The sequence below is a fragment of the Chitinophagaceae bacterium genome (assembly GCA_016699815.1).
Lineage (GTDB): Bacteria > Bacteroidota > Bacteroidia > Chitinophagales > Chitinophagaceae > Ferruginibacter.
The window spans coordinates 2,683,357-2,914,042 of sequence record CP065012.1 but is presented as its reverse complement, the minus strand read 5'-3'; the positions used below and the strand labels follow the sequence as shown (position 1 = coordinate 2,914,042).

Below are 230,686 nucleotides of genomic sequence, written 5' to 3'. Positions count from 1 at the left end.
TCCCCTGCCGAATTAACTGAGCAAAGTTTAAAAAGAGGTGATGGTATATTAAATAATACCGGTGCACTAATTATCAAAACCGGAAAATTTACCGGCCGCAGCCCAAAAGATAAGTTTATTGTTAAAGATGAAGTTACTGCCAGTGAAGTAAACTGGAATGACTTTAACCTGCCTATTGAAGAAAAATATTTTTTTCAGCTTAAAGAAAAAATGATGCAGTATCTGGCAGATAAGGAAATATGGGTGAGGGATTGCTATGCCTGCGCCGATGAAAAATACCGCCTAAGCCTTAGAGTAATAAATGAGAACCCTGCCAATAACCTTTTTTGCTATAACATGTTTATCAGGCCTACCGAAGCACAACTGGAAAATTTTACACCGCAGTGGCATATTATTCAAGCACCGGGGTTTAAAGCAGATGCTGCCGTAGATGGAACCCGCCAGGATAATTTTGCCATAATGAGTTTTAAACATAAAACTATTTTAATTGCAGGTACTGGTTATACCGGGGAAATGAAAAAGGGTATTTTTTCCATGCTGAATTTTATTTTACCGGTAAGAGCAAATGTTTTAAGTATGCATTGCAGTGCCAACATGGGCAAAAACGGAGATACCGCTGTATTTTTTGGATTGAGCGGAACAGGCAAAACTACTTTAAGCGCTGACCCGAACCGCATGTTAATAGGCGATGATGAACATGGATGGACAGATACCGGCGTATTTAATTTTGAAGGTGGGTGCTATGCAAAAACCATTGACCTGAGTGAAGACAAAGAGCCGGAAATTTACCGTGCAATAAGGCCAGGCGCTTTGGTTGAAAACACCACATTTATTGAAGGAACCAATATTATTGATTTTGCCAGCAAAGCCATTACTGAAAATACAAGGGTAAGCTATCCGCTCACTTTTATAAGCAATGCTTTGGAACCATCAATAGGCAACATCCCAAAAAATATTTTCTTTCTCACCTGCGATGCTTATGGCATATTACCACCGATAAGCAAACTTACACCCGGCCAGGCCATGTACCAGTTTATAAGTGGATACACCGCTAAAGTTGCCGGCACCGAAGCAGGTGTTACCGAGCCCAAAGCCACATTTAGCGCATGTTTTGGGGCGCCCTTCCTACCCCTGCACCCGGGCAAATATGCTGCAATGCTTGGTGAAAGAATGAAAAAACACAATGTAAATATCTGGCTGATAAATACCGGCTGGAGCGGCGGGCCTTATGGCGTTGGTCAGCGCATGAAACTTTCCTACACCAGGGCAATTATTTCGGCTGCGCTGGAAGATAAATTAAGCAATGCCGAATTTGAAGCAGACCCTGTTTTTGGTATTTTAATTCCTAAAGAATGCCCAGGCGTACCTGCTGAAATTTTAAAACCGAGAAATACCTGGGCAGATAAAAACCAATACGACAGCAAGGCAAAAGAACTGGCAGCAGGATTTGTGAAAAATTTTGAGAAATATGCAAGCGGTGTTTCTGCAGAAATTTTAGAAGCGGCTCCCAAACATTAATCAATAACAAAAATTAGATACAGGCTGCTGAAAAGCAGCCTTTTCTTTTTGAGCCGTTATCACATTAAATAAAATTTACAAAATTTATTACATTGATAGCTTACCGTTTTTTACAGCAATAATTTGTGCAGCAATACTTATGGCAATTTCTTTTGGAGTGTGGCTATGAATGGAGATGCCTGCAGGTGCAAAAAAATTATCCTGCATTTTAATATCAAGCTTTTCATTTTCATACTCACTTTTCATTTGACTTATTTTATTTGCGCTGCCCAATACGCCAAAATATTCAAATTGTCTTTGTGCAAGCGCTCTTATTACCTTATCGTCTGTACGGTACCCAAATGTCATTACCACCACATAATTACCTGGTACTTGAGGAATATGCCCGGAAATTTCTTCATAACTTTTTAGCATTACCATTTTATGGGCAAAAGAATTTTGTTCCATGGTGTTCAGCATTTCTCTATCGTCGTACACTGTAATAAAAAAATCAGTACCCTGTAAGAGTTGGCTCAATGCAAGTGCACAATGACCGCCACCAATAATATGTAAATAATATTTACAGCCGGTTTTTTCAATGTAAGAAAAATCATTGTTGGTTTGGCTAAAATAAAAATCGCTTACAGGCGCTACATCTAAAAATTGAATGCCTGTATTCCTTATTTTCAAAGACCCGTTTTTATATAAAGCATCAGCATGTAAAAGGTGTTCAATTGTTTCAATCTCTTCATTTTTAATTGGGTAAAAAAGTAAGGTTTGTTCCCCTGAACAAATCATCCCACTCTTGTTATTACCCGCATCTTTATGGTGTACCTGCTTTTGAAGGCTTATCTTTTCAATGCCGGATTTCATTTCCTCTTTGGCCATTTCTACAAACTTATGTTCCATAATTCCTCCACCTATGCTCCCACACATTTTGCCGGTAGAAGAAACCGCCATTTTAAATCCCTGCCTCCCCGGAGAACTCCCAACACTATTTACTACGTACAGCAATATTACTTTGCTGCCCTTCTTTTTTTCTTCTATTATAAATTGCCAGGTATTCATTTCATTTTCCGGCTTTCCAGAATCTTTTTAAAAGAACGGCTGCGGATTTCGTTGAGTGTAAGGCCTGTTGCCAGTACTTCATCTTCGGTAATGGCGCCGCTGTTTAATGCTCTTAAAAAATAATTGAGCAAACCCTGTCCTGTTGCAGCATCGTCAAATACATCGCCTATAAGCGTGGCACGTGCTGCTTTTTCTACAAATGTTTTTAAGCGCTCTACGGCATCATCATAGCTTTCCATAAAAAAAGCAAAAACGGCAGTATAGCGCATGGGAAACTGCGCCGGGTTTAAATCCCAGCCCTGGTAATAGCCATTCCATAATGAATGACGGATATGGTCGTAACCTTTTTTCCATGCCCGGTGAACTACCTCTTCGTTTTCTTTCATTTGTGCTTTAGTAAGGTTATCTCCACGGTGCGGACCAATAGGCATTGTATTGGTTGCGCCATCGCTTAGCCAAATACCTGTATGCGCCAATGCCACTTTTGTCATGTGGTGGGCAAAGTCGCAAACGGGATGGTCCATTTCCTGGTAGCGGGCAGTAATACTACATGAGGCCGTATAGTCGTAAGTGCCAAAATGCATGGCAATACACCTACCTTTTGATGCAAGAATAAATCTTCTTAATGGATTTTGCCCATTGCTGTCCATAATTGATTGAGTAGTTTCTACCATCATTTCCATTTTTAAAATCCCTTTGGGCAGCTTTAGTTGTTTTTCCAGCACATCCATAAATAAGGCCAATGCTTCCGGTTGCTCAGGAATGGTAACCTTGGGTAGCATCACCACAAAATTTTGCGGCAGCTTACCCTTACTCTCTTTTACTAATGTGCTTATAAATAAATCCAGGGTACGCAATCCTCTTTCTTTCATTTCCTCAGTAAATGGTTTAATGCGTATGCCAATGAATGGTGGCAAGGTTTTCTTTTTAATACCGTTTGCTACTTCTTTTGCAGCCTGCATGGCTGTTGCATCTTCTTCTTCGTTACTTCGGTTACCAAATCCATCTTCAAAATCAATTCTAAAATCTTCTATTGCTTCCGTTTGTAATTTTTTAATTACTTTATAGTACACTTCGTAAGATAAATATGCAGGATGATGGCGTTTTTCGGATTTAGGGAGTTGCTCATAAGTTTTTTTAATAAAATGAGGTGATGCCGATTTAGAAATATCAGTTGAACCCCGGAGTCTGAAAATTCTTCCAAAGGTTAAAAAATCGGGGGCGTAAGTTTTAAAATTCTCCAAAGCCCTTTCTGCCAATATTTTTGCCGAATCATGTTTAAATAAATTAGCGCCGCCATACAATGTATGCACAGGCTGGCGCAGCGGCAAATCTCCAGAATAAATTTTTTGAAATGCCGTATTGGCTTTTTTTAATTTTCCAAAAATTGCCGTTTTCTTGGCGCTGTTAATTGATGTAGCCATAATAAATTTTAAAGGTTATTAACTTCCCCTGTAAGTAGTAAAGCCAAATGGGCTTATGAGCAAAGGAATATGGTAATGAGTTTGGCCGGCAATGGTAAACTGTATTTCCACAACCGGGTAAAAGCAATTGGTTTGTTTTTGAGCAAAGTAAGCCCCGGTATCAAAAAGCATTTTAAAATTGCCATTTAGGTAATGTAAAGCCGGAAGCATATCTGCAATTCTTCCATCTTCATTTGTTATACCCTGTGCAATGGTTTGCCAGTATCCCGGCTCCAATTTTTGCAACCTTATGCCCATGTTTTTCCCGGGCTGACCAATACTAGTGTCCAAAACATGTGTGGTGAGCTGGCTTATAGGAATAGCACCCCAGTTGGCTTTACTTAAATTCTTCTTCAAACGCAGAATCGTAATTTTCTGCTGCTCGTTCATGGCAATATGCAATTCTTCTATTTTACTGTTTTGTAAACGCTGATGCAGTAACTGTAACATTTCACTGGCAGGTTTGCCTGTTGCACATACTATAAATATAAACCCGTTTTTCTTTTCGTAGGCTTCGTTAGCATTTGCTAGTTCATCTATCGTTTTTTGCGTTGCCGATTGCACGCCGGATTGTTCTGCGGCTGCAAATTTTTCACCGGGTTTTGCCTGGTTACCTATTTTAGGATGATGCGAAAAAGCTTCAAGCCAATCCTGCTCATTACAAAGGCTATACCATGCATGATTTGCTGTTTTTATCAATTCAGCTTCTTCTTTAAAAGGCATTGCTTTCAACAGAGCATCAACCCATTTTTCAGCTCCGCAACATTCTTTAAACATTAACTTTGCATCTGCCCTACTTAAGTTGTTACATTCATTCAGCGTCATAACTAAAATATTATCGGTTATTTTAACAAAGCACCCTGGGATATCCAGCACCGGATGAGTTCCCTTTCTTCTTCCGTCATATTGGTTTTATTGTTTTGCGGCATACTTTTGGTAAGTACTACCCTTTGCAATATTTTGTCTTTATATTTTGCAATACTTTCAGGCGTATCATACATCACGCCATTGGGGGCAGTGGTGTACACCTCGTCTGTTGGCTTTGAAGAATGGCATTGTATGCACCGCTGCTGAATAATATTATTAACCTCTGCAATACTCACTTCATTTTTACATTCGCCGGGTTTTGCTGGCGCAGAAATATATGCAGCAGACAATAAGATTAAAATAGAAACAGGCATTACCCAAACGGAATATTGCCCTTTCTCCCTAAGGTTCAAAAAATGTTTCACTCCTACAACACCCAAAGTTATGAGCATTAAAATCAACCAGGGTTGTTTATACCCAAATGTAGATGGAAAATGATTGCTGATCATAACAAACAAAACAGGAAGTGTAAAATAGTTGTTATGTAAAGAACGTAAACCGGCATTTTTCCCCAATTGTGCATTGAGCGGCAACCCCAGTTTAGCGGCCTTTACCATTGCTTTTTGGGAGGGGATAATTACAAAAAAAACATTGGCAGCCATAATGGTACCCAGCATGGCGCCAAAATGGATATAAGCAGCCCTTGCGGCAAAAACCTTACTGTAAAAAACAGCAAAAGCAGTGCATATAATTAAGCCGGTTATTAAAAATAAAAATTTATTTTTTACCAGTGGCGATTTACACAATAAATCATAAATTAACCATGCAATAGCTAAAGATAAAACGCCAATTGTAATGGCCTGCATAGAAGAAATATCCAGGATATTTTTATCTACAAGTTGTGCCGAAGCATTAAAATAATACACTACAAATAAAAGGCAGAAACCTGTTACCCAGGTAAAATAAGCTTCATACTTAAACCAGTGCAATGCCTTGGGTATTTGCTTAGGCGCCACTTTATATTTCTCTAAGTAGTAAAACCCGCCGCCATGTATTGCCCAAAGGTTGCCGGCTAGTTCGTCCCTTACGCCCTCAGTTCGGTTTAAAGCATTTTCCAAAAAAACAAAATAAAATGAAGCGCCAATCCATGCAATACCAAATGTAATGTGCATCAACCTTATTACAATATTCAGCCACTCCATTACATGCCCTGCCCAAATGGTATCTTTAAGCCAAATATATACAGCGGCCACCATCGCCACACTTATTAAAATAATACTGGTATAAACGTAGTTTTTCGTTTGCCCAAACTGGCCACCAAGTTTTTCATTTGACTGTATAGCATGGTCAGATGGGAGGTAATAGGAAATTACAACCAGCACTGTAAGGATCGCCGTTAAAATAAAAATTAATATTACCGGTAACATTTAATATGCTTGTTTTTTACCCCACAACCTTAGCCTGCTTACGCCGCCATCGGGAAAAATATTGAGGCGAACGTGTGTACAAACTGGATTTTGGGCAATTTCTTTTTCAAAAGTATGTTCTGCATCGGCTTCTAATTTTTGCGAAGGCAAAATAGTAACCCAATTTACTTTATCTTCCAATACATCTTTATCATTATGGCAATTACAGGCTTCTAAAGTGCAGCAATCGGGATAGTTGCCTTTAAAATGTGCCGTATCCACAACAATTTTATCTATAACCCCGGGTATGCCCAGTTTAATAATTACCCAATCTTTATTATTGGCAGTACGGTTTCTTTTGGTTTCCCAACCATCGCCCATATTAATGCCTTTGCCCGGCAATAAAAGGTTTTCCATAGAACTAAAAAACATATCGTTGCAAGCTAATGGGCTGGCGCCCCACAAAACAGAAGCCAGGTCTATTTCTTCATTTTCAGCTACTTTGCTCCAGTCTATAAACACATTTCCATAAACCCTGAATCTTGCCACTCCTCCATCGGGATAAATGTGCAACCGCAGATGCGTAAAAATATTTTCATTTACCACTTCAAAATAATTATGGCTGCCTGCATCCAAAGAATTTTTGGAAACTACTTCCACCCAGGGTAGTTCATCCCAATTTTCCACTTCGGTTTTGTTATCAATATTTACAGCTTCCACAGAAGCAAACGGAGGATGGTTGCCCAGGAAAAAATTTGTATCTATATCCAAACCTTTTATAATGCCCTGGGTTGCCAGTTGAATTACTACCCAATCATGGCCGGCAATCCTTTTGCGCTTGCTTTCCCAGCCATCCATCCATTTACCCCTGTCGGTAAATTTTTCGGCAATAAAAACCCCACGGCCGGGTTTTATAAGATTTTCTTTTTCGGCAAAAAAATCATCGGTGCAATACAGGGTTTTACCGCCAAGTTTTTCGGCGGCCAGGTCGGTGAGTTTCGTAAATAGTGGCTCATCTTTAAAAACTTCTTTTACTTTTTCGTTAACCATGTTCCGGTATTTTTATTTATAATATTATTCTCATAAAACACTACAATTCCATTAACCATTGTTGCAATAACTTTTCCATAAAGCAACCTATCCAGGTATGGCGTAAGTTTATGCTTATGCAATATATTTTCTGTTTCTACTTTAAAGCTTTCTTCAGGTTGCCAAATTACAATATCCGCATCCATGCCTGCTGCCAACTTGCCTTTTTTTTCCAAACCAAGGAATGAGGCCGGATTTGCAGTAAGCAATGGAATAATTTTTTCCAGGGGCAACGTATCGGCAAGTGCTGTAAAAGTTGCACTTAACAAAAACTGCAGGCCGGCAATGCCACCCCAGGCTTTTTCAAAACTACCCGATTTTATTTCCTTAAGGTATGGCGGTGCTGGTGAATGATCGGAAGCAATAAAATCAAGGATACCTTTTTTTAAAGCAATTTTGAGCAGCCCATTATTATCTTTTGATCTAATAGGAGGCGCACATTTATACATTGTTTCGCCATCTTTAATTTCACCTGCTGAAAAATAAATATACTGCGGGCAGGTTTCTGCCGTTAATGGTAAATGAGTTGCTTTTGCATTTTCAATAATACCCAGCGATTGTGCAGAGGAAACATGAACGATATGAGTTTTGCAATAGTGCCTGGTACACAATTCAATCATTAATTTGATGGCTTTTATTTCCCATTCATCAGGCCTGCTATTAAGATAAGCATTATACTCAGAGGGATGGTTTTTTAATCCTGCTTTATGTTGATCGTCCGATAATTCGCAATGTACCAAAAGAGGTATGCCATATTTTTTCAGCACCGGCATTACAGCATCCAATTCTTGCCTTTCAACATTAGGAAACTCATCAATACCACTATGGGTTAAAAAGGCCTTTATTCCCAATACTCCATTTTTACAAAGCCCATCAATTTCATTTTCATTTCCGGGAACTACACCGCCATAAAAACCAATATTTACATTTAGATTACCGGCAGCAGCATTTTTTTTTGTATTCAGCGCTTCTACGGTTGTTGTAACCGGGCTTGAATTAAGCGGCATATCTACTATGCTGGTTATACCACCGGCAGCTGCGGCCAAGGTTGCCGTTTCAAAGCCCTCCCACTCTGTTCTGCCGGGTTCATTTATATGTACATGGGCATCTATGCAGCCAGGCATTATTACCGCATTACCAAAATCTATTGCATCATCATCTTTTACAAACCGGATACCCACAATTTTATTTTGTTCAATGGAAATTGTTGCAGGTACAAATTGATTATTTATCCAACAACGGCGGCTATATATTTTATTCCAATGTTGCATTAAAAATCAGTGCATGTAAATTTAAATTTATTGATACAAACCCAGCAAAACTTTTTCGGGTGTAATAGGCGCCAAAAAACCAATTGAACTTTTGGGATTAAAAGATTTTACGGCATTGCGAATGGCAAAAAAAGCCCCTATTCCATACATCAAAGGTGGTTCTCCTACTGCTTTTGAACGAAATATGGCCAGGTTGTCTTTTGAAGTTTTTAAAAATTCAAAATTCATTTTTTGCGGAACAGAATATATATCCGGCACTTTATAAGTACTGAGTGCATTGCTCCTCAATTTACCCTGTTCATCAAAAACGATTTCTTCCATAGTCATCCAGCCAATTCCCTGCACAAGCCCACCTTCAAGCTGGCCTTTATCAATAATAGGGTTCATTGTAGTACCCACATCATGCACTACATTTACTTCATCAATAGTGTAAATACCCCGCAGGCAATCAACTGTAACTTTTGTAATTGCAGTGCCATATACATGATAGGCAAATGGATGGCCCTTTTCAATGCCAGTATCGAAATGTATAGTTGGTGTAGAATAATGCCCATGTTCGCTGAGGCTAATACGGTTAAGGTAACTTTCCATAACCAGTTTGTCCCAGTTAAAGCCTGTTGCAACACCATCTGCAAATACCATTTCATTGATGATAGCTATTTTTTCAACTTTTGTATGGAGCAAAACTGCAGCCTGGTTTTTTATACGCTCTAAAATTTTTGAACAAGCTTCTAAAACTGCCATGCCGTTGAGATCGGCAGTAGCACTTGCCGCCGATGGTGAGGTATTTGCTATACGGTAGGTATTAGTACTGTTTATTTTTATTTTATTGGGATGAATGGAAAAAACAGTTGCCGCAACCTGCAACATTTTAGTATTTACGCCCTGCCCCATTTCCACTGCGCCGGTACTTATGTTTACGCTCCCATCCATATATACATGTACCAGCGCCCTTGCCTGGTTCATGTGTATTTTTGTAAAAGAAATACCAAAACAAATGGGCATTAAAGAAACCCCTTTTTTAAATAAGGTATTTGCATCATTGAATTCTTTTACTTCTTTTCTTAAATTTTTTAAATGGTAAAGCTGTTCTGCTTCGTTCCAGCAGGCAAGCGCTTCACTATTTGCTTTTTGCCTATAAGAAAATTCATCGCCGGTTTGCAGTAAATTATTTTTTTGTATTTCCGATGCATCAACTCCCAGTTCTTCAGCTGCTTTGGCAATGGCTGCTTCAATTACAAACATACCTTGTGGGCCGCCAAAGCCCCTGAAAGCCGTATTGGGCACAAGGTTGGTGCGACAGCAATAAGCCGTTGCCGTTACATTGGGAATAAAATAACTATTGGTACAATGAAACAAAGTGCGTTCCAAAACTGCAGGCGATAAATCCGCAGATGCGCCTGCATTTTGATAAAATTGTGCTTCGTAAGCAATAATCTTCAAATTTTCATCAAGGCCAATTTTAAAATCGGAGGTATAAGGGTTGCGCTTACCCGTCATCCGCATATCTTCCATACGATGCAAACTGTATTTCACCGGTTTGCCCAAAAGGTAAGCAGCTAATCCGCAAAAAATTGCCCAGGCTGTTGCCTGATCTTCTTTGCCACCAAAGCCGCCACCAAGCCTTGTTGTATCAATTTCTACTTTATGCATGGGCACATCCAGTACTTCTGCACAATGTTTTTGAACTGCAGTTGGTCCTTGTGTGCTGGAATAAATTTTTATGGCGCCATTTTCGGCAGGTATTGCATAAGCGCCCTGGGTTTCTATATAAAGGTGTTCCTGCCCGTTGGTTTCTGCAATACCTTCAAAAATATATTTGCATTGAGCAAATGCCGATTGTGAATCTCCAATTTTAAAAGTACGTGGAGGAACGATTAATGCGCCATTTTGCTGCGCTACCCTTGCAAGGGTAACAACAGGTAACGGTTCAATATCTATTTTAATTTTTTTTACTGCTTCATGTGCAGCGTTAGCATTTTCGGCAACTACAATGGCAACAGGCATTCCGTTAAAATGCACTACTCCATCTGCCAGCAAGGGTTCGTCTTTTACAATACCGCCAATTTGATTTTTTCCTGGAATATCTTTATTTGTCAAAATCTTCACTACTCCTTTTACCGCCAATGCATCATCTAAATGCAACTGTTTTATAATACCATGTGCTTCCGGCGAACCGTACACAGCGGCATTTAAAGTACCGGCAATTTCCGGTATATCGTCTAAATAAACAGATTCCCCACGGGTGTGTGTATATGAATCTATATTCCTCATGATAAAAATAAAATTTCATTTTCGGGCAGGGCTGGAAACAATTTAATGCAATGCGCCTTTATCAACTGCGCCAAAAGCAGCCGCTTATAACCTTCGCTTCCCCGGGCATCACTTATCGGGCTTATTTCTTCATTTACTTTATGCAATAATTCTTTTATGAGAGCCAGGCTTATTTCTTTCCCTTTTAAAAAATTACTGGAGGCGACTAAATAAAGAGGAATGGGGCCAACACCACCGGCAGCAATGGATGCATCTTTAATAATATTATTTTCGGAGCTTACCAGCATTGCGCAATTTACACTTGCAATATCCAGGTGCGTACGTTTGCTCACTTTCTCAAAATTAAATACCTGCTTTTTTGAGGGCAACTGAAAACTGATTTTTTCGATATACTCTTTTTCATCTTTATTCAATTGCTTATACCCTTTATAAAACAACCGCAAGGGCAATTCTCTTTTTAAATCGCCGTTGCATAAAGTAAGCTGTGCATTTAATGCCAGAAAAAAAATAGAAAAATCGCCTATTGGAGAAGCATTCACAAAATTACCTGCAATAGTTGCCATATTTCTTATAGGTGTGGAAGATACCAGCTTTATGTAATCATTAAGCCGGGGCAAATGCTGCTGAAAAACGATTGACCGGGCTATATCTGCTACAGTTACCGAGGCGCCAAATGCACAAATTCCGTTTTTTTCTTCAATAAATTTCCATTCTTTTTTATCATATAAAAATTGCAGGTCCTGGGTTGTCATTTCATCATGCTGCTGTACATATACATCTGTACCACCACCCAATTTTTTTGCAGTATTATTTACCTGCTGCCCTGGCTCAAGGAAAAATTTAATTAACCGTTTCTGAATACCGTTAAACCATTCAGGAATAATTTGCTTTTCAATTGCAAATGACAAAGCAGTGGTATTTCGCTGCTGCAAAAGTTGGGTAATTCTTTCTGCAGCCCGTTGAATAGATTTGTACCCTGTGCACCTGCAAATATTTCCATTCATACTGTCAATGGCATTTGCAGTAGCAGGAGTATTTTCGCTAAGGCAATAACCGGTAAGCGAAACAATAAAACCAGGTGTACAAAACCCACATTGCGATGCACCTTCTTCGGCAAAGGCTTCCTGTACCGGCGTTAAGTAATTTACGTTAATTCCTTCAATGGTTACTACATGCTTGCCTGTTACATTTCCCAAAGGCATAAGGCAACTGGTAACTGTATTATACTCTAACCTGTTGTTGGTAATTTCGCCAATTAAAACGGTACAGGCGCCACAATCCCCTTCCCTGCAACCAATTTTGGTACCCATGAGCCTGCGGTGGTACCGGATAAAATCAAGCAAAGTTGTGCCAGGATGCACATCGGCAGCAATATCCTTATCGTTTAATATAAATTTGAGCAAGCGAAACTGTTATCGTTTAAAGGTAATGAAAAAAAGATTGAAAAAGCGTATCGACAGTGAAAATAAAACAGAAAAATACATTCCATTCAACAAATATTTTACCTGCCTTCAAACATCCACCATCTCTTCTTATCAACTTTATAAGAAAGTTTAAATTCTACTATACTTTTTTCTTTCAAATAATTTATGGCATCATTAATGGAATTGGTAAAAAAGCATAAGTTGATATCTGCAGGTGCTATGGTTTTTACCCCTTTCATTTTTTCAAAATGGGCAATAATTGCTTTATAAAAATCTTTATCAAAAACAATAATAGGAAATGATTGTATTTTTTTAGTTTGGACCAGGGTAATTGCTTCAAAAAATTCATCTAAAGTACCAAAACCACCGGGCATCACAATAAATGCGTAGGAATATTTAATAAGCAAAGTTTTTCTTACAAAAAAGAATTTAATGTTCACCCATTTATCGAGATATTTATTAGGTTGCTGTTCATGCTCCAGCAAAATATTGCAACCCACGCTTTTCCCGCCTACATCTTTTGCACCTCGGTTTGCGGCTTCCATAATTCCCGGGCCGCCGCCGGTCATTACCGTAAATCCAAGTTTTGCCACTTCTGCCGCAAGTTTTTGGGTTTGCTGGTAATAAGGATGGTCTTCTTTAAACCTTGCTGAGCCAAAAATAGTTACACAAGGCCCGGCAAAATGCAGGTGCCGGAAGCCTTTAATAAATTCTGATAGTACATGTAGGGTAAAGGTAAATTCTTTCCAGCGGCTTTGCGGGCCATCCAAAAACTTAATTTCCTGCTTTACATTTGTCATGCAACAAATATAGGAAGCCTATTTCAGAAGATTATCAGAAATAGAAAAATTGAAATTAAATTTGCCTCCTGCTGGTAAACTTAAATTTAATATATGCAACATTTCATTAGTGATATTTCTAAAAGTGAATTCCCGGTAACTGAAAAAGTAACCGGCAAATCTATAAGAAAATGTATAATGGAAGAAATCATTAAAGAACACCCTGAATTTAATGATGCAAGTTTATTATCACTATCAGAATTAGGAAACTACCGTGAGCAATATATTCGCAACTCTTTAACTAATGAATTAGGAGAGCTCACAAGTGTTGAAAATAAAGTTCTGGAGCATTTAAAAAACAACCAAATAATTTCCGATAGTTTTAAAGAGGAAGCCCTGGATCACTTATCTGCCGGACAAAAACTTGCGGATAAAGTAGCCGTTTTTGGCGGAAGCTGGAATTTTATAATCCTTTTTGTTATATTTATTATCATTTGGATGGTCATAAATATTTTTTGGCTGTTAGGTAAAGGTTTCGACCCCTATCCTTTTATTTTACTTAACCTTATTTTATCCTGCCTTGCAGCTTTCCAGGCCCCGGTAATTATGATGAGCCAAAACCGGCAGGAAGAAAAAGACAGGGAAAGAGCAAAAAATGATTATATGGTAAATTTAAAAAGTGAACTGGAAATAAGGATACTTCATGAAAAACTCGATCATCTAATTGTTGTTCAACAGGAAAAACTTATGGAAATACAGCAAATTCAAATAGATATGCTGAACGACATTATGCAAAAAATGAAGAAATAACAGGCGCTCCCAAAAAATCAATCTTCCCAACACAATAACTGAATGTGTTGTTACATTAATGTAATAGTATAATTTTGTTTTAAATTACCTTCTTAGCCAATGCCTAAAATAGTTATAACTGCTTTACTGCTCATTTTTTTTAACCCGGCAAATGCACAACTCACCCGGTACATCGTTAGCCTCAAAAATAAAGCATTTAATGAATATACTTTGGCTAACCCTATAGCCTATTTGAGCCAACGGGCAATTGACCGCCGGAATCGTTACAATATAGCTATTGACAGCCTTGACCTGCCTGTAACCGGCAGGTATATTGACAGTATTCGCAATGCAGGATCAGTAACCATAATTAATACCAGCAAATGGCTGAACCAGGTAGCTATTAAAACCAGCGATGCCGTTGCTCTTGCAAAAATTAATGCATACCCTTTTGTAATGAGTGTTACTGCAATTGCTTCTTTCTCTACGGCAAACGAACCGACAGAAAATGACAAATTTTTCTTAGAAAATAATACCGGAAAATTAATTAGCACAGGTGACAATGTACCAACCTCATCATTAAACGGTATTTACGATTATGGATTAAGCGGCCCACAAGTTACCATTCACAATAATCATTTTTTACATAACATGGGCTTTAGCGGTCAGGGAATGCAACTGGCTATGATGGATGCCGGTTTTTTTCATTACCAAACTTTGCCCACCTTTGACAGCATACGTTTAAACAACCAAATATTGGGTACCTGGGATTTTGTAGCCAATGAAGCCAGCGTAAATGAAGATTACTACCACGGAATGCAATGCCTTAGCACTATTGCAGCCAATATGCCGGGGAGTTTTGTAGGCCAGGCGCCTAAAGCAAATTTTTATTTGTTCCGTACAGAAGATGTTGCCAGTGAATATCCTATTGAAGAGCAAAACTGGGCTGCTGCTGCGGAGTATGCCGACAGCCTTGGTGTAGATGTTACTTCTACTTCCCTGGGTTATTACAGTTTTGATGATGCATCGTTAAACTACACATACAATGATATGGATGGCAATACAACCATTAGTGCAAAAGCTGCAGATATTGCTGCAAAAAAAGGGATGCTTTGTGTAGTAGCTGCCGGTAACGAAGGCACGAACAGCTGGCATTATCTTATTACTCCTTCGGATGCAGACAGTGTACTTGCTGTGGGCGCTGTAAATGCAAACGGTGATGCCGCAAGCTTTAGCAGCTATGGCCCAAGCAGCGATGGGCAAATAAAACCCGGTGTTGCTGCCGTTGGATGGATGGCTGTTGTTGCCAATACCAGTAATGGTGCACCGCAGTTTGGTAATGGCACTTCATTTGCCTGCCCCAATATGGCAGGTGTTTCCACATGCTTATGGCAGGCTTTTCCCGAAGTAAACAATATGGCAATAATTGATGCGTTGCAAAAATCTGCATCTAAATATACTACAGCAGATGACAGGGTTGGCTACGGTATACCCGATGTAAAAAAAGCATTTGCACTCCTAATTAAGAAACTTTATACCCAAAACGCAATGGTAACTAATTGCGGAACCTCAATTGAGTTAAAGGTAAAAACCTGCAACTATATTTCTATTGTTGCACAAAGAAGGCTAAATAACGAAACGGTTTATACCACAATAGACAGCCTGCCCCAAGCCGGGAATTTTTCATTAAAAACTATTGCTATCAACGATAATTTGCAGGGACAGGCCGAAGGTATTGTTTGGTACAGATTTAAACTGGCGGTAGATGCCGACACCAGTTTTTATTTAGATTCTGTTGCGGTAACTATTCCTCCATGCAATATTAACGGCAACAGTATTGTTGTGGGCCCCAATCCTGTAGCAACGGATTTAAGTATTAAAGTAACGCAGTTAAATGCGGCAAAGCTCCAATTTGTATTGCACAACAGCGCCGGCCAAAATGTTTATACCCAAACCGTATCCCAGGCAGCCAATACATTTATGGAATACAACATACCCTTCAACAGGCTGAGCAGGGGAATTTATTTTGTTAGCGTATTTAAAAACGATAAAAAAATACTTTCTAAAAAGATTTTGTATTAATTAAAGGGTGGCTCAACTTATTTTTTCCTGAAAAAGATGCGGATCGGCACACCGTTAAAATTAAATTTTTCCCTTATTTTATTTTCCAGGTAATTACGGTAAGGCGTTTTAATATCATCGGGATAATTACAAAAAAAGGCAAAGCTGGGTGTATGCGTAGGCAACTGGCTCACATATTTTATTTTAATGGCATTGCCTCTTACCACCGGTGGATGGTAACCTTCAATGGCTTTTAGCATTACTTCATTTAATTGTGCTCCCGGAATTTTGCGTTCCCTGTTTTCAAAAACCTGCAGGCCGGCTTCAATGCTTTTAAAAATACGTTGCTTTTCTGTGGCCGAAATAAACAAAACCGGCACATCGGTAAAAGGCGCTAATTTTTGCTTTAATATTTTCTCATACTCTTTGGCTGTGTTGGTTTCTTTTTCCATTTTATCCCATTTATTTACCAGCACAACTATTCCTTTTCCCTTTTTTACAGCCAAAGAAAAAATGGCCAGGTCCTGTGCCGTAATGCCTTTCTCCGCATCTAAAACCAGTAAACACACATCTGCTTCATCCATGGCTTTAATGGCACGGATTACGGAGTAAAATTCCAGGTCTTCGTGCACTTTTGCTTTTTTACGTATACCTGCAGTGTCAATTAAAATAAACTCCTTGTTGAACAAATTGTAATGCGTATGAATTGTATCTCTTGTGGTGCCTGCAATAGTGCTTACTATGCTGCGCTCCTGCCCTATTAGTGCATTGAGCAAAGATGATTTGCCTACATTGGGCTGGCCAATGATGGCAAATTTGGGCAATGCTGTTTCCTCTGGGTCTTTTAGTTCATCATCCTCACTTTTATTTTCAATTAAAGCGGTTATAGCATCGAGCAACTCACCGGTGCCACTGCCGGTAATGGAAGAAAGAAAAAAGATATGGTCAAAACCCAGGCTGTAAAATTCGCTTGCCTCAAGTAAGCGGCTATGGTTATCTACTTTATTAACAACAAGAAAAACGGGTTTATTGCTTTTGCGCAATAAATCGGCCATGCTTTCATCGAGGTTGGTAATGCCGGTTGTAGTATCTACCATAAAAATAATGGCATTGGCTTCTTCAATGGCAATAAGCACCTGCTTGCGTATTTCTTTTTCAAAAACATCATTGCTACCACTTACAAAACCGCCGGTATCTATTACGTTAAATTTTTTGCCATTCCAATCGGCTACGCCATACTGCCTGTCCCGGGTTACGCCGCTTACATCGTCAATAATGGCTTTGCGCTGCTCCAGCAAACGGTTAAATAAGGTACTCTTTCCCACATTTGGCCTTCCGGTTATGGCTACTGTAAAACTCATTTTATTTTATTGAAAGTTGAAAATTGAAAGTTGAAAATTTTAGTTCCTAACTTTAATTTTTAATAAACTTAGTATCCGTATTCTTTTAAGAAAATATCACTGTCACGCCATTTTGGACGTACTTTTACATACAGTTCCAGAAAAACCTTTTGGCCCAAAAATTCTTCTATGTCTTTCCTGGCCAAAGTACCCAACTTTTTTATCATGGCGCCGCCCTGGCCGAGAATAATGCCTTTTTGTGTTTCTCTTTGTACTATAATATCGGCAATAATTTTTATTAAAGTTGATTTTTCTTTAAACTCCTGCACCAGCACAGTTGCATGATAGGGTATTTCCTGGTCGTATAGTGCAAATATTTTTTCTCTTATTAATTCTCCCACAAAAAATTTTGTAGGTAAATCGCTTAAATCATCGCCTTCATAAAACGGTTCGGCTTCGGGCAGGTAAGCCAGAATTTTATCCAGCAATTCTTTTATGCCCTTTTTCTTTAGTGCAGAAATATTGATGATTTCTTTACAGTATGCCTGTTGTTTAAAAAAAGCTTCCTTTTCGTTTAGTTCAGAGGCATCTTTTAAAGCATCTGTTTTGTTGAGCACTACAAATGCAGGCACTTTGAGCCTGAGTTGTGAAAATATTTCGTGGCTTTCCATTACATCTTCGGTAGCATCGGCTATAAGCAAAGCTATATCGGCATCTTCAAGGCTGCTTTTTACCGCATGCATCATTTTTTCGTGTAGCTTATACCTGGGGTCAATAATACCCGGTGTATCCGAAAAAATAATTTGATATCCTTTTTCGTTTAAAATGGCTTTAATACGGTGGCGTGTGGTTTGTACCTTATGCGATACAATGGCCATTTTTTCGCCAATAAGCGCATTGAGCAAAGTACTTTTGCCTGCATTGGGTTTACCAAAAATATTTACAAATCCTGCTTTCATAAAAATGCCCCGCTTGTTTAAAGCGGGGCAAAATTAGTTATTTATAACCAGCTATTACTGTTTTTTAAGCGTAAAGGTTGCTTTATCACCTGCCACATTATAGTCGGCAAATACAATATTTAATGTACTGCAATCAAAAGATGAAATTGTAGCAGATTCACCTTCTATTGTTATAGTGCTACCTGAAAGTGACCAGGTGTCGGAATATGGGGTTTCCGGAGGAGCGCAGTCTACACCTGCAAGCTGATATGAATAAGTACCGTTGGCATTTAAAACATGCAAATCATCTAAATGGCAACTTTCAAATATAGTACTGGTATAATCTGTTTCCGGTGTTCCAGCATTCAGCTTGTACATTACCTTAAGAATTTTGTAAGTACCGGAAATATTGGCTACCGTTACATCGCAATTTTTATCATCCTTTTTACAACTTGTGCCTGCAAGTAAAAACATACCGGCAAAAAGAGCAAGAATTAATTTTTTCATTACTTATTGTTTTGTAGTTAATTAATACCCAAAGAAAACACAAATTTTCAATACTATTACATTAAACATTAAAGATATTTATTAACATACTCACAATTACTTATTCCTAAAAAAAATGGTTATGCTGTTTCGAAAATTTTTTTCTAAATGTTCTTCATTTTCATTTATTTAAATAACATTATTTGGAGGCAGAGGTTCAAACAGCTATCTTTGCACTGCGAAGTAGAGCAGCGGTAGCTCGTCGGGCTCATAACCCGAAGGTCACAAGTTCGATCCTTGTCTTCGCAACATTATAAAACCCGGCATTTCCCGGGTTTTTTCTATTTAAATACATTGTAAACTAACTAAATCATCCTATCTCCTGTTTTGAGCTGAAATATTACTGGCGCCGCTATCTTTAAATTCAGTTTCGGATGGGTTGCCTTTATAATAAAGCCGGCTTGCGCCGGATGCATTTGCATGGATGGATTGGGACACACTTATATCAACATCGGATGCGCCCGAAACATCAATTTGAGCATTATTTGCCTGCAAATCAAAAGAAGAGAAATCACTTGCGCCGCTGCAATCGAGAAGTAATTTATTGGTACTGCCCGAAATTATTGCATTGCTGGCCCCGGAAATTTCAAAGTGCAACTCCTGCACATCAATATTAGCAGCCAATTTACAGGCACCGGAAATATCTACTGATAATTCATTGCCTTTTATGCTCCCCACATTCATTACCGATGATGCTCCGGAAATTTCAAGATTGGTCAACTGCTTAAAAGATACATATACTTTAGGGTTTATATTTTTACGCCATAGCTTATTATCTCCTTCTAAATAAATATGCAATGTGTTGTTTTTCACAATAGTTTTAATTATTATCTTAAATTTTTCTTCACTTGCACTAATGGCAATTGATTCATCATTTGCCTGACTTAAATACACTTTTAAAGGACCTGAAATTTTAATTTTTGAAAAACTTCCATCAACTTGCCGCATTGAAGCATTTGCATCTACTACAAACTGTTTTTGGCCAAATGCACTTAAACTCAGTAGAAATAAGATAGAAAAACAATATAATTTGTTCATGCTTTAGTTATTATGGATTAGCTTTTTTCAACTTTACCACCGCTGCTGGTTTCGGCATTTATTTGTGTGGCGCCACCATTGTATTCAATTTTACCGCCACTGCTTGCTTTACCATCAAGTGATTTTTCTACAGCAATTGAAATTTTGCCGCCACTACTTGCTTTTGCTTTGCAATCATTTACTGTTAAATCGCTGCCATCAATTTTTGCTCCGCTGGAGGCGCTTAAATCCGCCATTCCGGATTTACCATTAATTTCCAGCTTGGCTCCGCTGCTCACATCAATAGCTAAATTACTTACTTTTAACTTGGCTTCCATTTTAGCGCCGCTGGATAAATCAATAAACAGGCTTTCTTCATTAAATACGTTCACCATAAAAATCCTGGCACCGCTTGATCCCTTCAACCTTTTTAAGGAGGCAACTGAAACATAGGCTTTTACCCTGTTGTTTTTGCCAAAAATGCCATCCAGGTTTTTATAATCGTAATAAATTTTAAGTTCCCCGTTTTCCACTTTAGTAACCAGGTGTTTGAGGTATTTTTCATCCGTTACGCTTATTGCCAGCTTATTATCATTGCTTTGCACCAGTATTAATTCAATACCAGTAGCTACAGAAACAGCATTAAACGGGCCGTTTAGTGGCACCTGCCTTGCACCGGCATCATGCAGAATTACCTCGTTTTGTGCAAAACTGCTGATAGAAAATAACAGAAAAATGGCAAAAAATAATTTTTTCATGGCTATACTTTAATATGATACGAAAATGAGAAAAAATAGTTACAGCTTTCCTTAATAAAATTATATAATTTTACTTTTTTAAAAATTACTGAACCGCCGGGGTGCTTCTTTTGAGGCTGAGAATATACCCGTAAACCTGAACAGGATAATGCCTGCGAAGGGAGCATGTTTTATTATTTTCAGCCTACTCCACGGTTTTTCAGTGCGCTTATTTTATGAATAAATTAATATTGCAGCTTTTATGCTGCACTGTACATTTTTGTTATGCACAGGCCACAAAGTTGGCAGACACTACTTTGTTACAGCCGGTAGAAATTACGGCAGTAAGGGCACAGGATAAAACACCCATTGCCAAAACCAATTTGGGTAAACAGGAAATTGAAAAACAAAATACGGGTATGGACCTTCCCTTCATTTTTAACCATACAGCATCGATAACGGTAAGTTCCGATGCTGGTAATGGCATTGGTTATACTTACCTCCGCATCCGGGGATCAGATGCTTCAAGGATAAATGTAACCCTCAACGGCATTCCTTTTAACGATGCCGAAAGCCAGGGAACTTTTTTTGTAGATATGCCGGATATTGCTTCATCGGCATCGCAAATTCAAATACAACGTGGCGTAGGCACATCAGCAAATGGTACCGGGGCTTTTGGGGGAAGCATAAATATTAATACCAATGAACCGGTACTCAAAAGCGGCCTGGAGTTTAACAATAACGCAGGTAGTTACCACAGCATTAAAAATACTTTAGTGCTGCATAGTGGGTTATTTAAAAAACATTTTACAGCCGATGGCCGAATAAGCCATGTAAAGAGCGACGGCTATATTGAAAGAGCCAGCAGCCGCCTGCACTCTGCCATGATAAGCCTTACTTATTTAAACCCTAAAAATTCCATTCGTTTTAATTTTATTTCGGGCAAAGAAAAAACATACCAGGCCTGGAATGGCTTATCAGAAGAATTGCTGCATATCAACAGGAGATACAATAGTTCCGGAACAGAAAAAAAACCGGATCCTTACCAAAACGAAACCGATAACTACCTACAACAACACTTTCAACTGTTTATTAATCAAAAATTTTCAGCTTTTTGGAAAGCCAACATCACTGGGTTTTTAACACATGGAAAAGGCTTTTACGAGCAATACAAAGCAGGCAAAAAATTATCAGCCTACGGTTTACCCAACTATTTTAATGGCGCCGATACCGTTTATACATCTGATATTGTGAGGCAACTCTGGCTCAACAATTACTTTTACGGCAATATTTTTTCTGCTCAATACGAAAAATCCCAAAGGCAAATAATTATTGGCGCAGGATGGAATCAATACAAGGGCAAACATTACGGAAAAGTTACCTGGGCCAAAGAACCGGTTTTTATACCTTCAAACTTTAAATGGTACAACAATAATGCCTTTAAAAATGAATTTTCATCTTTTGTAAAATGGACCGAAAATTTTTCTAAAAACTGGCATTTATTTGCCGACCTGCAGGTAAAAAAAGTAGTGTACCACATTAATGGCTTCAGGGATAACCCAACGATAAACTTGAGCAACCGTTACTTTTTTATAAATCCCAAAGCGGGCATCACTTACAGCAAAGGAAAAATCAAAACCTATTTTTCCTATGCCCATGGCTCCAAAGAGCCCAACAGGGATGATTTTGAAGCAGGTATAAATGAAACGCCAAAACCCGAATACCTGCACGACTTTGAACTTGGGTCAGAATATAAAAGCCCAACGATACAACTCGGTATTAATGCCTACCTGATGCTTTATAAAAACCAACTGGTGCATACTGGTAAAGTAAATGATGTAGGCGCATATACCCGTACCAATATCCCAAAAAGTTATCGAAGTGGTGTGGAAATTACCGCCGCCGCAAAAATTTCAAAATGGTTAATGGTCAATGGTAACATTACTTTAAGCCGAAATAAAATAAAAAACTTTACCGAATATATTGATGACTACGACAATAATAACCAGGCAGTAAATTTTTACAAACAAACCAACATTTCTTTTTCTCCAAATATCATCAGCAGTGCAACGCTGGAGTATGCCCCGGTAAGCAATTTGCAAATTGGCCTCTCAGGAAAATTCATCAGCCGCCAGTTTTTAGATAATACTTCCCAAATGAATAAAAGCATAAAACCTTACTATACACAGGAGCTTAGCACAGCTTATACCTTTACCAATACGCATTTAAAAGAAATAAAATTATTTGTGCAGGTTTATAATTTATTTTCAACCTTGTACGTGGCCAATGGATACACGTTTAGCTATATTTACAATAGTGAACGCTCTACAAGTAATTATTATTTTCCCATGGCACCCATTCATTTTATGGCAGGTATAAATATTAAATTATAGCAAGTTTAAATCACATCAAACAATCAAAATACCCTTTTAAAAAAATGGTTTTACCAACTATAGCATAAGCACACTAACTTGCACCGTATTAAAAAGAAAACAATAAGTTTATTAAAAAAAACGATTAATAGTTTAAAGTGCAAACAGCCACCACAAATTTGAACATAAACATTGAAAATATTTGGGAAAAAAGGCCCTTTATAATAAGTGGGCCTTGCAGTGCAGAAACGCCGGAACAAATACTGGAAACAGCAAAGTTATTGGCAGCATCGGGCAATGTAGATATGTTTCGGGCAGGCATTTGGAAACCAAGAACCAAGCCCGGTATGTTTGAAGGTATTGGAACAGATGCTTTAGCCTGGCTCCTGCAAGCCAAAAAACAAACCGGTTTGCCCATATGTGTAGAAGTTGCAACCGCAAAACATGTAGAAGATGCCCTTAAATATGAAACCGACCTTTTATGGGTTGGGGCAAGAACAACAGTAAGCCCTTTTAGCATACAAGCCGTAGCCGAAGCTTTAAAAGGAACCAATGTTCCCGTATTGGTAAAAAATCCTGTAAACCCAGATATTGAATTATGGAGCGGTGCAATTGAAAGGTTGCAAAAAATTGGTTTGCAAAAAATTGGTATGATCCACCGTGGATTTTCCAACTATGGAGATACGCAATACCGCAACACACCCATGTGGCACATACCCATTGAAATGAAATTGAGGTTCCCGGGCATGATGATGCTATGCGACCCATCTCATATTTGCGGCAACAGGACCATGCTTGGGAATATTGCCCAAAAAAGCATTAACCTTGGTTTTAGCGGCTTAATGATCGAAAGCCATATTAACCCCGATTTTGCCTGGAGCGATGCCAGGCAACAGGTTACACCAAATGATTTGGCGCAAATAATTCAAAAGCTTATTTGGCGGTCGGAAACCAGCAATGAAACAGATTTTTTAATAGCCTTATCAAAATTTCGGGAACAAATAAACCAAATAGACGATGAACTGCTTTCGCTCATAAGCCAGCGAATGAAAATAGCAGAACAAATTGGTGAACACAAGCGCAGTGAAAATATTATTATCCTGCAGGCCAACCGCTGGAATGAAATATCAGAGCGGGTAGTAAAACATGGCGTTTCTCTTGGCCTTAGCGAAGAATTTATTGCCCGCTACCTCGATGCATTGCACCTGGAAAGCATCAGCCATCAAAATAAAATAATGAACGGCCCAAAAGAGTAATGCATGAACCAGGTAACCCATAAATTTCATAGTGGAGCAACAACGTATTTATTTAATAGAAGCATTGAAACATTGCCAGGTGATTGCACTGAAAAAAAATTATTTGTGCTCACCGATGAAAATATTTTTCGGTTACATGAGCAACGATTGAAAAATTTTTCCCCTCTTGTTCTCTCTCCGGGAGAAGCCAGCAAAACACAGGTTACCATTGACTATATTTTACAAGAACTCATAAAAACTGAAGCCGATAAAGCTACAGTAATGGTGGGTATTGGCGGCGGTGTAATAACTGATATTGCCGGGTACGCCGCCTCAATATTTAAAAAGGGGAATGCAACTCGTATTGGCGCCAACAACTATGCTGGGCATGGTTGATGCTGCTATTGGCGGAAAAAACGGCGTTAATATCGGGCCTTATAAAAATATGGCCGGAACTATCTACCAGCCTGCTAAAATTATTTTCGACTACAATTTTTTGGATACACTTCCCAAAGACCAATGGATTAACGGCTTTGCCGAAATAATAAAACATGCCTGCATACAAGATGAACATTTATTTAAATTATTAGAAAAACACAACTTAGATGATTTTATACAAAACAAATTAGGCGTTGCAAATTTAATAGAAGATAATGTTCGCATTAAAACCCAAATAGTATTAGAAGATGAGCAGGAAAATAACAAGAGAAAATTACTCAATTTTGGCCATACTATTGGCCATGCAATAGAAACCAACCATCATTTGCCGCATGGCCATGCCATAAGTATTGGCATGGTTATAGCCGCTACCTTTTCCGAAGAAATTAATATGTTTAGTAGTGCTGATAAAGAACGCCTGGTAAACCTGCTCATAAAATACGGGCTGCCTGTTAATACCCAATTCAATAAAACTAAAATTTGGGAAAGGTTGATTATGGATAAAAAAAGGCAACAGGATACTTTAGATTTTATTTTACTCGACAAAATAGGTAAAGCCAAAGTGCATAACTTACCACTGGTGCAACTTAAAGACATGATAGAAGCTTTATAAACCAGCAAACAAATCTCCTTTTTAAAAAGGTTAATAATTTTCTTTGTGACAGTTGCTTTCACTTATCCAAATGGATAAGTTGAAAATATAAACTGCTTATTTATTTTTGAACTCATTCAAAAAATAAGAAATCATGAAAAATAAACTTTTAACCTTAGGGCTATTTACCGGAATATTTTTAACCGCATGCAATAATCATTCATCCGAAAAAAAGCAAAATGTTACAACGTCTGAACCACCTGAGGCAAACGTAACAAGCACAACAACAGCAGGTGCACCTACAGCTGCCAATGCACCGGTTATAAATTCTGCAGTGGGTGAAGACCCAGAAAAAGTGGTACAAAAAATATTTGATGCAGCAAAATCGGGTGATTTTTCTACACTCAAAAACCTGTGTGACCCAACCGGAAATGGCGATGGCGATACCAAAGACATTTGCAGTATGGCTTCGCAAACCAAAAAAGTACAGGATGATTTTGTAAACCAGTTTAAAAACGGAAGTATTGATGGAGAAGCTGTGATAGAAGCAGATGTAGCCGTTGTAAAAATTAAATTTGGCCCAACAGGTACAAAAAACGAAAAAATTGAGCTTAAAAAAATCATGGGTAATTGGTATTTATCCGATTTTTGATAAATGAAAAGCAATTACAAAAAATTATCTCCGGGATTAAGCAAAGAAATTTTCGCTATTTTAAAAGAACGGTTTACCAAAAACATGCACCGGCATAAAAACCTGGTATGGGAGCAGGTACAGAAAAAGTTGGAAACAAATCCTGCAAAACTTTGGTCGCTCAATGAAATGGAAATGAGTGGTGGCGAGCCCGATGTAGTGGGTTTTGATAAAAAATCAGGTGAATTTATTTTTATGGATTGCGTCGTAGAAACACCAAAAGGCAGGCGGAGCTTTTGTTATGACCGGCAGGCACTTGATTCCCGTAAAGAAAATAAACCCAAAAACTGTGCTTTGGATTTTGCAGCCGAAATTGACATTGAAATACTAAATGAAGAACAATACCGCCAGTTGCAGCAATTGGAGAAAATTGATGAAAAAACTTCCAGTTGGATAAAAACGCCTGAAAATATCAGGAAATTAGGTGGTGCCTTGTTTTGCGACAGGCGGTATGATACAGTTTTTGTTTATCACAATGGTGCAGAATCTTACTATGCTGCACGGGGTTTCAGGGGCTGGCTAAAAGTATAAGCTATTTTATTTTCGGTTTTTAAGTAAGCCCAATTTCAAAATGTCTTTCGGGAATTTCCACATCGCCAAAACCTTTCTTTAATAATTTGGCTTTAAAGTCTAGTTGTACATCATACTCGCCATGTACTAAAAAGAGTTTTTTAATTTGCTTTACGTCCTGGCAGGCTATAAACTGGCACAGGTCGTCGTAATCACCATGGGCGCTCATACTCCTTATTTCACCTATATCTGCATTTACCTGGTGCTCTTGTCCATAAATACCAATTTCAGTTGGGTGCTTTTTTAAACGTCCGCCCAGCGAATGTGGCTCACAATATCCGGTAAGCAAAATGCTATTCCTGCTGTTTTCTATGGTATTGCTAATATGGTGTTTAATGCGCCCGGCTTCTGCCATACCGCTTGCAGAAATAATAATACAAGGCCCTTTGTAAAAATTCAACAACTTACTTTCTTCAACCGATTTGGTAAATTTTAACCGTTTAAAAGAAAAAGGGTCATTGTCTGATTCCAAAATGCGCTGAATGCGTTTGTTAAAATATTTTGGGTATTTTTTTACAATATTAGTGGCTTTTGTACTTAAAGGGCTATCTACATAATAGTCCAGGTCGGGCAACCTGTTTTCCAGTTCCAGTTGGTTAAGCCAAAGTAAAATCTCTTGTGTACGGCCTACACTAAATGCCGGAATAATAAGCTTCCCTTTTTTCTCAATACAAGTATGTTGTATCCATTTCAACAATGCATCTGGTGTAGGGCTATGTTCATCATGAAGGGTGTTTCCATAAGTACTTTCCAAAATCAGGTAATCGCATTGCGGAAAAACTTCCGGCGATTTTAATATGGCATCACGGTAACGGCCCACATCTCCGCTAAAACTAATACGCATGGTTTTTCCGTTTTCAGTAATTTTCAAATGCACCGCTGCGCTTCCAATTAAATGGCCGGCATCGGTAAAGCAAAATTCTATTTCATCATCTATCTTAAACCATACGTTATAGGGCACAGTTTCAAAATGGCCCAATGCTTTTAAGGCATCTTCGGTTGTATATAAAGGCTGCAGGTAGGGCAACCCCTTTAACGCTCTTTCTTTATTTACATATTTAATATCCATTTCCTGTATACCTGCACTATCTTCCATAAGCGCAGCAGCAAGATCTTTCGTAGCATCTGTAGCGTAAATTTTTCCCTTAAACCCGTCTTTTACCAATTTGGGCAGTAATCCGCTATGGTCTACATGAGCATGAGAAAGAATTACATTATTTACTTCATCGGCATTAAATCCAAAATCAATATTCAGGCTTGCGGTTTGCGTTCCCATTCCCTGGAACATGCCACAGTCAAGCAATAATTTTTTACCATTGGATAGGGTTAAAAGGTGTTTTGAGCCGGTTACGGTACGGGCGGCGCCGTGAAAAGCAATCTTCATCTTACGTAATTTTTGAATTTTAAAGGTATGCAGCACAATTTAAAATTGAATAAAATATTTTTGACAAATAACACATTATTAAAAATTGGGCTTCGGATTTTTTCCCTATTGATAATGAAAAAAGCCGCTCAAAAGAGCGGCTGATGTACCGGGGAGCAGACTTGAACTGCCGACCTCAGGGTTATGAATCCTGTGCTCTAACCAGCTGAGCTACCCCGGCCAAATAAATTTGGGGTGCAAAAATACAGGTATTTGATTATTCTGCAAAAACACAAACAATAGTAATGTTTTTCTTAATTTCATCCCTTAAATCATTACATTTACCGCCATATCTCCTATGATTTGTAGTTAATTATGCATGAATTTTAATAAATGAGCAGCATTGGGAACATTTTAGCTAATCCGGACGTCTTAATACAAAGCGCATTAGCTGGCGATGAAAAGGCTTTTAGGGAAATTTATGATTTCCTGTCTGGCAAAATGTATAGCCTCTGTCTACGATACGCAGGCAACCCTAACACTGCTGACGATTATTTTCAGGAAGGCTTTATTAAATTATACCGCAATCTATCCAATTTCAGAGGTGAGGGCTCTTTTGAAGGCTGGGCAAGAAGGGTGTTTGTTACTGTATGCCTGGATGAGCTGAGAAAAAAGAAAGTTCAGTTTGCAGAAATTAATGAAAACCTCAATGTTGCCACAACAGAATTAGGGGCAAATGCCAAACTGGATATGCAGGATTTGCTAAAACTGATTCAACAAATACCAGATGGATACAGAACAATTGTAAACCTGTATATTATTGAAGGCTATAACCATAAAGAAATTGCCGAAATGCTGGGGATAACGGAAAGTGGCAGCAAATCGAAATTGCATAAGGCAAGGATTTACTTAAAAAAAATACTTACTACCACGGAAAGTGAATAACGCCGAAAATATATTAACTAACCTAATAGAATTAAGTATTCAGCCGTCAGGTGAATTGTATCACAGGATTATTGAACACATTTATTGCCCTGAAGAAGAAAAGGCCGACCAACTTAAAGAAATTTTTGCCGAACTTAAAAGTTTACAAATTGCTCCGCAAAAATCAGAACTGCTCTTTCAAAATATTTTTTCTCAGGTATCAAAAACCCCCATTGATGTTACCGTAGCAAGCCTTAAAGAAACCAGGGTAAAACCTCCAGGTGATATCTTTCAAAAAATATGGCTGCGGATTTCTGCCAAGCGAACCCCAGGCAAAGTAGTATCTATGCCATGGCGTACAATTTCAGCAGCAGCGGCAATAATTTTACTGCTGGTTGCTACATGGAGTATCATTAATTATAGATCAAATGATGTTCAAATCAAAGAAGATCTGGCAACTTCAAGCCCGGCAGGAAATTCATTAGCTTCTTCAGCCCCATCTTTATTAACCAAGACAGATAGCAATAATAACGCAAATAAAAATGCTCTAACTCTTGCCAATAAAACAAGTACTGCAAAAAATAAGTTTACCAAAAATAAATATACCGCAGGTAAAGGTACTTTTACCCTCATGCAAATAGATGATGAATACATTAAAATAAGAGATAACGATATTTTAGCAAGCTTTGCTAGTTTTATAGGCGCAAATGTTCCTTCATTTGTTTTTAACGAGCAAAAAAATGAAAATGTAAAACTTAGGGTAGATAATTCCACTTCTATTTCCATTTCGGAAGGAATGATGAAAATGATGCGTAAAATGTATGGCACAAAACGTAATGGCAAGCCAACACACAAATCCAAAAGAATAAAAAAGCGGATTGAAAAATGGCAAAAAGCCGACAAAGCCTATTTTGACATTAAACCGGGGAAAAACCCTTTTGACCCGATTGATTTAGGAGATTTGATTTTTTAAATACATGCTTTTACTTTAATTTGTAAAAAAATAAAAGCAAAAAATTGCAGATGCCCGGCCTTCATATTTTTACAAGGTTTTTGATTTTTACAGGATTTTTTTTATCTATTGCTAAGCCTTCTTATTCCCAATTGGATAGTACCCAAACCATAAAAGACAGCTCTGCATTAAGTATCCTGCACACAGCTATTGACAGTGTTTCCACGGCTCCAATAATTGTTGCAACCGACAGTTTTGCCAAATACCCTTTTAGCATTGCATATTCTATAAACGTTAAAGCCAAAAATAAATCGAGCATTGCCGAAACCTATAATGGCGGTGTAAAAACGGTGTATGTAAAAAATGATAAAGTAAAGATTGTACTGTCCAGTTTAATGCGTATTCAAAGCATATATTTTCATTATCCGCCTTCGGCAGGCAAGCCGGCAACCATCACTAAAGAGTCGGGTAAAGAAAAATACAGGTACAGTCTTACACCCTCTCAATGGAGGTTTTTCAATAAAAAATATGATATTAGTTCATGCACTTTTTTAAACGATAGCCTTGAAATTTTAGGTAAAATGTGCCGTAAGGTAAATATCCAGGTTGATAAAGATCATGAACTTTCAGTATATTATTTTCCGGCAAAGCAAAATAATGCATTACTTGCAGCAGAGCCAATGTTTGGCTGCATTCCCGGTTTAGTAATGCAATACGAATACCATAAATCCGGCAAACAAAGCATAACCTATACGGCTACTGAAATTTCTTTTTTAGCCATACCTGAAAAAACCTTTCAGGTGCCGTTAAAAAAATATGTTTTGAAAAAATATATCCCCGGCCAATCCGATAAAATTACTAAGAAGAGGCTGCTAAAGATTGAAGACGGGGAAGAAGAAGAAAAAGACGACAATTTGCCTTAACATTTCAAAAACTAACCCAGGCGTGGCTTCCATTGAATTTCTTCTGTTTTCAATAAAAACCCAATATAGCGGGAAAGCATAAAAAGATAATCGCTTAAACGGTTTAAGTACTTTATTACTTTTTCATCTACAAAAATATTCTCTTCATGCATTTCAACACATTTACGTTCTGCACGCCTGCAAACACAGCGGGCAACATGAGCAGTGGAAACGGCAACATGCCCGCCGGGAAGAATAAAAGATTTTAGTGCTGGTAATTGCTCATTCATCCAGTCAATTTCCTGCTCCAGCAATGCAATATCTTCCTCCTTCAAATCCGGTATTTCCATTTTTGTATCCTTTTCAGGGTCGCAGGCTAGCGAAGAACCAATGGTAAAAAGCCTGTCCTGAATTTCTTTGAGCATTGTTCTGCTTTTATCATCTGCAATATGGTCTCTTAATAACCCAATAAAAGAATTGAGTTCGTCCACATTACCATAGCTTTCAATGCGAATATGGCTTTTGGCAACCTTAGTGCCGCCAATTAAGCTGGTTTTTCCTTTATCTCCCGTTTTGGTATAAATTCTTATTGACATATTTATTTATTGCTCAGCTTACACTGTATAAATTTGAAACTACAGGTTTGAGGTTTACTTTATCCCATTCAATTTGCCCGTCTTTTAACCGCACTACCCTATGGGCATACTCAGAAATATCTTCTTCATGTGTTACAATTATAACCGTATTGCCGTCAGTATGTATCTTTCCTAAAATATCCATTATTTCGTAAGAGGTTCTTGAGTCGAGGTTACCGGTAGGTTCATCAGCCAAAATTATAGAAGGGTTATTGATTAATGCCCTGGCAATTGCTACACGCTGGCATTGCCCGCCACTAAGTTCATTGGGTTTATGGTGCATCCTGTCTTCAAGTTTTACTTTTTCCAAAACAGCTTCTGCCCTGCGTATCCGCTCCTGCCTTGAAACGCCGGCATAAATTAAAGGCAATGCAACATTTTCTGCCGCAGTAAGCCTGGGTAATAAATTAAATTGCTGAAACACAAAACCTATTTCTTTATTCCTTACTTCGGCCAGTTCTCCATCATCCATCTTGCTTACATCTTTACCGTTAAGTATATAACTGCCTGCAGTGGGTGAATCGAGGCAGCCCAATATATTCATTAAGGTAGATTTGCCACTACCGCTTGGGCCCATTAATGCAACATACTCGTTCTTTTTAATATTCATGGTAATGCCCTTTAATACAGGCAATTCCTGCTTACCCAGGAAATAACTCTTGCGTATTTCGCTTAGTTGTAAAATAGGATCGGGCATTAATATAAATTTATTTGGTGATTACTTTAGGCACTTTAAAAAAATGTTCATCATGCACAGGTGCATTATGTAAAGCTTCCTGGTTACTGATATGTCCCTCTATTCTATCCTCCCGGTAAATATTTTGATGGGGAATAATATGCAGCAGTGGTTCTACATTTCCGGTATCTACTTCATGTAGTTTGTCAACAAAACCAATCATATTTTGTAAATCGGCCTTAATCGCCTCTTTTTCCTCATCGTTAAATGAGAGCCTGCTTAGCTTTGCCAACCTGCTTATCATTTCGTTGCTTATTTCCATAAAACAAAAATAAAACATTGATGGCTATGAAACAGCATTTTACTAAAAGATAACAATTTGCAGCCCCATTGCTTATCTTCGCCAAACTAAAAAAACACAAATAAGCATTAGTACAGATTAGTATATGGTTGCAAATAATATAGTAATGAGTGGTATTCGGCCCACCGGTTTCCTGCATTTGGGAAATTATTTTGGCGCTATGCGTAATTATGTAAAAATGCAGGAAACGCATACCTGTTTTTTTATGGTGGCCGACCTGCATTCTCTCACTACACACCCCGATACAACGGAACTCAAAAAAAATGTACAGCGGGTAATTGCCGAAAATATTGCCTGTGGGCTCAATCCTGAAAAAGTGGCGCTGTATTGCCAAAGCCATTTATATGAAACCAGTGAACTTTATCTTTACCTCAATATGCTTGCTTATAAAGGCGAACTGGAAAAAACGGCCACCTTTAAAGATAAAGCAAGGCTGCATCCGCAAAATATTAATGCAGGTTTACTTACGTATCCTGTGCTTATGGCTACCGATATTCTCATACACAGGGCAAGCTATGTACCTGTGGGTAAAGACCAGGAACAACACCTGGAAATGACCCGTAATTTTGCCCAACGTTTCAATCACCGTTATGGCGATGTTTTTCCCGAACCAATGGCTTTTAATTTTGGCGAAACATTACTAAAAGTACCCAGCCTTGACGGTACAGGAAAAATGAGCAAGAGCGAAAACCAAATGGCCACGCTTTACCTGGCAGATGACGATGAAAGCATCCGTAAAAAATTAATGAAAGCGGTAACCGGCGAAGCGCCTGCAGAAAAAAACAGCGTAATGCCCGATTCGGTTGCCAACCTGTTTTTATTGATGGAACTGGTAAGCACCCAGGAGGTAATTGCCCAATACAAAAATGATTACAGTGATTGCCGCATTCGTTTTGGCGATATGAAAAAGCAACTGGCAGAAGATATGGTGAAATTTATTGCCCCAATAAGGCAAAAAGCCAATTCGATTTTGGCCGATGAAAATTACCTGGAAAAAATAATGAGGCAAGGGGCAGATAAAGCCCGAAAAAGCGCCAATGCCAGCATGGAACTGGTGCGCCAGGCAATGGGGCTTAAATACTTTTAACTTTCCGCTGCTTTTAAAAAATAAAATTTTTTTTTGGCGTAGAATTTTTACTTTTATACACTATGGCAAAAGCAAAAAAACCAAAGCATATTGCAGTAGCTGGTAATATTGGCGCTGGCAAAACAACGCTTACAGAAATGCTCAGTAAGCATTATAAATGGATCCCTCAGTTTGAAGATGTGGACCATAACCCTTACCTGAACGACTTTTATGAAGACATGCCGAGGTGGAGCTTTAACCTGCAAATTTATTTTTTAAACAGCAGGCTTAACCAGCTTTTGGAAATACACCGGGGAACCGAAACTGTAATACAGGACAGGACCATATATGAAGATGCTAATATTTTTGCCCCCAACCTGCATGATATGAACCTGATGGGCAAAAGGGATTTTGAAAATTATTACCGCTTTTTTGAAACCCTCAAAACCATGGTACAACCGCCTGATCTATTGATTTATTTAAAAGCCTCTGTTCCTACTTTAGTTGCACAAATACAAAAAAGGGGGCGTGAATACGAGGAAAACATCCGGCTCGATTACCTGAAAAAACTCAATGAGTATTACAACAACTGGATAGAAAGTTATAAAGAAGGCAAGCTGTTAATCATTGATGCAGATACCAATAAATTTGCCGATAACGATGAAGACCTTGGAAAAATAATTACCCAGGTAGATGCCCAGTTATTTGGTTTGTTTTAAGATATTTAAAAATGTATCCTATATATTGGATAGTATTTTTTCCCTGATATGTTTCATTTCTTCTTCTGCAACATTGAGTTTCAGCCGGGTAAAATTTAAATCATCAGCCGTATTAATGGGAATTAGGTGCATGTGCACATGCGGTACTTCAAGGCCTACCACACTTATTCCACAGCGCTTGCAATCAAAAGATTTTTCAATAGCCCTGGCAACAGGTTTTGCAAAAACCAGCATTTCGGCAAGGTAATCATCGGTTAAATCAAATAATTTATCCACCTCTGTTTTTGGCACTACCAGTACATGGCCTTTTACTAAAGGAAATACATCTAAAAAAGCAAGGAAGCGTTCATTCTCTGCAATTTTATATGAAGGGATTTCGCCAGCTATAATTTTTGAGAAAATGGTCATACACAAATTAAATTTTACAAAAAACTCTAGTTTCAAAAATATCTTTGGGCTATACCGAAATATCTTCAATCTTAAATTTAATAAGCCCCGCTGGTACAATTACTTCTGCAACATCGCCTACCACTTTACCCAATAAACCGTTGCCAATGGGTGAGGTAACCGAAATTTTTCCTGCCTTTAAATCGGCCTCATTTTCTGAAACTATCTGGTAAGTTGCTTTTTTCTTAGTATTTAGGTTTTCTACGGTTACCCTGGTAAGTATGCTCACCCTGCTGGTATCAATGGTGGACTCATCCACTATACGAGCCGTAGCAATTACTCCTTCCAGCTGTTTAATTTTTGCTTCCAGCATACCTTGTGCTTCCTTTGCCGCATCATACTCTGCATTTTCTTTTAAATCGCCTTTTTCCCTGGCTTCGGCAATGGCTTTGCTTGCTGCAGGCCTGTCTATGCCTTTCATAGATTGGAGCTCTTGCTGCATTTTTTCAAATGTTTCTTTTGTTACGTAGTTTGTTTCAGCCATAAAAATCTATTTAGTACAAATAAAAAAAATACAACGCCCGGTATTAGCCGAAGCGTTGCAGATGAACAAATATAAGATTTTTTCTTTTTTCTTTACCCGTTAAATAAAAAAAGATATTTGTTAAAATTACTATCCCTTAAACCCTTTTTGATTATCAAAATTTTATTAAAAAAAAACTTAACCTATAGCCAACCTGATTAATTGTTTTTTTGCAATAAAATATGCCGGAAAATAATTGCTGCGTGTTCCCTCGAATTTTCAATAAACCATTTGTGTGTTTCCATGCCACCACATACAACACCGGCAAGGTAAAGCCCGTTCACATTGCTTTCCATAGTATCGGGGTTATAGCTTGGCGTAAACAACCCATCTGCTGATAATTGGATGCCGCATTGCTGCAACATTTCAAAATCCGGTCGGTAGCCGGTAAGCGCAAGTACAAAATCGTTGGGCAGTTCAATTTGCCCATTGCCGCTTTTGATAATTACGGAATGTTGTTTTATTTCCTGTACTACCGAGTTGAAATATGTTTTGATACTTCCTTCTTCAATCCGGTTTTCAATATCGGGTTTTACCCAATATTTTACCCTTTTATGTATACCACTGCCCCTTATAACCATGGTTACCTCCGCTCCTTTTCGCCAGCACTCCAGCGCTGCATCTACTGCTGAATTATTGGCGCCAATAATTATCAATTTTTGGCCACAATATGGATGCGCCTCTTTATAATAATGTGAAACCTTTGGTAGGTTTTCCCCGGGGATATTAAGATACACGGGAATATCATAAAACCCTGTAGCTATAATTATGGCTTTGGCCTTATATTTATCTTTTGACGTTGTAACGGTAAATAACCCATCGGCGCCTTTTGTTACCTGCCCTGCTTTTTCGTAAAAGTTGATGTTAAAACCAAAATGCCGGTGAATATTGCGGTAATATTCCAATGCCTCCTGCCTGCCCGGTTTAAAACTTACGCTTGTAAAGGGTATATTGCCTACCTCGAGGCGCTCGGCTGTAGAAAAAAAAGTCATAAATAAAGGATAATGGTATAAACTGTTTACCAGCGCCCCTTTTTCTATAACTCTATAATTCAATTCATTTTTCTCTGCTTCAATAGCGCAGGCCAAGCCAATAGGCCCTGCACCAATAATTAATATATCGTAACAATGCTGCATAAAGCGAAGTTAACCACTCCGGTTAGTAAAAGTTGGCCTAAACCCTGGCTTTGCTTTACGTTGCTTTTTTTGAATGGGCGCCGATTGAAAATAGTTTAACTTTTTTTACTAAATATTTTAGCATATTTCGAAAATAAAATGCAACTTTACCTTCTAAATTTTTTGATATGGAAGGAGAAGATCTTTTTTTTGGCGCAGCTTACAAAGGCTCAAAAAAATTTGCGCAGCAGGATATCCCAACAGCCAACGCTACGGGTTTTGGCGCCGCAGCAGATGATTATATGGAACGGGGTATTGACCTCAACGAACAACTTATCCGCAACAAGCCGGCAACTTTTTTCTTTCGCATGAAAGGCGACGCCATGAAGGATGCCGGAATTTTTGATGGAGATGTAATGATTGTGGACCGGTCGGTAAAACCGGTAAGCGGCAAAATAATTGTGGCCATATTAAACGGCGAACTATTGGTGCGGCGCTTTCATAAAAATTTTTCGTCGGCATTTTTAATTCCCGAAAATGAGCGCTTTAAAAGCATCAACCTGGCGGCCTTCAGCAATTTTGCCGTTTGGGGCGTGGTAACCTATGTTATCCATACTGTTTAAACGCCGGTAGCGGCAATTTATAGTGAGCATGAAAGCCATACTCGACTGCAACAATTTTTACTGTGCCTGCGAACGCCTGTTTCTTCCGCAGCTTGCAGAAAAACCGGTAATTGTATTAAGCAACAACGATGGCTGCATTGTGTCCCGAAGTGATGAAGCCAAGCTATTGGGCATTCCCATGGCCGGGCCATACTTTATGGCAAAGCCGGTAATTGAAAAAAATAAGGTGGTAGTGTTTTCCTCAAACTATAATTTGTACGGCGACCTGAGCTGGCGTGTAATGGAAACCTTAAGGCAAATGATAGGTAAGGAAAATGTAGAAGTATATTCGGTAGATGAAGCTTTTCTCAACCTTTCGCTTTTTACCAACCACAACCTCTATACTACCGGCCTGCAATTAAAGGACGAAGTGGAACTATGGACGGGCATAAAAGTATCCGTAGGTATTGCACCCACAAAAGTATTGTGCAAAGTGGCCAACCGTATTGCCAAAAAAAACAAAATAGCCAGCAACTGCGTAGTGGTGCTTAATGATGCGGCGGAAATAAAAAAAGCGCTGCAGCAAACGCCGGTAAACGAAATATGGGGTATAGGCGCACAGTATGCCCAAAAACTCAAAGAAAACTGGGGCATTTATGATGCCTGGCAGTTACAGGGCATGAGCGAAAATTTTGCCGCAAAAGAACTGGGCGGCGTAGTAGGCAAAAGACTTATCAGGGAACTGAGGGGAGAAACGGCAAGAGAAATGCAGGATGAACTGGTTGTAAAAAAAATGATTGCCACTACAAGAATGTTTGGGCAACCGGCAAAAACCCTGCAGGAAATTAAAGAAGCCGTGGCTACCTACACATCGAGGGCGGCAGAAAAACTAAGGCGCCAGCATAGCGCCGCCAAAAATATCAGCGTATTTGTAGTGGCCAAAAGCGAAAAGAGCAATGCCGGTTTCAGGGGAGAAATGTACAGCTTGTCTGCAACACTTCCCATGGCTACATGCTTTACCAACGAATTAATAAAATATGCTGTGGCTTTAGCGGAAAAGTTATATGTAAAAGGCCGCACTTACAAAAAGGCCGGCGTAATGCTGAGCGGATTGGTACCCGCCACATCCATACAGGCAAACTTATTTTGCCACGCAACAAAAAATAATGAAAGAAAACTGATGGAGATGATAGACAATATAAATTTCAGCCAGGGCAACGACGTACTAAAATTTGCCGCAAGCGGCACCCGGCGCAATTGGAAAATGCGGCAGGAACTACGCAGCCCACGCTATACTACAAGATGGAACGAACTGTTTACCCTTACCTGAAATTTGCAGCAAAAAAATTAGTTCATATTTTCTATCACCATTGCACTTGCCCCTCCTCCACCGTTACAAATACCGGCAGCGCCGTATTTGGCTTTATTTTGCTTGAGTACATTTATAAGTGTTACAATAATTCTTGCGCCACTTGCGCCCAAAGGGTGACCTAAAGAAACGGCACCACCGTTTACATTCACCTTAGAAGCATCCAGTTTCATACGCCTTGCGTTTTCAATACCTACTACAGAAAATGCTTCATTTAATTCCCAGTAATTAATATCATCCATTGTTAAACCGGCTTTGGCTACTGCTTTTGGAACTGCAAGTGCAGGTGTGGTGGTAAACCATTCAGGCGCCTGCTCTGCATCGGCATAAGCCAAAATTTTAGCAATAGGTTTAAGGCCAAGTTTATCTGCTTTTTCTTTGCTCATTAAAACCAGTGCGGCAGCGCCATCGTTCATAGTGCTGGCATTGGCGGCGGTTACGCTTCCATCGGCCTGAAATGCACTTTTTAACTCCGGAATTTTTTCAAACTTTACATTAAATGGCTCTTCATCTTTTGCAAATAATACTGGCTCACCTTTTTTTTGTGGTATGGCTACAGGAACAATTTCGTTTTCAAATTTTCCTGAATTTACAGAAGCCTGTGAACGCTTATAACTTTCAATGGCAAATGCATCCTGGTCTTCTCTTGATACATTGCATTCCTTCGCACAAAGTTCTGCTGCAGTTCCCATGGCTTTACCGTCATATACATCGGTGAGGCCGTCCTTGGCAAGGCCATCTGTAAGACCTACATTACCATATTTATTTCCCCAACGGATGCTATCACTATAAAAAGGCACATTACTCATACTTTCCATGCCGCCTGCAACCACAATATCTGCATCACCCAATAAAATACTTTGGGCTGCCTGTGCAATGGCCTTCATACCGCTGGCACATACTTTATTTACCGTAGTACAATTTACTTCATTGGGCAAGCCGGCAAATTTTGCGGCCTGGCGTGCAGGCGCCTGCCCAAGATTGGCCTGTAATACACAACCCATAAGTACATCCTGCACTTGATCGGCTTTAATACCTGCTTTTTCCAGTGCGCCTTTAATGGCCACAGCGCCTAATTTGGTTGCAGAAAAACTCTTTAAGCTGCCCCCAAAGCTACCAATGGGTGTACGCACCGCCGATATAATATAAACTTCCTTCATAATTGCCTGTTTTTATTTGCAAATTTAAGCATAAAGCCGCAGGAAAAATTAACAAGGCCGCATTTTAAATACTGCTACAAACATATTATCGGCATTTTGCAAATAGCCTTTAAAATACTGCTGTTGCTGTAAGATTATGTTATGTTTTGAAAGGGCCCATTGCACTATGTTTTCATTTTCTGCAGCAAATACTGAGCAGGTGATATAAAATAGCAAACCATTGCTATCCAGGCAGGATATAGCATGAGAAAGGATTTGTTGCTGGCGTTGGGTAAAACCCGCTAAATTGTTTTCGTTAAAGAAAAACAATTGCTCCGGCGTCCTGGCCCAGGTACCGCTGCCGCTGCAGGGAACATCGCAAAGAATAATATCAAAAAATTCATTTACAATAGGCCTGTTTTCTGCCGTTAAATCTGCAACAAAAGTTTTATACGCCTTAACACCTGCCACACCGAACCTTAGCGATAAATTCTTTAAAATACTTTCCCTTATATCCGATACTTGAAGTTGTAAGTTTGCCTTTAGTTTATCATAAAGTAACAGTGATTTTCCACCACTCCCCGAGCAGCAATCCCAAACTTTCCATTTTTTATTTTCCAGCGGTAAACCGTCCAGGTATTTGAGCACCTGCTGTGAGCTGTAATCCTGTATTATCACTTCTTTATCTGCCACTAAAATATTTTGGAGTTGCGTAGCATTTTTTAAAGCAATACACTCTTCATCTTTTTGTATAAATTCAATATTGTTCTCATCCAGCTTTTGTAATACCACTGTTTTCTTACCGGGTCTTATGCGAAGGAAAACATCTGGCTGGTTCAGAAAAGAAAAATAGTAAGGATTGTTTTTAAAGTCATTTGACAAAAGAGAAAAAAATGGAAATATCTTTTGTGGTTCAATCCCCAAATACTTCAACTTTTCACCCACCGTTTCTATTACCCTGGAATTGAGTCCTGGCTTAAGCTGCAGCAATAGCGGGTGTTCGCTTTGGTGTGTAAGAAAAAAGCAGTTAATAATATTTTCTTCATTTAACCCTTTGCCAAAAGCCTGTGCTGCCCTAAAATAGGAATAGCAAATATCGCTGATTACTTTACGGTCTTTTGATCCATGTTTTTTATTGAGGGAATAATATTTTTTCAAATGGAATTCCAATGGCTTATCGCCATTATAAACAGCAATAATGTTTAAAGCAGTAGCAAGGTAATGATGGTAAAAACCCATAATAAAAAACCCGCTTTTTAGCGGGCAAAAAGTTGATTCAATTTATAAATGCAGCAACGCCTCTACAGGATCTTTTCCAAATAATAATTGGGATGGGTTTTCAAGCATTTGCTTTACCATCACCAGGAAGCCAACAGATTCCCTGCCGTCAATTATGCGGTGGTCGTAACTTAATGCTACATACATCATAGGTTTTATAATAACCTGGCCATTTACTGCCATTGGTCTTTCTACGATATTATGCATTCCTAAAATGGCGCTTTGTGGTATGTTAATAATTGGCGTACTCATCATACTGCCAAAAATGCCGCCATTGGTAATGGTAAAAGTTCCACCAGACATTTCTTCAATAGTAAGTTTATTGTTTTTTGCTTTTGTTGCTAATTCCACCACTGCAGCTTCAATGCCTGCCATATCCAGGCTTTCTGCATTTCTAATTACGGGCACTACAAGGCCCTTTGGTGCGCTCACAGCAATAGAAATATCGCAATAATCATGATAAATAATGCTTTCTCCATCTATATAAGCGTTAACCGATGGAAACTGCTGCAATGCAAAGCAACAAGCTTTTGTAAAAAAGCTCATAAACCCAAGATTTACACCATGGCTTTCTTTGAACTTATCTTTAAATTTTTTGCGAATTTCCATTATAGGGCCCATATCAACTTCATTAAAAGTAGTGAGCATTGCTGTAGTATTTTTTGCCTCTACCAGCCTGCGGCTTACCGTTTTTCGCAGGTTACTCATTTTTTCTACCCTTTCATTGCGGCTAAAAGCAATAATACCAGGCTTTTTACCAGGGTTATTTAGAATATCGAGCACATCCTGTTTTAAGATTTTTCCATTGGATCCACTGGGCGTAATGTTTTTGCTGTCTATTTTCTTATCGGCTATAATTGCAGCTGCTACAGGAGAAGCTTTTGTATCATCAGTTACTGGCTCTACGGGTTCTATTGCTATTTCTTTCTTCTCAGTTACTGAGGCTTTTTCAGCCTTTGGTGCTTTTGCTTTTGGGGTTTCTGGCTGTATTGCTTCTGTATCTATGCTGGCTACTATATCACCAATGGCCAGGTTATCGCCCTCTTTTGCTATCTGCCTAATAACTCCTGCTTTTTCTGCATTTATTTCAAAAGTGGCTTTTTCACTCTCCAATTCTGCTATAACTTCATCTCTATCAGCCCATTCGCCATCACTCTTTAACCATTTTACCAGGGTAACCTCATTTATACTTTCACCAACTGTAGGTACTTTTATATCAATTGCCATTGAATTTTACATTTATGATTTACAAATTTCGGATAAAAACTACTTATTTACGCACAAAATACCCAATATGAACGTTTAATAAATAAATTTCACCCATTTATGTGATAGGAAATGTGAGAAATTAATGTATTTTTACTTTCCAATCACCTTTGAAACGGGCCAACATTTAAATTACCAATTACTCTTTTAAAGCCACCATTTACTAAGTTTCGAAAATTCGTATTATAAAAAAGTAATAGCTTTAACCTTATATTTAATAAATCTGTTATGATACTGTTTAAAAAAACATCTTTTTTCTTTGCATTCGTTTTATGCTTAATCAGTTTCCAGGGTTTTGCCCAGTTTTATAACAATGGTGCTACCGTTAGCATACAACCCGGCGGATTAATCTTTGTTCAGGGAAATGCAGAAAACAATTCGGGAATTATTACTAATGATGGTAAAATTGAAGTGCAAGGTAATTTTACAAATTCTGGCTCCTATAATACAAGTACAAATGATGACTCATTAATACTTTCCGGAGGAAATAATGTAACACTCAGCTTAGGCAGTTCTACGGTTAATTATTTAATGGTAAATAAAACGGCTAATGCCAATAATGTAACATTGGGTTCTAATATTATTGTAAATACAAAGCTGGATTATCTTTCCGGCAATGTAACCACCGATCCATTAAATACAGCTTTTGTTTTTGCTGCACCTGTAAGCGCAGTTTTTAATTTTGCCGCAGGCAGAGAAATTACTGGCCGTGTAAGCAGGACTGGTTGGGCAAACGGAACAACAGTTGTATTTAACCAACCCAATATGCAGGTTACCACAAACGGTGGCTCTGCTCCTTCATCTTTTATGGTAAATATGATTCCTCAAACAGGAGGAGGCGACCCCTCATTAAATGAAAGAGAAGTAAAAAGGCTATTTCAATTTACAACGCCTGACGGGAGTAGCTTTACTTCGGATGTACGCTTTGCATATATTGATGGTGAATTGAATACCAATACCGAACCTGGCCTTACTCCATGGTATTTACTTGCTGGAGCAGAATGGAATGGCAAACTTAGTTCACTCACAAAAGATGCTACTAATAATTATGTACAATATGCCGGAATTACTACAACCGAATTGGCCAATGAGTGGAAGCTTGCAGATGCAAAATATACCATGAATGCTACGGCAATTTTACGTGGGCCATGGAACAGCAGCACTTCTTTAATGAATACCGGCATGAACATAAATAATATAATTCAAACAGGCCAGCCCTATAATGTTTCTCCTTTTAATTATTTTGGAACAGAAGCTGCAAATCCTATTCCCAATGCTAATGTTGTAGATTGGGTGCTGGTAGAATTAAGGAAACCCACGCCAGCCTTGCCCGAAAATGCTACTTCGGGTACTATAGTTGGAAGAAAAGCAGGTTTTTTACTGAACAACGGAACTATAGTGGATGTAGATGGCGTTACGCCTATTTCATTTGACATTTCAAAACAGGGAGATGCTTTTATTGCTATACGGCATAGAAACCATTTGGGCATTTTGAGTAATTTGATCACCTCAAATGTTACCGGAAGTTTTGCCAACGATTTTACAGTGTTGTCAAATAATTTTAAAGACAATATTAATGCTACTTCTGACCCTGTTGTATTGCTTGCAGGTGCATCGGGAAAGTATGGAATGTGGGCTGGGGATGCCAATAAAAATAATATTGTAAACGGAACCGATTTAAGTGTAATTAAAAACGCAATTGCGGTTTCTGCAGAAGGTTATATTTTAACCGACATAAACTTAAGTGCCTCAATAAATGGTACTGATTTAAGTATTGCCAACAATACGCTTTCTCAATCGGGATCCAGCAGCCAGGGGAAACATATTCAAACCATTTATACACCAAACACTATAAAGTTTGCCAAATCTAGTTTGCCGGAATAAAATAAAAAACATTCTAACAATTAAATTTCTTTACCTGAAATATTATACTTCGATGAAAAAAATATTACTTACATTATTCGTCTCTTGCTTTTTACTTATTTCATTTATACAAAGTAAAGCCCAGGATTGCGAATGGAGGGTAGCAGATGCAACTTTTACCGCTACTGATCCTGATGGTGCAGGGCCTGCTACAGGCATTGCTACTTTTAAATTCCAGATACGTTCCAGGGGAGCAAACATTCCTAATATTGATGTTTTGTCAATTGGCTTTAGCTACCAGTCTGCTTTATTAATGCCCCCAACAAATCCAGGTTGTGTTATAGTTGCCAACCCTGCTAATGTTTTTGTAGAGGCTCCATGGTCAGCAAATGGATTTCAGTTTGGCGCATTTAATCATTGTAACATTTTTACACAAAACGTTTCAGGAGAAGTATATGACCGGAGAACTGCCGGGGCTTTATCGGGCAGCCCCACTACCTTATTGAATACATGGATGGATGTATTAACCATTACCATGTGGACAAAAGGAGTAAGCATTCCACAAGGTGGTTATGTGATTACCAATTCAGGTTCAAGTTCAACTGATCCAAAGCCAAAACGGTTTGATACTTATTCTATATCCGATCCGGATGGAAATGAATATCCGGCATATACGCTTACTTACGAAACTCCTTTGGCAATTACAGGAGCAGTACCAGTGAGCTTTAGCCAGGCTTCTGTTTCCTGCTTAACCAATGGCGCTTCTATAAGCTGGGGTACAACAAGTGAAAATAACAGCAACTATTTTGATATACTTAAAAGCGTTGATGGGGGAACAACATGGGTAACTGTTGGCAGAAAAAATGCTGCTGGAAATTCTACAGTAAACCGCAGTTATCAATACCTTGATATTGAAGCCGGAAGCGCTTTATATAAAATTAGGTTGTACGATACCGACGGGCATATAAGTGAAACACAGGTACTACGTTCAACCTGCGAAACCCGAAACGCCATTACTGCAATTGTTTACCCTGTGCCTGCCAGAGACCAGGTAACCCTTGCTATTAAATCTGCAAAGATGATAAAAACTACTTTACAGGTAATAGATGCTAAAGGTTCGCTGGTACAGCAGCTTGAAACTACTTTAAACATTGGCAGCAATAATATTTATATTAATAGCAGCAAATTTGCTTCGGGAGAATACAGGATTATTAGTACCAATAAAGAATTGTTGCTCAATAAGAAATTTATAATTGCCCGTTAACTTATTATAGGCTTTATTCAATTTTCAAAAACCTCTTACTTTTTAAGGGGTTTTTTATTTAAAGCTTTTTTCAAAAATTTTTACTGCATTAGTCGTGGTTTCCCTGGCCACCTCTTCAATACTTACTTGCTTTATCTCTGCAATTTTTGCTACTATATAGGTAAGGTAGCTGCTCTCATTTCTTTTTCCCCTAAAGGGCACTGGTGAAAGATAAGGGGCGTCCGTTTCCAGTACGAGGTGCTTTAAATCTATCTCTTTTAAAGTTTCTTCCAGGCCCGATTTTTTATAAGTAACTACTCCGCCAATGCCAAGGTAAAAACCCAAATCAATAATTTGTCTGGCTTCTTGTAGTGTTCCTCCAAAACAATGAAAAATGCCATTAAGCTTTGTATCCCGATATTGTTTAATTACATCAATGGTTTCCTGCATGGCACTACGAGTATGCAACACTATGGGTAAATTAAACTGTAATGCCATTACAATTTGATTTTCAAGGGCTTTGTACTGCTCCTTTGCAAATTGGGTATCCCAGTAAAAATCGAGCCCTGTTTCACCTATTGCGGCAAATTGCCTTTGTTCCAAAAGCAACTTTATATGATCCAACTCATATAAATAATTCTCTTTTACTGAGCAGGGGTGCAAACCAATCATGGAAAAACATTTTCCGGGATATTTTTTTTCCATCTCCATCATTTCGTTATGGGTTGAACCATCAATTGCCGGGAGAAAAAATTGCTTAATCCCAGCATCCACAGCTCTTTTCAACATGTTATCTACATCTTCTTTAAACTCCGGAAGGTACAAATGACAATGAGTATCAATGATCATGGCGAAAATGAAAATTTAAGTTTTTAAAAATGACCTATACTTTTATAAAAATTTTAAAAAAATATTTTGTTAATATTAAAGCTCTCCGTATCTTGGCATCAGTTTTCATAGGGTACGGATTAAAAACGGGCCAGGGTGTCTACCCAGGCCCATTTTATTTTTAGCCATTTCCTGTTATTGCTTCAAAAGAAAAACCCTTTTCCGAAAAAAAATCTAAAGCCCGTGGCAACGCATATTCAAGGTTTTTCCATGCCCTTTCACTATCATGCATTACAATAATAGATCCGTCTTCTGCTTGAGTAACCATATTCTTCAAGCATTGTTGTCCGGAAATATTACTATCAAAGTCAGCACTCAGCACAGTCCACATTATACTATTTAAAGCAAAGCGTGGCGATGAAATTATTCTTTGTTGTTGCTTTGTAAATTTTCCATAAGGCGGCCTGAACAATTTCCCTTTTATCAAATGCTGCGCTTTTTCAACATTCTCCAGGTAAACATCTGTTTCAGTTCGCCAGCCATTTAAATGATTATAAGTATGGTTGCCAATTGCGTGTCCTTCATCCTGTATCTTTTTATATACGTTGGGAAATTTAAAAACATTTTCTCCCACACAAAAAAAAGTAGCTTTAGCATTGTATTTCTTTAACTCAGTTAATATAAAACAAGTTATGTCTGGGTGAGGCCCATCATCAAATGTTAAATAAATCCTATTATATCCTGCAGGCATTTTCCAAACCAAACCAGGAAATACTAATTTGGCCCAGAAAGGCGTTTTAATAAAATAATACATGCAGCAAATTTATTTTAATTTCCATTAAACCTTCAAATAAACCACTCGTCATAGATTAACAAAAAAAATACATTATGAAAACAATAAAAATCTCAATTGCTATGCTGGCTTTGGCTGCAATTACATTTACAGCCTGTAAAAAAGATGACAGCACAAACCCAGGTGATGAAATAGCCATTACCTCAGACCTGAGCAATAAACAAGCCACTACCGATATTATGGTAGAAGATGACAATGCTGTTTTATTTTCAATTACAGACGAAGAAAACCTTTCCGGGGGAAAACTTACCGGGGGCGGACAAACCACAAACTTTGTTTGCGCCACTGTTTCGGTAACGCCTACATCTGGCTTTCCCAAAACCATTACCCTTGACTTTGGCAGTGGATGTACCAACCCCAATACCGGAGTTACCCGAAGTGGTAAAATGATTTTTGTACTTAGTGACTCCTTACGCCTAACCGGGTCAACAGCGGTACTTACCTTTGACAATTATTTTGTAAACGGATTTAAACGGGAAGGCACAATTACCTGGACAAACGTTAGTACACCGGGCCACCGTAGCTGGACAAGGCAAGTTGTAGCCGGTAAAATTACAGCACCAAACGGAAACTGGTGGGTGCATAATGCCTTAAAAACCATTTCACAGGTACAGGGCATGGGCACTTTCATTCCATCTGATGATGCTTTTGAAACCACAGGTTCAGGAACAGTAGTTAATTCAAATAACATTACCCGTTCCTATACCATCTTAGAGGCATTATTAACCAAAACTATTTGCCATCATATAGTAGCCGGCAGACTTAAAGTAGAAGGGCCGCAACATTATGCCATTATTAATTACGGCAATGGTGCTTGTGATAATATTGCAACCATTTCAATTGACGGGGGCAATCCCTTCCCTATACAACTTCCCTAGGCAAATTCTAAAAAAACAATATTCAGCTGCTCAAATAATTGGGCAGCTTTTTTATTGGCTTTTGGTATGCTTATCTTTGCAGCCATAATATTTTTTAAATTAAATGAAAATTAGGACCCGGTTTGCACCAAGCCCTACAGGTGGCCTCCACCTTGGTGGCGTAAGAACAGTTTTATACAATTATTTATTTGCCCGGCAAAATGGCGGCGAATTTATTTTACGCATTGAAGATACCGATCAAACCCGTTTTGTACCCGGTGCAGAAACCTATATTACAAACTGCCTGGAGTGGTGCGGCTTAATGCCCGATGAAGGCCCGCAGGCAGGTGGCGCTTTTGGCCCTTACCGCCAAAGTGAAAGAAAAGATTTATACCTGAAATATGCAAAGGAATTAATCGCAAAAGGATTTGCGTATTATGCATTTGACAGCACCAGTGAATTAGAAAAAATGCGCAACGATTTAAAAACAGCAGAGAACCCTTCCCCGCAATATGGCAGTAAGGTAAGGATGAAAATGAAAAATTCATTATCCTTAGATGAAGCTGAAACTCAAAAGAAAATTAATGCCGGTGAAGCCTATGTTGTAAGGATAAAAATTCCGGATAATGAAACTATTCGTTTTAATGACATGATACATGGTGAGGTGGTTTTTGACTCTTCGGTTGTGGATGACAAAGTGTTATTAAAAGCAGATGGAATGCCTACTTACCACCTTGCAGTAGTGGTTGACGATTACCTCATGAAAATAACGCATGCATTCAGGGGAGAAGAATGGCTGAGCAGCGCACCGGTGCATATTTTACTTTGGAAATATTTATTTGGGATAGACAAAATGCCGCAATGGGCGCACCTTCCATTAATATTGGGGCCAAGTGGCAAACTAAGCAAAAGAGATGGCGCAAAATACGGTTTCCCTGTTTTTGCCATGAACTGGACCGATCCTAAAACCAATGACTTTACAGAAGGATTTAAGGAAAAAGGATTTTTGCCCGAAGCGTTTATTAATATGCTGGCCATGCTGGGATGGAACGATGGTACTACGCAGGAAATTTTTTCACTGGATGAACTCATACAAAAATTCAGCATAGAAAGGGTGCATAAAGCCGGCGCAAAATTTGATTACGAAAAAGCCAAATGGTTCAACCAGGAATGGATAAAAAAATTAGATCATGAAGAGCTCAGCAACAGGGTTGCAGAAATCTTAAAATCAAAAGGAGTTGATATTGCAAACCGAAATTATTTAAAGGCAGTAATTTCCTTAGTTAAAGAAAGATGTACTTTGATGTCTGACTTTTACGAACAATCATCGTATTTTTTCAAAACCCCGGAAACTTTGGATATTACTGCCATTCAACTCAAATGGAAAAAAGAAAAAAGCGATTTTTTTTCAGGATATATACAATGGCTTTCATCAACTACACTATGGGATAGCCATAATTTGGAAATGGAATTTAAAAATATGGCAGTGCAAAAAAATTTAAAGCCCGGGGAATTACAATTGCCCTTGAGAATAATGATGGTAGGAGGCAAATTTGGCCCTGCCGTATTTACCATTGCCGAAATGATTGGTAAGGAAGAAACGATTAAGCGAATTAAAAATGCCTTAAATTTACTGAACACATGATAACCAACCGGCCCATAAGGGTTTTAGTAGCCAAAGTAGGCCTCGATGGCCACGACAGAGGCGCAAAAGTAATTGCCACTGCATTAAGAGATGCCGGCATGGAAGTAATTTATACCGGCCTAAGGCAAACGCCTGAAATGGTTGTAAATGCTGCCTTGCAGGAAGATGTAGATGCCATTGGTGTAAGCATACTCAGCGGTGCACACATGACCGTTTTTCCAAAACTCCTGCAACTGATGCAGGAAAAAGAGATGCAGGATGTTTTATTAACCGGAGGAGGAATAATACCCGACGAAGATGCACAACACTTGTACCATTTAGGATGTGGAAAATTATTTGCACCCGGAACTCATACCCATGAAATTGCCGGTTATATAAAAGAACAGGTTACTCAAAAAAGAAATTTTTAAACTTTATTTTTTACGATTATGACTTTTGACTCCTTACTTTTTACAATTGAAAATAATATTGCACTTATAACCATTAACCGGCCCGATAAACTGAATGCATTAAATAAACAAGTGTTTTATGACCTGGATAAAGCTGCAGATGAAGTAATTGAAAATGCAGCAATAAAATCGGCAATTATTACCGGCTCTGGCTCAAAAGCTTTTGTTGCAGGAGCAGATATAACCGAGTTTGCCCCTTTAAGTATTGTAGAAGCAAAACAACTTTCGGAAAGGGGACAACAAGTTTTTTTAAAAATTGAAAATAGCCCCAAACCTTTTGTTGCCGCAGTAAATGGCTTTGCACTTGGTGGAGGATGCGAACTGGCCATGAGTTGCCACTTTAGGCTTTGCAGTGAAAATGCAAAATTTGGTCAACCCGAAGTAAACCTGGGGCTTATACCAGGCTATGGTGGCACACAAAGGCTTACACAACTTATTGGCAAAGGCAAAAGTATGGAATTACAAATGACGGCACAATTAATAGATGCCCAGGAAGCCCTAAGGCTTGGCTTGGTAAACTACGTTACCACACAAGACGAATTATTAACCCAAACAAAAGAATTGCTGGCAACAATAAACAACAAAGCCCCGCTATCCATTGCAAAAATAATTGAATGCGTCAATTATGCAGCAACTTCGGGCAACTACAATGGGTTTGAAAATGAAGTGGAAGCTTTTGGCTTCTGCTTTGGCACGCAAGATATGATAGAAGGCACCAGCGCCTTCCTTGAAAAAAGAAAAGCTGAATTTAAAGGAAAATAATTTGTGGCTTAATAAGCCCTTGCAAACAACACCCTTTGCTTGCTTGGCTTGCCGGAAAAAATACATTTCCCTTCTTCAAATTTTGCATCTAATGGAATGCAACGTATAGTAGCCTTTGTGGCTTCTTTAATTTTTTCTTCTGTTTCAGCAGTACCGTCCCAATGGGCGCTAATAAAGCCGGGCTGTTCATCCAACAGGTTTATAAACTCATCCCAGTTACCGGCGCTCCTGGTATTTTCGTTTGTAAACACTAATGCTTTATTAAAAATATTTTGCTGGATGGTTGCCAATAATTCAGTGCAATACACATCAATACCCTCTATACTTACCGATGCTTTTTCTTTGGTATCACGGCGTACAAGCTCCACTACGTTATTTTCTACATCTCTTAAGCCAATTGCCATTCTTAGCGGCACACCTTTCATTTCATACTCAGCAAATTTCCAACCCGGCCTTGCATTATCACTATTATCATATTTAACCCTTATACCTTTAGCTTTAAGGCCACTAATGATTTCATTTGCCCTTGCATCAATTACTGCTTTACTTTCTTCGCCTTTATAAATAGGCACAATTACCAGTTGCAGCGGTGCGATTTTTGGGGGCAAAATAAGTCCATCGTCATCACTATGTGCCATTATTAATGCGCCAATCAGCCGGGTGCTTACGCCCCAACTTGTTGCCCACACGTACTCTTTTTTATTTTCTTTATTTAAAAATTGCACATCAAATGCTTTGGCAAAATTTTGGCCCAGGAAGTGGGAAGTGCCTGCCTGTAAAGCTTTACCATCCTGCATGAGTGCTTCAATACAATAAGTATCTTCAGCACCTGCAAATCTTTCGCTTTGAGATTTTACGCCTTTAATAACCGGTAATGCCATATAGTTTTCTGCAAACCCTGCATAAACATGCAGCATTTTTATGGTTTCTTCCACGGCCTCATCTTTAGTTTCATGTGCAGTATGGCCTTCCTGCCATAAAAATTCGGCTGTTCGTAAAAATAATCGGGTACGCATTTCCCAGCGCACCACATTGGCCCATTGGTTTATTAAAATTGGTAAATCCCGGTAAGATTGTATCCAGTCTTTATAAGTATTCCATATAATGGCTTCACTGGTTGGCCTCACAACTAATTCTTCTTCCAACTTTGCTTCGGGGTCCACAATTAATTTACCTTTATTATTTTCATCAGCCTTAAGCCTGTAGTGCGTAACTACTGCACATTCTTTTGCAAAGCCTTCGGCATTTTTTTCTTCTGCTTCAAATAAACTTTTTGGAACAAAAAGCGGAAAGTAAGCATTTACATGACCGGTTTCTTTAAACATACGGTCCAACTCATCCCTCATATTCTCCCACAAAGCATAGCCATATGGTTTAATTACCATGCAACCTCTAACGGCACTGTAATCTGCCAGGCCACTTTTAATTACCAAATCATTGTACCATTGAGAATAATCCTGCTTTCTTGATGTAATTTCCTTGCTCATAAATTTATATTTCCCTTAATTTCCTAAAGGTGGTTTCTACTGATTTTAAGTTTTCGTCCTTTTGAAAAACTTTTGCAAAATTACGGACTTCATGCGCAAGCGCAAAGTTTGCATTTAGCACATATTTAACATCCAAAAAGAAAAAATCAGGTCTTTTAATATAGAGAAATTGCAACTTTGTACAGACGAAAATTTTAACCGGGCTTAGCCCTAAAATGATTTTGCCATGAAAAGTAAATTTTTAATCACCGCTTTTGTAATTACTGCAATTATTGCAGGTTGTGGAACAGCATACAAGAGCGGGCAAACACCGGACGATGTTTATTATTCTCCGGCCAATGAAAGATCCGGATATATTGAACAGGACAATAACCGCTATTCCCGCTACAACGACAGAGAAGAAAGACAAATAAGAATGAAGGCTTATGATTATCGCTGGAGGTATATTGATGATGATTATGATTATTACAGCTATCGTTACAGCCCTTATTATTATGGTTACAATCATGGCTATTATTATAACCCATACTACTACCCTGCCCCTGTATATTTTTATGGTCCAGCGGTAAATCCCAAAAATCATGCACCCCGTATGACCGGCCTGGGAAGTTATTACAACAATAACGGCTCGGTAAAAATTGCACAGCCATCCAATACAAAATCCTCAACCATCAGCTCAACAAAAGCTTACAGCAATACAAATTCGGGAAACAAGGTGGTAAGAAGGATCATTGGAAAGAACAATTCCGATGATAACGATGGTGGAAATAACAACAGGAGCTACAACCCATCCTCATCGGGTTCTTCTGGAAGCGGAAGCAATTCGGGAGGCCAAAGCATTTCAAGGCCATCGAGAAATTAATTTACAACAGACAGGAAAACGAAAATACATGAAGCAAATATTTATATTCTGTATTATTTTATTAATTGGCAGGCAAGTATTTTCGCAGGTACCCGAAGATGCCAAATTATACAGTTGGTACCCACAAACCGGAACGGCAAGGAGTTTGGCCATTGGCGGAGCAATGGGCTCTTTAGGTGGGGACATAAGTGCACTCTATGTAAACCCAGCTGGGCTTGGGTTTTACCGAACCAATGAGTTTGTAATTTCTCCACAGTTTTCATTTAATAAAAATGCGGCTACTTTTATAAATAACCCGAAAGATACCGGCAAAAATGCATTTGCTTTAGGGACTATCGGTGTTATTTTTGGTGAAGGCTCAAATAAAAAAGGAAAAAAGAGTAGCGCCTTTTCAATTGGCATTACGCAAACGGCAAACTTTAATAACCGGGTTTATTACAAAGGCATCAATGATTATAGTTCTTTTTCTGAAACCTTTGCCGAAGAATTTGCCAAAAGCGGAATAAGCACAGATGAGTTATTAAACACTTTATCTCCCCTACCTTATACTGCGGCACCGGCATATTATACCTATTTGATTGACATTGATACCAGCAATGGAATTAGCCAGGTAAGAGCAGCGCCAGAACAATTGCTGGATGCAGGCGGCAGCTTGCAACAAAGTTTTTTAAAAGAAACCCAAGGTGGGTTGTATGAACTTGCCCTAGGCGGAGCCATTAATACCAATGACAAATGGCTTTTTGGAGGAACGCTTGGCATACCTATTGTAGATTTTACCAGCACCACTACGGTAACGGAAAAAGATGCAAGCGGAAATACCAAAAACGGATTTCAATCTTTTAGCTACGAAGATGAATACCGCACTACCGGAGTGGGCTTTAATGTAAAACTGGGCGCTATTTATCGCCCTGCAGAATATTTTAGGCTGGGGCTGGCTTTACACACTGCATCATTTATTTTTTTAAAAGATGAGAGAACCGCAAACCTGAATACCATTTTAGAAGACACTGCAGGCAATGCGGAAAATTTTTCTGTTAGTTCTTTACTTTTTACCAACAACGAAGCCGGAGAAGCCAATTACAGGCAGTTTACCCCATGGAAAGCCATTTTTAGTGCATCATATGTTTTTCGTGAAATTGAAAATGTAAAAAAGCAACGTGGTTTTTTAACTGCTGATGTGGAATATGTAAATTACAAAGGCAGCAGGTTTGGCAAAAGTGGTTCTAAAAATACAGGATCCAAACAATACTATACCGCTTTAAATGATGTGATTAAAGATTACTATAAAGGCGCTTTTAATTTTCGTGTGGGTGGAGAATTAAAGTTTAATACATTTATGACAAGGCTTGGCTTTGCATACTACGGCAACCCTTATGCAGATAAAACTTATAAAGCCAGCCGAACATTATTATCAGGCGGCATTGGCTACCGCAATAAAGGCTTTTTTGTTGACCTTACTTACATCCATTCTATAACAAAAGATGTTAATTATCCCTACAGGCTAGAAGACAGGAGCAACCCTTATTATGCTACGCAACGGCAAAAATCGGGAATGATTGCCGCTACTATTGGTTGGAAATTTTGGGAATAAAATAAATACAAGAAGGCCGGTTTAACTTACCGGCCTTTTTATTGAACAGCTAAATTTTTTAAAATATAATTATCCTTCACCAGATTTCTTGCAAAAAAAATTGCCCGGTAACCCGGGCATTTAATTTCAAAATATTTAAAAGCTTATTTCACTTCTTCAAATTCTGCATCGGTTACATTTTCGCCGCCTGAAGTATTAGCATCTGGTTGCGCCTGTCCCGCTTCGGGTTGGGCGCCTGGCTGTGGTTCGCCTTGTGTTGCCTTATACATATCTTCGCTGGCTGCCGTCCATGCAGTATTTAATGCTGCTAAATGTGTATCAATTGCAGCAATATCCTGTGCTTTATGCGCTTCTTTAAGATTGTTAAGTGCACTTTCAATACCGCCTTTTTTATCGGCTGGTATCTTATCGCCATATTCTTTCAATTGTTTTTCTGACTGGAATATTAAACTATCGGCCTGGTTAATTTTATCTACTTTTTCCCTTGCCACTTTATCTTCTGCTTCGTGTGCTTTAGCTTCGGATTTCATTTTTTCTACTTCATCTTTGCTAAGGCCACTACCACCCTGTATGGTAATTTTTTGTTCTTTGCCTGTGCCTTTGTCTTTTGCGGTTACATGCAAAATACCGTTAGCATCAATATCAAAAGTAACTTCAATTTGCGGTAAGCCACGTGGAGCCGGCGGTATGCCATCGAGGTTAAAAGTACCCAGGCTTTTATTTTGGTTTGCCATTGGTCTTTCACCCTGCAACACATGAATTTGAACACCGGGCTGGTTATCGCTTGCTGTGCTAAAGGTTTCTGATTTTTTTGTGGGTATGGTTGTATTGGAATCAATTAACCTCGTCATTACACCGCCCATGGTTTCAATACCCAGGCTCAAAGGAGTAACATCGAGCAACAATACATCCTTTACTTCGCCAGTAAGTACAGCGCCCTGAATAGCAGCGCCAACGGCTACTACTTCATCGGGATTTACACCTTTATTTGGTTTTTTGCCAAAGAATTTTTCTACAAGCTCCTGAACTTTTGGGATACGTGTAGAACCACCCACCAATATTACTTCATCAATTTGAGCTGCATTTAGCCCGGCATCTTTAAGTGCTGCTTCGCATGGCTTAAGACAACGGTCGAATAATTTATCGGCCTGCGATTCAAACTTTGCACGGGTTAATTTTTTTACCAGGTGTTTGGGAACGCCATCAACGGCAGTGATATACGGCAGGTTAATTTCTGTTTCTGAAGAAGAAGACAATTCAATTTTTGCCTTTTCAGCAGCTTCTTTTAAACGCTGTAATGCCATTGGGTCTTTACGAAGGTCAATGGCTTCTTCGGTTTTAAATTCATTGGCAAGCCAATCCATAATCACTTTATCAAAATCATCCCCACCTAAGTGTGTATCGCCATTGGTAGATTTTACTTCAAACACGCCATCGCCAAGTTCCAGCACAGAAATATCGAAAGTACCACCACCCAGGTCAAATACAGCAATTTTTTGATCGTGTTTACCTTTATCGAGGCCATAGGTTAATGCAGCGGCAGTAGGTTCGTTTACTATACGCCGAACATTAAGCCCGGCAATTTCGCCTGCTTCTTTGGTAGCCTGACGCTGTGCATCGTTAAAATATGCAGGTACGGTTATTACGGCTTCGTTTACTTCGTGCCCAAGATAATCTTCGGCGGTTTTTTTCATTTTTTGCAGGATCATGGCGCTCAACTCCTGCGGTGTATAAAGCCTGCCATCAATATCAATTCGCACTGTATTATTGTCGCCTTTTGCAATTTTGTAACTCCAGTGTGAGCTTTCTTCCGTTACTTCATCAAATTGGCGGCCCATAAATCTTTTTACACTCATAATAGTGTTTACCGGGTTGGTAATAGCCTGCCTTTTGGCCGGATCGCCAACTTTACGTTCGCCATTTTTTAAAAAAGCAACTACTGAAGGCGTTGTACGGCGCCCTTCATCGTTGGCAATTACAACGGGTTCGTTACCTTCCATTACGGCAACGCAACTGTTTGTGGTTCCTAAGTCAATTCCAATTATCTTGCCCATATATCTTAATTTATTTAAATTGTTTATAACCGAATATTGTCAATCTTTATGCCAATGCAATTTTGAGTGCAAAAATGGCAGTAAATTGAAATACATGCAGTTAAATAGATGGATTTCTACTTTAAGATTATTGCAAATCGGTAAATTCTGTATGACCGTCTTTATGTACTTTAAAGGTAAAGTGACGCTGGGTAAAATAACTTAATATTATTACGATGCAAATGGTAAAAAGCTGGCTGAAAACGGGGTTCCAAAAGAATTTTTCAACCATTAGTTTAAGTAATGCATAATTAATAACCAGGTTGGAGCCAAAGGAAAGGAAATACCTGAACAACTGTATTCTGCCTTTAAGCTTAGATGTTGTGAATACCACGTAACGATTTAGCGTAAAGCCTGCTAAAAATGTAATTATTGAAGAAAGAAAAAGTGCTGCGCTATGCGGTTCAAAGGCAAAAAAACCAATATCTACAATTGCGCCTTTAAAAAAATACCAGTAAGTAAAAAAGTAAATAATCAGGCCAAATAATGCATTGGATCCACCGCAGGCTGCATACCTAAAAGTTTGCAAAGGCATTATTTTCCTAAATAAAGGATAAAAAAAATCAATAACTGATGTGATTATTGCTTTCATTTAAAAAACATATCTAATGCCCAACCCACCCCAACTGCCGCTAAAACCGTCGTAGTCGCTAAACTCTACAGAAGGTTGCCAGTCCAAAGAAACATTAATTGGGGCATTTTTAAATTTATAATCCAGGCCAATTACGCCATCCACTCCTACTGAAGTGCCACCCTTATAATATTTATTATTGTAAAAACCCACATGAGCACCAGGGCCTACATACCATTTTAATCCTTCGGCATTGGCAATATCCATATGAAACTCGTAAAGGCCGGTTATTCGCATACCTTTGTTCCAAAAATAGCCAAGGCCTTCAATGGCAGCAGAAGGTTTAAAAAAGTGCTTTACAGAGATGGCACCAGGATAAAACTTTACACCCAACGCTGTAGTATATTCCTGCGAGGTAATGTTTTTTTGGGCAGATGCAATTGAAAGCATTGTAAACATTGCAATAAAACAAATAAAAAATTTCAATTTCATGATTATATTATTTTCAAAGGTTTATTGATAATTCGTTTAAAAACTGTGCCAAAAAATAAAACCGATTTATAATACGGGTTCACCGTACATTTCTTCTCTTAGCTTTTTTATCCGGTCATCTGCAAGGTACTCATCATAAGCCATCAATTGGTCAATCATTCCATAGGGTGTAATTTCTATAATCCTGTTGGCAACGGTTTGCATAAACTGGTGATCGTGTGTGGTAAATAATACAATACCGGAAAAAGAAAGCATACTGTCGTTAAATGCAATGATACTTTCCAGATCGAGGTGGTTTGTAGGTTCATCCAAAATTACTGTATTGGGGTTTTGGATCATCATTTTGCTTAACATGCAGCGTACTTTTTCCCCTCCGCTCAGCACATTGGTTTTCTTTAAAATTTCATCTCCGCTAAAAAGCATTTTGCCTAAAAACCCCCTTAAAAAATCTTCATCTACATCGGTAACATGTGAAGGCACATATTGTCTTAGCCAATCCATTAAGTTAAGGTTTACGCCACTGAAGTATTCGCTGTTGTCGTTGGGTAAATAAGCTGTAGTAATAGTAGTTCCCCATTCATAAGTTCCCGAACCGGCATTTGCTTTTCCGTTAATTACTTCAAAAAAACTGGTAAGCGCCAAAGGCTCCCGGCTTATAAAGGCAATTTTTTGGCCTTTTTGTACATCAAAATTGAGTTTACTGTACAATAATTTCCCATCAACGGATGCGGAAAGGTTTTGTACTTTAAGTATTTCATTTCCCACTTCCCTTTCCTGCTTAAAAATTATTCCGGGGTATTTCCTGTTGCTGGGTTGAATATCTTCAATTACTAGTTTTTCCAGGGCTTTTTTACGGCTGGTAGCCTGCTTACTTTTTGATGCATTGGCGCTAAAGCGTGCAATAAAATCGAGCAAATCTTTGCGCTTTTCTTCCATTTTTTTATTCTTATCTGTCAATTGCCTTGCTGCAAGCTGTGAGCTTTCGTACCAGAAAGTATAGTTGCCGGTATAAATTTTAATTTTCCCCCTGTCCACATCGGCTACATGGGTACATACGGCATCCAAAAAGTGACGGTCGTGGCTTACCACAAGCACAATATTTTCATAGTCTGCCAAAAAGTTTTCTAACCAGCCGATGGTTTCCACATCGAGGTTATTGGTAGGTTCATCCAGTAAAAGTATATCGGGGTTACCAAAAAGCGCCTGTGCCAGCAATACCCTTACTTTTAAATTTGCGCTTATGTCTTTCATCAACTGCTGCTGCAATTCGTCTTTTACGCCAAGCTCACTTAAAAAGGTTGCTGCATCGCTTTCGGCAGTATAGCCACCCATTTCACCAAACTGTTCTTCCAGTTCCCCTGCCTTAATTCCGTCAGCCTCTGTAAAATCTTCTTTGGCATAAATAGCATCCCTGTCGTGCATCACCTGCCACATTTTTTTGTGGCCCATTAATACGGTATTTAATACAGTACACTCGTCAAAAGCAAACTGATTTTGATTGAGTACGGCCATACGTTCGCCGGGTGTAATGTCTACACTTCCTTTATTGGGATCAATATCGCCGCTAATAATTTTTAAAAAGGTAGATTTGCCAGCTCCATTTGCACCTATAATACCATAGCAATTTCCCCTGGTAAAATTGATATTTACTTCGTCGAATAAAACCCTTTTACCAAAAGCAAGGGTTACATTATTTACATTAATCATAATACATTAAAAATGGGCGCAAAGGTACTAAATTTTAAGCTATTTTTCACTACATCTTTATATTCGAAAAAGAAAAATCCCAACCTTTATGGCCGGGATTTAGCTCAATCAATCTTTTATTATACTATATTATGATTTCTTTTTGCCCTTTGTGCTATCTATTTCATAAAGCCATTGGCTGTCGGAATCTTCAGCATTTTGGGCTGTGGTTTTTCTTGCTTTTTCCAAAGCGCTTGCTTTTTTGCCACCTAAAGTAGCTTTAATTTTTTTAAGCCTTTCTTTATTTAAAGCAGCAAGACGCTTGCTTTTAATATCACCAGCAATTGATTCATCTGCATTAATAGCTTTTGCACGGGCATAGTACTGGGAATTGATAACTTTCACTTTTTGCATTTCATAATCGGAAAGGCCGGCTGCCGTGTACACATCGTTTCGGCTTTTATCTACGGCAAGGTATTTTTCTGTACTAAGCCTGTCGTTTTCTGTCTGTACTTTATTGGAACTGTCCTGTATGGAGCGTAAACTGTCTTTTACCCATTGCGCCCTGGTTTCTGCCATTACAGAATCTTTGAACATTTTAATTTTCTCCTGCCTTGCCTGTTCTGCCAGCACAGCCTGTTCTTTATCTATAGCTGCCTGGTCGCTGGTAAGTTTTGCCTGCTCTTCTTTGGCAGCTTTACGTTTTTCAATTTCTTCTTTGGTTTGTGCCTGTGTGCCAGCCACTATAAATGCTGTAACCAGCAGTAACATCAGTTTTTTCATTTGCTATCTGAATTTTTTTAAAAATTATGAAATCGTTTTAATGAATTACAATATTTGTGCCAGCAACCTCAATGAATCCTCACATTAATTATAAAGTTAAGATTATCAGCTTAAAATTTTCAAAATTTAGTTCCCAATTGGATCTTTTTTTTAAACTTTGAGTAGGATTTTTTCAACATCATTCAAAACCATTATTTATGAACCGCCGAAAATTCTTAACACTCAGCGCTTTATCTGCTCCCTTATTATCTTTTCAAAAACCACTTTTTTCGGCAATTAAACCTATTGTGGTAGCTACCTGGGATAGTGGAATGCCGGTAAATGCAGCTGCATGGGAAATTTTGGCAAAAAACGGAAAATCACTTGACGCCGTGGAAGCAGGAGCCATATTTATTGAAAACCAAATTAATTGTTGTGTAGGATTGGGCGGCTACCCCGACAGGGATGGTATTGTAACCCTGGACAGTTGTATTATGGATGAAAAAGCAAATTGTGGTGCAGTAGCAGGCTTGGAACGCATTAAACACCCGGTTTCTGTAGCCCGTAAAGTGATGGAAAATACGCCACATGTACTGTTGGTTGGCGCTGGCGCACAGCAATTTGCTTTAGAAAATGGCTTTACACTTGAGCCAAAGCAATTATCGGAAGATGCGCAAAAAGCCTATACAGAATGGCTTAAGAAAAGCGAATATAAACCAGTGATTAATATTGAAAATAGTAAACCCGGCAACAACCATGGCCCATTTGCTCCTGCCTTTTTTGAGGATGGCAGCCCCAACCATGATACCATGGGACTTATTGCGCTGGATAATTCTTCAAATTTATCGGGAGCGGTTACTACAAGTGGTATGGCTTATAAAATACATGGCAGGGTTGGCGATTCGCCGATTATTGGCGCAGGCCTTTTTGTAGATAACGAAGTGGGAGCAGCTACAAGCAGTGGCGTAGGTGAAGAATTAATTCGTACCTGCGGTACACATACCGTTGTAGAATATATGCGGCGAGGGTACAGCCCGGCAGCTGCCTGCAAAAAAGCAGTTGAACGCATAGTAAAACGAGATCCCCAAAAAGCCAAAGAAATACAGGTAGGTTTTTTGGCCTTAAATAAAAAAGGCCAGTACGGCGCTTATGCTATTCAAAAAGGATTTGTTTTTTCTGTAAAGTCTGTAACAGAAAACAGGATTGTTCCAGCAAGGCATTTAATTTAACATTAATTTTTTTAGAAAGCTTTTTTTTCTGCTAAAATTTCATTTAGTAAAAGGTTTAACTCCCCGGCCTTTGTCATTACCATTAAATGTTTTCCATTAGGTATAATATGGGTTGGATGTGTATATTTAATGGGTAAAATTTCATCGCTGCTGCCATGTATATGAAAGTAGGGTTTGGGTAATATTTCATTTTCCCATTTTAAAATTGCTCCCATTGCCCAGTGAATAAAACCGGCATCGCTTTCTATTACAACGTTGCGTAAGGTTTGCTTGTCTTCGGCGCTTTCGGCAGCAAAATACCTTTTAAGCATTGATGCTTTTTTAATGAGGCTTACCGGAACCAATTTATATAAATAGAGTTTACCTGCAAGTTTATAAAACCCGGGTAGCTGGTTCGATAAAGGAATACTTGATACTAATATGGTTAAAACCGGCTGCTGCACTTTAGAAATTTCCACCGCTACCATCCCGCCCATAGATAAGCCCAGCAAAGCAAACGGGCTTTTTGTATCCATTTTTTGAGCCAGCCTTGCTGCATAAGATGAAAGAGTTTCGTTGTTTTGTGGCGCTATCCAATCCAGGAAAACCGGCTCTACAGCTTCGGGAAACCGGAGGTGTTTAAAAACCCGTTTATCTGCGGCAAGTCCGCTTATTACATACAGCTTCATATTACAAAATTACAATAAAATGCAACCGGGCTTTTGTGTATCCTCATGTAATAATTACCTTAGCAAAAAAAAACAATGTTTCCATCTGTAAATCCCACTACTACCAATGCCTGGGCGGCGCTTGAAAGCCATTTTAACTTGTTTGACCAAATAAAAATGAAAGACCTTTTTTTTAATGATGAAAAAAGGTTTTGCAATTATTCCCTGCAATTTGAAGACATACTTTTTGATTATTCTAAAAATATATTTACCGATAATACACTTGAGCTACTGCTCCAGCTTGCAAATGAATGTAACCTTGTGGAGGCCATAGATGCCATGTTTGCTGGTGAAACTATTAATGCAACAGAAAACAGGGCGGTTTTACATACGGCATTACGAAATTTTAGCGGGCATCCCGTTAAAACGAACGGCCAGGATGTAATGCCTGAAATTAAGGCCGGGCTGGAGCATATGAAATCTTTTGTACAAAATATCCATAACGGTACATGGCTTGGCTTTACCGGTAAAAAAATTAAATATATTGTTAACATAGGAATTGGCGGCAGCGATTTAGGCCCCGTAATGGTTACCGAAGCATTAAAACCCTATTGGCACAAAGGCATACAACCTTATTTTGTTAGCAATATTGATGGCACCCATATTGTTGAAACACTTAAAAATGTAAGTGCAGATGAAACCATTTTTCTTATTGCCAGCAAAACTTTTACTACGCAGGAAACCATGACCAATGCCCATACGGCAAGAAATTGGTTTTTGCAAAATGGCGGAACCGAAGCGAGCATCAAAAAACATTTTGTGGCGCTAAGTACCAATAAAGATGAGGTGGAAAAATTTGGGATAGATGCCAGCAATATGTTTGTATTTTGGGACTGGGTGGGCGGAAGGTACAGTTTATGGAGCGCCATCGGCCTATCCATAGCCGCTACAATTGGATACGAAAATTTTGAGCAATTATTAAAAGGTGCTTATGCCACAGATGTACATTTTAAAGAAACCCCCTTTAAAAACAACATACCGGTAATAATGGCTTTATCAGGCATTTGGTACCGCAATTTTTTTGGCGCCGAAACAGAAGCTATATTGCCTTACGACGAGTATTTACACAGGTTTGCAGCATATTTTCAACAGGGCAATATGGAAAGTAACGGAAAATATGTAGATAGGAACGGCAACCCAATCCCTTATAATTCAGGGCCGGTAATTTGGGGCGAGCCGGGCACCAATGGCCAGCATGCTTTTTATCAACTCATTCACCAGGGCACCGCTTTTATCCCTTGCGATTTTATAGCGCCTGCACAATCCCACAACCCTGTTGGCGACCACCACACAAAATTACTCAGCAATTTTTTTGCTCAAACCGAAGCCTTAATGAATGGTAAGGAACACGAAAACCCATACCGGGTATTTACCGGCAACAGACCAACCAATTCATTCCTCATTAAAAAAATTACCCCATATACTTTAGGCCAGATGATTGCCTTGTACGAACATAAAATTTTTGTTCAGGGTGTTATTTGGAATATTTACAGCTTTGATCAATGGGGCGTAGAACTGGGCAAAAAATTAGCCATGAATATTTTACCCGAACTGGAAAATGAGCAGGAAATTACCACCCATGATTCCAGTACCAACGGGCTTATCAATGCTTATAAGAAGATGAGGCTGTAATAGGCTTTACCGGTTTTTTTGGGCAAAATCAGTACCTTTGCACTCGGTGAAAAAAACGGTAGCATTACATACGCTTGGCTGCAAGCTCAACTTTAGTGAAACTACGGCAATAGGCCGTATGCTGGAAAACGACGGCTTTATTAAAAAAGAATTTGATGAAAATGCCGATGTATATGTAATCAACACCTGCTCCGTTACAGAAAATGCCGATAAAGAATGCCGGCAGTTGGTGAGGCGCATCAACCGGAATGCACCTGAAGCATTAGTAGTAGTAACCGGCTGCTATGCCCAGTTAAAACCCAGGGAAATTGCCTCCATTCCCGGAGTAAACCTGGTATTGGGCGCAGCAGAAAAATTTAATATTGCCAGCCATTTAAAAGAATTAACCAAGAATGATGCGGCAAAAATTTGCAGTTGCGATATAGATGATGTAAATGTATTTACGGCCTCCCATTCCATAGATGAACGTACAAGGATTTTTTTAAAAGTGCAGGATGGATGCGATTACAACTGCAGCTTTTGTACCATACCTATGGCAAGAGGCAAAAGCAGGAGCAACAGTATCCAAAATGTATTGGATGATGTAACTATGCTTGCTCAATCCGGCGCCAAAGAAATAGTGCTCACCGGTATCAACCTAGGTGATTTTGGCAAAGGCTTTACCGGCGGTAAAAAAAGAGATGAAAATTTCTTTGAACTCGTTAAAAATTTAGACAGGGCAAATGGCATTGAGCGGTTTCGTATTTCCTCAATTGAACCCAATTTATTGAGCAACGAATTGATCGAATTTGTAGCCAACAGCAATAAATTTATGCCGCATTTTCATATCCCGTTGCAAAGCGGCAGCAATAAAATTTTAGGCGATATGCGCCGCAGGTACAAACGGGAGTTGTATGCTGAAAAAGTGGGATTAATAAAATTACTCATGCCCCATGCCTGTATTGGTGTAGATGTAATAGTGGGCTTTCCCGGGGAAACCGATGAAGATTTTAATGATACAGTTACTTTTCTGCAACAGTTGAATATTTCTTACCTGCATGTTTTCACTTATTCCGAAAGGGACAATACCGATGCACTGAACATTAAACCCATTGTACCGGTACAAACCAGGAATATTCGCAACAAAATTTTACGCAACCTTAGCTATGCCAAAATGCAGGAATTTACACGGCTGCATATTGGCCAAACAAGAAAAACACTGTTTGAAGCGGTAAACAAAAACAATATGATGGAAGGTTATACCGATAATTATATTAAAGTAAGCGTTCCTTTTAAGCAGGAATGGATTAACCAGGTTATAGACTGGACAATCTAATAGCCACTTTCCTTTTCGGTAAACCCCAGATAAAATTTGCGTTACACTTAATATTATGAGCGAAGAAAAAAGCCTGAATTTTTTAGAAGAAATTATTGAAGCGGACCTTGCATCCGGAAAACACAAAAGTATCGTAACCCGCTTTCCGCCAGAACCCAACGGGTATTTGCACATGGGCCATGCATCCAGCATTTGCCTCAATTTTGGGTTAACCAAAAAATATCCCGGCTATACCAACCTTAGATTTGACGACACTAACCCGGTTACCGAAGAAACAGAATATGTAGAAAGCATTAAGGCAGACATCAAATGGCTTGGGTTTGAATGGAAAGATGAATTATATGCATCGGATTATTTTGAAAATATGTATGCATTTGCTATAAAACTCATCAACAAAAATTTAGCTTATGTAGATGATTCCTCATCGGAAGAAATTGCAAGGCTAAAAGGCACACCTACCGAACCCGGTGTTGACGGTCCTTTTCGCAACCGCAGCATTGAAGAAAACTTAATGCTGTTTGAAAAAATGAAAAACGGCGTTTTTCCCGATGGAGCAAAAACACTTCGTGCTAAAATAGATATGAAGCACATGAACATGTTGATGCGTGACCCCATTTTATACCGCATTAAACATGCCCATCACCACCGCACCGGGGATAAGTGGTGTATTTACCCCATGTACGATTTTGCACATGGGCAAAGCGATTCAATAGAAAATATTACCCACTCCATTTGCACACTGGAATTTGTGCCTCACCGTGAGCTTTACGACTGGCTGATTGAAAAGCTGGAAATTTTCCCATCTCATCAATACGAATTTGCAAGGCGAAACCTCACCTATACCGTAATGAGCAAAAGAAAACTTTTGCAACTGGTAAACGAAGGCCATGTAAACGGTTGGGACGACCCACGGATGCCCACAATCAGCGGTATGCGCCGCAGGGGTTTTACGCCGGAAAGCATCCGTAATTTTTGTGAAGCCATTGGCATTGCCAAAAGAGAAAATATGGTAGATATCGGGCTTTTGGAATTTTACCTTCGGGAGCACCTGAATGTTTCTGCAAAAAGAGCTATGGCTGTTTTAGAACCTTTAAAACTGGTAATAACAAATTATAAAGATGGTAAAACCGAAGAATTTTTAAGTGAAAACGGTCCCGAAGAAACAGCAGGTAGCCGCAGTGTACCCTTTAGCAGAGAACTGTGGGTAGAGCAGGAAGATTTTATGGAACTGCCTGCAAAAAAATGGTTTCGCCTGGCGCCCGGGGCAATGGTACGGTTAAAAAGCGCATACATAGTTAAATGCAACAGCTTTGAAAAAGATGCCAACGGAAATATTACACAACTCAATTGCACCTATTTTCCCGAAAGCAAAAGCGGCAGCGATAGCAGTGGATTGCAGGTAAAAGGCACTATTCATTGGGTAAGTGCGGCGCATGCACTGCAGGCAGAAGTAAGGCTGTACGACCGACTGTTTAAAGTAGAAGACCCTTCTTCTGAAGAAGGTGATTTTAAAGATTATATAAATCCGGATTCATTAAAAGTAGTACAGGCATTTATTGAGCCTTCTTTAAAAAATGCTTTACCTCAGGACCGTTTCCAGTTTTTGAGAAAAGGATATTTTTGTGTTGACAAAGATGCTACCACGGAAAAATTAGTTTTTAACCGTACCACAACCTTAAAAGATACCTGGGCAAAAGAAGTAAAAAAGAAACCCTGAACCGGGTTTTCTGCTGAAATTTATACCGCTGTGCTTTTTTATTTTTTCTGCTATCCGTTTCAATCAAATAGATTTTAGTATTTTCAACTTCTTATTTGTTTTTTATGGTTTTAAGCAGAATATGGAGCGCATTTGTTATTATTGCCATTATTGTTGCCAGCATTAAGATGATTGGCGGTGATAATAAAATATTTAACCGGATGGTTTCCGGAAAATCTTCCGATAAATACGACAGTACATTTTATGCAGGTATAGGTTCGCCGGAAAATTTAAAACTCAACAGCAATTATGGCATTTTTTTGAGTGAATACGGCTATTATAAAACTTCCGAAATTACCAAAGCCACGGTATTGCTTCATGATGGCAGCCATGCTGATTCGGTAACTTTTTTCAAAAACATAAAACCTTCGCTGGAAACTTACAGTTACCTTGAAGTACAAAAAAAATTAGTACGCAAGGTTGATGGCATTATTGAAACGGCTAAAAATGCCGTACTGGAAATTATTTTTCCGCTTATTGGCATTCTTGCTCTATTTATGGGTTTTTTAAATATAGCCGAAAAAGCAGGCGGAATAAGGTTTTTATCGAGATTAATTGGGCCTTTTTCTCCAAAATATTTCCCGACGTGCCCAGTGGTCACCCAGCAACCGGGCACATGATGATGAATTTTTCGGCTAACCTTTTAAATTTAGATAATGCGGCAACGCCATTTGGGCTCAAAGCCATGGAAAGCCTGCAGGAGTTGAACCCAAACAAAGCAGTGGCCTCCAATGCACAAATTATGTTCCTGGCTTTACATGCATCGGGCCTCACTTTAATACCCGTAACCATTATAGCCTGGCGTAGCGGCCTGGGTGCACAAAATGCCACCGATATTTTTATTCCCTGCATGATTGCCACTTTTGTTGCAACAATGGCGGCGCTTATTATTGTTTCCTTAAAACAAAAAATAAATCTTGTACAACCGGTAATATTAACGTGGGTAGGCGGCTTATCGCTACTCATAGGTTTGCTGGTAATATATGTGCATCAACTGCATTCATCAGAGGCGCAGCGGTTTTCCTCTATATTGAGCAATGGCATCATCCTTTTTATTTTTGTGGCTATTGTAATTGGTGGCGTATATAAAAAAATTGATGTGTTCGATTCGTTTGCCGAAGGCGCCAAAGGCGGGTTTGAAACCGCTATAAAAATAATTCCTTATATAGTGGGCATGCTGGTAGCCATAAGCATGTTGCGCACCAGCGGAGTTTTTGATGTGGTAATTAATGGTATGAAATCTTTATTTGCTGCAATGGGAACCGACACCCGCTTTATAGATGGCTTACCTACTGCACTTATAAAACCCATGAGCGGCAGCGGCGCAAGAGGAATGATGATTGATACCATGAAAACCTTTGGCGCCGATTCATTTGCAGGCAGGCTGGCTTGTATTTTACAGGGTTCCTCAGATACCACTTTTTATGTAATTGCCGTGTACTTTGGGTCGGTTGCTATTAAAAACACCCGCTATGCAGTTACTGCAATGTTGCTGGCCGATCTTGCAGGCATTATTGCCTCTATTTTATTGTGTTATTTATTCTTTGGGTAACCGTTAAATTTGCAGGTTACTCTTTTTATTAAAAATATAAACTCTTGCTTAAAATTGGTATCACATCGGGTATTGGCGCTGGTAAAACCACGGTATCCAAAATTTTTGAACTACTTGCAGTACCCGTGTATTATGCCGATGAAAGGGCAAAGCAATTAATGAATGAAGATGAATCCTTAAAAAATAGTATTCTTCATCATTTTGGAAAAGAAGTATATGCGTCGGGAACTTTAAACCGCAAAATACTTTCGGGCATTGTGTTTAACGATGCTAATAAATTGGCCTTGCTCAATTCCCTGGTACACCCGGCCACTATTGCCGATGCGGAAAAATGGATGCTGCAGCAAAAAACACACTATACTATAAAAGAAGCTGCAATTCTTTTTGAAAGTGAGTCCAACAAACAACTGGATGCCGTAATTGGCGTATCGGCGCCTTTTAAATTAAGGCTTACAAGGGTAATGAAAAGAGATAAAATACCTGCCAAAAAAGTACTAGAGCGCATGAATAAACAAATGCCCGAAGATGAAAAAATGAAACGATGCGACTATATAATATTTAATGACGAACAACAATTATTGATACCACAGGTATTGGAACTCCATAATGTTTTACTTAAAAAGGCCGCTTCACAATAATTTTTCTCTTTTCTTGTAATTTTTCCTGCCCTTCTTCTTGCAGTTATCCCCGTATGTTTATAATTTTAACAAAGCACAATCCTTCTTCTGCCCGATATTTAAGTCGTAATTGAAAAATAAATATCTCTTGAGCCAGGACAAAGAAATATCAGCGCTTTTTCGTTTAATAGACGACCCCGACGAATACGTTTATGGAACCGTAAGCGAAAAAATACTTTCGTTTGGAAAAGATATTATTCCGCAACTGGAACAGCTTTGGGAAAAAATAGAAGATGAGCAAACGCAGGAGCGGATAGAAATGCTCATACACCGTGTACACTTTAGGGACCTTACCCAGGAGTTTATTAAGTGGAAAGATGAAGATGGCAGCCTTATTAACGGCGCATTAATTGTTGCCCGTTATAATTATCCAGAAATGCAGGCCATATCTCTCCTGCAGGAAATAGAGAAAATTCGCCGCAATACCTGGCTGGAATTAAACAGCTATCTTACTTCCATAGAAAAAATAAACGTTGTAAACAGTATTTTATATAATTATTATAAGCAAAAAGGCACAGAGTTGAGCTATGACAATGCCGACCTTTTTTTACTAAATAAAGTTGTGGAATCAAAAAAAGGAAATGCTATTGGCAATGGTATCCTATACCTCATTCTTTGTGAATTACTCGATATTCCGGTGAAAGCAATTCATTTACCCCGCCAGTTTATTTTGGCATACTTCGACAATACATCTGACCCTTACACTGCCAAAAGCCAGGGCACGGAACACATTAAATTTTTTATTGACGCAGTAAACGGCCAAATGTATTCGCACAAAGACATCGAAAATTATTTTAATAAGCTCTCAGTTCATCCTGCGGTATCTTACTTTAAACCCATGAATAGCAAAAAAATTGTTCAGTATTTACTGGAAGAACTGGCAAAATGCTTTGATAATGAACGCAATCATTATAAAATGGAAGAGCTCCTATCCCTGGCAGCAATGCTTGATAGATAAATTTTGGTAGCATTATTGCAGGATTTAGGAAAACAATATCCATGCATATCCGCAATACTCGTTTTTTCTTCTTTTTATTTTTAGTTATTCTAATTGGTTGCAGTAAAAAAATCACACCATCAAACTCAGAAAAAACAGGTAGCACTGCACCCATTGCAAAAAAAATTGCTACACCTGTCCCAAAAATAATTTCGGTAAATGATCAAGTGGCAAAAAAATCTGCAGATGGGCGGCTTTATTACGACCTGGAAGGGAAGCGTTATTGGAAAAATTATAAAAACGGGAAATATTACCTCTTCAATAAAAAAATGTACGGCAACCCTGAATTTAAGCCTCTATAAATTTACACTGCAAAACTGGTTCCGCAACCACAAGTACTGCTGGCATTGGGATTGTTAAATGTAAAACCACGGGAATTCAATCCATCCTGAAAATCAATTTCCATACCTATAAGATAAATACTGTGGCTTTTATCCATAATGCAAGGCAGGCCTTCAATATCAAAATGGCTATCGTTAGATGCAGGTTTTTCAAAACTCAGCAGGTAAGTCATGCCACTGCATCCACCGCCTTTTACGCCAAGGCGAAGTTTTTTTTCTACGTCAAATCCTGGTTCATTCATTAACCGTTTGGCTTCTGTAATGGCACCCTGGGTAAATTTCACCGGTGTTTCAATAGAAATACTCATAAATATGCATTTATACCACAAAATTACATTTAAAAAGAGGCAACCTGCAAGCTAAAGTTTGCTAAATAAGAAATTTATACTTTAGGATGGTTATTTTTGTAGCCTAAATTTTTTAAATGCATTTACTGCAATCTTTTTTCGATTCCTATAACCTTATTGGGTTTGTAATTATGATAATTATTCAAATATTATTATTTATAGAAATCAGGAAATTAAAGGAAAAAATAAGCGAAAAAATGGAGATCAACGATGAAGGTACACGTTTAAAACTGCAGGCGCTGGAAAGGCTCACTTTATTTGCCGAAAGGATTGGCCTGCAAAATCTCGTTAACCGTTCCCATAATAGCAATATGAGCGCTACATTAATGCAACAAACCCTTGTAGAAACCATAAAAAGTGAACATGAGTATAATGCCACGCAACAGATTTATGTAAACCCCGAAATTTGGGGCGCTGTAACCAGGCTTAAAGACCAGAATATTTACATCATCAACCAACTTGCAGCACCACTCCCACACAATGCTACAGCTATGGATTTAAGCAAAAGAATTATTGAATACAGCTTACAGGAAAATGCCCAGTTAAATAATATTGTAATAGATGCCCTGAGGTTTGAAGCCCAAAAATTAACGGATTAAACCCTTTACCATGCACAGCAAAAAAATCAGCACTTCTTCAGATATTGAAATAAAAGAATTGTACAGCAGGCAAGATGCAGATGAAATTGCTGACCAATCGCTTCCAGGAAAATTTCCGTTTACCCGTGGTGTGCAATCATCAATGTACAGGGGAAAACTGTGGACCATGCGGCAATATGCCGGGTTTTCTACCGCCGAAGAAAGCAATAAGCGCTATCATTACCTGCTGGGCCAGGGCGTAAGTGGCTTAAGTGTAGCCTTTGATCTGCCCACACAAATTGGTTATGATTGCAACCATCCACTGGCCGATGGAGAAGTAGGCAAGGTGGGTGTTTCTATAAATAGCATTGAAGATATGGAGCGGCTGTTTAAAGGCATCAACCTGGAAAATGTTTCTACCTCAATGACCATAAATGCCACAGGCTTTATTTTACTGGCGTTTTATGTTGCCTTAGCCAAAAAGCAAGGGGCAGATTTAAATAAAATTTCAGGAACCATTCAAAACGATATTTTAAAAGAATACGCTGCCAGGGGAACTTATATTTATCCGCCTAAACCATCTATGAGGATCATCACCGATATATTTGAATGGTGCAGTGAAAACCTGCCTAAGTGGAACAGCATTTCCATATCGGGATACCATATAAGGGAAGCAGGCAGCACCGCCGTGCAGGAAATAGCTTTTACCTTAAGCAATGGCAAAGCCTACGTAAAAGCAGCGCAGGAAAAAGGGCTCGACATAAATGTTTTTGGCAAAAGGCTATCGTTCTTTTTTAATGCCCATAATAATTTATTTGAAGAAGTGGCCAAATTTAGGGCAGCAAGAAAAATGTGGGCCAAAATTATGAAAGAGCTTGGCGCTACCGATGAAAAAGCCATGATGTTGCGCTTTCATACCCAAACCGGCGGAAGCACCTTAACAGCACAGCAACCACTCAATAACATAAGCCGTGTTACCTTGCAAACCTTGTCTGCCGTATTAGGCGGCACACAATCATTGCACACCAATGGCTACGATGAAGCCCTAAGCCTGCCCACCGAAGAAGCCGCTACAATTGCGCTGCGTACCCAACAAATTGTGGCATTTGAAAGTGGCGCTCCCGATACGGTTGATCCCCTTGCCGGAAGTTATTTTATAGAATCACTCACCAGTGAAGTGGAAAAAGCCGCATGGCAACTCATAAATAAAATTGATATATTGGGCGGAAGCGTAAGCGCCATTGAACAAGGTTTTATACAGAACGAAATAGCCGCAAGCGCATATAGCTATCAAACTAAAGTTGAAAACGGTGAACAAATAATTGTTGGGGTAAATAAATTTCAATTGGAGGAAACGCACCAGGCGCCGCTTTTTAAAATAGACAGTAGCATACAAAAAATCCAAACCCTAAAACTGGAAAACCTAATTCAAAAAAGAGACAATACAAAAGCAGCAGGTTGCCTGGCCCAAATTAAGGAATGCGCCCAAAGTAACCGCAATCTTATGCCTGCAGTCATAAGCGCCGTTGAAAATTATTGTACGCTTGGAGAAGTTGCCAATATCCTGCGTAGTGTTTTTGGAGAATATAAATAATTCTTTTGAAACTTTATAGAAAACAATAACATTGTTTTCACAATAATAAGTATTTTTTAAAGTTAACTTTAGGGAACTGATGTGAATTCTACCTGTTAATTTTTATTGTTAAACCTAAAAATATACCTAAAATGAATACAGGTAAAGTTCAAGCTATGCACACTTCTCATGCAAAAGAGCAAACCGAAAACAACACCACTAGCTGGATTGGTTGCTACCCCGGGAACAAAAAAGAAATCAGTAAAGGACAAACTTTTTTAGCCAACAGTGGCGGCAGCCTCGAAGGGATTGAAGTACTTCCCACATTTGTAAACCAACCTGCTGAAGTTTTGCTCACTATCCACGATTACGATGCCGACACCCGTAAATGGGGCGAACAATTAGGCAGCGCCAAAGTATCTATAAGCCAATCAGATTGCGGCAAATGGATACGCTTCAACATTCCCAATTTGCAATTGAGTAAAGGAAAGTTTTATGGCTTTAAACTGGCCTCTCATAACTCATTTATTGGGATTGCAGAAGCCGTAGGAAGCGCAAAAAATCCCCCATTAAGCGAAGGAAGGGAATGGAAATTTGAAGACAATGGTAATACGGACAGCTTCCGTTACATGAGCCTTGCCTTTAAAATTGCAGTAAAAGCAGCTTAGTTAAAAAAAGAAATCATTATTATATTTAGTTACCTGGAAGCAGGTAACTATTTTATTTTTATACCCTATAAATTACTTTTTAAGTAATTGCTAATTTTAATTGGTCAATTCAAAACTATTTTCTTTAACATCACGGCTATTGCTGCCAATAAACACTTTAAAATCTCCGGGCTCGGAAACATACTGAAGGTCGCTGTTGTAAAACTTCAGTTCTTCTTCGGTAATTTTAAAGATTACCTCTTTACTTTCGCCGGGTTTTAAGTTTATTTTTTGAAAACCTTTTAATTCTTTTACCGGCCTGGAAATACTGCCCACTATATCCCTTAAGTAAAGTTGCACCACTTCTTTTCCTTCCATCATCCCGGTATTGGTAACGGTTACCGATGCAATAATACTCCCGCCTTTAGCCATTTTACTGCTGCTTAATTTTATATCAGAATAAGAAAATTGAGTATAGCTTAATCCATATCCAAAAGGATATAAAGGATCATTGCTTACATCCAAATAATTACTACGAAATTTTTCGAACCATTTACCTTCGGGCAACGGGCGGCCGGTATTTTTATGGGCATAGTAAATAGGTACCTGCCCAATATTTTGCGGAAAAGTACTTGTGAGTTTACCCGATGGGTTTACATCGCCAAATATTACATCAGCTATAGCATACCCGGCTTCGCTGCCGCCAAACCATACATTTAAAATAACCGGTAAATTTTCACTTTCCCATTTAATGGTTAAAGGCCGGCCGGCAAACATTACCATAATAACCGGCTTGCCTGTTTTTAATAATGCTCCCAACAAATCTTTTTGGGCTTGTGGAATATCAATATTTGTTCGGCTACTACTTTCACCGCTCATTTCGGCGCTTTCGCCAACGGCGGCAATAATTACATCGGCCTGTGCAGCTACGGCAAGCGCTTCATCTAGCAGTTGTTGTTTTGTTTTTCCAGATCGGGGAAAATCTTTGCCAAACATACCGGCACGTTGTTCATAAAGGCTGTCATCGTCTAAAAAAGAGCCTTTGGCGTAAAGCACATTGGCTTCTGCCCCGGCAACTTCTTTAATACCTGCTAATACCGAAATTGAATTATCAAAATTTGCTGCCACACTCCAGGTACCCGGCATATTTTTTTTATTATCGGCCAGAGGCCCAATTACAGCGATTGTTCCACCTTTTTTCAAAGGCAAAAGATCATCCTGGTTTTTTAATAAAACAAAACTTTGAGCAGCAATTTCCCGGGCAACCTTACGGTGCGATGCTGTAAAAATTTCTGTTTTTGCCCTTTGTTCGTTACAATACTTATACGGGCTTTCAAATAAACCTAAAATATATTTTGCTTCTAAAATATGCCTGCAGGCATTATCAATTTGTGTCAAAGTAATTTTTCCTTCTTTTAAAGATTGGGCAATCGTTGTTAAAAAACCCTCTCCCACCATATCCATATCTATTCCTGATTTTAAAGCCAGAGCTGATACCTGTTGCAGGTTGCCCATGCCATGATCAATCATTTCATTAATACCGGTATAATCTGTTACCACAAACCCTTTAAAGCCCCAGAGCTTTCGCAATACATCGGTCATTAAATATTTATTTGCAGTAGCCGGAATGCCATCCACTTCATTAAAAGAAGCCATTACAGTACCTACTCCTGCATCTACTGCAGCTTTGTAAGGCGGAAAATATTCGTTAAACATTTTCACACGGCTCATATCGGTAGTGTTGTAATCTCTGCCGGCTTCGGCAGCGCCATATAAAGCAAAGTGTTTTACGCAGGCCATGATGTTGCTGTTGCCTGAAAAATCTCCCTGGTAACCTTTCACCATTGCTTTGGCAATTTGTGCACCTAAATAAGGATCTTCACCGGAGCCTTCTGCAATGCGACCCCAGCGTGGGTCACGGGCAATATCTACCATTGGGCTAAAGGTCCAGTTAATGCCATCTGCACTGGCTTCAATTGCAGCAATTCTTGCACTTAGTTCAATAGCCTGCAAATCCCAGGTGCAGGATAGGCCCAACGGAATTGGAAACACCGTTTCGTAACCATGTATAACATCCATGCCGAACATCAACGGTATTTTTAAACGGCTTTCCTCCACTGCCACACGTTGTATTTCTTTTATTTTTGCAACCGATTTTACATTAAACAATCCGCCCACTTTCCCTTCTCTTATTTTTTGGGCAATGTTTGAACTCTTGGCCTGGCCGGTGGTAATATCTCCTGCGGATGGAAGGTTAAGCTGGCCAATTTTTTCTTCCAAATTCATTTTCTTCATAAGGCCATTAATAAAAATCTTCATCTTTTGTAATGGGTTATTGCCCTGGGCCAATACTCCATTATTCATTAAAAACAATACGGCAAGCAGCGGAAAATTTATTTTCTTCATTTTTGTAAAAAGCATATTTATTTATTTGAAAATATCTGTAAAGTAAATCTACTTATAAAGAGCGGAAAATTTATTTTTTTAATTTTTGCAAAATCAGCGGTTGCCATATAGCATAACCTTTTTTGTTCATGTGCAATTTATCGTTTAGAAAAATTGACTCATTGGGCGATCCGTCTTTGTTTAACATGGCATGATACACATCTACATAAGCCGTATTGTGCTTATCTCTTAAAAAAGCCCTAATCATAATATTGGCAACTTTAAACTTAGGCATAAGTTTTATCCTTGCCGGGCTGGGTTTCATGCTTACATATACTATTGGAATTTTTGGATATTTTTTGCGAACGATAATGAATAAAAGCTCAAATCTTTTTGCAACCTGCGATGGGTAAAGGCTATCGTTTTCGGCAAAGTCGTTCTCGCCGCAATAAATTACAATTTGCCCAGGCTGATAGGGATAAACAATATCTTTTACATAATAAATAAGGTTGTTGAGTGTGGCGCCACCAAATGCCCTGTTTAAAATGGAATAGCGGGGAAAATAATCTTGTACATCTTTCCACAGGGTAAATGAAGAACTGCCTATGAAAAGGATTTGATTTTTTCGGGCATGCTTACACTATCCTGCTGCCGAAATTTTTGAATATCGCTGATGAATGGCTGCGCCGATAATTGCAGGGTTGCCATTATCGTCAATAAAGTCAAAACTAATTTCTTCATGCTTTCAAATATAAAATGAAAAAAGAATAGAAATGTTAAAGCAACCTTTATTCTACCCTTTGCACAGGTATCCTTTCACTTGTGCCATTTTCGTTCACCGCTTCAATGGTATAGTAATAATCTTTTTTCAAATCCATTGCTTTCATCCAGTATTCATTATTGTTGTGTACCATTATGCAGGTGTACAGTTTATTGGGATGTGTTCCGTAATAAATGTTATAGGCAAAAGCATCATTTGCAGGTTTCCATTTAATAAAAGCGCTGCGTTTGTCTTTTTCGGTTCTTAAAACAATAAAGCCTTCTACTTTTGCTGGCTTTTTTCCATTGCCATTACCAAAAACCCTTAGGCCGCTGATTGCAAATTTTCCTGTGGGCATATGTACATTCTCCAGCTTTATAAACCTTGCCTGTACCGGTTTTTCAACAACCATATAATCATGCGGTACATCGGTTTTGTTTTTACTTTTATCTACCAGCAAATTCCATTTTTTACCATCAAGTGATGAATAAATGCGGTATTGATGATATTGATTATTGTATTTGCCCAGGCGATCTGCAGCTACATCCTGGTCGGCATAATTAATTTGTATTGCATTTACGGTACTTATGTTTCCCAAATCGGATTGTATCCATTCACCTGCATTGCCTGAATTTGCGCACCAGTAAGTTTTCATCAGTTCATCTACTGCATTGTTTGCATGATAGCCACCCAAAGTAGAAGAAACAGTAACCGGCTTGTTATAATTTAGCAGCATCCAGCCGGTGAAATACGGAGATTGATTATTTACTTCAAAACTATTTGTCTTAATTTCTGATGATGGAATATAATGCGGATAATCGCCAAATGCGGTATTGCACCACATTACATCATCTTTGTCGAAGCCAGCCGGCCAAATACCAATGCGCCTTTCAAAAGTATTTTTTACAGCAATAGTATTGGTGCTTACATGCCAGTACTGCCCAAAGTTATCGGCAAAAGTAGCGCCATGCCCGGCGCCACGGGCAAAGCCACCCAGCTTTATGCTCAAAGGGTCAGATTGTGGCGTAGTTTCGCTGCCATCCATTATTGGTCCGCTGGAAACCACTACGCCATCGGCATAACCGCTGAACTCGGTACCTGGTGCTCCATACTGAAAATAATATTTACCATTATGCTTTGTCATCCACGCACCTTCAATAAAGGGATCTAAAAATGTATTGTCCATGTGCTCGCCAAAGCGTTGCCAGCCATAGCGCCACTTCTGCAGCAAATACATGGGCGCACGTGTACCAATAGGTTTCATGGTTTTTCTATTGAGTTCAATGCCCATAGTTGGATATCGGTTGCTGCTGCCATTATACATATACAATCTTCCATCGTCATCGGTAAAAAATGCAGGATCCCAGCCGCCAATTTCAAAACTATCCACCAGCGGTTTCCATTCATTGGCTTTGGGATTGGTGCTCATCCAAATACTAAAATTGCTTTTGTAGGTAGAACCCATTACAATTATTGTATCGCCAATAATGCCTACAGCAGGTGCACAAAGCTCATCGTAAGTTCCCGTGTTCCATGGTCGTAAAAATCTTCGGGAAATAAATTCCCAGTTGAGCATATCGTTGCTCCACCAATAACCCCATTGGTTTGTACTAAACAAATAATAATCGCCTTTGTAATTTACAATTACCGGGTCGGCCGTGGCACGGTGGTTGCCCCATTGTGCAAAATTGGGAATGGGCGTATAGCCATAATCAATATTTACCGGGTTGCAATAAGTTTTTAATTGTGCAGTAGCATTAAAAAATGCAAAACAAATAATTATTGCCGAAAATTTTTTCATTTTTACATGTTTAAACGAAAAATATTATTTTTTCAACCAGGGGCTTTCAAAACCCAGTTTTATTAAACCTTTCTTTACTTCGGGGCAACTCATAAACAAGTTCCATAATAAATTGCTGCGGTAGTTTTCCATCATTACCACAATCGGCCCCTGGTCAATGGCAAGGTAACGCCGGGGAAACCAATCATTGGTTACGCTAAAGGCATCGTAGAACCCGTATTTACCCAGCAATTTATTTTTGTAATGGTTGTACCAAAATATTAAAGCAGCATTTGATTGATTGGGAGTATATGGAAAAGAGCTGAGGGCAGCCGAAGGCGTAAGTACACCCAAATCCCTTTCGATTGTTGGCGCATGGTGCGAATAGCCTTTTACCGAATAACTGGAGGTAAGCCCCCAACTGCTATCCGAATATTCTTTAAACTTCAACGGATTTTCTACACACCATTGGTAATTGATTAAAGACTGAGTAATATTCTCCTTCATATAATCTGCATATTTATCTTTTAATCCTCTTGGGTCCAGGCCGAGATAAGAATAATGTGCCCAAAACATGGGGCCGCCGTTCCATGCATCGCCCTGGTGTTTCATTTGCAAACGGAAAGGAAATTTTTCTGCAATGCCTTCAGCTTTATTTACTTCATTTATTTTTCCATTTTGTGCCCATCCTTCGTGGTAAACCTTTGCCGCTACAGCATGTGTAGGCGATGCTGCCGCAAGCACATACATGATTAAGCACTCATTATACCCGTGCACTCTGAAATCCATTTTCCAATTATAATTGGGGCTCCAGTGCCAAAACAATACATTTTCTCCATTCGTGTACCAGTCAAACTCTACCTGCTTCCATAATTTATCTATTCGATGTGCAATTTGTTTTTCGATGCTGTTGCCGTTTTTAAAATATTGCCTTACGCAAAGCAAGCCCTGGAGAAGAAAGGAAGTTTCCACCAAATCACCACCATCATCAAACTTGCTGAAAGGCTTTGTTTTACCGGTTTCGCCATACCACCAATGCGGCCATACGCCATGAAATCGGTCGGCAGTTTCCAGAAAGTTTACTATTTTATTAAGTTGGGCAACACCCTGTTCCCTGGTAATAAATCCCCTATCTATGCCCACAACTAATGCCATAATGCCAAAGCCGGAACCGCCACTGGTTACTACTCCTGCGTCTTTTTGCGGATAAATACTATCTGCATGGATGCGTTCCCTTGCCATGCCGCTTACCGGTTCTGCCCCATCGTAGAAGTATTGAAAAGTTTGCCTTTGCAACAAATCAAAAACTGCATTATTAGAATATTGAGCTGCTGAAAAAGGATTGGATTTATATACTTTGGTATTATGGCATGAGAAAAAGAAACCGGTTAATATTGCTAAAAGAAGAAAAAAAAATTTCCGCATAATTTCAAATGAGCATTTTGTGAAAATAAAATTTATAAATATGGAGCAGTAAACCCTAAAGTCAACATGCCTGATTTAATTTCGGGACAGCTTGTAAATAAATTCCATAACAATCCGGTGCGGTAATTTTCAATCATCACTATCATTGGGCCCTGGTCTATTGCAAGGTAAGAAGAAGCAAACCATTGATTTTTTAATGAAAATGCATCCACAAACCCATATTGGCCCCAAAGTTTATCGCCCAATTTATAATAATAAAATTTTAATGCCTGCATAGATTCTGCAGGCGTGTAAGCTATAGAAGAAATGGCAGCAGTGGGCGCAATAACGCCAACATCGTTGGTAGGTGAACTTGCGGTATAGCCATTTTGAATATCGCTTGCCGTTAAACCCCAGCACAATTGGCTATACCCATAGTTTGAAAGTGGGTTGGCCTTACAATAATTATAATTGATGCGTGCATGGTTTTTTGTTTGTGTTTCAAAACTTATACCTCCATCCTGCAAGCCAAAAGGATTTATGCCTAAAAAACTATAATGAGAAAAAAACAACGGGCCACCAAAATTGGGGCCTAAGGGCAAGGTATAACCATAATAGGTATTGCCGTTTAAATATCCGCTTCCACCCTTCCAGCCCTGGTTATAAACAATTAGCGGAATACCATGCGTAGCCGATGATGCTGCAAGAATATAGGTGATTAAACATTCGTTCCAGCCTTTTATGGGCAAGTTCATTGCCCAGTCAACGGTAGGGCTCCAATGCCAGTACAATACATTTTGGCCGCCACGGCGAAACCAATCCCATTCCACACGGTTTACAATAATATTGATATCATCTCTCAATGTTATTTCATTCGTATTAGCCGCATCAAAATATTGGCGTGCACATAATAATCCCATAACAAGGTATGAGGTTTCCACAAGGTCGGCGCCATTATCATTAGGGCTGAAAGGCACTGCTGCACCGGTATTTCCATTTATCCAATGAGGATATGCGCCATGAAAGGTTTGCGCCGTGTTTTTTAAAAAAGCAACTATTGTTTGCATTCTTTGCAAACCTTCATTACGGGTAATAAAACTACGGTTTATGCCAACGGGAATGGCCATAATGCCAAAGCCCGATCCGCCGCTGGTTGTTACATCGCCTGATGTATTTCTTTCTCTTGCCAGGCCGCTTGCCGGGTGGCCAAAATCCCAAAAGTATTTAAAGGTTTGCTCCTGCACTTTGGTAAGCAATGCATCTTCGGTTATTAAAGGGAACTTATCCGAAGAGTCTATTTTACTTACAAAATTTATGGTTAGCGCCGAGAGCAATTTACCTCCGGCCTGCGACTTTAGTGTTGTATTTACCGAAAGAGAATATTTTGTTAAGGCTTGTAAAGAAAGATTGGGAATAATATTAATTGCACTATCGCCATTAGACATTGTACTTTGATAAGAAATTAAAGCGCCCTGGAAATTCCTGAAATTTAAGGCAGGCGAAACAGTAGCTGCATCAATTTTTGTGGAGAAATAAAATTTTATTACCGGATTAAAACTGCAATCATATTTTAAATTTAAAAATGCTGCGCCATCAATAGTTGCGGAGGAAACAGAAAAACCGGGTGGCGTAACCGGCGGATTTTGATCTGAATTATCTTTTTTACAACCCAACCATAAAAAAGACATGAAAACAATATAGAGGCATTGCTTCATAAGCGGTATAAATAGGCATTAAATTTACGATAAATTCTACAGTTATTATTGCTGCTGAAGAAACTTAACAGTATTAATCATATCAAAATGCAATATCCTGTCTTTATCATTAAAACGCACATGCTTCCTATAGCCTGCAAGAACAGATTCTAATGTAGGAGAAGATTTTAAAGGCCTCCTGAATTCCATTGCCTGTGCGGCTGTAAATAATTCTATGGCTAAAATTTTATACAGGTTATCCAACAGCCTTTTGCATTTTGTTGCTGCATTTGCACCCATGCTCACATGGTCTTCCTGGTTATTGCTGGATGGGATGGAGTCTACACTTGCCGGTGTGCAGAGTTGCTTATTTTCACTCACTATACCTGCTGCCGTATATTGCGGAATCATAAAACCGCTGTTGAGCCCTGGATTTTTTACCAAAAACGGAGGCAGGCCACGCTGCCCACTAATGAGTTGATAGGTTCTGCGTTCGCTGATACTTCCTAACTCTGCAAGAGCAATACACAAATAATCCAGCGCCATTGCCAATGGCTGACCATGAAAATTTCCGCCACTCACAATTAAATCCTCATCGGGAAAAATATTGGGGTTGTCGGTTACGGAATTTATTTCTTTCAAAAATATTTCGCTCACATATTCAATGGCGCCTGCGCTTGCGCCATGCACCTGTGGAATGCACCGGAAACTATACGGATCCTGCACCTGCGATTTTTTTGCGCCGCAAATTTCACTGCTTTGCAGCAGGTTTCTCATTTCAGCCGCAGCCGATAGCTGGCCTTTATGGGAGCGAACCAAATGAATAAATTCATTGAGCGGCTCGGTACTACAATCAAAAGCATCGAAGCTTATAGCCGCAATTGTATTGGCCCATTTTGCCAGCTTTGTTGCATGTATTAAAATATAGCAACCATAAGCGCTCATAAACTGAGTGCCATTAATTAAAGCCAGGCCTTCTTTACTTTGTAAATTAATGGGCTGCCAGCCTAAATGCTGTAAGGCTTTAGCTGCCGCTATTATACTGCCATCAACCTTTACTACTCCTTCGGCAATAAGCGGCAGCGCCAAATGGCTCAAAGGTGCAAGGTCGCCGGATGCGCCCAGGGAACCCTGTGTAAAAATTACCGGAAGCACATTGTGGTTATACATATCCACAAAACGCTGAACAGTTTGCAGCTGCACGCCGGAATTACCATAAGCCAGCGATTTAATTTTTAAGGCAATCATGAGCTTTACAATTGGTTCAGCAACTTCCTCGCCCATTCCGCAGGCATGTGAACAAATGAGGTTTTTTTGCAGCTCTTCCAACTGGTTGTTTTCAATAACTACGTTTTGTAAAAAACCAAAACCGGTATTAATGCCATAAAATGGCGCTAGGCTTTTCTTCAATTTCTCATCGAGGTAATTGCGGCATTTTACAATATTATCCTCCGCAGTTTTACTAATAGAAACCTTATGGCTATGGCCGGTTAAAGCGGTAAGCTGATCTATTGAAGTAAACGGGTTATCGAGAATGGTTGGTTGTAGGCTCATATAGGCAATATCCTTAACTGGTAAAATTTTATAAAATTTAATTCAAAAGTAAATAAAAGAGATAATATTGGTTAGTAAAATAAACAAGCTAAAAATCAGGCGGGCAACCTGAGGTCGCAAAAATAAAGTTATAGCTACAATCACTATACACAAATAAAACGAGCTATCCTTAAAAATCCTGAGCAGAAAATAAATTTTATTTGCTAATTTGAAGTTTAAAATCCGGCCTTTAGGAAAGAATCTGCTAAAACCCATGAAATTGACCGGCTATATAAATACCTTCTTAAAAAATAAAAATGCCCCTGTTAAAGTACAAGGGCAAAAACTAATTGAGGTAAACCTCACTACGGAATATAATCCTTATTGTGATTTGCTTCAATGCAAATATATAAAAAGAAAAAAACATGGAAAACAAAATGAAAAAAATTCTAGGGTTGGATATTGGAACCAACTCTATTGGGGCTGCATTAATTAACATACCAAAAGAATTTTCTGATTATGGGAAAGAAGGAAACATTGCATGGATAGGCAGTAGAATCATTCCAACCGATGGTGATTACTTGCAAAAATTTGAAAGTGGCGCACAAGCAGAAACAAAAGCAGCATTTCGAAGGAGTAAACGTGGCGCAAGAAGATTAAAACACAGATATAAGTTACGAAGAACACGACTTATAAAAGTTTTTAAAGCATTAGGTTGGCTTGATGAAAATTTTCCATTAGATGATTCAAAACAATTTAACAAGAACATAAACGAAAATGGCTACTCCCTAAAAATCAGCGATTACTTACCCTTTTCAGGTGAAACCATTTCTGAATTTGAAAAAGAATTAGGTATTGATGGTAAGAAAAGTAAAAAAGGTAAAAGCATAGTCCCCGAAGACTGGATTATTTATTATCTGCGAAAAAAAGCTCTTACCACGAAGATTACAATTCATGAATTAGTTCGAGTTATTTATATGCTTAACCAGCGTAGGGGGTTCAAGAGCAGCAGAAAAGATTTAAAAACAACAAATGTTCTTCCATATAATGAATTCATAGAAAAGAATAACAAAAAAGAATGGGGTGAAGAAGGTATCGAAACACAATTTGTAGTTATTACAAAAATAAAATCGGTAACATTTAAAGAAGAAAAAAAAGATAAGAAAGGCTATGTCGTATCAAATACTTATGCCATTGAAGCAGAAGACCAAAGGATGAAAACTTGGGAAGAATCAAGAAAAGAAAAACCAAAATGGGCAGATGATAAAGACGACAAGAACAAAGAAATTGAAAAAAAGGAATTTACATTTTTAGTTACTCATAAGGTTGATAAAGACGGAAAACTTACTCAACTCAAACCACAATTACCTACAAACGATGATTGGGCACTTTGTACAACTGCCTTGAGTGAAAAAATGCAGGAAGGAAACCAACATCCTGGAGAATACTTTTACAATCAAATTAAAGAGGCATATAAAGCAAACCGAAATTTTAAGGCTCGTCAATATCCTGTTTACAGATGGCGCTATAAAAATGAATTAGATGCTATTTGGGAAAAACAATGTGAATTAAATAAAGAACTCAACAAATTTAATGCTGCTAACGCAACACTCACAAAATTGGCAGAAGTGCTTTATCCCACACAGGCTAAAAATAATATGCCTAAGTTATCTGAATTCCAAAAGCATGACTTATTACACATCATAAGCGATGATATTATTTATTACCAAAGAGAATTAAAATCGCAAAAAAATTCCATTAGTGAATGTCGCTATGAGAAGAGAAAAGGTATTGATGGCGAATATTATGGATTAAAATGTATTCCTCGTTCTTCTCCCCTATTTCAGGAGTTCAGAATTTGGCAAGATATACACAACATACGAGTTTTAGAAAGAGAAGTAAAAGTAGATGGAAAAACAAAATTAGATGTAGATGTAACTGCTTCTTTCGTTAATGATGAGATAAAAGAAAAGCTATTTGATTTATTTAACTCCAGAGCAACTGTTAATGAAAAAAGAATACTTACTCTTCTCAAAGAAAATCATCCCAATTCAAACATCAAACTTGATATTGACAAGAAAGAAAAAATACATTCTCATAGGATCAATCTTTTTGCAAGGCGTGATGAACTAAAAGGAAATGAAACGCTTTCTCGTTATCGTTCTCTTTTCGATAAAGCCGAATTTGATGGAAAAGAAATTGTGAATGACAAAGAAAAGCTAATGAAGTTATGGCATATAGATTATTCCATAACCTCCTCAGATGAAGAAAAATCAAGGAAAGGTATAACTACTGCTTTAAACAAACTTTTACCTGATAACTCTAACAAAGAAAAAGTTATTGAGCTATTCACTAAGCTATCAGAACTCAAAAAGGAATATGGCTCCTTCTCCACCTGTGCAATTAAAAAAATGCTACCTGTAATGCGTTGCGAGAAATATTGGAACGAGCAAGATATTACTCCTACAATAAAAGAAAGGGCAACGCAGATTAAACAACGATTGGATGACATCAACCACAGCATTAAGAGAATATCAGAAATTGCTGATGACGATGTGCAAAAACAAGTACTAAAAAGTTTTATTGAAAAAACTGATTTAGCCAAAGGCTTAAACACCTATCAGGCAGGTTACTTAATTTATGATAAGCACTCAGAAAAAGATAAAGCCGTAATTAATTCTATTGAAGAATTTGGTAAGTACATACAAAGAGAAATACCTAACAACAGTTTACGCAACCCAATAGTAGAGCAAGTTGTAAAGGAAACCATGTTTTTAGTTAGGGAAATATGGAAAAAATATGGGGAGATAGATGAAATTCATATTGAATTAGGAAGGAACTTAAAAAACAATAGTGATGAAAGAGATAAAATTTCAAAAGCTCAGGATAAAAACTTCACTGAAAAGCAACGGATTAAGAAGTTGCTTTATGAATTGATAAATAACGGTTTTCACCAATATAAAGAGGGTACTGAAATCGAAGATGTGAAGTTTGAAGTTACGCCAAACCCAGAAAGCCCAGCGGATATTGAGAAGTTTAGAATATGGCGTAGCTTATCAAAAGGCACAGAAAAAGAATTTAAAGACTTATTGGAAAAGGAGAAGAAGGATAATAAGGAATATATACCCACGACAGGCGAAATAAAAAAATATGCACTTTGGTTAAGCCAACATTGCCGATCTCCATATACCGGTAAAATAATTCCGCTTAGCAAGCTCTTTGATATTAATCAATATGAGATTGAACATATTATCCCTCGTTCAAAGATGAAGAATGACAGCTTTAACAACTTAGTTATTGCTGAATGGGGAGTAAATAAAGCCAAGGACAAACAACTTGCTGCAAATTTTATTGCTGATAGCAAAGGGAAATGCAAATACGGAGACACGGAGTATAAGTTATTTACCTATGAAGAATACGACGTTTATTGTAAAGACGTATTCAAATTTCAAAAAGCAAAACGTAAGAATCTATTGGCTACAGAAGTACCCGAAGATTTTGTTGAAAGGCAATTAAACGACACCCGCTACATTGGCAGGAAATTATCTGAGTTACTTGCACCCGTTGCAAAAAATGAAAATGGGATTCTTTTCACCGGAGGAATGATTACTTCCGAACTTAAAAATAATTGGGGGCTAAACAGGGTCTGGAAAGAATTAATGCAACCTCGCTTTGAACGATTAGAGAAAATAACAGGGAATAATTATATCGTACATGATAAAGACGAACATAATAATCCTGTAATTCATTTTAATGTAAAAGAAAATGAGAAATTAGATTTAAAGCGCATTGACCATCGTCATCATGCCTTAGATGCTTTAATTATTGCAGCGACCACGAGAGAACACATTCGTTACCTAAACACATTAAGTGCGGCAGATACAGACGAAGAAATAAAAAATTTCAAGCGAACCTTAGTAAAAAGCAAAATCAGGGATTTTAAACAGCCATGGGATGGTTTCACAAAACAAGCAAAGGATAAATTAGAAGAAACGATTGTTACCTTTAAAACAAGTAATAAAATTATTTCCACACCAACCAATCGGACTGCTTCATGGAAAACAGAAAGCGAAAAGCAACCTAAAAAGATTTTTAAAGAACAAAAACAGAATGCTAAATGGATGGCAGTTAGACGGTCTATGTTTAAAGAACCATTGGGGGTGATCCAACTCAAGGAAACAAAAATGGTTCCCGTTAAAGACGCATTTGAAATTGAAATTGAACGGCAGTTAATTGATAAAGACTTAGAAAAAAGAAAAACAGCATCTTATGTTTATGACCAATATGCTAGGCAAATCATAAAAGAGCTAATCAAACGCTGTAACTCAGGTATTGATGAAAAAGATTCATTGATTAACGAAATAGAAGAGTATCTAACTAAGAACAGCAAGAAAATTGAAACAGGAAAAGTCAACAAGAAAGGGAAACCACAATACAAAACCCTTTATCAATTAGCTGAAAAAGAATACGAAGCCATAGAAGTTGCACACTTTATTCCTTATAAAACTAAACGAATGGATTTAACTAAAAAAGATTACGTAGAAAAACTAACGATTGAAAAAATGAAAAATGATTTTCCTTATTTCTCATTCATTAACAAAAACTATTTCGACTCACTTCCCAATGAGAAACAACTAATCATTACAGATGCGGATCTTACCATTTCACCAAACAGGAAAACAAGTGCCTTTAACTTATTGATGCTGGACCATATTTTAGAGTACAACAATGTACCTAAAGAAGCATTTAATGCAGAAGGGCTTGAAAAATTAAACAAGAAAGCAATAGAGAATCCTAAAATTGGGAAAGAGATTAAATCTATTACTCGATTAGATGGAACAGTAGATATTGAAGATATGTTTAACGGTGGTTTTTATGAAACAGACAAGGGAGCAATGGCATACTTCATAATGTACGAAAATCCAAAAATCAAAAAACGCACCGATTATAGGTCTATTGCTACACACAAAGCAATCGAAAAAATTGTAAAAGGCGACCCTATTGCAGAAGATAGAGATGGATTTGATAAAATTATTCTTTCACCAGGGGATTTAGTTTATGTGCCAACAAAAGAAGAGATTGAAGGTAAAAAAGAAATTAATTGGATTAATAAAAAGGAAATTTCCGAAAGAGTTTATGTTATGCGGAAATCAACGGGCAAGCAATGCTATTTTCTTAAATCAAGAATATCTGATTTAATTATTTCTTATGATAGCGATTCGAAAACAGGAGAATACGGCAGTCAAAATTTAAGTGAAAAAAGTGATGATGGCATTAAAATAATTGATGTTTGCATCAAACTAAAAATAGACCGGCTCGGCAACATCTCAAAAACAGGTAGTTACCAAACTTCTTCAACTACAAACAATAATGCGGTATCCGAACCGGAAGTGAGCTATACCAAAAGAAACTGGACATTAAAAAGCTTTAATTCCTTTGAAGCAATGGAAGATGATCAGTTGGCCTATTACGCTGCCATGCCACCAATAGAGCGGCTCAAAGCTTTAAAAGAATTGACACTAAACGCATTTGGATTCAAGCATGAATCTGAAATGAACGCCCCCGATCGTAAACTAAAATTTGATGAATAGCTATGAATATTTTTTTTAAAGAACACCATGAAATCCTGGCTGCACTTTTAAAGCACCGGGTAAATTTTATGCTTATTGGCGGCTATGCGGTAAATTATTATGGATATCATCGTACAACCGGAGACATGGATATTTGGTTAGAACCATCTAATGAGAATAAAGAAATGTTGCTACAGGCATTTACTGCTTTAGGATTTGACGATGAAGGCATCCACACTATAAGAAGCTGGGATTTTACAAAAGCCCAAAAATTTCATATTGGCAGTAATAGTCAGCCGGATAAAACAGAATTTTTGACGCATATTTCAGGAGTAGCATTTCCAAATGCTTTTGCACAAAAAACAATGGCAGATATTGATGGCTTCAGTCTGCCCGTTATACATTTCAACAGCCTTATTCAAAATAAAAAATCGTCAGGTCGTACAAAAGATCTGGCAGATGTAGAGTATTTAGAAAAAATTATACGGTTGAAAAATAAAATAAAATAGGTGTAAGTAATTTTGAGGCATTGCTATATGTCTCAGTTAAAAAACCGAATGCGCACTATATGATAAAACGCACTCTTTATTTTGGCAACCCGGCTTACCTTAAAACCGAAAATGAACAATTAGTAGTGCAACTGCAAAATGAAGTTGCCCAGCCTAAATCTATTCCTATTGAAGATATTGGCATATTGATATTGGACCACCGGCAAATCACCATCACCCAGTCTTTACTTTCAAAACTTTTGGCCAATAACACCGCAGTAATTACCTGCGATGAAACCCACCACCCTACCGGTATGCTGCTTACCTTAGACGGCAATTCTCTTCAAAGCAAAATGTTTCAAATACAAACCGAAGCCAGCCTGCCCTTAAAAAAGCAATTATGGCAACAAACCATTGCTGCCAAAATTCAAAACCAGGCAGGCATGCTTGGCTTTCAAAGAGCAGAAACGCAATTATTGTTAAACCTGGCATCCTCGGTAAAAAGTGGCGATAGCGATAATGCCGAAGCCCAGGCAGCGGCATATTACTGGAAAAGAGTTTTTCCGGGGACATTATCATTTAGGCGGGAACGGCACGGGCCGCCGCCAAATAACCTGCTCAACTATGGCTATGCAATATTAAGGGCAATGCTGGCCCGCAGCCTCGTAGCCAGCGGCTTGTTGCCTACGCTTGGTATTCATCATCGCAACCAATATAATGCCTACTGCCTTGCCGATGATGTAATGGAACCTTACCGGCCTTTTGTAGATTATGTAGTTTTTCAAATTATGCGCAACAATGGCGCATATTTGGAAATGTCGCCCTCCATTAAAAAAAGCCTGCTGGAAATACCGGCAATGGACGTAAAAATTGATGGAAAAAAAAGCCCTATGATGAATGCGGTACAACGAACTACTGCCAGCTTAGCCAAATGCTATGAAGGCAATGTGCGCAAAATTTTATATCCAGAGTTTGACTTATAAAAAATTGGGCGCAACAGCTTAAAAGTTGTGCAAAACAGGTAAATAAAAATGTTTAACCGGTTAAATGCTTATCGAATTATGTGGGTACTAGTATTTTTTGACCTGCCTACCGAAACTAAGAAAGACCGTAAAATTTACACAAAATTCCGTAAAGATATATTGGCCGACGGCTTCACTATGTTCCAGTTTAGCATTTACCTGCGCCATTGCCCCAGCCGGGAAAATGCAGAAGTGCATATACAAAGAGTAAAAAAAATACTGCCCGCCAAGGGCCATATAGGTATTATGTGCATTACCGATAAACAGTTTGGCATGATGGAAATTTATAGAGGAAAAGAACTTGCAGAAGCTCCGCAACAGGTACAGCAATTAGAATTATTTTAACCGTATAGAAATAAAAAAATGGGCATAAAACCCATTTTTTTATTTGTAAAACTTACTCTAAAAGCATTAAAATCAGTAGCTTAGCCAAATTGTGTTGTATAAGAGCTAAGCTACACAAAAATTTGAAAGCAAATCACAACCAAAAGGATCAAGGTGGGCTACACAAAATTTGAAAGCAAATCACAACCACTTCCAAACAGTGGCCCTACCGATGTTGTATAAGAGCTAAGCTACACAAAAATTTGAAAGCAAATCACAACATAAACCCCATACTCAACCTTTCGAAATAGGTTGTATAAGAGCTAAGCTACACAAAAATTTGAAAGCAAATCACAACCAGGGGCGAGGATGCAGACAATAAATTGAGTTGTATAAGAGCTAAGCTACACAAAAATTTGAAAGCAAATCACAACCGTGGGATGGATGACCCGGCAAAGATTAAAGTTGTATAAGAGCTAAGCTACACAAAAATTTGAAAGCAAATCACAACATTAAGTATAATCAAGATTTACATAAGCAGGTTGTATAAGAGCTAAGCTACACAAAAATTTGAAAGCAAATCACAACAGTGGAATAATGTTTTGCGTAAAAAAGCCCGTTGTATAAGAGCTAAGCTACACAAAAATTTGAAAGCAAATCACAACAATCGTAAGTAATACCTCCTTTCGGTAGTGGTTGTATAAGAGCTAAGCTACACAAAAATTTGAAAGCAAATCACAACGTCGAACATCGGTAGGGTCGAGAGGTGATAGTTGTATAAGAGCTAAGCTACACAAAAATTTGAAAGCAAATCACAACCCTACAAAGGTAGGGCAGACATGATGTTTCGTTGTATAAGAGCTAAGCTACACAAAAATTTGAAAGCAAATCACAACTAAAAACCCTGGTTATAGTACAGATAAAAAGTTGTATAAGAGCTAAGCTACACAAAAATTTGAAAGCAAATCACAACTGTTATACCCTCTATGTCATCAAGATAAAAGTTGTATAAGAGCTAAGCTACACAAAAATTTGAAAGCAAATCACAACAAGAAAACTCTACGGAGTTTAAAACCGGCGGTTGTATAAGAGCTAAGCTACACAAAAATTTGAAAGCAAATCACAACTACTGTAATGTGCAGGCCCGATTGTATGAGGTTGTATAAGAGCTAAGCTACACAAAAATTTGAAAGCAAATCACAACTACTGTACCAACGAAAACTACAGAGGAGGAGTTGTATAAGAGCTAAGCTACACAAAAATTTGAAAGCAAATCACAACTTAAAAAAACTGATGTGCAAATCTTGGATGGTTGTATAAGAGCTAAGCTACACAAAAATTTGAAAGCAAATCACAACGTTAAACGTTGCTATTGATAAGAGTGGTGGTTGTATAAGAGCTAAGCTACACAAAAATTTGAAAGCAAATCACAACAATGCAGAGTGGTATGTTACATCGGATAATGTTGTATAAGAGCTAAGCTACACAAAAATTTGAAAGCAAATCACAACACGGTGTTAAACCAACACAATCTGGAACTGGTTGTATAAGAGCTAAGCTACACAAAAATTTGAAAGCAAATCACAACTGCCGAATTTGATAGTAAAATTTCAGACGAGTTGTATAAGAGCTAAGCTACACAAAAATTTGAAAGCAAATCACAACGCTTCAAGGGTATTAAGCCTTGCTGTTAAAGTTGTATAAGAGCTAAGCTACACAAAAATTTGAAAGCAAATCACAACAACCTTTTTCTGTTCCCTTTATGGTCTACCGTTGTATAAGAGCTAAGCTACACAAAAATTTGAAAGCAAATCACAACATTTGAAGGCTCTTTTACCGTTGAAGCCGGTTGTATAAGAGCTAAGCTACACAAAAATTTGAAAGCAAATCACAACTGGTACTCGCTTTTTTTAAAATCATCCCAGTTGTATAAGAGCTAAGCTACACAAAAATTTGAAGCCAGATAAATTATTCAAGTGGGGAAATCACAAAACTAAACCCGGGTTTTATTACCTTTATCTTTTCACCACTAAAATATTTTTACAATGAAAAATCTATTTGTTTTAGGAAGTATAGCTATACTATTAGCCTGCAATAATAACCCTAAACCGGGTGAGGTTTCTGTAACCAGCAACGATGGAAAAACCACGGCCAGCATTGATGCCAATAAACTGGTACAAGCATCGGATGACTTACAAAAAAAGACAGAGGAATTGCAAAAGCTGCCACCCTATACCCTGGAGCAGATGAAGGCATTTCTTCCGGAAGAATTAGCCGGCGCAAAAAGGGCTAAATTTTCAGCAAACAGCGCAATGGGAACCGCATATGCTGAAGCTGACTATACCTTCAATGATTCAACAGAAATAAGCCTGAAGCTATTTGACTGCGCCGGACAGGCTGGCGCCGGCGTTTACAGCATGCAATACCTGGGAATGATGAATTTTCAGTCGGAGAGTGATGATGAATATACTAAAACGATTGACTTCAACGGCGGAAAAGCTATAGAACAAGGTAAAAAAGATGGCAGCCGATCTACGCTAACTTTCCTTGCCGCAGATCGTTTATTGGTAACTTTGGAAGGCGAAAATACCAGCGCAGACCTACTAAAGAAAGCCGCAGGAAATCTTAATTTTAAATAAAAAACAGTAAGCTTTTCCAAAAATATTTATACAGCTTTTTTAGCTGTTTTTTTTTAAAATTTCTTTAGCGAAGCTTATTACTATTATTCATTGTAGCTTTGTTTTTTCTGCTGTTTCAATCTTTATATGTTCAATGGAAATTTTTTGTTTTTTTATACCTGTATTGAGCTAAATCAAACAATAATTTGCAAATGTGGTTACGGGTTAAAATCGTTATTAAATTAGTGTATTTTTAAAGAAAAAAATATGTTTAAAAGAAAAATTGCTTTATCAATTCTTTTTTTACTTTTTGTTTTTTTATCAATAGCGCAGCAAGTAAAAATCCTTACATCGGGCACAAAAGCCAGCTTTCGGGGGTTAAGTGTTCCCAACGACAGCACTATTTGGGTAAGCGGTAGCAATGGTACCGTTGGCAAAAGCAGCAATGGAGGTGATACCTGGCAATGGCAAATTGTGCCTGGGTTTGAAAAAACCGAATTCAGGGATATTGAAGCATGGGACAGCAACACCGCAATTATTATGGCCATAGCCGAGCCTGCTTATATTTTACGTACAACAAATGGCGGCAAAAACTGGGATGTAGTATATAAAAATGAAACCCGGGGAATGTTTTTAGATGCCATGGATTTTTTTGACGGTAAACACGGCATGGTAATTGGCGACCCAATTAATGGAAAAACATTTTTGGCAACCACCAAAAACGGCGGCAAAAACTGGCAGGAAATACCCGAAAATAAAAGACCGGTTGCAGACAGTGGCGAAGCCTGCTTTGCCAGCAGCGGTACAAACATTAAGCTCTACTCCAAAAGAAAATATTATTGCATTACCGGCGGGCTGAACAGCCGGCTCTTTATAAATGGAAAAGACATAATTGACTTACCCATAAATAAAGGCAAAGAATCCACCGGCGCCAATTCTATTGCCATTCACAATAAAAAACTAATGATTGTGGGCGGTGATTTTACAAAAAAAGATGCGGTAACCGGAAATTTTATTTTTAGTAATAATAAGGGCAAAAATTTTACAGTGGCACAAAACCCGCCGGGTGGCTACAGGAGCTGCATAGCATTTATTAAAAACAAAACCTGGGTAACCTGCGGCCTCAATGGAGTAGATATTACAAATAATGACGGTAAAGATTTTAAAAATATTTCCCATGAAAGTTTTCATGTGGTACAAAAATCAAAAACAGGTACAAAAGTATTTTTAGCCGGGGAAAAAGGGAAGCTGGGGATTATTAATTAACGATCTTCCATTATCCAATTATTATTTCCACTTTCCACTTTCAATTAAAAATATACATTATACATGATCAATTAAGCATTAAAACACATCATTTTATTTATTATCTTTCCTTTCTTAATTTTGTAAAAAACTAATATTATGGCTTCATCCAAAATTGTATCACTATTAGGAGCACAGGCAGACAGCCTCTTAACCCATCAGTGCAAAGGCATTACCAAAGAAGAAATACATCAACCATCGCCAGACCATGTAGATAAAATTTGGAGCAACAGTAACCGCAACAACCAAACCCTAAACAGCATTCAAAAAATGCTTTCAAATGGCAGGCTTGCCGGCACGGGCTACCTTTCCATATTACCAGTTGACCAGGGAATTGAACATAGCGCAGGCGCATCATTTGCCCCCAACCCCATTTATTTTGATCCCGAAAATATTGTGAAACTGGCCATTGAAGGCGGCTGTAATGCCGTTGCTTCTACCTTTGGCGTTTTAGGAATAATAAGCCGTAAATATGCCCATAAAATACCTATGATGGTTAAAATAAACCATAATGAGTTCATCAGCTATCCCAACAAATTTGATCAGGTAATGTTTGGCCAAATTAAAGATGCCTGGAACATGGGCGCAACCTCTGTAGGCGCAACCATTTACTGGGGAAGCGATAACAGTACCCGGCAGCTGCAGGAAGTAGCACTGGCTTTTGAACAAGCCCACGAACTGGGCATGTCAACCGTTCTTTGGTGTTATTTACGAAACAACGCCTTTAAAGTAGATGGTATAGATTACCATACAGCATCGGATTTAACCAGCCAGGCCAACCACCTCGGCGTTACTTTACAGGCCGATATTATTAAACAAAAATTACCTACCAATAATGGCGGTTTTCTTGCTACAAAACATGGCAAAACCTCTCCATTGGTTTATGACAGGCTCACTACAAACCATCCTATAGATTTGGCCCGATACCAGGTGGCCAATTGCTACATGGGTCGTGTAGGTTTAATCAATAGCGGTGGCGAAAGCAAGGGCGCTTCCGATATGGAAGAAGCAGTAACCACAGCCGTAATTAATAAAAGGGCCGGCGGCATGGGTTTAATAAGTGGAAGAAAAGCATTTCAACGCCCGCTAAAAGAAGGTATTGAATTGCTCAACAGCATACAGGATGTGTACCTGGATAATTCCATTACCATTGCTTAAGCATCCAATCTATCATCAAAACCCCAAAAGATGAAACAAGAAGAGGATATAGAAGGTAACCTTACCGGCGACCAGGAAAAAAGCGATATGGAAGCAAAAACGAGTTGGTTTAAACGCATAAAAAAAGGCATCCTCACTTCCACAAGCGATAAAAAAGATGCACCGGAAGGCTTATGGACAAAATGCCCGGTATGTAAATATACCAGCATGGTGAGCGAACTGGCCGAAAACAAATTTGTATGCCCTCAATGTGGCCACCATCACCGCATTGGCAGCGAAGAATATTTTGATATTTTATTTGATAATGATTCTTATCAAATTTTATTTGCCAACATAAGATCCAAAGATTACCTGCAATTTGTTGATTTGAAACCCTATGATAAAAGGCTTGAAGAAACTTATGAAAAAACAGGCATTAACGACTCCATAACCGTGGCACATGGCAAAGTAAATGGCCACGACCTTGTAGTGGCCTGTATGGATTTTGAATTTATTGGCGGCAGCCTTGGCAGCGTAATGGGCGAAAGAATTACACAAGCCTGCAACTATTGTTTTACACACCGTATCCCTTTTATGATTATCAATAAAAGCGGTGGTGCAAGAATGATGGAAAGCTCTTTTTCCCTGATGCAACTGGCTAAAACATCCGGCGGACTTACCTTATTAAGCAATGCAAAAATTCCATATATATCCCTTTGTACCGACCCGACTTTTGGCGGCACTACAGCTTCTTTTGCCATGCTTGGCGATATAATTTGTGCCGAACCTGGCGCCCTTATTGGTTTTGCAGGGCCAAGGGTAATAAAAGAAACCATTAAAAAAGACCTGCCGGAAGGCTTTCAACGCAGTGAATTTCTTTTGGAACATGGCTTCCTTGATTTTATTGTAAACCGAAAAGACTTAAAAGAAGACATTGCCAGGCTGCTTTTATTATTTAAAAGTTAATACTAATCTTTACTTACCTGATTTATAGCCGTAGAAAAATAACTACGGCTTTTTTGATAATTCCCTACACTAAGAATACTGCTAAAAAAGGGGCAAAGCAAATACTAAAACTAATTTTGCGGCGTATTTATAGAAGTTAAAATCCGATTTTTCTAAACAAAAATCTTAAAATCCAGTTAGCATGAGTAAACACCTACTTAAAGGCGTATGTACGTTCATATCTATGATTATTATATCACTGAACGTATTTTCACAAAGTTTTACGCCAGTATACAGCTCCATGACCGGCTTCTCAAACGGTTATTACGAGTACCTTCCGCAAGGTTATTGGAATAACCCCGATGAAAAGTTTCCGCTCATCATCTTTGTTCATGGAATAGGAGAATGTGGTAACGGCACTTCCGATTTAGGAAAAGTGTTGGTACACGGCACTCCCAAACAAATCAATAATGGCAGCTTCCCCACATCTTTTAATGTAAATGGGCAAAATTTTAAATTTATTGTATTGGCGCCGCAGTTTACCGGTTGGGCAGCCTATATACAAATGAACGATGTAATAAATTATGCCGTTTCGCATTACAAAGTTGACTTAAACCGTATTTACCTTACCGGCCTTAGCATGGGTGGTGGTTGCGTATGGGAGTATGCTGGCTACAGCCAGGAGTATGCATCAAGAGTGGCAGCAATTGCACCCGTTTGCGGAGCTTCTTCGGCAACTACAGATAAAATTAACCATATTGCCAACTCCGATCTTGCCGTATGGGCAACACATAACCTGGGAGATGGTACCGTAGGTGTTGCAGCAACCAATACTTATGTAGATGGCATAAATGCTGCACCAAACCCTCCTACTCCATTAGCTAAAAAAACAATATTTCCTGTAAACGGGCATGATGCATGGTCGCAAACCTATAACTTAAGTTTTAAAGAAAACGGCTATAATGTGTATGAATGGATGCTCACCAATAAAAGAAATGTAGAAGCGCTTCCAGTTACCGGTTTCACTTTTAGTGCAATTAAAGCTTCACAAAATACATCGCTGCTCAAATGGAGTACACTTTCAGAAACCGCCAACCTGGGCTTTGCTGTAGAAAAAAGCATTAACGGCGTAAACTATACTCAAGTAGCCTTTATAAACAGCAGTAGTATAAATGGAAGTGGCGCTGTGTACCAGTTTATAGATCAGCAGCCGCAACGTGGTAAAAATTATTACCGCATTAAGCAAGTTGATATTGACAACCGCTTTTCCTATAGCAGCGTTAAAATACTCAATTTTGATATTAAGCCCGTTATACAGATTGGCCCAAACCCGGCAACTGATTTTATTACCATTAAAACCGAACTGGGAAATGCAAAAACGTCGGTAAAATTATTCAACCAGCAAGGGCAACTATTGCAAACTGCCGCCGCTACATCTCAGCAGCTTTTTAAGTTACCGGCAAGCAATCTACCCAATGGCGTTTATTACCTGCAGGTAAATAATGATGGCAATATTGAAACACAAAAAATCCTTATTCAACATTAACCTATAAAAAATACGTATCTGAACGGACTGCCTGTTTTTGGGCAGTCTTTTTTTTGCCTGCCTTATATTTGTAAAAAATAAAAGTTGGAACTTAATAACCGCAAAGCTTTACATGAATATTATATTGAAAGCCGCTATAATGCAGGTATGGTGTTAACCGGCACCGAAATAAAATCGTTGCGAACCGGAAAGGTAAGTTTTAACGATAGCTACTGCTATTTTCAAAAAAACGAACTTTTTGTAAAAAGCCTTCATATTGCAGAATATAAATACGGCACCGATGCCAACCATGACCCATTGCAGGACAGGAAATTACTGCTCACAAAAAGAGAACTGAGAAAACTCGAAACAAAAATCAAGGAAAAAGGCTATAGTATTATTCCATTACGCATTTTTATTAATGAAAAAGGATTGGCAAAAATGGAAATAGGACTGGCCAAAGGAAAGAAAAATTACGACAAGAGAGATACCATTAAAAACAGGGAACTCGAAAGAGAGTTGAAGAGAAAGTACAATAGTTAAAAGTTGAAGGTGAGTTGTACAAATTGTACATTATCAATTATACATTATCAACACTCACTAAGGCTAATAGGGATATTTACTGCAAGGCCACCATCGGCGGTTTCTTTGTATTTATTATTCATATCAAGGGCAGTTTGCCACATGGTTTTAATTACGCCATCCAGGCTTACTTTGGCAAAATCGGGTGTGCTTTGTAAAGCCAGCTGACATGCCGTAATTGCTTTTATAGCGCCCATAGTATTGCGTTCAATACACGGGATTTGCACCAGGCCTTTAATGGGATCGCAGGTGAGGCCAAGGTGGTGCTCCATGGCAATTTCTGCCGCCATTAAGGCTTGCCGTTGTGTTCCGCCCATGCATTCGGTTAATGCCGCAGCAGCCATAGCACTGCTTACGCCAATTTCTGCCTGGCAGCCACCCATTGCAGCAGATATGGTTGCACCTTTTTTAAAAATACTACCCACTTCAGATGCTGTGAGTAAAAAATTGATTATTTTCTCATCGGTATTTCCTCCTCCAAAGCAAACATAATATTGCAATACAGCCGGAATTACGCCAGCAGCCCCGTTTGTAGGTGCCGTTACTACCCTGCCAAAGCTTGCATTTACTTCGTTTACCGCAAGCGCAAAACAACTTACCCAATCCAGTATATAATTAAAATGGCTGCCGCCTTCTTTTATTCCTTTTACCCAGCTTTCATAATCGGTATAATGTTTTCCCTCCATTAATTTTTTATTGAGCGTTGCCGATCTCCTTTTAACCTGCAATCCGCCGGGCAGGTACCCTTCTGAATGGCATCCTCGATAAATACTCTCTTTCATTACCTGCCAAATTTTCAACAACCCTTCTTTTGTTTCTGTTTCACTTCTCCATGCATTTTCATTTTCCATTACTACTTCACTTACCGACATACCAGTAGTACGGCACCAATGCAGGAGGTCTTCTGAAGTATTTATAGGAAAAGGTAATTCTGCCTGCACCGATGCGGAAGCATCTTCACCTTCTTTTTGAACAAAGCCACCGCCAACGGAATAATAGGTTTCGGCCCAGCTTTCTCCATTGCTGAATTTTGCCAAAAAACTCAATGCATTGGGATGGTAAGGTAAAGACTCGGAATAAAGAAATTCAATATCTTCTGATGGAGAAAAAGTAATTTCATGCTTAGCATTCAAATGTATTTTACCCAAATGTTTTATAGCCGAAATTTTTTCGTCAATTGCATTTACATCAAAAGTTACGGGATCTTCGCCACATAAACCCAGCATTACGGCTACATCGGTACCGTGGCCTACGCCGGTTTTTGCCAATGAACCATAAAGAAGCACTTCTATTGAAATTACCAGTTGCAGCATTTCTTTTTCTTCCAGGGCCTTTACAAACCTTTGTGCTGCACGCCAAGGCCCAAGGGTGTGGCTGCTGCTTGGCCCTACGCCAATTTTAAACATATCAAATACCGAAATGGCTTCGTAATTACCCATACTGCAAGCTACGCAAAATTAGCACAGTAAAAAATGGGGTACTTGAAATGACCCAATAGTAACAAAACCTTTTGCTATGTAGTGATAGTTTTATTCCACGGCAACCAGTTCCACATCAAAACGCAGGTAAGAGTTTGCAGGAATTATTATGGAACCATTTTGTCCGGTAACTGCTGTACTGCCATAACCTAAAGATGGAGGTATAAATAAACTTATTTTTCCGCCGGGTTTAATTTTGGGCAAGCCATATTTCCATCCATTTATCAGGCCACCCAACTCAAATGATGCAGCGCTGCCCGTTGCAGTAGAATCGAATATAGCGCCGCTGGTAAGTATGCTGCCTTTATATTTTACCGTTATATAGGAACACATGGACGCAACAGCGCCCTGGCCATTGGTAGTAATGGTATAAAATATACCACTGCCATCCTGCGTAGCCGTAATATTATTCACTTGCAGAAAATCCTGCAATGCTGCAATTTCAGTTGCTGTTGCTTTTACAGTTGGATTTGCGTAAGGACAGGAGCTTTCTTTTTTGCAGGCGCTAAAGAACAAAAGCCCGCAAATTGCTGCCCATAAAAATTTCATTTGGTACATAGAAAAAATTTAAAAATAAAAATAAGACTTTATAAGATTATAATAATTGATGAATGGACAATTTTTCTACAATAATATTTGCCATTTTTAAAAATGCTTCATGGCTGTAGCCTGCAATATGTGGCGTAAGCAATACATTATTCCGGTTCATGAGGTTTTGGTACAATTGAGTTTCTTCTTTGTTCCAGGAAGTTATTTTTTCATTTTCAATAACATCTATAGCTGCGCCACTTATCATCTCATTATCCAAAGCCGCTATTACAGCTTGTGTATCTGCAACTTCTCCCCTGCTGGTATTGATAAACCAGGGCTTTAATTGCAAATGGTTAAAGAAATGTGCATTGGCCAAATTTTTTGTTTCGGCAGTAAGTGGCACATGAAAACTAATCACATCGCAATACCTGCTTATTTGCTCCATATTGGCTTCTCTCACATTATGCCCGGCAAAACCCGATTTATATTTATCGTAAGCCAACACCGTAACATTAAAAGCAGATAGCAATTTTGCAAAAGCGGCGCCGGTATTACCATACCCGATAATTCCTACAGTTTTGCCGGAAAGTTCTGTTCCACGGTTTTCAATTCTCAGCCATTTTCCCTGCTTTACTTCGGCATTGCTTTTTCCTAAATTATTCATTAAGTGCAGCAACATACCCAAAGCATGCTCTGCCACTGCATTGCAGTTACCTTCGGGGCTGCTGAAGCATTGAATATTTTTTGAATTACAATAGTCAAGGTCTATTAGCTCAAGCCCACTTCCCAGCCTGCCAATCCAATTCAGGTTTGTGGCAATGGATAGTAGAGGTTTATCTACTTTAATTCTAGTAGTTACAATTAACCCATTTGCTTTAGGAATTTCCTGTATTAATTTTTCGTAACTAATAGAGGGTGCATATAACACATCCCAACCTTTTTGAACAAAAGAATGCTGCATACTTTCATGAACCGGCGCTGTAATGATTAGTTTTTTCATTTACAGGCTATCATACTTATTTCTACTTGGGCATTTTTGGGTAATCCTTTTACCGCTACGGTTTCTCTTGCAGGAAACACAGATGCATCACCAAAAGACCTGCTGTAAACTTCATTTACCTCTGCAAATAAACCCATATCGTTTAAAAAAATAGTTGTTTTCACTACATCGGAAAAGCCATATCCTGCCTCTGTTAATATTGCCGAAAGGTTTTTCATAACCTGCACTGCTTCTTCCTGCAGGCTGGTATTTTTCATATCGCCGGTGGAAGGCTCAATGGCAACCTGGCCCGAAATAAATAAGAAATTACCTGCTTTTACCGCCTGGCTGTATGGCCCTATTGGCGCAGGCGCTTTTGTTGTTTTAATAATTTGATTGGTCATAAAATTAAATTTAAATTATCTTCTGCCTTGAAAAAGGGCAATATTGTATCCTGCACGAATAATGGGTACGGTACGGTTATAACTATCCTTATATGGTGAGTTTTTACTTTGGCCCACATCCCACAATACACATAAATAATAAAATGAATTGCTACGTTCCCTGCCGCCGGCATAACCACCACCTACCAGTAAGCTATGAGCATCTAATGAATGGGTTTCTTTTTGATAACCACTATTGGGAGCAGGGATATATTTTAACTTAATAAAATTAAATTCATATTGTGCCTGGGCAAATAAAAAGCGCAATGGGAAAACCCTAATAAATGCCCCCGGGCCATAAACCGTTTGCCTGATTTTATCGTCAAATACCACATTATCCCTTTGTGAAGTATAATTAAAATTAAGTGCGACTGCTGCATCCAGCCATTTAGTAATGCTGTAACCAAAATAAGGGCTCACTCCCAATGTGGTTACCTGGTTGCCAAACTGTAAAGTAATATTGCCGCCGGTGAAGAGTTTATCTTTTCTAAATCCGCCATTGCCGCTTTCTTCGTCTTTATCGGATTGAGCCAAAACAGATGAAAACAAAACAAACAAAATTGCCAGTGAAAAAATTGATTTTTTTATCATACTTTTTAATTTAAAAAATTTTTCCGGGGTTTAAAATATTATTAGGGTCAAATACTTTTTTAATGCCTTTCATCAATTGAATTGAAGTATTGTTAAACATAATATCCATATATTCTTTTTGTACCAGCCCAATACCATGCTCGCCACTAATGGTACCGCCGAGTGATTTAACGGTTTCAAACAGCGCCCTTAATGCTGGTATTACCTCAGGATTATTAAGGCTATACCGGCAGCCGGGTTTTTTAATGCGTATGTGCAGGTTACCATCTCCGGCATGGCCGTAACACACGGCATGAAAATCATATTGCTTTCCCAGTTCCTTTACTGCCTTAATTAATGCGGGCAGTTTTGCCCTGGGCACTACAGTATCTTCTTCAATGGTATAGCCATCTGCCTTAACGGCTTCTGCTACACGCCTGCGGAGTTTCCATAGTTCAGCTTTTTGCTGCTCATCATCTGCAAATAAAATTTCACCGCAATCAAAACCTTCAAGCACCTGCGAAATTTTTTCCATTTCCTGCATTAAGGATTCCTGGTGGTTTCCATCTACTTCAATAATTAACTGTGCTGCAACATCATCATTAATTGTAATGGCTGAGCTATTTACATAACGGCTTACAATTTTTAGCGCATCTATTTCTACCAGTTCCATTGCGCTAGGTACAATACCAGCCCTAAAAATTTCACTCACCGCAGCTCCTGCATTTTCTAAATTATTAAAAGGCACAAGCATCAGCAACTCATACTTTGGGTACGGCAATAGTTTTAAAACTATTTTCGTAACAATACCCAAAGTTCCTTCGCTTCCCACTATGAGTTGTGTTAAATTATAACCTGTGGAATTTTTTAATACATTGGCGCCTGTCCAAATTACTTCACCTGTGGGTAACACCACTTCAAGGTTTAATACATAATCTTTAACTACACCATATTTTACCGCCTTGGGCCCGCCGCTGTTTTCGGCAATGTTACCACCAATAAAGCAACTTCCCCTGCTACTTGGATCGGGTGGATAAAACAAACCTTTTTCTTTTACGGCATCCTGCAATACTTCAGTAATTACTCCGGGCTCAGTTGTTACCTGCAGGTTTTGTTCATCAATATGCAAAATAGTATTGAGCCTTTCTGTGGATAAAAGTATACCGCCAAACTGAGGCAATGCGCCTCCACTAAGGCCTGTACCTGCTCCTCTTGGCGTAACCGGAATTTTATGAGCATTACAGATTTTCATTATTGCCGCAATTTCTTCTGTAGTTTTTGGCTTTATGACTATATCAGGAGGAAAATGCAAATCTTCTGTTTGATCCTGTGCATAATTATTTAAGGTCAACTCATCGTTAAATACAAAATTTTTGCCCACAATAGATTGAAAAGCGTGAATATGCAAATTGTAATTCGTGGATGAAATAGCGGGCATGAGTTTCATTTGGGCAAAATTCGTAAAAAAACTGCATTAATCAGAATTTGGGACAAAGTGCCTGCCTGACTGAACTTGAAGGATAAAACCCTTTTTTGACCAGGCTGAATTCCAGCGCACCTCTTCCATTATTATAATTTTTTAATGAAGACATAGTGATATCATAACTAAAAGTAAACTGAAGGTTATTGATCTCAAATCCTGCAACAGGAATAAGGGCATCTTTATGCCGGTAATATACACCTGCAATAAGCTGGGTTTCGCCTGCTTCGGATAGATTATAGTTACCGGTAAAGCCGCCTATTAATTCTGAGGCTTTTGCCTGCGTAGTAAAATAAATATTGGGTTTTAAAATTAAAGATGGCCCGGCTTTAACTATGGCGTTAATAAAAGCAATTTGCCTCATGGGAATGGTGGCACTTGCCGAGCCATCATCAAAAAAGGTTTCTTTGGGCTTATTTACATGATGAATGGAATAGCCGCCATTGATATAAACATCTTCATTAGGGAAATAAGCATAGTTAATGCCGGCCTGCATATCGAAATAACTTACATTATTGGTTTGCAATACTACTGATGTGGGCAGGTGGCCATCAAAAAAAGTTCCGTCCCATTGGTCGGGGAATTTGAGTTCGGCAGGATTTATGCGCTTATTAGCCCAGCCTAAATTAAAACCGGCGCTCAATAAGCTGCTGAGGCCAAGCATTTGGTGATAAGCCAAAGAGCCGTAAACTTTAGTAGAGCGAAGGCTTCCACTGCCTACCACATCGCTCTGTACAAATGCGCCTACACCAAGCCAGCCGTTATCAAATTTGTCTCTCATTAATTGTGCATCGGCAAATGCGCTCATGGTTTTATATGGCATTGCCATAATGCTGCTCCACTGGTTGCGGTAAAGCAGCCCGAACCTGTAATCGGCATCGGGAATAAAACCGGTATTGGCAGGATTGGTACTTAGCGGGGAATTATAAAACTGCGAGAAATGCAAATCCTGACCATTGCCTGAAAAAATGGCCATGAAAAAAACAATAGTTAATATGGTTATTTTTTTTATCAACCTTTTATACCTTTTAAAATAAATACGCTTTTTAATGTTTAGCGAATTAAAGTTATATCTCCTGTTTTTCTTAACTTTTTGCCATCGGTAAAAATTACATCCAATGTATAAGTGTACACATCCATGGGTTGTGGCTTGCCTTTAAATGTTCCATCCCAACCCTGTTGTTTGTTGCTGGCAGATTGAAACACTAGTTGTCCCCAGCGGTTATAAATTTTCCAATCCATTTTGCCAATGCCAAAACCTACTACATTAATGCTGCTGTTGATGCCAAATTTTCCAGGCGTAAAAGCATTGGGTACATCAAGAGCAGGTAAAATTAATGCCCTTGGAAAAAGGAAAAAAGTATCGGTGCAACCAATATTATTATAAGCAATAAGGGCCGCAGAAAAAGTTTGTGTTGCATTATACTGGTAAGTTGGATGAATAGCAGTGGAACTTGCGCCATCACCAAAATTCCATAAAAAGCTAATTGCGCCGGTTGAGAGGTTGGTAAAATTGGTGGGCATATTTACAATAGGTGGATTGGGACTCCAGGATGCATTAGCCACCGGGCCATTTAAAACAGTTATGGTAAAATAGGCCGAAGTATCAACCAAATTACAGGTATTGGGATTTGCAGCTATAAGGCGCACCTGGTAAACACCAGGATTGGTATAGGTATGTGAATGTAAAGGATCGGAATTTGTAGAAAATTGGCCATCGCCATATTGCCATAAGTAAGTTAAGCCGCCATGTGAAAGGTTTATAAAATTAGCAGTAAATGGTGCACAACCCACTTCAGGCACAGAAAAATTGGCATCCACCAAATCGCTTACGCTTATGCGTTGCGTATCGGCCACTGGCGAATTACAAAATGCTGTATCTTTTATGGTGAGTATAACGGTATAATCGCCGGTAGTAGCATAAGAATGTTGCGGAGCCGTAGCATAATCCGTTACAACAATGGGGGAACCATCTCCAAAATCCCAATAAAAAGTTTGTGGGCTAAAGGTGTTTCCTACAGAGGTAGAAGTATTGCTAAATTGAAAAGTAAGGTTTTGGCAGGGCGGCAATTTTATCCAATTAAAAGCAGCCTGTGCGGCATTGGTGCCTACTTTTATGGTAACATAAGAGGTATCTCTTACATTACAGGTGCTGCTGTCTTCGGCTATAAGCATTACACGGTGGTTGCCTGCTGTAGAAAAAATATGAAAATTAGAAGCTGTTATTGTTGTATCAAATCTATTGGGGTTATCGTTAAAATCCCAGTAATATTTTTTGCCTTTTAAAACCAGGTCTTTAAAATCCACCCTTCCACCAACACAAATAATGGTATCATTTACTACGCCATCTACAGCAGCTTCTACCTTACTGCCCACACCGGAAAAATTCATTTCTATTTTAATAACGGCCAGGTTATAACCGCCATTATCCCGGCAGGAACTTGCCCCGGCTGTAATTGGAAAACCAGCGCTGCCATCACATTCTCCGCAAATTGCCTGGTAAATAACGCCGTTGGCATCAAAGCGGCTTGTACCGCCATCTACATGTTCGCCAAGGCCTCCGTTTCTACCAAAATGGCTGGCAAACAAACGGCTTTGTGCATTTTTTTCCAACACAAAGAAATAGAAATCTTTTCCATCGGGAATAGGGATGCCACTTAAAGGATTGGTTTCGGGCAGGCCCTGGGTTGTACCCGGGGAATAACTTCCATTAATACCTCCGCCCCAGCCGGAAACATATACATTTTCACAACGATCCACTAAAAATGCAATGGGTGAAATATTGGGCTGTGCTATTGCTGTACCAAAAATGGTAGAATAAACATAGGCAGAAAGATCGGGCTGCAACTTTGCAATAAATTGTTTTGAACCCGGGTTGGAATAAGCTGCACTTACAACGGGCCATGAACCGGTAGTGGTTCCCATTATATAGGGGAACCCTTTTCTATCGAATTTTAATCCATAAATAAGATCAATACCAGAAGTGCCGAAATAAGAAGTTTTAATAATGGCGCTGCCGTCATTTTTTATTTCGGTTACAAATCCATCTGCAATGCCACCCTGGAAATTAGGTTGCAGAACGCCGGATTTATTGCCCGGTAAATTATTGCTTGCCGTTGCGCCGCCAACATATAAATTTCCGGTAAAAGGATTTAGGTTACAAACAAAACAGGCATCATCGAGGCTGCCCCCAAAAAAAGTAGAAAAAATTACACTGGTTAAATTGTTGCTGAATTTTAGAATAACCCCATCCTGGCTACCGCCAAATGTTGTTTGAATGGGCGAATTGCTAACCGGGAAATCGTTTGATTGGGTGCAAGAGGCAAGGTAGGCGTTACCGGCACCATCAAGTATTATTTCACTGCGGGCATCATCGCCATAATTCCGCCGCAGGCTTACGGCATTATTTGTACCAACATATTTAGGCCGAATGTTTACGCCATCATCCTGAGAACCACCAATTTTTGTAGCGCCTAAAAGAACCGAGCCTGTAGCATTGAGTTTGGCAACGATAATGTCATACTTTCCGCCTATGCCCTGCTGCGAACCACCACCAGCCAATGGAAAATTAGCTGAGCTAGACCTGCCTGCAATATAGAGGTTGCCTGCTCCGTCTGCAATAAGGCTATGGGGTTGCTCATTTCCACTGCCTCCAATATAGGTAGAGAATAACTTAAGCCCGTTTGTTGCGCCAAACTTTGAAATACCAATATCGTAACCGCCAAAGCTACCTTCATCGAGGCCTCCATTATAGGTTTGATCGTAAGCACCGGAGCTTACAGGATAACCGCTGCCGAAAACAATTCCACCGCCATACAAACTTCCATCGGGGCCGGGAGTGGCCGTGTAACCCCAGTTTTGGGCCGTACTGCCGCTAAATGTTGAAAATATTATTGAAGGATCAATAATTAATGTTTCAAGTGGGTTGTAATCTTTTATGGCAATGCTTACTGTATTTTCTTTTAAAACAAATTCACTGGCAACTTCTTTGGGCTTTCCATCGTATGACTGATAAGAATATGGATAAAGCTCTTTTACTTCACCAACAGGTGTGGTGATAACGAGGTTTTTATTTTTGATGGCTAATTTGGGCCCGTCATATTGCAAAGTAATAGCCTTTGGGTTGCCTCCGGGCCTTACTATAAAATCATATTTTAAATTTCCCGAACTACTGTAATATCTGATATCAATATTAGGGTAAACATTTTTATAAGTTATGGCCTGAAAAACTTTACAGTCACTTGCCCATTGAGCCCGGTTATTGCCAATAAAATAATTATTTACAAATTCAAAAGGTTTATCGGGTTGTATAAACGGGGATGCGGAAGCATTTAAAAACTTAACCTTGTAGGCAAATGAATGCAAGGTAAATTTATCGGGGAAAGGCCGGGTTGCCGTTTCGTTGCCATGAACCATTTCTGTAAACATCTTTACATCATCTGCATTTTGCAGCAAAATGGTAAAGCCGTTTTTTTCCAGGTAAAGCGAACCGGCGCTTACCTCAGCTTTGTATTGTACATTATTATGCCACTGGCCTTTGTTTTGTATAAACTCAATTTGCCCAAAAGATTTTTGAGAACAAACCACAAAAACACTTAAACTAAATAAATAAATTATATGATAAAAACGGACCAATGCTTTTTTATTAAAAATACGAATTATAAACGAAAAAAAAAGGCAAATCGTTTGCCCGGTTATACATTTAATCTCACTTTAACGAATAATTTTTACATTCATTATCCTACTTTGCTCCACCGGGTTTTTGCTTTTTGCTGCAGTAAAAATTGCTTTACCCTTTCATGGCTTTTAAGTACAAGTTCGGGGTCGAGTTCTAAAATAATTTCAACAGAGTTTCGGGCAGCTTCCAGCATTTCTTTATCGTTTACAATACTGGCCAGTTTAAAATCGAGTGCGCCGCTTTGGCGTGTGCCGTCTATTTGCCCCGGCCCTCTTAGTTCCAGGTCTTTTTCGGCTATGAGGAACCCATCATTCGTAGTTTCCATTATCTGCATTCTTTCCCTGGCATCTTTCCCTACTTTTTGACCAGTAAGTAAAATGCAAAAACTTTTTTCTGCACCACGGCCTACTCTTCCTCTTAATTGATGCAATTGAGAAAGGCCAAATCTTTCGGCGCTTTCAACAAGCATTACCGAGGCATTGGGAACATTTACGCCTACTTCAATTACTGTTGTAGCCACCATTATTTGAGTATCGCCTTGTACAAAACGCTGCATGTTTGTATCTTTTTGGTCCGTAGGTTGCCTTCCATGCAGCATACTTATCCAATATTTGGGTTCGGGAAAAAATGCCTTCACTTCTTCAAAACCTTTCATCAGGTTTTCGTAATCCAGCTTGCTGCTTTCTTCAATTAAAGGATAAATAATATATACCTGCCTGCCTTTGGTAATTTCTTCTTTTATAAAATCCATCACCTGAGGCCTTGCTGTTTCGTTTCTATGAAATGTGGTGATGGGTTTTCTGCCCGGAGGCAATTCATCCATTACGCTATAATCCAAATCACCATAAGCTGTTAAGGCAAGCGTACGGGGAATGGGTGTTGCCGTCATTACCAAAATATGCGGTGGTAATAAATTTTTTTCCCAAAGTTTTGCCCTTTGTTCCACACCAAATTTATGCTGCTCATCTACTACGGCAAAGCCAAGGTTTTGAAACTTTACTTTATTTTCAATTACGGCATGTGTGCCAATAAGTATTTGCACAGCTCCATTTTCGCAGGCCTTAAGAATTTTTTTTCGGTTTGCAGCAGTTGTTGAACCTGTAAGGAGTTCCACCTGAATGGGCAGCTTACTTAGAAAAGTTTTAATATTTTCAAAATGTTGCAATGCCAGTATTTCTGTAGGCGCCATCAATACACTTTGAAAATGGTTGTCTGCTGCAATAAGCATACTTAAAAGAGCTATCATTGTTTTTCCGCTGCCTACATCGCCTTGCAAAAGCCGGTTCATTTGTTTGCCGGCGGCAGTATCTTTCCTTATTTCTTTTAAAACTTTTTTTTGGGCATGTGTAAGTTCAAAGGGAAGATACTTGTTGTAAAACGTATGAAATAAATCTCCCACTTTGTTAAACACCTGGCCACGGCTAAAACGGTGCCTTTGTAACCGTATTTGGCCCAGCCTTAATTGGGCAAAAAATAGTTCTTCAAATTTCAACCTGCGCAAAGCCTGCTTGTATTGCTCCTCATTTGCAGGAAAATGTATTTGGCGGTAAGCCAAAAAACGGGGAACAAATTTATACTTTACTAAAATTTCATCGGGTAAATTTTCATTGATATCATTTACTGATAATTTGGCCATTAATTCTTTGGTGAATTTTGCCAAAGACTGCCCCGTGAGGTATTTTGCCCTTAATTTTTCTGTTGTGGGGTAAACGGGTTCCATCCATGCTTTTCCCGTGGAACTTCCGGTATTGAAATTTTCTAAATCGGGATGCGCCATTTGTGGTTTCCCCAAAAAGAAACCCGGCTTGCCAAATACAAAATATTTGTGGCCGGTGTGCAAGGTTTTTTGCACCCATGCAATTCCCTGAAACCAAACCAGTTCAATAATTCCCGTATTATCTTTGAGTATACCTACAAGGCGCCTGGTTTTACCTGTTGTTATTAATTCAAGTGAAATTAATGTTCCGGCAACATAGGCATACTCTATAGAAGATTTTAGCGCTGCAATTTTATCTACTTTAGTTTTATCTACATGCCTGTATGGAAAATGGTTCAGCAGGTCGCTGAAGGTAGAAATATTCAGTTCCTTGCGCAGTAGTTCCCCACGTTGAGCGGAAATTCCGGTTAAGTATTCAATCGGTGATTGTAATATATTGATTGCCGGGTTGATAAATGTACTTTGTACAAATTTAAGGGATTAGTGTAGAGCGTTGAGCGTTAAGAATTTTAAATTATGAACTCAAAATTTATAATTCTTACCTCTTAAAAAAAATTCTTTTCCCTGAAGGTTTGGGTTTTGAATAAGGATTATACTCCGGCTGCTCACCTAAAGATTCAGGCAGCTTTTGCTTATCAATAGATTTATTAAGCAATTTTTCGATAGCGGTAAACTTCCTTTGCTCTTTTGGGTTAATAAGCGTTATTGCAGTACCATCGGCTTCTGCCCTTGCCGTTCTGCCAATACGGTGTACATAATCTTCTCCATCATGCGGCACATCAAAATTAATAACCAGTTCAATAGAATCTATATCTATACCACGGCTTAAAATATCTGTAGCCACCAATACCGGCAGCCTGCCACTACGAAACTGGCCCAGTACTTCTTCTCTTTGCTGTTGCTCCAGGTCGCTATGTATTTCGCCTGCAGAAATTTTATTGCGCTTTAGCTCCCTGGTAAGTTGTTTTACACTTTGCTTGCTGCTGCAAAAAATAAGTACAAATTTGTATTTATAATCCCGGAGGATATGCAAAACTGCAGCAATTTTTTGAGCATCATAAACCATAAATGCTTTTTGTACAATTTTTTCCGGTGGTTTACTCATAGAGATGCTCACCTCTACCGGGTGATGCAAAATGGACTGCGCCATCTTTTTAATATTATGCGGCATTGTAGCGCTAAACAAAAGATTTTGGCGCTTTTGCGGCAAGTGCTTAATAATAAACATAATGTCATCATAAAATCCCATGTCCAGCATCCTGTCGGCTTCATCTAAAATTAAATATTGCAGGTGCTGCAGTTTTACATAACCCATTTTAATATGGGCCATCATTTTACCGGGTGTACACACAACTATATCGGCGCCACTGCTTACTGCTTTTTTTTCCTGAACAAAATTATTGCCATCGCCTCCGCCATAAACTGCAATAGAACTTACATTGGTAAAATACGATAACCCTTCAAGGTGTTGCGATATTTGAATAGCCAATTCCCGGGTGGGCACAATTACCATTGCATTGATACTTCCCGGGTGGGAGCCTTTTACCAAAAGCTGGTTGATAATGGGTAGTAGAAAAGCTGCTGTTTTTCCTGTACCTGTTTGTGCAAATGCCAATACATCTTTTCCAGCTAAAATATGGGGAATTACTTTTTCCTGTATGGGAGTTGCCTGCTGGTAATTTGAGGCATCTATTCCGTCCATCAATCTTGCGTCAAAGCCAAATTCGGTAAAATTCACTAAAGCTGGTTTTCAATTAGGGCACAAAGGTAACTATTTACCTTAGATTAATTGGCATACCATTGCCCATACAATGCATTTACTATCTTTACCCTATGGTAAAAGCCGGGCAATACAATAAATTAAAAGTGGTACGTAAGGCAGATTTTGGGTTTTATTTAGATGACGGTGCAGAGGGTATTTTGTTGCCTAACAGGTTTGTACCTAAAAATTTGAATATCGGGGACGAGATTGAAGTGCTTGTTTACCATGACAGTGAAGACAGGCTTATTGCTACTACTCAAAAACCACTAGGCATTGTGGGTGATATTGTAAAATTGAAAACAGTAAGCACTACGCCACAAGGCGCTTTTTTAGATTGGGGATTAATGAAAGATTTATTTGTTGCCAAAAGCCAGCAACTCACCGGTATGCGTACCCAGGGAGAATACCTTGTAAAAATTTACCGTGATGAAAAAACCGGCAGGGTTGCTGCTTCTGAAAAATTTGACAGCTCTTTAAGCAACGATCAATTAACGGTAAAAGTTTTGGATGAAGTAGATTTAATTGTGTACCGCCGTACCAACATTGGCTATGTGGTTATTATCAACAACCAGCACACTGGTGTTTTGCACCACAACGAGATTTACCGCACCATATCTGTTGGCGATAATTTTAAAGGATTTATTAAAAATATTTACCCTGAAAATAACAATATTGATGTTGCCGCCGGAAAACCAGGCTATAAAAGAGTGGAAGATGAAACGGAAAAAATTTTGCGCTTACTGAATGAGAACAATGGTTTTCTTCCTTATCATGATAAATCGGCGCCGGAAGAAATTTATGAATTTTTTGGCATGAGCAAAAAAACATTTAAAATGACTGTTGGCAATTTATACCGGCAAAAAAAGATTTCACTGGAAGAAAACGGGATGAGGCTTTTATAATGAAATTACTGAAAAGCGCTTAATGCCACTGTAGGTTTGCCATTGCTATCAAATGCGCCCAAAGTATAGCCCTGCCATTGTGCATAGGCTTGCGGCTCCCAATACAAAACACCCAAACCTTTGTATTGAGCAACAGATTTTGTTTTATTAATTAAATCCTCCAAAAAAGATTTACAAGCCTGCGGGCTATCCCAGGCCATTCCCGCTTCTACAATCATTACCTCTTTATTATAACGGTCCACCATATCATTCAAGTTGGCAAGGCATTGCATATTTAATTGCTGCCAGTTAGTTACCAAAGGATAAAGAGACATCCCGATTACATCGAATTTTGCATGGTAAGTTTGCAACCCGTCAAAATTCCAGCGAAAAAGTGCATTATCCCAGCCATTGGAAAGATGAACAATAACTTTTGCATTGGGAAAAACAGATTTTACCGCATCGTAACCTGAATTAATCAAGGCTGCATAGTTTGCCATATTTATGGAAGCTTTCCCTTCCGGCCACAATATGCCATCATTGGTTTCATTGCCCACTTGTACCCATTCGGGAGTAATATGATATAACTTTAACGTATTTAATACATCAATTGTATGAAGAGCCAGCAAAGATTTTAACTCATTTATACCCTGAGTTGCCCATGCTGCCGGCTTGGTTTGATGGCCGGGATCGGCCCAGGTATCGCTGTAATGAAAATCAATCATAATACGCAAACCCAAATTTTTTGCCCTAATGGCTTTTGCTAAAACATCCTGCTTGCTGTTCCAGTAATTTACAGGGTTCACCCAAACCCTTAACCGAATGGTATTAACACCAACTGATTTGAGCAAAGCCATACCTTCGGTTTGGGCACCTGCATTATTATAAAATTTTTTTTCATTTGCCTCCATCTCGGTTAGCCAGCTTACATCTGCGCCCTTTGCAAAAACATAAATATCGCTCATATAAGGATCGGGTTTCTCGATACAGGTTGAAAAAATTAACCAGCTAAAAAAAATAATAAAGTGCTTCATATTTTCTACTGCAACGCTTAAAAAAGATATTAAAAGAAAAACATGCACAAGCCCAAACCTACTGTTCCACCAATGATTGTTGCAACAGCATCCCAAATATCGTACCTACCCAAGCCGCTTATTAAGGAAAATATTTCAAACCCAAAGCTTACGCATACCACGATAATAAAAGCAAAAATAAAAACCAGCTTAAGGTTTATATTCATTAAAATTCCGGCACTGCACAATAAAATAGCCATAGTAGCACCGGCATAAAAATGCCTCCATTTATCAGCTTCTATTTTCATGTATTTAAAAAATAATTTAGCCTAATGCAAGAAAAGGAAAATGAAGTCAAATGTAGGATTATTGTAAGAAATTAAATAGTTGCCTATATTAAGTGTAATTGAGAAGCAATCCGCACAAGGGAAGCAGTGTTTTTTGCTTCAAATTTTGCCAGCAAATTTTTACGGTGTGTGTCAACGGTTGTTACACCTATAAAAAGTTGTTTTGCTATTTCGGCATTTGTCATCCCTTCTGCAATTAGCTCAAGTACTTCTTTTTCACGGCGGGTTAAAACAATATGAAAACTTTCGTCTTTACGCAAAGCTTGGGAAGCTTCATCACTTAAAAAGGATTTCCCTTTTGCGACAGTAGTTATAGCTTCCATAAGCTCTTTCTGCGAAGCATTTTTTAATACGTAGCCCGAAGCCCCATTGTCCATCATTTTCTGAATAAAACTTTGCTGGTTGAAAGTGCTGAGACCGATGATAAAAACAGATGGATATTTCTCCCTTACTTCCTTGCACAAATCAATTCCGCTTTTATCCGGCAGGTTTATATCCATCAGGATTACATCGGGTAACTGCTGTTTCAAAAAAGCCTGGCAGGAAACTGCGTTCATAGCATGGCCTGCCCATTCAATGGCTTTTTCATTTTGCAATAATGAACGGATGCCTTCTATTACCATATAATGGTCGTCTACTATAAAAACTTTTATTGCCATCAGGTATTTAATTCAATTAAAACAGATGTGCCCTTTCCGGGCTGTGAATTTACATCGAGTTTTCCTTTTAAAAATTCAACCCGGTTTTCAATATTGCTCCAGCCAATTCCTTTAGCTTGTTTTAATATGGAAGTATCAAATCCTTTGCCATCATCTTCTACTGTTACTGCCAATAAACCATCTGATTTACTTACCTGTACAATAGCATTGTTGGCACCAGCATGTTTTATGGTGTTATTCAAAAGCTCCTGTACAATACGATATATTGCTATGGCAGTTGTTTGTTCTACTTCTACATTTTCCAATCCAATGGATTGGTAAGTTACCTTTAATGCGCCGCTTAGGTTTATATCATTGCAAAAATCTTTTAATGCCGTATTCAATCCAAATTTAACCAGGGCTTCGGGCATCATATTATGTGCCACACGGCGCATTTCTTTAATTGAACTGTCGAGCATATCCATGCTGCGTTCAAAAGCCTGTGCATTGTCAGGCGTCATAATAAGATTTCCTTTCATAGTCTGAAATGAATATTTAATGCCACTTAGCATCCCTCCTAATCCATCATGCAGGTCTTTTGCAAGGCGGGTTCGTTCCTGCTCCTCTCCTTTGAGTACTGCTTCGGTGGCGGTTAATTGTTTTTCGGTTTCTAATTCGGTGATACGTTGCTGCTGAAGTTTTTGCTTTTGCTTATAGTTGAAATATATAAGCAAACTGATACACAGCAATGCCGCTATGGCACCTGCAAGGAAAAGGTTGAGCCTGCTTTTTTGCTTTAGTGCCGATTGCTGTAACTGAATTTGCACATTTTTCTTTTCCGATTCATATTTTGCCTCTCTCTCAGCAAATTGCCTTGAACGTTCGCTGTTTAAAACACTATCGTTTATTGTATGATATTGCTCCGCATATAAATAAGCTTCCTTGTATTTACTTGTGGCAAACATAAGCTCCTGCATGGCAGCCAGGTAACTTCTTTTTTGATGCGGGTCTTTATTATTTTCATAATAACTGCTGCACTGCTTTAAATACTCCTGTGCCATTTTAAACTTTTTCTCCTGTATGGCTATCCTTCCCAACAACATGTTTACACGGGCAACAACATCAGGCACCTCCAATTGCTTCGCAAGCTGCATGCTTTTTTGGGCAAACAGTTTTGAAGAGTCTATTTTCTTTAACTCATAAAACTCTTCTGCAATACTTTGGTAGCTTGAAAGAACATAAACCCTGGGTACTACTCCATTTTCCAACTGTGGTAAATATTGCAAGCGAATACGAAGGGCTCTTTCAAACTCTCTGTTATCATAGTAATTGCCGGCTTTTTGCTGCATATAAAGTGCAATTATGTTTTTTGCTTTACTACTCTGCGCAACATAACTTTCAGCAATGGCCAATGCCTTATTGATGTATTCATCTGCTTTGGGTAAATTACCAAGTGTACTAAATACAGCACTTATATTTGAATACAGGTCAGATTTTTTTTTGTCCAGGATGCGTTGCGTAAGTATCTTATATTCAAAAACCTTAGGGTTTTCAAAAATTTCCTGCGTTTTAAGATAAAAATCAATACAGCTATCGTACTCACCAATTTCGTATTTAATAGTAGCCATTTCAAAATACGCTCCGGCTGTTAAGTACAAAATATTATTCTCTTTGGCCTTCTGTAAAGAGGCCCTGTAATACATCATGGCTTTATCCTTATCATTTACAGCTTTGTGCCAAAGTCCCAGCATTCTGTACGAATTAGATATGGATGCTGCATCATTAATTGCTTTACTTTTTGCCACGGCTTCTTCCAACAACTGTTTGGCAAGTGCACTGTCTTTTTCACCAATGACATAACCCACATCCCAAAGTTTTCTGACATGGCCTGTATCCACTTTGGTTTCACGAATATTATTGACTAATTGGATAACACTATCCCGGTTATACACCTGTGCACCTGCAATCATACTAAAGAACGGTAGCAAAATAAACCCAGGAAGAATTTTACAAAGCATTTTGCAAAAGTTTAAATTATATGATATATCCCACTTCCCCTTTTTCCATGATTTTTTCATTGCTTCCCTAAATATCCTGTTTTTAAAGGATATGAAAACAGAGTTGTTGAAAATAGATTTGTTGCAAAATATTTTTTATGCGAAAATTATTCATACTTATATCCCTGTTAAATTGTTATTGTGCATTGGCGCAGTGGAGCCCCAATCCTTCATTGAACAATGCAATTTGCAACTACACAAGCCATCAAATGGATGTGCAGATGGTATCAGATGGTAGTGGTGGCGCCATTGTTGTGTGGCGTGACGGAAGAAATATTGCCAATGCAATAGATATCTATGCACAACATATCAGCGCCAGCGGCAACCTGCTTTGGAATGTTGATGCTGTGCCAATCTGTAATGCAGCATCGGACCAGTTTGCACCAAGATTAGTTTCCGATGGAGCAAACGGAGCAATTATTGCCTGGTACGATAACCGTTCCGGCAACTATGATATTTATGCTCAACGCATCAACTCTTCTGGTGTTGTACAATGGACAACTGATGGTGTTGCTATTTGTATTGCTACAGGAAATCAAAATGCACATCAATTACTGGCCGATGGCAACGGTGGTGCATTTATTGTTTGGAGTGATGGCAGAACAAGCGGCCCAAATGCTGATATTTATGGACAACTGGTGAATGCAGCAGGCGTAGTGCAATGGACAGCGAATGGGGCGCCAATTAATTATGCCTCAAGTCTTCAAAATATTCCGCAACTAACGTCAGACGGCGGCGCCGGCTTTTTTGTAAGCTGGGAAGATTGGAGAAATTTTGGACAGACAGATATTTATGTTCAAAAAGTAAGCTCCAATGGATTTTATACATGGTCGTACCTGGGAGTAGGCATTTGTGTGGAAGCTAATGGTGCACAATACAATTCAAAAATTGTTGCCGACGGGGCAGGTGGCGCTATCATTTGCTGGCAGGATAAAAGAACCTCCAGCTCCGATGATATCTATGCACAAAAAATAAATACTAATGGCGTGGTACAGTGGACAAACAATGGTGTGCTTATCTGCAATGCAAGCGGCTTACAAATAAACGAACAAATGCTGAGTGATGGCGCAGGTGGCGCTATTATTTGCTGGGAAGACCGGCGGGCGGGACAGGATATTTATGCACAACGTATCAATACTTCTGGCGCTGTGCAATGGGCTGCAAATGGTGTGGCCGTTTGCAGCGATGGAAGCAATCAAAACGAAGCGCAAATAATAACAACAAGCTCCGGCGCTGCAATAGTTTGCTGGACAGATTATCGAAATGCACCGGGAGATATTTATGCCCAAAAACTCAATAGCTCCGGCGCAGCACAATGGGCTGTTAATGGTGTTCCGGTATCCAATGCCACTAATGACCAGGCAGCAGCAGCCATAATAAATGATGGTAACGATAATGCCATTATTGCATGGCGTGATTTACGAACCACAAATGATTATGATATTTACAGCTCCCGTTTATTAAGCAATGGAACACTACCGGTTCGGTTAATTGATTTCAGTATTACCGAAGCCGCAGACCATGTAAAATTATATTGGAAAACATCCGATGAAATAAATAATGCAGGGTTTGTTATTGAGAGAAGTAATGATGGTATAAACTGGGTAAACATTGGCTATGTAGCGGCAAACCCGGCTTCTTCATCAATAACCAGGTATAGCTGGAATGATTATGAGCCACTGAAAGGCAAATCGTACTATCGTTTACAACAAACAGATTTGGATGGCAGCCGGGAGTATTCTAAAATTCTTTTCATCAATCGAAACCTTTCCAATAATAGCATTACTGTTTATCCAAATCCTGCCACAGATATTATCAACATCAATTTTGGTGGACGTTCTTTTACAGGAACCGTTCAATTATTCAATCATGCAGGCCAGTTGATGTTGGAAAGTAATGTTGCCAACCAATTAACATTTGGAATGAACACAACTTCATTTGCTAAGGGAAAATATAACCTGGTATTTAGTTCAGCAAGTGAGAAATTTTCAAAACCAATTATTGTGCAATAGGATAAAATATCCTGTTTTAAAGGGATAAGCAGAGCCGCAAAAACAATACACATTTACATGCTCAAAATAAGTTTATGAAAAGATATTTGAGTTTAGTTTTATTTATTTCAGTTTCCGTTATTTCAATTGGCCAGCCAGGAAAAAAAACCGGGCAGCAAAAAGTTCCATCGCAAGCAGAAATAAATAAAATGATGCAGGATGAATTGGAGAAATTACCGCCTGAACAAAAGGCGCTGGCAGAGCAAATGATGAAACAGCAACTGCAAAAAAATAATGGCACTGGCGGCAATGGAATGATACCTGCACTCAAAAAAGAATTACTCGCCAAAATACCAAAACTTACTACTGCAGAACAATACAAAAGTTTTCTTGGAAAACTGAACCAGCAGGCCAGCCTGAAAATAAGAGCCGAAACAATAAATGCCGTAAAACAACTAATTGAAAAATACAAAGAGAAAAAAACGGGGTTGAATAATATACCGGTTACCTTATTTATGCAGGGGCAAATTGAAGCTGCCATATATGCCGCAATTATTTGCGCACAAAAAAATGAAAACATCCTGCTTTCACAAAACAACCTTGCATTTATCCTTCATCAAGCCGGTTATGCGCAATTTGCCTTGCCTATACTGGAATTTCACCTGGCAAAAAACCCGGATGCAGTTATATACAACAATGCCGGGCAATGTTATTTTACATTGGGCGATACTGCGAAAGCCTTTAAATATTTTATGGCAGCTATAAGACTTAACGACAATATAGCCGAGGCACACTGCGGTACGGCGCTTTTATTGATAGCACAAAAAAAAGAAGCCGAAGCAACCCAGCATATTCAAAAAGCATTCAGGGATGGCTATTCAAATATGCTGGAAGATGCCGTTACCAACCATAACATAAAATTGAAAACAGATAAAATGATAAAACCGGTGGAAGAATATTTTAAGCCGAAGGATTATTCACCGCTGCCGCCAGTAATTGAAAGGGTGTCACTCATAAAAAAGTATGAAAAAGCACAGCATTTAGAAACGATTCTCTCCGGATGGCAAGCAAAAAGCGATGCTACAGATACTTTATTTAAAACAGGCAACCAGGCCTGGGAACAAAGCAAGGTCACGGGCATTATTGCTCTTCCTATGAAAAGAAAGGCCTGGTTTATGAACCGCCTGCTCACATTGGATTTGCAACATTACATCCGGGAAAACGCAATGAAACTTCAACAGGTAAACAAAAAAATTACACAGGAATATAAAAAGATGGAAGAGGGTATTGAAGAGGAATATAAAACCGGGTCGTTTAATTCCATGTACGAACAGTGCAAAATGAAAGAAAGATACCTGGACGGTTACCTGAGGGCTACATTTACCCCAGCAAAAGAAGCAGAATATATAATGCACCAAAAACTCATTAGCAATATCAATCAACAATTACACTGGCTTAATTTTTTACTGGAGCCAAATGAGTTCAGGCACCAGTATTTTAGCATGGGTACTTATGTTTTATCCAGCCAGATAGCATTGAGTAATGTGCAACAAATGTATCCGCTGCCAATTAATATCGCCACAGCATGTAACGAAGTGCTAAATCACCCACCCAACCCGGAAGATATAATAGGTGTGAATGGCAAATGCAATTATTCAGTGAAAATACCGGCAGTAGTTGCAAGTTTTAAGTTTACCTGCGATGGTTGGGAGATTGAAGGAGGCGAAGGAATTGTAATCAACCTAATTGTAAAAAATAATGCAAAGCATGATTTTACAATCGCTTTTGGGCCTGGTGTTGAAGAACATGTTGGTCCAATAAGTTCGGGTGCGAAAGCACAGTTTTATGTCAGTTGCAATGATGATGGCCCTACTGATATGGGTGTTCGTGGAGAAATAAAATCGGAGCTGAACCTGATAACCAAACAATACGAAGCCGGCTATGCTGCTCAAATTGGCTTAAGTAACGTTACAGTATTTCAAATGGATGGAAGTGGTAATGACCCTGACCCAATTTTTAAGTATGACGCTAAAAAATAAATGCTTATGAAAAAAAATATTGTCTTAATTATCTTCAGTCTCCTTACTGTTCCGGCCTTTAGCCAGCTTACTGCAGAACAGCGCATACAGGACAGCGTAATTGGTTGGTGGAACGATAACTACTGGGATCGCAACTGGAAACCGCAAACAGACCCTGTTGGAAAAAAGAAAGAAGTCCACCTTAAAAATATGATAGAGTGGATGAAAAAAAGTTATACACCCGTTGGCGGCCTGGGTACTGTTACACGTTATTTACAAAATGGCGGGTATGGTGTAAAGTTTATGGTATGGAATGTAAGCCATGAAAAAGAATGGACAGATGCAAAAGGAAACTTTAAACCCATACCGGAAGAGAATACGAAATTCTATATATCGGTCAATAAACTTTTTGGCGCATACCCTGTTAGTTTTATTAATAAACCGGGGCTTTATCTTTTTACCTGGCAACCCGATGGATATGAAAACGAATATTATAAAGACAAACGTATCGAAGGCATACAACCTGATGCCGCAAAATACATTACCATACGAAACGAAATGCAGAATATTATTTTGGCACCGGATAATAAACTTCCCATTACCCCGGTTACAAAAGGAGAATACTTACAATTGGCTGATGAAGCACTGTCAACACAATTTGTTAAGGCCAGTGAGTATGACAAAAAAGCCATTGCCCGCATCCGGAAACATATTGCACAAATAAAAGAAAAACATAAGGCAACATTAACAGAAGCTACAATATTAAAAGAAATGCAGCCTTCTATGTACAGCCTCGATGGGTTTGACCCTTTTGAAATTTCGCCATACAATAAAACACAAAAACAATATTACCCTTTATATAAACTAACGGCTGATGTACAGCAAAAGCTAAAAGCAGCAGAACCTCAATGGGTGACTATTTCAGTACCCTTTAAAACAAAGCAGGATGGCAACCAATTGCATGAAATGTACACAGCTATCACAGAGAACATCAATTATGATTATATCTACGATTACTTTTTTAACCCGGATAAAATAAAAGGCATTCCTTACAAGGCGGCAAACGAAGAACAATTGAATGTAAGGCTAAGCAGATACCGCAATAAAAACAAAGCGAATTAAAAATACCTGATATTCTACTCAATTGTTTCCATCGGAAAAAATGATTGCGTAAAAGTCATTTAAAATATTCCCGGTTTACACAGGTGTAAAAGGGATTAAAAGGGTAAATCCTCAGATTGAAAAATATTACACAAGGTTATTTTTCACCGCCAGTTTAATTAACCCTGCCGTATTACTCACATTAAATTTTGCCAGCAGGCTTTTACGGTGAGTATTGACTGTAGGAACACTTATAAAAAGTTTCTCAGCAATTTCAGCATTGGTAAAACCATCGGCTACAAGGGTTAATACTTCTCTTTCTCTTCTGGAAATTAAAGGCATTGCATTTTGCGTTTCTCTTAATGCCAGCGCTGCTTCCATGCTGAGATAGCTTTTGCCTTTCATCACTGTGGTTATACCTTCCAGGAGTTCTTCCCTGGTAGCATTTTTTAAAACATAACCTGCAGCGCCACTATCTATCATGTTTCTAATAATAGGTTGTTGGTTAAATGTGCTTAATCCTAAGATATGAACGGAAGGCAGTAACCCACAAACCTGTTTGCACAAATCAATCCCACTCATGTCGGGCAGGTTCACATCCATCAATATTACATCTGGAGTGTGCATTTTTAAAAAAGCTAAACAAGACGCAGCATTGGTGGCATGCCCCATCCATTCAATATCTTTTTCATTTTGCAATAAAGAACGGATACCTTCAATTACCATGTAATGATCATCTACTATAAATATGCTTGCCTTCATAAAACATTTATTTCTATTAATACTGATGTGCCTTTGCCTATAGATGAATTTACATCTAATTTTCCTTTCAGAAATTCAACCCGGTTTTGAATATTGCTCCACCCTATCCCCGTTGATTGTTTTAGTAAAGTAGTGTCAAAACCTTTTCCATCATCTTCAACTGTTATTGCCAACTGCTTTTCTTTTGGTGAGAAATGCAATTGCACCAATACATTTTTTGCAGCGGCATGTTTAATGGAATTATTTACCAATTCCTGTACAATCCGGTAAACTGTAACAGCAGTAATTTGTTCTGGATTTACACCTGTCATGCCTACAGATTGATAATTTATACGAAGAACGCCGCTGCGGCCAATCTCATTACAATATTCTTTCACAGCTGTATCCAATCCGTATTTCATCAAAACCTCCGGCATCATACTGTGTGCCACACGGCGCATTTCCCTGATGGAACTATCCAGCATATCAATGCTGCGTTCAAATGCCTGGGCATTGCCAGGTGTCATGATTAAATTCTCTTTCATATTGCTTAGTGAAAATTTTATTCCGCTTAACATACCGCCCAGCCCATCATGCAGGTCTTTGGCTAGCCTGGTTCGTTCCTGCTCTTCGCCTTTCAATACGGCTTCAGTGGCGGTAAGTTGTTTTTCCGTTTCTAATTCCTCAATTTTTGCCTGTTGCAATTTTTGTCTGTTTCTATAATTGCGATAGATGAGCAGGGAAATAATTAACATGGCTATTACTCCGGCTGACAGAAAATAAATAAAGGTTGACTTTTGTTTGAGTTGATTTTGTTGAAGTAAAATTTTAATTTCTTTTTTTTCCGTTTCATATTTTGTCTCAAATTCGGTGGACAACTCCAGTAAATTATCAGCGTTAATGCTGTCCCGTAGTGCATCTTCCTTTTCTTCAAATTGATGTGCTGCTCTGAAATCCTGACTGGCGTATGAAATATCTGCCAACAGGTTGTATAATTTCAATGTTTGCTTCCGGCTATCGTTTTTTAAAGCAATAATAAGCGCCGAGTCTGCATACATCCTAGCCAGAGGAAAATTCTTTTTTTCCAAATTGTACATTGCTATCCCCTTTAAAGCAATAGCCTGTGTCTCCGCCAAATCCATTTCTTTTGCGATTAAATAGGCTTTGTCAAATGTTTTCCTGGCTTCTTCTAACCTGCCTAATTTATAGTGAATATCACCCAGGTCAAGCAAAATGGCGGACTCTGCGTACTGGTCGCTGATATGACGGCTTATTTGCAATGCTTCTGTAAAATAAATTTCTGCACTATCCAGCCTTTTTAGAGATGAATAAACAATTCCAAGGTTAGTTAAACAATAAGATTGATTTAAAGGGTCCTCCACCTCATTATCAAAAATTTCAAGCCCCTTCTTACCATATTCAATTGCCTTTTGATACTGGGTTAATTCAGTATAAATATTTTGAAGATTGCTGTATGCAATACCCAGCATTCGCTTGTTTCCCAGTTTATCCAAAATGGGTAAAGCCTGCATGTAATAATAAATAGCCGAATCCTCTTTTGAAATCATGTGAAAAGAATTGGCTGTATTGATAGTGGTCTTTGCAATGGATAGTTCTTCTTTCATTTGTTTTGCCAGCACCAATGCCTTTTTGTTTAAAAGGAGCGATGAATCAAACCTGCCCTGCATATTAAGCACAGCGGTATAATAAGAGGCAAATTTTATCTCGCCGGGTTTATAGCCAATTTTCTGGCTGAGTTGCAAAGATTGATGATAGTATTGCTTGGATGTTTCAGGTGCAACTCGTTCATATTGTTCCCCAATATTGAGCAAAAGGATTACCTTATTTGTATCCTCTTTTGTAGTTTTTAATACCTGCAACATGCTATCAATTACCCGGTCGCCCTGGGCACTGCTGTAAAAATAGCTTACCACAAAAAATAGTAGTGCCAAATATTTTCTCATTCTCTAAAATACATTTTTCTGTAGTTACAAAGAACTATAATAAGAAGCAGTGTTATATCATCTTTTTTAATGATTTTTTCTGCCCGGGGATAAAAATCATCTTTTTTAATGATTGCACGGCGAATAACCCGGCGCTATTTTTACATTAAACTTTTGAAAATGAAAATATTTTGCCTTGTTATAGCTACTGTTATCCTTAGCACTTCCGCATTTTCCCAAAAACAATCCTTTGATGTTGTTTCATATTCTACCCCCAAAGGCTGGCAGCAACAGCAAAATGAAGGCGGCCTGCAATTATCCATCACCGATAAAAAAACCGGCGGATATGCTCTTGCTGTTATCACCAAAGCAAGGGCTTCAACCGCAACTGCCAATGAAAATTTTATAACCGATTGGGATAAGTTGGTAAAATCTACGGTGCAGGTAAATGGTGAACCGGAGATGCAGGAACCAACAATAGAGAATGGATGGGATATTATTTCAGGATGCGCTAATTACACTGATGGCGGAAACACAGGCATGGCTACTTTGCTTACTGCTACCGGCGGCGGTCAAATGGTAAGCGTAGTTTTGATGACCAATGCAAAGCAATATCAAAATGACCTGCTTGCTTTAATCAACTCATTGGAACTTTCAAAAGCTTCGCAGTATAAAGTAAATATTAATTCATCCTCAGCAGGTCAATCCAATACTGCTGCTGTTGTGGGTTTGTGGTGCGTTTATATATTAGAAACAACAGGCTATTACAGTAACGGGCAGCCACAATACACGGGCGGTTACTTGAGAAAAGAATATTCATTTAACCCGGATGGTACTTATATATTTCGCAACAAACAATGGTTGACTAAATCAAAGGATATATTATTTATTTATGAAAACGGAACCTATACAGTAAATGGAAATCAGATAACCCTATCACCAAAAAACGGGAAAGGCCAATTCTGGAGTAAAACTTCCAGTACAAAAGAATGGGGAAAGCTATTGAAATCATCCGAATACAAATTGGAAAAAGTGACCTATAGTTTTGAAATAATAGATGATCCTGCGTATGGCCATAGTATAAAACTGAAACCTGGTAAACCTACTCAACGGGATGGTGGAAAATTCAATGCGCCTAATGACACTTATGAATTTCGCTACAAAAACCGTGGAGAACTGGGTTCATTAATTGATAACCCGCCTGGATTTAAGAATTGATAAAATCATCTTTTTTAATGAGGGAACCATCTCTGTTTAGCTCATATTTTTACTAAAATTCATTAGCAGATTCTAAAAACATTTCAATGATAAAATACAATTCTGTTTTATTGATTGCTTTGCTGTTTGCAGGAAATATTGCCGCACAATCGAAAAATCCTACTTCAAACAAAGAAGTACAGGATAAAATAAAACAGGCACAGCAACAATTCGACAAACTCACCCCCGAACAAAAAAAAATGATGGAGCAAATGGGTATGTCAACCAATGTACCTTCAATGCCCGCCGGAGTTACGGATGCACAAATTGGCCTGGCTGTAGGTGGTGATGAAGTACCTAAAAGAAATGCAACCCTGATTGGCGCCATTCCTAAGATAACGCTTACTGCCGCTACTGTTCCGGCATATATTAAAACCCTGAATGAATATATTGAAAAAGGGGTAGCCAATGATGTGAGAATATTCGGACAGCAGGTGTATTCGGGCTTTAAGCAAAATAAGTTTGATGCTGCTTCTATTGGTAATGCTGCCATTGGTTACTGGTCCATTGGCAACCCGGATATTGCCGTATATCTGATGGGCAGAGCCTGTGCAGATGACCCGTCAGATGCTGACTTGCTCAGCAATTTTGCCGCTATGATGAGCATGGGTGGAGCGCCACACAAAGCCATTCCGTTGTTGGAATACCTCAACAAAGAATACCCGGACAATACAACCATTTTGAACAACCTGGGGCAGGCATGGTTTTATTTGGGTGAAGTAGATAAGGCAAATGCAAACCTGGATAAAGTAGTAAAAGCTTTTGCCTATCATCCGCAGGCAAACTATACACAATGCCTGATACAGGAAAGTAGAGGCAATAAAACAGGGGCTATTGAGAAAATGAAAAGTTCATTGGCATACAATTATTCATTGGATAAAGTGAACAAGTTGCGCAAGCTGGGTTATTCTGTAAAAGGCAGTGATATGCGCATTCCATTTCGTCCCGATCCGGATCCATTGGGATTGAGAAAATTTGTTCGTCCCGATGCGCCTGCTTCTTATGAACAGGAATTAAAATTGAGTGTCGATTGGGATGCCTTTCAAAAACAGGTGAATGAAAAATCCATGTCGTTGGCAAAAGAATTGCTTCCATATCAACAAGCCAATAATCAAGAGGCACAGCAGAACTATAAAAAATTCAACAATAAGAGTGTAGATGACATTTTGAAAATGAAAGCCAGCCCTGTAAAAAAGTCTAATTTATATGAAGTAAATGCACAAAAAAACCTTGAAGCAATGAATAAAGATGGTGGAGTTGGCTATCGTTTAAACGCTGCGAAAAAACAAATTGACGATTTGAAAAAAGATTTTACGGCAAAGGATGAAGCGCAAAGAAAAACCATAGAGAAGCAAAATAGCATTAAAGCTGAAAGTGAAACTGAGCTTGCAAAAAAGGGAGAGAATATTGGTTTTGATAATTGTGTGGTACAAAAAAAATACAGCGAGTGGGTGTATGCCAATTACAATAAACCATTGGAAGAAGCCTACAAAAATTATTTACACCAGTTGTATTTAAAAATTAATGAAGAATTATATTGGAAACAATTTACGCAGGATGCACCCACCTTTGAAGCAACAAAAATTGCTGCAAAAAAAGAATGGCTGGCAGCGCTGGGTAATACAAGATATCTGGCCACTAATAAATATGGCAAGTGTGAAACACCCGAACAAAAACCATCCCGTTACAAGCTGGCTGATTTTGATGAGATGCATTGTAACTACACATCAGTACTTGACTTTGGCGTGTACAAACAAATTGTGGAATGCGGTAAAATGCGGGTGGAATTTGATGCAGGAAAATTGAGCGGTAATTTCAATTTCAAAGCCGGAAATAATGGTAAAGATGAATTTGTAAAAGGTAATTTGGAAGCTACAGTTATTGACAAATCTGTTTCTGTAAAAAAAGGTCCGCTGCAGATAGGTGCAAATGTGAAAGCGGGGATGGGGGTAGAATTTACCAACAAAGGAATCAGCGATGTGTATGCTACCGGCGAAGCGTCTGTTAGTGTGAAGTCAAATATTATAGAAACTTTTGACCAACATATTTCAGAAGCCAATGGCGGTGATAAAAGCCAGCCCGGCATGGGCGATGCCCAGTTGAGTGACAAAGGTGTGGAGATAGGAGTAAATGGAAGAATGAGTTTGATTTCAGGAAATACATCCACCAACATATTTGTAAAAACACCAAATTAAAATAGTAAACAATGAAAAAAAGAATTCTGATAATTTCAATAGTAACTATTTCTATTTTTTCGCAGCAGCTAAAAGCGCAAGACTGCAAAACCTCTGCAGAGTTAGATGCCTCACCCGGCAAATACCTCACTGCAGCCCAGTATCCCTGGCCTGCTGCCAGAACAGAATATTTTAGTAAGATGACCACTGCTACAGATAAAGCAATGGCAAAAAAAATATTGGGTGATTTGGAAAAAACAGAAGCACAAAGCCATGCAGGGTTTAATCTTACAGGGGGTAATTGGGAAAATGTTTATACTTCCGATGGCTATCAATATTTTGGCAAGGTCAAATTGGGCCAATACACATTTCAGGCAGCGTTGTACGAATACTTTTGTGCTAAAGGAAAATTGACACGCAATAGTGAATTCAGTTCTGTTTTGCGGATGTATGTAAATAAATTACAACTAACAACATTAGATAAATTTTTATCTGCCCCCTTTGGCAGCAGCTTCCCTACTTATGATTTTGGAATGCAATACGCAGATTGGAAAAATCATAAACCTGCTGATGTAAATGCTCAATTGATAAACCTGTTTACATACATTAGCTGCAATAATAAACAGCTATTAGATGCCATCAATACCGGAAAAAACTATTTTCAGAATGTAGCGGAAAAAGACATCAAACCGAACAACCGTAATAACTTTGCGTATCGTTATTGGTTTATTAAGAAAAAAGATATCCCTGTTTTAATTCCCGTAAGCCGCAAAGAATATTTGCAAAGCCTGCTGGAATATTACGAAAGAGAAAAAATTCATTTTACAAAACTGGTTGCACAATTGAAAGAAGAAAAATCTGGCAGCCTAAAGTATTATGCTAATTGGGAGAAAGATGTAGCCGACAAAATAGCTGTTGTAAAAAAAGCAATGAGCGAACATAATGAAGAATGGTTGTCGGCGCAGGCGGTGATAAATCCTGGAGCAGACAACAGCCAAACATATAATGCAAAACTTCGGGAACAAACAAATTACAATCGCTTCTGGAAATTTTATGATAGTGAAAAAAATATGTGTGGCTTATACAAATACAGTCCTGAATATTTTAAAACATCCCCCAAAGGTCCGGCCAGTCCGCAGTTGATAACAATCGTGTTCCGGTATGTTACCATTCCTTCATCACTAAGGATGCTGAACAACTTCACAAAGAATTTTGATTTTGACAGGTTGCAGAAATTGTTGGAATAAATGCATAGCTCACGGTTTAAACCGTGGGCTATGTTGGAAAATCAATCCACTTAAAATGGTTTCAACCATTTACCGTTATTTATTTTTTATCTCAATCATAAAAATCATCTTTTATAATGATTGCCCGGACTTCAGCTTCCCTCTACTTTTAAAAAAAATTATAAGGAATGAGACTATTATCTTTCTGCTCTCTATTTATTTTACTCACCATATCTGCTCTTGCCCAAAAGCCATCCAAGGAGCAAATGAAATCCGATAAAAAAAGGTATGCAGAAGCTCAGAAAAAATTGAATGAGCAGCTTTCTAAAATGAGTCCCGATGCCAGGAGGATGTACGACAGCATGACCGGCAGCGTGGGCATGCAACAAAAAATAAATGATGCTAACAATAAGCTGAGCAGTAATACTGCAAACTCAAAAAAGGGTACGGTTTCCAACGGTATTGTTCCTGAAAAAAACACAAAAGCAATAGCGACTATCGCAGCCATGCCATCTAATGCCAATATGAAGAATTATATCAGCACTGTTGGCAACACCACCTTATCGGCTGTGTTGCCAAAAGCAAAATATATGGCCGATGATATTTACAAAAGAGTGGGAAGGACGACAAATACCCGGATTTTGACAGGAAGAACAATGAGTTTCTCGCCTACGCCAATCCGTTAATCAGAAAATACCATTCAGACAAAATTGAAATATTCCGTACCTGGCTTAATGCATTTTGTACCTGGATATGGTACATAACCGGCAACCCCAAAAACACCGTGATGACGATGTGTATTGCATGGACTGAGGGTTTGGAAAATTATTATGAAAGTGCAGTGAACGACCAGGAAGCCATTGCAAAATCATGCATTGAACAAAACGGTGATGGCAGTAATTTTATTTCTGTACCGGAAATCCCAAACTTTAGTTGCCCTACCCTTGTAAAAGTTCCGCTTGGAAATGATTGGCAGCAACTCAGTAGCGCTGTTAATCATTTTGATGCCAACAGTTTGGGAATAAAAAATAATCCTTCTAACCCAATTCCCAACCATACGCAGGCATTGGGCGGCGGCCGAAATTCAATTGCACAGCTGGGTGTGCCGCCATTTGTACAATCGGCACAAGGCCAAATAAACACGGGAATGATTAATGACAACGATGATGAATTGGCTCCGTTAACCAAAATAAACAATACCGATGATTTAGTTCCACTGCCTAAAATTGCTGCGGATGAATTAACACCCTTACCCGATTTGCGCCGAAGTAAAATTTTAAAAAATCTTTTGAGTAAAATGATGAGTGCGGATTGTAATATAAATAAATTCAAATACAAGCCTCCTGTTTTTGAAGTGGGTATAGGAGAACTTACCATTGAAGAACCCACTAAATCTATAAAGGAAACCAAGACAGAAGGTAATGTAGTTTATGTAACTTATGATGATGGATCTGTAGCCGTTTTTATGGAAGACGGGTCTATATTGGAGATTGAAGCGCCCACAAAGAATGTAACTAAAACCAAAGAAGAGGGCAACATTGTGTATAACACCTACGATGATGGTTCGGAAGCCGTTATTATGGAAGATGGCGCTGTGCTGGAAATTGAAGCGCCTAAAAATCCGGAAAAAACAGTAACCAAAAAAATACATCTATAAATTCTCTCCGATAATAGCCAACGGCACTATGGCTTCTTATGTGGATGAATCGTTGATGCGGCACCTGCCTGCATCATCGCCCAATTGTAAATTGGTAATTGAAAAAGTAGAAGGCGGCAAAGCCAGCGGCTATTTTGTAATGGGCACAATGATACAAGGTCTTAAAGCTGTTACAAAAGGTGATGCCATGCAGGAAACATTTACAGACGGTTTTTCGGGAGAAATAAAATGTACTTTTACGAATGTGCCGGTTTATTAAAGCGGATGCTCAAATGAATGAGGTATGTCGTAACATTATAATTTATAACTGTATAAAATAAAGCAATACAAAGTAGCAAAAAATATTTAACCCTGCATTTCTCTCAGTTTCGCAATATACGCCTGCTTATTTTGCTCCCTGTTGTTCAATGAAAAGGAAGTGAAGTACTTATGAGAAGCCAAAAAATCAATTTGCTTTTTAACCCATTCTTCTTCAGTTGTTATCATAGAGCATTGCTTTAGCTCTTCAAATAATTTATTTGCGGTTATTTCTACTCCGGCTCTTCCTAAATAATCCAGGTCGGCATCGCAAATAATGCGTTCCAGGTGTGTTTGGGGGTTTTGTGGTGATTTAGTTGCCATTATTAAATGGCATATCTTTTCAACCTGGTCTTTGCTAAAATTATATTCAGGTAAGATTTCTTTTGCAAAATCACAACCTTTTTCTTCATGGTTATTATAAGAAAATAAAAAACCTGAATCATGTAAGGCTACTGCTATTCGAAGCAGGGATTTTTCTTCATCGGAAATATTTTCATTTGCAGCTATAAACATTGCCGCTTCCAACACATTACGGGTATGCCCAATATCATGATAAAAAAGCAGAGGCGATAAATTTTCTTCCAGGCGCCCCAGTACATACTTTTCTGCAGAAATAAAATCAGGTATAGAATCAGGCTTCAACATTTACCAAAATATTAATGGTTATGCTTTTTCAATTTTAAAATACCTCCTGTGGCTTCTTTTATATTTTGGATATAAACAAAAGCTTTAGGGTCAATTTCTTTGATAGCCACCTGGATTTGATGTATTTCCAACCGGGTAACTACTGTTACAATAATGTCGCAGTTGGTTTTCACATCAAAGCTGCCGGGCAGGTAACCTCTTTCTCCTTTATATACGGTTATTCCTTTTCCAAAACCATTTACCAGCAGGTTTTTAATATCTTCCTCATGAGAAGAAATTATGTTCATTGTGGTGTATTGCTCTATACCATCTACCACATAATCAGCTGCCCGTGTTGCAGTAAAAAAAGTTATGAGAGAATACATTGCCGTTTCCAGGCCAAATTGTGTGGCAGCAATAGTAAAAATAATGGCATTAAAAAGCATAATAATTTCGTTGCTGGAGAAGCCAGTTTTGCGCTTGGTAAAAACGGCAATTACCTCTGCCCCATCTATTACGCCTCCGCAACGAAGTACCAGACCTACACCTGCGCCCATTGTTAAGCCGCCAAAAATAGCTATGAGCAATTTATCTTTTGTAATGGCATTTATCTCTATAAAGTAAAGGCCTATAGCCATTAAAATTATAGCAAAGATGGTTTGCACTGCAAATGTTTTACCTATGCGGCGAAAGCCAAGGTAAACCAGGGGAAGATTAAGGAACAAAGTAAGGAAACTAATATCCCAATGATAAATTTCGTGGAGCAATATGGAAATACCGGTTACTCCGCCATCTAAAAAACGATTGGGGATCATAAAGCCACGCATGGCCAGTACGGCCAATCCCACGCCTGCAAACATTTGCAACAGGTTTCTAATGGAAAAAATATGTACCCAATTTATGGGATCATTAAATGCTTTTTTCTTCATGAATGCAATATTCTATAAAAAATGAAACGATTACCCGGTACAACCTGTTTAATTAAGTACTTCATAAATGACCACTTCCCTTGCTTTATTTTTTAAAAAAACCGTGCCTACTTTTTTACATTCAAATGACTGTTTTACTATTTCAAAACAATTGTCGGTAATTACAATTTTATTATTACCGGCAACAGACTGTAAACGGCTGGCAATATTTACTACGTCTCCAATTACAGTATAGTCAAGCCTTTTTAATGCTGCAGAGCCAATATTGCCAGATATCATTTCGCCGCTATTGATACCAATGGAAATCTTGGGAGTAAAGTTGAGTTCCACAGGCAATGCGTTAATTTTATTCCTAATGGCAAGGCAGGCATCAATTGCCCTATCGAGGTGAAAAGGTCCTTTAAAAACAGCCATCACACAATCACCAATAAATTTATCAACAATTCCATTTTGCGCTATAATCTCGGTAACCATAAGGTCAAAAAGCCGGTTTAAAAGCTTCACAACGGCATCAGGGTGTTCCTTTTCACTTATAGACGTAAAGCTGCAAATGTCAATAAACGCAACTGAAGCTTCAATAGTTTCGTTGGCGGTAAGCGATTGTTCATATTCATGGCTCACCATAAACTTGAGTACGTTCTCATCAACATACATCTTAAGTATGTTATTTTCCCGTATTGCGTTAAGGGTAATTTTAGTTTGCCTTACAAAATCAATTGTTTTTTTCATGGTAATCTCCAGGTCGGTAAAATTAACCGGCTTGGTAACAAAGTCAAAAGCGCCTCGATTCATTGCAACCCTGATATTTTCCATATCACCATAAGCAGAAACCATTACGGCTTTTATCAATGGATTAATTTCGTTAAGCTTACTTAATAAGGTAAGCCCATCCATTTCAGGCATATTAATATCACTAAGGATAATTTCTACATCGGGATGTTCCTGAACTTTTTTTAAAGCTTCATTTCCATTGGCGGCAAACATAAATTCATATTGCTGGTCCCGAATTTGTTGCCGGAATTTTTGCCTAATGAGCATTTCCAAATCGGCCTCATCATCTGCAACCAAAATCTTGGTCATATTTTCACATTTTTAAGTTTACTTAAAAGTAAGGTAAAATCAATTGGTTTGGTTAAAAAATCATCTGCGCCAAATTGAATAGCCTGCTTGTAATTTTCATCATCACCATAAGCAGTTATCATCATAACAATGGGCGGTGGCTTTTCATATTTTAATTTTATTTGTTTTAATAATTCCAGGCCGCTCATACCCGGCATATTGATGTCAGACAATATGAGTACGGCTTCCCTTGCATGCAGGTTCAGGTATTTGAGCGCATCTTCTCCTGAATAGGCAAAGTCAAAATCCAATTCATGGTTGCGGATTTCTTTTCTAAAACGCTGTTCAAACAAGAACCTTACATCTGTTTCATCATCAACAACGAGTATTTTCATTTTATTTAAAATTTATAAAGGTAATTGAATAATAAATTCGGCAAATTCCCCTTCCCTGCTTTCTACGGTTAAGTTACCGGAATGTACTTTTGTAATAATATCATAACTCAGCGACAAACCCAGCCCTGTGCCTAAGCCAGATGGCTTAGTGGTAAAAAAAGGTTGCAATATTTTATCTTTTATTGAGGCAGGTACTCCATTTCCGTTGTCATACACACGTATTTCAGCCGTTCCTTTATTGTGCTTTGTACTAATTTTTACTGTTGGCTCATACCCTTCTCCAAGCTGGTTTTTCTTTTCGGTAACCGAATAAAAAGCATTATTAATTAAATTTAATATTACCCGGCCCAAATCCTGTGTTACCACTTTAATTTCAGGAAGGGTTTCATCGAAAGAGGTTTCAAATTTTGCATTAAAAGCCTTGTCCTTTGCCCTTAATCCATGGTACGACAAGCGCAGGTATTCATCACATAAGGCGTTAATATCCGTGGGTTCTTTTTTGCCTTCACTTTTCCGGCTATGCTGCAACATGCCCTTTACAATGTCACCGGCACGTTTGCCATGAAAATTAATTTTTTCGGAATTTTCTTTAATATCATTTGCCAATAGATCAACATCTGCAGTATTGCCTTTCTTTATTTCTTCCACCAATTCAGTTATTAACTCTTTGTTTAACTCACTAAAATTATTTACGAAATTTAAAGGATTTTGTATTTCATGGGCAATGCCGGCAGTGAGTTCACCCAAAGAAGCCATTTTTTCGGATTGAATTAATTGCTGCTGTGCAGACCGAAGGTCTTTAAGGGTATTGTCTACTTGTTGCTTGGCAGCATCCAGTTTATTAAAATCTTCGTAGCGGGCATAAGCTGTAGAAATGGTATCGGCCAATGATTGCGCAAGCGATAATTCTTCTTCTGTTAAAAGATTTACATTGCCCACATACAACATGCCCTGCGGAAAAGGCAAAAAATGTAAATACAGGTTTTGAATGGGGTTGCTCATTAAATAATCTTCAGCAGAAGCTATTGCACCCAGTTTCACCAGGCTATTTGCCCATTCCAAAAATGTTGTTTCATTCCACTGATCTATTAAAGCTTGTTTCTTCTTCCAGGAATTAAATATTTTTTGACTAAATACAGTTTGATTTGCATTTATTTGTAAAGATGCAATTGATTTTCCATCTGGCGTAGCAAGATAAATTCCTAGTTTTTCAGTATCTTCATCATGCACCAAAACAACGCCGGAGCGAACGAATGGTATATTTAAAATATTTAATTCCAGCCAAATCAAAGGGGTTATTTTCTCAAGGTCTTTTGTGGTACGCATGGAGGCTATTTCGGCCCTTATACTGTCTAATGAAGCCCTGTGTGTTGCTTCTTTTTTTTGTTTTTCAATAACTGCTTTTTGTTTTTCAATTTCGCTAATACTTGCATTTAATATGTTGGTGATAGCCGCTTTGTCCATTATGGTTCGCTGGTAGCGAAATTCGGCGCTATCAATTGTTTTTTGTACAGCTTTCAGTTGTTTTAAAAGACGCTCTTTTTCTTCGCTGTTTATGTCAAGGGAAAGGATGATGTTCTTTAAATCTTCCATTGTATAAAATTACCGGTCTGTTTACTTTATTTCCTCCATCACTACCATGGAGCAGGTTTCGTTATGAAAATCGCAGACACTGTCCTTTGCCGTTCCGATTTCTCCGTATGTAAAAAAACCAATTAAAGGTTTATTCCAGATGCTCCTGATTTTTTCTGCTTCATCGCCTGTCATAGGGCCAAGGGCCAGGTGCCTTGCTTTGCATGAAAACATCAGCACCGCATCCGGGTTTTTAATTTCGTTTTTTAAGGCGCTTACTTTATCTGCTGTTTTTTCAATTAAATCAAAACCGGGCGGCACTGAAAATTTTACTTTACTGCCTTGCGGAATGCCACCGGCAAAAATCAAAGCCTTGCTGTCGGCATCTACCATCATCGGCGCCCGCAGCACCACATTGCCGTTATCTTTTTTTAGTTGCAAAGGATATTGGGCAAAATTCATCACCACAATTTCTGCTGCCGTATCCACGGTTCCTGCAAATTTGAAAAACTTTACAAATACATCTGCCGCAGGCTCGTCATCAATGGTGTACACAATATTACCTTCGGATTTGGTAATTGTTTTTTCAATGCCAATATCATCCCAACCGCTGGTGGCAAGGCCATGTATTTCCACTTTATCCCGGTTTACCACAAGTGCAATAAGGCCGTTGGAGCTTTCGAAAGTATTACTGAAAACATAGGAAGCCTTCATGGTTAAATCATCGCCGGCAAGGCCGCCATAAAGTGGAATTGTATCATCTACATCTTTTACTCCTTTTATGATTTGTTCGGCATCAATGGTAAGCCCGCTGGAAATAACAATAATGGAAGGCTTACTAAAAGTTTCCTTTGCTTTTTTTGCAAGGCTGGATGCAATGCTGTATGTATCGCTGCCTTCTTCACGCAATATTTTAAAATTCTCTTTGTTCATATCCAGCAGCATGATAACCGATGAGTGTTCCAGCACTTCATCATCCACAATTTCCCCGGCGGTAGTGGAGCCAAACACCGTTACATTCTTTTCGCTGAAAAAATCAACAATGGATTTCCTGTCCCTTGTGATGGAAGAAAATACGATTGCCAGAGTGGGGGCAAAACCATCTTCAATAGCTTTGGCGTATTTTGATTTTATTTCATCAATTGTTTCGCCGTATATATTTTTTGCAAGCATAAAATTGGTTTAGAATTTGAAAATAATTAAGACTGTAATTTTCTAAAGGATGCAATTTGAGATACGTTTTGTATAATAATATTTATCAATGTTGGAATAAATGAACCGTTAACGGTATTGCTCAGCCAGGGATTCATGATGGTGGATATAATAAAATTAATCGGGTCATTGTATCCGTCGTTTCCATTCACACCAAGCCTTTTTCTTAAATCGTCCATAAGTACATTGCCGTTATTGATTCTTGTAAACTGAGAAGAGGTAACAACGATGGGTGTTTCTTCTGTATGTTTTTCATAAGGCTTAAAACTAAAGGCTGTATAAATTGCATTGTTAAAATCATTAATTGACTGCATGTTTCCGTTTGGCGTTCTATCAGCATTATAATCATTATACATATAGGTAATAATGGTTTGGTCGCCACCGAGTTCTTTAAACAGTGCAAATGCTTCCGGGTCGTTTATCAGTTGTTGGGTACTTACGTTTACAATACGGTCCCGTATAAACTGGTACTGCTGCAACACTTGTGGCGCCGGTAAATTTTGCTGTATAGCCGGAATGGGAATAAGTGGAACAACAAAGAAGGGAAGGTTTTGAATGTTTAAACAAACCAATGCTGCATAAAACCGTTTTGCATTGAAAAAACATTCGCCGGAAATTTTGCCATAGCCACTCATATTGGGGCGAATTACTTTATGGCTAAAATACACCGCCGCTGCGGCAGCGCCGGGTTTGGAACCTTCCACACCATATACGCCTACCGTTGGGTCAACACCGCCATGATACACTACCGGCGCCGTAAATGAAACTAAATTTCGCATAGCAGAATTCCGGTAACACAATCCGCCGGCAGGATAAGGCACATAACCGGATTTATGTGGGTCTATCGTTATTGAATCGGACAATTGCAAAACTTTATATTGCTCCGTTACGTAGTTGCTCATGGGCAAAGCAACAATTGCATCTTCGTTCATTAGTTTAAATGAAACAGGATTGCTGTCGTCATTACTATTAAGCATGGTTTTATAATAACCGCCCCATGCAGCATCGGCATGTATGGCAAACTCCATTCCCTGCTGCCTGTATTTTTCCCTAATGGCTAAAATACCATTTAAAGGGTCTACCTGGCTTTCTTCGGTAGTGCCAATGATGGCAACAACATTCATTACCGGAATTTTTTTAAGCAGGCATTGGCCGAGCGCAGCATCCAAATGCGTTAAATCCATTCTTGCCTTTACATCCACGGGTATGCTCCACATATTGCTGGCGCCAATACCCAGTATAGCTGCGCCTTTGGGCCAGGAGTAGTGGCGGGTGGAAGTGCAAATGGATACAGGTGTTTGATTAATATCGGGCAGGTATTTGCTCAAAACATCATGGTAGCCGATATTTTGCACAGTATAATTAGCAATGGCATTGCTTACATCCGCAATAGGAATATTGTATTGCGATGATAAATTGTTAGGAATAGCCAGCACTTCGTCAATGGGCAGGTTGAGTAATGTCCAGCTATCTAAATTAATTAAGGTTGCAGTTGTTCCATTTAATAAAGTAACCTGGAAGCCTTTTGCATTTTGAAAAATAGTTTCGTTTAAAATAGCCTGCTTTACACTTGCTGCATAAAATTTTAAATTTCTTGCCATCCATAAACCTTCCAGGTTGGCAACGCTTCCATCGCAGGTGATATGGCCCCAGCCGGTAACCTGGCCCTGCGGCAAATCAAATTCTCCCGGCTTTTTACCAATGGGGTTTACTGAATAGCCAAGCATTTTACACAGTTCATTACCTACATGCATTTCCAGCAAAGTGGTAACGGGTGATGCTTCAGCAGCCACGTTGTTTTGATTGTACATTAACGCCGCAAAATAGCCGAGCATACCGGGCAGCGTGGTATCCCAAAGCATGTGACCAATGGTGCGCATGCTGAAAAAAGTTCCTGATTGCTGTAATTGGGTGATGAGTTTATCATATTCCAAACCCATTAACAGCATGGTTTCCTTAAAGCCTTTTGATTGCTGAATATTTGTATCGAGATAATCGGGGTCGTTTGGAAAATAATTTTTACGAAAATCAACATTACCCTGCAGGGCAAAGCCCATGAGCTCCAGCATGTATTTTGCATTACCACCACGGGTGCCGAGGAAGAGAGCTTCTAAAGTTTCGCCGCCGGTACCTTCTAATTTTATCCGTTTTTCTTCCGGCTGGCTCAAATGAGATTTTAATAATGCTTCGGCAAAATGTACCGAATGCTTTTTATCTGTGTGTTGCATGATGGTGGAATAAAAGATAAATTAAAATGAACGAAGTTGAAATGACTTGTAGTAAAGTTTATAACAGGATGCATATTTTATTGTAAAGCTGTATATTTTGATAACTGACTAAATATTTTCTATTTACCTTTTGCTTGTATTAAGCCCGGTGATTTTGAATTGCCATCTCAGATGCCTAATGGTATGCAGACGAAAGGATTGCGACGCAACGATGATGCCATGAAAAACTAAAGCTGGTATCAAAATAAAAATATTTAATAACAACACTATACCGTTAAATCGGAATTAAAACAATCCCTGAAAATTTTCCAGGAGCCTTCTTCTTTTTTCCAAAGCTGAATGGATTTTCCAATATCCTTATTGGCGCCGCCTTTCTGGCTTAAGGTATAAGCTTCCTGCACGCCTACTATGCCGCTATCGGCATACACAATAGTTGCAGTAACGGCATACTCTGTAAAACCCTGGCTGATGTAACCTGCAATGGCCGCCTGTATATTTGCCCTGCCTTGTACAGAAGGGGCGCCACCTGCCATAAATTCGGCATCTATGGTATAGCAGGCTGCAACACCTGCTGCATCGCCTTTGGCCATAGCAGCGGCGAAGAGTTGGTTTTTTTCAAAAATAGCTTCCCGCACAGCGCCGAGGCTGTCGGTGTGATTGTCTTTTGTTGTCATTAAGAAAAATTTAGTTGTTTTGAATTTTGAAAAATACTTCATCCATATTTTTCAAACCCTGCTTGAACAATCTAAAAGCGAAAGTGGTTTTTAATAAGTTATTTCCAGGATTTAAAAGGGTAAGGGTTGAATCAAAAAACTATAGTACCAATACTAAAAACTTTATATTAAATAATAAAATTCTTTACTAAAAAATTTTTTGCTACTCAATTTAACTAAGTTTTGGTAGAATTACAAAAAAATATCGATTCTCCTGCTTTGAGAATAAATTTTTTACCAAAACTCAGGTATTGGGTAAAATAATTGTAAACTCTGTTCCAGACTGTGCTGCAGCTTCGCCAGGCATAGTTTCTACTTTTATTTCCCCGCCATGAGCTTTCACAATATCATAGCTCAAACTCAATCCCAATCCTGTACCCTGCCCTGTGGGTTTGGTAGTAAAAAAAGGCTGAAAAATTTTGTCTTTTACACTTTTAGGAATGCCATTGCCATTATCTTTTACCTTAATTACTACTTTACCATCCAGCTTTTGCGTAATTATTTTAACAGTAGGTTCAAAATTTTCAGGAGCAGCTTTCTTTTTTTCTGCAACTGCAAAAAAGGCATTATTAATTAAATTTAAAATCACCCTGCCCATATCCTGTGAAACCACTTTAATTTTGGGTAGGTTTTCATCAAAAGCAGTCTCAAATTTTGCATTAAACGTTTTGTCTTTTGCCCTTAAGCCATGATAACTCAACCTTAAATACTCGTCGCATAATGCATTGATGTCTGTTGGCTCTTTTTTGCCTTCGCTTTTGCGGCTGTGGTGTAACATTCCTTTTACAATAGCGTCGGCCCTTTTACCGTGGTGGTTAATTTTATCGGAGTTTTCTTTTATATCGAGTGCAATATCTTTTACTCCTTGTGTATTCCCTTTATCAACTTCATCTACCAGTTCACTTATTAATTCTTTGTTTACTTCGCTAAAATTATTTACAAAATTTAATGGGTTTTGTATTTCATGCGCTATGCCTGCGGTAAGCTCACCGAGGCTAGCCATTTTTTCAGAATGTATCAATTGCACCTGTGCCGATTTTAAGTCCTCCAAAGTTTTTTCCAGTTGAATATTCATGTTTCTTTTTTCCCTGAATCGTTTGAAAAATATTAAAGCCCAAATAAAAGCTATCAGTAAACCAACAATGGTAATGTTGCGTACCAGTTTTTGTCTTCTAATTTCCGATTGCTGAACCGAAAGTTGTTTATCCTGGCTGGCTTTCAGCATGGCCTTTTTGTTTTGAAACTCCAACTGGTTGGTGAGGCTGGCGAGTTTTGCGGCTTTTTCAATTGCAGATACCGAGTCGCTATAACGCTTGTATTGTATGCTGCTGAGATAAGCCATTTTATAATTTTCTGAAGCTTCATAAGCGCCTGAAATGCGCCGGTAAATATCTTCCAGGTTACGGTAATCGGAACTGTCTGTATCTTTAATGGCCTTAATGAGGGTTACCTGTGCCAATTGTGGATTATTTTGCTTTAAATACACATCTGCCATGCCTTGCAGGGCATACGAAACCCTGTATTTATCTTTGTAAGCCGTGCCAACCTGGTAAACAGTATCAAAATATTTCAACGCATTTTCATTATCATGGTTGAGCAGGAAATTACTGGCAAGTTCAGCATAAGAATCTAAAATAAACCGCCCATCTTTATTTTTTTTAGCATAGTCCAATGATTCAAAATTATAGGCAATAGCTTCTTTATATTTACCTTGCTTAACAAGGATATTGGACATATAAAGCAAATTGCTGCTAAGGTAAAAATTCAATTTAGAACGTTTGCGAATAGCTAGTGCCGTGGAGAAGTTTTTAAAAGCCGTATCAAGCCTACCTGAGCGCATATTTGTATTACCCATATCGCTGAAAGTAGTGGCAATATTATCGGAATCATTTAGTGCTCGTGCAATTATTAATGCATCTTCCTGGTTTTTTAATGCTGCAGAAAAATCTTTGGCCAGCATATAGATAAACCCATTGGCCAGCAGACATTCTATAATAAATGAAGAGTCTTTTATTTCTCTTGCAATGGCAAGCGCCTGCAGGTTATTTTCCAGTGCATCTCCATACTTTGCCATTCCTCTTTGGGTTAAGGCAATAACATAATACAAGTAAGCAATTTTAGTGCGGTTACCTATTTGCTGGTATTGCTTAAGGCTTTTATTTAAATATACCAGCGAACTTTCATAACTATTTTGATTGGCATAAGTTTCACCAAGCTTTTGAAATACAGATGCCAAACCATCTTTATTACCAGTTTCACTATATATTTTTTCAACATTTTTAAAAGAATCTATAGCAGTCTGGGTATGTATTGCCATAAATGAGCTAGCTAAATTTTCTAAAGATTTTGCCCATAAGTTTTTGCAATAGAGGGTATATTCAGGATTTTCATTAACCATAGTGCTACTTAATAGCTGTTGCGATAGCTGCAAGGCTTTTTCCGCATATTCTTTGCAGCTGTCGTATTCGTAAACATTAAAGAAAGCAGTAGAAATAGTATTGAGCAAACGCAACCTTGCCGTATCGCTTTTAGCCGAATGTAATTGCTTCCCCAAATCATTTACATTCTGCGCCAGTATATTGCCACAGCAAAAAAACAATAGAAAAAACAATAATTTTAAGTGTTTCATACCCTATTACCAATTAAAATGTTGTAACATTTCATCGTTTAGAAACGGTATATTTAATTGCTTGTAAATATACAATACTGCCTGCAAAATTCATCCAAAAGGCAATATAATAAGAAACCCAGTTCCCTCATTTTCTTTAGTCTCCACCTTTATTTCTCCTCCATGCGCTTTCACAATATCATAACTCAAACTCAATCCCAATCCTGTTCCCTGCCCGGTTGGCTTAGTAGTGAAGAAGGGTTGAAAGATTTTATCTACAATGCTTTTTGAAATACCATTGCCATTATCTTTTACAGTAATCAAAACATTTTTGCCTTCTTTCTTTGTGCTTACGTCAACTATTGGTTCATAGCCGGTAATGTTTTGTTTTGATTTTTCATTTACAGCATAGAAAGCATTCGTAATTAAATTTAAAATCACTCTGCCAATGTCCTGCGGAATAATATTTATTCTGTCAATAGAGTTATCAAACTCTGTCTCAAATTTTGCATTGAATGATTTGTCCTTTGCCCTGAGTCCATGATAAGCCAATCTTAAATATTCATCACATAAAGCATTGATATCTGTTGGTTCTTTCTGCCCTGAACTTGTTCTGGAATGTTGCAACATGCCTTTTACAATTTCACCGGCCCGTTTGCCATGATGATTTATTTTTTCTAAATTTTGTTTTAAATCATTTGCTATTTCCTTAGCATCATCCAAATGCCCTTTTGATATTTCTTCGTTCATTTCATCAATGAGTTCTGTACTTACTTCTGAAAAATTATTGACAAAATTCAACGGGTTCTGTATTTCATGTGCAATGCCGGCGGTGAGTTCGCCGAGGGAAGCCATTTTTTCTGATTGGATGAGTTGTTTTTGGGTGGATTTTAAATCGGTAAGAGTGGTTTCTAAAACTTTATTGGCTTTTTGCTTTTGTTTATTGTTGCGATAAAGGATAGAAACAACAACTAAAAAGATTGCCAGCCCTGCCAATAGTGCCAGTTGCTTTTGTTTATTTTGAGTAGCAATCCTTTTAGCTTCATTTACGTTCTGACGTTTCTGCTGATCTAAAATGATACGTTGCAATTCCTGGAATCTTTTAGGTCCTGTTAAACTATCTTTTTCTGTATTGGCTATAGATAAATATTTATAAGCGCTGTCATACTTATTTTTTTCCTTAAACAGATCACTTAGTAAAATAGAAGCATCATAAATACCTTTTCGAAAAGAAACAGTTTTCCCTGTATTGATAGCATTGTATGCATACTTAATACTTGAATCAGTTATCTTCATATCTTCATATAGTTTTGCCAGTAACACATTGTTCATAGTAAGGTTCCTGATGTCATTATCAATGTTTGCTTCAACGATTCCCTGCTTATAGAAACGCATAGCTTTTTCTTTGTCCCCTTTTAAGTTATATGCATTGCCCATTCTGAACATCATTTCTGACCATGTTATAAACTCTCTATCATTATGTTTTGAGCTACTGGCCTTATATACCAGTTGCTGATAATACAATGCGGAGTCCGGCATATTCATCAATTCATAGATATTACCAATGTTCGAAATTTCATTATAAACCATTCCTATGCTTCTTATTGCCCGAAACAAGTCCTTAGATTGAAAATAATATTCATTGGCCTTTCTGTAGTCAGCCAGTTCCATGTAGGTATTTCCAATGCGGTTTAGCACAAAGGCTGTAGTATTGCTATCTCTTATTTTTCTACTAATATTCAATGCTTCAAACTGTAGTTGCAGCGATTCGGGCAATTTGCCACTTTCCAAAACAGTGGCGCCTTTTAACGATAACATTCTGGCCTTTGATGCTGGAAATTGTAATTTGATTGCATACTCCAATGCTACGTCGGAATAAAAAAGTGAGGAATCTACATTTGAAAACCGGTAACCATTTGCTAATTGGAAAGCAAGGTTTAATCTGGCTGTATCATGAACAGATGTAAGTAATTGTTTTTTTAGTTTAGCAATATCCTTATTTTGCATTTGTGCGAATGAGGAAACGGATAAACATCCATAAAGAATAATTGCCAATAACATTTTACGCATATTTTTTTATTTGAATGGTAATTGAATAATAAATTCGGTCCCTTCCACTTTCCTGAAATCATCAGGATTAACTTCGTCAACTTTTACTGTTAGCGCTGCTTCATCGGCATACAGGGTTTTCACTTTCAACTCCCCACCATGCGCCTTCACAATATCATAACTCAAACTCAACCCCAGCCCTGTTCCCTGTCCGGTTGGCTTGGTAGTAAAGAAAGGTTGAAAGATTTTATCTTTTATTGCCGATGGTATTCCGTTGCCGTTATCACTCACTTTTATTTCAATCTTATCGCTCATTTTTTTTGTTTGAATGGATACGACAGGTTCATAGCCATCCGGCTGTTGTTTCTTTTTTTCTGATACGGCATAAAAGGCGTTGGTAATAAGATTAAGGATTACACGGCCAATATCCTGCGGAATAATTTTTATCAACCCGATGCTATCATCATATCCGGTTTTGGTTGCTGCATTAAATGTTTTGTCCTTAGCTCTTAAGCCATGATAAGCCAGTCTTAAATATTCATCAGCCAGCGCATTAATATCTGTCAGTTCTTTTTGCCCGGTGCTTGTTCGTGAATGCTGCAACATTCCTTTTACAATTTCACCGGCCCGTTTGCCGTGATGATTTATTTTTTCTAAATTTTGTTTTAAATCATCTGCAATTTCGGTTGCCAATTGCTCATTGCCTTTTGCCAATTCTTCTTTCATTTCATCAATGAGTTCTGTACTTACTTCAGAAAAATTATTTACAAAGTTCAACGGGTTTTGAATTTCGTGTGCAATGCCGGCGGTGAGTTCACCGAGGGAAGCCATTTTTTCGGATTGGATGAGTTGTTTTTGTGTGGCCTGCAATTCTGTTAGCGCTTCTTCTGCTTTTTTTCTTGCAGCTTTTATTTCAATTAAATCCTGTTCGGCCTGCAATGCATGTGTTTCCGCCACTTTCAGGTCATTGAATCGTGTAAAAGTGAGGTTGAAAACACCGGCGAACCGTTCGAGTAATTGCAAAGTATCTTCCGGTTGTTCATCCGGCGAAGCCATACCAATAAATCCTTTGTTGAAATAAGCGATGTATTGCAATCTTCTTTGTTGTGCCATTCCACCTTTGAAAGGAACATGAATGCTGTTGAGGTATTTAAAATATTCCTGTAGTTCTTCACCTTTCATGTCAATGACCAAAGATTTTTGCTGCTTCTTCCAACCGGCAAACATTTTTTTAAATGAAGAATTATTGTTGAGGTTATCTTCATAAGCCATACTTACTTTGCTGCCGTCTTCATCTGTAATCCAAAATTCAACATCTCCATTTTCGTTTTGTGCAATGCATATATACAAACGATTTGGTTCGATACCAAGCAGGATGAGTTGTTGAAAAAGTACGGCAGCTGTTTCTGCCAGTTCATCGGATTTCTGCATGGCCAGTGTTCTGCTTCTTACTCTTTCCAACGCTGTTTCAATCTTTGCTTCCCTTGCCTGCGCTTCTGCTTTTTGCAAATCAAGAAAACGGGTATAGGTCTGTTCAAAAACTTTTCCAAATCGAAGGAATATCTGTGTTTCAGTAAATGGTTTGGTTGTAATAATAAGCAGGTAGCCGTATTTAAAAGTAACGGCATGATTTTTTTGCCATGTGGGCATAGGCTGCCCGCTGTCTATCAGTTTTTGAAGACCTTGCCTAAAAGCAGGTATCTCCATAAAAGATTCATAGTATTTTTTTTGTTTTTCCCCTTCATAAATTTCTTCATAAAGCCCTGCCTGGATTTTCCATGCTTCATACATGCGTTGTTCACCCGGTTCAATATTATATGGATGAGAGAAAATACCAATACTGGTCCATTTTTGAACCATAGTGTTGTTTTTATCACAGATAGCAAAAGCTACACCTTGCAGTTCTGCACCTAATTGTTTTAATTGGTCGAATAAGAGATCAGCAGTCGGAAGCAATTCATCACTTTTATGCATTGCCATTGTTCTGCTTCTCACCCTTTCCAAGGCTGCTTCTATCTGCGCTTCTCTTGCCTGCGCTTCTGCTTTTTGGAGATCGAGAAAGCGGGTATAGGTTTGTTGAAATACTTTTCCGAAACGCATTAGTATTTTATTCTCTTCTTCTGAAAAAGGTATTGCATCAAAATTCTCAATGTAAAGGCCAACATTATCTAACATAACCGTGGAAACCGCAAGTCCTTTGCATTGCATATAAAATTGCTTTGCTTCTTCAGGTATTGTGAATAACTGAAAAAGGGAATGATAGAATTTATTTTTTTCTTCAAAATCCAAAAGATCGGGATGAAAGGTTGTTCCTCTTGTTTTGGCTTCAAGAAAACTATTCCAGGTAGGTGTATCAAAATAGGGAATGACTGCAAAGAATGGTTCCAGGTTAGGGTCAGCCAGCCAGATGTGCATATCATCATGGGCTTTGTAATCAATATAAAAACCGGCATGCTCTGCATTTATTTTCAAATGAACAAATTGCTCCAGCACCAACCGAATCACTTCTTTCAGTTCATCACTTTTGTGCATAGCCATGCTGCGACTGCGCACTCTTTCTAATGAGGTTTCTATTTGCGCTTCTCTTGCCTGTGCTTCTGCTTTTTGTAAATCAAGAAATCTTGTATAAGTCTGTTCAAATACTTTTGCAAAGCGTTTGAAAATATCATGAGCTTCGGGTACCGGTTTGTAAGTAATAAATATTAAATACCCGTACTTGTGAAAAGCAACATGGTCTATTTGTGAGGCAGGGAAAGGGATACCGGCTGCTTTCATCTGAAGTAATTGATCACCGACACCAGGCAGGCTGCATAAATATTCATAATGTGTGGGACATTCATCTTCGCCAATTTCATTGATGAGTAATGTTTCTCCTCTCTGCCCGGCTTCATAATAGCGAAGAAAAACACCTTCTCTCGGCGTTACATATTTTTCAAATGTTCCCTGGCCATTGCTGCCCCATTCTAATGAATCATTTTCTCCATAAATATTAAATGCGCAAAACCAGGTGGCCACACCCAGCGCCTGCACCTGCTTTACCAATTCAAGAGAGAGAGCAGCAAGTTCATCACTCTTTTGCATGGCAAGAGAACGGCTCCGCACTTTTTCCAATGCCGCTTCAATTTCCAAATCACGGTTTTGTGCTTCCACATCTTTTCTCTTTTGCTCTAATTCAGCAATGGTTTCTTCCAAAAGAATGGCAGTAGTTCGCTTTACTTTTTCGGTACGATCTAATTTGAATTCAGTAATGGCTATTTCTTTGTCTGTATCCTTTACCGCTTTCAATAAAGTATTTTTTTCTTCCTCAGTCAGATGTTCTGATTGTTGGATAGAATTTAATATGGATTGAAGATGTTGATTCATTAGATAATTGATAATGGTGAATTGTGAATTTTTTTGTAGCTACGTGACTCTAATAATAGTGCTACCTGAATTTCTGCGGTAGAATTGCCTTTTTTTGATTTTGCTTTCATACGCTTTTTCTTTTTATTAAACCCTTTCAGGGTTCTTGTTACTTCATTTTGTTTTCCCCTGGGTTTCACCCTGGGTTATTTATATTTAAGCCCTTCGGGCTTGTTTGTTCACTTTTTTACCTTCCGGGTTTGGCACTAACTATTGTTGTTTAAGCTGTCTGGACTATTAGTCATTTCAAATTTGTTAGTATGCCTTTTTATGGTTAATGCATGTTGATAAAGTTTAAGTAACCTTCCTACATTCACGATTATCATCACCATTCACAATTCCTTCAGCGTTACCACACAACAAGTATTATTATGAAATTCATGTTTTCCTCTCTTCGATTTTCCAAACTCACCATAACAGAAAAACCCGATGAATGGCGCATTCCAGACTTTCATTACCCTTTCAATTTCCTCACTCGTCATTACGCCAAATGATAAATACCTGCTGATACAGGAAAATATGATTACGGCATCTGCATTATTTTGATTTTCATTTTTTAGTTCCGAGCATTCACTTACTACGGTATCAATTACATCAAAATCTGGTGGTAACGAAAAACGGACTTTAGCGCCTTGTGGCACTGTGCCGGCACATATTAATGAACGATCATCTCTATTTCCAAACATGGCGGTTCGCATTACAGGTGGTGCACCTTCTCTTTCCAACTGCAAAGGATAATAAGCGCCAATATTTGTTAGCACATCTTTATCCGGATCGAGATCAATATTCAGCCCCAGGTATTTTATAACAAGATCGAGCGCAGGTTGGTCATCTATTGTGTAAACGACATTGCCCACACTCTTAGTTACTGTTTTGGTAATGCCGATCGGTTTCCAACCGCAGGTGGCAACGCCTTCTACATGAATTTTTTCTTCATCAATAATTAAGGCTACTATTCCCGTTGTACTTTTTTTACCGTAAGTAAAAACTAAAGGTTCCCGCAATTGCAGGTCATCACCGGCCATGCCGCCAAAGATGGTTGCTTCACTTCCAAATCCTTCTTCAATGCCTTTGATGATTTCTTCGCCATCGGTTTGCAGCCAACCCGAAGCAATGATGAATGCCGGATGAGCAAAACTACTTTTCCCTTCTGCACCTAACTGCCTTGCAATTTCATGAGTGCTGTTGTCACCCTTTTCAAAAAAGGCCACTTTAAAATATTCCGGATTTATATCGAGTAGCATGATGACGATACTTCCTTCCTGAATTTCGCTGCTGATAAATTCACCGGATGTGGTGGTGCCAAAAACCTGGATTTCATTTTGATGAAGAATGGAGACAACAGCATCCATATCCTGCTTTACGGATATAAACGCAATGGCGAGTGTGGGTTTGAAATCTTCTTTCCTACACTCTAATATTGCTGCTTGAATTTCTTCAGTGGATTTTCCTTTTATTGACTTTGCTTTCATTCGTTTTTGTTTTATTGAACCCCTGCCCGTCCGATCAGGCGGGCCTTCAGGGTTCTTGTTACATCTTTCGTTTGCCCCGGATTTCATCCGGGGTTATTCATATTTAAGCCCTTCGGGCTTTTAGTCATCGCAACTTATTTTCTATTTTATCCAGTTTTTTTGCCTTCTTGCCCTTCATGGTTTACAATTTATTATACACTGTTCCACTACCATTTGTTTTGCTGCTTTCATATTTTTGAACCCTTTCAGGGTTCTTGTTACTTCCTTTTGTTTTCCCCGGATTTCATCCGGAGTTATTTATATTTAAGCCCTTCGGGCTTTTAATTCCTTCTATAGTGTTCCTCTTTTCTTCCCATGTTATTTACCTTTTAGCCCTTCGGGCTTTTTAGTGGCTCACTTTTTTACATCCCCGGGTTTTACATTAGTTAATCATGTTTAAAACCTACTGCTTTGTTAGTTCACTTTTTCACTTCACTGGTTTTTATCAGGTTTTATATATATTTAAACCCTTCGGGCTTGTTAGTTCTTTAAGAATTGTTCCCAGTTTTACAAGCGGTTAATTTCACTTTTGTTTTTTTAGCTTTTTACAATTAATTTTTCCATGAACCCTTCGAAATTTTTCTATTTAAAATGCATTCTGTTTTTTTCATGAGTTAAGTAACGCAAAATCCCGAAGGGATTTAATTTCAATAACCCTGTATGCAATGCAGGAATATTGAGAGACCGAAAGCACCACAACCACGAAGTGGTTGAATATTTACAATAAATACTTTTCATCGAATTCTAATTTATATTCTATTAAAAGTTCTTTCAGTTCTTCAACAAAGGTTTTTGTCTTGTGATGTTCTTCCTGGTTCTTTACATAATTGATAAGATTTTCTTTTGTATCGATAGAGTACGTAAAAGCGGCATAACCATCCTGCCAGCCATTAAAATTTGGGAAAAGCTTTTTGTTTTTTATATAATCACTACTTGCCAGTTTTATATCCTTTACTAAATCGGCTAAAGCCACGGAAGGATGCAGGTGTGTTATGATATGAATATGGTCTTCTATACCACCAATCTGGTACAGATAACATTTATTGTTATTTAAAATGCCCCAGATGTATTTATACAACTCTTTTCGGTTTTCAGCCTCAAGAGTTTTCTCCCTGTATTTTGTACTGTAAACTATTTGATACAGTATTTGTGTGTATGTACTCATTCATTTTATTTTATTGAACCCTTTCAGGGTTCTTGTTTCACTTTTCAGCTTTCCCCGGATTTCATCCGGGGTTATTCATATTTAAGCCCTTCGGGCTTTTAATTACTTCTATAGTGCTCCTATATTCTTCCCGTGTTAATAAAATTTAACCCTTGCGGGCTTTGGTAACTTCCTTCAATTGTTTTTCCTATGTTACATTTTGAATTCATTTTATTTTAAATCCATATAGTTATTCCTTTAATTCCTGCAACGAAAAATCCCGAAGGGCTTTAATTTCATTTACCGTGCATTTCATGCAGGGTAAATGAGTATGAGAGCAACACAACCACGAAGTGGTTGAATAATTACAACAAATACTTTTCATCAAGTTCAACTTTATGTTCTATTAAAAGTTCTTTATATTCTTCAAAAAAGGTTTTCGTTTTGTAATATTCTGCATATTACTTTACATAGCTCATAAAGTTTTCTTTTGCTTCAATCCATAAAATTGTTTCTACAAAACATTTTCTGCTTCGCCAATCATCACCGTTACTCCCCCAGTTGCAAAATTGGCAAGGTCGGCTACAGCAGCCTGTCCTTCGGGTGAAGCCATTGTTTGTTGCATGGTTGCCTGGTCTGGAAAATGCAATTCTGCCATGCGGTAGTAAGCCGGTTTACCACCGGTAGTATCCGAAACAAATTTTGTAAGATCCACTTTTGATACATTCTGCATCTTTGAAGAAAGCGGCAGATGTGTTTCGTAATAATACTTTTCGAATGCCAGGGCATCCACTGGATGGCCGTAGAGCAATGTTGCTTTGATCATAATTGATAATTGTGAATTGTGAATGATTAATTTTTGACCTCTTATTTGTTTTGATGTTTTAATTATTGAATTCAATAGCTATTTATTTCGGTGCTATCTTTTAATGTTCAATTTATACTCCTGAATAAAAAAATGGCTCTCTTCTATTCACCATTCACCATTCACCATTATTCTACATTTCCTTCAGCGCCACTACACAGGTTGTCAGGTTATGCATTTCCAGATTACCACCTGTTGCCCTTCCTAATTCTGCATTCGAAAACATTCCAACCATTGGTACATCCCAAACATTTTTCACGCCTTCCATTTCCTCTTGTATCATAGGGCCAAGCGCAACCTGCCGCCCTGCACAACTAAAAACAACTACTGCATCTGCTTCAGGCATTTCGGTTGATTTTAATTCTTCAACGCCATTTATTACTTTATCCACTACATCAAAATCGGGTGGTAATGAAAACCGCACTTTACTGCCCTGGGGCACTGACCCACTGCAATAGAAAGAGCGGTCATTCCAATCTATCTGCAGACCTGGCCGCATGACAGGGTCGCCCTTCTCCCGTTGCATTTGCAACGGAAAGGTAGAAGCTATTTCAAGAATAAGTCCGGTATTATCTGGTGTTACATTCTGAATGCCACCATACTTTGCCGTAAGGTCCAATACAGGAATATCATCAACAGTATAAACATGATTTCCTTCACTTTTGGTGACGGTTCTTACTGTGCCAATAGCATTCCATCCACAGGTTGCCTTGCCTTTTATCTTGATTTTATCTTCATCCAAAACCAATACCACCATGCCCCTGTTACTTTCCTTTTTATTGGTAAAAACAAATTGTTCAGAAAAAGTGTAATCATCCCCGGCGCCGCCTCCATATACATTTACATGCTTGCCAATTATGTCTTCAATACCAAGCAACAATTCTTCGGCATCTGTTTCGGTATTACTGCTGGCAATCAGGAAAGCCGGATGAGCAAATTTTTCCAAAGATTGTTTTGCAACGGATCTTGTTTTCTCCCGGCAATTTTTTTCAGGAAACTCATCGAAACTGACATAAAAATATTTTGGGTTGATGTCTAACAGTAAAACAACAATGGCTGCGCTTTTTGTATCTTCATCAATGAATTGTCCGTTCGTGGTTGCTCCAAAAACAGGAATGCCTTCATCATCCAATATTTTGCAAACACTTTTTCTATCTACTTTAAAGGATAGAAAAATAATAGCCAATGTTGGTTTGAAATCCGCTGACATACTTCGTTGTAAAGCAGCTTTTATTTCTTCTGCAGAATTTCCTTTGATTGATTTTGCGGTCATGTATTTAATTGTTAATGGTGAATGGTGAATTAATTTGACACTCTGTTTTGTTTGGCAGTTTTAATTATTGATGTTAATAGTTTTCTTATCTCTGTGATGTCTTGAAATATTGATTCGTACTGATTTTTATCTATATATCCTGACTGATTTAAGAGTTCAATCCAATATTCTGTTTCGTTCGCTTCTTTTTGCGCTATCGCTAATTTGTGTATGAAATCAGATTTGCTTTCTGCTTGTTCCGACTCCCTCACCATCGCTCCGATGGAAGTCCCACATCGTAATAATTGCTTACTAAGAATAAATTCTTTCTTTTCAGTTTGCAAAAATTGATACAGTTTAATTATCCGCAAGGCAAATGCAAAACTTTTTGTTTTTATAATATTTTCTTTCATAAAGCTCAATTTTTATAGTTAGTTTGTTTCTCCTCATTCACAATTAACAATTCACCATTCACAATTCTTTCAACGCCACCCAGCTTACTGTTGTTCCATGAAATTCCGGTCGGGTATCATCTAATTTTCCATACTCTCCAAGCGAGAAAAAACCTGCCATTGGTTTATTCCAGGTTGCAGCTAATCCATCTAATTCTGCAGACAACATTGGCCCCAATTGAGATAATCTGCCTACACATGAAAATACAATCATGGCATCTGCTTCGGGCAATTCATTTTCCTTAATCGTTTTGGCGCTTTCAATAACAGCATCTATGACTTCATAGTCGGGCGGAAGTGAAAAACGAAATAGCGAGCCTTCTTCCGCTGCAGCACCTAACATGATTGACTTTTCTTCTTCATTCCATTGTACAATTGGCCGCATCATAGGTTTTCCTTTTACTCTTTGTACCTGTAATGGGAAACTGTCAATCCCTTCTGCTTTGTTATTCAGAATTATATCTTTTCCCAGAAATTTTTTTATGACATCCAATGCCGGTTCATCATCAATGGTATAAACCCAGTTGCCTTCGCATTTTGTAATCCTTTTTTCTGTGCCCACCGGTTTCCAACCTGATACAGCTACACCCTTTACTTCCACCTTATCTTCATCTACAATCAATGACAATAAACCGGAATCATACTTTGATTGATTTGTAAAAACAGTTCCGGAAAAGTTTACCGGTTCACCTGCACCGCCACCAAAAATGGCAACATCTATTCCTGCTTTATCCAAAATCCCCCTGATAACATCCTCGCCTGGTATTCTTATATCGGCAGTAGAAATAATAAATGCAGGGTGATTAAAACTTTCTTTGCCTGATTCTCCCACAGCACAGGCAGATTCATATACTGAGGACACATTAAAATCTTCCAAAACTATTTTGAAATGAGCCGGAATCATATCGAGCAATAATGCAACAATGCCTGTTTGCTCTATTCCTTCTTCATTAAATTTTTCTGCAGTGCTGACACCAAAAATGGAAATACCTGCTGCATCTAATATTGTTGACACTGTATCAATATCTTCCAGGTTGGTAATGAAAACAAAAGCCAGCGTGGGTTTGAAGCCGTTGCTTGTAGCTTTCTCCAAAGCGGATTTAATTTCTTCGGGCGTTTGTCCTTTGATTGATTTTGCTTGCATTCGTTTTTGTTTTATTGAACCCCTTTCAGGGTTCGGTTACATCGTTTTGTTTCCCCCTGGGTTTCACCCGGGGTTATTGATGTTTAAGCCCTTCGGGCTTTTTAGTTTACTTTTTTCCTTCATGAATTTCATCTGGGGGTATTTTATGTTTAAGCCCTTTGGGCTTATAGAACCCCTTTTTTATCTCTTACTTTTCCATCCGGTTATTCATATTCATATCTTTCAACCTTAATAGTTTTTGTATTTAGTTTTTCTAAGTATCGTTCATACAATTCAAATTTAAATTTGGAACTCTTAATGTCAAACAAGGCAAAATCCCGAAGGGATTGAATTTCAATAACCCTGTATGAAATGCAGGGTAAACGAATACGAGAGTACCACAACCACGAAGTGGTTGAACATTTACAATAAATACTTTTCATCGAATTCAATTTTATGTTCTATTAAGAACTCTTTCAATTCTTCAATAAAGGTTTTTGTTTTGTGATGTTCTTCCTGATTCTTTACATACATTGATAAGATTTTCTTTTGCATCGATAGAGTAAGTAAAAGCGGCATAGCCATCCTGCCAGCCATTAAAATTTGAGAAAAGTTTTTCGTTTTTTATGTAGTCGCTACTTGCCAGTTTTATATCCTTTACTAAATCGGCTAAAGCCGCGGAAGGGTGCAAATGAGTTATGATATGAATATGGTCTTCTATACCACCAATCTGGCAAAGATGACATTTGTTGCTATTTAAAATGCCCCAGATATATTTATATAACTCTTTACGGTTTTCAGCCTCAAGCGTTTTCTCTCTGTATTTTGTACTGTAAACTATTTGATACAGTATTTGTGTGTATGTTCTCATTTCTGCTTATTTTATTGAACCCTTTCAGGGTTCTTGTTACATCTTTTTCTTTCCCCCGGATTTCATCCGGGGTTATTCATATTTAAGCCCTTCGGGCTTGTTCGTTCTTTAAGTATTGCTTCCAGTTTTAGAAATGGTTATTTTCATTTAAGCCTTTTGTTTTTTTAATAACTTTTTACAATTAATTTCCCCATGTACTTTTCGAAATTTTTCAATTAAAAATAATTTTAGTTTTTTTTCGTGGTTTTAGCAACGAATAATCCTGAAAGCCCGCCTGACCGGACAGGCAGGGATTTAATTTTAATAACCCTGTTTGAAATGCAGGGAAACTGCATACCCGAATACGACAACCACGAAGTGGTTGAATAATCACAATAAATACTTTTCATCGAGTTCAATTTTAAGTTTTATTAAAAGTTTTTTCAATATTGTCAGCATCCCTTTTTTTAAGTTCAAAGAATATTGATAAAGTTTAAACAACCTCCCTACGCTTACCAACATCAATTCACCATTCAAAATTCACCATTATCTCACAATTCTTTCAACGCTACCATACAACATGCATTATTGTGATATTCATTTTTACCGGTTTGAGATTTTCCATATTCTCCATACGTAAAAAAGCCTGCCATAGGCGCATTCCAAATTTTTTGAACCTGCTCTATCTCCTCTTTTATTACCATTCCAAACGATAAATGACGGCTCACACAGGAGAACATAATCAGGGCATCGGCTTGCTGTTGTGCATCGTCTTTAATGCTTTTACAATCTGCAACAACTTTATCAATGGAATCAAAATCAGGTGGCATCGCAAATTTTATTTTTGAACCCTGCGGCACATTGCCCGAAAAAATAAGTGAGCGGTCTTTGCGATTGGCAAACATGGCGGTACGAATTACAGGGCCAGTATTTTCACGTTCTACCTGCACCGGGTAATACCAGGAGCTTAGAAAGGTTACGATTTCCTTATCGCCACCCTGCTTTATCTCAACGCCAAGAAAATTCAGTAACACATCCAATGCCGGTTTATTGTCAACGGTATAGACAATATTACCTTCGCTTTTAGTAACTGTTTTTGTAGTGCCAATCGCATTCCAGCCACAAGTAGCAATACCTCTTACGTCAATTTTATCTTCATCAATAATGAGTGTTACCAATGAATTGTTTCTACTTTTTCCGTTGGTAAAAACAAAAGTCTCTTCCAGTGCCAGGTCATCTCCTGCCTTACCGCCAAATATGGTTACATCTTTTCCTTCTGATGAAGAAGCTATTGAAAAACCATGTATGATTCCTTCTACTATTTCTTCTCCATCCAAAGCCACTCCTCCCGTTGCAATGATAAATGCAGGTTTATCAAAAGTTTCTTTTCCGGTGATACCCAATTTGCTTGCATCTTCGAATGCGGCCTCTCTGTTGGTTTCAATAAATTCTATTTTAAAACAATCGGAATTCATGTTGAGCAGTAATATCACAATGCTGCCCGCTTCAATTTCGCCATCAATAAATTCTCCTGCAGTGGTAGCGCCAAATATCTGTATGCCTTTTTCGTCTAATAACTTAGAAATAGCTTCCCTGTCTTGTTTTACAGAAAGGAATACAATGGCGAGAGTAGGCTTGTATCCATCATACATACTTTCTTGCAACGCTGATTGAATTTCTTTGGTAGATTTTCCTTTAATAGATTTTGCTCTCATTATTTTTCAGATAACTTATTAATAATTGAATCTTCAACCGGCGTTTTAATTTTTATTACAAAATCCATTACAATATTAGGAACCGTTGCCGATAAAATATACTGCTGCACTTTCCAATCATTGCCTTGTTTCACCAACACACCTGAGCCACGACAAATTTTCATTTGCGTATTCAATAATTCATCAAACCAGGCAAACATTCCGGTTTTATCAAAATAAATATGGCGTTGCAGCGCAGTGAAATTCCAGGCACGACCTTTATCGAAAATTGGTTTTGCCCATTGCATAAATTCTTTTTTATCCCAGCGCTCGGTAGCATCTGTGCCGGTGAAAATGGCATCATCGGTATAAAAATTAAAATAGGCTTTGTATTCTGCTTTTGCAGCAGCCCTGTTAAAAGAATCAAGCAGGGTATTGATTTGCTGCTGCTCCTTTGCAGTATCAATTTTTGAGGTCTCGGATATAGCAGCAGGTTGGGTGCAGGAAAATAGAGAAGCAATAAAAATCAAAGTAAGCAATCCTGTTATTATCTTCATGGCAAATAAATTATTGTTGTTTAAATTGGGAACGGCTGCTCATGCAGCCGTTCCCAATTTTATTTTGTTTATTTATGAACTTCCATATCTATTTCTATCAGTTGCCCTACCAACGCCAATTCTTTAACGCCTATCCAATTACCAGCGGGGAAATGTTTTTTATACAAGCCCGCCCTGTAGCCACATACTTTTATAAACTCCTGCATGTTGGTTGTAAAAATATTTTCTACTACCACATCATCAAATGTGCATCCGTAATGTGCTAAAATTTTTTCCAGATCGCTATAGCAGTTCTTCATTTGCTGTTCCAAATTACCAGGCGCCAAAAGGGTACCTACACTATCCATGCTTACTGCCCCGGATATTTTAATCACATTTCCAATTTTTACAGCATGAGAATATCCGTAAGTTTTTTCCAGTTCTGGACGATATAAATAGAATTCAGGTTTTGCAGGTTCTTCTACAGTTCTTTTTATCTCCGTTTTTTCTGTTGCAGGAGCATGTTGGTTACAGCTTGTATTAAAAAAACTTGCGGCAATAATTACTACAATTAGTAATGGGCTTAAGTAATTTATTTTTTTTATCATGTTAGCTTTGATTTTTAGTTTAATAAAATGGTTGATAACTCTATTTTTGAAAAATATTAATAGCCAAGGATTTTTAAACACCATACTTTTATTTTTCTTTCAAAGCCACCCAGCAGCAAGCACCGGAATGAAATTCCTGTCTTCCGTTTTTAGCCCTTCCATATTCTCCATATGTAAAAAACCCAGCCATAGGCGTTTGCCAAACATCGGCTAAACCATTGTTTTCGACAGTTACCAGCGGGCCTAATACCGGTGGCCTTCCCGCACAGGAAAAAATAAGTAATGCATCCGCATCACCCATGTTTTCACTTTTTATTTGTTCTGCCTGTGCAATGATTTCTTCCGCAATATCAAAATCAGGCGGTACTGTAAACCAAAACTCGGTTCCTTCCTGCATTTCACTATCCATCACTAAAGCATTTTCAACATGGTCAATACTCATCGGGGAACGCAGAACAGTTTCTCCCGTCTCCCTTTTTACAATAAGCGGATAATGAATGGAAATTTCTTTAAACATATTAAAGTCCTTGTCATCCAACTTCTCCGTTTGACCTAGATATTTAAAATACATTTCTATTGCAGGTTTGTTGTCAATTGTATAAAGTAGCGTCCCTTTGCTTTTGGTTACTGTCCTTGAAATTCCCATAGGTTTCCATCCCGTTATAGCCATTCCATTCAGGCTTACTTTGTCCATGTCCACCACTAGTGCCACTATACCCAAATCAGTTTCCTGCTGATTATTAAAAACATAAGTACCAGAAAACGTCCAATCATCCCCTGCCATTCCGCCAAAGAATATTTTATCCGTGCCAAAATAGTTTTCAAGGCTTCTTACAAAAGTTTCGCCATCAAAATATTCTCCCTTTGCAGTCATGCCGGTACTGCAAACTATTACTCCTGGATTCTTAAATTTTTGAAGTGCATCATTTGCCAGTTTAGATACGGCATCACTGATGCTTCTATCATTAATCTCTTCAAATAAAATAGAATAAAACTCTTTTGCCATATCAAAAAGTAAAACAACAATTTCTCCTTCGCTCTGATGGCCGTTAATAAATTCTCCGCAGGAAGTGGCGCCGAAGACATCTATTTCTTCTTTTTGAAGTATTTCACAAATAGCTTTCCTGTCCTGCTTTACAGAAATAAATACAATGGCAAGTGTAGGTTTAAAATTTTCGTTGAGGTGCTGCTGCAATGCCAGTTGAATTTCCCTGGGATATTTTCCCTTTACCGTTTTGGCTTGCATAAACTGATATTCTAAATGATGAGCGTTTTATTTTATTTTCCTTTTACTTCATACTATTCACTCAAAAATTTTTTTGGGTTGAGGTATTAAATTTACGTAAGTTTCCAGTAAATTACTGCTGTTTTTTTATTGAAGTAACGCAGCCTGGCATTTCAAAAAAATACGGAACAAGGGTTTTTGAAGGTTCAATAGTAGCGTTACTTTCCGATGCAAAATTTTCCAAAGATGGTTCCTAAAATATCCTTGTCTACTTCTACCCTACCCGTAATTTCGCCTATATAATGCAATGCCCTGCGGATATCTACCGACATAAGGTCGCCGCTAATTTTTTGAGTAAGCCCTTTTTCTACTGCATTAAGGCTTTTTTGTGTTTCTCTTAATGCGGTAAGGTGTCTTGCATTGGTTACAATGGTATTTTCTAAAGTAATATCTTCTTCTACAACTTTATTATAAAGCATTTCCTTTACCAGGGAAATATCATTTGTATTTGTTGCACTAATATATCCTTGCATCAACAGTAAATCAGTCCTTTCATTACCCATTTCTTCCTGTAAAATATCGGCTTTATTATACAAATCAATAACCTTGGTTGCATAAGGTTTTAACCATTTTGCAATTTTTTGGTCTTCGTACTTATTTCCGGATGCATCGTGTAAATGAATAATTATGCCGGCTTTTTCAGCATACTGCCGGCTCCGTTCTATGCCCAGGTTTTCTATAGTATCGGTTGAGTGGTCTCTTATTCCCGCTGTATCAATAATTCTGAAAATAATTCCATTAATATTAAGAGATTCTTCAATGGTATCTCTTGTGGTACCGGCAATATTGCTTACAATAGCCCTTTCTTCGTTGAGTAAACTATTAAGCAAAGTAGATTTGCCTGCATTGGGCTGGCCAATAATGGCTACCGCAACCCCGTTTTTTATTACATTGCCCAGCTGAAATGATTTTATGAGTTGGGCTATTTTTTCCTGAAAAGTCTGTATGAGTTTTTTCAATTGGGAGCGATTGGCAAATTCCACATCCTCTTCGGAAAAATCAAGTTCAAGCTCAATTAAAGCTGCAAAATTTATCAACTGCTCTCTTAAATCATTCAACTCTTTTGAATATCCGCCCCTTAACTGGTTTAGCGCCGTTTGCTGTGCCGCTTTTGAATTTGCCGCAATAAGGTCTGCAACGGCCTCTGCCTGTGCAAGATCGAGCTTACCATTTAAAAAAGCCCGTTGGGTAAACTCACCCGGCTTTGCCAGTACCGCACCCTGTGCAATAATTGCTTCCAAAATTTTTGATTGAATAAATGCTGATCCATGGCAACTTATTTCCACCACATCTTCGCCGGTATAAGATGCAGGGTTTTTAAAAAGGCCAATTACCACTTCATCCAGTATTTCTTTTTTATACCTGAGTACACCCACATGAAGCGTATGCGAATATTGCTGCATTAAATTTTTATGAGGAAATAAGCTGTTGGCAATGCTTAATGACTTATTTCCGCTAATGCGAATTACGCCAATTGCTCCAATACCCTGAGGCGTAGCTAATGCTACAATTGTATCGGTTAAATCTGTTTGTACATCCATTTTATGTAATAAGATATTTGCAAACTACACATGTAAATATAAATAAAAAAGCCCCCGAAACAGGAGCTGATAAAAAAGAAAATTTGATTTTATTCTTCGTTTACCTGGAAAGTTATGGGCTGGCTGCGGTAGGCATTTACGTAAGTACCATTTTGTAGTGCCGGCACCCATTTAGGCCCATTTTTAATTACTCTTATGGCTTCTTCTTCCATTCCATAGCCAAAGGATGTTTCTGCTTTTATTTCGCTTATTGCTCCGGTTTTGCTTACAATAAATTTAATAATTACCTGGTAAATTCCAGGTGATGCGCCATTTTCTACAGGTTCATTTGCGTTTAATTTACTTTTGAGGTAGCGTATCCAGGCAACCTGTCCGCCGGGGAAACTTGCTTCTACCTCTACCTTTACAAAATCTATTTCTTTATCACTGCTTTTTCCTGCATCATCTAAAACATGTGTTCCTTCTTCTTTTACAGGTACCTTTATCACTTGTGTAGTAATTTCGCTTTTTATAGTTTCGGTGCTGATAACCTGGGTTTCACTAATGTCTTCAATTTTTTCATCGGGATTTACTTCTTTATCGTCAACAACTTTTAGTGTTACGTATTTCACCTGGTTTACTTTTTTTGGCAAAACTGTTTTGGGTAAAGGTTTCAAAGCCGGTGGCTCCGGCAATTTATCTTCTTTTATTTCTCCAATACTTACTTCTTTCCACCAAATTTCTGCTTTGCTTTTTCTTACCATTTTATGAGCAAGTAAATTTCCTGCCCAAAAAAGAAGCAACAAAGCTGCAATGCTAAGCAATGCCTTTGCCATTGCATCCGGATATTTTTTTCGTAGCTGATAAGCGCCGTATTCTTTATTTTTTCCATCAAATAAAATGTCCAGCAGATCTGCATATAAAATTGTATTTGCTTCCATGGTAACCATGTTTGTTTTTTATATAGAAGCACTATTACTATCTATTCCATAAAAAAAAATTTAAATTTTTTTTTTTTTTAAACCCACAATAATCAACCGGATTAAATGTATAAGTTAATCAAAAATGGAATTTTTATGTCAGCAACAAATGATACACTTTATCAACTAACTGCCCTCTTCTTTACCCATAAAATTGATGATTGCTTATTGTAAAATTTTAAACAACAAAAAAGCCCCCGGAAACGGGAGCTTATATTTTAAAAAAATCAATTGTGCTTATTCTTCGTTCACCTGGAAGGTAATAGGCTGGCGGCGGTAGGCATTTACGTTACGGCCGTTTTGAAGAGCCGGAGTCCACTTAGGCCCATTTTTAATTACTCTTACAGCTTCTTCTTCCATACCATAGCCATGTGAGGTTTCTGCTTTTACATCGCTAATGGTACCGTCTTTACTTACAATAAACCTTACAATTACCTGGTAAACCCCGGGAGGGGCGCCATTATCTACCGGTTCATTGGCATTTAATTTACTTTTTAAGAATTGTATCCACTTGGCTTGTCCACCCGGATAGCTGGCTTCAACTTCTACCTTATTGAAAATTTTATTTTCATCTTCATCCACTTTTGGCGCTTCTACTACATTTGTACCTTTGTCTTCTACAGGAGCCTGTACCACTTGTGATTTATTATCACTTTCAACTGTTTTAGTGCTGATGGCCTGGTCTTCTTTTACTTCTTCAATTTTTTCATCGGGTTTTACCTCTTCATCTTTTACCACTTTTGGCGGCACAAATTTTACCTGGTTAATTTCCGGTGGTGGCGGTGGTGTGGGTGGTGGAGGCGGAGGCGGAGGCGGAGGCGGAAGTGGCTCATCTTTTTTAATGTCTGCCATTTGCGTTTCCAATACATCAATCTCTGCATTTGATTTTTTGGCAACTTTATTGGCCAGTAAAGATCCCAAAAATACCAGCAAAATCAAAGCCGCAGTTATGAGCAGCGCCCTTGTCATGGTTTTAGGGTAATTTTTACGCAGTTGGTATGCTCCGTATTCCTTATTCTTTCCATCAAATAAGATGTCCAGAATATCGGCATTTAAAATTTTATTTACATCCATTGTAATACTGTTGGTTTATTGTATAGATTCAATAATGCTATAAATTCCACAAATTTATTTTATACCATTGGCCTGCTCTGTAAGCCTTATGAGTTCCATTTCTGCCGGCGTAATATCTACTTCAGCATAATGGCCGGGTTTTATGGCAGATATACTCATTTCATCCAATATATCAATGGCATTCTTAAATGTGGATTTTGGGGCAGATTTAATTATATACATCAAATCTCCCTCGGGTGTACTCTTCTTTTTCTTTACAATAATATCCCTTATATCTTTAAAGCTTGAAGATTTAAACTGTTCGCTTAAAGTATTGGGGTCTAACTGGCCAAAGTAGTAATAAACCTGATCTTTTTGCCCAAGCAAAATAGTCATAGCGCCTGAGTTTTTTACTTTTAGTTGCTGGGTGGTATCATCATCTTTGGGCTCGTTCATGTTCATGGCCGTACTTTGGCTCATGGTTGTTGTAAACACAAAGAAGGTAATCAGCAGGAAGCCGAGGTCCACCATTGGCGTAAGATCAACCCTGGTTGATAGTTTTTTAGATTTTTTTACGCCGGGCCCTTTTTTATGGCCGCCACCCGACGAGGTATCCATTTCTGCCATTGGAAATATTTTATGTGTTTATTAAATAAAGTTATTTAGCACCTGCTCCGGAAACCGATTCGTTGTACAATTCCGAACCTATAGGAACAGATTCGCCATTGGTTACTATCCTGAATTTAAAAATATCGTTCTTTTTTAAAGACTGTTTAATAGATTTAAATTGAGGGTATAGTGTTTCATTATCTCCTTTTACGAGAAGCATTTCCTGTAACGTACGCTGATCGGAACCTGCATACACATTTGATATGCTTCTAATCCAATCGGTCATTTCATTATTAGCACTGTCAATGGGTATGCCGGGCATCTTGGTAGCTGGCAACTGCTGGCTTAAGCCCAATGCGCTTTTAACCATATTAAAAGGCAAACCGTAAAACTCCTGCTTTTTCCATTTTGTAAGTTCAGGTGCAGAAAGGTTTAGCCCTTTGGTAAGGTTAACATTTTCCAAAATTTCACCCTTTTTAGTGTCATCTCCCAACATCAGGAAAGCTTTTCCGTCTTTGGTGAGCGTTATCATTATGGATTTATCCGGCACCGCCTTAGCCGAAATAGAACTTGGAGGAGTAACTGCAAGCACTTCCGGTGGCTTTTGCTTGGTAGCCAAAATGAAGAAAGTTAACAAAAGGAACGCCACATCACACATTGCCGTCATGTCAATATTTGTGCTCTTACGTGGTATTTTAACTTTTGGCATGCTGAAATTATTTTATAATGTTTTCTACTATATAGATGCAAAAAATCCCTGCTTCCATAAATTATTTGTACAGGGAAGCAAAAGACTGGGTTAAAGTAAAGCCCGATTCGTCAATTCCGTAAGTAATAGCATCAATTTTAGTAGTAAATATATTATAGAAAATAATGGCAATTGCTGAAGTACCGATACCCAAAGCTGTATTATACAAGGCTTCGGCAATACCTACAGAAAGTTTTTGAGCAGCGCCACTTCCTCCGCTGTCTTCTCCAAGTGCAGCAAAAGAGCGTATCATTCCCAATACCGTACCCAACAGCCCAAGCAGGGTTGCAACAGAGGCAATGGTAGAAAGAAACACCAGGTTTTTTTCCATCATTGGCAGTTCAAGTGAAGTTGCTTCTTCTACTTCTTTTTGAATAGCCAATACTTTTTGTTCGGTATTTAACTCGGTATTAGAAACCATTTCTTTGTACCTGTGCAGGCCTGCTTTCATTACATTGCCTACAGATCCTTTTTGTTTATCGCATTCTGCAATGGCGGCATCTACATTTTTATTGGCAAGGTGATATTGTACTTTACGGACAAAGTCGGCAATATTACCATTACCTTTTGCCCTGTTGATGGTAATGAAACGCTCTACCACAAATACCATTACGGTTAAAAAGCAACCGATAAGGATAGGCACAATAATACCACCCAAATACATTTTATGAATTGAGGCCGGGTCTTTCAGCCCTTCGTGGCTTGGCCAAAACCAGCCAGTGCCTACATGAGTAAACGCATCGGCGTTACCCAGGTAAAACCGCCAAAAAATATAGGCGACTATTACACACAGTACCGGGGCGATCAAAGAAATAATGTTACTTGATTTTTTTGCCTGAACCGATGTAACCGGTTTTGAAGTTGCAGTTGGTTTGATGTCTGCCATAAATTTCTAATTTTAGAAAGTGAAGTTGATAATTTTTTGGTGCTTAAATTTAGTCTTGCAATGCTAAGGAAAAAAATTAATAATTTTTCTCTCTTAACAAAACGAGCCAACAAGTTAATAAAATAATTGAAAGTTTAAGGGCAGAAATACAAAAAAAATAAAATAAAAATATAGAGAACTAATGTAATACAGTATTTTTCCCCAGCTTATTCATACCGGAGCGCTACTATAGGATCGAGGTTGGAGGCTTTATAAGCAGGGTACAAGCCTGCTACTAGGCCGGTAAGGCTGCATACAATAATGGAAATAAGTACCCATCCCCAGGGCAATACAAAACCTGTTTTGAGCAATATGGCCACTATATTTCCTACTAAGATGCCGGCAACAATACCAGCGGCAGCGCCCATTAAACTTATTAAAATAGATTCAAAAAGGAACTGCCTTCGTATATCCTGCCTGGTTCCGCCCAATGCTTTAAGTAGCCCAATTTCTTTGGTACGTTCATTTACGGCTACCAGCATAATATTCATAAGCCCTATTGCGGCGCCAATTAAGGTAATAAATGCAATACCTATAGTGCCTTTCTCCAGCCAGCTAAGGTTGTTAATAACCGTTTCTGCAATGCTATCGCTTTTATCTATAGAAAAATTATCATCGTCTGTTACCTGTAATTTGCGGATAGGCCGAAAAACAGCAGTAGCTTCACCCGAAGCAACATCAATCATTTTAATATCACTCACTTTTACGGCAATACTATAGGACGACCTGGAGGTACTGTAATATCGCCTTACATTGGTAAGAGGTAATAGCACTACCCTTCCGGTATTAAAAAAAGCGCTTGAGCCTTTGTCTTTTAAAACGGCAATAACTTTATAGGGCCGGTGATCTACATTCACTACTTTATCAATGGCTTTATTCGCATTACCGGCAAATAGCTTTTCGGCAACGGAACTTCCCAAAATACATACACTGCTGCCCGAATTTACTTCTACGGGTGTAAAATTCCTTCCGGTTGCTACACTGTACCCGTTTAGATCAACATAGTTTTCATCAGCGCCAAAAATATTTATATCAGGATTGGTTTTTTTATTATTGTAACTGGCCACAATTTCACTTGCTCCCATTAAGGCTATACTGGTAACCGTTCCTGGAAATGTATACCTGTTTTTAAATTCTTTGGCTTCGGTAAAACTTATGGGGATGCCGATATTGGATTTTTTTTGCCTTTCGGGGGTTTTCTTTTGTACATTTCCGCCACGATTATTTCCAAAACGCATGAACCTTGCATTGTACCTAATACCAAATGTATTGGAACCCATGGTAGAGAAGCTATCTGTTAAGCTATTGCTTGCCGCCCTTATTGCAGTAATGATAAGTATCAAAGCAAAAATACCCAGCGCCATTATTATAACGGTAATTATAGTACGCAATTTATTGCTCTTAACATTTGCCCAGCTTAATGCAATAGATTCTTTAACATTGGATGCCATAAGGCGAAATTAGGCTTTAAGCCTTAAAAGATGTATTAAAAATATAACCAGCCCAGCAACGCTTCAGGATAAGCACCAAAAAGAATAATGAGCGCTACAGTAACTATCAGCCAAAATTTAAAACCAGTAGTTATTTCTTCATTTTCTACTATTGGTTCCCCCGGAGCAGGTTTAAAATATATTGCCTGTATAACCCTAAAATAATAATAGGCGCTTACTGCTGCCATTAATACGGCAACAATTACCAACCAAAGAAATTTACCACTGTTAACAGCGGCAAGTAACATATAAAACTTTGCCGAAAACCCTGCTGTTAAGGGAATACCAGTTAAAGACAACAAACAAACTGTAGCAACAAAACCAAGTACAGGCTGCTCTTTTCCTAATCCGTTAAAACCATCAATAGTATAATCTTTCATTTTAAGAAGTATGGCAAAAAAACCTATTGATGCCAGGCAATAAGCTGCAGCATATAAAATAAGCCCTTCTTTTGCCGGTTGGCCAAGGGCAAAAATGGCAAAAAGCATAAATCCGGCCTGCGCTATGCTCGAATAGGCCATCATTCTTTTTACACTTTGCTGAAAAACCGCCGTAATATTACCAATTACAAGCGTTGCCAGAATTATTAATGCAATCAAATTTTGCCATTGCTGCTGAACATTATTGAAAGAAGTATCAAACAGGCGGAGAAACGCCACAAAACCCGCCACTTTAATAATGCTTAGCATGAACGAGGTAAATACTGTTGGCGCACCATCGTAAACATCGGGAGCCCAAAAATGAAAAGGGGCAGCCGAAACCTTAAATGAAAGGGCAATCATTAACAATACAATGCCTATTGCCATCATCACCGATAACTTCCCCATACCTATTTGTATCCTGTCTATATAAAATGACCCATTAGCATTGCCGCCATAAATAAAAGTGATGCCCAGTAATAAAATACCGGTAGAAAAACTGCCCAGCAAAAGGTATTTTAAAGCGGCTTCATTACTTTTTAAATTGCGCTTATCGCTGCCGGTGAGGATATATAATGGGATAGACATTATTTCAATACCCAGGAACAACATTAATAAAGTGTTGAATGTAGCAGAGATACATACCCCACACATTATGAAGAAAAGAAGGGCAAAATATTCGGGGATATGCTTTCCCACTTTTTCAATATCCTTCCCACTCAACAAAAAGAAAAGAAGCAGCGCAGCATAAACAATAATAATAAATGTAAGGTTGAAGTTATTGGTTTTTAAATGATGTAATGCATCATAAGCAAACAAAGGGTTGCCACTTTGCAACTCCAGTACGCTAACAATAAGCCCTATTAATGCCCCGCCAATTGCCATAGGCCTTGCCATTGCTTTGTTTTTTAAAAAAACGCCGGCAAACATCATCAGCACGCCCCATAAAGCAGAAAATACTATTGCATTCATAATTTTATTTCTCCAAATTATTTATACCTGTTCATTAGGTTAATTTCATTAATATCCAGTTGGCCACATCGCTGGTAAGGTCAAAAACAGGCTGTGGAAATACCCCCGTAATTATGATACCCACAACCACTATTGAAAGGGCAACTTTTTCATCTATAGAAATATCCTTTACATGATCTGTTGCCGCATTGGTATTGCCATAAAAAATCTTTTGCAGCATCTTTAATGTATAAACCGAAACCAGTATAACACTTAATGTTGCAATTGCCGCATACCATTTATTTACACTAAACAACCCGCTCAGCATCATAAATTCGCCAACAAATGAATTGGTGAGTGGCAAAGCAAGATTGGCCAAACCAATTATAACGGCAAAGATGGTTAAAGCTGGTGCTTTTTTTGCAATACCGCCCAATTCGCTCATTTTTCTCACATTCACCTGCCGCTCCAGTAATTCTGCAACCATCCACAATCCAATTACACTTATACCATGTGCAAGCATTTGAAACATCATGCCCTTTATAGATAACTCATTAAATGAAAATATTGCAGCGCTCATTAATCCAATATGAGCAATTGAAGAAAAAGCAATTAATTTTTTAAGGTTATCCTGTACCAGGGCAATACAACTTGCATAAATAATTCCAATTACCGAAAGCACCATTACCACATGGGCAAATTTTACCGAAGCCAATGGCACCACAGGCAACAGCCATCTTAGTACGCCGTACAAGCCCATTTTAACCATGATGCCGCTGAGTACCATGGTAACCGGCGCAGGTGCCTGATCATAAACATCTGGCTGCCAGGAATGAAAAGGGAAAACCGGCATTTTAATGGCAAAGGCAACAAAGAACAACCAAAATAACCAGGTTTGTTCGGCGCCGCTTAGTGATGCGTTGTAAAAGGATGAAAGTAAAAAAGAATGTGCAGCATAAGTGCCATCAGAAAAAGTACGTGGCGCAGTATGCAAATACACATAAATAATACCTACCAGCATCAATAAAGAGCCGGCAAAAGTGTACACAAAAAATTTAAAAGTTGCCTGTATGCGCCTTTCATCGCCCCATTTACTGCTCAAAAAATAAACAGGTATAAGTGCCAGTTCCCAAAAGAAATAAAACAACAAAGCATCCTGCGCCGTAAACACACCCATAATACCACTTTGTGCAAGCAACATTAATCCAAAAAAAGCCGGTGCATTTTTAATCTTCCTTCTCCAGGTAGCAGCAATTATGAGCGGGTAAGCCAATGCCGTAAGCAAAGTAAGCAACCGGGACAAACCATCGAGGCTGAAAAAAATACTGCTACCCAAATATTTTAACCAATAGTACACTACATTGTTATAAGAAAAATATTGTTCATCACTATAGCAAAGGCTGGTAAGCGAAACAACAAATACCACAATAGAGGCAAGAAAAGCCAGGGTTTTAGCAGCTTTTTCTTTGCCCGTAAAAAAACAAAGTATACCGGCAACAAACGGCAGCCAAACCAACAATTCAGGAAAAGTAATATAAGTACCCAAAATGCAATATTTTAATTTACACGAACAATTGAATTACAAATAATAAAATCATGCCCAGTACCATCAGCAGTACATAAGCGCCTACCTGCCCGCTTTGTAACAAGCGTGCCTGCCTGCTGGCATAGTTTACCAGTTTTCCCACGCCATTCACCGTACCATCAATCCCTTTTTTCTCTGCAATACCATCTAAAAATGCAGATAGCGCCATTAGTGGTTGTACCACTATTGCATCATACAATTCATCTACATACCATTTGTTTCGCAAAATTTTTCCAAAGCCTTTTGCATCTCCTTCGCCCTGGTAATTTTTAAACTTGAACCAGGCAAATAAAATAGAGGCTATAACCAATAAAGTAGACAAAGCCATTAATATATATTCTGTACTATGGCTTAAATGAAAATTTTCGTGTGGCACAACAGGCGAAAGAAATTGAGCAAGTTCATGATGGCCGCCCAACACTTCGGGCACTCCAATATAACCGCCGATTACACTTAATACGGCAAGAGTTATCAATGGCAAAGTCATTAACCATGGGCTTTCATGCAAGTGGTGCTGTTGCTCCGATGTACCTCGGAACTTTCCGGTAAATGTGATGAAGTATAAGCGAAACATATAAAAAGCCGTAAGCAATGCAGCAAACAAAGCCAGCCCATAAAAAATTTTATTGCTGCCGAAAACACCGGCAAGTATTTCATCTTTACTAAAGAAACCCGATAAGCCGGGAATGCCGGAAATTGCCAGGCAACCAATAAGAAAAGTAATGCTCGTTATTTTCATGTGTTTATGCAAGCCGCCCATTTTACGAATATCCTGCTCGCCGCCCATTGCATGTATTACGCTGCCGCTGCCAAGGAATAATAGCGCCTTAAAAAATGCATGAGTAAGTACATGAAAAACAGCAGCAACATAATAACCGGTACCTAATGCAATAAACATAAAACCCAATTGGCTCACGGTTGAATAGGCCAATACTTTTTTAATATCATTTTGCCTGATGGCAATTGAAGCTGCAAGCAAAGCAGTTGCCAGGCCTACAATGGTAATAACTGATTGTGTAAAAGGCGCCAGTGAAAATAATGCATTGCTGCGGGCAATTAAATAAATACCAGCAGTAACCATGGTGGCTGCATGTATTAAAGCACTCACCGGTGTTGGACCGGCCATGGCATCGGGCAGCCAGGTATACAATGGTATTTGGGCGCTTTTACCCGTAGCGCCAACTAATAATAATAAAGTAATGCCCGTAATATCGGTAACAGAAAATTTGCTTAGTGTTTCCTGGCTAAATACTATATTAAAATCGAGTGAACCTACCCTTAACACAATCCAAAAAACCGCCAGCAGAAATGCGAAGTCACCTATACGGTTCATATTAAATGCTTTGTTGGCCGCATTGGTAAATTCTGTGTTTTTAAACCAGTAACCTATAAGCAAATATGAGCAAAGACCTACGCCCTCCCAGCCAATAAACATAATTACAAAGTTGTTGCCCAATACCAGCAGCAACATCATAAACACAAAAAGGTTCAAATAAGAAAAATACCGTGCAAAATCTTTCTGGGGTTCATCATGCATATAGGCAACGGAATATACATGAATTAAAAAACCCACGCCGGTAATAATCAATAAAAATAGAGATGAAAGCGCATCTATTTTAAAATCAAAGCCCAGGTGGAGGGTATTAATATGTATAAAATCAAATAAATGTACCGTACCTGAAAGGCCATTTTTTACCTGCCAAAAAACCAAAATACTAATGACAAAAGAAACCAGTATTACTGCACTGCCTAAAAAGCCTGCAACGGTTTTTGAAAGAAAATTACGGCCTGCACCATTAATAATAAAACCGATTAACGGCAATACCGGAATTAACCAAACTAAATTCAAAATATTACTCATAAGCCTGAATATAGTTGCCCTTTACGGGCAATTAGTTCTTTAACCTGTTCAAAAAATTTACATCTATGGAATGAATGTTCCTGTACAACATTACAATAATGGCAAGGCCCACACTCACTTCGGCGGCAGCCACTATCATTATAAAAAACACAAAAATCTGGGCATCGCTGGCAAATGTTGCCGAATCTTTTGCCACGGTAGCCATATTGGCCGTATGCATTTTGCTGAATGCTACCAGCAGCAGGTTTACTGCATTCAACATTAATTCAATGCACATAAAAATAAGTATAGCATTGCGGCGAATAAGTACGCCTACAATACCAATAGTAAATAAGGCCAGCGATAATGTTATGTAATAAGTAATATCCATTTTTTATAATTGTACATAAAGGCCCACTCCCAGGGTTTCCGAAGCAGGTTTTATGGAAAGTATGTCTTTAATTGTTTTTGTGGCAACACCATTAAAAATATCCACCGCTTTATACGATGCGCCTTTGGTAAGCAATTTTACTATTACTCCACTGGCAATAGTGCTTATGCCCGATGCTATGGCTACCTGGTATTCACTTTTCTTCACCGAATTTTTGAGCGACCTGGCAGTACCATATACCGCAACTGCAGCGCCTGCATAGGCAGCAACCTTGTAAATAGTTCTTCCGGTTTTAAAAGTTTTAAACAGCTTGCTGGCTTTTTCATTCTTTTTTAAGCCAATAATTTCAGCAACATTAAATATTTTATCAATTGGACTTTTACCCAGTGCAAATTTTGGCGCCCATCCTTTTTGTACATTGATAGTTTTACCCAAAAGAGAGCCGATATCCAGTTTGGATAAATCAATCTTCCTTAGGTCAATATTTTTTAAATCAATTTGAGCATGTACATTTCCTGTAAAGCAACAGGTGGCCAGCATTAAAATAATAAGTTTTTTCATGAGTATAAATTAAACAGGTTTATCTTTTTTACCAATAATTACTGCACCTATCATGGCGCTTAAAAAAAGCACGCTACTAATTTCAAAAGGCAACACATAATTGGTGAATAATGTTTTACCTAGTTTTTCAATCAACCCCGATTCACCAGTTTTCATCAATACGGTATTGTGTACCCCGGAATCTTTAAATGCTGCAAGCAACACCAAAAAAAGGCAGCCGCCAGAAATAATTCCAACCAGCCGAAGCCGGTAATTTTTTACGGGTTCCGATTCTGCATTGAGGTTCATGAGCATTACCACAAATAAAAACAACACCATTATTGCCCCGGCATATACAATAATATTGACTATGGCAAGGAACTGTGCGTTTAATAACACATAATGGCCGCTAATGGAAAAGAATACCACAATCAGCCACAAAATACTTTTTACGGGATTCTTCGAAAACAGCATCATTAGTGCACTTCCCACTGCCATTGCCGATAAAATATAAAATAAAACTGTTACCATTCTTTTTTTTACTTACGTAATTTTTAACTTTCTTTTTTGGCCCTGTTGCCCAAAGCTTTTTTATACTCCTCCGGGTTTTCTTTTGGATGAGGTATTAATAAATCCTGTTTATTATAAATAAATTGTTTACGCTGGTAATCTGCCGGCGCAAAAGTTTCGCTCAAATAAATGGCATCTTTGGGGCAGGCCTCTTCGCAAAAGCCGCAAAAAATACACCGCAGCATATTGATTTCGTATTTAGCGGCATATTTTTCTTCCCGGTAAAGATGCTCTTCTCCCGGCAAACGCTCTGCCGCCTCCATGGTAATGGCTTCTGCAGGGCAGGCAACAGCACACAAGCCACATGCAGTGCAGTTTTCACGCCCTTCTTCATCTCGGTTCAAAATTTGCAAACCCCTGAATACCGGGCTGAACGGACGGGTTTTTTCGGGATATTGTATGGTAGGCTTTTTCTTAAAAATATGCCCGAATGTTATAAACATACCTTTAAATATTGCCGGCAAATACAACCTTTCCCAAAGGTTCATTGGCCTTCTGTCTACTGGTTTTGCCTTGTTGGTTAATGCCTGCATTTCTTTTTCACTAAGTTTTACAAAAATATGTTAACCCTTACTTATTAAGGAATAAAATTACTGCTCCTGTTACCAGCATGTTAAATAATGCCAGCGGAATTAAAATCCTCCATCCTAATCTCATCAATTGATCATATCGGAAGCGTGGAATGGTCCACCGCACCCACATAAATAAAAATATAAAGCAAATGATTTTTAGAAACAGGGAAACGATACCTAATATTGCCGCAATGTTTGGTGATAAAGAAGATTCATCCACAAAAGGAATATCGTAACCACCAAAAAATAATGTAGCCATTACCGCACTGCTTATAAACATATTGATGTATTCGCTAAACAGGTAAAGGCCAAGTTTCATAGATGAATACTCGGTATGGTATCCTCCAATAAGTTCATTTTCTGCCTCCGGCAAATCAAATGGCGTACGGTTACATTCTGCAAAAGCGCATATCAAAAAGATGAGGAAACCTAAAGGTTGTTTCCAAATATTCCAGCTAAGCAAACCACCCAATGCCCCTTTTTGTTGTTGTACAACAATTTCATTTAAACTAAGTGTGCCGGTTATCATTAGCAACGCAATAAATGATATACCCATTGCCAGTTCATAACTTATGATTTGCGATGCAGCCCGGAGCCCGCCCATTAATGAATATTTATTATTACTTGCCCAGCTCCCAATCATAATGCCATATACACCCATACTTACCACTCCAAATACATATAAAATACCAATGTTTACATCGGCAATTTGCAACGCTACTTCCCTGCCGCCTGGTAATATTATTTTGCTGCCCCAGGGAATTACGGCGCTGGTCATTATAGCGGTAAGCATGGCCAGTGCCGGCCCTAAAATAAATAAGGCTTTAGAAGAAAAATTGGGTATTATCTCTTCCTTAAAAAATAATTTTAACCCATCTGCAAGTGGTTGTAACATGCCAAATGGCCCTGCCCGGTTTGGTCCCGGCCTGTCCTGCAAAATTCCGGCAACTTTTCTCTCGGCAAAAGTGGTGTACATGGCTACCACTAATGAAACAGAAACCACTACAATAATAAGCACCAGTTTTTCAATAAACATTGCCCAGTCAAAAAATAATAAGTCAATCATTTAGTATTTTTGAGTACTGTTATTTTAATCATTAAAATCAGAAGAATTTGCAGGGCGGTTGAGTTTGCTCAAATCCCTGTTTTCTTCATTAACGCCACTTACGTTATGAATGTCCATCAATAATTTTGGTTTCCTTCCATCCATTACTTCTCCAAAAGTTTCCTGTGGTTTGTCATCTGTTTTATATTTATTGGCGCCAATTACCGAATGCCGGGATATGGTAGTTAACCCTTCAATTACCCAATCACATGTTTTCTTTTTATCGAATCTGCAGGTGTTACAAATCCAGCCCGGTTTACCATCAAAACTTTGCACTTCGCCAAAAGGGTCTTTACGGGTTGTTACCCTGTACACTTCATCGCCCCTTAACCACAAAGTTGTTTTACCACAGCAATTTGACGTTTCGCAATTTCTATGGGCATCTACGGGCTTGGTAAACCACACCCTGTTTTTAAAGCGGAAAGTTTTATCGGTTAATGCACCAACAGGGCACACATCAATCATATTTCCGCTAAAATCGTTATCAATTGCTTTGCTGATATAGGTAGAAATAGCAGCATGATCGCCTCTTTCAATAACACCATGCACCCTTTGGTTGGTTAGTTGAGCAGCTACATAAACACAGCGGTAGCAAAGTATACAACGTGTCATGTGTAACTGTATGTAAGGGCCAATATCTTCTTTTTTAAAAGTCCTTTTTACAAATTCGTACCGGCTTCCGGAATTGCCATGGTCGTAGCTCAAATCCTGCAGGTAACATTCGCCGGCCTGGTCGCAAATAGGGCAATCTAATGGATGGTTAATAAGCAAATATTCTACCACACCTTTTCTTGCATCAAGCACCCTTTCGCTGGTAGTATTTTTAACTATCATCCCATCCATTACTGTTGTGCGGCAACTTGCCATTAATTTAGGCATTGGCCTTGGGTCGGCGGAAGAACCTGCAGCTACTTCTACCAGGCAGGTACGGCACTTGCCTCCTGTATCTTCCAGCTTACTGTAATAGCACATGGCCTGCGGCGCTACTTCAAAACTTATTTGGCGTGCCGCATCTAATATTGTTGTGCCCGGGGCCACCTCAATGGTAAACCCATCAATGGTAACTTTTAGTTTTGCCGGGGTTTCTTTTTTAATTTCGTCTGCCATATTGTTTTATTTATTCCCTGCACTTCAGGAACTTCTCATCAAACAACCTATATCATTTAATTTCTCTAATTCAGAAATTGAAATTTTCTTATTAAATATTTACACTGCATCAACTTTAAGTTCATCTGCATAATGTGCCAATCCATAATTTTCCCTTAGGCACAGTTCAGGATTATTTACATGCCACTCAAACTCATCCCTAAAATGCCTGATAGCGGCAGCCACCGGCCATGCGGCGGCATCTCCCAACGGGCAAATGGTATTGCCTTCGATCCTGCGCTGCACATCCCAAAGTAAATCTATATCCTTAATGGCGCCTTTGCCTGTTTCAATTTTATGCAATAATTTTTCAAGCCAGCCTGTGCCTTCCCTGCAAGGGCTGCACTGGCCGCAACTTTCGTGGCGGTAAAACCTTGCTAAGGTATAAGTGTGTTTTACCACACACTGGTCTTCATCTAATACAATAAATCCGCCAGAGCCCATCATGGTGCCGGTTGCAAAGCCGCCATCGGCAAGGCTTTCGTAATTCATTAATCTTTTTTCGCCTTTGGCGGTAGTGAGCAATAAATTTGCCGGCAATATGGGTACCGAGGAGCCGCCGGGGATACAAGCTTTTAATCTTTTACCATTGGATATGCCGCCGCAGTATTCATCACTGTAAATAAATTCTTCTACCGAAATGGTCATATCTATTTCATAAACACCTGGTTTATTAATATTGCCACAGGCAGAAATTAATTTGGAACCGGTGGATTTTCCTACACCTATTTTTGCATACGCTTCCCCACCTTCGTTGATGATGGGTACTACAGCAGCAATAGTTTCTACATTGTTTACCACAGTTGGCCTTTCCCACACTCCTTTTACTGCCGGAAAGGGTGGTTTTATTCTTGGGTTGCCCCTGTTGCCTTCAAGCGATTCAATTAAAGCAGTTTCTTCTCCGCAGATATAAGCGCCTGCGCCTCGTTGTACATAAATTTCACAATCGAAACCGCTGCCCATAATATTTTTTCCTAAAAAGCCATTTTGCTTTGCTTCTGCAATAGCTTCTTCTAAAATATTGGTTATCCATGCATATTCTCCACGTATGTAAATGTAACTTACATTACTGCCCAGCGCAAATGAAGACACGATCATTCCTTCAAGCAAAAGATGCGGAATAAATTCCATGAGGTAACGGTCTTTAAAAGTACCAGGTTCGCTTTCATCGGCATTAACCACCAGATGCCGTGGTACACCTGCTGGCTTTGCTATAAAACTCCATTTTAAACCAGTAGGGAAGCCGGCGCCGCCACGGCCCCGAAGGCCGCTCTTTTTTACTTCATCCACAATTTCTTCCGGCTTCATTTTTAATGCTTTCACTACACAGCTGTACCCACCCTGCCTGCGGTATACATCAAAAGATTTTATGCCCGGAACATTGGCGTCTTTTAATAAAATTTTTTTGGTCATTGTCAATATCAAAAATCAATTGTAAATATTCAAACCCTTTATTGCATGCTTATTTACTTTTGATACATTATTTTATTTTTTAGGATAATCGTAATTAAACATCCAGTGTACGCCAAACTTATCTTTTGTCATGGCAAACCTTGCACCCCAAAAAGTATCCTGGATAGGCATCGTAACCGTACCGCCTTCAGCCAATGCAGCAAAGGTATGTTCGATAGCTTCGAGGCTGGTAAAATTTAGCGATAAACTTACCTGGTTGCCTGATAGTGTACTTACACCCGGAGGACAATCACTAACCATAAACTTTAAACTACCCATTTCAAATACGGCATGTAATATTTTATTTTTCATATTATCATCCTGCGCCATATTGGCTTCGCCAAATGTAGATTGCATGGTAACCGCACCATTCAAAGCCTTGCAGTAAAAGGCCAAAGCCTCTACTGCATTGCCGTTAAAATTTAAGTAAGGTATTATTGCTTCCATAATTATTAATTTTTAAATTTTAAATCTAAACTTTCAACCCCTTACATTCTTCAATAATTGTATCTACTTTTTCACGGGTTAATTGTTCTTTATAAATTTTACCCAATTGCATCATGGGAGCATAGCCGCAGGCGCCAAGGCATTCAACGGTTTTTAAAGTAAACATCCCATCTGTTGTAGTTTCGCCTTCTTCAATATTTAGTTTTTGCCTGATGTAATCAATGATATCATCGCATCCGCAAACCATACATGGGCCGGTACGGCATACTTCAAACACATATTTACCTACGGGCTTTTGGTTATACATGGAGTAAAAGCTCACCACTTCATATACTTCAATAGGCTCCAGCTTTAATAGGGTTGCTACATAATTCATAACAGGCACATCAAGCCATCCGCCAAATTCTTCCTGCGCTAAATGCAGTACGGGCAGCAAAGCGCTTTTTTGCCTGCCTTCGGGGTAGTGGCTGATGATTTCAGCTACTTTTTCCAGTTTTTCTTTTGAAAATTCAACACTCATATTGCTAAACACAAAATTTTATTAAGCATCTAATTCGCCTGCAATTAAATTTAGGCTACTCATGGTAATAATGGCATCGCTAAGTAAGCCTCCTTCAATTAATTCAGGATAAGCCTGGTAATAAATAAAACATGGTCTCCTAAAATGCAGGCGGTATGGCGTTCTTCCTCCATCGCTTACAAAATAAAAACCCAACTCACCATTTGCACCTTCCACACTATTATATACTTCGCCTTTTGGCATTTCTGTTTCGCCCATTATTATTTTAAAATGATAGATGAGCTCCTCCATTTTGGTATAAACATCTTTTTTCTTGGGAAGATAAAATTCCGGCACATCTGCATGGTACACTTCTGCATCGGCACCTTTGATGGCTTGTATTTTTTGATAGGCCTGTTTTATAATGCTAAGGCTTTGCCACATTTCCTGGTTACGCACCAAAAACCTATCGTAACAATCGCCGGTACTGCCAACAGGAATGGTAAAATCAAATTCTTCGTAACTGCTGTAAGCTGTATGTACCCTTACATCATAATCAACACCTGCAGCACGTAAATTGGGGCCGGTAAAGCTGTAATTCAATGCTCTTTCTGCACTTATTGCGCCGCAACCAATGGTGCGTTCCATAAAAATACGGTTGCGGGTAAACAGGTTTTCAAATTCTCGTAATTGTGCCGGATACCCTGTTTTTTCGTCGAGAAATTTATCCAGCTTTTCCCATGCCACCGGTGTAAAATTTCTTTCAAAGCCGCCTATACGGCCAATATTAGTGGTGAGGCGTGCCCCGCAAACCTCTTCATAAATTTCATAAATAAGTTCCCGAAACTGCATTACATAAAGGAACCCTGTATAAGCACCGCTATCCACACCTACTATTGAATTACAAATAAGGTGATCGGAAATACGGGCTAGCTCCATAATAATAATGCGAAGGTAATCTACCCTTTTGGGTGTTTTAACGCCCAGCAATTTTTCGCAGGTAAGCTGCCAGCCAATATTATTAATGGGAGATGAACAATAATTGAGCCTGTCAGTTAATGGCTGGATTTGGTATAATGGCCTTCGTTCTGCAATTTTTTCAAAAGCCCGGTGAATATACCCTACGGTAGATGTGGCTTTCATGATGCGTTCGCCATCCATTTCCAGCACATTTTGAAATACACCGTGTGTTGCTGGATGCGTTGGGCCAAGGTTTAGCGTAGTGGTTTGCTTTTCCAAAGAACCTTTCGGCAACAATATATGTTCTGTAGCTTCTGACATATTATTTTTTGAAGCAGCTTTGCTGCAAATTCACTTTTAAATCAACCTTTATAATTTCCCCTGCCAAACATTTCATCATCTTTATCAGATCTGGTTTGGTCTTCTACCGGGTATTCTTTGCGCAGGGGAAAATAATCCATTTCATCTACATTTAACACCCTAATTAAGTTAGGGTGACCTACAAATTCTACCCCAAAAAAATCATAAGTTTCTCTTTCCATCCAATTTGCACCGGCATACATTGCAGTTGCGCTGTACACTTTGGGATCTTGTATTGAAGCAAAAACCCTAAAGCGCAACCTTACATTATCTATCATATTATGCAAATGATAAACAACAGCAAGTTCACTACCTGCATTATCAGGAAAATGAACGGCCTGAAGGTCGGTTAAAAACCGAAACCTCAATTCCTCATCATCATAAAGAAACTGCAACACTTTTAAATTAATTTCTTTGGGTGCCGTAAATGAAAGCATACCGTAAGACTGCTCCCAATTAGAAAGCAGTTCTCCAAATTTTTCTGTAAGTCTTTGCTGTATCCTTTCGTTTGTCATTTTTTAAGAACAATACATTAATGGATGATAAGTATTTACTATTGAATGCCGTAACCTGCCAGTAATTGTTTGTAATGATCGCTGTTACGGCGGCGCAAACTTTCGTTATGTACCAAATCCTGTATTTTTAAAAGCCCATCTAATATAGCTTCGGGCCTTGGTGCACAACCGGGTACATAAACATCTACTGGAATAATTTGATCTATACCCTGCAAAACGGAATAAGAATCGAAAATACCTCCACTGCTGGCACATGCACCCACAGCCATTACCCACCGGGGTTCCGCCATTTGAATATACACCTGCCTTAATACCGGCCCCATTTTTTTTGCGATGGTACCCATTACCATTAACAGATCGCATTGCCGTGGACTAAAACCTACCCTTTCGGAACCAAAGCGTGCCAAATCATAATGACTGCCCATGGTGGCCATAAATTCTATACCGCAGCAACTGGTGGCAAAAGGCAAGGGCCAAATTGAATTTTTGCGGGCAAGGCCTACCACTTTTTCAAAGCTGGTTGCCATAAAACCTTCGCCCATGTATCCTTCCGGTATGCCTGCAAATTTTACGGTATTGTTATATTGAACCGGGCGTTCCATTTTACGTTTTATTTTTTATATTATATCCTAATTTTTCCTATCGCATCCCTTTCACTACAGGTTACTTTTTAAAAAAGTATCAGCATCTTATATTATAACCTCATTTTTATTTGTTTTAATCTTCCCACTTTAAAGCGCCTTTTTTAGTGATATATATAAACCCTGATAAAAAAAGCGAAACAAATAAAGTTACGGCTATAAATCCTTCCCATCCTAATTCCCTGAAGTTTACGGCATAAGGATAGAAGAAAATTACTTCCACATCAAATAGCACAAATAAGATAGCCACCAAAAAATATTTTATGGCAAAGGGTTGGCGGGCATTTCCTTTTATTTCTATGCCACTTTCAAAATTTTGCAATTTTTCTGCCGTTTTTCTTTTTGGGCCCAAAAGGCTTGACCCAATTATCATTGTTGCTACCAACCCTGCGCCAAAAATTAATTGCAGGGCTATAGGGAAGTAGTTATAGGCGCTATTTAACTCGTTGGCTTGTAATAAATAAAATTCCATGGTATGCAAAACTCTTTCAACTGCAAAAATAAGATAGCACAACGAATATTCCATCATATAAAATAAAAGCCTGCATTATCTCTTATTATGCAGGCTTTATAAAAACACTTAATGTGAAATTATTTTCGTGGCGTTCTTGGTGGCTTAGGCGCCTTAGGCGGCTTTGGTGGTGCGTTAGGATCGTTATTGCTGATAAACTCCTTATTGGCCAGTAACTGTGCATCCTCCGGTTCAAGCATCAGGGCTTTATCCAAATAAGTTAAGGCTGATGCTTTATCTTTTTTCTGGTTGTAATAATATTCAATAAAAAACCTGTAGGCGCCTGAAAGCTGGTTTTTTACTTTTGATTTATCAGGAGCTGCTTCACCCAACTCCACCACTTTTGTATAAGCTGTTACAGCAAGCCCTAAAACACCTGTACTGTCTTTTGCCTGTAAGGATTTGCCTTCCATATAAAAGCCAAACACATCGGTAGGATATTTGGTTTCATACAGTTGATAATAATACGCTGCAGAATCGTAATTACCGGCACGGTAATAATTATATGCAGTATTGTGAATATCTACATTAGTATAGTTTCTTTTTAGGTCAAGCACTTTTTTATACCATTCTGCTGCTTCTTTATACCTTTTTTGGTTATCAAATGCCTGGGCCATTCCCTTAAGATAAGAAACCTTATTGGCTTCAATACTGTCCATATCTACTGCTTTTAAAACATACATGGCTGCTTTATCTTCATTGCCCGGCAGCTTTAATAATATTGCAGAGTAGGCCGCATAATCGCCACCGCCAATTTTATCCGAAATTTGATTTTTAAAATATTCTTCAAATAATGCCTTTGCATTTTCACGGTATTTAATTGCAGCAGCAGTATCCTTTGCTTTTAATGATGCATTTTCTAACTTATCATTGGCATATGCTTTTAACCCGTATAAATTAGGGTATGGGCTTGAGCCTTCTGCAGCTATACAAGCATCTGCAGCTTGAATAGATTCCAGGAAAAAACCCTGTGCGTACTTCATTGATGCTTTATAAAAACAAGCTTTAGGGTCATCATCAGAGTTTGCCAGCCATTTATTGAGATATTCGGCAGATTTATTAACATCAATATTATAATAATAATTATATAGAGTTGCGTACACCGGTGCATAAGCAGGGTCTTTGGCAATGGCATCGTTATAATATTTTAAATACAAGGGTTCCTGTGCCACACCCTGAGTTTGATATACCCGGCCGGTGCGGTAAATAGCCCTTGCATAATTAGGGTCGAGCCTTAGCGCTTCATTGTAAGAAACTACGGCATTGCCACCATCGGCAAATTTACGGTAAGCATCCCCAAGGTTTGCCAAAACTTCGGGGTCATTAAATTTTTTAATTTGTGTTGCCTGCTTTAATTTTTGAATGGCATAATTTGCATCGCCGTTTTTACTGTCGGGGTTGCCATTGGCATAACCCACGGCATTGAGTACATCTATTCTTTTGCCTTCGCTTAGTGAAATTGCCGTTTCAAAATGGTTGCGGGCATCTGCAGATTTTCCTTCAATTAATTCCACATGGCCCACACCTGCCAATACCAGCGGACTATTGGGGCTGGTTGCCAGTTTTTCCAGGTATAATTTTTTGGCACCGGCATAATCTTCAAGCCCAATATAAGCCTGTCCCAGGTAGTAAATAGCTACTTCGTTTAAAGGCTCTTTATCTACTATCTGCTTAAACAAATCCCTGGCGCTTTGATACCTTTCATAATACAAAAACTTTTTACCCTGCTCCATACTTTGGGCAAAGTTTACCTGCACAAAGCATAAGAAGAATAAAAAAAGACAAGCTGTTTTAAGTTTGTTCATCGTTGGTTATGTTTTGTTTTAAGATTAGACTGTTGCAATGTCTGGTAAAAATATAAAAAAACGTTAAGGAGCTTGTTAATTTTCAGGAATTTTCTCGTTTACCTTTACTGCCCTTACATCAAACTGCATTACGGGCACCAGGTAAGCCCTCCTAAATATTAATTGCCCCCGTTCAAATTTTAAAAACCCGGTAAAATCGGTTCCCAGCCCCAAATGGGTTTCATTAATAATATAATATATTCCTCTTACTAATGGGTAGTGCTTACTGCTGATGCTTTGTTGCATCGGTTTTACAAATGGCGAATCGGGGCAAATAGTACACTGCACATATGCCATTTTTACTTTTTTAAGTTTATTTATCTGTGCAGTATCTTCCGGGTTGCCTATATGGCTAAAACCCACCAGGCCAATAGCATTTGGGGTTTCTGCAATGTAATCAATTACTTCATCGCTGTTTTTTGCCGCTTTTACTACCGTGGTATCAAATTTATTTCCTTTTAAAACAGAGTCCAAAATAAAACGAACAGTTCCGGTGGTATTTACACCATCGAAAACAATTTTTTGTTGTCTGTTAATTTTCCCTTCCATTTGAAGTTTTAACCTGTTTAGCGTAAAAAGACTGTCGCTGCTTTTTGCATTTACCAAAACCACTACAGCATCCAGCGCCACTATGTTCCATCCGGGCACATAATTCATGTTATTTTTAAAATAGTCTTCTTCCTTGTCATTTAATCCACGGCTTACTATAATGAGTCTTGTAACCGTATCTTTCCATAAATCTTTAAAGCATTCAGCCTCGGGTTTATAATGTGCAATTATTTTTGAATCGGGAAAAGATGCTTCGTACATTTTTATTTGTTCCTCTATTACCGGCTTAAAAGATTCATCAACACTAATGTTTATTGTTCCATGCCCGGGTGTATCATAAGCTTTTTTATCCTTTTCGGAATTATTACATGACATAATAAGGCAGTAGGCAAAGCCGGCAATAACCATAGGGTATCTTAGTATAAGTATCATTAATTTTTCCTGAAATAATTTTGCTTTACTCCACGGTAAACCCTAAACACACCATATATGACACAAATACCACCCAGTAATTTCATAGTGCTATCATCCAGGTTTACATCAAACCTTGTTTCAAAATACTTATTAAAAAAAAGGAAAACACCCATTGCCGTCCATAGCAAGCCCATACCCAGGTCCATAATACTCCGCATCCTGGCGTAGCCACGGTCTCTTTTATTGAGCTCGTCATTATCAAATTCTTCCAAAGCCATTTTTTAAAGTTTAGAACAGGCAATTTACAACTTTTAATTTTTTTGATTTAAAATCTAAAGTCCAAAAATATCTTAGCCAAAAGCATGCTCCATTTTAATCAAATTTCTTACTCATTATTCTAATCTGAAAATGTATCAATAAGATACAATTTGTTTAAGATTACATAACTATTATTGCTCAATATTTACGTGTTGTCTGCAAAAATAAGCAGTTACATAAACACACGGAACCATCTAAATAAGCACTTTTGACAGCATTTTGGCAAACCTTATCTTTGCCGGATGAAAATTTTAATGGTTTGCCTGGGAAATATTTGCCGTAGCCCTTTGGCAGAAGCTGTTTTAAGAAAAAAAGTTCGGGATGCCGGGCTCAATTGGTTTATAGACAGTGCAGGAACAAATGGATTTCATACCGGCGAAGCGCCCCATCATTTTACGCAAAAAGTGGCAAAAGCAAACCATATAGACATTAGCAACCTAAGGGCAAGGCAATTTACGGCCCTCGATTGTGAATTGTTTGATAAAATATATGTAATGGCTGCAGATGTGCTGGAAGAAGTTAAAGAAATTGCTGGCAAACAATTTAACCCCGGAATGACAGATTATTTTTTAAACGAACTCCACCCCGGAAGAAATGAAGATGTTTTTGACCCCTGGTATGGCGGTTACGATGGATTTGAAAAAGTGTACCAGCTTATTGACGAAACCTGCAATGCCATTCTTAAAAGTTATTTTACAGCACTTAAAACAACACAAGCCCAACTATAAATGACGAGGCCAACTTTACCACAGGGAATGAGGGACTTTTCTGCAGAAACAGTGCAAAAAAGGGCATACATTTTCAACACAATCAAATCTGTTTTTGAATTGTATGGGTTTCAGCCATTGGAAACGCCGGCAATGGAAAACCTGGAAACCCTCATAGGCAAATATGGCGAAGAAGGCGATAAACTCATTTTTAAAGTATTGAACAACGGGCTCAGCGACCCCAAAAATATTGACAAGGCAAAAGAAGGTTTTGAAAAATTATTGTTGGGAAAAAATACAAACGCACTTACCGAAAGGGCTTTAAAATACGACCTTACCATACCCTTTGCCCGCTATGTTGCCATGAACCACAAGCAACTTAACTTTCCGTTTAAGCGCTATCAACTCCAACCCGTTTGGCGAGCAGACAGGCCGCAAAAGGGCCGATACAGGGAGTTTACCCAATGCGATGCAGATGTTGTAGGCAGCAATTCCTTATGGAACGAAACAGAGCTTGCATTAATTTACGATACCGTTTTTAAACAACTTGGCCTTAAAGAATATACTCTTAAAATTAACCACCGCAAGATTTTAGCAGCGCTTGCCGAAAAATGTGGCGGCTTTGAAAAATTAACTCCCATAAGCAATGCCATAGATAAGCTGGATAAAATTGGGCTTGAAAAAGTAATAGAATTATTGGGGGCAAATCTTGATGCGACGCAGGTAAAGCTTGTGGGGGAATATTTGCAGATAAGCGGAACCAATCAAGAAAAATTATTGAAAATAGAAAAGCTGTTTTTAGGAAATGCTGGTGCCAAAATGGGCGTTAATGAAATAAGGCATATCCTTTCCAAAGCAAATGCGGCAAATATTGAAATAGATTTTACCCTTGCCCGTGGGCTCGATTATTATACCGGTATCATTTTTGAAGCTAAAGCGCCTGAAATGGTAAATATGGGAAGTATTGGCGGTGGAGGGCGCTACGATAACCTTACCGGCCTCTTTGGTGTACCCGATATTCCTGGCGTGGGAATTAGTTTTGGTGTTGACCGTATTTTTGATGTAATGGAAGAACTCAACTTATTTCCTGCAACCATTCAGCAACAAATAAAAGCTCTATTTTTTAACCTGGGCGAAAAAGAAACGGAAAAAGCTTTTGAAACCGCACAGCTTCTTCGTAGCCAGGGTATCGCTTGTGAAATATATCATGAACAGGCCAAAATGGACAAGCAGTTTAAATATGCCGAAAAGAAACAGATTCCTTACGCCATTATTATTGGAAGCCGGGAGTTGGAAAGCGGAAACGCTGTTATTAAAAATCTTCAAAAAGGAGAACAACAACTGTTATCTTTGACAGATTTGGTACCTTTTTTTAAATCAGTTTAAATAGCCTTAAAAATTATTCACTTAACAAATTTTAAATTTAAAATGAAACAGCAACGTTTTCTTTCTTTTGTAATACTTGCATTTTTATCAGTTATGGTTTTTTCCTGCAAAAAATCAACAAACACTATTGGGTTAACGATACCCAGGGATGCAATGTTTGCCTTTTATGCAGATGGCAAATCGCTGAACACAAAATTGCCCTGGGATTCCATTAAAAACAATGCTGCAATAAATGAATTGCTTAGGGATAGCAGCCTTTCTGCAGTAGCCAAAGCCGCAATTGAAAACCCCGAAAGCACAGGTATAGATATCAATACCGATTTTTTATTTTTTATAAAAAGCGACTCAAGTGGCGGCTACGCTGCTCTAGAAGGCAATTTAAAAGATGCCGCTAAATTTAAAAGCTTCATCAGCGCTGCTTACCCTGGCATTACCCATGCAGAAAAAGACGGCGTACATTTTTACAGCAAAGACCAAATTACGGCCTCGTACAAAGAAAACCGTTTTATTATTGCCGGCGAATTACCAGAGTTCAATAAACGCAATAAGGCTTTTAATTATGCAGAAAATGATACTGCAGCAAAGCCTATGCATGTTTCAAAAATGGATTTAAATGCACTGGTTGCTTCTCTTTATACAATTAAAAACAAAGAAAGCCTTGGCACCGATAGCAGGTTTACTGCCGTAACCCAATTAAAAGGCGATATACATTTTTGGTTCAATGGAGAGGCTTTTATGAGCAGCAATATAGGCACTATGGCAGCCGTAATGCCCATGCTCAATTTATCGAAACTGTACAATGGCAATGCATCCGGCGCAGCAGTAAATTTTGACGATGGAAAAATTACTGCACAAACTTTATCTTTTGCAGGCAAAGAAGTAGAGGACCTCTGGAAAAAATACAAAGGCTCAAATGTTAATGAAGACCTGCTCAACCGCATCCAAAGCAATGATATTACCGGCTTTATTACTTTAAACTTTAAGCCTAAAGGCCTTGAAGAACTAATAAAATTAACTGGCGTTGACGGCCTCATCAATATGGGTCTTGCAGAAGCAGGCATTAACCTTGATGATTTTATAAAAGCCAATGGCGGCGATGTATTATTTGCCGCAACCGATTTTAAAAAAGATACTTCCGGAAGGCAGGATGCAAATTTTGTATTTGCCGTTTCTATTGGTGATAAAGTTTCATTTAAAAAATTAATTGATGCTGGCAAAAAAACCGGCGGTATGGGCGCTTCATCAAAAGTCGCCTACAACTCCAATGATAAATATTTTGCCATTGGCAACAACAAACCCTATATAGATAAATTTATTGCAGGCGGAAAAACAGACATGCCGTTCCTGGGCAAAATTTCCGGTAACCCGATGGGTGGCTATATTAGCCTCCAAAAAATTATTGGTTCCATGCAATCCGGCAATTATTTAGATTCCTTGGAAAGGGAAGGACTGATATTGGCCAAAAAATATTGGGACTATGCCTTAATGAACGGGGGCAAAATGAATGGCCATGCTATGGAAGGCTATTTTGAAGTAAACTTTGTAGATAAAAAAACCAACAGCTTAAAACAATTGAACCAATTTATGGTGGCTGCCTACAACCTCGAAAAATTAAGAAAAGAAAAATTAGATGCACAATACGGGCCAGTTACCGATGTTATTATTACGCCTGTACCTCCTTTAGATACAACCGAAGTTGCAATTCCGCCTGCTCCTTCTTCTAAATAAATAAAACAATTTTTAATAACCGCCAATAGCAATATTGGCGGTTTGTAATATACTACTGTACATGCAAATAATTCTCAACGAAGTTGCCCCGGTTTTTATGGATCAAAGCGCCTTTTCCCAGTCTGATATTTGGGGCAAAAAAGTAGTAATAGAAAAAGGTGAGCGGTTACAAATTGTTGCAGCAAGCGGTAGCGGAAAAACTTCTCTTATTAATTTCATGTACGGCCTGCGGAAAGATTTTAAAGGCGATATTATTATTAACCAAAAAAATACCCGTCAATTCACAGCCGAAGACTGGGCAACATACCGCTCAGCGCATATCAGCATTATGTTCCAGGATCTGCGCTTGTTTCCACTCCAAACCGGCAGGGAAAATATAGAAATTAAAAGGAAACTCAACCCGTTTAAAAGCCCTGAAGCTTTGGAGTTAATGAGCAATGGATTGGGGATACAAAACAAATTAAACCAGCAGGTGCAAATTTGCAGTTATGGAGAAAAGCAGCGCATAGCAGTGGTGAGGGCGCTTCAGCAACCTTTCAATTTTATTTTACTTGATGAACCCTTTAGCCACCTGGATGACAATAACCGCAAAAAAGCCATGCAGCTTATTGAAGAAGAAGCCACACAACGTAATGCAGCCATTATACTAGCGGATTTAAAACCTATTGAATTTTTCAATGCCCAACGAACCTTATACATGTGAAAAAAGATATTTCCTATAAAACTATTGCCCGCTTACTCAATACCGGAGAAAACCGTTTGTCAAAAATTGGAAGCTATACCGGCCTTGGCGTAGGCATGTTGTTATTATTCTGCTGCGCCCAAATGTTTATTAACCTGCAGCAATTAATAAAAGATAAAAACCTGCGCAAAAACGGCTTCGATTATATCTCCATCTCCAAAAATATTACCAACCAAAATATGGGCGGCGACAACCGGTTTAACAAAGCCGATATTGAAGCCTTAAAAAAACAACCTTTTATAACTGCTGTTGCACCTTTAATCAGCAACCAGTTTAGGGCAAAAGCAAGCGCCGGAAATATCCTGCCATTTAGTACCGATCTTTTTTTAGAATCCATTGACGATGAATTTATAGATACACTCCCACCCGGTTTTAAATGGCAGCCCGGGCAAGTAGATGTACCCATCATTTTTTCGTCGGATTACCTGGAAATCTATAATGTATTTGCGCCAGCACAGGAACTGCCGCAATTAAGCCAGGCAACCATACAAAGCGTTAATATCACACTGGAATGTTTTTCACCATTGGGTATCCAATCTTTTCGTGGGCATATTGTAGGCCTTAGTGACAGGATAAATTCTATACTGGTTCCAAAATCTTTTCTTACCTGGGCTAACTTACATTACGGCAATTCCGAAAACCCCGAAGCTTCGAGGCTTTACCTAAAAACCAACGATGCCAACAACGCTGATTTACTTAATTATTTACAACAAAAAGATTACCGGGTAAATAAAGATAAAACCAAGTTTGGCCGGGTGAAACAAGTATTGCAGGCCGTTTTAAGTGGTATGGCCGTATTTTCTGTTTTGGTGATACTGCTGGCTATGCTGCTGTTTTCTTTTTACCTGCAGCTCATGATTGCCCGCAGCAAAGACAATTTGCAATTGTTGGTTACGCTCGGTTATTCTCCTCAATGGCTGGGGAAAACGGTATCACAAAAATGGGTTCCTGTGTATGCCATTATTATTTTAATTGCGTTGGCAATAACACAAATATTTCATTTAATTTTCAGGCAGGGCATTTTTAATGGAGTAGAATTATTACCGCTATATATCCATTGGATGGTAGCTGCACTTGCTGTAGTACTGTTCCTTATTTGTATATACACAAATGAGAGGATGGTTAATAAACTAATAAGGAAATTATAATTAAACTGATTTCAAATGTAAAGAACGTTATGAAAAGTTTATTGCGTATTTAAACCGATTCATAAATTATTGCAGCACCCTGCCCTACTCCTACGCACATTGTAGCAAGGCCAATCTTGCTTTTTCGTCTTTTCATTTCATGCAATAAAGTAGTGCTAATTCTTGCACCGCTGCAACCCAATGGATGGCCAAGTGCTATGGCGCCGCCGTTTACATTTACTTTTTCAAGGTCCAATCCCAGGTCGTGTATGCAGGCAATGCTTTGAGCAGCAAAAGCCTCATTTAGCTCAATTAAATCCAGGTTATTTATAGTAAGCCCGGCACGGTCAAGCGCTTTAAGGGTGGCAGGTACCGGGCCAATACCCATTACGGAAGGCTCTACACCGGCAACTGCCATAGATTTTATTTTTGCCATTGGCGAAAGGCCATACTTAATAACTGCATCTTTGCTTGCAAGCAATAAAGCTGCTGCACCATCATTTATTCCGCTGCTGTTACCGGCTGTTACTGTTCCGTTTTTTAAAAAAGCAGGTTTTAACTGGCCAAGTTTTTCCAGGGATGATTCCCGTGGATGTTCATCTTTTTCAAAATCAACTAAGTCTTTACCTGCTGTAATTTGAAGTGGCACAATTTCATCTGTCCATCTTTTTTCTTTAAATGCGGTTGCATATTTTTGCTGGCTTTCCAAAGCAAATTCATCTTGTGCATGTCGGCTGATATTCCATTGTTTTGCCACATTTTCTGCGGTTTCTCCCATAGTATAGGGATAATACAGGGTTGATAAATTATTATTTACAAAACGCCATCCCATGGTAGTATCAAAAATTTCAGGTTTCCTGTCAAATGCATTTGAAGCCTTTGGCATTACAAAAGGCGCTCTTGTCATACTTTCCACACCGCAGGCAATTATAAGATCGCCATCGCCGCAGGCAATTGCCCTAGCGGCATCCATAATTGCCTGCAGGCCGCTTGCACAAAGCCTGTTTACCGTAACTCCGGCAACCGTAGAAGGCAGGCCCGCAAGTAAAGCCGACATTCTTGCTACATTGCGGTTATCTTCACCGCTTTGATTGGCAGCTCCGGCAATAACATCTTCAATGGCAGTTACATCAATTGCATTATTACGCAGCAATAATGCTTTAATTACATGGGCCAGTAAGTCATCGGGGCGAACCGTACTTAATGCCCCTCCATATTTTCCAATTGCTGTACGTACTGCATCTATTACAAAAACTTCCTGCATACTTATTAAAATAGGCTTTTAAATTACCTTATCCATAACAAAGAAAGCCAAAATTCCCCAATATCAGGCTATCCGTATCTTTGCGCCATGGATTACCCCAAAAACATTAGGGAACTGGGTTTAGACCAGTTAAAAGAGTACTTTATATCTATTGGCGACAAAAAATTCAGGGCCATGCAGACCTACGAATGGCTCTGGAAAAAAAATGCCCGTAAATTTAGTGAAATGACTAATCTTTCGCTGGATTTAAGGCAAAAACTGGAAGCCGATTTTGAATTAAACAGCATTAGCACCGACCTTGTTCAAAATAGCGCCGATGGAACCGTAAAAATGCGCTTTCGCACATTTGATAACCATTTACTGGAAGGCGTAATAATCCCAACTGAAAAAAGGTTTACCGCCTGCGTTTCTTCTCAAATAGGTTGCAGCCTCAGTTGTAGCTTTTGTGCTACCGGCCGTATGGAAAGAAAACGCAACCTTAGTTTTGAAGAAATCTACGACCAGGTTGCCATACTTAATGAGCAATCAATTAAAAGCTTTGGCTCAGGGCTTACCAATATTGTATTTATGGGCATGGGCGAACCTTTACTAAATTATAAAGATGTACTTAAAGCCATTGAAAGGATTACGTCTTCAGACAGTTTTGGCATGAGCCCAAAAAGAATTACCGTATCTACTGCTGGTGTAGCTAAAATGATAAAAAAACTGGGCGATGATGGCGTAAGGTTTAACCTGGCTTTATCGCTGCATGCCTCAAACGATATTAAACGCAACGAAATAATGGATATTAATGAAACCAATAACATTAAATCCCTTACAGAAGCGCTCAATTATTTCTATGCAAAAACCAAATCGGCCATTACCCTGGAGTATGTTTTATTAAATGGCGTAAACGATAGCCTGCAGGATGCTAAAGAACTGGCAGAAATTTATAAAAGGATTCCGGTGCATACCATTAATGTAATTGAATATAACACAGTAGATGGAATTGCTTTTACTAAATCAGACGAAAATAATACAGAAGCTTTTGTAAAATACCTCTCTGGCCGCAAGGTAAATGTGCATATTAGGCGAAGCAGGGGAAAAGATATTGATGCTGCCTGTGGGCAATTAGCAAACAAATAGCACAATTGTATAATATTTTGTGAAGTTTATTCGTTTAACTTATTTTTAAGGGAAGCAATTAAACTGTTTAAAGAAAACCCAGTCTATAAAAACATAATTGATTAAATAAAACATCATGAAAAAATTACTTGCAATATCTTTTGTATTAACGGCATTCGTATTTGCATCTAGTGCACAGGTGCATCGGCAATCCAAAGGCATTCAAAAAGGCAGCAGCCAGCATATGAATAAAAAAATGGAGGGCCTTAATCTTACCGAAAGCCAAAAAGCGGATATTAAAAAAATAAGGGAAGAACAAAAATCCCAAATGGAAACTTTAAAATCCTCGGGGCAGTCGCAGGAAGATATTCAAAAGCAAAGAAAAGCCATAATGGAAACTTACAGAACCAAAGTGCAGACAGTACTTACCACTGAGCAAAAAGAAAAAATGAAGGAGCAAAGACTCAATAAAAAAGAAAATAAAAGGCAAAAAGCCGAAAAACTCAAACAGGACCTAAACCTAAGTAACGACCAGGCGGTAAAAATGCAATCCATTAATGCCAACACTCAATCAAAACTTCAGGAAATCCGCTCCAACAATTCGCTAACACCTGTACAGAAAAAAGAACAAATAAAAGCCCTGCACCAACAAACCGTAGCCGACCGTAAAAGCATCCTTAATGAAGAACAAATAAAGAAAATGGAAGAAATGAAAAAAGACAAAATGCAGAACGGTGACTCCCAAAAAAGGAAGTTTAGATGAAATAAATAATTAACCTCTTAATAAACCATATTACCTCAAACCGCCTTTACCTTGTAAGGGCGGTTTTTAAATTGAGCAAACAACTGTTTTGCTTATTAATAATTTTTGCATTGCCACAAAGGTTTAGCAATTTGCAGATAAATAAAGGTAAATGCAAATAAGCCAGCCGGCAAATATTATACCCGACAGAAACCAAGCCTTAAATGAAATTTTAACTGCTGGTACACTTTGGGATATTATTGTAATTGGTGGCGGCGCAACAGGCTTAGGAACAGCCCTGGATGCCGCAGCAAGAGGTTATAAAGTATTGCTGCTGGAGCAATGTGATTTTGCAAAAGGAACATCGGGCAAAAGCACAAAACTCATACATGGCGGAGTAAGGTACCTGGCGCAGGGAAATTTTAAACTGGTTAGGGAAGCCAGTATAGAAAGGGGTTTATTATGCAAAAATGCAGCACATCTGGTAGAAAATAAAACTTTTATAGTTCCCGTTTATACCTTTTTAGATGCTATAAAATATAGAATTGGATTAAAACTTTACGATTGGGTTTCGGGCAAATACAGCCTTGGCCCTTCCTATTTTTTAAACAGCAAAAAGGCAAAGGAAATTTTACCTGCTGTAATTACAAAAAACTTAAAAGGCGCAATACTCTACCACGACGGGCAATTTGACGATAGCCGCCTTGCCATAAACCTCATGCAATCTATTTGGGAAAATAATGGTGTTGCTTTTAACTATGTACAAGTGAAAAAGCTCAACAAAAATGAAGAAGGGAAAATTTGCGGATTACAGGCCATTGATTTGGAAACAGGCAAAGAATTTTCATTTATGGCTAAGGCAGTAGTGAATGCAACAGGTGTGTTTACAGATAATATACTGCAAATGGATAGTGCAGGCCAGGCGGTAACCATAGCGGCAAGTCAGGGTGTGCATCTTGTATTACCCAAATTTTTTTATGGATCCGATAAAGCCATGCTCATACCCAAAACCAGCGATGGCAGAGTTTTATTTATTGTTCCCTGGCACCAAAATATTTTGGTGGGTACAACAGATACTCCAGTTGATACCATCAGCATTGAACCCAAAGCTTTAGAAGAAGAAATTGAATTTATTTTAAAAACTGTATCGGCATATTTAATAAATAAACCAGGCAAAAAAGATGTACTTAGTGTTTTTGCAGGCTTAAGACCATTAGCCGTATCCAACAAGGGAAATAAAAAAACAAGGGAAATTTCAAGGAGCCATAAAATAATTGTATCCAAGTCCCAACTCTTTAGCATCATTGGCGGCAAATGGACCACCTACAGGTTAATGGCCGAGGAAATGATTGACACTATTGAAAAAAAAATGAAATGGCCACACAAGAAAACTATTACAAAAAACCTTTCCCTGCATGGCAACCAGCAAAGTACCAATAGGAGCAATCCCCATTATTATTATGGCACAGATATAAACAATATTGATTGGGATGGAGAATGGATAAGCAAGCCCTTAAACATTTGCAGCAGCCAGGTAAAATGGGCTGTTCAGCAAGAAATGTGCCGTACCATTGATGATTTTTTGAGCCGCCGTACAAGGGCTTTATTACTGGATGCAGCAGAAAGCATCCGCATAGCGCCAACGGTTGCACTGCTAATGGCAAAAGAATTAAACCATGATGAAATTTGGATAAAAGAACAAGTGGCATTATACTATTCCGTTGCCCAATTTTATTTACTGCACTAATGAGAAAGCATACCGGTATTTTTTAAAAAATTACAGTACATTTAGCATACAATCATTTTTAATGGCTGATTATATCCTTTCCTTCGACCAGGGAACAACCAGTTCAAGAGCAATTGTATTTAACAAAAAAGCAAATATTGTTTCTATTGCCCAAAAAGAATTTACACAAATATTTCCCCAGCCGGGCTGGGTGGAACATGATGCCAATGAAATTTGGAGCACTCAAATTAGTGTGGCTGCAGAAGCGATTGCCAAGGCCGGTATCCCTGTAAATAATATTGCAGCCATTGGCATTACCAACCAGCGGGAAACAACGGTGGTTTGGGATAAAAAAACCCATCAACCCATTTGCCATGCCATTGTGTGGCAGGACAGGCGCACAGCAACCTATTGTGACGAACTGAAAAAGGCCGGGAAGCATAACCTGATTTTTCAAAAAACCGGACTGGTTACCGATGCTTATTTTTCTGCAACAAAACTTAAATGGATTTTAGATAATATTAAAGGCGCAAGGCAAAAAGCAGAAAATAACGAACTCTGCTTTGGCACTGTGGATAGCTGGCTGCTATGGAAGTTAACTAACGGAAAAGTACATGCCACAGATGTAAGTAATGCAAGCCGCACTATGCTGTATAATATTTATGAATTGCAATGGGACGAGGAATTACTTCAACTATTTACTATCCCAAAAACCATTTTACCAAAAGTAAAAAGCAGCAGTGAAATATACGGGCATACTTCAAACATACTCAATGCACAATCCATACCGGTTAGTGGAATTGCAGGCGATCAGCAGGCTGCACTTTTTGGCCAAATGTGTTTAGAACCCGGAATGGTGAAAAACACTTATGGCACAGGTTGCTTTATGCTAATGAATACAGGCAGCAAACCTGTAACTTCTAAAAACAACCTATTAACTACTATTGCCTGGAAAATAAAAGACGATGTACAATATGCTTTGGAAGGAAGCGTATTTATTGGAGGTGCAGTGGTGCAATGGCTAAGAGATGGATTAAAACTTATTCAATTCTCTGGTGAAGTAGAAGCCTTAACCTCAAAGGTGCAGGACAATGGCGGCGTTTACTTTGTACCGGCTTTTACCGGCCTTGGAGCGCCTTACTGGAACCAATATACAAAAGGAATTATTACCGGCATTACAAGAGGAACAACAGATGCACATATTGCACGTGCTGCTGTTGAAAGTATCGCATTTCAAAGTATGGATTTATTAAAAGCTATGGAAGCAGACGCCGGGCTCACTATTAAAGAACTTAGGGTAGATGGTGGCGCAACCATCAACAATTTGCTCATGCAGTTTCAAAGTGATATGGTAAATACAAAAGTGATAAGACCAAAAGTAACCGAAACCACTGCTTTGGGCGCTGCTTACCTTGCCGGCCTTGCTGCAGGTTTTTGGAAAGATGTTCAGGAATTACAGCAACACTGGCAAACTGAAACTATTTTTTCTCCATCATTTAATGAAACTACCCGAAAAGCCTTACAAGCGGGCTGGCAAAAAGCCATAAGGGCAGCGTTAACTGAATAATTTATATACCAAAAACATTTTAAACATGACGGCAGCATTAGCAGAATTAACAGGTACAGCATTGCTGATTATTTTAGGCAATGGCGTTGTAGCCAATGTAGTACTCAACAAAACCAAAGGCAATAACAGCGGATGGCTGGTTATTACTTTCGGCTGGGCAATGGCATTATTTGTTGCTGTTTACACCTGCACCATGCTTGGTGGAAGCGGACACCTCAACCCTGCCGTAACCCTTGCTTTTACTTTTTTTGGTGATTTTGACAAAGCGCTTGTTGTTCCATATATTTTGGCGCAATTTGCCGGCGCTATTGCCGGTTCAATAATTGTGTGGATAGCCTATAAAACACATTATGATGCTACTACTGACCCCGAATTACTCAGGGCAACTTTTTGTACCGCTCCTAATATTTACAGCCCGGTAAATAATGCACTCACCGAGTTTATCGGCACTTTTATTTTAATGTTTGGCGTATTGGCCATTTCTCCAGCGGCATCTACATTAGGCACATTAGATGCCCTGCCGGTAAGCTTACTTTTATTGGGTATTGGCCTTTCGCTTGGCGGGCCTACAGGTTATGCCATCAATCCTGCAAGAGACCTTGGGCCAAGAATTGCCCATGCAATTTTACCCATAAAACATAAGGGCAACAGCGAATGGAATTATGCATGGGTACCAGTTGTAGCTCCTGTATTGGGGGCAATACTTGCTGCATTGGTTTTTAATTATGTAAAGTAAATGAAAGCTATACTCTATTCTAAATACAAATAACCTTTCCTAACTTTGCCCTTCACCTACTGTTGCAAAACAGCAAATACAATAAACATGAGCCAGGATCCATTCAAAAAGTTCAAAAACCCAAAAAAAAACAGTACCGTTAAAGAAGAATTAAGGCAGGAGAAGAAAAAGTATAAAAAAGAAAGAGCTGCCTACTTTGATAAACTGAAAGAAGAAAAATACCAGAAAAAAAAGGGCACTTTCACTTCAGCCCAACCCATTAGCCAGTCTACACCTAAAGTAAGCAAGGATGCAAAATCTTCACATGAAGTAATGCCCTTAAATAAATTTTTGGCGCATTGCGGTATCTGCAGCCGCAGAGATGCAGTGCAACTTATTACCGAAGGCAAAGTAAAAGTTAATAAAACCGTAGTAACGGAGCCCGGCTATAAAGTACAAAAAGCCGATGAAGTAACTTATAACAACAAAAAAGTTTTTGTTACCAAAAACCTGGTTTACATTTTACTCAATAAACCCAAAGATTATATTACCACTACCGATGATCCGCAAGGCCGCAAAACTGTTTTGGAACTGGTAAAGGCATCGGGCCAGCAACGGGTTTACCCAATTGGCCGTTTGGACAGGAATACTTCGGGTGTATTGCTGCTCACCAACGATGGCGACCTTACCCAAAAGCTAAGTCACCCAAGCTACGAAGTAAAAAAAATTTACGAAGTAAAGCTGGATAAACCTTTAATAAAAAATGATTTCGACAAAATTTTAAAAGGCATAAAACTCTCTGATGGCCCTATTACTGCAGACAGCCTTGCCTATGCCGATAGTAAAGACAAATCTATAATTGGGATAGAAATTCACAGCGGCAGAAACCGTATTGTACGCCGCATATTTGAACACCTGGGTTACGATGTAAAAGGCCTGGACAGGGTGATGTATGCAGGCTTAACCAAAAAAAATGTAGAAAGGGGAAAATGGCGTTTTCTCAGTGAAAAAGAAATAAGGCTGTTGAAATACTTAAATGCTTCAAAAAAACCAGCCGTTGCAAAAAAATAATATTCAAACTATTTATGAGGATGAAAATATTGTAGGAGTAAACAAACCTGCAGGGTTACTTACTATCCCAGACAGGTTGCATTCAGAAAAATCACTGAAGGAAACCCTCATAGAAAAATATGGCGCTATTTATACCGTTCACCGTATAGATAAAGATACCAGCGGGCTCGTACTTTTTGCCAAAAATGAAAATACTCACAAATATTTATCACAGCTATTTGAAAACAGGCAGGTTCAAAAATTTTATTTAGGCATTGTTTTGGGAATGCCGCAAAGCAGTACGGGAATCATTGATGCGCCAATTGCCGAAAACCCCATTCATAAAGGCACCATGTATATTCACCGAAAAGGTAAGCCTTCCCAAACTTCTTACCAGGTTTTGGAAGCAAACCGGCATTTTTCTTTAGTGCAATTTGAACTGCATACAGGGCGAACACACCAAATAAGGGTGCACGCCAAAGAAATAGGCCATCCATTGGCATGCGATGCAATTTATGGCAATGCACTACCCGTTTATTTATCTTCAATCAAAAAAAAATATAAGCTAAGTAAAAATGAAGAAGCAGAAACGCCAATCATCAACAGGCTTGCCCTGCATGCTGCAAAATTAAATTTTAAGTTACAAAATGGCAAATATATCCAGCTTGAAACGCCTGTGCCAAAAGAATTCAGGGCGTTGATGCAACAGTTAAAAAAATTGCATTAAGCAACAGGGATTTCTTACAACAACATTGATATTTATATTTTACTGCTGTTTAACGGAATTGTTTTAAATTACCCTAATATTTTCTAAACCATGCAAACGGCTCCTAAAAAGGTTATTAACGGATGGGCTATGTACGACTGGGCCAACTCGGTTTACAACCTGGTAATAACTACAACTTTTTTCCCCATTTATTTTACAGAAATAACCCGGGCTCCACCTATGAATGGCACAGTACATATTGCAGGGCGATATTTTGTAAACACGGCGCTTTACAATTATGCATTGGCAGCCGCATATTTGATAGTGGCCATTTTAATGCCCATACTTACCGCAATAGCCGATGCAAGGGGAAACAAAAAGAAGTACATGCGTTTTTTCTGTTACATGGGAGCAATTTCCTGCAGTGCACTTTTTTTCTTTACGGGTAAAAATATTTCGTATGGGGTAATTTGTATGATGATGGCGGCAATAGGTTTTTACAGCAGCCTGGTGTTTTACAACTCCTATTTACCCGTAATTGCATCTGTAGAAGACAGGGACCGTATCAGTGCAAGGGGTTTTTCTTTTGGCTATATTGGCAGTGTAATTATGCAGTTGGTAGGTTTTTGCCTGGTAATATTCCATAAAGAAATACCATTCCTAAGTTCTGAAGCCGATGCGGTAAGGGCAACCTTTTTACTGGTAGGAATCTGGTGGATTGGCTTTGCTCAAATTCCATTCAGGCGTTTACCTAATCCTAAACCTGCCAATGAAGACTCTTTTAGAATAAATGTTTTTTCCAGCGGTTTTATTGAATTAAAAAAAGTGTTTGCACAGGTTAAAAAAATGAAAGTGATGCGCAGGTTTTTAGCCGCTTTCTTTTTTTATAATATGGGTGTGCAAACCGTAATGCTTGTAGCCAGTAATTTTGGCAGCAAGGTATTAAATTTACCCTCCACCAATTTAATAATAACCGTTGTACTCATTCAATTAGTAGCCATTCCTGGCGCTATTTTCATAAGCCGTTTATCTATGAGGTATGGCAATTTAAAAATTTTAATGGCCGTTGTATTACTTTGGGTAGGCTTATGTGTGTATGGATATTTTATGCAAACCGCCACAGATTTTTATATTCTTGCCATGATTGTGGGCCTGGTTATGGGCGGCATTCAGTCATTAAGCCGTTCTACTTTTAGTAAACTGATGCCCGAAACAAAAGACACCGCATCTTTCTTTAGCTTTTATGATATTACCGAAAAGATTGCCATCATCATTGGGCTTTCAACCTTTGCATTAATAGAAGAAAAAATAAATATGCGGAGTTCGGTTTTTTCTTTAATGATTTTTTTTAGCATAGGTTTTTTATTTTTGGCGTACGCTTTTAAAGGGCAAAAAAACGAACCCATATATTATGCATTATGAAATTATATAGTATCAATACCGGTTATTTTAAATTAGATGGCGGCGCCATGTTTGGCGTAGTGCCCAAGAGTATTTGGCACAAAATAAACCCTGCCGATGAAAACAATCTTTGTTCCTGGGCTTTGCGCTGCCTGCTAATTGAAGATGGCAAAAGGCTTACATTAATTGATAATGGCATTGGCGATAAACAGGATGAAAAATTTTTCGGCCACTACTATTTACATGGTAACGACACTCTGGATAAATCCCTGGCTGCCCATGGTTTTAGCAAAAATGATATTACCGATGTTATCCTCACCCATTTGCATTTTGACCATTGCGGCGGAAGTATAAAAAGAGATGGTGACAAATTGGTACCTGCATTTAAAAATGCCGTTTACTGGAGCAATGCACGCCATTGGAAATGGGCTACCGAACCAAACGACAGAGAAAAAGCTTCTTTTTTAAAAGAAAATATTCTACCTATTAAAGATAGCGGCCAGTTAAAATTTATAGAAGCCGATGGAAATAGTTTCCCGGAAAATATAATTATCCGACAGGTTTTTGGCCATACCGAAGCTATGATGCTGCCCCAAATAAGTTATAAAGGCAAATCTATTCTTTATATGGCCGACCTTTTGCCCTCTGCAGGCCATATTCCCCTGCCCTATATTATGGGTTACGATATGTTTCCATTAATCACCTTAAATGAGAAAAAATCATTTTTGATGGAGGCGCTTCAAAACGAATACATTTTATTTTTTGAACACGATCCAGCCATTGAATGTTGCAACCTCCAAATGAGTGATAGAGGCATTAGGATGAAAGATCAATTCCTTCTTTCTGCAATATAATTTTTTATTATCTCAGGCTAAGTAATGATGAAAGCGGATATTTTAAATTTTGATAGCCCATCATATCTATTACCACTTTACCTACCGATATAGGGCTTTCAACCCTAAGCAGTAACCGGTTATTATCATTACTTATCCATGCACTCATTTTTTCGCCGCCTTCAAATATGGTACCCTTAAGCAATAAAGGTTTTATTTTAAAAGCCGTAAACTTACCATAGCGTGTTTTCACTTTTTCTTTGCCCATATAGCGAATGTACATGTGGAAAATTTCATCATCCAAAAACATGTCAAACGGAATTTTATCGCCGGGTTTATATTTATTAAAATCAATATTACGGGAATAGTATACAGCGCTTACCACATCCTGCATGCAATCAGTAATTGAATAAACTCCTTTTGTACTGGTTGCCGTATTGGCTTCCTGGTTAAAGCTTACATTATTATATATTTTATGTCCGCCTTCATCTACATTTCGTATAAACTTATAAGGCAATAGTGTAGCGGTATCTGCATAGCTTTCATACCTGTCTCTCACCTTAAAAAAATTATCGAAAAATGCATACGTTTTGCCTTCACCCACATAATGATAAACAGGTTTTCCATTATATCTTTCTAATGTAGTGGTAAAAGTAGCTTCACCAGCACCAATATATCCGCCAAGTGCACTATAATACACTTTCATCAATATCTTTTCGTTTGCTTTAAAAGTAGTATTCCGTATGCCGCAATAATCGCTACCGCTTTGGCTATGGGAAGCCTGTATTGGGGCAACGGTAAAACCTGCGATTGTAAAAAAAGCAACAATCGCTAAAGATGGTTTTGTAAGGGCTTTAATCATTTTCTTTAATAATTTTTACTTTTAATATTAATATGCTGCCTATTATAGCAGGTAACACAAGATTTATTAACCATATACCAAATGAGGCTACTTCTATACCCAGTATATTGGCGCTAAATACCTGCAATAACTGAACACTTGCAGCGGCCCTAATAGGCAACTCGGTAAACCCTATAGTAGGGGTAAATGCCAGCAATAAATAATAAACTGCCAATAACCAAAAACAAACAACCGGGTGGATATTAACCTGCAAAACATGCAATAAAAGCATGTACTGCAATATAAACACCAGGTACCTAAAAATTGATAAAAATAATATCCTTAACAATTGTTTACGGTTAAAATCACTGAGGTGCTCTATATACTTAACAAGTTTTTTAAAAACACCTGCCCTGTTTATTAATGTTACCAAAAAACCTGCTCTCAGGTATAACAATAATAACCCAATACATACTAAGACAGATATATAAAGCAAAATGTTTAACAAAAAAGGCGATAAAATAATATTTAACATTTTACCTTGCCCGCCTATAAACCTAAAATACACTAAACCTGCCGTACCCATTAGCAAGGTTACAAACAGTTGGCTCATACTACCCAAAATAGTATGAGATATTGCTTTAAGCCTGTTATTTTCATTTATATATAAAATTCTTCCGCCGTATTCGCCTATTCGGTTGGGTGTAAGCATGGTAATACTGCAGCCAGCAAGTACACTTTTAAATGCGGTTAAAAAGGATAGTTTTTCAAGTGGCGCCATCAACAATTGCCATTTACGGGATTCTAATGCCCAGTTTACCAGCATTAATAAAACCACAAGCCACAAAAGCGGGTTGTGTACCGAATCTTTAATATGCTGCCAGCGAAGGTCAAAGTCGGGTTGCAGATACACTTTTTTATATAATATCCAGCATAATAAAATGAATACTACGGGGCCCAAAAACCAGTTAATTAATATTTTAATATTTTTATGCAGTCAAATAGTAATTTAATTCGGTAAAAATAAGTTCCTCCTTGCAAAAAACATCAAAAATCATTTTAGGTATTGATCCCGGCACGGTAATTATGGGTTACGGGCTCATTAAGTTAACCGGAAATCAAATGGAGCTAATAGAAATGGGAACCCTGAAATTTTCTGCAAAACTGGAACCTTATGAACGGTTAAAAAAAATTCAGCAAAAAATAACAGAAATTATACAGATGCAAAAGCCGGTGTGCATGGCAATTGAAGCGCCCTTTTTTGGAAAAAATGTTCAAAGTATGCTCAAGTTGGGCCGGGCACAAGGTGTAGCCATTGCTTCGGCAATGCATGAAGGAATAGATGTTTTTGAATACGCTCCAAAAAAAATAAAACAATCGGTAACCGGAAACGGAAATGCAGGCAAAGAACAGGTTTATAAAATGCTCCAGCATTTGCTGCAACTAAAAAACAAGCCGGCCAGCTTTGATGCTTCAGATGCATTGGCAGTAGCCGTATGCCACCATTTTCAAAATTGCGGCATACATAACAATGCCATAGCAAAATCCAAAGACTGGAAAGATTTTCTGCAAAAAAACCCGGAAAGACTAAAGAAATAATTGATTGGGCAACCTACTCTATTAACTGGTTTTTCATGGCATAAAATACCAGACCCACAGAGTTTTTAACGCCAAAGCGCTCCATGAGCCTGTCTTTAATAGCCTCAACGGTTCGGGCGCTAATATCCATTTTTTGGGCTATTTCGCTGGCTGTAAATTCCATACATACCAGCGTAAGCACTTCTTTTTCTCTTTCGGAAAGCACAACTTCGGAGCTTAAAGAAGGATTAAATTTTTGCTTGCTGTAATTCTTCTTTATTAAAACTTTATTTACAAAAGGATTGAGGTAAAAACCAGTACGCATTACATCTACTATGGCCCGCCTTATTTCGGCAGGGTCGGTACTTTTTAATAAATAACCAGATGCGCCACAATCCATAAGATGGCCCACAAAACGGTCGTCTTCATACATGGTGAGTATAATTACCCTAATGTTGGGATAAAGCTTTGTAATAGTTTTAGTGGCATCTATACCGTCTTTAACCGGCATTTTTAAATCGCAAAGAATTACATCGGGGTTGCCTTCGGGAATTTTTTGCAGGAGCTCTTCGCCATTTTCTGCTTCAAATACAAACTCAAGGTTTGTATAGGGGCGTAACGACAGTATTACTCCTTTACGGAATATTTTATGGTCATCGGCAATGGCTACTTTTATAGTTTCGGGGGTCATACGCTTAGCGTAAAAATAGGAACAAGTTTACAAAAAAAAAATTTTATAATCTTGTCTTACCTTGAAAGTTATACTGAACCGGAAAAATGAATATCTTAAAACCTATACAATTAAGGATAATTCCTGCTCATATTCCCGTGGAATTTCGAGGGTAATTTTGTAATAAGTATGGCTTTGGTCTATTTCAAACAATATCCTGCCATGCAGTACATTCATTCGGCTGGCAATATTTTTAAGGCCCAGCCCGCTGGATACATGGTTTAATTTATCAAACTCTGCCTGTACTATTCCCTTGCCATCGTGGTGAAGGCGGATGTACATATTTTCTTTTGTACAGTTTTGGGTAAGGTGAATAAAGGCGGCATTGCTGTGCTTAATAATATTTCCTACAAGCTCCTGTATTACCCTAAAAGCCAGCAATTCCTGGTCAGATTTTAACCTTTCCCTGTAATCATGAAACCTGGCGCTGGCATTAATTTGTCCGCTGCCACTAATTTTTTGGAACAAATCAATGGTGGCGCTTTCCAATCCAAAGTTTTTAAGCGTGGGTGGCATAAGGCTATGGCTAATATTACGTATTAACCTTATTGTATCATCAATTATTTGCCTTGCGCTGTAAATATTTTGCAGTTGTGCAGGTTTTTCAAGGTTCACCATATTTTCATTAAGGTAGAGCCTGGCTGTAGCCAATAAAGGGCCTGCATCATCATGCAGGTCGGCGGCAATGCGCTGGCGCTCTTCTTCCTGAAAACGGATACTTGCCTGCAGCAATAACTGTTGCTTTTCGGCTTCCATTCTTTTCATTTGCAGGTGAAAGCGGATAACTTTGCGCTGGTGCATAATTACAAAAACAATAATACCGGCAGCCAGTGTTATCATGCCAATAGAGCCTATCAGCATCATACGGGATGAATCCTGTGCCTCCTGTAATGCCTGTAAAAAAAACATTCTCATGAAGGGTTTTTTAGGTTTTCGGGTGTAAAATCATCAAGCTGCAAATTATCGGGTATTTGTAATTCTTCTATTCCTTTGGTTGGTTCGGTGGCAAACAGGGCAATGCAAAATATTAATGCTTTAATAATTGTCATTACACTATATATAATCCTAATGTTTTCCTGAAGTGTATTATTATCACTCGTATTAAACATTATAGGAAAGAAAAAAGAGCCGGTAATAAATATAAAGAAGCCCACACATATCCAAAAACTGATGGTTTGCGATAGTGGGTAATTGGTAACCGTTCTCACTTTTTCGTAAAAATAAAATATTAGGTAAACCATTAGCACAAAAAAGGAAACCATCATGGGGAGCGTATAAAGGGTTACCCACCCAAACCAGGTATAGTAACCCAACGAAAACAAAATAATTATCGGAGTGGAAATTCGAATTATCTTTTTAAATACCTCGGTATCCAATAAGCAGTATATTATATATACCGGAGCTGCAAATTCAAAAAGAGTAGATAAGTTTATTAGAATATACATGATATTCGCAGAACCCAACTTATTTTTAACTAAAAATGATACAAAAGATAAAATAAATAAAAGTAAAACTCCAATTCTATACATAAAAAAAACCCTTAACGCTTTTGTTGTTAATTTCTTTCGAAAAATAAAACAAAAGATTAAAGGCAAAAGCTCAAATATTGGAGCAAAAATTGCTAAGTTTTTCAGAATCTTGTAGTTAATTTCAACAAATATAAAAAATACTTGTTAAAAACTAAAGAAACTTGAAAGGCCTACCACCATGCAAAACACCACATAGTAAAAAGATTAATTGTGGTTTACGATTAAATATCACAGCAAACATGCCTCATTTAAGTTATCCACAAAAGTGGATTACTTTGATAACGTATCTTTACGAACCCCACAAAATAAGTAATGATAAGCGTTTCAGAGCATTTACTAATTATTTAGTATCCTGTTCTTATCGCAAATATACGAAATAAAATAGTATTTTTACTATTGAAATTATAGTATGAATACGTAGTAGAAATACCGGTATAGTTCGAAAGCTTACGAGTGAGATATACGAATATTATAAAAATATTACACCTGTTTTCTAAATATTTTACAAAAATAATGCCAGCATTTTTGGAAAATTGTAGCCCTGGAGACAAAAAACAACATAATATTTTCTTAAGTACAATATGTATGGTATTAGTACGTTAAATTTGGAAAGTATTTTTACCAGTAAAATTCGTTTATCACATTAAAAAAATATAAATAATAGTAATTTTTCCATTTTTTAATAAGTTATCCAATATTATACAAACCTAAAAACCAAAGAGAGGGACTTACACATGCCACTTGAAACTTTAATAAAATTTGCCATAGCCGACGACCACAAAATTTTTAGAGACGGTATTAAAATGGCGCTTAGTGATAAACCCAATTTAAAACTACTATGGGAAGCCGAAGACGGCAAGGATATGATGCATAAAATAGGCATAAAAAAACCAGATGTATTATTAATGGATATACGTATGCCGGAAATTGACGGCATCAATGCCATTCCACTCATACGTAAAGAATTTGAAGACATTAAGATTATTGTACTTTCTATGTACGACGATCAGCAAATGATAAGCAAAATGATGGAAACCGGCGCCAACGCCTATCTTACCAAAACTACAGACCCACAGGAAATTTATGAAGCCATATTATCCTGCATTGCAGATGACTTTTATTTTAACGACCTGGTTAATAAAGCTTTTAAAGGGAGGCTGATGCAAAAAAAAGGGGTAAGGCAGAATTTTGGCAACCATACTCCTGTTCATTTCAACGAAAAAGAAGTTAAAATACTTCAACTACTTGCAGAAGATAAAACCACAGAAGAAATTTCTAAAGTAATATTTTTAAGCCCCAGAACAATTGAAACTATACGGCAAAACATGAAGTCCAAAGTAAATGCAAAAACAATTGGTGGCCTTATTATGTATGCCATGCGTAATAAAATTATTGAATAATTTAGGCCCTGTATTTTATTGTTGTGCTACCGGTACCTTTTTTTCACTAAACACACAGGTTACCTTAAGGCCCATTGGCTCGTAATATTTTTGGATAAGATGGCGGATATGCTCCTCAGCAAGTTTTTTATTAGCGTCGTTTTTCTGCAGGCTATTTAACTGGGTATTGTATAATATTTTTTCCACTTTTACCAAGTCATCTAAACTAAGCGAATTTAACCAGCCGGTTTTTCCAATTGCTTCTAAATTATTTAACAGTAATTGAAAACTCAGCAATTGTACAGGCGGTAGAAAAACCGTTACCTGCTTTGCTTTGCTGTCAATATGAATTGCCTGGTTTTTCATTTCTACGCCATATTTAGCTTCGAATGGTATGCTTAAGTTGAGGGTTTTTTCAATAAAAATATTTTTTAGCTCGGCATACATGCCTGTATTATCTTCTTTATTGCTTTCCTTAATTGTTGCTGTTCCGCTAACACTTAGTGAACCAAGTTCCGCTATCTCTTTAATAATTGCAGTATTTTGAATTATGGTGGTTTTGGTTTTGTTATTGCAGCTTTTACCCAAATAATAAAATGCAAAAGATAGCATCAGTAAAATAAAAACGAGTACCTTATTGCTTATTTTCATCACTTAATTTTTTGTACGAGTTTATAACTTTTTTCAATCAAGTCCTTTATTAATGATGGTTTCAGGTTGCCATTTACAATAATGGTATTCCAATGTTTTTTGTTCATGTGGTAACCCGGGATAATGCTTTGGGGAAAATTTTCCCTAAGTTCAATCGCTTCATCCGGCTGGCACTTTGCATTAAATCTCAGTGGTATTTCATCCAATGCCAGTAAAAGGAAAATTTTATTATCTACTTTAAAAACCAGGGTTGTTTCGTCAAAAGGAAAACTTTCCTGTACACCAGGCAAAGCCAAAGCATATTTTCTTATTGATTCTGCATCCATTTGAAACAAACTTACAAGAAAATAATTAATCTTGTTTTAAGCAAAAAAATGCCTGCTAAAAATTTGTACCTTAATCGTAAAAAAAAACCTCCCTTTTTTTGGGAGGCTTTAATTATTTTCAATAAACTGTATTATCGCATGATAGTTAAATCGGTTTTAACTGTAAATACCCTTCCGTTTACCAGGCTAAACTGCAGTACTGCATAATAAGTAGCATCAGGAACCGGTTTGCCTTTATAAGTACCATTCCAGTTGTTCTGATAATTTTTATTTTCATACACTTTGGCGCCGTACCTGTTAAAAATACTTACTTGTACGTTTTTCAAACATTCAATATTGTCATATACAGTCCACAGGTCATTAATGCCATCACCGTTTGGTGTAAATGCATTGGCCACTTTAATGCAATATGGAATAATGTTCACTATAATATTATCCGAGGACTTACAACCATCGGCATCCGTTGCTGTGAGCGTATAAGTAGTTACACCAATTACATCGCCGGTAATTAATGGTGATAAAACTGTTGCAGAACTTAAGCTTATTGGCGGTGTCCATGCAAAAGAAACTGCATTGGCGCCTGCGGTTGCCTGTATAAAGGTTTGCTCACCATGTACAAGTTCCAGTGCAGATTGAATGATGTTTACGCTTACACCGTTAAATACATTTACGGTAACGTTTTCATTTAGCGTACACAAGCCAAGTGTACCGGTTACGGTAAAGGTATAAGTACCGCTTGCTGTAGGTGTAAATTGGGGAGTTGCCGAAGCAGGATCATTTAGTCCTTCTGTTGGGCTCCAGGAATAAGATGCTGCATTACCTGAAGCGGTAAGGGTTACCGGCTGTGCGCCATTACATATTGAGGTATCGCCAATAGCACTTAACAGCATGTTATTGGTAAAGCCAACCGTTACAGGAATATCTTTTACGCATCCTAAAGAGTCTTTTACGGTAATTGTGTAAGTACCCTGTGGAACGCTAAAGTCAGGCGTTGGCACAAAATCTGTTGGCGCTGTACTAATGGCATAAGTAAATGGAGTAAAGCCCAAAGGAGTGTTTACGCTTGCAACTCCATTATCGGTACAATTGGCATTGGTTGAAGCTGCCGTTGCACTTACCACATCAATTGCTACAGTAACATTTACCGTATCTGCACAGCCCAAAGCATTTTCTGCAATTAGCTGGTAAATACCGGCTGCAGTAACTGCATCAGGCGTGGTTACCGTATTACCTCCAAAAGTCCAGGCTGTTGTAAAGCCCGTTGTATTGTACACTGATGTTAGGTTTGCCGATCCACCTTCGCAAATATTTAAGGTAGTATCCTGCCCAATCGTTATAAGGAAAGTTTCCACGGTTACTATTGCGGTATCAACACAACCACTTGAATTTATTACAGACAATTGATAAATTCCGGCCTCCGATACTGCTGTTGGATTAGATACCGGCCCACCGCCAAATGTCCATGTTGTAGTAAGTCCTGTTGTGTTATAAATTGTTGTAAGGTCGGTTGTACTTCCTGCACAAATTTGCACCGTAGAATCTAAACCTAAGTCAGGAGGAGTGAGTACAGTTACTAATGTAGTATCGTAGCAAATAGTACCATTGGGTGCATTTGCAGTAACAAAATAAACATATTGGCCTGGAATAGATGGAGGGAATACCGTTGTAGGATTTTGCTGTGTTGATGTAAAGCAATTAGGCCCGGTCCAGCTATAAGTAGCGCCTGGTACATCTGTAACGAAAAGGTTTACAGAACCGCCTGGGCAAACTGGCCCATCATTGCTGCCATCAAGCTGGCACACAATATTACAATTACTGCTACCAGTACCGGCCGTTTGCTGGTACACAATATAACCAGCCTGGCCATTATAATTGGTTACAAGGAACAGGTAATATTCCCCAATTTGTGCATTAGGTATAAAGGCATCTTCTACAGGCGCCGCCGAATAACTACAATCCACAACTGGGCCATTTACATCCAACCCACCTGCAGGACCGCAAACCGATGCAAGGTCGTTAAACGGACCCCAAACGATAAAGTCTACGTCAATAGGTACACCTGCACTTGTAAATTGGGTAATGTGAATATTAATATCACCTGCGGTTTGAATTTGTAAGTAATAGAAAGTTGGGTTTGGTGTGGTAAACAAGCAATCTACCTGTCCAAGGCTGGGTACACCAGTTACATTCATCACTGTATCGGGGAAAGCGCTTGTACAAAAAGATTGCGCTGTAGTACAATTTGAAGAAGGTTGAGATGGCGGAGGGACAGTTATACAAAGTCCAAAAGTTCCCGTTCCACCGCTATATTGCCAAAATCTTACCCATATTGTTTCACCGGAAATAAGGTCATTCCTCACAATCCTTGGCATTAACCCGTTTTGGCTATCATCATCATCACATTCTATTAACGTAAGGTTATCACAGGTTCCCCTGTAAATGGCCATGCCGCCATCGGTTATAGATCCAGTTTGTGTATCAAAAATTAATTTTCCTTCGCAGGGAACTACTACTTTAAACCATACGTCGGGTTTGCTTGCTGCAGGAGTAGTAAATGTTGCACAACCCGGCACCGGTGCGCCAGTAGTTGTTGTAGAGCCTTCATTGGAATACATAGTATAATTACAGGTATAAGCTGCATTAATATTAATGGCACCACATGGGTCATCATTGCCCGGAGCCGGTGGAGGGGTATTTACGCATATTCCAAAAGTACCATTATTGTTATTGCCGTTTTCCCACACTCTTATCCAAATAGTTGCACCCGGCGTTAAGCCAGTACTCATTATCATGGGCATCAATCCGTTTTGGCTATCATCATCATCACAATCTATTAAATTAAGGTTATCGCATGAGCCACTGTAAATTGCCATGCCAGCATCGGTAACTACACCTTGTTGTGTATTAAAATTTAAAGCGCCACCAGCAGGTACGGTTACAGTAAACCATACATCACCACCCTGGTAGTTTGCACAGCCAGGTGCCGGAACACCGGTAGAATTACCAGCAAAGGCATTGGTAAATTGAGTATAGTTACAAACAGCATTCCCAACTGTTAATGAAATAGCATTGCAAGGATCATCATTAGAAGGAGGCGGCGGAGGAGTAGTTACACAAATATTAAATGTACCATTGTTATTACCGCCATATTCCCAAAATCTTACCCATATTGTTTCTGTGGCAATTAAATCGAAACGCATAATTCTTGGCATTAAACCATTGGGGCTATCATCATCATCACACTCTATTAAAACAAGGTTATCGCAAGTTCCTCTGTAAATTGCCATACCACCATCGGTAACAACACCTTGCTGAGTGTCAAAAATTAAAGCGCCACCTGCAGGTACTACTACCGAAAACCATACATCAGCGCCCTGGTAACTGGCACATCCCGGAGGGGTTACCCCTGCAGTATTGGTTGCCGCCTCATTAGTAAATTGCTGAAAAGTACAGTTATTATTGCCAACGGTTAAGGGTATTGCATTACAGGGATCATCATTGGCAGGCTGAGCATAGCTCAACTGTGCCGAAAGTAAAAAACACAGCGTAATCAAAAAAGGCATTGCAAAAATTTTTGCAAATTTTGTGGTTCCTTTTTTTGTTTTATTAAATGACATATGCAGTTGTTTATTAGTAATTTATCTGGTTTATATATGATTTAAAACTGAGGGGAATTTGATTTTAGATCGAATCGGATACCAATTTCATGGGCGCCTGAGCCTGATGTAAATACATTAATGGGCGTTTGATAATAATCATAACTATAGGTTAACCCTATTTTTTGTAAAATTTTTACGCCGGCCTGCATTGACCAAAACTGGTCAATCCTGTATTGAAGGCCCCACCAAATTTTTTCTTTGTAATTAAACATGGCGCCAAATTCATATTCAGATGGTGAATGTTCAATAATCCGCATCATGGCATTGGGGAGCAAATAAATATTATCGCCGGTTTGAATTTTGTAATTGGCATTAAATACATAATGCCTGTAAAGTTTACCTCTTTGGTTGGCATTGGATGGGCTGCCAAATTCCAGCTTAGATTGTATTAACTGGCTCACAGCAGCGCCCACACTTAATTTTTGATTGGTATAATAAACCCCAGCGCCTGCATCAAAGGCAAATTTATTGCCAGAGCCTGCAAGTACAGGGTCTCCCTGTACATCTATATTGATTTTACTTTTGTCTATAGCATATTGCAGTCCCCTAACTTCTAAACCCAGGCCAAGCTTCTTTTTACCATCTAATGAAATAATATGCTTTGAGAAAGAAAGATCAATGCCTGTGCGACTTGTAGGCCCCGTTTCATCCCGGTAAATATATGCGCCCGCCCCGGCTTTCATTTTATTGAGGCTAAAATCGCCATACAACATATATGTTTTGGGATTTCCAGGAAAAGACGACCATTGGTCTCTGTAAGAAATACCAATCATATTATTATTGGCAATACCGGCAGCTCCGGGATTATACATAAAATTATGCTGCAAATACTGGCTGGTAAAATGTAGCTGTTGGGCTTCGCCCTTCAAAAACGGAAAAGCCAGTAAGATGACTAATGTAAATTTTCTCATAACAATTTTTGAATTGGGGTTAAAATTAAAAAATAAATGTTAAAGATTTGGGTTTACCCTTGCTTTTTTTACCACCTCCTGCAATAATTCAACAATTTCCACGTTGCTGGCGTTTTCCATTCTCCTATCAAATTCTGCTACCCTGTTTAAAGGAATGCCCACAAGCATTTTGCAAAAAAGCTGTGTTTCAGATTGTTGAATGATGCCATTAAGTTGTTTGATTGTCAACATTATATCATTTAAATTGAGGTACCCGAATTGTAGTTGATAAAATTTTAATATAGGTTTGGTAATTACCGGCACAATTTGTAAAGCAAGTGAAGCAGAGGTTTTATATGCATTAATTAAACCTGATACGCCCAATAATGTGCCCCCAAAATACCTTACAACTATTATGCATATATCGGTAATATTTTTGCTCTCAATTTGCCTTAAAATTGGTTTCCCTGCCGTGCCCGAAGGCTCGCCATCATCGCTGCTTCTGAAATTATTCCCATCAGTTCCCATTTTATAAGCAAAACAATAATGCACAGCTTTGGGATGTTCTTTTTTAATTTCCAGCATTTTAATTTTAAAAACTGCAGCAGCTTCACATGGAAATACATAAGCCAGGAACTTGCTTCCCCTGTCTTTAAATTCTGCCATGCCCTGCTTATCAATTGTATTATAGTGCTCCAAAATAATTTTGTTGCTTTTGATTTTGATAATACCGTATTTGATCGTTAAGGATCATTTGTTCATTCTGAAATAATGCATCCATTAATTGCGGTGCAGATAACCCATCTTTAATCATCAATGATTGATTGGTAATTACCCGGGCTTCGTCCCAAGTACCGGAACGGATAAGTGATTGCAACAATTGGGCGCCGCCTTCTACAATTACAGATGTTAAATTATGCTTTTGCAACATGGCAAGTATAGATGCTACCCTGTTTTCACTATGGTCAATTTTTTGATACAAAAGGTTATGTGTTTTTTCATGTTTACTAAAATTGATAATTATAGTTTGAGATTTCCCATCAAACAATTGCAAATGAGATGGCAATTTTAAATTAAGGTCAATAATTACTCTTACCGGGTTTTTACCATTCCAATACCGGTTGTTGAGCGCTGGGTTATCAATAAGAGCAGTATTTGTTCCTACCATTATTGCAGCTTCTTCACTCCTCCATTTATGTACCAGCTTATCCGTTAATTCATTCGTAATTTTAACCCTTGATTTATTTGCACCTGCTATAAAGCCATTGGCACTTTTTGCCCATTTTAAAATGATATAGGGCCGGTTTAGGGAATGAAAAGTAAAAAAACGTTTGTTTAAATTTATAGCCTGTTGTTGCAGGATATTTTCTGTAATTTTTACACCGGCATCTTTTAATTTTTGGATTCCTTTTCCGTTTACAGTAGCAAAGCTATCCCTGCAGGCAATTACTACATGGGGTATTTTATTTTTGATGATGGCATCAACACAGGGCGGGGTTTTACCAAAGTGGGCGCAGGGCTCCAGTGAAACGTACATTACAGCTTTTGCAATATATTGCCTGTCTTCAACTTTTACCGATGCCAGGCAATTGATTTCGGCGTGGTCACCACCGTATTGCCTGTGGTACCCTTCGCCAATTACCCTGTTGTTATAAACCAATACGGCGCCTACCATAGGATTAGGCGCTACGGTTGAAGTACCCAATGCTGCCAGTTGAAGGCAACGGTTCATATATTTTTCTTCTTCTGTCATATAAACTGAAAGGTGAAATGGCGCTGCAAAATTAGTATGTTTGCCAAGATGGAGATAAGTAATTTATACAATCAATATTTGCAGGCGCTGATAAAAATTTATGACAAAGGCGAGGCTACTGCAATTACCCATTTAGTATTTAAAGAAAAAGGATATTTTACCAAGGGCCGTTTACCGGATAAAAACATAGATTTGGCCAGGGAGGAAACAGATGATTTGCTGGGCATATTGGATAAATTAAAAAAGCATGTGCCGGTGCAATATGCGCTGGGTTACACCTGGTTTCACAACCTGAAATTTAAAGTAACGCCAGCTACATTAATACCACGCCCCGAAACAGAAGAACTGGTTCTGCAAGCAATACAATTTTTAAAGCCAAGGGAAAAACCCAGGCTAATAGATATTGGCTGCGGCAGCGGATGTATCCCTGTTTCTATAAAAAATAAATTTCCAAATACCATTGCTGATGCCATTGATATTAGCGAAAATGCACTCAATATTGCCCGTGAAAATGCCTTGTTGAATAAAGTTGCCATAAACTTTTACTGCATTGATTTTTTAAACAGGAAAGAAAATGATTTTACGGAAAAATATGACTGCATAATAAGCAACCCGCCTTACATTCCCAAAAGACAGATTAGCAACATGGATAAAAACGTAAGCTTGAATGAACCTCATATTGCTTTGTTTGTGCCGGATGACAACCCCTTGATTTTTTATGAAAGTATTGCAGAATTTGCACAAGGCCATTTACTCAATAGCGGCAAAGGCTTTGTAGAAGTACACGAAAATTTTGCAACTGAAACTTTGGATTTATTTAAAGCCAAAAAATTTTTGGCAGAACCGGTAAAAGATATATTTGGGAAAAACAGGTTTGTACATTTTACTCATTGCCTGTAACGGTTGCAGAAGTAGTGGCGCCAAGTTTACGGGCAATTTTCATAACCCTTACAATTTCTCCCCATTGTGCAACAGAATCTGCATTAATTACAACCGCAGGTTTTATACTATCGCCTTCATTAATAAATTTTCTTAAAGCAGGCTCCAAAGAATCGGCAACAATTTTTTTTGAGCCTACATAAAAATTCCTATCCTTATCTACACTCACCACCACACTTTGCTTTTGTTTAGTATCGCTTTTTGCCCTTGGCACACTCATTTTAATTACATTGGGATTGGCCAGTGTAGAAATCATGAGAAAAAACATAAGTAGTATAAACAAAATATCGTTCAGCGGGCCTGTGTCCACTTCAGAATGTTCATTCCTGTACCGGTTATTTCTTAAAGTTGCCATTTTAATAATTCAATGAAAAAAATCAACGTGTGGGTTCCTGTAAAATATCAATAAACTCGCTGTTGGCCACTTCCAGCCGGTTGGCCAGCCTGTTCACTTGCGTATCGAGATAACTGTAACCCAAATAGGCAAGCATACCAATGATAAGGCCCGTGGCCGAAGTAATTAATTTAATATACATGGCATCGGCAATTTGGCTAATAGAAGGGTTGCTAATTGTTGCAAATTCTTTAAGCAATATTACCAGCCCCACAATGGTTCCCACAAAACCAAACAATGGCGCAATACGGGCAATAACAGCCAAAATACTCAAATTTTTTTCCACTTTATATATTTCGAGTTTGCCCACATTCTCCATGCTTTTTTCTATGGCATCTATAGGCTTGCCAATGCGTTGGATGCCTTTATCTATCATTTTAGCTACAGGGTTATTGGTATTTTTCGATAAACTCCTTGCAGCATTTACATTACCGCTTATAATGTGGTCTTTAATAATTCTTATAAAATTTTCATCAACTTTTGAAGCTTTACGGATGATTAAAAGGCGTTCAAAAAAGAAAAATACGGCCAGGGCAAATAAAATAAATAAAGGAATCATTAAAGGGCCACCCTTGGTTAACATTCCCCAAACTGTTTCTACCTGAGCCGATGAAGCGGCTGCTACAGTACTATCGGCCTGTAAAAAAATAGTGAACATAGATTGTAATTATAAAATAAAAATTTGCTGCAATTAATTGATGCCTGGATTATTTACCTGCAATAAAGTAAAACCTGCTTTAAACTTGCTGTAATAAAATGTTAATCTTCAACATCATCATTTTATTTCTAAAAAATAAACGGTACTATTTTTTATCCATTTGCTGCATGGCCATTATTTCACGCATGGTACGTGCCATGCCTTCGCTGCTGCCATCCAGGAAGATGATATTGCCTTTGCCGTATTCTGCAAAGTTTTTTATGGCTTCCGTCCACATGCTAAATAGGATTACATTGGTATCCAGGTTGGCTTGTTTCATTTGCTCTGCTGCCTGGCTCATACCTCTTGCCACTTCTTCCCTAAAAAGTGCTACACCCTGGCCACGTAGCTGGGCAGCCAGTCTTTCTGCTTCTGCAGCAATTTTTATGGAGTTACCATCGGCTTCGGCAGCTTTGGTTTTAGTAATGAGTAATGCCTGGCCTTCATTTTCTGCCGCTGCTTTTAAATTATTACTTGCCACCACTTTGCTCATACTTTCTATAATTGCCTGGTCGAAAGTGATATCATTTATTTGCAGGTCAAGCAGGTGGTAGCCCCATTCTTCGAGTGAAGAATCTACGTGTTCTTTTACAAATTCCACAATATCCCGGCGTAAGCCCAGTATTTCCGATTGCTTTTTTGTGGCAACAAATGCCCTGATGTTTCCTTCGATGGTACGCACCAATGCCTGCATTAAATCCCTGTCGCTAAAAAATTTAAAAGCAACTTTACGAATGGTTTCTTCATCGGCGTTTTGCACCGAATATAAAAGCATTGATTTGAAATACACATTGGCCTGGTCAATTGTTACGGCCTGGAATTCCATTTCAACCGAACGATTTTGGATACTTACTTTTTTATAAATCTGTTCTAAAAAAGGTATTTTAAAGTTTAACCCTGGGCGCAAAATGCGCTGGTATTTACCAAACATAGTTACTACACCTATATAGCCCTGGTTTACAGTTACCAAACCCGTAAATACTATAAAAATTAATAGTATCAGCCACCAGTAAGAAGCAATAATTGCCATAGTAAAATTATTTTGAAATGAAGGTAATACAATTTGATTAGATACAATTAATATTAAGCTGATGCATAAAAAAAGTAGCTGCAATAAGCAACTTAGTTTTTAAAAAATAGTTACTACCTTAATTCATCATTGTGCCGATAATTGAAAACAATAAAGCCAGTGCAACAAAACCCAGGTAGATAATAACAATGATGCCATAAATACGAAAAAGAATTTTTAAGTTTGCCAGGCCGGTATTCATGGTAGTTTGATCATTTGTTTTTAAGCCAAGTTGCGTTTTATTACCGAATTTGTACATAATCCACGAAAGAATAAGGGATATAATACCCATTACAATATAGATGCCGCTAAGAATACCTACACCCATTTCGGCAAAAGGGTTTGCACCGGTGCCGGGCATTTCACTTAGTTTTGAAAAAAAGGCGCCGGCAAAAAATCCAAAAATGATAAATAGAACAGAAACTACCATGCCAGTTATTCCCAGGAATTTTCCCCACATGGCGGTTTCTTTCAAATGAGCATTTGCAACAGCATCAAGTGTTAAGTCGTTACTTAAATAGTTTTGATTGGGGGTTTGTTCCATATTGCATCGTTTTAAAAGTTGTATTGAAAATTACATTTACCAGTTCATTCTTTTTCTAAGTTGTTGAATATGGGCCACATGGTGTTTCCCATGCCATGCATAGCTGCCCAAAAGATACCAAAGCGATACCATTTTATTATGTACCGGGTGAAAGGCAGTACGGTTCCAGCTTTCGGCAGGGATATTTTTTAATATTTCCACCCACCTTTTATGGAGTGCAAATAATAAAGTAATAGAAATATTAACCGGCAAATTTTGGGTATCGGGCAACCCTGCCCATTTATCCTGGTTGTATGCTTTTATTGTATAATCGTTCTCGGTAAGTATAAATTTAAACCTGCAAAAAGCATTCATGTGGCTATCGGCAACATGGTGTACCAATTGGTTTACCGTCCAGCCTCCGGGCCTGTAGGCGGTATGCAGTTGTGCTACATCGAGGTTTTGCATTACCAGTTCCAGGTGCTGCGGCAATACGGCTATTTCAGCAATCCATTCTTCTTTCAATTTTTCAGAGAACGGCTGCTCATTATATTTGCCAATGGGATATTTTAAATCATCTGCTATCAATTTGCAATTGCAGGTTTTATATCAATGAGGTCAATATCAAAAATTAAAGTAGAGCCGGGTTTAATTAATTGCCCTGCTGCTCTTTCGCCATATGCAAGGTCGCTGGGAATATATACTTTCCATTTTGATCCTTTGGGCATCAATTGTAAAATTTCTGTCCAGCCTTTTATTACCCCTTTTAATGGAAAAGTTGCGGGCTCTCCTCTTTTTACTGAGCTGTCAAATTCGGTACCGTCAATTAAAGTGCCGGTATAATGCACTACCACTGTATCTGCTTCTGTAGGTTTAGGGCCATCTCCGGCTTTTACTATTTCATATTGCAGGCCGTTTGGCAATACAGTAACGCCCTGCCTTGTTTTGTTTTTAGCCAAAAAAGCTTCACCAGCCGCTTTAGTGGTATGGAGTTTTGCCTGTTGAAATTGCTGTAGTTTTTGTTGTAAAGTCATATTGCATTGTTGTTCTTCCATTAATAATTTTCTATTGCTCAAAACATCTTCAACTGCCCTTTTCAATAACTCGCTATTTAATTTTTCAATACCCTGGCCCTGCATGTTTTTTGCAATATTTACGCCTGCAGCATAGCTAAAGCTGTCAATAGCATTTTTCATATCCAATTCCGGCACATTGTTCTGTTGCACCGTTTTTTTCTTTTCTTTTTGAGCTATTGTATTTAAGGTAAAAAACCCCAAAACTGTAACAAACAAAATCCTTTTCATTCTTTTGATTATTTTATTCTGTTTAAAAATATTTACAAATTTATTCTTCCCGTATTTCTTTTCCTGTTAAATGTATGAAAACATCTTCCAGGTTGGCGCCTTTTACCGGCTTTGGCTTTTCAAAGCCGCCTGCCACAAGTTCATCTATCATGGCATCGGGGCTGGCCAATTTAATTATTTTACCTTCATCCATTATGGCAATGCGGTCGCAAAGTTGCTCGGCTTCATCCATATAATGCGTTGTTATAATTACGGTTGTGCCTGCGTTTCTAATTTCTTTTATTAAATCCCAAAGGTTGCGGCGTGCCTGCGGATCGAGGCCTGTAGTGGGCTCATCGAGAAAAATAATATTAGGGCTATTGATTAATGTAGTGGCAATAGAAAATCTTTGCTTTTGGCCGCCACTAAGCTCCTTTGCCTTGTTATGGGCTTTATCTTCCAGGTTTACTTTTTTTAGCAATTCAATAGCATTGGTATTACTATTATAAATACCGGAAAACATTTCAATTAACTCCAACAGATTAAGGCCTGGATAAAAACCCGAAGACTGCAACTGAACCCCAATGATTTTTTTGATTTCACCGGGCTTTTCATCAAGATCAAAACCATTTACAAAAATTTTGCCTGATGTTTTGATACGGAGGGTTTCTATTATTTCCAGGGTTGTACTTTTACCAGCGCCGTTTGGCCCAAGCAACCCAAAAATTTCCCCTTCAAATACATCAAATGAAATGCCTTTTACAGCTTCAAAGCTCCCATATTTTTTATACAGGTTTTTTACGGAAATTATAGGCTCTCTCATTATTTACTTTTGGGTATGTGATGCTGCTCCAGTTCTTCCATCATTTTATTACTGCCAATAAACAATGGGGTACGCTGGTGCAATTCTGTAGGTTGAATATCTAAGATGCGTATATCACCATTGGTAGCCCTGCCACCAGCTTTTTCTACAATAAAAGCAAATGGGTTACATTCATACATCAGGCGGAGTTTACCCTTGGGCTTATCTGTAGTTCCGGGATACATAAAAATACCGCCTTTAATTAAATTTCTATGTACATCTGCCACCATACTGCCAATATAGCGTTGTGTGTATGGGCCGCCGGTTTCTTTGGTTTTGTTTTGACAAACATTTATATAACTTTTTACCGTAGGCTGATACTGAAAAAAGTTGCCATGGTTTACAGAATAAATTTTGCCATTTTCCGGGCATTTAATTGCCGGGTGGCTTAGGGAAAACTCGCCAATTGCCTGGTCTAATGTAAACCCGTTTACGCCCCTGTTTGTGGCATAAACCAACATGGTGGAAGAGCCGTAAATAACGTAGCCTGCTGCAACCTGCTTATTGCCTTTTTGTAAAAAATCTTCTTTAGTTGCAGGCTTACCCAATTCGCTTACCCGCCTGTAAACACTAAAAATGGTACCTATAGATACATTTACATCAATATTTGAGCTGCCGTCTAATGGATCAAAAAGGCACACATATTTTGATTTATTGCTTATTTCATCATTAAAAATCACAATATCGTCCAATTCTTCGCTACCAATGCCGGCGCAACTAATGCCATGCCTTAAAACACCCATTAACTGATCGTTAGCGAACACATCTAGTTTTTTTACCTCTTCTCCCTGCACATTGGTGGTGCCATAATCTCCCAAAATATCCACCAGGCCTGCTTTATTTACTTCTACATGGATGCGTTTTGCCGCCAGGCCAATATCTCTCAGTAAGCTGCTTAGCTCGCCGGTTGCCCTGGGAAAATCCCTTAATTGCTGAATGGTAAACTCATCGAGGGTTTGTATTTCTCTGTTAACAAGCATAAATATTTTTAAGTTTACAAATTAGGCAATTAGATTTGCAGGCCAAAAGTAAGCATTATTAAAAAACACCGGAAAGAGAAATTTTCTTTTTAAAAACAGGCTTTTCGGTATTTAAAATATAACATGAAAGTTTTCAAATTTGGCGGCGCCAGCATAAATAGTATAGACAGGTTTAAGGATACAGCGCAAATAATTAAAAGCCATGCAAAAGATAAGCTTTTGCTGGTGGTATCGGCAATGGGCAAAACCACCAATGCACTGGAAAAAGTTGCCGGTTCTTTTTTTGAAGCAAAAAGCGAAGAGGCTCTTGCCTTGTTTCAACAAGTTAAGGACCAGCACAGGAATACGTTAAAATTTCTTACCGTAACCCATGCCTTAAAGGGTGAAAACCAGTTAAAAGATTTTTTTACAGAAGTAGAATGGCTTTTGTATGATAAACCGGTACGAAATTTTGATTTTTATTACGACCAGGTTGTATGTAGCGGCGAGTTGATGAGCACGGCTATATTGTATCATTACCTGCTGGAACTTGGCGTTAAAATTGCCTGGGTGGATGTAAGGGATATTATAAGAACAGATAATAATTTTAGGGATGCTGGCGTAGATTGGAAATTTACAGGAGCTGCCATACAGGATAAAATTTTACCATTATTTGAGCAATACGATGTGGTTTTAACACAGGGTTTTATTGGAGCTACCTATGAAAACGAAAGCACTACATTGGGAAGGGAAGGGAGCGATTATACGGCTGCTATTTTTGCCAACCTGATGGATGCCGAATCGGTTACCATTTGGAAAGATGTAGAATCGGTGATGAACGCCGACCCAAGAAAATTTGATGATGCTGTTAACATTTACTCTTTAAGCTATGCCGAGGTAATTGAAATGGCTTATTATGGCGCACAGGTAATACATCCCAAAACCATAAAGCCTTTACAAAATAAAAATATACCGCTGTATGTAAAAAATTTTTTGGACCCTACTTTGCAAGGCACTTCTATTACCAATAAATTGGCCAGGCAACTTCCGCCGTTAATTGTAGTAAAAGAAAACCAGGCATTGATGCAGTTTAAATCAAAAGATTTTTCTTTTGTGGAAGACAAGCCCATAGAGCAGCTGCATGCCATTTTTGATAAGGTAAAACTCAAGCCCAACTTATCGCAAAACACGGCCATTTCTTTGCTTTGCAGCTTTGACGACCGAAAAGAAAAAATAGACCAACTGGCACATCTTGCTTCGGAATTATTTGATGTGGAAATGGAGCGCAACCTTACGCTGCTAACCTTGAGGCATTATAATGTAGAAATTTATCAAAAACTCAGCACAGGAAAAACCGTTGTGTTACTGCAAAAAACCCCAGAAACCTTACAGGCGCTTATGAGAGAAAATTCCTTGGTTCAATAACAACCCTCTGTAAGAAAAATAAAAAAAGGCCATCGCAAAAAGGAAGGCCTTTAATTTTAAAACTTGTATAGAATCAATTACCGTCTAAATCTACCTGGTAATCGTATAAGCCATCGTAGCCGGGATAAAACCCACTAAGTGTAACCGTTTTTTTATCGGCAATAGCTTTGTTTAAGTCATCAGTAGTTTTTACATCTTTATCATCCACTTTTACAATAACAAAGCTGTCTTTCATCCTGGTTTGGTCATTTAAGGGGCCTTCTTTTATTCTTTTCACCACTACTCCACCGCTCACTCCGTATTCTTTCGCCCTTCTTTCATCAAGGGTTGCAAGGTCTGCACCAAGTTTATCCATTGCTTCAGCCTGTTTTACCATGCTTATGTTTCCTGATTTATTTTTGAGGATAACCGTAGTAGCCATTTCTTTATTATTTCTAATGTAGCCTATATTAATTTTATCGCCTGGTTTAAACCGGCTAATTTGGTCCTGCATTTCTGCACCGCTTTGCAGGTTGGTATTATTAATGCTTTTGATAATATCGCCCTTGCGTATACCGGCCGAATAAGCGCCGCCATCAGGCACGGCTTCATTTACATAAATACCCGTTACCTCTGCAGGTATATTGTTTTTAGTTTTTTCTTCGGGTGACAAATCACCGGCATCTACATAAGATACGCCGAGGTATGCCCTTTGTACTGTGCCGTATTTAATAATATCGTCCACTACTTTTTGGGCAATATTTACCGGTATTGCATAAGAATAACCGGAATAAAAACCCGTGGGAGATGCAATAGCGGAGTTGATGCCAATTAATTTTCCTTCGGTATCAATAAGAGCGCCGCCGCTATTGCCCTGGTTTACGGCAGCATCTGTTTGAATGTAAGATTCTACAGCCATATTACCGGCTTTTTGCTTATTTAAACCCAGTGTACGGGCTTTTGCACTCACAATTCCGGCGGTTACTGTAGTTTCCAGGTTTAATGGATAACCAATTGCCAATACCCATTGGCCCACTTTTACATTATCGGAATTACCGTATAATAAATAAGGAAGGTTTGTGGCATCCACTTTTATTACGGCAATGTCATAAGCAGCGTCTCTGCCAATTACTTTTGCGGTATATGTTTTTTTATTACTTAGCGAAACGGTAACCACATCTGCATCGGCAACCACATGGTTATTGGTAAGAATATATCCATCGCTGCTAATTAATACACCGGAGCCGGAAGCCCTTTGCTCGGGTATATAACCACGGCTACCACCAAAAAGTTGGTTAAACATATCGTCGTCTCCAAAAAAATCGCTGAAAGGGTTTTTTCTTGGGGTACTATTGGTAACCTGCTTTGCATTGGTTTTTGTTTTTATATGCACTACAGCCGGAATTGCAGCCTGCGCCGATTGTGTAAAATCTACCGGGCCTGGAGGCGCTGAAGAATCGTTCCCAAAGCCTGCATAATTATAATTAGAAGGTAATGCTGATTGCTGGCCGTAGCCGCCATCGTAATTTGATTTTGTGAATTTACCATAGCCCCAAATTACGCCTAAAGCAGTAACTGCACTTATGGCAATGGTTGCTAAAATCTGTTTTAGTTTCATGGTGAATCTTATTTTTTATATTTTCTTTACTAAGGCATCAAAAGATATGCCCATATCACAAAGTAACGAATGCCTGACAAATTGATTTTTACCTTCTGCCATCTTTAACATTAAATTAGTAAGGCTTTCGTACTTGGGCTGATATTTTGGCGCAAATAAATTTGCTACATCCCCAAAAGAAAAGCCATGGTATCTACGCTATCGGCATATTGAAATAAGCCCGGATTTTGTGCCTGGCCAAAAGGTACGTTACTATGCCCAACAATACATTGCAGTTCCCTATTGCTTTGCAGGCTTTGCTGCATTCCCTCAGGGCTGGTATAAAATTGGTAATGTACCTGGCTTATGGGCGAAAAGAAAGATTCGTTTTGCGTTAATAAAGTGCTTCCGTTGGTCATATAATATTTTCCGTTGAGCAATAAAATAGACAGTTGATAATCGTAATTATTCTTATACTTATGATGATCGGAAAAATACTGATATTTATCAAAGGCTTTAATTATGGGAATAAAATCGTAATTTTCAGGAACATAAATTTTTGTTACGTTGCGGCAACCCAACCCAAAATAGAGATGCATATCATCTGCAAGTTTTTCTAATTCTTCCGTGCTTTCGCTTCCGTTTAAAACAGCTACAGAAGTGCGGTTGCTACGGATGATGTTGGGATATTTTCCAAAATATTGTTCAAAATAACGACTGCTGTTGTTGCTTCCTGTTGCAATATATGCATCACAGTTTTTAAGCATTTCTGCAAAAATTACTTTGCCATTTACCTTGGAGTTCCAGCCTGCCATTACCTTCACTAAATGCTTAAGCAATACATCATCTTTAGAAGACATTTTAATCATTTGCTTATGGCCAGTAATAAAAACGCATAAAAAATCGTGGAAGCCAACCAGCGGAATATTCCCTGCCATCACAATACCTACGCATTTTTCCTGTATATTATCATCGAGTTTATAATAGCCTGCCCATTGGCGTAATTTGTCTTCTTTTAGATAATTATCGGCTATGCTGCCTGCAGCTTTTTCTAAAAATTCCCGGGTAAACCATCCATTTTTTTGTTCGGCCAATACTTGTGTATCCAGCCAATTGTCATCATTACTTTTTAAATAATTTCCCAGTTTTATTAACAATAAAATTCTTTCTTGTAAATTCATATTCTATTTATTAAATTGCAAGCAAAATTACAACTGATGGCAATAAAGATAACAGAAGAATGTATCAACTGCGGAGCCTGCGAGCCCGAATGCCCGAATAATGCCATTTATGAAGGCGGAGTAGAATGGGCCGTTGCAGATGGTACAACGGTAAAAGGCAATTTTAAACTTTTAGATGGCACAGAAATTGATGCCGACCAGCGAAATGCGCCAATAAGTACAGATATATATTACATAGTGCCCAGCAAATGCACCGAGTGCCAGGGTTTTCATGAAGAGCCGCAATGTGCCTCGGTGTGCCCTGTAGATTGTTGCGTACCAGATGAAGCCTATAAAGAAACAGTAGATGAATTGCTTGCTAAAAAAGCTGTACTGCATATATGATTTTTTTGTAGCCGTAAGGCTTAATTAAGCAGGTGATATTTCCTGCACATAGGCGAAAGTTTACAATACTTTCGCCTTTCTGTATCCCTGATGCCGTAATATTTTTATTATCTTGCTCCATAAAATAAAAAATATGAGGTTTTGTGCCATATTGGTATTGGTTTTGCTCTTAGCCTGTAATAATAAAAACCAGGAAAAAGAAAAACCCGTAAACCTTACGGAGGAAAAACTGGCATTAATGAAAGTCGATGCTGCTTTTTCCGATATGAGCGTAAAGAAAGGAATGAAAGCCGCTTTTATGGAATATATTGACAGTAACGGGGTAATGCTAAGGCCGGGATATACACCGCTTGTGGGTGCAGGCGCAATTGACTATTTATTGCAATCCAACGATACGGGTTTTACACTAAGCTGGAAACCCCAAACAGCCTTTGTTTCCGCATCTGCAGATATGGGCTATACCTATGGGATATTTGCTCTTGCACCCAATAAATCCGACAGTATCACTTTTGGCACTTATGTTTCCATTTGGAAAAAACAAAAAGATGGCAAATGGAAGTTTGTTTTAGATTCAGGCAATGAAGGTTTAAGCGAAAACTTCAATCACCCTCAACCATAATTATTATTTTTTGCCCACATGAAAAAAAAGATAGCTCTAGTTACCGGCGGATATTCAGGAGAATCGGTTATTTCTTATCAAAGTACAGATACTATTTTTAACCATACTGACAAAGATAAATGGGATTGCTACCTTATAGATATCCATCCCGAAGGCTGGTTTTATAAAACTGCAAGTGGAGAAAAAATAAGTATTGATAAAAATGATTTTTCAATAACCCTTAATGGCAACAAAATTATTTTTGATTCGGTATTGATAGGCCTGCATGGCACACCCGGAGAGGATGGTAAACTGCAGGGATATTTTGACTGCCTGGGTATTCCCTATACATCCTGCAATGCTGCTACTTCAGCGCTTACTTTTAATAAAAGATATACCGTTGCGGTTGCTGCATTTGCCGGTATAAATGTGGCCAAATCCATGCATTTGTTTAAAGGAGATAATACAACAGCTTTACAAATTACCAGCACACTTCAACTGCCGGTTTTTGTAAAACCTAATAACGGCGGCAGTAGCATTGGTATGAGCAAAGTTTCTGATGCTGAAAATTTAACCGCTGCATTAGAAAGGGCTTTTAAGGAAGATAACCAGGTGCTGGTAGAAGAGTTTATTGAAGGCAGAGAATTTACAATTGGCGTTTTTCAATCTAAAGACAGGATTATTACTTTACCCATCACCGAAATAATTTCTAAAAAAGAATTTTTTGATTTTGAAGCCAAATACCAGGGTGCAAGTGAGGAAATAACCCCGGCACAGGTAGAGGAAACCATTGCAGATAAAATTAGAGCAGCGGCTCAAAAAATTTATAAAGTGTTTCATTGCAGGGGAATTGTTCGCATAGATTTTATTTACAACGCAAAATCAGGAGATGTTTTTATGCTGGAGATAAATACTGTACCCGGCCAAAGCGCTGCCAGTATTGTGCCGCAGCAGGTAAAAGCAATGGGCTGGAGTTTAAAAGAGTTTTATACGGCGCTCATTGAAGAAAGCCTTAACCATAAATAATTTAAAATAAAAGCGTGTTTAAATTTATCACCAACAGGCCTTTTTGGGTAAACTTATTAGTAGCCCTATTTTTGGGAGCCCTTATCATTTTTGGGTTTTTACAAACACTAAGCCTTATTACCAAACATGGTGAATACCTAACTGTACCAAAAGTTACCCATTTAAAAACCAGCGAAGCCATAAAGCTTTTAGAAAGCAAGGGATTTGCTGTGGAAATTCAGGATTCAATTTATACAGATACGGCAAAAATGGGTGTAGTAATTAAGCAATTGCCCGATGCCAACAGTACGGTAAAAGTAAACAGAACGGTTTTATTAATAGTAAACAGGGTTACCATGCCCCTGGTAGAAATGCCCGATTTACAGGGAAAATCGTTGAACTATGCCATGGAAATATTAAATCGAAGCCATTTAACTTTAGGAGATACCAGCTTTAGGCCAGATTTTATGCTTGGTTCGGTACTGGAACAACATTTTAAGGGAAGCATAATACAACCAGGCGCCAAAATAAAATGGGGCAGTAAAATAGATCTGGTAATTGGTGGCGGACTTCAGGATCTTCGTATTCCTGTACCCGATGTTACGGGGATGATGTATGGAGATGCCAAACTTATTTTACAAGACCATGGAATTAATATTGGGGCTTTAATTGTAGAAACGGGCATCAGGGATACTTTTGCTGCTTTTATTATCAAGCAAAACCCTTCCCACTTATCGGAGCTTGATAAAAAAATTATGTACATGCAATCGGGTCAGGTAATAGATATTTGGTTATCCAAAGAGAACAAAGCCTTTACCGATTCTACTGCAAATAATAAAAATTAAAACCATGACCAATATTACTGTAAGCGAATTAAAATTAAGACTAAACCAGGAAGTAACACTGAATTTACTGGATGTAAGGGAAGCAGATGAAAGAGCTGAATTTAATATTGGCGGCACTTTTTTGCCCCTGGGTCAAATTCTTGCTTTACAAACCGAAGATATTGAAGACTGGAAAAACCAGGAAGTAATTTGCTATTGCCGAAGCGGCAACCGTAGTATACAAGCTGCTATGATGCTGGAATCACTTGGGTTTTCAAATGTAAAAAACCTGCAGGGCGGCATGCAAAGCTGGCAGGAAAATGAAAGAAAGTGATTTGAATGTTATTTTACTGCCGCATTACCTGAAACATCGCTTGAAGTAGAAGCCACTTCTTCTTCATCTCCAAATACGGCATGGTTAATTTCTGCATTTATGTATTTATACAATAAATCGAAAATAAGTATAAATGAACTAAGCAGTAAGCCCAAAATAAAACCAACCATACCAAATAACAAGCCAGATGGTTTGTTCTTTTTAAAAGGTGGCTCGGGTTTATCAAGTGTTTCAATAATTGGCGTTGCCTTTTGAAGCCTCCATAATGCTTCTTCACGGTTATTGGCTGCGCCTGCTTTTTGCCTTAACACCCTTTCTTTATCGGTAATTAAATTTTCTTTGGGTATAGTATATTCAATTTTTTCACCGGGTACAAACATGGTTGTATTTGCCATGGTTACTGCACGCTTATCAAAAGCATCCAACACTTCGTTGAGCGAATCGAGTTTACGCATGGTAAACATATAATCTTCCCTTGCTTTTCTTATTTTTAGATCAATATAAAATTGAGAAATTTTATTGATAATAATATTGGTAACCGGTGTAATGAGTTGCTTATTGGTATTAGTAAAGCTAAGCTCCAGCAGGCCGTTTTTTGTAAACTTTGCTGTTTGTAAGTTATTAAGTATTTCACCACCCACGGCTTTTAAAGCAGAATCTGTTTTGGGCATATCAACCTTGGCAGACAAAAAAGATTTTTTATCGTTCTCCGCATCTATAAGCAGTTCCGAAATGGTTTTATTGCCAAATTGAGGGAGCCTTTCCAATGCTACAGCTTCCCTGGTTCTACGGCTCATGGCCAGTTCCACAATATTAATGGATGCTTCCTGGCTAAAGCTTTTAGGCATTTCACTCGCCCCGGTAAGTTCCTTGAGCAGGTTTGATGTGGAAGAACTTTCATTGGAAGCCGTTAGAGGGAAAATAGTAGCCGTACCGGTATATTCTACAGATATTGTTTTGGTTAACAAATAAAATAAAATGGCACAACCCACGCCACAAATGAGCAAAATGAGTTTTAGTTTACCCATCCGTATAAATACCTTTCTTGTAAGTTCTTTTGATGTCACCCTTTTTTAATTTTATCGGATATATTTAAAAATAAAGCCTGTAATAATTACTGGTATAGCTGCTACAATAATAGATTTTGTTAAATCGCTTACATCGCCGCTTTTGGGTTTTTCCGGAATGGTTACAATTGAGCCTTCATCTACTTTTGGATAGCTCCGGAAAAATAGGAAGCCCCGGGTACGCTTGCTGCGGCCATTTGCATAGGTTACATAAATACGCCTCTTCCATGGCCGTATGCCATAACCTCCGGCTTTATCTATATAATACAATAAATTGGTATGTTCTTTATCAAATGCAATTTTAAGTGGAGATTGAACCCTGCCACGAATGGTAACAAAAGGATTTATTTCAGGTATAAACAATACATCTCCATCCATTAAAATAATATCGTATTTTGAATTTGGCTTTTTTAAGGCATTGTACAAGTCAATACTTACGGGTTCATCCAACAAATCTAATTTTTCCTGCACTGCGCTATCAATAATTGGCCTGCCTAAAGAATCAAACTTTTGCTTTTTTTCATATTTTTCCCTGAACTGACCTGTTCTTCTATAGAGCAAAGCGCCGCCCACATTGGCATTATCTGCAAGGCCACCGGCTCTTCCAATAAAAGAGGATAGCCTTTCGAATTTGCTGAGCCTTGGATAGTATCCGGGATACATAACCAAACCTTTTAAATCCACATTTTGTTGAATTTCAAAATTGGGGTTTTTGCGAACAAAAATCTGGTCGTATGGTTTGAGTATTATTTTATTTGCTATAGAATCCAGTTGCAGGTTGGGGTCTATGGCATAAGATTTTACTACGGTTCGGGTAGGTTTAAGGCTTTTTCTTGCCGAATCCATATCAACTACGCTTGAAATTTCGAGCCTGCCAAACTCTGCCGATTGTTTAAGACCGCCGGATAAGTATAAAAGGTCCTCAAGTGTCATTCCGCCATATTTTCTTACTTTGCCTTCTACCCTTATTTCACCATAAATTTCTACATATTGGGGATCGGAAAATTCACTTTGAGAAAACAATTGAATCACATCGTTTACATTTAACTCTACATTACTGGGGCTCCTGGAATCATTGCTACTGTATTCCGACAGGTCCACTTCCAGCCTGTCTGATTGCAAACTTGTAGAATCTCCGGCGTTACGAAATACATAGGCTCTGGGCAAAAAAGTATTA

The 230,686-nt window shown here is 38.4% G+C and carries 204 protein-coding genes, 2 tRNA genes, 3 pseudogenes, 1 CRISPR repeat array and 1 riboswitch (2 of these 211 running past the window's edge); of the genes and pseudogenes, 78 read left to right on the top strand and 131 right to left on the bottom strand.

All coding sequences use genetic code 11. From position 1 onward, the window contains the following. Nucleotides 1-1,518: the 3' portion of a phosphoenolpyruvate carboxykinase (ATP) gene (gene pckA, locus IPO46_12935; protein ID QQS62957.1), read on the top strand. 87 nt of this gene lie to the left of the window's left edge; only the last 1,518 of its 1,605 coding nucleotides appear in the window; the start codon falls outside the window, past its left edge; it ends in the stop codon at nt 1,516-1,518. A gap of 87 nt (nt 1,519-1,605) precedes the next feature. Here pckA and IPO46_12930 read toward each other — a convergent pair whose 3' ends face one another. The 10 genes and pseudogenes from IPO46_12930 to IPO46_12885 form a co-directional block, all read right to left on the bottom strand. Then, complete coding sequence (locus IPO46_12930; protein QQS62956.1) at nt 1,606-2,565, bottom strand: XdhC family protein; 960 nt, start codon at nt 2,563-2,565, stop codon at nt 1,606-1,608. Continuing rightward, nucleotides 2,562-3,989, bottom strand: a complete 1,428-nt coding sequence (locus tag IPO46_12925) for a phosphoenolpyruvate kinase (GenBank protein QQS62955.1) — start codon at nt 3,987-3,989, stop codon at nt 2,562-2,564. Before IPO46_12925 ends, IPO46_12930 begins: the two co-directional genes overlap by 4 nt. Before the next feature lie 18 nt (nt 3,990-4,007). Then, entirely contained in the window at nt 4,008-4,343 is a 336-nt protein-coding gene (gene uraH, locus IPO46_12920; protein QQS64421.1) for a hydroxyisourate hydrolase, read from the bottom strand. A gap of 33 nt (nt 4,344-4,376) precedes the next feature. Then, nucleotides 4,377-4,853 (bottom strand): annotated as a pseudogene (gene uraD / locus IPO46_12915) (2-oxo-4-hydroxy-4-carboxy-5-ureidoimidazoline decarboxylase). Between the two features lie 17 nt (nt 4,854-4,870). Next, on the bottom strand, nt 4,871-6,091 hold the full coding sequence (locus IPO46_12910) for a urate hydroxylase PuuD (GenBank protein QQS64420.1): 1,221 nt from the start codon (nt 6,089-6,091) through the stop codon (nt 4,871-4,873). A 171-nt stretch (nt 6,092-6,262) separates the two neighbouring features. Further along, a complete protein-coding gene (gene alc, locus IPO46_12905) occupies nt 6,263-7,291 on the bottom strand; it encodes an allantoicase (protein QQS62954.1) in 1,029 nt (342 codons plus the stop codon). Then, nucleotides 7,273-8,601, bottom strand: coding sequence for an allantoinase AllB (gene allB / locus IPO46_12900; GenBank protein QQS62953.1), 1,329 nt, complete (start codon nt 8,599-8,601; stop codon nt 7,273-7,275). The genes alc and allB overlap by 19 nt, the downstream gene beginning before the upstream one ends. A 27-nt stretch (nt 8,602-8,628) precedes the next feature. Then, nucleotides 8,629-10,875: a molybdopterin-dependent oxidoreductase gene (locus IPO46_12895; GenBank protein QQS62952.1), complete on the bottom strand. Its 2,247-nt coding sequence runs from the start codon at nt 10,873-10,875 to the stop codon at nt 8,629-8,631. Continuing rightward, nucleotides 10,872-12,278 (bottom strand): FAD binding domain-containing protein, encoded by a 1,407-nt coding sequence (locus tag IPO46_12890; GenBank protein QQS62951.1) that lies wholly within the window; start codon nt 12,276-12,278, stop codon nt 10,872-10,874. The genes IPO46_12895 and IPO46_12890 overlap by 4 nt, the downstream gene beginning before the upstream one ends. Nucleotides 12,279-12,376: 98 nt before the next feature. Then, nucleotides 12,377-13,099: a TIGR00730 family Rossman fold protein gene (locus IPO46_12885; protein ID QQS62950.1), complete on the bottom strand. Its 723-nt coding sequence runs from the start codon at nt 13,097-13,099 to the stop codon at nt 12,377-12,379. Nucleotides 13,100-13,192: 93 nt separating this feature from the next. On the opposite strand from IPO46_12885, the gene IPO46_12880 reads away from it, so the two are divergent. Both IPO46_12880 and IPO46_12875 read left to right on the top strand, forming a co-directional pair. After that, entirely contained in the window at nt 13,193-13,888 is a 696-nt protein-coding gene (locus IPO46_12880) for a DUF1003 domain-containing protein (GenBank protein QQS62949.1), read from the top strand. A gap of 99 nt (nt 13,889-13,987) precedes the next feature. Then, nucleotides 13,988-15,949 (top strand): S8 family peptidase, encoded by a 1,962-nt coding sequence (locus tag IPO46_12875; protein ID QQS62948.1) that lies wholly within the window; start codon nt 13,988-13,990, stop codon nt 15,947-15,949. A gap of 17 nt (nt 15,950-15,966) precedes the next feature. Here IPO46_12875 and der read toward each other — a convergent pair whose 3' ends face one another. From der to IPO46_12860, 3 genes are all read right to left on the bottom strand, one after another. Then, nucleotides 15,967-17,289 carry a ribosome biogenesis GTPase Der gene (gene der, locus IPO46_12870; GenBank protein ID QQS62947.1) on the bottom strand — a complete coding sequence of 441 codons (1,323 nt, stop codon included), beginning with the start codon at nt 17,287-17,289 and terminating at the stop codon, nt 15,967-15,969. Nucleotides 17,290-17,357: 68 nt separating this feature from the next. Then, a complete protein-coding gene (gene era, locus IPO46_12865; GenBank protein QQS62946.1) occupies nt 17,358-18,227 on the bottom strand; it encodes a GTPase Era in 870 nt (289 codons plus the stop codon). 54 nt (nt 18,228-18,281) lie between these two features. After that, entirely contained in the window at nt 18,282-18,713 is a 432-nt protein-coding gene (locus IPO46_12860; protein QQS62945.1) for a hypothetical protein, read from the bottom strand. 216 nt (nt 18,714-18,929) lie between these two features. Between IPO46_12860 and IPO46_12855 the strand changes: the two genes are divergently transcribed. Further along, a tRNA-Met gene (locus IPO46_12855) sits at nt 18,930-19,001 on the top strand. A 66-nt stretch (nt 19,002-19,067) separates the two neighbouring features. Here IPO46_12855 and IPO46_12850 read toward each other — a convergent pair. Together IPO46_12850 and IPO46_12845 are read right to left on the bottom strand one after the other, a co-directional pair. Further along, complete coding sequence (locus tag IPO46_12850; GenBank protein QQS62944.1) at nt 19,068-19,790, bottom strand: DUF2807 domain-containing protein; 723 nt, start codon at nt 19,788-19,790, stop codon at nt 19,068-19,070. 17 nt (nt 19,791-19,807) lie between these two features. Beyond that, nucleotides 19,808-20,527, bottom strand: coding sequence for a DUF2807 domain-containing protein (locus IPO46_12845; protein QQS62943.1), 720 nt, complete (start codon nt 20,525-20,527; stop codon nt 19,808-19,810). Between the two features lie 87 nt (nt 20,528-20,614). Next, a riboswitch (TPP riboswitch) is annotated at nt 20,615-20,707 on the top strand. Between the two features lie 35 nt (nt 20,708-20,742). On the opposite strand from IPO46_12845, the gene IPO46_12840 reads away from it, so the two are divergent. From IPO46_12840 to IPO46_12815, 6 genes are all read left to right on the top strand, one after another. After that, nucleotides 20,743-22,899 (top strand): TonB-dependent receptor plug domain-containing protein, encoded by a 2,157-nt coding sequence (locus tag IPO46_12840; protein ID QQS62942.1) that lies wholly within the window; start codon nt 20,743-20,745, stop codon nt 22,897-22,899. A gap of 164 nt (nt 22,900-23,063) precedes the next feature. Continuing rightward, entirely contained in the window at nt 23,064-24,134 is a 1,071-nt protein-coding gene (locus IPO46_12835) for a bifunctional 3-deoxy-7-phosphoheptulonate synthase/chorismate mutase type II (GenBank protein QQS64419.1), read from the top strand. Between the two features lie 3 nt (nt 24,135-24,137). Further along, entirely contained in the window at nt 24,138-24,509 is a 372-nt protein-coding gene (locus IPO46_12830; protein ID QQS62941.1) for a hypothetical protein, read from the top strand. After that, nucleotides 24,466-25,164 carry a 3-dehydroquinate synthase gene (locus IPO46_12825; protein ID QQS62940.1) on the top strand — a complete coding sequence of 233 codons (699 nt, stop codon included), beginning with the start codon at nt 24,466-24,468 and terminating at the stop codon, nt 25,162-25,164. Before IPO46_12830 ends, IPO46_12825 begins: the two co-directional genes overlap by 44 nt. Before the next feature lie 133 nt (nt 25,165-25,297). Next, nucleotides 25,298-25,795 (top strand): hypothetical protein, encoded by a 498-nt coding sequence (locus IPO46_12820; GenBank protein QQS62939.1) that lies wholly within the window; start codon nt 25,298-25,300, stop codon nt 25,793-25,795. A gap of 3 nt (nt 25,796-25,798) precedes the next feature. Then, nucleotides 25,799-26,365, top strand: coding sequence for a DUF4256 domain-containing protein (locus tag IPO46_12815; GenBank protein ID QQS62938.1), 567 nt, complete (start codon nt 25,799-25,801; stop codon nt 26,363-26,365). A 19-nt stretch (nt 26,366-26,384) separates the two neighbouring features. Here the strand turns inward: IPO46_12815 and IPO46_12810 are convergent, their stop codons facing one another. Together IPO46_12810 and IPO46_12805 are read right to left on the bottom strand one after the other, a co-directional pair. Further along, complete coding sequence (locus IPO46_12810) at nt 26,385-27,788, bottom strand: MBL fold metallo-hydrolase (protein ID QQS62937.1); 1,404 nt, start codon at nt 27,786-27,788, stop codon at nt 26,385-26,387. A gap of 146 nt (nt 27,789-27,934) precedes the next feature. After that, nucleotides 27,935-28,008 (bottom strand) — tRNA-Met (locus IPO46_12805). A 152-nt stretch (nt 28,009-28,160) separates the two neighbouring features. Between IPO46_12805 and IPO46_12800 the strand changes: the two genes are divergently transcribed. The 3 genes from IPO46_12800 to IPO46_12790 are packed head-to-tail and all read left to right on the top strand — an operon-like array spanning nt 28,161 to nt 30,566. After that, on the top strand, nt 28,161-28,712 hold the full coding sequence (locus IPO46_12800) for an RNA polymerase sigma factor (protein ID QQS62936.1): 552 nt from the start codon (nt 28,161-28,163) through the stop codon (nt 28,710-28,712). Continuing rightward, the gene (locus tag IPO46_12795; GenBank protein QQS62935.1) at nt 28,705-29,664 is read left to right on the top strand and encodes a hypothetical protein; all 960 of its coding nucleotides are present in this window, start codon (nt 28,705-28,707) and stop codon (nt 29,662-29,664) included. The genes IPO46_12800 and IPO46_12795 overlap by 8 nt, the downstream gene beginning before the upstream one ends. A gap of 50 nt (nt 29,665-29,714) precedes the next feature. Next, entirely contained in the window at nt 29,715-30,566 is an 852-nt protein-coding gene (locus tag IPO46_12790; protein ID QQS62934.1) for a hypothetical protein, read from the top strand. Nucleotides 30,567-30,577: 11 nt separating this feature from the next. Here IPO46_12790 and IPO46_12785 read toward each other — a convergent pair whose 3' ends face one another. The 3 genes from IPO46_12785 to gatC are packed head-to-tail and all read right to left on the bottom strand — an operon-like array spanning nt 30,578 to nt 32,178. Further along, the gene (locus IPO46_12785) at nt 30,578-31,141 is read right to left on the bottom strand and encodes a cob(I)yrinic acid a,c-diamide adenosyltransferase (GenBank protein ID QQS62933.1); all 564 of its coding nucleotides are present in this window, start codon (nt 31,139-31,141) and stop codon (nt 30,578-30,580) included. A 13-nt stretch (nt 31,142-31,154) separates the two neighbouring features. Next, nucleotides 31,155-31,865, bottom strand: a complete 711-nt coding sequence (locus tag IPO46_12780; protein ID QQS64418.1) for an ABC transporter ATP-binding protein — start codon at nt 31,863-31,865, stop codon at nt 31,155-31,157. A gap of 22 nt (nt 31,866-31,887) precedes the next feature. Further along, on the bottom strand, nt 31,888-32,178 hold the full coding sequence (gene gatC / locus IPO46_12775) for an Asp-tRNA(Asn)/Glu-tRNA(Gln) amidotransferase subunit GatC (protein QQS62932.1): 291 nt from the start codon (nt 32,176-32,178) through the stop codon (nt 31,888-31,890). 145 nt (nt 32,179-32,323) lie between these two features. On the opposite strand from gatC, the gene trpS reads away from it, so the two are divergent. Then, entirely contained in the window at nt 32,324-33,304 is a 981-nt protein-coding gene (gene trpS / locus IPO46_12770) for a tryptophan--tRNA ligase (protein QQS62931.1), read from the top strand. Nucleotides 33,305-33,366: 62 nt separating this feature from the next. Then, nucleotides 33,367-34,002, top strand: coding sequence for a deoxynucleoside kinase (locus IPO46_12765; GenBank protein ID QQS62930.1), 636 nt, complete (start codon nt 33,367-33,369; stop codon nt 34,000-34,002). Nucleotides 34,003-34,020: 18 nt separating this feature from the next. On the opposite strand, the gene IPO46_12760 is transcribed toward IPO46_12765, so the two are convergent. The 3 genes from IPO46_12760 to ypdA form a co-directional block, all read right to left on the bottom strand. Continuing rightward, nucleotides 34,021-34,410, bottom strand: coding sequence for an HIT domain-containing protein (locus IPO46_12760; protein ID QQS62929.1), 390 nt, complete (start codon nt 34,408-34,410; stop codon nt 34,021-34,023). 49 nt (nt 34,411-34,459) lie between these two features. Then, nucleotides 34,460-34,933 (bottom strand): transcription elongation factor GreA, encoded by a 474-nt coding sequence (gene greA / locus IPO46_12755; GenBank protein QQS62928.1) that lies wholly within the window; start codon nt 34,931-34,933, stop codon nt 34,460-34,462. A 197-nt stretch (nt 34,934-35,130) separates the two neighbouring features. Further along, a complete protein-coding gene (ypdA, locus tag IPO46_12750; protein ID QQS62927.1) occupies nt 35,131-36,108 on the bottom strand; it encodes a YpdA family putative bacillithiol disulfide reductase in 978 nt (325 codons plus the stop codon). A 167-nt stretch (nt 36,109-36,275) separates the two neighbouring features. Here ypdA and umuD point away from each other — a divergent pair, with 167 nt between their 5' ends. Next, nucleotides 36,276-36,710: a translesion error-prone DNA polymerase V autoproteolytic subunit gene (gene umuD, locus IPO46_12745; protein ID QQS62926.1), complete on the top strand. Its 435-nt coding sequence runs from the start codon at nt 36,276-36,278 to the stop codon at nt 36,708-36,710. 28 nt (nt 36,711-36,738) lie between these two features. Further along, nucleotides 36,739-38,019, top strand: coding sequence for a Y-family DNA polymerase (locus tag IPO46_12740; GenBank protein ID QQS62925.1), 1,281 nt, complete (start codon nt 36,739-36,741; stop codon nt 38,017-38,019). Nucleotides 38,020-38,036: 17 nt separating this feature from the next. On the opposite strand, the gene IPO46_12735 is transcribed toward IPO46_12740, so the two are convergent. Genes IPO46_12735 through odhB form a run of 3 tightly spaced genes read right to left on the bottom strand, consistent with a single transcriptional unit; the run spans nt 38,037 to nt 41,702 of the window. Beyond that, complete coding sequence (locus tag IPO46_12735; GenBank protein ID QQS62924.1) at nt 38,037-39,218, bottom strand: acetyl-CoA C-acyltransferase; 1,182 nt, start codon at nt 39,216-39,218, stop codon at nt 38,037-38,039. A gap of 48 nt (nt 39,219-39,266) precedes the next feature. Beyond that, nucleotides 39,267-40,436 (bottom strand): Fmu (Sun) domain-containing protein, encoded by a 1,170-nt coding sequence (locus tag IPO46_12730; protein QQS62923.1) that lies wholly within the window; start codon nt 40,434-40,436, stop codon nt 39,267-39,269. Between the two features lie 42 nt (nt 40,437-40,478). Next, on the bottom strand, nt 40,479-41,702 hold the full coding sequence (gene odhB, locus IPO46_12725) for a 2-oxoglutarate dehydrogenase complex dihydrolipoyllysine-residue succinyltransferase (GenBank protein ID QQS62922.1): 1,224 nt from the start codon (nt 41,700-41,702) through the stop codon (nt 40,479-40,481). A gap of 267 nt (nt 41,703-41,969) precedes the next feature. Between odhB and IPO46_12720 the strand changes: the two genes are divergently transcribed. Both IPO46_12720 and IPO46_12715 read left to right on the top strand, forming a co-directional pair. Next, nucleotides 41,970-43,625, top strand: a complete 1,656-nt coding sequence (locus IPO46_12720) for a hypothetical protein (GenBank protein ID QQS62921.1) — start codon at nt 41,970-41,972, stop codon at nt 43,623-43,625. A 52-nt stretch (nt 43,626-43,677) separates the two neighbouring features. Beyond that, complete coding sequence (locus IPO46_12715; GenBank protein QQS62920.1) at nt 43,678-44,868, top strand: T9SS type A sorting domain-containing protein; 1,191 nt, start codon at nt 43,678-43,680, stop codon at nt 44,866-44,868. Nucleotides 44,869-44,922: 54 nt separating this feature from the next. On the opposite strand, the gene IPO46_12710 is transcribed toward IPO46_12715, so the two are convergent. Then, complete coding sequence (locus IPO46_12710; protein QQS62919.1) at nt 44,923-45,696, bottom strand: TatD family hydrolase; 774 nt, start codon at nt 45,694-45,696, stop codon at nt 44,923-44,925. A 160-nt stretch (nt 45,697-45,856) separates the two neighbouring features. Beyond that, nucleotides 45,857-46,489, bottom strand: coding sequence for a polysaccharide deacetylase family protein (locus tag IPO46_12705; protein QQS62918.1), 633 nt, complete (start codon nt 46,487-46,489; stop codon nt 45,857-45,859). Between the two features lie 74 nt (nt 46,490-46,563). Here IPO46_12705 and IPO46_12700 point away from each other — a divergent pair, with 74 nt between their 5' ends. From IPO46_12700 to IPO46_12685, 4 genes are all read left to right on the top strand, one after another. After that, nucleotides 46,564-47,406 (top strand): hypothetical protein, encoded by an 843-nt coding sequence (locus tag IPO46_12700; GenBank protein QQS62917.1) that lies wholly within the window; start codon nt 46,564-46,566, stop codon nt 47,404-47,406. Nucleotides 47,407-47,509: 103 nt separating this feature from the next. Then, nucleotides 47,510-49,030, top strand: coding sequence for a glutamate--tRNA ligase (locus IPO46_12695; protein ID QQS62916.1), 1,521 nt, complete (start codon nt 47,510-47,512; stop codon nt 49,028-49,030). Continuing rightward, on the top strand, nt 49,027-49,440 hold the full coding sequence (locus tag IPO46_12690; protein ID QQS62915.1) for a cobalamin B12-binding domain-containing protein: 414 nt from the start codon (nt 49,027-49,029) through the stop codon (nt 49,438-49,440). Before IPO46_12695 ends, IPO46_12690 begins: the two co-directional genes overlap by 4 nt. Nucleotides 49,441-49,458: 18 nt before the next feature. Beyond that, nucleotides 49,459-50,241 carry an enoyl-CoA hydratase/isomerase family protein gene (locus IPO46_12685; GenBank protein ID QQS62914.1) on the top strand — a complete coding sequence of 261 codons (783 nt, stop codon included), beginning with the start codon at nt 49,459-49,461 and terminating at the stop codon, nt 50,239-50,241. Between the two features lie 8 nt (nt 50,242-50,249). Here IPO46_12685 and IPO46_12680 read toward each other — a convergent pair whose 3' ends face one another. Next, entirely contained in the window at nt 50,250-51,728 is a 1,479-nt protein-coding gene (locus IPO46_12680; GenBank protein ID QQS62913.1) for a proline--tRNA ligase, read from the bottom strand. A gap of 226 nt (nt 51,729-51,954) precedes the next feature. On the opposite strand from IPO46_12680, the gene IPO46_12675 reads away from it, so the two are divergent. Next, nucleotides 51,955-52,590, top strand: coding sequence for a hypothetical protein (locus IPO46_12675; protein QQS62912.1), 636 nt, complete (start codon nt 51,955-51,957; stop codon nt 52,588-52,590). A 28-nt stretch (nt 52,591-52,618) separates the two neighbouring features. Then, nucleotides 52,619-54,181 carry a hypothetical protein gene (locus tag IPO46_12670; protein ID QQS62911.1) on the top strand — a complete coding sequence of 521 codons (1,563 nt, stop codon included), beginning with the start codon at nt 52,619-52,621 and terminating at the stop codon, nt 54,179-54,181. 143 nt (nt 54,182-54,324) lie between these two features. On the opposite strand, the gene dnaK is transcribed toward IPO46_12670, so the two are convergent. The 5 genes from dnaK to IPO46_12645 form a co-directional block, all read right to left on the bottom strand. After that, nucleotides 54,325-56,235, bottom strand: coding sequence for a molecular chaperone DnaK (gene dnaK, locus IPO46_12665; protein QQS62910.1), 1,911 nt, complete (start codon nt 56,233-56,235; stop codon nt 54,325-54,327). Nucleotides 56,236-56,362: 127 nt separating this feature from the next. After that, nucleotides 56,363-56,866 carry a GtrA family protein gene (locus IPO46_12660; GenBank protein QQS62909.1) on the bottom strand — a complete coding sequence of 168 codons (504 nt, stop codon included), beginning with the start codon at nt 56,864-56,866 and terminating at the stop codon, nt 56,363-56,365. Then, the gene (locus IPO46_12655) at nt 56,867-57,337 is read right to left on the bottom strand and encodes a hypothetical protein (GenBank protein ID QQS62908.1); all 471 of its coding nucleotides are present in this window, start codon (nt 57,335-57,337) and stop codon (nt 56,867-56,869) included. Between the two features lie 66 nt (nt 57,338-57,403). Next, nucleotides 57,404-59,044, bottom strand: a complete 1,641-nt coding sequence (locus IPO46_12650; protein ID QQS62907.1) for an ATP-binding cassette domain-containing protein — start codon at nt 59,042-59,044, stop codon at nt 57,404-57,406. A 129-nt stretch (nt 59,045-59,173) separates the two neighbouring features. Continuing rightward, nucleotides 59,174-59,806 carry a hypothetical protein gene (locus IPO46_12645; GenBank protein ID QQS62906.1) on the bottom strand — a complete coding sequence of 211 codons (633 nt, stop codon included), beginning with the start codon at nt 59,804-59,806 and terminating at the stop codon, nt 59,174-59,176. A 197-nt stretch (nt 59,807-60,003) separates the two neighbouring features. On the opposite strand from IPO46_12645, the gene IPO46_12640 reads away from it, so the two are divergent. Further along, a complete protein-coding gene (locus tag IPO46_12640) occupies nt 60,004-61,014 on the top strand; it encodes a N(4)-(beta-N-acetylglucosaminyl)-L-asparaginase (GenBank protein QQS62905.1) in 1,011 nt (336 codons plus the stop codon). Between the two features lie 11 nt (nt 61,015-61,025). On the opposite strand, the gene IPO46_12635 is transcribed toward IPO46_12640, so the two are convergent. After that, complete coding sequence (locus IPO46_12635) at nt 61,026-61,682, bottom strand: alpha/beta hydrolase (GenBank protein ID QQS62904.1); 657 nt, start codon at nt 61,680-61,682, stop codon at nt 61,026-61,028. Between the two features lie 75 nt (nt 61,683-61,757). Between IPO46_12635 and pgi the strand changes: the two genes are divergently transcribed. The 6 genes and pseudogenes from pgi (at nt 61,758) to IPO46_12605 (ending at nt 69,611) form a co-directional block, all read left to right on the top strand. Beyond that, nucleotides 61,758-63,353, top strand: a complete 1,596-nt coding sequence (pgi, locus tag IPO46_12630) for a glucose-6-phosphate isomerase (GenBank protein QQS62903.1) — start codon at nt 61,758-61,760, stop codon at nt 63,351-63,353. Between the two features lie 37 nt (nt 63,354-63,390). Beyond that, a complete protein-coding gene (gene mtaB, locus IPO46_12625) occupies nt 63,391-64,668 on the top strand; it encodes a tRNA (N(6)-L-threonylcarbamoyladenosine(37)-C(2))-methylthiotransferase MtaB (protein ID QQS62902.1) in 1,278 nt (425 codons plus the stop codon). Nucleotides 64,669-64,723: 55 nt separating this feature from the next. After that, the gene (locus IPO46_12620) at nt 64,724-66,385 is read left to right on the top strand and encodes a glutamine--tRNA ligase/YqeY domain fusion protein (GenBank protein QQS62901.1); all 1,662 of its coding nucleotides are present in this window, start codon (nt 64,724-64,726) and stop codon (nt 66,383-66,385) included. 104 nt (nt 66,386-66,489) lie between these two features. After that, nucleotides 66,490-67,976 (top strand): annotated as a pseudogene (locus IPO46_12615) (spore maturation protein). A 44-nt stretch (nt 67,977-68,020) separates the two neighbouring features. Continuing rightward, nucleotides 68,021-68,614 carry a dephospho-CoA kinase gene (locus IPO46_12610; protein ID QQS62900.1) on the top strand — a complete coding sequence of 198 codons (594 nt, stop codon included), beginning with the start codon at nt 68,021-68,023 and terminating at the stop codon, nt 68,612-68,614. A gap of 127 nt (nt 68,615-68,741) precedes the next feature. Then, complete coding sequence (locus IPO46_12605; protein ID QQS62899.1) at nt 68,742-69,611, top strand: hypothetical protein; 870 nt, start codon at nt 68,742-68,744, stop codon at nt 69,609-69,611. 343 nt (nt 69,612-69,954) lie between these two features. Here the strand turns inward: IPO46_12605 and IPO46_12600 are convergent, their stop codons facing one another. Next, nucleotides 69,955-70,299 carry an iron-sulfur cluster assembly accessory protein gene (locus IPO46_12600; protein ID QQS62898.1) on the bottom strand — a complete coding sequence of 115 codons (345 nt, stop codon included), beginning with the start codon at nt 70,297-70,299 and terminating at the stop codon, nt 69,955-69,957. Nucleotides 70,300-70,415: 116 nt separating this feature from the next. Here IPO46_12600 and IPO46_12595 point away from each other — a divergent pair, with 116 nt between their 5' ends. The 3 genes from IPO46_12595 to IPO46_12585 all read left to right on the top strand — a co-directional run bounded on the left by IPO46_12595 (nt 70,416) and on the right by IPO46_12585 (nt 73,157). After that, nucleotides 70,416-70,937 (top strand): hypothetical protein, encoded by a 522-nt coding sequence (locus IPO46_12595; GenBank protein QQS62897.1) that lies wholly within the window; start codon nt 70,416-70,418, stop codon nt 70,935-70,937. A gap of 10 nt (nt 70,938-70,947) precedes the next feature. Then, nucleotides 70,948-72,510 carry a methylmalonyl-CoA mutase gene (locus IPO46_12590; GenBank protein QQS62896.1) on the top strand — a complete coding sequence of 521 codons (1,563 nt, stop codon included), beginning with the start codon at nt 70,948-70,950 and terminating at the stop codon, nt 72,508-72,510. A 131-nt stretch (nt 72,511-72,641) separates the two neighbouring features. Further along, a complete protein-coding gene (locus tag IPO46_12585) occupies nt 72,642-73,157 on the top strand; it encodes a hypothetical protein (protein ID QQS62895.1) in 516 nt (171 codons plus the stop codon). Nucleotides 73,158-73,253: 96 nt separating this feature from the next. Here the strand turns inward: IPO46_12585 and bglX are convergent, their stop codons facing one another. From bglX to hutH, 7 genes are all read right to left on the bottom strand, one after another. Next, a complete protein-coding gene (gene bglX, locus IPO46_12580) occupies nt 73,254-75,542 on the bottom strand; it encodes a beta-glucosidase BglX (GenBank protein QQS62894.1) in 2,289 nt (762 codons plus the stop codon). 70 nt (nt 75,543-75,612) lie between these two features. Beyond that, entirely contained in the window at nt 75,613-76,137 is a 525-nt protein-coding gene (locus IPO46_12575; protein ID QQS64417.1) for a G-D-S-L family lipolytic protein, read from the bottom strand. After that, nucleotides 76,125-76,262, bottom strand: a complete 138-nt coding sequence (locus tag IPO46_12570; protein ID QQS62893.1) for a hypothetical protein — start codon at nt 76,260-76,262, stop codon at nt 76,125-76,127. The genes IPO46_12575 and IPO46_12570 overlap by 13 nt, the downstream gene beginning before the upstream one ends. Before the next feature lie 47 nt (nt 76,263-76,309). Further along, nucleotides 76,310-78,082, bottom strand: coding sequence for a discoidin domain-containing protein (locus tag IPO46_12565; GenBank protein QQS62892.1), 1,773 nt, complete (start codon nt 78,080-78,082; stop codon nt 76,310-76,312). A gap of 24 nt (nt 78,083-78,106) precedes the next feature. Next, nucleotides 78,107-79,486, bottom strand: a complete 1,380-nt coding sequence (locus IPO46_12560) for a beta-glucosidase (GenBank protein QQS62891.1) — start codon at nt 79,484-79,486, stop codon at nt 78,107-78,109. Nucleotides 79,487-79,518: 32 nt separating this feature from the next. Next, nucleotides 79,519-81,180, bottom strand: coding sequence for a beta-glucosidase (locus IPO46_12555; GenBank protein QQS62890.1), 1,662 nt, complete (start codon nt 81,178-81,180; stop codon nt 79,519-79,521). A 45-nt stretch (nt 81,181-81,225) separates the two neighbouring features. Further along, nucleotides 81,226-82,713, bottom strand: a complete 1,488-nt coding sequence (hutH, locus tag IPO46_12550; GenBank protein QQS62889.1) for a histidine ammonia-lyase — start codon at nt 82,711-82,713, stop codon at nt 81,226-81,228. Between the two features lie 416 nt (nt 82,714-83,129). Here hutH and IPO46_12545 point away from each other — a divergent pair, with 416 nt between their 5' ends. From IPO46_12545 to smpB, 10 genes are all read left to right on the top strand, one after another. Further along, complete coding sequence (locus tag IPO46_12545) at nt 83,130-88,283, top strand: hypothetical protein (GenBank protein ID QQS62888.1); 5,154 nt, start codon at nt 83,130-83,132, stop codon at nt 88,281-88,283. A 2-nt stretch (nt 88,284-88,285) separates the two neighbouring features. Next, nucleotides 88,286-88,771 (top strand): hypothetical protein, encoded by a 486-nt coding sequence (locus IPO46_12540; protein ID QQS62887.1) that lies wholly within the window; start codon nt 88,286-88,288, stop codon nt 88,769-88,771. 59 nt (nt 88,772-88,830) lie between these two features. Beyond that, nucleotides 88,831-89,733 carry a type II CRISPR-associated endonuclease Cas1 gene (gene cas1 / locus IPO46_12535; protein QQS62886.1) on the top strand — a complete coding sequence of 301 codons (903 nt, stop codon included), beginning with the start codon at nt 88,831-88,833 and terminating at the stop codon, nt 89,731-89,733. Between the two features lie 78 nt (nt 89,734-89,811). After that, nucleotides 89,812-90,117 carry a CRISPR-associated endonuclease Cas2 gene (gene cas2, locus IPO46_12530; protein QQS62885.1) on the top strand — a complete coding sequence of 102 codons (306 nt, stop codon included), beginning with the start codon at nt 89,812-89,814 and terminating at the stop codon, nt 90,115-90,117. 1,136 nt (nt 90,118-91,253) lie between these two features. After that, a CRISPR array of direct repeats spans nt 91,254-91,991; the repeat unit is 47 nt; unit sequence GTTGTATAAGAGCTAAGCTACACAAAAATTTGAAAGCAAATCACAAC. A gap of 150 nt (nt 91,992-92,141) precedes the next feature. Beyond that, nucleotides 92,142-92,735 carry a hypothetical protein gene (locus IPO46_12525; protein ID QQS62884.1) on the top strand — a complete coding sequence of 198 codons (594 nt, stop codon included), beginning with the start codon at nt 92,142-92,144 and terminating at the stop codon, nt 92,733-92,735. Between the two features lie 246 nt (nt 92,736-92,981). After that, nucleotides 92,982-93,980, top strand: a complete 999-nt coding sequence (locus IPO46_12520; protein ID QQS62883.1) for an oxidoreductase — start codon at nt 92,982-92,984, stop codon at nt 93,978-93,980. A 138-nt stretch (nt 93,981-94,118) separates the two neighbouring features. Further along, the gene (locus tag IPO46_12515; protein ID QQS62882.1) at nt 94,119-95,177 is read left to right on the top strand and encodes a class I fructose-bisphosphate aldolase; all 1,059 of its coding nucleotides are present in this window, start codon (nt 94,119-94,121) and stop codon (nt 95,175-95,177) included. A 30-nt stretch (nt 95,178-95,207) separates the two neighbouring features. Beyond that, the gene (locus IPO46_12510) at nt 95,208-96,122 is read left to right on the top strand and encodes an acetyl-CoA carboxylase carboxyltransferase subunit beta (GenBank protein ID QQS62881.1); all 915 of its coding nucleotides are present in this window, start codon (nt 95,208-95,210) and stop codon (nt 96,120-96,122) included. A 181-nt stretch (nt 96,123-96,303) separates the two neighbouring features. Continuing rightward, a complete protein-coding gene (locus tag IPO46_12505; protein ID QQS62880.1) occupies nt 96,304-97,647 on the top strand; it encodes a T9SS type A sorting domain-containing protein in 1,344 nt (447 codons plus the stop codon). Between the two features lie 84 nt (nt 97,648-97,731). Continuing rightward, a complete protein-coding gene (gene smpB, locus IPO46_12500; protein ID QQS62879.1) occupies nt 97,732-98,169 on the top strand; it encodes an SsrA-binding protein SmpB in 438 nt (145 codons plus the stop codon). Nucleotides 98,170-98,216: 47 nt separating this feature from the next. Here the strand turns inward: smpB and IPO46_12495 are convergent, their stop codons facing one another. The 10 genes from IPO46_12495 to IPO46_12450 all read right to left on the bottom strand — a co-directional run bounded on the left by IPO46_12495 (nt 98,217) and on the right by IPO46_12450 (nt 111,822). Continuing rightward, nucleotides 98,217-99,647, bottom strand: coding sequence for an L-serine ammonia-lyase (locus tag IPO46_12495; GenBank protein QQS62878.1), 1,431 nt, complete (start codon nt 99,645-99,647; stop codon nt 98,217-98,219). Nucleotides 99,648-99,737: 90 nt separating this feature from the next. Next, nucleotides 99,738-100,235: an FKBP-type peptidyl-prolyl cis-trans isomerase gene (locus IPO46_12490; protein ID QQS62877.1), complete on the bottom strand. Its 498-nt coding sequence runs from the start codon at nt 100,233-100,235 to the stop codon at nt 99,738-99,740. A gap of 46 nt (nt 100,236-100,281) precedes the next feature. Beyond that, entirely contained in the window at nt 100,282-101,217 is a 936-nt protein-coding gene (locus IPO46_12485) for a hydroxyacid dehydrogenase (GenBank protein ID QQS62876.1), read from the bottom strand. Next, on the bottom strand, nt 101,214-101,600 hold the full coding sequence (locus IPO46_12480; GenBank protein QQS62875.1) for a RidA family protein: 387 nt from the start codon (nt 101,598-101,600) through the stop codon (nt 101,214-101,216). The genes IPO46_12485 and IPO46_12480 overlap by 4 nt, the downstream gene beginning before the upstream one ends. A 15-nt stretch (nt 101,601-101,615) precedes the next feature. Further along, complete coding sequence (locus IPO46_12475; protein QQS62874.1) at nt 101,616-102,230, bottom strand: hypothetical protein; 615 nt, start codon at nt 102,228-102,230, stop codon at nt 101,616-101,618. A 10-nt stretch (nt 102,231-102,240) separates the two neighbouring features. Then, nucleotides 102,241-103,647, bottom strand: coding sequence for an FAD-binding protein (locus tag IPO46_12470; protein QQS64416.1), 1,407 nt, complete (start codon nt 103,645-103,647; stop codon nt 102,241-102,243). Nucleotides 103,648-103,687: 40 nt separating this feature from the next. Beyond that, a complete protein-coding gene (locus tag IPO46_12465) occupies nt 103,688-104,665 on the bottom strand; it encodes a PorP/SprF family type IX secretion system membrane protein (protein ID QQS62873.1) in 978 nt (325 codons plus the stop codon). Nucleotides 104,666-104,742: 77 nt separating this feature from the next. Continuing rightward, on the bottom strand, nt 104,743-108,276 hold the full coding sequence (locus IPO46_12460; GenBank protein ID QQS62872.1) for a PKD domain-containing protein: 3,534 nt from the start codon (nt 108,274-108,276) through the stop codon (nt 104,743-104,745). A gap of 149 nt (nt 108,277-108,425) precedes the next feature. Beyond that, entirely contained in the window at nt 108,426-110,525 is a 2,100-nt protein-coding gene (gene recG / locus IPO46_12455; GenBank protein ID QQS64415.1) for an ATP-dependent DNA helicase RecG, read from the bottom strand. 97 nt (nt 110,526-110,622) lie between these two features. Next, the gene (locus tag IPO46_12450; protein QQS62871.1) at nt 110,623-111,822 is read right to left on the bottom strand and encodes a DEAD/DEAH box helicase; all 1,200 of its coding nucleotides are present in this window, start codon (nt 111,820-111,822) and stop codon (nt 110,623-110,625) included. Nucleotides 111,823-111,917: 95 nt separating this feature from the next. On the opposite strand from IPO46_12450, the gene IPO46_12445 reads away from it, so the two are divergent. Further along, nucleotides 111,918-112,748, top strand: coding sequence for an RNA-binding protein (locus IPO46_12445; protein ID QQS64414.1), 831 nt, complete (start codon nt 111,918-111,920; stop codon nt 112,746-112,748). A 5-nt stretch (nt 112,749-112,753) separates the two neighbouring features. Here the strand turns inward: IPO46_12445 and IPO46_12440 are convergent, their stop codons facing one another. The 4 genes from IPO46_12440 to IPO46_12425 form a co-directional block, all read right to left on the bottom strand. After that, nucleotides 112,754-113,761: a glycosyl hydrolase 53 family protein gene (locus IPO46_12440; protein QQS62870.1), complete on the bottom strand. Its 1,008-nt coding sequence runs from the start codon at nt 113,759-113,761 to the stop codon at nt 112,754-112,756. 29 nt (nt 113,762-113,790) lie between these two features. Next, nucleotides 113,791-114,048, bottom strand: a complete 258-nt coding sequence (locus IPO46_12435) for a hypothetical protein (protein QQS62869.1) — start codon at nt 114,046-114,048, stop codon at nt 113,791-113,793. 83 nt (nt 114,049-114,131) lie between these two features. After that, the gene (locus IPO46_12430; protein QQS62868.1) at nt 114,132-114,746 is read right to left on the bottom strand and encodes a response regulator transcription factor; all 615 of its coding nucleotides are present in this window, start codon (nt 114,744-114,746) and stop codon (nt 114,132-114,134) included. Then, nucleotides 114,746-116,743 (bottom strand): hypothetical protein, encoded by a 1,998-nt coding sequence (locus IPO46_12425; GenBank protein ID QQS62867.1) that lies wholly within the window; start codon nt 116,741-116,743, stop codon nt 114,746-114,748. The genes IPO46_12430 and IPO46_12425 overlap by 1 nt, the downstream gene beginning before the upstream one ends. 137 nt (nt 116,744-116,880) lie before the next feature. Here IPO46_12425 and IPO46_12420 point away from each other — a divergent pair, with 137 nt between their 5' ends. The 3 genes from IPO46_12420 to IPO46_12410 all read left to right on the top strand — a co-directional run bounded on the left by IPO46_12420 (nt 116,881) and on the right by IPO46_12410 (nt 121,913). After that, nucleotides 116,881-118,794: a T9SS type A sorting domain-containing protein gene (locus tag IPO46_12420; protein QQS62866.1), complete on the top strand. Its 1,914-nt coding sequence runs from the start codon at nt 116,881-116,883 to the stop codon at nt 118,792-118,794. A 74-nt stretch (nt 118,795-118,868) separates the two neighbouring features. Next, nucleotides 118,869-120,812, top strand: a complete 1,944-nt coding sequence (locus IPO46_12415; protein ID QQS62865.1) for a tetratricopeptide repeat protein — start codon at nt 118,869-118,871, stop codon at nt 120,810-120,812. A 6-nt stretch (nt 120,813-120,818) separates the two neighbouring features. Continuing rightward, a complete protein-coding gene (locus IPO46_12410; protein ID QQS62864.1) occupies nt 120,819-121,913 on the top strand; it encodes a hypothetical protein in 1,095 nt (364 codons plus the stop codon). Between the two features lie 126 nt (nt 121,914-122,039). On the opposite strand, the gene IPO46_12405 is transcribed toward IPO46_12410, so the two are convergent. Together IPO46_12405 and IPO46_12400 are read right to left on the bottom strand one after the other, a co-directional pair. Beyond that, the gene (locus IPO46_12405) at nt 122,040-122,654 is read right to left on the bottom strand and encodes a response regulator transcription factor (protein QQS62863.1); all 615 of its coding nucleotides are present in this window, start codon (nt 122,652-122,654) and stop codon (nt 122,040-122,042) included. Then, entirely contained in the window at nt 122,651-124,597 is a 1,947-nt protein-coding gene (locus tag IPO46_12400; GenBank protein ID QQS62862.1) for a sensor histidine kinase, read from the bottom strand. The genes IPO46_12405 and IPO46_12400 overlap by 4 nt, the downstream gene beginning before the upstream one ends. A gap of 159 nt (nt 124,598-124,756) precedes the next feature. Here IPO46_12400 and IPO46_12395 point away from each other — a divergent pair, with 159 nt between their 5' ends. From IPO46_12395 to IPO46_12370, 6 genes are all read left to right on the top strand, one after another. After that, a complete protein-coding gene (locus tag IPO46_12395) occupies nt 124,757-125,794 on the top strand; it encodes a hypothetical protein (GenBank protein QQS62861.1) in 1,038 nt (345 codons plus the stop codon). A gap of 86 nt (nt 125,795-125,880) precedes the next feature. Continuing rightward, the gene (locus IPO46_12390; GenBank protein QQS62860.1) at nt 125,881-128,028 is read left to right on the top strand and encodes a hypothetical protein; all 2,148 of its coding nucleotides are present in this window, start codon (nt 125,881-125,883) and stop codon (nt 128,026-128,028) included. A gap of 11 nt (nt 128,029-128,039) precedes the next feature. Beyond that, nucleotides 128,040-129,254: a hypothetical protein gene (locus IPO46_12385; GenBank protein QQS62859.1), complete on the top strand. Its 1,215-nt coding sequence runs from the start codon at nt 128,040-128,042 to the stop codon at nt 129,252-129,254. 167 nt (nt 129,255-129,421) lie between these two features. Beyond that, nucleotides 129,422-129,919 carry a hypothetical protein gene (locus IPO46_12380; protein QQS62858.1) on the top strand — a complete coding sequence of 166 codons (498 nt, stop codon included), beginning with the start codon at nt 129,422-129,424 and terminating at the stop codon, nt 129,917-129,919. Between the two features lie 101 nt (nt 129,920-130,020). After that, nucleotides 130,021-130,890 (top strand): hypothetical protein, encoded by an 870-nt coding sequence (locus IPO46_12375; GenBank protein QQS62857.1) that lies wholly within the window; start codon nt 130,021-130,023, stop codon nt 130,888-130,890. Between the two features lie 28 nt (nt 130,891-130,918). Further along, nucleotides 130,919-131,149: a hypothetical protein gene (locus IPO46_12370; protein ID QQS62856.1), complete on the top strand. Its 231-nt coding sequence runs from the start codon at nt 130,919-130,921 to the stop codon at nt 131,147-131,149. A gap of 86 nt (nt 131,150-131,235) precedes the next feature. Here IPO46_12370 and IPO46_12365 read toward each other — a convergent pair whose 3' ends face one another. From IPO46_12365 to IPO46_12130, 48 genes and pseudogenes are all read right to left on the bottom strand, one after another. Beyond that, the gene (locus IPO46_12365; GenBank protein QQS62855.1) at nt 131,236-131,835 is read right to left on the bottom strand and encodes an HD domain-containing protein; all 600 of its coding nucleotides are present in this window, start codon (nt 131,833-131,835) and stop codon (nt 131,236-131,238) included. A gap of 11 nt (nt 131,836-131,846) precedes the next feature. Beyond that, the gene (locus IPO46_12360; protein QQS62854.1) at nt 131,847-132,743 is read right to left on the bottom strand and encodes a YitT family protein; all 897 of its coding nucleotides are present in this window, start codon (nt 132,741-132,743) and stop codon (nt 131,847-131,849) included. A 48-nt stretch (nt 132,744-132,791) separates the two neighbouring features. Next, nucleotides 132,792-133,823, bottom strand: a complete 1,032-nt coding sequence (locus tag IPO46_12355; protein QQS62853.1) for a response regulator — start codon at nt 133,821-133,823, stop codon at nt 132,792-132,794. Beyond that, nucleotides 133,820-134,197, bottom strand: a complete 378-nt coding sequence (locus IPO46_12350; GenBank protein ID QQS62852.1) for a response regulator — start codon at nt 134,195-134,197, stop codon at nt 133,820-133,822. The genes IPO46_12355 and IPO46_12350 overlap by 4 nt, the downstream gene beginning before the upstream one ends. Before the next feature lie 12 nt (nt 134,198-134,209). Further along, on the bottom strand, nt 134,210-135,523 hold the full coding sequence (locus tag IPO46_12345; GenBank protein ID QQS64413.1) for a hypothetical protein: 1,314 nt from the start codon (nt 135,521-135,523) through the stop codon (nt 134,210-134,212). Between the two features lie 288 nt (nt 135,524-135,811). Continuing rightward, nucleotides 135,812-136,942, bottom strand: coding sequence for an FIST C-terminal domain-containing protein (locus IPO46_12340; GenBank protein ID QQS62851.1), 1,131 nt, complete (start codon nt 136,940-136,942; stop codon nt 135,812-135,814). A gap of 26 nt (nt 136,943-136,968) precedes the next feature. Next, nucleotides 136,969-139,209, bottom strand: coding sequence for a decarboxylase (locus IPO46_12335; GenBank protein QQS62850.1), 2,241 nt, complete (start codon nt 139,207-139,209; stop codon nt 136,969-136,971). Between the two features lie 266 nt (nt 139,210-139,475). Then, nucleotides 139,476-139,883, bottom strand: a complete 408-nt coding sequence (locus IPO46_12330; protein QQS62849.1) for a DUF4440 domain-containing protein — start codon at nt 139,881-139,883, stop codon at nt 139,476-139,478. Between the two features lie 283 nt (nt 139,884-140,166). After that, nucleotides 140,167-141,417, bottom strand: a complete 1,251-nt coding sequence (locus IPO46_12325) for a two-component sensor histidine kinase (GenBank protein QQS64412.1) — start codon at nt 141,415-141,417, stop codon at nt 140,167-140,169. A 1,224-nt stretch (nt 141,418-142,641) separates the two neighbouring features. Then, nucleotides 142,642-143,826 (bottom strand): GHKL domain-containing protein, encoded by a 1,185-nt coding sequence (locus IPO46_12320; protein QQS64411.1) that lies wholly within the window; start codon nt 143,824-143,826, stop codon nt 142,642-142,644. Between the two features lie 780 nt (nt 143,827-144,606). Further along, nucleotides 144,607-146,010, bottom strand: a complete 1,404-nt coding sequence (locus IPO46_12315) for a hypothetical protein (GenBank protein ID QQS64410.1) — start codon at nt 146,008-146,010, stop codon at nt 144,607-144,609. A 2,303-nt stretch (nt 146,011-148,313) separates the two neighbouring features. Beyond that, nucleotides 148,314-149,453, bottom strand: a complete 1,140-nt coding sequence (locus tag IPO46_12310) for an FIST C-terminal domain-containing protein (GenBank protein QQS62848.1) — start codon at nt 149,451-149,453, stop codon at nt 148,314-148,316. A gap of 757 nt (nt 149,454-150,210) precedes the next feature. Continuing rightward, nucleotides 150,211-150,657: an IS200/IS605 family transposase gene (gene tnpA, locus IPO46_12305; GenBank protein ID QQS62847.1), complete on the bottom strand. Its 447-nt coding sequence runs from the start codon at nt 150,655-150,657 to the stop codon at nt 150,211-150,213. A 493-nt stretch (nt 150,658-151,150) separates the two neighbouring features. Further along, complete coding sequence (locus IPO46_12300) at nt 151,151-151,462, bottom strand: EthD family reductase (GenBank protein QQS62846.1); 312 nt, start codon at nt 151,460-151,462, stop codon at nt 151,151-151,153. 172 nt (nt 151,463-151,634) lie between these two features. Next, nucleotides 151,635-152,774, bottom strand: coding sequence for an FIST C-terminal domain-containing protein (locus tag IPO46_12295; protein ID QQS62845.1), 1,140 nt, complete (start codon nt 152,772-152,774; stop codon nt 151,635-151,637). A 29-nt stretch (nt 152,775-152,803) separates the two neighbouring features. Beyond that, nucleotides 152,804-153,166: a four helix bundle protein gene (locus IPO46_12290; protein QQS62844.1), complete on the bottom strand. Its 363-nt coding sequence runs from the start codon at nt 153,164-153,166 to the stop codon at nt 152,804-152,806. A gap of 58 nt (nt 153,167-153,224) precedes the next feature. Continuing rightward, the gene (locus tag IPO46_12285) at nt 153,225-154,349 is read right to left on the bottom strand and encodes an FIST C-terminal domain-containing protein (GenBank protein ID QQS62843.1); all 1,125 of its coding nucleotides are present in this window, start codon (nt 154,347-154,349) and stop codon (nt 153,225-153,227) included. Between the two features lie 402 nt (nt 154,350-154,751). Then, nucleotides 154,752-155,199, bottom strand: a pseudogene (gene tnpA, locus IPO46_12280) (IS200/IS605 family transposase). Nucleotides 155,200-155,729: 530 nt separating this feature from the next. Further along, entirely contained in the window at nt 155,730-156,893 is a 1,164-nt protein-coding gene (locus tag IPO46_12275) for an FIST C-terminal domain-containing protein (GenBank protein QQS62842.1), read from the bottom strand. Next, nucleotides 156,893-157,429 carry a nuclear transport factor 2 family protein gene (locus IPO46_12270; protein ID QQS62841.1) on the bottom strand — a complete coding sequence of 179 codons (537 nt, stop codon included), beginning with the start codon at nt 157,427-157,429 and terminating at the stop codon, nt 156,893-156,895. Before IPO46_12270 ends, IPO46_12275 begins: the two co-directional genes overlap by 1 nt. Before the next feature lie 68 nt (nt 157,430-157,497). Further along, entirely contained in the window at nt 157,498-158,016 is a 519-nt protein-coding gene (locus IPO46_12265) for a RidA family protein (GenBank protein QQS62840.1), read from the bottom strand. Nucleotides 158,017-158,104: 88 nt separating this feature from the next. Then, nucleotides 158,105-159,262 carry an FIST C-terminal domain-containing protein gene (locus IPO46_12260; GenBank protein ID QQS62839.1) on the bottom strand — a complete coding sequence of 386 codons (1,158 nt, stop codon included), beginning with the start codon at nt 159,260-159,262 and terminating at the stop codon, nt 158,105-158,107. Nucleotides 159,263-159,459: 197 nt separating this feature from the next. Then, the gene (gene mnmE, locus IPO46_12255) at nt 159,460-160,842 is read right to left on the bottom strand and encodes a tRNA uridine-5-carboxymethylaminomethyl(34) synthesis GTPase MnmE (protein QQS62838.1); all 1,383 of its coding nucleotides are present in this window, start codon (nt 160,840-160,842) and stop codon (nt 159,460-159,462) included. A gap of 89 nt (nt 160,843-160,931) precedes the next feature. After that, nucleotides 160,932-161,762, bottom strand: a complete 831-nt coding sequence (locus IPO46_12250; protein ID QQS62837.1) for an energy transducer TonB — start codon at nt 161,760-161,762, stop codon at nt 160,932-160,934. Nucleotides 161,763-162,038: 276 nt separating this feature from the next. Continuing rightward, nucleotides 162,039-162,875, bottom strand: a complete 837-nt coding sequence (locus IPO46_12245; GenBank protein ID QQS62836.1) for a TonB family protein — start codon at nt 162,873-162,875, stop codon at nt 162,039-162,041. A gap of 54 nt (nt 162,876-162,929) precedes the next feature. Continuing rightward, a complete protein-coding gene (locus IPO46_12240; protein ID QQS62835.1) occupies nt 162,930-163,481 on the bottom strand; it encodes a biopolymer transporter ExbD in 552 nt (183 codons plus the stop codon). Between the two features lie 31 nt (nt 163,482-163,512). After that, complete coding sequence (locus IPO46_12235; GenBank protein QQS62834.1) at nt 163,513-164,172, bottom strand: biopolymer transporter ExbD; 660 nt, start codon at nt 164,170-164,172, stop codon at nt 163,513-163,515. 61 nt (nt 164,173-164,233) lie between these two features. After that, nucleotides 164,234-165,097, bottom strand: coding sequence for a MotA/TolQ/ExbB proton channel family protein (locus tag IPO46_12230; protein QQS62833.1), 864 nt, complete (start codon nt 165,095-165,097; stop codon nt 164,234-164,236). A gap of 206 nt (nt 165,098-165,303) precedes the next feature. Then, entirely contained in the window at nt 165,304-166,587 is a 1,284-nt protein-coding gene (locus IPO46_12225) for an ABC transporter permease (GenBank protein ID QQS62832.1), read from the bottom strand. Between the two features lie 35 nt (nt 166,588-166,622). Then, nucleotides 166,623-168,017, bottom strand: a complete 1,395-nt coding sequence (locus IPO46_12220) for an NADH-quinone oxidoreductase subunit N (protein ID QQS62831.1) — start codon at nt 168,015-168,017, stop codon at nt 166,623-166,625. Between the two features lie 34 nt (nt 168,018-168,051). Next, entirely contained in the window at nt 168,052-169,530 is a 1,479-nt protein-coding gene (locus IPO46_12215) for an NADH-quinone oxidoreductase subunit M (protein QQS64409.1), read from the bottom strand. Nucleotides 169,531-169,558: 28 nt separating this feature from the next. After that, on the bottom strand, nt 169,559-171,442 hold the full coding sequence (gene nuoL / locus IPO46_12210) for an NADH-quinone oxidoreductase subunit L (GenBank protein QQS62830.1): 1,884 nt from the start codon (nt 171,440-171,442) through the stop codon (nt 169,559-169,561). Between the two features lie 31 nt (nt 171,443-171,473). Continuing rightward, nucleotides 171,474-171,812, bottom strand: coding sequence for an NADH-quinone oxidoreductase subunit NuoK (gene nuoK / locus IPO46_12205; GenBank protein QQS62829.1), 339 nt, complete (start codon nt 171,810-171,812; stop codon nt 171,474-171,476). A gap of 3 nt (nt 171,813-171,815) precedes the next feature. Further along, nucleotides 171,816-172,373: a hypothetical protein gene (locus IPO46_12200; protein QQS62828.1), complete on the bottom strand. Its 558-nt coding sequence runs from the start codon at nt 172,371-172,373 to the stop codon at nt 171,816-171,818. Nucleotides 172,374-172,382: 9 nt separating this feature from the next. Continuing rightward, nucleotides 172,383-172,883: an NADH-quinone oxidoreductase subunit J gene (locus IPO46_12195; protein QQS62827.1), complete on the bottom strand. Its 501-nt coding sequence runs from the start codon at nt 172,881-172,883 to the stop codon at nt 172,383-172,385. A gap of 23 nt (nt 172,884-172,906) precedes the next feature. Further along, nucleotides 172,907-173,455 carry an NADH-quinone oxidoreductase subunit I gene (locus IPO46_12190; GenBank protein QQS62826.1) on the bottom strand — a complete coding sequence of 183 codons (549 nt, stop codon included), beginning with the start codon at nt 173,453-173,455 and terminating at the stop codon, nt 172,907-172,909. A gap of 37 nt (nt 173,456-173,492) precedes the next feature. Next, entirely contained in the window at nt 173,493-174,560 is a 1,068-nt protein-coding gene (gene nuoH, locus IPO46_12185; GenBank protein ID QQS62825.1) for an NADH-quinone oxidoreductase subunit NuoH, read from the bottom strand. 24 nt (nt 174,561-174,584) lie between these two features. After that, nucleotides 174,585-175,706: a (2Fe-2S)-binding protein gene (locus IPO46_12180; protein QQS62824.1), complete on the bottom strand. Its 1,122-nt coding sequence runs from the start codon at nt 175,704-175,706 to the stop codon at nt 174,585-174,587. Between the two features lie 99 nt (nt 175,707-175,805). Further along, nucleotides 175,806-177,158, bottom strand: coding sequence for an NADH-quinone oxidoreductase subunit NuoF (nuoF, locus tag IPO46_12175; protein ID QQS62823.1), 1,353 nt, complete (start codon nt 177,156-177,158; stop codon nt 175,806-175,808). A 72-nt stretch (nt 177,159-177,230) separates the two neighbouring features. Then, nucleotides 177,231-177,644 carry a VOC family protein gene (locus tag IPO46_12170; protein QQS62822.1) on the bottom strand — a complete coding sequence of 138 codons (414 nt, stop codon included), beginning with the start codon at nt 177,642-177,644 and terminating at the stop codon, nt 177,231-177,233. 25 nt (nt 177,645-177,669) lie between these two features. Then, complete coding sequence (locus IPO46_12165; GenBank protein ID QQS62821.1) at nt 177,670-178,164, bottom strand: NAD(P)H-dependent oxidoreductase subunit E; 495 nt, start codon at nt 178,162-178,164, stop codon at nt 177,670-177,672. Nucleotides 178,165-178,185: 21 nt separating this feature from the next. Then, nucleotides 178,186-179,424 (bottom strand): NADH-quinone oxidoreductase subunit D, encoded by a 1,239-nt coding sequence (locus tag IPO46_12160; protein QQS62820.1) that lies wholly within the window; start codon nt 179,422-179,424, stop codon nt 178,186-178,188. 41 nt (nt 179,425-179,465) lie between these two features. After that, nucleotides 179,466-179,978: an NADH-quinone oxidoreductase subunit C gene (locus IPO46_12155; protein QQS62819.1), complete on the bottom strand. Its 513-nt coding sequence runs from the start codon at nt 179,976-179,978 to the stop codon at nt 179,466-179,468. Between the two features lie 38 nt (nt 179,979-180,016). Next, nucleotides 180,017-180,580 (bottom strand): NADH-quinone oxidoreductase subunit B, encoded by a 564-nt coding sequence (locus IPO46_12150; GenBank protein ID QQS62818.1) that lies wholly within the window; start codon nt 180,578-180,580, stop codon nt 180,017-180,019. 115 nt (nt 180,581-180,695) lie between these two features. Next, the gene (ndhC, locus tag IPO46_12145; protein ID QQS62817.1) at nt 180,696-181,091 is read right to left on the bottom strand and encodes an NADH-quinone oxidoreductase subunit A; all 396 of its coding nucleotides are present in this window, start codon (nt 181,089-181,091) and stop codon (nt 180,696-180,698) included. 119 nt (nt 181,092-181,210) lie between these two features. Continuing rightward, nucleotides 181,211-182,935 (bottom strand): hypothetical protein, encoded by a 1,725-nt coding sequence (locus tag IPO46_12140; protein QQS62816.1) that lies wholly within the window; start codon nt 182,933-182,935, stop codon nt 181,211-181,213. Between the two features lie 75 nt (nt 182,936-183,010). Beyond that, nucleotides 183,011-183,955: a substrate-binding domain-containing protein gene (locus tag IPO46_12135; protein ID QQS62815.1), complete on the bottom strand. Its 945-nt coding sequence runs from the start codon at nt 183,953-183,955 to the stop codon at nt 183,011-183,013. Beyond that, nucleotides 183,955-184,215 carry a hypothetical protein gene (locus IPO46_12130; protein ID QQS62814.1) on the bottom strand — a complete coding sequence of 87 codons (261 nt, stop codon included), beginning with the start codon at nt 184,213-184,215 and terminating at the stop codon, nt 183,955-183,957. Before IPO46_12130 ends, IPO46_12135 begins: the two co-directional genes overlap by 1 nt. Before the next feature lie 294 nt (nt 184,216-184,509). Between IPO46_12130 and IPO46_12125 the strand changes: the two genes are divergently transcribed. The 5 genes from IPO46_12125 to IPO46_12105 all read left to right on the top strand — a co-directional run bounded on the left by IPO46_12125 (nt 184,510) and on the right by IPO46_12105 (nt 189,966). Then, nucleotides 184,510-184,983 (top strand): low molecular weight phosphotyrosine protein phosphatase, encoded by a 474-nt coding sequence (locus IPO46_12125; GenBank protein ID QQS64408.1) that lies wholly within the window; start codon nt 184,510-184,512, stop codon nt 184,981-184,983. Further along, entirely contained in the window at nt 184,984-186,348 is a 1,365-nt protein-coding gene (locus IPO46_12120) for a histidine--tRNA ligase (protein QQS62813.1), read from the top strand. A gap of 42 nt (nt 186,349-186,390) precedes the next feature. Beyond that, nucleotides 186,391-188,076 (top strand): DUF4836 family protein, encoded by a 1,686-nt coding sequence (locus IPO46_12115; protein ID QQS62812.1) that lies wholly within the window; start codon nt 186,391-186,393, stop codon nt 188,074-188,076. A 61-nt stretch (nt 188,077-188,137) separates the two neighbouring features. Further along, nucleotides 188,138-188,779, top strand: a complete 642-nt coding sequence (locus IPO46_12110; GenBank protein ID QQS62811.1) for an ATP-binding cassette domain-containing protein — start codon at nt 188,138-188,140, stop codon at nt 188,777-188,779. An 8-nt stretch (nt 188,780-188,787) separates the two neighbouring features. Then, nucleotides 188,788-189,966 (top strand): hypothetical protein, encoded by a 1,179-nt coding sequence (locus tag IPO46_12105; protein ID QQS64407.1) that lies wholly within the window; start codon nt 188,788-188,790, stop codon nt 189,964-189,966. 49 nt (nt 189,967-190,015) lie between these two features. On the opposite strand, the gene IPO46_12100 is transcribed toward IPO46_12105, so the two are convergent. Further along, complete coding sequence (locus tag IPO46_12100; protein ID QQS62810.1) at nt 190,016-191,209, bottom strand: acetyl-CoA C-acyltransferase; 1,194 nt, start codon at nt 191,207-191,209, stop codon at nt 190,016-190,018. A gap of 87 nt (nt 191,210-191,296) precedes the next feature. Between IPO46_12100 and rlmN the strand changes: the two genes are divergently transcribed. From rlmN to IPO46_12055, 9 genes are all read left to right on the top strand, one after another. Beyond that, nucleotides 191,297-192,334 (top strand): 23S rRNA (adenine(2503)-C(2))-methyltransferase RlmN, encoded by a 1,038-nt coding sequence (gene rlmN / locus IPO46_12095; protein ID QQS62809.1) that lies wholly within the window; start codon nt 191,297-191,299, stop codon nt 192,332-192,334. 115 nt (nt 192,335-192,449) lie between these two features. After that, on the top strand, nt 192,450-193,076 hold the full coding sequence (locus tag IPO46_12090; GenBank protein QQS62808.1) for a hypothetical protein: 627 nt from the start codon (nt 192,450-192,452) through the stop codon (nt 193,074-193,076). A 151-nt stretch (nt 193,077-193,227) separates the two neighbouring features. Then, nucleotides 193,228-194,802: a glycerol-3-phosphate dehydrogenase/oxidase gene (locus tag IPO46_12085; GenBank protein QQS62807.1), complete on the top strand. Its 1,575-nt coding sequence runs from the start codon at nt 193,228-193,230 to the stop codon at nt 194,800-194,802. Nucleotides 194,803-194,863: 61 nt separating this feature from the next. After that, nucleotides 194,864-196,348, top strand: coding sequence for a glycerol kinase GlpK (gene glpK / locus IPO46_12080; GenBank protein QQS62806.1), 1,485 nt, complete (start codon nt 194,864-194,866; stop codon nt 196,346-196,348). A gap of 25 nt (nt 196,349-196,373) precedes the next feature. Then, nucleotides 196,374-197,084, top strand: a complete 711-nt coding sequence (locus IPO46_12075) for an aquaporin family protein (GenBank protein QQS62805.1) — start codon at nt 196,374-196,376, stop codon at nt 197,082-197,084. A gap of 87 nt (nt 197,085-197,171) precedes the next feature. Beyond that, complete coding sequence (locus tag IPO46_12070; protein ID QQS62804.1) at nt 197,172-198,134, top strand: rRNA pseudouridine synthase; 963 nt, start codon at nt 197,172-197,174, stop codon at nt 198,132-198,134. Further along, complete coding sequence (locus IPO46_12065) at nt 198,121-198,840, top strand: RluA family pseudouridine synthase (GenBank protein ID QQS62803.1); 720 nt, start codon at nt 198,121-198,123, stop codon at nt 198,838-198,840. Before IPO46_12070 ends, IPO46_12065 begins: the two co-directional genes overlap by 14 nt. A gap of 90 nt (nt 198,841-198,930) precedes the next feature. After that, complete coding sequence (locus tag IPO46_12060; GenBank protein QQS62802.1) at nt 198,931-200,241, top strand: MFS transporter; 1,311 nt, start codon at nt 198,931-198,933, stop codon at nt 200,239-200,241. Beyond that, a complete protein-coding gene (locus IPO46_12055) occupies nt 200,238-201,074 on the top strand; it encodes an MBL fold metallo-hydrolase (GenBank protein QQS62801.1) in 837 nt (278 codons plus the stop codon). The genes IPO46_12060 and IPO46_12055 overlap by 4 nt, the downstream gene beginning before the upstream one ends. 7 nt (nt 201,075-201,081) lie before the next feature. Here IPO46_12055 and IPO46_12050 read toward each other — a convergent pair whose 3' ends face one another. Further along, nucleotides 201,082-201,915 (bottom strand): DUF3108 domain-containing protein, encoded by an 834-nt coding sequence (locus IPO46_12050; GenBank protein ID QQS62800.1) that lies wholly within the window; start codon nt 201,913-201,915, stop codon nt 201,082-201,084. Further along, nucleotides 201,908-202,855, bottom strand: a complete 948-nt coding sequence (locus IPO46_12045) for a flippase-like domain-containing protein (protein QQS62799.1) — start codon at nt 202,853-202,855, stop codon at nt 201,908-201,910. The genes IPO46_12050 and IPO46_12045 overlap by 8 nt, the downstream gene beginning before the upstream one ends. Before the next feature lie 74 nt (nt 202,856-202,929). On the opposite strand from IPO46_12045, the gene ruvC reads away from it, so the two are divergent. Next, nucleotides 202,930-203,493, top strand: a complete 564-nt coding sequence (ruvC, locus tag IPO46_12040; GenBank protein QQS62798.1) for a crossover junction endodeoxyribonuclease RuvC — start codon at nt 202,930-202,932, stop codon at nt 203,491-203,493. Between the two features lie 13 nt (nt 203,494-203,506). Here the strand turns inward: ruvC and IPO46_12035 are convergent, their stop codons facing one another. The 3 genes from IPO46_12035 to IPO46_12025 all read right to left on the bottom strand — a co-directional run bounded on the left by IPO46_12035 (nt 203,507) and on the right by IPO46_12025 (nt 205,443). Next, the gene (locus IPO46_12035) at nt 203,507-204,163 is read right to left on the bottom strand and encodes a response regulator transcription factor (protein ID QQS62797.1); all 657 of its coding nucleotides are present in this window, start codon (nt 204,161-204,163) and stop codon (nt 203,507-203,509) included. A 102-nt stretch (nt 204,164-204,265) separates the two neighbouring features. Further along, on the bottom strand, nt 204,266-205,111 hold the full coding sequence (locus IPO46_12030; GenBank protein ID QQS64406.1) for a two-component sensor histidine kinase: 846 nt from the start codon (nt 205,109-205,111) through the stop codon (nt 204,266-204,268). 2 nt (nt 205,112-205,113) lie between these two features. Further along, nucleotides 205,114-205,443, bottom strand: a complete 330-nt coding sequence (locus IPO46_12025; protein ID QQS62796.1) for a hypothetical protein — start codon at nt 205,441-205,443, stop codon at nt 205,114-205,116. A gap of 1,022 nt (nt 205,444-206,465) precedes the next feature. On the opposite strand from IPO46_12025, the gene IPO46_12020 reads away from it, so the two are divergent. After that, nucleotides 206,466-207,131 carry a response regulator transcription factor gene (locus IPO46_12020; GenBank protein QQS62795.1) on the top strand — a complete coding sequence of 222 codons (666 nt, stop codon included), beginning with the start codon at nt 206,466-206,468 and terminating at the stop codon, nt 207,129-207,131. Nucleotides 207,132-207,146: 15 nt separating this feature from the next. Here IPO46_12020 and IPO46_12015 read toward each other — a convergent pair whose 3' ends face one another. The 6 genes from IPO46_12015 to ribD all read right to left on the bottom strand — a co-directional run bounded on the left by IPO46_12015 (nt 207,147) and on the right by ribD (nt 214,389). Then, nucleotides 207,147-207,761, bottom strand: a complete 615-nt coding sequence (locus tag IPO46_12015) for a DUF4230 domain-containing protein (protein ID QQS62794.1) — start codon at nt 207,759-207,761, stop codon at nt 207,147-207,149. Next, the gene (locus tag IPO46_12010) at nt 207,761-208,087 is read right to left on the bottom strand and encodes an MmcQ/YjbR family DNA-binding protein (GenBank protein ID QQS62793.1); all 327 of its coding nucleotides are present in this window, start codon (nt 208,085-208,087) and stop codon (nt 207,761-207,763) included. The genes IPO46_12015 and IPO46_12010 overlap by 1 nt, the downstream gene beginning before the upstream one ends. A 131-nt stretch (nt 208,088-208,218) precedes the next feature. Continuing rightward, nucleotides 208,219-211,650: a gliding motility-associated C-terminal domain-containing protein gene (locus IPO46_12005; GenBank protein ID QQS62792.1), complete on the bottom strand. Its 3,432-nt coding sequence runs from the start codon at nt 211,648-211,650 to the stop codon at nt 208,219-208,221. Between the two features lie 95 nt (nt 211,651-211,745). Continuing rightward, nucleotides 211,746-212,657 (bottom strand): type IX secretion system membrane protein PorP/SprF, encoded by a 912-nt coding sequence (locus IPO46_12000; GenBank protein QQS62791.1) that lies wholly within the window; start codon nt 212,655-212,657, stop codon nt 211,746-211,748. Between the two features lie 39 nt (nt 212,658-212,696). After that, nucleotides 212,697-213,302 (bottom strand): YigZ family protein, encoded by a 606-nt coding sequence (locus IPO46_11995; protein ID QQS64405.1) that lies wholly within the window; start codon nt 213,300-213,302, stop codon nt 212,697-212,699. 19 nt (nt 213,303-213,321) lie between these two features. Then, nucleotides 213,322-214,389: a bifunctional diaminohydroxyphosphoribosylaminopyrimidine deaminase/5-amino-6-(5-phosphoribosylamino)uracil reductase RibD gene (gene ribD / locus IPO46_11990; GenBank protein QQS62790.1), complete on the bottom strand. Its 1,068-nt coding sequence runs from the start codon at nt 214,387-214,389 to the stop codon at nt 213,322-213,324. A gap of 36 nt (nt 214,390-214,425) precedes the next feature. On the opposite strand from ribD, the gene prmC reads away from it, so the two are divergent. Continuing rightward, on the top strand, nt 214,426-215,289 hold the full coding sequence (gene prmC, locus IPO46_11985; protein ID QQS62789.1) for a peptide chain release factor N(5)-glutamine methyltransferase: 864 nt from the start codon (nt 214,426-214,428) through the stop codon (nt 215,287-215,289). Here prmC and IPO46_11980 read toward each other — a convergent pair. From IPO46_11980 to fbp, 8 genes are all read right to left on the bottom strand, one after another. Beyond that, entirely contained in the window at nt 215,273-215,683 is a 411-nt protein-coding gene (locus IPO46_11980) for a biopolymer transporter ExbD (protein ID QQS62788.1), read from the bottom strand. The genes prmC and IPO46_11980 overlap by 17 nt on opposite strands. Before the next feature lie 22 nt (nt 215,684-215,705). Then, on the bottom strand, nt 215,706-216,380 hold the full coding sequence (locus tag IPO46_11975) for a MotA/TolQ/ExbB proton channel family protein (GenBank protein ID QQS62787.1): 675 nt from the start codon (nt 216,378-216,380) through the stop codon (nt 215,706-215,708). Nucleotides 216,381-216,525: 145 nt separating this feature from the next. Next, nucleotides 216,526-217,449 carry an SPFH domain-containing protein gene (locus IPO46_11970; protein QQS62786.1) on the bottom strand — a complete coding sequence of 308 codons (924 nt, stop codon included), beginning with the start codon at nt 217,447-217,449 and terminating at the stop codon, nt 216,526-216,528. A 118-nt stretch (nt 217,450-217,567) separates the two neighbouring features. Next, complete coding sequence (locus IPO46_11965) at nt 217,568-218,032, bottom strand: hypothetical protein (GenBank protein QQS62785.1); 465 nt, start codon at nt 218,030-218,032, stop codon at nt 217,568-217,570. 36 nt (nt 218,033-218,068) lie between these two features. After that, the gene (locus IPO46_11960; protein ID QQS64404.1) at nt 218,069-218,596 is read right to left on the bottom strand and encodes a putative metal-dependent hydrolase; all 528 of its coding nucleotides are present in this window, start codon (nt 218,594-218,596) and stop codon (nt 218,069-218,071) included. Beyond that, nucleotides 218,596-219,195: an FKBP-type peptidyl-prolyl cis-trans isomerase gene (locus IPO46_11955; GenBank protein ID QQS64403.1), complete on the bottom strand. Its 600-nt coding sequence runs from the start codon at nt 219,193-219,195 to the stop codon at nt 218,596-218,598. The genes IPO46_11960 and IPO46_11955 overlap by 1 nt, the downstream gene beginning before the upstream one ends. Before the next feature lie 160 nt (nt 219,196-219,355). Next, a complete protein-coding gene (locus tag IPO46_11950; GenBank protein ID QQS62784.1) occupies nt 219,356-220,117 on the bottom strand; it encodes an ABC transporter ATP-binding protein in 762 nt (253 codons plus the stop codon). After that, nucleotides 220,117-221,118, bottom strand: a complete 1,002-nt coding sequence (gene fbp / locus IPO46_11945) for a class 1 fructose-bisphosphatase (protein ID QQS64402.1) — start codon at nt 221,116-221,118, stop codon at nt 220,117-220,119. The genes IPO46_11950 and fbp overlap by 1 nt, the downstream gene beginning before the upstream one ends. 141 nt (nt 221,119-221,259) lie before the next feature. Between fbp and IPO46_11940 the strand changes: the two genes are divergently transcribed. Continuing rightward, a complete protein-coding gene (locus IPO46_11940) occupies nt 221,260-222,540 on the top strand; it encodes an aspartate kinase (GenBank protein ID QQS62783.1) in 1,281 nt (426 codons plus the stop codon). Between the two features lie 73 nt (nt 222,541-222,613). Here IPO46_11940 and IPO46_11935 read toward each other — a convergent pair whose 3' ends face one another. Both IPO46_11935 and IPO46_11930 read right to left on the bottom strand, forming a co-directional pair. Continuing rightward, nucleotides 222,614-224,137 carry a trypsin-like peptidase domain-containing protein gene (locus IPO46_11935; protein QQS62782.1) on the bottom strand — a complete coding sequence of 508 codons (1,524 nt, stop codon included), beginning with the start codon at nt 224,135-224,137 and terminating at the stop codon, nt 222,614-222,616. A gap of 164 nt (nt 224,138-224,301) precedes the next feature. Then, entirely contained in the window at nt 224,302-225,297 is a 996-nt protein-coding gene (locus tag IPO46_11930) for an acyl-CoA reductase (GenBank protein ID QQS62781.1), read from the bottom strand. Between the two features lie 36 nt (nt 225,298-225,333). Here IPO46_11930 and IPO46_11925 point away from each other — a divergent pair, with 36 nt between their 5' ends. From IPO46_11925 to IPO46_11905, 5 genes are all read left to right on the top strand, one after another. Further along, nucleotides 225,334-225,681, top strand: coding sequence for a 4Fe-4S dicluster domain-containing protein (locus tag IPO46_11925; protein ID QQS62780.1), 348 nt, complete (start codon nt 225,334-225,336; stop codon nt 225,679-225,681). A gap of 133 nt (nt 225,682-225,814) precedes the next feature. Further along, nucleotides 225,815-226,300, top strand: a complete 486-nt coding sequence (locus IPO46_11920; GenBank protein QQS62779.1) for a hypothetical protein — start codon at nt 225,815-225,817, stop codon at nt 226,298-226,300. Nucleotides 226,301-226,318: 18 nt separating this feature from the next. Further along, nucleotides 226,319-227,305 (top strand): D-alanine--D-alanine ligase, encoded by a 987-nt coding sequence (locus IPO46_11915; protein QQS62778.1) that lies wholly within the window; start codon nt 226,319-226,321, stop codon nt 227,303-227,305. A 14-nt stretch (nt 227,306-227,319) separates the two neighbouring features. Continuing rightward, entirely contained in the window at nt 227,320-228,129 is an 810-nt protein-coding gene (locus IPO46_11910) for a PASTA domain-containing protein (GenBank protein QQS62777.1), read from the top strand. Nucleotides 228,130-228,133: 4 nt separating this feature from the next. Beyond that, nucleotides 228,134-228,442, top strand: a complete 309-nt coding sequence (locus IPO46_11905; GenBank protein QQS62776.1) for a rhodanese-like domain-containing protein — start codon at nt 228,134-228,136, stop codon at nt 228,440-228,442. 8 nt (nt 228,443-228,450) lie between these two features. Here IPO46_11905 and IPO46_11900 read toward each other — a convergent pair whose 3' ends face one another. Together IPO46_11900 and IPO46_11895 are read right to left on the bottom strand one after the other, a co-directional pair. Beyond that, nucleotides 228,451-229,509, bottom strand: a complete 1,059-nt coding sequence (locus IPO46_11900) for a hypothetical protein (protein QQS62775.1) — start codon at nt 229,507-229,509, stop codon at nt 228,451-228,453. A 12-nt stretch (nt 229,510-229,521) separates the two neighbouring features. Then, a protein-coding gene (locus IPO46_11895; GenBank protein QQS62774.1) for an SLBB domain-containing protein crosses the window boundary here: on the bottom strand, nt 229,522-230,686 show its 3' portion. It continues 1,145 nt past the right edge of the window; 1,165 of the gene's 2,310 nt are visible here — the last part of the coding sequence; its start codon lies beyond the right edge, outside the window; it ends in the stop codon at nt 229,522-229,524.

Coding starts and splice junctions, on each gene's coding strand:
- IPO46_12555 (QQS62890.1), bottom strand. CDS start 81,180: ATGAAGCAATGCCTCTATATTGTTTTCATGTCTTTTTTATGGTTGGGT.
- IPO46_12360 (QQS62854.1), bottom strand. CDS start 132,743: ATGAAGAAAAAAGCATTTAATGATCCCATAAATTGGGTACATATTTTT.
- IPO46_12635 (QQS62904.1), bottom strand. CDS start 61,682: ATGAAGCTGTATGTAATAAGCGGACTTGCCGCAGATAAACGGGTTTTT.
- IPO46_12380 (QQS62858.1), top strand. CDS start 129,422: ATGAGACTATTATCTTTCTGCTCTCTATTTATTTTACTCACCATATCT.
- IPO46_12465 (QQS62873.1), bottom strand. CDS start 104,665: ATGGCCATTTTTTCAGGCAATGGTCAGGATTTGCATTTCTCGCAGTTT.
- trpS (QQS62931.1), top strand. CDS start 32,324: ATGAGTGGTATTCGGCCCACCGGTTTCCTGCATTTGGGAAATTATTTT.
- mnmE (QQS62838.1), bottom strand. CDS start 160,842: ATGGATGTACAAACAGATTTAACCGATACAATTGTAGCATTAGCTACG.
- cas2 (QQS62885.1), top strand. CDS start 89,812: ATGTGGGTACTAGTATTTTTTGACCTGCCTACCGAAACTAAGAAAGAC.
- IPO46_12655 (QQS62908.1), bottom strand. CDS start 57,337: ATGAAATTGAAATTTTTTATTTGTTTTATTGCAATGTTTACAATGCTT.
- IPO46_12540 (QQS62887.1), top strand. CDS start 88,286: ATGAATATTTTTTTTAAAGAACACCATGAAATCCTGGCTGCACTTTTA.
- IPO46_12435 (QQS62869.1), bottom strand. CDS start 114,048: ATGAAAATAGAAGCTGATAAATGGAGGCATTTTTATGCCGGTGCTACT.
- IPO46_12265 (QQS62840.1), bottom strand. CDS start 158,016: ATGATAAAAAAAATAAATTACTTAAGCCCATTACTAATTGTAGTAATT.
- IPO46_12410 (QQS62864.1), top strand. CDS start 120,819: ATGAAAAAAAATATTGTCTTAATTATCTTCAGTCTCCTTACTGTTCCG.
- IPO46_12340 (QQS62851.1), bottom strand. CDS start 136,942: ATGCTTGCAAAAAATATATACGGCGAAACAATTGATGAAATAAAATCA.
- IPO46_12225 (QQS62832.1), bottom strand. CDS start 166,587: ATGGCATCCAATGTTAAAGAATCTATTGCATTAAGCTGGGCAAATGTT.
- IPO46_12075 (QQS62805.1), top strand. CDS start 196,374: ATGACGGCAGCATTAGCAGAATTAACAGGTACAGCATTGCTGATTATT.
- alc (QQS62954.1), bottom strand. CDS start 7,291: ATGGTTAACGAAAAAGTAAAAGAAGTTTTTAAAGATGAGCCACTATTT.
- IPO46_11940 (QQS62783.1), top strand. CDS start 221,260: ATGAAAGTTTTCAAATTTGGCGGCGCCAGCATAAATAGTATAGACAGG.
- IPO46_12110 (QQS62811.1), top strand. CDS start 188,138: ATGCAAATAATTCTCAACGAAGTTGCCCCGGTTTTTATGGATCAAAGC.
- IPO46_12140 (QQS62816.1), bottom strand. CDS start 182,935: ATGAACAAACTTAAAACAGCTTGTCTTTTTTTATTCTTCTTATGCTTT.
- IPO46_12545 (QQS62888.1), top strand. CDS start 83,130: ATGAAAAAAATTCTAGGGTTGGATATTGGAACCAACTCTATTGGGGCT.
- IPO46_12395 (QQS62861.1), top strand. CDS start 124,757: ATGAAAATATTTTGCCTTGTTATAGCTACTGTTATCCTTAGCACTTCC.
- IPO46_12195 (QQS62827.1), bottom strand. CDS start 172,883: ATGGTAACAGTTTTATTTTATATTTTATCGGCAATGGCAGTGGGAAGT.
- IPO46_12590 (QQS62896.1), top strand. CDS start 70,948: ATGCACAGCAAAAAAATCAGCACTTCTTCAGATATTGAAATAAAAGAA.
- IPO46_12235 (QQS62834.1), bottom strand. CDS start 164,172: ATGCCAAAAGTTAAAATACCACGTAAGAGCACAAATATTGACATGACG.
- IPO46_11935 (QQS62782.1), bottom strand. CDS start 224,137: ATGAAACTAAAACAGATTTTAGCAACCATTGCCATAAGTGCAGTTACT.
- IPO46_12475 (QQS62874.1), bottom strand. CDS start 102,230: ATGATAAAAAAATCAATTTTTTCACTGGCAATTTTGTTTGTTTTGTTT.
- IPO46_12120 (QQS62813.1), top strand. CDS start 184,984: ATGACGAGGCCAACTTTACCACAGGGAATGAGGGACTTTTCTGCAGAA.
- dnaK (QQS62910.1), bottom strand. CDS start 56,235: ATGGGCAAGATAATTGGAATTGACTTAGGAACCACAAACAGTTGCGTT.
- IPO46_12275 (QQS62842.1), bottom strand. CDS start 156,893: ATGAGAGCAAAATCTATTAAAGGAAAATCTACCAAAGAAATTCAATCA.
- IPO46_12425 (QQS62867.1), bottom strand. CDS start 116,743: ATGCTTTGTAAAATTCTTCCTGGGTTTATTTTGCTACCGTTCTTTAGT.
- IPO46_12820 (QQS62939.1), top strand. CDS start 25,298: ATGAAAAATAAACTTTTAACCTTAGGGCTATTTACCGGAATATTTTTA.
- IPO46_12910 (QQS64420.1), bottom strand. CDS start 6,091: ATGGTGGCCGCTGTATATATTTGGCTTAAAGATACCATTTGGGCAGGG.
- IPO46_12295 (QQS62845.1), bottom strand. CDS start 152,774: ATGACCGCAAAATCAATCAAAGGAAATTCTGCAGAAGAAATAAAAGCT.
- IPO46_11915 (QQS62778.1), top strand. CDS start 226,319: ATGAAAAAAAAGATAGCTCTAGTTACCGGCGGATATTCAGGAGAATCG.
- IPO46_12330 (QQS62849.1), bottom strand. CDS start 139,883: ATGACAACAAAAGACAATCACACCGACAGCCTCGGCGCTGTGCGGGAA.
- IPO46_12845 (QQS62943.1), bottom strand. CDS start 20,527: ATGAAAAAATTATTTTTTGCCATTTTTCTGTTATTTTCTATCAGCAGT.
- IPO46_12440 (QQS62870.1), bottom strand. CDS start 113,761: ATGAAGCACTTTATTATTTTTTTTAGCTGGTTAATTTTTTCAACCTGT.
- tnpA (QQS62847.1), bottom strand. CDS start 150,657: ATGAGTACATACACACAAATACTGTATCAAATAGTTTACAGTACAAAA.
- IPO46_12595 (QQS62897.1), top strand. CDS start 70,416: ATGCATTTACTGCAATCTTTTTTCGATTCCTATAACCTTATTGGGTTT.
- IPO46_12700 (QQS62917.1), top strand. CDS start 46,564: ATGAAAACAATAAAAATCTCAATTGCTATGCTGGCTTTGGCTGCAATT.
- IPO46_12160 (QQS62820.1), bottom strand. CDS start 179,424: ATGTCAGAAGCTACAGAACATATATTGTTGCCGAAAGGTTCTTTGGAA.
- IPO46_12675 (QQS62912.1), top strand. CDS start 51,955: ATGAAAAGTAAATTTTTAATCACCGCTTTTGTAATTACTGCAATTATT.
- IPO46_12620 (QQS62901.1), top strand. CDS start 64,724: ATGAGCGAAGAAAAAAGCCTGAATTTTTTAGAAGAAATTATTGAAGCG.
- IPO46_12260 (QQS62839.1), bottom strand. CDS start 159,262: ATGCAAGCCAAAACGGTAAAGGGAAAATATCCCAGGGAAATTCAACTG.
- IPO46_12515 (QQS62882.1), top strand. CDS start 94,119: ATGGCTTCATCCAAAATTGTATCACTATTAGGAGCACAGGCAGACAGC.
- IPO46_11980 (QQS62788.1), bottom strand. CDS start 215,683: ATGGCAACTTTAAGAAATAACCGGTACAGGAATGAACATTCTGAAGTG.
- IPO46_12125 (QQS64408.1), top strand. CDS start 184,510: ATGGTTTGCCTGGGAAATATTTGCCGTAGCCCTTTGGCAGAAGCTGTT.
- IPO46_12390 (QQS62860.1), top strand. CDS start 125,881: ATGATAAAATACAATTCTGTTTTATTGATTGCTTTGCTGTTTGCAGGA.
- IPO46_12240 (QQS62835.1), bottom strand. CDS start 163,481: ATGGCAGAAATGGATACCTCGTCGGGTGGCGGCCATAAAAAAGGGCCC.
- IPO46_12430 (QQS62868.1), bottom strand. CDS start 114,746: ATGGCAATAAAAGTTTTTATAGTAGACGACCATTATATGGTAATAGAA.
- IPO46_12155 (QQS62819.1), bottom strand. CDS start 179,978: ATGACAAACGAAAGGATACAGCAAAGACTTACAGAAAAATTTGGAGAA.
- IPO46_12200 (QQS62828.1), bottom strand. CDS start 172,373: ATGAAAAAACTTATTATTTTAATGCTGGCCACCTGTTGCTTTACAGGA.
- IPO46_12300 (QQS62846.1), bottom strand. CDS start 151,462: ATGATCAAAGCAACATTGCTCTACGGCCATCCAGTGGATGCCCTGGCA.
- IPO46_11950 (QQS62784.1), bottom strand. CDS start 220,117: ATGAGAGAGCCTATAATTTCCGTAAAAAACCTGTATAAAAAATATGGG.
- nuoH (QQS62825.1), bottom strand. CDS start 174,560: ATGATTGACTTATTATTTTTTGACTGGGCAATGTTTATTGAAAAACTG.
- IPO46_12090 (QQS62808.1), top strand. CDS start 192,450: ATGAAAAAATTACTTGCAATATCTTTTGTATTAACGGCATTCGTATTT.
- IPO46_12100 (QQS62810.1), bottom strand. CDS start 191,209: ATGCAGGAAGTTTTTGTAATAGATGCAGTACGTACAGCAATTGGAAAA.
- IPO46_12860 (QQS62945.1), bottom strand. CDS start 18,713: ATGAAAAAATTAATTCTTGCTCTTTTTGCCGGTATGTTTTTACTTGCA.
- der (QQS62947.1), bottom strand. CDS start 17,289: ATGAGTTTTACAGTAGCCATAACCGGAAGGCCAAATGTGGGAAAGAGT.
- IPO46_12925 (QQS62955.1), bottom strand. CDS start 3,989: ATGGCTACATCAATTAACAGCGCCAAGAAAACGGCAATTTTTGGAAAA.
- prmC (QQS62789.1), top strand. CDS start 214,426: ATGTTTGCCAAGATGGAGATAAGTAATTTATACAATCAATATTTGCAG.
- IPO46_12230 (QQS62833.1), bottom strand. CDS start 165,097: ATGGCAGACATCAAACCAACTGCAACTTCAAAACCGGTTACATCGGTT.
- ypdA (QQS62927.1), bottom strand. CDS start 36,108: ATGCAGCATTGTTACGATATATTAATTATTGGTGCAGGGCCTATTGGC.
- IPO46_12585 (QQS62895.1), top strand. CDS start 72,642: ATGAATACAGGTAAAGTTCAAGCTATGCACACTTCTCATGCAAAAGAG.
- IPO46_12560 (QQS62891.1), bottom strand. CDS start 79,486: ATGCGGAAATTTTTTTTTCTTCTTTTAGCAATATTAACCGGTTTCTTT.
- rlmN (QQS62809.1), top strand. CDS start 191,297: ATGGATTACCCCAAAAACATTAGGGAACTGGGTTTAGACCAGTTAAAA.
- IPO46_12760 (QQS62929.1), bottom strand. CDS start 34,410: ATGACCATTTTCTCAAAAATTATAGCTGGCGAAATCCCTTCATATAAA.
- IPO46_12010 (QQS62793.1), bottom strand. CDS start 208,087: ATGGATGCAGAATCAATAAGAAAATATGCTTTGGCTTTGCCTGGTGTA.
- IPO46_11970 (QQS62786.1), bottom strand. CDS start 217,449: ATGGCAATTATTGCTTCTTACTGGTGGCTGATACTATTAATTTTTATA.
- IPO46_12310 (QQS62848.1), bottom strand. CDS start 149,453: ATGAAAGCAAAGTCAATAAAAGGAAAATCCACTGAAGAAATTCAAGCA.
- IPO46_12355 (QQS62853.1), bottom strand. CDS start 133,823: ATGACCAAGATTTTGGTTGCAGATGATGAGGCCGATTTGGAAATGCTC.
- greA (QQS62928.1), bottom strand. CDS start 34,933: ATGGCTGAAACAAACTACGTAACAAAAGAAACATTTGAAAAAATGCAG.
- IPO46_12740 (QQS62925.1), top strand. CDS start 36,739: ATGAAAGCCATACTCGACTGCAACAATTTTTACTGTGCCTGCGAACGC.
- IPO46_12400 (QQS62862.1), bottom strand. CDS start 124,597: ATGAGAAAATATTTGGCACTACTATTTTTTGTGGTAAGCTATTTTTAC.
- IPO46_12405 (QQS62863.1), bottom strand. CDS start 122,654: ATGAAGGCAAGCATATTTATAGTAGATGATCATTACATGGTAATTGAA.
- IPO46_12520 (QQS62883.1), top strand. CDS start 92,982: ATGTTTAAAAGAAAAATTGCTTTATCAATTCTTTTTTTACTTTTTGTT.
- IPO46_12020 (QQS62795.1), top strand. CDS start 206,466: ATGCCACTTGAAACTTTAATAAAATTTGCCATAGCCGACGACCACAAA.
- IPO46_12290 (QQS62844.1), bottom strand. CDS start 153,166: ATGAAAGAAAATATTATAAAAACAAAAAGTTTTGCATTTGCCTTGCGG.
- pgi (QQS62903.1), top strand. CDS start 61,758: ATGTTTCCATCTGTAAATCCCACTACTACCAATGCCTGGGCGGCGCTT.
- IPO46_12790 (QQS62934.1), top strand. CDS start 29,715: ATGCCCGGCCTTCATATTTTTACAAGGTTTTTGATTTTTACAGGATTT.
- IPO46_12670 (QQS62911.1), top strand. CDS start 52,619: ATGAAGCAAATATTTATATTCTGTATTATTTTATTAATTGGCAGGCAA.
- IPO46_11930 (QQS62781.1), bottom strand. CDS start 225,297: ATGAATTTACAAGAAAGAATTTTATTGTTAATAAAACTGGGAAATTAT.
- IPO46_12495 (QQS62878.1), bottom strand. CDS start 99,647: ATGGGTAATTACGAAGCCATTTCGGTATTTGATATGTTTAAAATTGGC.
- IPO46_12825 (QQS62940.1), top strand. CDS start 24,466: ATGCAACTCGTATTGGCGCCAACAACTATGCTGGGCATGGTTGATGCT.
- IPO46_11995 (QQS64405.1), bottom strand. CDS start 213,302: ATGGCAGAATTTAAAGACAGGGGAAGCAAGTTCCTGGCTTATGTATTT.
- IPO46_12030 (QQS64406.1), bottom strand. CDS start 205,111: ATGTTTTTTTTACAGGCATTACAGGAGGCACAGGATTCATCCCGTATG.
- IPO46_12600 (QQS62898.1), bottom strand. CDS start 70,299: ATGAGTATTTCTATTGAAACACCGGTGAAATTTACCCAGGGTGCCATT.
- IPO46_12005 (QQS62792.1), bottom strand. CDS start 211,650: ATGCCTTTTTTGATTACGCTGTGTTTTTTACTTTCGGCACAGTTGAGC.
- IPO46_12930 (QQS62956.1), bottom strand. CDS start 2,565: ATGAATACCTGGCAATTTATAATAGAAGAAAAAAAGAAGGGCAGCAAA.
- IPO46_12325 (QQS64412.1), bottom strand. CDS start 141,417: ATGGCAGATGTGTATTTAAAGCAAAATAATCCACAATTGGCACAGGTA.
- IPO46_12685 (QQS62914.1), top strand. CDS start 49,459: ATGACTTTTGACTCCTTACTTTTTACAATTGAAAATAATATTGCACTT.
- gatC (QQS62932.1), bottom strand. CDS start 32,178: ATGGAAATAAGCAACGAAATGATAAGCAGGTTGGCAAAGCTAAGCAGG.
- IPO46_12015 (QQS62794.1), bottom strand. CDS start 207,761: ATGAAAATAAGCAATAAGGTACTCGTTTTTATTTTACTGATGCTATCT.
- IPO46_12645 (QQS62906.1), bottom strand. CDS start 59,806: ATGAAAAAACTGATGTTACTGCTGGTTACAGCATTTATAGTGGCTGGC.
- IPO46_12895 (QQS62952.1), bottom strand. CDS start 10,875: ATGAGGAATATAGATTCATATACACACACCCGTGGGGAATCTGTTTAT.
- IPO46_12485 (QQS62876.1), bottom strand. CDS start 101,217: ATGAAAAAACTAATCATTACAGCGCCGGTTCATGAAAGTATGCAGCAT.
- IPO46_12250 (QQS62837.1), bottom strand. CDS start 161,762: ATGGAAGCAAATACAATTTTATATGCAGATCTGCTGGACATTTTATTT.
- IPO46_12365 (QQS62855.1), bottom strand. CDS start 131,835: ATGTTGAAGCCTGATTCTATACCTGATTTTATTTCTGCAGAAAAGTAT.
- IPO46_12180 (QQS62824.1), bottom strand. CDS start 175,706: ATGGCAGACGAAATTAAAAAAGAAACCCCGGCAAAACTAAAAGTTACC.
- IPO46_12420 (QQS62866.1), top strand. CDS start 116,881: ATGCGAAAATTATTCATACTTATATCCCTGTTAAATTGTTATTGTGCA.
- IPO46_12035 (QQS62797.1), bottom strand. CDS start 204,163: ATGACCCCCGAAACTATAAAAGTAGCCATTGCCGATGACCATAAAATA.
- IPO46_12315 (QQS64410.1), bottom strand. CDS start 146,010: ATGCAGAAATCCGATGAACTGGCAGAAACAGCTGCCGTACTTTTTCAA.
- IPO46_12150 (QQS62818.1), bottom strand. CDS start 180,580: ATGGAACGCCCGGTTCAATATAACAATACCGTAAAATTTGCAGGCATA.
- IPO46_12070 (QQS62804.1), top strand. CDS start 197,172: ATGAGCCAGGATCCATTCAAAAAGTTCAAAAACCCAAAAAAAAACAGT.
- allB (QQS62953.1), bottom strand. CDS start 8,601: ATGCAACATTGGAATAAAATATATAGCCGCCGTTGTTGGATAAATAAT.
- IPO46_12660 (QQS62909.1), bottom strand. CDS start 56,866: ATGAAAGCAATAATCACATCAGTTATTGATTTTTTTTATCCTTTATTT.
- IPO46_12765 (QQS62930.1), top strand. CDS start 33,367: ATGGCAAAAGCAAAAAAACCAAAGCATATTGCAGTAGCTGGTAATATT.
- IPO46_12385 (QQS62859.1), top strand. CDS start 128,040: ATGAAAAAAAGAATTCTGATAATTTCAATAGTAACTATTTCTATTTTT.
- IPO46_12690 (QQS62915.1), top strand. CDS start 49,027: ATGATAACCAACCGGCCCATAAGGGTTTTAGTAGCCAAAGTAGGCCTC.
- IPO46_12850 (QQS62944.1), bottom strand. CDS start 19,790: ATGAACAAATTATATTGTTTTTCTATCTTATTTCTACTGAGTTTAAGT.
- bglX (QQS62894.1), bottom strand. CDS start 75,542: ATGAAGAAAATAAATTTTCCGCTGCTTGCCGTATTGTTTTTAATGAAT.
- IPO46_12335 (QQS62850.1), bottom strand. CDS start 139,209: ATGCAACACACAGATAAAAAGCATTCGGTACATTTTGCCGAAGCATTA.
- IPO46_12445 (QQS64414.1), top strand. CDS start 111,918: ATGGTAAAAGCCGGGCAATACAATAAATTAAAAGTGGTACGTAAGGCA.
- IPO46_12720 (QQS62921.1), top strand. CDS start 41,970: ATGATACTGTTTAAAAAAACATCTTTTTTCTTTGCATTCGTTTTATGC.
- IPO46_12885 (QQS62950.1), bottom strand. CDS start 13,099: ATGACAAATGTAAAGCAGGAAATTAAGTTTTTGGATGGCCCGCAAAGC.
- IPO46_11925 (QQS62780.1), top strand. CDS start 225,334: ATGGCAATAAAGATAACAGAAGAATGTATCAACTGCGGAGCCTGCGAG.
- IPO46_12875 (QQS62948.1), top strand. CDS start 13,988: ATGCCTAAAATAGTTATAACTGCTTTACTGCTCATTTTTTTTAACCCG.
- IPO46_12510 (QQS62881.1), top strand. CDS start 95,208: ATGAAACAAGAAGAGGATATAGAAGGTAACCTTACCGGCGACCAGGAA.
- IPO46_12800 (QQS62936.1), top strand. CDS start 28,161: ATGAGCAGCATTGGGAACATTTTAGCTAATCCGGACGTCTTAATACAA.
- IPO46_12695 (QQS62916.1), top strand. CDS start 47,510: ATGAAAATTAGGACCCGGTTTGCACCAAGCCCTACAGGTGGCCTCCAC.
- glpK (QQS62806.1), top strand. CDS start 194,864: ATGGCTGATTATATCCTTTCCTTCGACCAGGGAACAACCAGTTCAAGA.
- IPO46_12135 (QQS62815.1), bottom strand. CDS start 183,955: ATGATACTTATACTAAGATACCCTATGGTTATTGCCGGCTTTGCCTAC.
- IPO46_12565 (QQS62892.1), bottom strand. CDS start 78,082: ATGAAAAAATTTTCGGCAATAATTATTTGTTTTGCATTTTTTAATGCT.
- IPO46_12245 (QQS62836.1), bottom strand. CDS start 162,875: ATGGATGTAAATAAAATTTTAAATGCCGATATTCTGGACATCTTATTT.
- IPO46_12165 (QQS62821.1), bottom strand. CDS start 178,164: ATGAGTGTTGAATTTTCAAAAGAAAAACTGGAAAAAGTAGCTGAAATC.
- IPO46_11975 (QQS62787.1), bottom strand. CDS start 216,380: ATGTTCACTATTTTTTTACAGGCCGATAGTACTGTAGCAGCCGCTTCA.
- IPO46_12785 (QQS62933.1), bottom strand. CDS start 31,141: ATGTCAATAAGAATTTATACCAAAACGGGAGATAAAGGAAAAACCAGC.
- IPO46_11920 (QQS62779.1), top strand. CDS start 225,815: ATGAGGTTTTGTGCCATATTGGTATTGGTTTTGCTCTTAGCCTGTAAT.
- IPO46_12055 (QQS62801.1), top strand. CDS start 200,238: ATGAAATTATATAGTATCAATACCGGTTATTTTAAATTAGATGGCGGC.
- umuD (QQS62926.1), top strand. CDS start 36,276: ATGGAAGGAGAAGATCTTTTTTTTGGCGCAGCTTACAAAGGCTCAAAA.
- nuoF (QQS62823.1), bottom strand. CDS start 177,158: ATGACCAAAAAAATTTTATTAAAAGACGCCAATGTTCCGGGCATAAAA.
- IPO46_12730 (QQS62923.1), bottom strand. CDS start 40,436: ATGGGTTTTTACCATCATTACCTTGCTACTGCTTTAAACATTATTGCT.
- IPO46_12815 (QQS62938.1), top strand. CDS start 25,799: ATGAAAAGCAATTACAAAAAATTATCTCCGGGATTAAGCAAAGAAATT.
- IPO46_12505 (QQS62880.1), top strand. CDS start 96,304: ATGAGTAAACACCTACTTAAAGGCGTATGTACGTTCATATCTATGATT.
- IPO46_12285 (QQS62843.1), bottom strand. CDS start 154,349: ATGCAAGCAAAATCAATCAAAGGACAAACGCCCGAAGAAATTAAATCC.
- IPO46_12480 (QQS62875.1), bottom strand. CDS start 101,600: ATGACCAATCAAATTATTAAAACAACAAAAGCGCCTGCGCCAATAGGG.
- IPO46_12115 (QQS62812.1), top strand. CDS start 186,391: ATGAAACAGCAACGTTTTCTTTCTTTTGTAATACTTGCATTTTTATCA.
- IPO46_12415 (QQS62865.1), top strand. CDS start 118,869: ATGAAAAGATATTTGAGTTTAGTTTTATTTATTTCAGTTTCCGTTATT.
- IPO46_12810 (QQS62937.1), bottom strand. CDS start 27,788: ATGAAGATTGCTTTTCACGGCGCCGCCCGTACCGTAACCGGCTCAAAA.
- IPO46_12735 (QQS62924.1), bottom strand. CDS start 39,218: ATGAAGGAAGTTTATATTATATCGGCGGTGCGTACACCCATTGGTAGC.
- IPO46_12270 (QQS62841.1), bottom strand. CDS start 157,429: ATGAAGATAATAACAGGATTGCTTACTTTGATTTTTATTGCTTCTCTA.
- IPO46_11965 (QQS62785.1), bottom strand. CDS start 218,032: ATGGAACAAACCCCCAATCAAAACTATTTAAGTAACGACTTAACACTT.
- nuoL (QQS62830.1), bottom strand. CDS start 171,442: ATGAGTAATATTTTGAATTTAGTTTGGTTAATTCCGGTATTGCCGTTA.
- IPO46_11905 (QQS62776.1), top strand. CDS start 228,134: ATGACCAATATTACTGTAAGCGAATTAAAATTAAGACTAAACCAGGAA.
- IPO46_12220 (QQS62831.1), bottom strand. CDS start 168,017: ATGAATGCAATAGTATTTTCTGCTTTATGGGGCGTGCTGATGATGTTT.
- ndhC (QQS62817.1), bottom strand. CDS start 181,091: ATGGAATTTTATTTATTACAAGCCAACGAGTTAAATAGCGCCTATAAC.
- IPO46_12840 (QQS62942.1), top strand. CDS start 20,743: ATGAATAAATTAATATTGCAGCTTTTATGCTGCACTGTACATTTTTGT.
- ribD (QQS62790.1), bottom strand. CDS start 214,389: ATGACAGAAGAAGAAAAATATATGAACCGTTGCCTTCAACTGGCAGCA.
- IPO46_12705 (QQS62918.1), bottom strand. CDS start 46,489: ATGTATTATTTTATTAAAACGCCTTTCTGGGCCAAATTAGTATTTCCT.
- IPO46_12490 (QQS62877.1), bottom strand. CDS start 100,235: ATGAAATTTTTATGGGCAGCAATTTGCGGGCTTTTGTTCTTTAGCGCC.
- IPO46_12710 (QQS62919.1), bottom strand. CDS start 45,696: ATGATCATTGATACTCATTGTCATTTGTACCTTCCGGAGTTTAAAGAA.
- IPO46_12650 (QQS62907.1), bottom strand. CDS start 59,044: ATGATTAATGTAAATAATGTAACCCTTGCTTTTGGTAAAAGGGTTTTA.
- IPO46_12000 (QQS62791.1), bottom strand. CDS start 212,657: ATGAGAAAATTTACATTAGTCATCTTACTGGCTTTTCCGTTTTTGAAG.
- IPO46_12130 (QQS62814.1), bottom strand. CDS start 184,215: ATGGCTTTGGAAGAATTTGATAATGACGAGCTCAATAAAAGAGACCGT.
- odhB (QQS62922.1), bottom strand. CDS start 41,702: ATGGCAATTGATATAAAAGTACCTACAGTTGGTGAAAGTATAAATGAG.
- IPO46_12640 (QQS62905.1), top strand. CDS start 60,004: ATGAACCGCCGAAAATTCTTAACACTCAGCGCTTTATCTGCTCCCTTA.
- IPO46_12060 (QQS62802.1), top strand. CDS start 198,931: ATGCAAACGGCTCCTAAAAAGGTTATTAACGGATGGGCTATGTACGAC.
- IPO46_12470 (QQS64416.1), bottom strand. CDS start 103,647: ATGCCCGCTATTTCATCCACGAATTACAATTTGCATATTCACGCTTTT.
- IPO46_12370 (QQS62856.1), top strand. CDS start 130,919: ATGGCTTCTTATGTGGATGAATCGTTGATGCGGCACCTGCCTGCATCA.
- IPO46_12570 (QQS62893.1), bottom strand. CDS start 76,262: ATGAAGAAATTAGTTTTGACTTTATTGACGATAATGGCAACCCTGCAA.
- IPO46_12680 (QQS62913.1), bottom strand. CDS start 51,728: ATGAGCAAGGAAATTACATCAAGAAAGCAGGATTATTCTCAATGGTAC.
- IPO46_12350 (QQS62852.1), bottom strand. CDS start 134,197: ATGAAAATACTCGTTGTTGATGATGAAACAGATGTAAGGTTCTTGTTT.
- IPO46_12345 (QQS64413.1), bottom strand. CDS start 135,523: ATGCGTACCACAAAAGACCTTGAGAAAATAACCCCTTTGATTTGGCTG.
- hutH (QQS62889.1), bottom strand. CDS start 82,713: ATGAGCCTACAACCAACCATTCTCGATAACCCGTTTACTTCAATAGAT.
- nuoK (QQS62829.1), bottom strand. CDS start 171,812: ATGGATATTACTTATTACATAACATTATCGCTGGCCTTATTTACTATT.
- era (QQS62946.1), bottom strand. CDS start 18,227: ATGAAAGCAGGATTTGTAAATATTTTTGGTAAACCCAATGCAGGCAAA.
- IPO46_12320 (QQS64411.1), bottom strand. CDS start 143,826: ATGAAGATAACTGATTCAAGTATTAAGTATGCATACAATGCTATCAAT.
- IPO46_12190 (QQS62826.1), bottom strand. CDS start 173,455: ATGCAGGCATTAACCAACAAGGCAAAACCAGTAGACAGAAGGCCAATG.
- IPO46_12830 (QQS62941.1), top strand. CDS start 24,138: ATGAACCAGGTAACCCATAAATTTCATAGTGGAGCAACAACGTATTTA.
- IPO46_12085 (QQS62807.1), top strand. CDS start 193,228: ATGCAAATAAGCCAGCCGGCAAATATTATACCCGACAGAAACCAAGCC.
- IPO46_12050 (QQS62800.1), bottom strand. CDS start 201,915: ATGATTAAAGCCCTTACAAAACCATCTTTAGCGATTGTTGCTTTTTTT.
- IPO46_12880 (QQS62949.1), top strand. CDS start 13,193: ATGCAACATTTCATTAGTGATATTTCTAAAAGTGAATTCCCGGTAACT.
- IPO46_12525 (QQS62884.1), top strand. CDS start 92,142: ATGAAAAATCTATTTGTTTTAGGAAGTATAGCTATACTATTAGCCTGC.
- IPO46_12375 (QQS62857.1), top strand. CDS start 130,021: ATGACGATGTGTATTGCATGGACTGAGGGTTTGGAAAATTATTATGAA.
- IPO46_12025 (QQS62796.1), bottom strand. CDS start 205,443: ATGGTTTACCTAATATTTTATTTTTACGAAAAAGTGAGAACGGTTACC.
- cas1 (QQS62886.1), top strand. CDS start 88,831: ATGATAAAACGCACTCTTTATTTTGGCAACCCGGCTTACCTTAAAACC.
- IPO46_12715 (QQS62920.1), top strand. CDS start 43,678: ATGAAAAAAATATTACTTACATTATTCGTCTCTTGCTTTTTACTTATT.
- IPO46_12170 (QQS62822.1), bottom strand. CDS start 177,644: ATGGAAGCAATAATACCTTACTTAAATTTTAACGGCAATGCAGTAGAG.